We start from the raw sequence: 230,686 nt of genomic DNA, 5'->3' as shown, positions 1-230,686 counted from the left end.
CTCAAAAAACAAGAGGCACTGTTTAAAGAGTTCACCAAAAGCGGCCAGGTTCTTATGCAAAGCAACAAAGATGTGAGCAAACCGCAAAGCACTGTTGCCAAAATCATCAACCAATCACTCGACAACTTCGATCTCTTTTCCAGCAAACTCAAGGAACAAAACAAAGAGCTGACAAAAATGCAGTCGACCTACTTTAAGTGGTGCAAAAAAACACTCTCGTCACTCTCCCAACCGCAAAGCTAACCGTTAAGGTTAGCCCCGCGCTACAACAAGGCGCGGGCAACCAAAACGGTTGTCCACGCCATTACCATCCAGGCCAGCAAAGGGTTCAATGCCCACTGCCAAAATTGCGCAACTGGCACATAACCCACTCCGTGCACAAAGCCAACACTAATCCCCCAAAACACCATGGCCAGCAAGCCATGGTTAATAGCGCCAGCTTCCGCTGACAACAGCCAGGGTGCCACCAAAACAACCAGGGATAACCCTGCAGCCAAAAACAGCGACACCAATCGGCAGGTACCATAATTAAGTTGCGCTATTTTATACCAGGGCACAGGTTCACTCTTCAGCATCTCGGTCGAAGTTTTCATTCACTTCCAACCAGAGTGCATTAATAATTCCGAATGAACACGCCAGTAACACGCCAAGTATCCAGGCGAAATACCACATAGCTACACCTCCTCAGATTAGTAAGTCGAGTAAGGATTCTCTTCAATATGTTGCTGAGTTACCCGGCCGCGCATCTTCCAATAACCCCAGGCGGTATAACTCAATACGATGGGTACAAAAATCACAGCCACCCCAAACATGATGGTTAAGGTCTTTTCACTGGAGGTTACATCCCAGAGCGTTAAGCTGTGATTGATATTGCTACTGGACGGCAGTACAAATGGAAACAGGCTACCCGCCGCGGTGAAAATAACCGCCGCGATGGCCAGCGAGCTGGTAACAAAACCAACACCAGGCCGGTTAACTCTGGCCAGCAGCCAAGTCGCCAGCAACATAACGACAGCCACCACCGGCACCGCTTGCAACAGGGGGAAAAGCCGGTAATTGGCAAGCCAACCGCCATTGCCAATCGCCACGGTTTTATCCAATGGCGTGGAAGCTAAATGATGAGGCGGGATTGCGGTAATCGACAACCCCGGCAGAAAAGCAACCCAAATACCCGCCAGAACAAAGAGCACTGCACACAACAGTGACAACCACATAACCGCCGTACGCGCGCGCGCCTGCATCGCGCCCTCGGTGCGCAGTTGAAGATAGATACCGCCATGGGACATCAGCAGGGTTACGCTTACCAAGCCACACAGTAGCGCAAAGGGTGTTAGCAGTTGCCAGAATGTGCCCTCGTAAAAAGGGAGCAATTGCTCGTCAAAATGGAAGGGTACACCTAATAAGAGATTGCCAAATGCCACGCCAAACACCAGCGACGGCACCAGACTGGCAGTGGTTAATACCCAGTCCCAGTTGTTGCGCCAACGGGCACTCTCTATTTTGGAGCGATACTCAAAGCCAACCGGCCGAAAAAAGAGCGCAAACAGTACCAACAACAGCGCCCAATAGAGGCCACTAAACGCCACCGCATAAACCACCGGCCAGGCGGCGAATATCGCCCCACCTGCGGTGATAAACCAGACCTGGTTGCCATCCCAATGGGGCCCGACAGTGTTTAACACCACCCGCCGTTCGTTGTCGGTGCGGCCCACCCAGCGCAGCAGAGATAAGACGCCAAAATCGAAGCCATCGGCAATGGCAAAGCCGATTAGCAACACGCCAATGAGCAACCACCAGATCAACTTTAAAAGTTCATAATCCATAACAGCTCCTCCCCTCCTCTAACCGGCAACCAACGGGTTGGCTTCAGGTTGTTCGTGGCAGTATCGACCGGTACCCAAACTGCTGGGGCCTTTGCGGGCGAAACGAAACATCAGGTACAGCTCGACGACTAACAGTACCGAGTAGAAGCCGATAAAGGCGCCCAGACTCAACCAAAGATCACCCACCGAGCGGGTAGAGACAGAGAGATAGGTCGGCAGAATTTCACCAATCGACCAGGGTTGCCGACCAAACTCGGCCACAAACCAACCCATCTCACAGGCTATCCACGGTGCCGGCAGGCAGATAATCAACGCTTTCAATAACCAGGTCTTCTTTTCCACCACATGCAAAGTGGCATAAATAAAAGAGAGGCCAATCAATACCAGCATCAGCACACCCAAACCAACCATTATCCGGAAGGTGAGGAACATAGGCGCAACCCTGGGAATGGTGTCTGCCACCGCCATAGCCACCTGCTCATCCGTGGCATCGACAATATTCTCTGTGTAGCGTTTTAACAGTAGGCCATAACCCAGGTCGGCCTTAACGGCTGCAAACGCCTGCTTGGTCGCCTCACTGTCATCACCACTACGCAGCGCTTGCAGCTGCCCATAGGCAACCATGCCGTTGCGAATACGCTCTTCATGCAGTGTTTTAAGATCTTTGATGCCCACCACCGCTTCATCGATGGAGCGGGTGGCAATCAGACCCAATGCGAAAGGCACTTTAATGGCGTAGTCGGTGGTCATTGTCTCTTCATTGGGCCAACCGATAACCGTAAACGGGGCCGGCGGTGGCTGAGTCTCCCACTCGGCTTCAATGACCGCCAGTTTGGTTTTTTGCACATCGCCCAGCTCGTAGCCAGACTCATCACCCAATACAATCACCGACAAAATTGAGGCCATGCCAAAACTGGCGGCGATGGCAAACGAACGACGGGCAAAGGGAAGATCGCGTTTTTTCAGCAGGTAGTAACCGGAAATGGCCAGCACAAACATGGCACCGGTGACATAGCCGGCAGAGACGGTGTGGACAAATTTAACCTGGGCCACCGGGTTAAAGATCAGATCACTAAAACTGGTCATCTCCATGCGCAGTGTTTGATAGTTAAATTCGGCCCCCACCGGGTTCTGCATCCAACCGTTGGCAATGAGAATCCAAAGTGCCGATAAATTCGAGCCAATGGCCACCAGCCAAGTGACCATTAAGTGCTGCACCTTGGTAAGCCGATCCCAGCCAAAAAAGAAGAGGCCAATAAAGGTCGACTCCAGGAAGAAGGCCATCAACCCTTCAATGGCCAGCGGCGCACCAAAAACGTCGCCAACATAGTGTGAGTAGTAGGCCCAGTTTGTGCCGAACTGAAACTCCATGGTTAAACCCGTGGTAACCCCCAGCGCGAAATTAATACCAAACAACTTGCCCCAGAACTTAACCATATCCTTGTAGATGACATTACCGGTCATCACATAGACGGACTCCATAATGGCCAGAATAAAGGCCAAGCCGAGCGTCAACGGCACAAACAGAAAATGGTAAAAGGCGGTGATGGCAAATTGCAGCCGCGATAAATTCACCAGCGTGTCATCAAACATCAAACACTCCTAATTGCAGAAGCAGGAACAACTAATAACACCCAATCCATCCAGCCATTGCTCACAAGCCCAATTGCTCACTCACACGGCTGCCGGGTTGGCTAACATCGACAGGGTCGGAAAAGTAGAGCTTACCAATCAGCACAATAGCCACGGTTTTAATCACCAGGATAAGAGCGACTTCTTTAACCAATGGGTGGTGATACCAGAGCTGACGCGACACGCTATTCTCCTCATCCAATACACAAGCGCCAAAATCTGGCAGACAATTGCCTGAGCCCGCATGATGGTGTCTCATCGGTTGCCTCAAGCGGGCTGGCAGCCAGTGCCAAATTTGGGCTTTTACTAAATTAGCAATTTTCGAAATGCAATAAACCGACCACGCCGCGGGCGTTGACCTGTGACCAGCAAATAGCGCTACCAAGCCGCCAATACCGCACTCTTTGCGGCATCGCTTATGGACGTGCTAACCGTTCATCAGGCGCAGCCAATTGCTTTGCCTATGACAAATATGACACCCTATGCCACTGATGACATAGGTACCGCCAACCATGGCAGCCACCTTGCTTACCCAGAGCGGCATATTATCGGTCGCACAAAGGCCATCCAGGAGAGCCAACCAGGCGACGCAATGCTCACTCTAAGCCAAACAGAATTGCAGAACCGCCTCAACACCAGCGAAGAGGCGGCCCTGGTAATCAATAACAACTACCAGATTATTGCCACCAACAGTGTTTTTCAGGCTCGATTTCCCAGCGCTGACCCAAACCGACTCTGCCACCAGGCCTCCCACGGCTACGCCGAGCCCTGCCACCTCTCTGGCGAGAGCTGCCCGCTGAAGATGGCCCAAGAGCGGCAGAGCCCACAACGGGTGCTCCATGTTCACCATAGCGTCGAGGGTGCCGAACATGTCGACATCCGTCTGGAGCCTTTGTGGGTGGAGGGGTTGGGCGCCGTCTACCTGGAGACGCAGCAGGTCGTGAATCAATCGGGCAACAGCCGTTATCGCCTGCTCGGTTACAGCCAGATATTCACCCAAACACTGGAACTGCTACAGCGGGCAGCCCCCAACGACATCAGCGTGTTGATCACCGGGGAGTCAGGCACAGGTAAGGAGTTGGCGGCACGCTATCTGCACTTCAACAGTTTGCGCAAGCGGCAGCAATTTGTGGTGGTTGAGTGTTCCGGCCTAACCGAATCGCTGTTTGAGAGCGAACTCTTTGGCCATGAGAAGGGGGCTTTTACCGGCGCCAATCAAGCCAAACCAGGCCTGGTGGAGGCGGCCGATGGCGGCACACTTTTCCTCGATGAGATTGGCGATGTACCGCTGCCGCTACAGGTAAAGTTGCTGCGCTTGATTGAGACCGGCAGTTACCGTCGGGTGGGTTCAGTCACAGAACGGGCTGCAAACTTCCGCCTGATCAGCGCCACCCATCAGAACCTGGAAGCGTTAGTCGCTCAAGGATTGTTTCGCCAGGACCTCTACTACCGGATCAACAGCTTTCCGGTGCAACTACCGCCACTGCGCGAGCGCGTCGAGGATATCCCGCTCATCGCCGAATCCTACCTCAGCCAGTGGCAGCACGGCGCTAAAACGCTGTCGGCGGCGGCACTGCGCTATCTGAAGTCGCTCGACTACCCGGGCAATATTCGCGAATTGAAAAACCGCCTGGCGCGAGCCGCCATTTTGTGTGATGGCGAAGTGGTAACCCCCGAACAGCTGCAACCGCCCGCCGGTATCGATGGCAAAGGCCGCGAACTGCCCGAACTGGAGCGTACCAACGGAGAACAAACCAGTCGTACCGAGCCCGGCTGGCCAGAGACTCTACTGACTCTGGCCGAAGCAGAAAAACTCTATCTACGGTATGCGGTGGCTCACCATCGCGGCGACAACCGCTCCCTGGCCAAACTACTGGGTGTCAGCGAGCGGACCCTCTATCGCAAACTCAATGATTTATAAGTGGCCGGAAGGTAACTAACGGGGCGTTAACTGCCAAACCGCCTCTTCAGCGGGGCAAAGGCCTTTTAAGCCGCCCTCAACAGCCACCCGCTCCACCAGTTCGATGGCGTAATGCGACTCATAGAGGCCGCGCACCATCGCTTCCGATACTGCAAAGGGCGGCCCGGGTTGCAGGGACTGATCATACTCCATGGTGACAATCAGCTGTGGCGCCGACTGGCTTAACGCCAAGAGCTGTTGGGCGTAATCGCCGCGCATGCTCTGGGGCAGAGCCACCAGCGCGGCCCGATCGTAGATGGCATCAACCGCCGCCAGCTGTTCAGCCTTAAGCGCAAACAGGTCACCGACAAACACCGTGAGTGCACCAGCCTGATACCGGCGCAGAGCCCCCTCCGCGCTGACGACTGGCGAAAGCTTCAGCTCGGCGAACAACTCCTTCACCGCCGCTTCCGACAACTCCACACCGGTGACCCGGCAACCTTGGGCCAGCAACCAGTGCAGATCCAAACTTTTGCCACACAGAGGCGTCAAAACGTGGCTATTGGCGGCTAATGCGAGCCGACTAAAATGTTTAATCAACAAGGGGTGTGGCGCTGCCATATGAAAACCGATTTCACGTTTCGCCCATCGATCAAACCAAAATTGCTGTTCCACCCTTCACCTCATCGATCACAATCTGCTAAAAAGAGTCTCGGTATGTAACACAAACCGTGCACGAGCCACAAATGTCTTTCACACCTGATACGCCCACCGACGAAGCAGCCAGTTGTGCCACATCAGCACAGGACGCCTGGCTCGATCAATGGCAGGCAATTACACAAACCCACTTCGCTGAGGCCAGGTCACGTACCGACCAGGTCTATAAAACCCACTTTGCTTCGGCTAAAGCCGTGGCACTACGCCATTGGCAAAACCGTGCCGACATTCCCAAAGATCTGCTCAATCTGCCGCGCAGCGTGTGGCGCCTGGCACAACGGGCCTTGTGGCGGGGCCACCGGCAAGCGAACCCCAAAGTGCCCACCGGTAAAGAGCTGGCACTACTGGCAATAATTGCCGAAGAGCTGTTAGCGCTCTCCCAATTACAGACGAAGTATCAACACCATTTAAGTTTACACCCGGACTTGAGCAGCGCCTTATTTGAAGAGTTGGAAGGCGAGTTGGGCCAGCTGTCAGCGGAACAGGCCCAGCACAACCTGCAGTTGGCCGTGGAGCGTCTACGCCTCAGCCAGGAGGGGAGCCGCGATCTGTTGATGTTTGTCTCTATTGGTTTGCTTGGCCGTGGTCTGGCCGACAAGATTACCTTTGGCAGTGCCGCCGCTACCGGCTCGGCACTGGCCAGTTCGGTTTACATCAGCCAGCAATCGCTGTTGGGTGGCTTGTGGGCCGGTTGGTTTGGCGCCCCCGCCTGGGTGGGTATGACCGGTGCCGTAGGTGGTTTTGGCCTGGTGTTGTTAGCCACCCCACTCATCTCCCCGCTGACGGAGCTTGGTGTAAACCGCCTGCGTGCCAAGCGGCTGCTGGCGCGCATAGTCGAGCGTACCGAAGCCGAGTTAAACCAACCGCGGCTCGACCTGGCCAGCACTGCCGGCCAACTGGCCACCTACCTGCAGCTGCTGCCGGACCTGCTCCAGGTGTTAAAACAGCTACGCTAACAGCTACATTAACCCGCCCACTCTTGCAATTCCCCCACTAACTTTGCAGCTCACGCAATACCAACGCCGGCGGTACCACCACCACTCGGCGGCAGGCCAATGCCCCCAGCAAACCGATAAAGAGCGTGGCCAACAGTGGCCCAGCAATCCACATTTGCCAATGGAAGGAGCCTTGCAATTCAAATACAAAAACGCGCAGCGACCAGAGAATCGACTCAGTGCCAATCACTGCCATTAACCCGGCCAGGAAGCCCAGCAGGGAGAACTCCAACCAAAGGCTGCCAACAAGCTTGCGACGGGAGCTGCCCAGAGCGCGGATAATACTGGTCTCGTGCAGGCGCGCCTGCATACTGGCGTTAACCGCAGCCACCAGTACCAGCACCCCGCCCATCAATACCACCCACAATACCAGCCCTACCCCCTGGCTAACCTGATCCACAATCGACTTGATGCGCTCGATAATACGGTCCACCTCGATCACCACAATGGTGGGGTAATCGCGAATCAACTCAGTGATAAACTGCTTATCACTGGTGGGGATGGTGGCGCTGGTCATATAGGTGGGCGAGTAGTTTTCCAGCGCCCCGGGCGAAAAGAGAAAATAGAAGTTGGGGGTCATGGCGTTCCAGTCGACACTGCGAATACTCGCCACCGTGGCGCTAAGCTCCAACCCGCCCAGACTGAACTGCAGCTTATCGCCGACCGACAAGCCCAGCTCACCGGCGGTAAACTCCTCCACCGAAACACCATAGCCCTCACCCTGCCATTCGGGCCACCACTGACCCGCTTCTATGCGATTGTCAGCCGGCAACTCGGCCGTCCAGCTGAGGTTGAGCTCACGCCGTAGGGTATTGGACTTGCCGCGATCCTCCTCCTGATAGTGGTGGTCGTTGTGCGCCACTAACCGGCCCAGCACCATCGGGTAGAGTGGCGAGATAAAATAGTGATCGGCCTCAAAGCGTGACTTGATGGCACTACTCTCATTGGCCGACATATTCAAAATAAAGTGGTTGGGGGCATCGTCCGGCAGTTGCAGCCGCCACTCATCAATCAGGCTGGTGCGCACCAGGTAGAGCACTTGCAGCAGCATAATGGCGGTGGCGAACACCACCAGCTGCGTTAAACTGTGCTGACCGTTGCGCAACAGGTTAGCAATGGCCAGGCGCCAGATACTTCCGGCCCGAGACCCCAGCTGGCGTGAGCTTTTTAACAGCACAAAGCCCAGCAGCGCCGCCAACAGAGTGACGGCAAAGAGGCCCGCCATCACCGTCAGGGTCAGCTTCAGATCCAAACTGTAGACGCCAATCAACACCATAATCGCCAGCACACCCAGGCCGCCTCGCAACCAGGGGTTGGCTGCAGCCAGCTCGACATCGCTGCGCAGAATACGAATGGGCGGCAGGTTTGGCAGTGGCCATATGGGTGGCAACGCAAAACAGAGCAGGCAGACAAGACCGGCAAAAAAGCCAATCACATAGGGTTGCAGCGAGGCACCCACCAAGGTGACGTTAAACAGCGCGCCAATACTCTGGGCAATAAAGCGATGCAATACCTCCCCTGCCGCCAAGCCCAGCAACGTGGCCAATACACCCAGACACAACAGCTGGCCAAAGTAGAGAAAGCGCACCTGGCCGCTCGGCGAGCCGAGGCTCTTGAACAGTGCCACCGCATCCTGGTTCACCCGGGCAAACTGTTGGGAGGCCATGGCGATGGCGACTCCGGCCAGTAGCACGCCAATCATGGCGGCCAGCATCAGGAAACTTTTGCCACGGTTAAGAGCTCCACCCAGGCGCCGCTCAGACTCCTCCACAGTGCGCCACCGGTAGTGCTCGCCAAGTTCTGGCTCCAGCCACTCCTTAAAGCGTTCGAGGTTATCCTCCTCACCGGCCAGCAACCAGAGATAGGAGATACGACTACCGGGCTGGATAACCCCGGTGGCGGGTACGTCGGCGATATTCATCAGCACCCGCGGCCCAGTCATGGAGATACCCCGGTTGCCATCGGGCTCGTACATCAACACCTGCTTAATGGTAAAACTCTGCTCACCGATCCAGAGGCTATCGCCCAAGGCTAACCCCATCATCGGCAGCAAGCTCGACTCCACCCACACCTCGCCGGGTGCAGGAATTGCCGTAGTAACCTGCATCTGTGCCGCTGTGGCAAAGGGAATTTGACTGACTTCCAGCTGTCCGCGCAGTGGATAGCCCTCGGCCACTGCTTTTACCGAGGCCAGAGTCATCTCCTCCCCGGCAAAAACCATAGAGCCAAACTCGATGATCCGGCTCTGCTGCAGGTCGAATTGATTGGCCTGAGTGAACCAGTGGTCTGGCATAGGGAAACGGCTGCTTACCTGGCGGTCTGCGGCCAGATAGGCGTGACTCTGCTGCTTTAGCGAGTGGTCCATGCGATCGGCGAAAACCGCAATGGCCGTTACCACCGCTACCGCCAACACCACACTCACCGCCAGAATGGTTAACTCGCCACCGCGCAGGTTGCGCCACAGCAGGCGAACCGACAACAACCAGGGTTGCCTCATTGCGTACCCTCAGCCACTACCGCCACCGGGCTCAGCTGTACGTCAGCAATAATTCGACCGGCCTCCAGGGTAATTTGTCGATCACAGCGGTCGGCCAGGCGCTGCTCGTGGGTAACCAATACCAGAGTGGTCCCCTGCTGTTGGTTGAGCTCAAACAGCAGTTCAATGATATTGGCGCCGGTTTTACTGTCGAGATTGCCGGTAGGCTCGTCGGCAAAGAGGATCTGCGGCTCACTGGCGAAGGCTCGGGCAATAGCCACCCGCTGCTGTTCGCCACCGGAGAGTTGTTTCGGATAGTGCTCGAGCCGATGCTCGAGCCCGACCCGTTGCAGGTAGTCCCAGGCGCGCGCTTCGGGGTCGGCCCGGCCGTGCAGTTCCAACGGCAGCATTACGTTCTCTAAACTGGTAAGGCTTGGCAAAAGCTGAAACGACTGAAAGACAAAGCCAATGCGCTCGGCCCGCACCGCCGCCCGGCCATCTTCATCCAGAGCGGTGATATCTTGGCCGGCCAGATAAACTTGGCCGGTAGTGGGCACATCCAAGCCAGCCAGTAAGGCCAACAGGGTTGATTTCCCGGAGCCGGAAGCGCCAATAATGGCGACACTGGTTCCCTGAGTGATGGTGAAGACGATATCAGAGAGAATGGTGAGTTCATTGCCCGCCAGCGCCACCCGCTTGGCCAAATTGCTAACCTCAATAATGTGCAAACGACGCTCCTTCTAAAATCGAACAATATTGCCCTGGAATCGGATCATTATTCCGAGCTTCCTTAGGGGACGCAAACAGCAATACGTTCCTTACCCTCCCTGGTATGCCCTGGGAACTTTGCCCCTGGTTATGGGCTCAATGAGCAGTCGCACAGAGCTAACAATGAAACCCAATTGTCCAACAGACGTTATGAAATCAGCTTGCCACCAGCAGACCCGCCAACACCCCTTGCTCTGCCTATTAATAGTCATAGCGTTGTTTGCCAGCGGTGTCGCCCAGGCCAACGACGAAACCTGGCTGGTATTGGGTGACAGCCTTAGTGCTGGCTATGGGATTAACGTGAATAAGGGCTGGGTAGCGCTGCTGTCGTCACGCCTCCAGAAACAGGGCAAGGCCATTCGCGTCATCAACGGCAGTGTTAGCGGCAATACCACTGGCGATGGTTTGGCCCGCCTGCCACAACTACTGGCAACCTATACACCTACGCTGGTGATTATCGAGTTGGGGGGTAACGATGGCTTACGCGGACACCCACTGAAAATCATGCGCAACAATTTGCAGCAGATTATCGACCTGTCCCGCCAGCACGGAGCAGAAGTGTTTCTGGTCGGCATTGAAATACCGCCCAACTACGGCGAGCGCTATACACAGATGTTCCGGCAAACGTTTCAACAAGTAGCCGCCAGCCGCGAAGTCAGCTATTTGCCGTTTCTGTTGGACGGTATCGCCATCACTCCGGAGATGATGCAGGACGATGGCATTCACCCCACCACTGAAGCTCAGCCGATGATTCTGGATAACCTCTGGCCCCATTTAAACCCGTGGCTGCAGTAATGCGAACGGCTATAAAGTTTGGTGACACCCTAAGAGAGCAATGTGAAATTTTGATAAAACCAACAACGGCCGCCGTTCCAGCAAGCAGGCTCCTTTAGAAAAAAAGATGGAAAATTAAAGCGGGTAAAAAAACGGCGTTAGAAAAACAGACTGACGGGGCCCGCTAGTGATTTATAGATAATGAACTGAAAGATAGGCGCGCTAACAGAATACTCAACAGCGAATGACAGCGGCTGATAATTAGGTAAAAGCGCAGAAGAAAAACAACAAAAAAGAGGCTGCCCTACACGGCGTTGGCCACACTGTACATCTCTTTGGCACTGATACAGGAGACTTCAGAGTAACAACGGTGTTCCAGCGCCCAAGCCAAAGTCGCTTTCCAGCGTTCGGCTTTTTCGTGATCGCTGCTGAAAGCCCACAGGTCAATAACCAGGGGTTTCGGCGGTTGATTACCTGAACAACCCGTTTCAATCCACTTCCGTTTTAACGCCAGATAAACCTTGTTCCACACCAGCGGATTAGGACAAATCTCTTGCATTTTCTCCCCCGATAAACCAACAGCAAAGCACCGTTGAAATTTAATTGGCGGAGATATTAGCCCCGAAGCAGGCTCTTGTGAACTAAAAATATTACGAAAATATGTCGAAATAATGACCAAAATCAAACAGCATATTGCAGTTAGATTTCAATTAATCCAATAAACTCAAAGCACTAGAGGATTATTAACTAAAGCACTTTAAATAGTCGTTCGTTGAAGAGTTTTAATGAATTTTTTAAGTCGAAAATATTAACTATCTCGCTTGTATATACTACTGAATACCAATAAATAGACAGCGTATAACGAATGCCTAGCCGCCACTTTTAAGCAACAGATTACGCACTGTTTTTGCGTAGCGTTGCAGTTGGCTGGTGTTCTCCGGGCCCATTCGAATCAACTGTTTTTCCAAGGCTGTAAGCTCCTCTAACTCTGGCTCCGCGAAGGTGTAGAGCACGGACGTTGAATTCAGCTCAATGGGGCCGACAAAGATCGGCGCGTTGATTACCTCATCAAGCAAGGTAATTAAACATTTATCAAAATCCTTGGCGGGATAACCCAAAAAGCCAAATGACTCTTCCAGCAGTGGGCGGAAACGGTGGAACCCTGCCACCAATGCTTCTGGTTTCAAATTTATTAGTGTCGCGACTATCGGTTGAAAGCGCTGGTAGCCCTTTTCATCCAGGTAGATATGACCATTGCGCGTGGTAACCGGAAAGGCACCGGCGGGTTGTTGGAAGGAGAGAATGCCGCCGATCAAACTGCCGCGGGAGGCGCCACTGATCACCGTTACCCAGCGCTCTATTAAGTTATCGGCCTGCCACAACAGGCGATAATTAACGTTCTCCGACAGCGGTACAAAATAATCTCTGACCACGGCGTCGCTTTCAGCCAGTGCCGGTAACGGCTCTGGCTTGGTCACCGGTGGTGACGATTGCGCAGTGGTCTCGGGAGTGGATTCAGGTTCGGCGGCGGGCTCTGGAATGGAGGGCACCCGGCTAAAATCGATTGCCGGGTTTGGCGCCGGTGCCGACTCCAGTGCACTGGCGGGAACAGGCGTAACCGAAGCCAGAGGTTCTTCTTTGGGCTGGAGATACCACCAACCGGCAACGATCACAATACCGATAACGATACCTACCCCTGCCCAGATCAGCGTCGCGTTACCACTCTTTTCATAAACGTCGCCAATGCGTTCGGACATAATCTCTTCCCTTAAAAATGCAATTTTTACGCTACGTTTGCCGGCCACAGATGGCGTACCAATAGTTGCACTGACTGCTGACCACGGTATTCGTTCACTTCCAGTTGATAAACCATGTGTACCCGCTCCACCCCGGCATTGGGCCACTGATCGGTATCGACATTAAAGGCGATGGCATCGATCAAGGGTTGCCCTCCGGTTACCGGCGCAACCACCATTTTCAGATGCTTGCCGCTCACCAGGCGCGACTGCACCAGTTGAAACTCACCATCAAACAGGGGCTCGGGAAAGGCCTGCCCCCAGGGACCCGCATTGCGAATGGCCTCCGCCAGGGGCAGGTTAAACTCCTCCCCCAGCAACTCACCATCCGACCAGATCGCCTCGCTTAAATCGTCCGCGGATAACAGCTCCCGTACCGTCTGATCAAACGCCTTGGCAAATTGTGGAAACTTGGCCTTACTGATACTCAAGCCGGCAGCCATGGCGTGGCCACCAAATTTGCTGATCAGGCCGGGGTGACTTGAGGCCACCCTGTCCAGGGCATCGCGAATGTGTAAACCGGGAATGGAACGGGCAGAACCTTTTATCTCATTGCCGGCATCGCTATCGGCAAAGGCGATTACCGGCCGGTGAAAGCGCTCTTTAATACGCGAGGCAAGAATACCCACCACGCCCTGGTGCCATTGAGGCTGATAGAGGCACAAGCCCCAGGGCGTCGATTCCACCTCACCCAAATTGATATCCGCCAGGCTCGCCAGCGCCTCCTTCTGCATGCTCGCCTCGATGGCGCGCCGATCCTGATTGAGGTCGTTGAGCTCCCCGGCAAGCTCGCGCGCCTGAAATGGGTCGTCACTTAACAGACAGCGAATCCCCAGACTCATATCATCGAGCCTCCCGGCAGCGTTGAGGCGAGGACCGACAATAAAACCCAGGTCTGCGGCCACCAGTCGCTTGGCGTCGCGGCCGGCGATTTCGATCATGGCGGCAATGCCGGGCCGCGCTTTACCAGCCCGGATGCGCGCCAGCCCCTGGTGAATCAACAAGCGGTTATTGGCATCCAGGGGTACCACATCCGCCACGGTGCCCAGTGCCACCAAATCGAGATAGTCCGCCAGGTTGGGCTCCGCAATCCCCTGCTTGGCAAACCAGCCATCCGCCCGTAACTGTGCACGCAAAGCCACCAACACATTGAAGATTACCCCTACCCCGGCCAGATTCTTACTGGCAAAGGTGCAACCGGGCTGATTGGGATTGACGATGGCGGCGGCTTTGGGCAGCTCGGCGCCGGGTAAGTGGTGATCGGTGACTAACACGGCTATGCCGAGTTCGTTGGCACGCACCACCCCATCCAGGCTGGAGATGCCGTTGTCCACCGTGACAATTAATTGAGGTGACCGTTGTGCCGCCACCTCAACGATTTCCGGTGTCAGGCCGTAGCCAAACTGGAAGCGGTTGGGCACCAGAAAGTCGACCGAAGCGGCCCCCATAGCCTTTAGCGCACTCACCGCCAGGGCGGAGCTGGTTGCTCCATCGGCATCGAAATCGCCGACTACCAAAATAGACCACTGCTCTTTTAGCGCCTGGTTCAACAGCGAGCAGGCGGCCTGGATACCTTTCAGTTGCTGAGGATCGAGTAGGTTGGCAAAGCGGTAGTCGAGCTCCGCCTCGGAGGTTACCTGGCGGTTGGCAAAGACCCGTTTCAGCAGTGGCGGGTAGTGAATGAGCTCGGGTAGCGATTGCAGGTCGGGCTGCCGGCGTTTTATGGTTTTTTGCATGTGCGCTCTAGGGTACTGACCAACAGTACCTGGATATCGGTGCTGGGGATTTGACGCGCAGTGTGCAAGCAAACGCCGGTCGATGGCAAGAGCGGCCGACTTCACAGCCAGTCAGTTGTGCAGCAGCTCCCGAATCTCCTGCTCCAGGCTCTGGTACTCATTACTGCCAGCCCGGCTGTAGTTGAGGTTTTTCAAAAGCCCGGTAAGCCTGGTATAGAAGTCGCGAATGGCGCTCTTGTCCTCGGCCGCCAGTCGATAAGCGAGTATCTCCTCAAGCAGTGCCAGTAGAGCCTGCTGGCGGCTCATGGGCGCCGAGACATCCACCGGGTCGAAGGCATCCTGTTGCAGATAGACCCGGTCCAGCATCTGTGCCTGCTGGTAAGTAATGAAATCCTCTGCGGTAACCCCCTCTTCACCGGTCACCTGCATCATGCGCTCTACCTCATCACCCTGGCTGAGTAACGACTTTAAACGCTCAATGCGCTCGCTCCAACCGATACCCATATTTTGCTCGAACCAAGGTTGCAGCTGCTGCAGATAACGGGACCAAGAGAGTAGCGGGTCCACCGCCGGATAGAAGCGGCGGTAGGCGCGATCGGATGAGAGTCCCAAAAACGCCTTCACTGTACCCAGGGTCGACTGGGTCACCGGCTCCTCAAAATTGCCGCCCGCCGGCGAGACGGTACCAATCATGGTTAAGGTGCCACTGCTCTCCTCCTCTAGCGATTGGCCGCCTCGACGCACAATGGAACCGGCCCGTTCGTAAACCCCTTTAATGGCGGAATCGAGGTAGGCGGGAAAGGCCTCTTCGCCGGGGATTTCCTCCAGCCGGCCAGAGGTTTCACGCATGGCCTGAGCCCAACGGGAGGTGGAGTCGGCGATGAGCAGTACATCGTAGCCCATTGCCTGATAGTACTCGCCCAGGGTGATACCGGTGTAGATTGAGGCCTCCCGGGCCGCCACCGGCATAGAGGAGGTGTTGCAGATGATGATGGTGCGGTCCATCAAGGTGCCGCCGGATTTGGGATCGGGCAGGCTCGGAAACTCCTTGATGGTCTCGACCACTTCCCCAGCCCGTTCACCACAAGCGACCACAATCACAATGTCGACATCGGAGTAGCGGGAGATCAGCCCCTGCAGCACGGTCTTACCGGCGCCAAACGGGCCGGGAATACAGCCGGTGCCGCCCTTGGCGATTGGAAAAAAAGTATCGATCAGGCGAATGGTGGTGGTCAGCGGGGTATTGGGGTAGCGCCTTTCCGCCTTGCCCAGGTGGGTTAGTTGCCGGGTGAGTGAACGGCGGATTGGCCAGCGACTACGCAGTGTAATCAGCTGTCGCTTGCCGCCGCTTTCGAGCTCCAACACGGGGGCGGTGACGGTAAAACTGCCCTCCTGCACCCACACCACTTTCCAGCTGCCGGGCAGATCAAACGGTGCCATGATCTTGTGCTGAAAACGACCTTCGGTGACGCTACCCAAGGTATCCCCAGCTTCGACCCGTTCGCCCGATTTGACGCACGGTTTAAACAGCCACTTGCGACTCTCGTCCAGGGCACTGATATCCACCCCACGAGGCAGAAAGGTGCCCATCGCCACCGCCAGCTCTTCCAGCGGGTTTTGCAGGCCATCGTACACCATACCCAGCAAGCCCGGGCCCAGTTCGGCCGAGAGCATACCCTGGGTCTGCACTACGCTATCGCCCACGCCCACACCGGTGGTGCTCTCGTACACTTGGGCGTCGGCCCGGCGCCCTTCAATACGCAATATTTCGGCTTTCAGATACTCCTGGCGGCCACCACTGGCCATGCGCGACGGCAGAATAAAAATAACCTCGTTCTTGGTGAGCGGTAAAAAGCCGGCGTCTGGTATCTCAATACTCTCGATTGAAACCAGATCATCCTGTACGGCAATTACCCGCGCGCTAATTTGAGTATCGGCCTGCATGATTAACTCTCTTACCTAATTCGATGGACGGATGCTGGCAGCTTAGGGCTCGCGGCCGACGGCCTGCCAGCTCGACCAGTGGCCGAGCATGTCATCCACCACAGCCCCCCCCACCAAAACAATGTTTTGTAATGTCTCGTCGAAACCACCCGCGGTCTGCCCCGGAGCTGGATCGAGGTGAGCCAGTGTGGTCTCGTTGGGGTTGCCCTGGTCAAAATTTACGGCGCCGCGCAAACTCAGTAGGCGTGAGACACCCACCGTGCGCGCCAACACCTGAGCGATCGCCGCCGCTTCCATCTCGGTGATGACGTAGGGCGCGGCACCGTACAACTCGGTCAGGTACTGGGCCTCGGCCGACAAACCAGGCCCATGGAAAAAGGTATCGCCGGTCATATGGGTACCAGTAATAACCGCAGGAGCACGCCGCGCACTGGCTTGTGGGTAACGTTGCCGATAGCGCTCGGCGGCCTCTGAATTCTGTAGTGGCAGCTTTGCCGTGAGCGCTGTCGCCCGCTCCAGCAACTGGCGATTCAAGGTGTAGTGGCGAATTTTCTCGTAGCCTTTACGCGGCATAAAGGCGGGCTTATCCCGCGGCCCCTCTGCCGGCGACCAGCGATGGCCCAAATCGTAATCCACCAGGTCGGTAGCCCAACTGACATCACCAATGGTGCCCCGGCTGGGTGGAATGCCGGCCACGCCACTGACGATAAAAAAGCTTTCGGAAAAATCAAACCGCGGGTCAAGCAAAATCGCCAGCATGGAGGCCGATGAGGCCACCTTACCCATCCCCAACACTGAACCGCAGACACCACGGCTATTACAGAACAGAGGGCCGGCGGCCCCCTTAACAGAATAGCTTTCGGCCTGGCTAAAATAGCGCTGGTACCAATACTGAAATTCACCGGCCCGATCACCGCTGTTGTCACCTATCTCAAACATTGCGGCAATCAACACCTTAACCTTGATCGGCGCCACCGCTTCGGCAACTGCCCCATCGGCCCAACCACAGCCAATCACTATCCAAACCATTAGCAAACGACGGGCTGCTATAACTGCACTATTCAACGCTACCACCTTAAATATTGATCTGTTGGGTTATGGGATTGAGCGCCAGGCATTGGGCCAGCAACTCATCGAAACGCTGGCGGGCGGACGGTTGATCGTAACTGACCCAACGCGAGACCAGATCCCACTGCAAGACATAAAGCACCACGCTGCAAAAGCCGTAGTGCCAGCGCGCCGGATGCCGACGCAGGGTTTGCCAGGCCTGCTCAAACAGCAGGGCCTCCAGGCGAAAGTAATCCTTCGCCCGAACGGAGCTTTGAGCACTGGTCAACCAGGGAAAACGGTGTTCGAGATGAAAGGTCGGCTCAAGCCAGTGGCGTTCAATCGTGCTTTTTAACCGACTGGCGGTCCAATTCCCGGAGAGCAACTGATCGTTGGCCCTTTGCACCAGAGCCGCCACCAGCGTGCGTATATCGAGCCGGCTGGTGACTATATCAATAACCTGGGGATCAGCTTCACTGCTTAAAAAATCGTGAAAATTCCGGCTCACTGTTTCGTTATCGACACTCAGTGATAACTCATCCCACTCTAACAACCGCTCAATTTTTTGCAGGCGCTGCTGGTCCTCAGCGGTTAACATTTTCAGCCGGCGATCCAGCTTCAGGCGGGATAATGGCGTCTGTTTAGCAGAGAAGAGCGGTGCGAACTGCGGCAAGCTTGCCAATAACTGAATATATTGATCACGGGCAAACATGGCTAATGAATGATACCGTCCAATACCGCGCGAAACCTGGGGTTGAGGTATTTCAACAACAGGTCGGCAATGGCTTTATCGGTAACATCCACCTCTATGCCGTCATTTTTTAATCGCAGGGTAATACCCGCCTGGGACTCATCACCCGCCTTAAAACTGACCCCTTCCCGTAAAATTTTGCCCTGCACCGCGAACACAAAATCGGCCAACAGGCCACGGCTGGCGCTGTCTGGATCGTGGGTGATGTCATCAATGTCCAACACCTCGGGCGGTAGCGCCAGCTCCACTTCGGACTCAGTGCCAAGATTGGCATCGTCGACAATTCGCCCGACCGTCGCCAATACCAGTTGCCGCAACAGGTCGGGTTGCTCGACTGTAGTTCTAACCAGGCGTTCGACATCCTCAGAAAAGCGACTCAGCAGATGGCTTTTGAGCTCCAAAATCAGATCGCGATAGGCAATTTGCAGGGCATCGGTTGCCGCTCGTTTTTCCAGTGCAATTTGCTCCTGGGCTTGCTTCAGCTCCTGCTCCGCACGAGCCTTGGCCTCGGCAACAATAGCCACCGCCTGCTGCTTGGCCTGTTCAACAATTTTTGCAGACTCGGTTTGTGCCGCCTCTACCCCTTCCCGGCGCAAACGTTCAACCAGGGCATCTATGCCAGAGGCAACTCTATCGGGATGATCTTTCATGGTTAGCCTCCTACCGACAGCGAACTCGACAATACCAGGGCAAAGATAAACACAAACACCCCAAAGCCCTCGACGATAGCCAGGGGGGTAATCGACAAACCGAACAGTTCCGGTTTCTCTTTAATGGCATTAATGGCTGAGACGCATAAACGCCCCTGCCAATAGGCGGTATAAAGCAAAGTAAGCCCCGATAAAAAACCAATCGCCAACAGGCCGCTGCTGGTTGCCGGTGTCACCTGCCCTTGAAAAGCAAACATCAGCACAATACCGTAAATGACAAAGGTCGAGGGCAGCACCGATAAGCCAATAAATCGGCCGTAGCCGCTGTCGGTTTCCATCATTGCCCCGAGTGCCGCCTGGCCGGCGACACTACAACCCAGCACACTGCCTATAGCACCCAGTGCCACGGGAGCGAAAACCCCAAACCAGCCCAAGCCCAAAATCAACTCATTCATAACCCACTTCCTTAATCTCAAATGGCGTAAACACATAGCCCTCGCCTGGCTCACCCCAGTTGTAGAATTCAATGAAATTTAAACGCAAGCCGTGCACCACACCGCCCATAATGCCCAACGCCAGATTCACGATGTGGCCCAGCAGAAAAATAATACCGCCAGTGATAAAGCCAAACCCACCGGCACTAAATTCGGGTGCGGCCAGCTGATTAAAGGTGATCGCCAACGATGCGCTCGCCAAGCCAAGAGCAAATAGACGCATATAGCTGAGGGCATCGCCAAAGAGTTTGGTCAGGTTGGTCAACGCCATCAGCCCAGAGGCCAGATTTAACAACGTTGCTTTAACGCTACTGTAGGCCCGTGCTCCGCTGCCCAACAGCACAATTGCGGCACCGGTTGCCAAGCCTGCGACAGTGGCTTGCTGCAACAACGCTGAGACAAATTGCGTATCGCTCATCAACCACCAGCCGTAGCCGGAGACTGCCAACAGCAACCAGCCCAGTTTTGCAACTCCACCCTGCAGGCGCCGACGATGCACCCAAACATAGGTGATATTGGCAATGATGATGTGCAAAATGCCCACCCCGATCGAGAGGCGCATCATCAAATTGTGGTCCGTCAAGTTTACCCAGTTAAGACTCGCCAGAATGGTGTTTGCCGGCGGCCCATAGCCAAAATAGCTACCGACAATTACTCCCCAGGCAACGGCAGCCCCAACCATAAAACGGAACAGAGTTCGCAGCCGGGTACCCAAAGGGCTAGCCCCCAAACGCTGCCAGAATATCAGCAGCGCCAAGGCCAGTAACAAACCGTAACCCGCATCCGATAGGATCATGGCAAAAAAGAGCGAGAAGCTGAAATAGAGGTGCGCCGAGGGATCCCAGCCATGATAGCCGGGTGTTTGGTAGATAGCCGCCAGAGAGGCACCGGAGGCAAATCCGCGCTGGGGCTGCAGCAGGGTTGGCGGGTTATCCTGATGTGTGGGGCGTTCAGCGATGAAAGCGAACCGATGCTCTTCAGAACACCGCCGTAGTTCATCCAGTTGCGCTTCTGGCAGCCACGCCTGCAGAGTAAAAAAGCCGGAGTGTTGCTGAGTTTGCTGGAGCACGTAGTGGTAATGTGCCCGGTTATTGGCCTTGACCATATGAACCCGCATCAGGTAGAGGTAACGAGTTAACGCCTCTCGCTCCGCCAATAGCTCATCACGGCGGCTCTCAAACTGCTCATGCTCCTGCTGCAATTGCTGAAGCGGTTTCGAGCCCAGATGTTCGCGGGCCACTGGCAACAGATCGGCCACGGGTTCATTCTGGCAGATCACCACTACGTAAAGACGTGTGCTGGAACGCCCAACTATCTGCCAGGGCAGGTCAATTTTATCCAATGCATTACGCTTGGCCACCGGCAGCAGATAAAACCAGAAACGGAAATGTTCGACGTACTGATCAGGCGGAAATGAGAAATCCCCCCATGGGGTTACCCGAACAATCCGCTCCAGCACTTCGCCCAGGCGATCCTCAACCGAACGTAATTCCTGCTTTATCGCCAAAGCTTCGGCAACCACTGCCTGAAAATCGAAATTTTTAGGCGATGTTAAAGGCCGACGTTTGTATTTGCTGCCTTGTAGAAACAACATGGCAGACTCGGCCTGTTTATCCCGCGTGACTATCTCCTCCTGGCCGGGAGGAGGTTCACGCTGGGCATCAATAATATGCAGTTGCCCAAAACTTTGCAGCGCCGACACCACCTGCCCACAACAGTCGCTGGTTCCGGCAATGGTAATCTTGTTAAGGCGTGCAATGGTCATTGGGAAATTCGATATTAGTCCAGCTGCCCGGCGGCATGCCTTTTTTTGGCAATCTTCGAGGTGACTACCGCCTCCCGTTCACGATCACCAAGATAGATCTGAATACGCTTGATATTGGCCTCTGTTTTGGGAATAAGCACCTTATCAAACAAATTGACCCGCTGAGTGATCTTTACTAAAGCAGCGCTTAACCGCTCGATCTGTTGATCGGCCGCAGAGAGCGCTATTTCCAAGCGCAGTGCCTGCTCCACCAGCAACTGCAAGGGTAAAAACCAATGGGGTTTGGCCAAGGCCGCTGGCTGTGCTCGAACCATTTCAATTTGCGCCACCTCTGGCACACGACAACCAGCAATGTTTTTCACCTGCCAATTTACCTGCTTGACGGTAACCAATTGGGAGAGCTCAACCCGGCGATTGGACAACATGGGAATATGGTCGGCGACACTGCGTTTTAGCGACTCCAGCTCTATTGTCAGCTCTCGTTTACTGCGTTCGGCACTCTTAACCGCGATCCGCAGCTGCTGCCGTTTCATATCCAGCGCCGGCAGAAACCGTTGGTAGGAAGAGAGGCTGCTCTTCTCCTTGGCGAGAGTTGCTTTGGACAGCAGCAAGCGGGCCATAGTAGCTAGTCGCCCTGTTGCGCTATGTCTGCCTTGGACTTTTCTGGAAAGTATTTATTGACCAACTCTTGCTTCATCAGTAATTGCTCCTCATTAAAGCAGTCGGCCAACGTCTGCCAACATAGGTCTAAAGCCCGCTCCAGTGGCAGGGCGACTTCCAGATTCATAAAGCGCGTGCGGAACAGCTCGCCAAACTGCAACAGCTGTCGGTCATAGTCACTTAAATCAAACGCCATCGACCGCTTCTGTTCAGCTTCCACCGCGCCCGAATAGAAGCGAATCATGGTATTCATTAACTGGCTGTGGTCTTCCCGAGTCTGCTTGCCGATAACCAGTTGCTTCAAGCGGGAGAGGGAGCCGAACGGATCCAGTACACCACCATGCAGGTAGAATTGCCCTTCGGTGATGTAGCCGGTGTTATCGGGCACTGGGTGGGTGACGTCATTGCCCGGCATGGTGGTCACCGACAAGATCGTGACCGAGCCGCCCTTGGCATAGTCACAGGCCTTTTCGTAGCGCCGGGCCAATTGCGAATAGAGATCCCCCATATAACCCCGGTTTGAGGGTACCCGTTCATTGGCAACCCCCACCTCCTTTAAAGCATCGGCAAAGGCGGTCATATCGGTTAACAGCACCAAAACGCGTTTGCCCTCTTCCACAGCAAAATGCTCGGCAACAGAGAGCGCCAAGTCAGGCACCAGCAGCCGCTCGACAATGGAGTCGGATGCCTGATTGACGAACATCACCGTGCGAGCACTCAAACCGGCATTTTCGAAAGCCGTACGGAAGAAATGGAAGTCATCAAAGACCAACCCCATACCACCGAACACCACCAAATCGGCATCTGCCTGAATGCCAATTCTGGCCAAAAAAGCGTTGTAGGGTTCACCAGAGACCGAAAAAATCGGTATCTTTTGGCTCTCGACTAAACAGTTGAAGACATCAATCATCGGCACATCGGTGCGAATCATTTTGGAGGCGAGCACGCGCCGCATTGGGTTTACACTCGGCCCAGCGATATCGATCTTGTTGTCAAACTCCAATGCCGGCCCCTGGTCAATCGCCTCGCCCTTGCCATTAAAAATGCGCCCGAGGATATTATTGCTGGCGGTAACTTGCATTGGTCGGTCCAGGAAGGTGACCTTGGCATTGGTGGCCAGCCCCTTGGTTGAGTCGAACACCTGTAGCCCAACTGCGGAACCGCGGATATCAATCACTTGTGCCAAGCGGGATTCCATATTTTCGCCAGACAAAATCGCCAGGTCATTGAGCCTTACTACTGGTTTCTGCCCGGCGCCGGGGATGGGAACTGTCAAGCGCACCAGGTCGCCCACAATTTCGGTTATCGAGTGATAGGAAGTTTGGAGAGAAGCCATCTCACAGCCAACAATGCAGATTAACGATCAACAACCCGGTTGGAATATGCCCTACGGTGAGCATCCCCAAGCCAATTGTGGATTTATAACATGAAGATAGGGTGAACTCTACGACCGAACATTTCGGCATTGCAGAGGTGAGATCAGTAAACAGCGGGAAGATTCCCAAATTGGAGGTAGTGACGACGCGAAGAACGTCCAGGTTCCACGCCGGAAGAGATAACCAACGACGTGGTTTAAGATTGGTAACTCCGCCAAACGCTCGCCTAACGGCCACCCGGCCCACCCATAATCACGCCTGGGCGGGTGCGGCAGTCTAAAGCGCTATTAGAGGCAGAGAAAGGCTGCGGCTAAACCGCTTGTTTGCAGCCCATTTCCTCAGCAACCTGAGAGTGAAGAAGGTAATCCGCATCCGGTTTGCCAACCAGGTCGGATAACTCTACCAACAATTGGATCTCCAGCGGCACCGCCTGATCCTCGTTGGCGGCATTTTCTGAAAATATTTCGCTAACTCTGCATATGTTCATAAACTGTTCGCTCCAGTTTGACCAGCTAGATGATGCCCCCTAACAGGCATTTTGAAATCACTTGCTGTCGGTTAACACTGTTGGTTTTTTTCATACAGTTCTGAATGTGGAAGTTCACGGTCCGCTCACTCACACCCAATATTTTGCTCACTTCCCAGGAGGTTTTACCCTTCGAGACCCAGCGAATACACTCCACTTCCCGCTTGGTAAAGGGAACCGACTGTTCTTCACACACCCGGTCGTAAGCCTTAAAGGCATAGTGCCCTAAAATGAGCCAAAACCAGGAAACCTTCTCCAGTACGATTGCCGGGACTCCAACAGGTAACTCTACCAGTAGAATACTTCTGATCAGCGTGTTGGAGCCCAACGGCAACGCAAAGGCATTGGGTACAGGCTGCTCCTCCGAAGGGAGACGGGCTGTGTAGTAAGGTGAAGGATTACTTTTCAGCGCATCCAGTAAGGGATCAATCATGGTAATCAGCCAATTCTTCATAAATGGCGACACTACGCCCACCGGCTGCTCCAACATAGGCTGATCGCCGGTGTCGTCAATAGTGACTATGTAGCAACTCGTATAGTGCAGGAGTGAGCTCATGTCTTCTAAAGTTTTTTGTAAGCTGGCGGTATCCACGATCGCCTCGAATTGCCTGATAAAACGCTCTAAAGCCTCCATCAGTGACTCCTCCTTGCTGGAAGTACTAAACAACAATCAGTAAAAATCGGGCCCGCACACAGGCCCCCAACCGGTTTGCCTAGATTCGGCCTCCACAAACACGAGAGGTGCACGGCAGCGTCGACAAGGTGGTACCACTCACACCTGAGGTGCTGGCGGTCTTACTGGTGGAATCCGCCTGTTCATCGCCAGCGGAAGAGAGTGCAGTCAGGCCAATAGACAAAACTAATGCAGACAAGACTGCGGTGGTTTTGGCATTACAAATCAGGCGGCTCAGGTTCCAAATGATATTCTTCATAGTTAACACTCCAGAATAAGTATTAGTTGATAGGGATAACGTGCTTACCCAACAGACCTCTTAGGTCGTGAGCCTCATGTATTCAGGTAATAACCAGAAAAAGCACATGGGGCCCGACAAATCTGCAGGTGTGAAAACTGTGCAAAAATCAAGCAGAGTAGCTAATGACTTTTGGCCGTACCGATAACCTGCCAGTATTAACACTGTCGCCGAATCGGCTTCACAACTAGACTATTGAGCAAGCAGCCTGTTACACCATAACCAAACTGTGACCATGTTGTTAGGTTATGATAATCAACCAGTAACCGACTGTTTTTTAAGTACATTTTTATTTTCTGCGCGTATCCATCACAGCACGCAACCCTCGTTTCTAACTCCCATCGGTCAAAATTCCCCCCCCCTTTGCATAGCCCTTCTAACCTGCCAGCAGTACTGTGAATGCTTTGGGCTGCTTAAAAAGGCACAGCCAAGGCCAGCATTAAAAAAAGAGTGGCGTCGGAATTAGGAAAGCCAGCAATAGCTACTGATGAATTTGGCGCCATCTTAGTGAGCAAGCTGTCCCTTAAGCAGTTTGAAAAGTGTGATTACAGGCGCCAAGAGAAGAGGCAAGCGGAATTAGCAACCGTGGTAGAAGCGTTCTGGTAAAGGGAGTTTGAGACCAATTAGAGCAGCCCGATAACCGGTCATGCTCAAGCGTATATGGGAGGGAGGGGCTAACCTATTAGCGCGAGCCAGTTAGGTAAGCGAGGGTTAAGGTTGCTGTGGACGCAAGGTCACCTTCAGCACATCGGTATAGTTAAGCCGCTTTGAGCGGTATGAAAATGTCTTCGCATGTAGATCGAAGAAGAGTGTTGGGTTCATGAGAGAGACAATATCGCTAAGTTGGGTGGTATTGCCGGTATTCAAATCACGCACAGTGATAACCGTGTCCTCCCCCTTTATCTGGCTCCAGATGAGGTAGTCATCGATCAAATTCCAAGACATGACAAACTCGAAACTGATCCGGATACCCAGATCTTCAACATTGAGCAGGTCGCCACTGATCAAATAGAGCTCACCGTCATCCTTGGCGGCGATAAAAGCGTCGTTATAGGCCCGGATTGATCGAAATCCGTCCAGAAAAAGAGTGGATTTATTGGCTAACAGGTCAAAAAAGCGAATTCGCCAACCAGATACCTGCTTCTCCCCGTAAAGAATCCCCTCTCCCTCTTTATAAAAGCGGGCATCCTCGACAAATTGCGATTGATTGGTGATGTACTTGATCTCTTGAGTGGGACGGTAGAAGACACCCAAACGTCCGTTCAGCGAGAGTAACAGCGCCTGGCGCTGCGGATCCAGATCGAAGATGTGTATATTTTGATCGCTGTTAAGTAACAGCGTCGAGCTGGCGGTTTCAATATCGTATTCATACAACGAATAGCCCATCGCCTCTTGTTGAACCCAAAACCGCTTGTTGGGGCTAAAGTGGAAACTGGAACTCAATACCAGCTCACCCAGGGGCAGCTCTGTACGATCGTTGAAATCATCCAGGTTTACCTGCACCTCAAACTTTTCCGCCGGCTTATCTCTCAATATCAAAAACTGGTCAGGAGAGAGCACCTTAATATGGGTGTAGAGCTCAAAGCTATTCTCTAGTAGAACCGTCTGATCCAAAGTATTGACATCGAGTATCGATAACTTGTCTTTATCCAGAATCAGGCATCGGTTCTCGTCCAGCCACTGAAAATCAAGTATCAACGGTTGCCAATTGATCTTTTTCAAAAGGGCGTCGGTATGCTTGTCAAATACGTATATGGATAGGTTATTTTCCAGTAGGGTGCCGCGCACAAAGGAGTATTTGGTCCCCAGTGGCGTGGTGGCTATGAATATATCGATTGTGTCAGCCCTATCGCTGAAACTGGCTTCCTGAGTTTCACCGGTGTTCAGATTGAGCTTATAAATAGTGGAGGTATTGGAATCTTTAAAAATAGCGGCGTACAGATAGCCCGGATTATCGTCCTCTTCCAAATTGGTGATGGTGAAGAAATTCTTACCAACCACATGGGATTCATCTTGAGTATCACGATCAAGCCTGGCTATACGCAGTTCGGTGGAACTTTTGTTGATCGCAGTATAAGCAATGGCCTTGTTACCCAAAATAAACTCAATGGCACCGATATAATCTTCGCCGTGAGTAATCTGCTTGGTTTCGGATGAGTGTAAATTCTGAATAAATAGCTGGTGCGACTGATGGACATCGGTTCGGGCACTGTAGGCCAGATATTTTCCATCATCCGATATCGCCAGAGATAATTTTTCGGAGGGCAAACTATCGATCACTTCAACCGACTGCACCAAATCAGCCTGTGTATCCTTGGGATGCGATTTAAAAATTATTATCCGGTAGATAAATACCGCACCCAGTGCGAGTAAAAAAAGAACAGCGACCGCATTACTTTTACGTAACAGCGGCATTATAGCCGAATTAACCGGTTTTGGTGCGCTTCTAGCCGAATGAGAAGAGGGAGTGTTCGACTCGGCCGGAGCTATTTGTTCAACATTGTCCAAAAAATTGACGGTCGACGAAGCCTCATCTGTACTCGCCGAAGTGGAACTGTCCGAAGTGGAATTGGCCGAATATTCTTGCTCGACAAGTTCAGCAATTAGGCGATAACCACGTTTGGGTAGGGACTTAATGTAAACCGGTTCATTGACATCGTCTTCCAGCGCAGTGCGTAATTTACTGATCGTTCTGCGTACAGCGGTATCCGTGACAATTCGGCCGACCCAAACCGCGTTATGCAACTCGGTTAACGAGACATAGCGGTCCCTGTGGTCCAACAAATATTGCAATACCTCTATCAGCTTGGGCTCCAATGGGAGCTCTTCACCATCCTTGTATAGCAACTGTGACCGACTATCGAGCTGGAAACGCCCAAACTGAACAATCATACCTGACGTGGTCATATCCTAATCTTTCTGAGAGACCCTTTCCTATCAGCGCGCGGAAAATCGTTATAGTAATGCAAATTGTAATTAGAACACAGTTAAGAACGAACCGTCCGTCATCAATAAAGATCCGTTATAAATAAAAAAGCCTCGACGTGATAATTCTGTGAAGAGTTTCAACATCCCGATTGGCAGCTAAAACCAAAAAACCCAGTTAAAACACAACAGGAAAGACAAAGCTCGCTATTACGAAGTGTACCGGCAACACCATATCGCGATCCTAATTACAACACACTATTCGATTACTCCTTTTTATTAGACAGTAACGCCACAACGGTAGGCATACACCAATACCAGAGTTTGAATAGCCTAATTAGACCCTACCGATAAATCCCTACTGACGATAACGAATTAAAATTTGCAGAGCCACTTATAAATCCCCGCCAAGTTGAAAGGCTATTCACCAATTATCACGTGGAAACCAACGGCATAAATAAGAGGGTTAACGGCAATTCGTCGTTAGACGCATATAAAGGAAGAAGCGTTGCTCCAACCCAGCACAAAAAGATAAAAATTGAGTGTATGTATAATTGAGGGTCGCCAGGTAGAGCAAGCAAAGCCATATCCCCCCTAACCGTCTCGGCCTCTGGCAGTGAAGCTGGCGCGTAAATCTACACGGGACAGGTTAGAAAGAACCAACCTGCCAGGCCTATTTTCATTCAAGCCATACTGATACTGTAGCCCTGGCTGTATAGGTATTGGGGCCGAAATAGAAATCCCCGATGTGTTCAACGAATGCGCGCACAATTTGTAGTGCCGTTAACGAGCCCCCAGATTTTCTAGCTCCCATCAACCACCAGGCCACAGGCCAAAAACCAGTTTTCATCATGCGCCTGATATTAAACCAACGGTACACAAACACATCACTGACCGCGCTCTCTGCCCCAGGCACCAGCCAATGCCTTGTAGACGTATAGAAATTCATGCAAGGAGAGTTACAGCAAGAATAAATAAGCTAAATCCCCCCCTGATTATCATGATATACGAAACCCCTTCGACCCGAGCCCTACTCTTGCCATTCAAACGACTACTGGATGCAATCAACGTATTGACCAATACCAGTTAAAACTTAAGTAGCAAAAACAATAGCAAAGCCGTCGTCAAAGATATTAATAACCCCCATAGAGGCTTGCCGTACATTAGCCGAGGGAAAGAAGCTCACAACCTGGGGGTCGTTATCTTACCTCCAATGTATATCGACCAGATCTATTTAACCGTAGCTCAGTACACCCGGATTGAAGCCGACTTGGCGAGGATTCCTGCCACAGTTCCTAAAGGCCGCAGTACTGAATGCATACCTACAGGATAGGCTCTCTAAAGGAGGCACAGAGGGATGTTGAGGGGCCCTCCCCTTTGCCTAATGCTGCATCCGCAATCGTAGGGATTTGCCGGCATCCAGGGCTGGATACCTCATGGCGATCTGGTTATAAACTATCGCGAATGTGTGGGGCCCGGCACCCTGCAGGCTACCCCCAACCAATGGTCCTGCCATTGGCTTAACCGCTCACAGCGGTTGGCTCACTCTGTTCGCCCAAACAAAAAACCCCCGCACAGTGTGCGAGGGTTTTGTGTTTGGTGGAGCCTAGCGGGATTATTCGCGCCATCCATGGCGCTCTCCCCTTCGGGTCCGCCCTTACGGGCGTTCTGAAACGCTCCCAGCGTTTCTTAGTGAACCGTGAGCCTAAACTCGCTCCCACTTAAGCAACTAGTTAAATAAAAAGGCCGTACCTTTCGGCACGGCCTTTTTATTTAAATTGGTGGAGCCTAGCGGGATCGAACCGCTGACCTCAACACTGCCAGTGTTGCGCTCTCCCAGCTGAGCTAAGGCCCCTTAAACTGTTTTGCTCTATTCACCTTCTGTTAACAAGGCTTTGAGCACGACTCTTTTCTGGGCGAAATCCAGTCGCTTGGCTTTGGATTCCATTACCGTGTCGTCCAAAGCGGGGCGCATTGTATCATGGGTTGGAGCAGTGTCAACACTTATTGAGAATCTTTAAGCCTTTGTTTTCTTTAATGAATTCCTGGTTATAGATTGCTCAACCGGCGACCGGCGGCCATCGCTGCCGAATTTGCCCGGCCAATGATTAATGCGTGGGCTCACCGGCCAGTAACACATACTGACGAACCACACTACCGCCATCCCAGTAGATCTCCAGTAGCAGCTCGACATAGGGCTCTTTTAACGACTGCTTGGAGTTGAGCACTACGAAAGCCCGGCCGTTCTCCTCTTGCAACTCTACAGTAAGCGGAAAGTGGTTGGTGAGTAGCTTATAACCTAGCTTCTTGGCGTCATCACCATAGAGCCGGCGGACTCGAAGGCTCTCCAACGACCCTTCGTAACCAACAACCTCTACCCGTCCACTAAATTGCTTCCCCAACTGAGGCTCTGATTGTAGGTCTCCCAGCCCTAACGCATGGACAGAACCACAGGTTAAGGCGGCAACAATCACGGCACCGGTGCGTAGGAATACCAATAATTTAGCCAATGACTTAAATAACGATTGTGCAGACAAGATGACCTCCCAGTAACTAACCCCAACCCAAGCTAAGTCGCGGGCTGGTTAATGAAAGATAGCAAATGCGAAGGTAGTTGCTGGGAAATCATGGCGGGAGATGCAAGAAAGAGAGTTGCCTCACGTTTTTGAGGCAACCCCTCCCCTTGCTGTTAAGCTTGGTTGCTGGCGGCAGGCGCGGTTAAGGCCGCATACTCCTTTTCCAGCTTTTTGAGTTGTTTCTTGCCCAATTCGCCGGCCACCAGGTGCAGGCCGTTACGCAGCCTGGCTCTGGACATATCCGGCCCCAGTAAAACCATGGAATCAAACACCGAAAAAGAGGCCGTTGTGCCGGCAATGGCGATAAACAGCGGCGCCAGGAAATCCTTCAGCTTTAACCCCATCTCTTCAGACAGCGTTTTCAACGTGGCGAACAGATTATCCCGCGTCCAGGGGTGCAAGGTCTCCACCCGCCACAGGGCAAACTGCAGCACCCGCTTAAGCTCCTCGGCCTCCAGTTTGGCCTCGGCAAAGCTGGTTTCGGTCAAGGGCAGGTTGCCCGCCGCAAGAAACCCGGTCAACGGGATAAAATCGCTGAGGGTGTTCATACGGGTTTGGGCATGCGGCAACACCGCCAGTAGGTTGTCGCGGTTGAGCGCCCAGGCCTGCAGACGATCGGCCAGGGCATCGAGGCTCAACTCCTCGCGAATCCAGAGGCCGTTCAGCCAATTGAGCTTATCGATATCAAAGATCGGCCCACCCAGAGAGACCCGGTTGATGTCGAAGGCGGCCATCATCTCGGCCAGGCTGAACTTCTCACGCTCGTCCGGCATAGACCAACCCATACGCCCAAGATAGTTGAGCATCGCCTCTGGCAGGAAGCCCATGCGCTGGTAGTACCAGATGCTGGTGGGGTTTTTGCGTTTACTGAGTTTGGATTTATCCGGGTTGCGCAGCAGCGGCAGATGGCAGAGTGTGGGCATCTCCCAACCAAAGTATTCATAGAGCAATTTGTGCTTGGGCGCCGAGTTGAGCCACTCTTCCCCGCGCAGCACGTGGGTGATCTGCATCAGATGATCATCCACCACATTGGCCAGATGGTAGGTGGGCAAGCCGTCGGATTTCAACAGTACCTGAGCATCCACCTGCCCCCAATCCAACTCTACCGTGCCGCGTAGCATGTCTTCGATGGGACATGGGCCGGTACCCTCAGGCACCACCATGCGCACCACATAGGGCATACCGGCCGCCTTGCGGCGCTCCACCTCGTCTTCGGGCAGGCGCAACTCGCTAGGTTTTAAGGCACTGAAGCCGCCCGCTGCACGGCGCGCCTCGCGCAGTTCGTCCAGCTCCTCGGGGGTGCGGTAGCAGTAGAAAGCGTGACCGGAGTCGAGCAGCTGCTGGGCGTATTGCTGATAAATCTCTTTGCGCTCACTCTGCCGGTATGGGCCGTGTGGGCCACCAACATCCGGGCCCTCGTCCCACTCCAGCCCCAGCCAGCGTAGACTGTCGAAGATGGCCTGTTCGGACTCCTTGTTGGAGCGCACCTGGTCGGTATCCTCGATACGCAGCAGGAATTGCCCACCATGTTGTCGGGCAAAACAGAGATTAAATAACGCTATATAAGCAGTACCAACGTGGGGATCGCCGGTCGGAGAAGGGGCGATTCGGGTGCGAACAGTCATTGATGCAATAAATCCTTAACTCAGGCTAAATCGAAGCAAGCTATTACAGGCCGATGCCTGCAGGCAGAGGCAGCCTTTCAGCTTTAGGGCAGCGATTATACGCACTCACCATCGTTGCGGATAGAAAGCCAGCACAATAGTGCTAAGAAGCTGGCTTTTTCCCTTCAAAGCGCCAAGGTTTTTGCTATCATTCGCCCCAATTTTTGCCACCCCCGATCAGACACGAAGATATCCCTCGACATGCTCAATTCCGATGCCCTAAATCAACTCTCCCAATTAAAACAGACCATCCGCGCCAGTAAGGATTATGCCGAGGGTACGGTTCGAGGTAGCAAAGGCCGCTTTGGCTTCGTCATCTTGGATGATGGCCGAGAAGCATTTCTCGACCCGGAGCAGATGCAACGCGTCTTTCCTGGCGATCGTGTTGAGGTCAGCGTCAGCCAGAACGCCAAGGAGCAGTGGGAGGCAACCCTGGAAAAACTGCTCTCCTCAGAGTTGAAAGAGTTTGTTGGTTACTATCTCGAGCGTGGCAAAGGTCACTTTGCGGTACCCGATGTGCCCATGCTCAGCCGCTGGATTTTTCTGCCACCCAAGCAGCGCGGCCAAGCCAAAGATACCGATTTCATCCGCTGCAAAATTACCCGTCACCCATTTGGCGACGGCAAAGGCCAGGCCAAGGTACTGGAGACCATCGGTGCCCGCAGCGACAAACAAATTGAGCGCCGCTACACCATCAGTAAGTTTCAACTGCGTGACGGCTGGAGCGACGAACAACTGAAAGAGGCGGAATCTGTCGCCAGCAATCCACAGGCTTTGGATAGCGATCAGCTACCGCGAGTGGATCTCACCGCTCTGCCCCTGGTTACCATTGATGCCGCCACCACTCTCGATATGGACGACGCCGTCTTTGGCCAGGCGACCGAAAACGGTTGGCAACTGACAGTGGCCATCGCCGACCCAAGCGCCGGTATTGCCTTACAGAGCAGCCTGGGTAAAGAGGCGATGCTACGTGGGCAAACGGTCTACCTACCGGGCAACAGCGCCACCATGATCCCCGATCAACTCTCCCATCACAGCTATTCGTTAATTATGGGAGAGGCCCGGCCAACCATTGTTGCCACCCTCGACATTCAGCCCGATGGTGCAATCAATAACTGCCAATTTCAGCTGGCCACTATTAGCTCAAAAGCCAAACTTACCTATGAAGCCGTGAGTGAGTTTCTCGACAAGGGCACTGTCGAACCAGCAATGGATGAGACCATTACTGCCTCACTGACGGCACTCAACGCCATCGCCGTGGCCCGCTTCAACTACCGCGAACAAAACGCGCTGGTTATGGAGGAGCGCCCCGATTACGACTTCCGGGTAAACGAGCAGGGTAAAATCGAGACAATCGTCAAATACGAGCGCAACAGTGCACAGCGCCTGGTGGAAGAGGCGATGTTGGCGGCCAATTTAAGTGCCGGCCACTACTTTGCCGAGCATAAATTACCGGCGCTCTTCTCCAGCCATTTGGGTTTTAAAAGCGACCGTCTTGCGCAGGTACAAAAGTTACTGGGCGAAGATTTGGGTGAGTTCAGCGGGGATGTCAGCGAGCTAGACTGTTATCAGCAACTGATCCAACAACTGCAGGGTGACCCGGCCAAAGCCAGCTTGCTGGCTGTACTGAAACGGCAGCTGCGCCCCAGTGAACTCAGCACCGAGCCGAAGCCCCATCTCGGCCTTGGCTTCCCCGTCTATGCCAATATCACCTCTCCGATTCGCCGCTTTAACGATCTCTACAACCACCTGCTGTTAAAGCAGTCATTGGGTGGCGAGCCGGTAGCGGCTATTGACGAGGCCAGCCTGCAGGCACTACGCGAGCAAAACAGCACCAGCCGCAGCGCCTGTCGCCAGTTGGAGCTGTGGTTACTCAGCCAATATATGCAGGCTTTTATTGGTCAAACCTTCACTGGCCGGGTGGCCATGGTTAACAGCCAGGGCATAGGCGTGCGCTTGGATGACAACGGCGTAGATACCTATGTGCAACTGCGCGACCGTAAAAACAAAGCGCAAGCCATCGACTTTAATCCAGATCGCCTGACACTCACCTTGGATGGCAAAACCTTCCTGCTCGATGAGAGTGTCACCGTCGCCATTACCGGCATCGACGAAGATAGACGCCAGGTACTTGCCGAACTCGTAGCCGGCGAATAGCCGGCTTTCACTCAGGCGCTGGTATCGAACAGGTATTCGTCCAGTTTGGCCAGCAGCGCCTGGTAGTCGACGGGTTTGCTCAGGTAATCCGACATACCTGCAGCCAGGCACTTCTCTCTATCGCCTTTCATAGCATTGGCCGTTAACGCCACAATCGGAATTTCCCGATAACCGTCTCCGACGATGCCGTCACGGATGTTGCGGCTGGCATCGTAGCCATCCATCACCGGCATTTGGCAATCCATCAATATCAGTTGGTAGCGTTCAGCATTGGCCTGCAACTGCACAAGTGCCATCTGCCCGTTATCCACCACATCCAGGGTTAATGGCAAATTAAACTCCTCAACCAACATTGAAATTAAATCCTGGTTGATCGGGTTATCCTCAACCAACAGCACATGAAAATAGTCCTGCGCAGAGGCAACACTGTTTGCGTTGCTAAGATCGCTGTTTGCAGCCAGGTCGCTAACTGGAGTGGGTGCGTCTGCCGACAACGGCGGATGTTGCAATACCTGGCACAGGCTATCAAACAGCTCCAGCGGGTGAAACGGGTCCGCCAAACTAACGATGCTGTTAGCCGGCCCGTCGTCGGCGAGCGGCTCGTCCACCAAGGGTTGAATTAAATTAACCACCCCAATCGGCAACTCACGCTCTCGCAAAAACCGCAGCAGCTCAACGCGCTCGTCACGTGGAATGCTAACATCCACCACCAAACACTGTATTAAGCCCTGCTCCGCCACCTTTAATAGTTGCTGCAGATCGCTGGTTACCAAAACCTGCTGGCACCAGCGGTGGAGTTGTCTCTTTAGAAGATCGCAGGCAATCTCACCCCGGGCAAAAACCACTACTCGGCTGCTACGCAACTGATCATTCAGTAAGGGTTCACTGGCAACGGCTGCGGTGGTTGGTAATTGGATGGCAAATTCGGAGCCGGCACCCACCTGGCTGTCGATCAGTAACTCGCCCTGCATCAGTTCACACAGTTGTTGTGTTATGGCCAGTCCCAAACCTGTGCCGCCATATTTGCGAGTGGTTGAGGCATCAGCCTGGGTGAAGGGTTGCGCAATAACCGCTATTTTTTCTGCTTCTATACCAATACCGGTGTCCTTGACCCAGCCTTGCAACAGCCAGTGAGGTGTATGGCCGGCTCTATTTTCGAGGGGTATGGCAACCAGGGAAAATTTAATTAGCACATAACCGGATTCGGTAAATTTAAGCGCGTTACTTACCAGGTTATGTACGATCTGTGAAAGTCGGCCAGGGTCGCCATTAATGATGGGCGTGGCTATTTCCGTTAAATCCAGCAATAGGCGCAAATGCTTTTGCTGGCTGGTAATGGAGTGCTGCTTGGCCAAATCAACAAGCAGATCAACCACATTAAAATCGATACACTCGATATGGAGTTTACCGGCCTCTAATTTGGAGAGATCCAGTATATCGTTAATGAGTAAAAGTAGGTGGCTGGCACTGGCTTTGGCGAGTTTTACCTGCTTGTCCTGCTTGTTGTTTAACGCGGTCTGTTCCAACAACTCCAGCATGCCCATTACGCCGTTCATCGGCGTGCGAATCTCGTGGCTCATATTGGCCAGAAACTGCCCCTTGGCGTCTGCCATGCGCTCGGCTTCAGCCTTTTTCTCGCTCAATTGTGTATTAATTTCCAGCAGCGATAATTGGTAGCGTTCCTGTTCGGAAATATCCTCGATCAAAACCCAGCATTGATCCCCCATCAATTCATGCACCTGGGCAAAGCGAACCAATACCGTCAGCGCTCCGCAGTTATTGAGCCGGGTTTTAATCTGCGTTACGTAGTCAAGGCTGGCGGTAGTCCACTCAGCCGGCCACTCATCCGCTTCGAATATCTCAGAGATCGACCTACCCAACCAGTTGGCGGGTTCACCACCCAACAGGTGGGCCAGCCGGGAGTTCACCTGAAGAATTGACTGGTTTTTCTGATCGACCAACGCCACGCCAATGGGCGCGGAATTAAACAGGCTACTTAAACTGGCATCTTTGTCGATCCGTCGGGCTAACAGGTAGAGGGTGTAAATCACCAATCCCCATAAGAAGAGGCCTAAAGTTGCCGCCGTCAACCGCAATTTTGTGGCGTTGGCAGCATACTCCAGCCACCCCTTAGCCGGCGCAACGGCCATCTGCCAGCTGCCGTAAGGTAGGTTGATATCGAGCAAAATAGGCTCTTCGTCAAACAGCCTTGGTTCACCAAAGAAGAGCTCGCCCTGGCTACCCTGCGCATCCTTGCCGCGCAATGCGTACACGTACGCACTGGAGGCATCCGTGATGCCCGCGCGACGATAAAAAACATCCAGATCAATCACCACAGAGACCAACCCCCAAAACTGCTGTTGCCCCTGCTCGGTATCGATAAACACGGGAATACGACCAACCAACGCCTGCCCCCCCTGATTAAGGGTAAGCGGGCCGGCTATCACTAAGGCGCCGCTATCCCGGGCAAATTCCGCTGCCGCCCGCTGCTTATCGTTGGCCATGTAGTCCAAACCCAGGGCCGATTCGTTGCCCTCCAGAGGATAGACCAATCGAATCACCATATCCGGCGCTGCGCCCACGTTGCGTAGCGCACTATCACTGGTAAGCAAGTGGCGGGCGAAGCGTTCAAACTCAGCCTGGGTTAAATTAGGAAACTCTTTTATATAGGCCACCAGCCCCAATACCGTTTGAATATCCTGGTTAATAGCAGCCTCGATACGGGAGCGTAACAGTGTTGCCTCGGCCAGCACCTGCCGTTGCTGTTCTTCCAGAGCGGCACTGTTGTTGCGATCATCAATGGCGTAGATCAGTGCCCCAATAACCAGCAAGGCCAATAGGCCAATACCGAAAAAAGGCAGGAAGATAAGTTTGCGGCTGAGGCCGGGAAAGGAGTCAAGTGCAGGCATGATGAGCAGAGGGCAGTAACATCTGCTTAGTATAGCCAAGGTTAAAACTAAACGTTGCGCCAGTGTTACGGTAGTGGTTTGGGGTCGGAGGTTACGGTTGAGGGCAGCCGCTAGAGACACTCTGTTTTGGCAGACAAAAGAAGAGCCCGCCGTCTGAGTTTACTGTTGAAAGACGCCGGGGCGCGCTACAAATTCGCGCCCCGGCGCCTTGAAGAATGCGCCCCGCTAAAATTGGGGGCATCAATTCATAGGTAATAATCCTTTATCGAGAGCGTCGAAACCAACGGTAATGCACCATAACCAGGCTCAATAGCAATAACTCCAACCAGGAAACCGCACCACCGCCGGAATAATTGGCAGAATGCACAACCTGGTACTGCTCTGGTGACTCTTTCACCTTATCTCTGAAGTTCTGCAGCTGCGAATCCAAATTGACAATCATATCGTCGGTGGCCATTTCAAAACCGTTTTTACTGTCTACCCGCAACTCCTCACTCAGGTTAACCGGTGTAGAGCGACCTTTCACATTGCTAACCCCCGGCGCCCGGAACAGTAGTTTGCGGCTGGCGATATCGTAAACAGCGGTATCCATCAGCGTATTGGTATCGTTGCGCTCGCCGGAAACCATATAAGCCCCCACCAAAGTCCAGTAGGAGAGCGAGAGAAAACCTTCATCGGTAAACTGGATTTGGTCGTAAGAGACCAGCGCCACCACATCGACACCGAACATACTTTTAATCTGCTCAAGGTTAGCGAAGCTCCCTTCCGCGCGCAGATAGGCTGTTGGAATAATTTCGATGTGCGAGACAAATTCCAAGCTTTTGAAATGGTCGGCGACCCGGTTGAGCAGATCGGTTTTATCCTTTTCCGTTAATTCATTGCTGTTGTATTGACCAACCCAATTAATACCGCTGCGGGTGTGTGGGCCCTGCTCCGGCACAAAAGCAATACCTACCGCAACTGGCAAGGTCAGCACAGGCACACTCGGCTCGACAGCAGAGTTCAACCCCTCCGGGTAGAGATAGTCCACCACGCTGCTCTTGGCCCGGGTTTGCATTCCGGTACAGCCAGACAACAACATTGAACAGACAGCCACTGCAATTAATAATTTTTGAAAAGACATAACTCCCCCCAGGCGAATCGCTTTTAGTTGTTATTAGAGCGGTTAAAACGGTGCTGTTATAACACTCAAGTCAAACCATCGGCAATTACAAACGCAGCCAATTGGAAACAAGCACAGACGATAACTAAGAGAGTGAACACGGGTAGAGCGACTTATAGAAGCCGGCTCTCTTTTTTAGAAATTTATGCCGTGTGGGAACCGGGTAACCGACAACAGACAATAGAACCTAATAACGGTGGCAACGCCAGTAAAAGCGCTGCTTTTGCAGACATTTACGCCGACACAAGGATGTGGCGGCCGGACCCAGCCACCAGGGAGGGTTGCTTGCCTCTCTCCAATAGAATGAAATTACTTACAGACCAGTCATGAGCAGGCGAAATAAACAAGCTTGGCACTTCGTCGGAACAAGGGGGATTACGAGGCACATCCCTGTGCCTCGCCCTTCGGGCTCGCTGCGCTCGTGCAAAGTTGCTCCAGGCAACTTTGTCGAACCGGGGGGTTCTTCTGCCGCACTCAGGTGTGCCAAATAAAAAACCCCCGCCGATGGCGAGGGTTTTTTATTTGGCACACCCGGAGGGATTCGAACCCCCGACCAAGTGGTTCGAAGCCACCTACTCTATCCAGCTGAGCTACGGGTGCGTAATTCTGTGTGCTCGTTTCGAATTGTCTATTGTTCTAGTGCTACCAAGGCGGCACGACGCTTTTGGCGCCTCATTCTCACCCTGGGTGAGCGCACTTTCAGTGCCTTCTCTGAGGGCGCAAAAGATACCAGCACTGCCAACTAAAAACAACTAAATCCAATAACTTACGACTCTTTGTCTTGGGATTGCTGCGCCAGCTGGGCTTGCAGGTCGGCCAGCTTGTTATCAGTGTGGTAGATATAGTTGTTCATGGCGGTCAACATTCCGCGCATAATGTTGAGCTCCATATCGTCCAGGCGGATGCGGCCGTAGAGTCTGCGCAGGCGAGTCATTGTTTGGCGGGGATTGCCTGGCTCAAGAAAGTCGAGCCGCTCCAGGGTACGCTGCAGGTGCTCAAAATAGGACTCCACCGACTTCTGATCCGCCGGCGGCATATCCCAATCGTCGAAGTGAACCGTCCCCCCCTGCTCTGCCGCCAGGGCGGACATACGAAATTCGTAACAGAGCACCTGTACCGCAGTGGCCAAATTGAGCGCACTGTAGGCCGGATTGGCCGGTATATGCACATGGTAGTTGCACTTGTGAAGCTCCTCGTTGGTCAAGCCACGATCTTCCCGGCCAAAGACGATAGCGACCGGGTGTTCAGCACTCTCGGCAAAAGCGCGGTCGCCGCACTCCTTAGGGGTCAACAAGGGCCAGGGAATACGTCGCTCGCGGGCACTGGTACCGACCACCAGTTTGCAGTCGGCGATGGCTTCATCAAGGGTCTCCACCACAATGGCCCCTTCCAGCACATCCTCACCGCCAGCCGCACGCCACAGGGCTTCCGGGTCGGGAAAACGCTTGGGGGCAACCAGGTACAACTGCGACAGCCCCATGTTTTTCATAGCCCGAGCGGCACCACCAATATTGCCTGGGTGGGTGGTATTGACCAGAACAATGCGTACCCGATGGAAGTTTTGCGGGTCGTTATTGGGTTTAACCGTACTCATGCTGCTATTGCCATTGCTTAGTGAATGTGGGCTGCCAACCGGCAGCCGCGCAGTTTACCAACATCCCACCGGGTGACAACCGTCGATCGTGGCAACCGCCAGCGGGAAAGCGAATTAAAGTTAACAGCAGCTTGGGCGCCTGTTAAAATTCACGCCTTTTACTCCACCCCGCTCGCACTGCCCGAGCCACCGAAGGAAAAGCCATGGAACCCATGCTGAACATCGCCTTACGCGCCGCCCGCAAGGCCGCCGAGAAGATTGAACGTGCCCTGGAGCGCGTAGATCTGATCAATATCGAGCCCAAAGGCCGCAATGACTTTGTTACCGAGGTGGATAGAGCCAGTGAAAAAGAGATCATCTACCACCTGCGCAAGGCCTATCCGGACCACAGCATCTTAGGTGAAGAGAGCGGCGAACTACCCGGCACCAACCCCGACTACCAGTGGGTGATCGACCCACTGGATGGCACCACCAACTTTATCCACGGCATTCCTCACTTCTCCATCTCCATCGCCTGCCTCTACAAGGGCCAGGTGCAGCATGGTGTGGTGCTCGATCCCGTAAAACGCGAAGAGTTCACCGCCAGCCGTGGCAAGGGCGCCATGCTCAACGAGCGTCGCATTCGCGTTAGCGATCGCAGAGGGTTGGAAGGGGCACTGATAGGCACCGGTATCCCTTTCAGCGGCTTCGCCCTGGACCATATCGACCCCTACTTAGCGGCACTGAAAGAGCTGGCCGGCCAAACCGCCGGCATTCGCCGCCAGGGTTCAGCGGCGCTGGATTTGGCCTACGTGGCCGCTGGCCGTTTTGATGCTTTTTGGGAGATGAACCTCAAGCTGTGGGATATCGCCGCCGGTGTGTTGTTAATTCAAGAGGCGGGTGGCCTGATCAGCGACTTCCGCGGTGGCCACGACTTCCTGAAAACCGGCCATATCGTTTGTGCCAGCCCCAAAGTGTTTAAGCCCGTATTGCAGGTGGTTGGCAAACACATGAACCAGATTGTCTAATCTACCCAGCCAACCACTATTACAGCCCCCTACCCGCTGGGTCTGGTTTTGGGGGCTTGCTCTACTGCTCACCCTGCTTGCCTGCCCAGGTCTTACAGAACCCACACCGCAACTGATTGCCAGCCACCTGGGCATTCCCTGGGGCATGGCCCAGTGGGACGATAACCACATTCTGGTAACCGAACGAACCGGCAAATTGTACAGGGTCAACCTAAACAGCGGTGCGATAACCGAAATCATCGGCGTGCCGGAAGTTTACGCCCGGGGCCAAGGCGGCCTGCTCGATATCGCCATTGATACCAGCAACCCAACCCACAACTGCAGCGAACGCTGGCTCTACTTCACCTACAGCAAACCGGTCGCCGGTGGTGCCGCCACCACCCTGGCGCGAGCTCAATTGCACGGGCAGCAGCTCAGCCAGTGGCAGGACCTGTTGATCACCACACCAGCCAGCCGGACGCACAAACATTTCGGCAGCCGTATAGCAATCCGGAACGATAAGCTCTTTTTCGGCGTTGGCGAACGGGGCCATCGGCCCAACGCCCAGGATTTAAGTAACCACGCCGGTAAAATTCTGCGGCTCAATCTGGACGGCACTGTACCCACTGACAACCCTTTTCGCACCACCGCCAACGCGCAACCGGAGATCTGGAGTTACGGCCATCGCAACCCCCAAGGACTCTGCTTTGATGAACAGGGCCGGCTGTGGGAGGCGGAGCATGGCCCGCGCGGTGGTGATGAGATCAACCAGATTCAACCCGGCGCCAACTACGGCTGGCCACTGGTCTCGTTTGGCAAGGAGTACTACGGCCCCTTCAGCGTGGGGAACGGCACCGAACTGCCCGGCATTAATGGCCCGGTTAAAGTCTATATTCCGTCGATAGCACCGGGCAGTCTGCTGTGTCTGCCACAGGGCCGCGCCAATACCACCCGTCTGTTATTGGGCGCGCTGGCTTTGAAGCACATTAATTGGGTTGAAATTAATGAAGCCGGCGAGGCGGTGGCTGAGATTCGCTTGCAAGAGGCACTGCAACAGCGGATTCGCTCACTGCTGCTGGCCCGCAACGGTGACCTGTTATTTGCCACCGACAGCGGCAACCTCTATCGCCTACCCGGGTTTAGCGAGCATTCGGCGTTACTGGTCCGGTAGCTGCAGCAGCGAACCGACCACCGCAGCCAACTGCTCTACGTCCACCGGCTTGGTGAGATAATCGCTAAAACCCACCTCCAACGCGCGCTTGATATCCTGATTGGTAGCATTGGCAGAAAGCGCGATCACGGGAATATTGGCTGTCTGTTCATCGCTGCGCAAAATGGCCAGTACTTCGTAACCATCCATACCCGGCATATTGATATCCAGAATAATCAGGTCGGGTTTTAAATTACGCGCCTTATAGAGGCCCAGCACACTCTCCTCGGCCACCTGGAAATTGAGATCGTTGAAGTGGTTAAAAAACTGCTCCAGCAGGCGGATATTGGCGGAGTTGTCTTCGATATAGAGCAGTTTTTTACCGGCAAAAAGGTCGGGATTAAAATCGCTCACCGCTGCCATTGGCAACAACTTGCGCGCGGCCGGGTTTTCAGCAACGATCTGCTGCTGCATGGGCAGGTGAATTTGAAAGCAGCTGCCCACCCCCTCTTCGCTATCAAATTCAATCACGCCACCCATCAACTCCACCAGCCGCTTGCAGATTGCCAAGCCGATGCCCGAGCCCTGATTTTCACCGCCCTCGGCGGATTTTCTGCCAAAGGGTTCAAACAGGGTATTGGCGTCTTTAGCGGCTACGCCACGGCCGGTGTCTCGCACAGAGATCACCAAAAAATGCTCAGCGGTATCCATCAAACTGACAATAATCCGGCCACCCGGGCGGTTGTAATGCACCGCGTTGCAGATCAGGTTGATAATCGCCTGGCGCAGGCTCGGTTTATCGGCGCGCACGGTGGCATTGGCCAGATGGTGCGGCTCATAGCTGAGGCTGATGTTCAACGCATCGGCACCCTCCCGGCAGTTATTAAACACCTCTTCTATTAATGGCCCCACCGCCACGGGCTCAAGGGAAAACTGCAGTTTGCCAGCCTCAATTTTGGAGAGCTCCAATACGTCGTTGATCAGCTCTAACAGCTGATTACCGGCCTTTTTAATTTCGTTGATATTTTCCCGCTGCTCATCGGTAATGTTACCGGCGTAGTCAAACAGCTGGGTAAAACCGAGAATGGCGTTCATCGGTGTGCGCAGTTCATGGCTCATACTGGAGAGGAATTCCGACTTGGTCTGGTTTGCCTGCTCGGCCACCTGCTTGGCGGTAATAATACGTTCGTCTGCACGTTTAATGGCCGTGATATCAATATGGGCACCGGCCAGGTATTCAACATTACCCTCTTCATCGTAGATAACATCGCCCCGGGTACGAATCCAGAGCCAATTGTCCTCAATATCTTTGATGCGGTATTCGATATCAAACTCGCCACCATTGGCGATACGGTCTTGTAATGTCTGGTCATAGGCCTGGCGATCAAGCGGATGAATACGTGCCCGCCACAACTGGTGCCGACGTTTACCCACTTCGGCGTCGTCCAGCTCAAAGCCCAGCAGCCGCCAGCAACCTTGGGAAAAGCTCAGCCGCTGTTCGCTACAACTCCACTCCCAAATGCCGTCGTTGGAGGAGTGTAAAATCCGCTCGAAGTGCGCCTGATTGTCACGCAGCTCCTGCTCGGCCAATTTTTCGTTGGTGATATCGTAATTAACACTGGCGATGAAAATAATTTTATCGTTGGCATCGCGCAACGAAGCCGCGCGCGACTGCACCCAGCTATAGTTACCGCGACTATTGCGAATACGGAAAGAGTATTCGTAGGCCGATTCGGTAGCCAGCTGCTCGGACAGAGCCGCACTGATTGCCAATCGATCTTCCGGGTGCACCAGGGCTACAGCCTGCTCCACGCTCTTAATGGCCAACACCTCTTTGGGTTCATAACCCATAGAGCGCCACAGATGGCTCGGCAGTACACGAAACTCTCCGGTTACCAGATCCCACTCCCAATAACCAAAGCCCCACACATTTTGCATGCGGGCGAATTGCAGGGAGATGTTCAACAGATCTTTGGAGTTATTGAAGCTGGCTCGGGTCGGGTCGGCAACCACATTAAATGAGACACTGCCCAGGCGCGCGGCCATTTGGGCTGAGGAGGGCCATAAATTGCGGGGGAAGGAGCCTGACGCCGCTGGCGATTTCTTATCTTTGGAGGTGTCGCTCATAATCTAAAGGCCCACCTTAACTCAGCGAAGCCTGATTCTGGAAAACCATCTGCAACGCGTTAATCAGCTGTTCGATATTAATCGGTTTGGAGAGCAGGGTAATAATCCCGAGCTGCTCGTAGCGGCTGGTCTCCTGTGGCGAAGTACCTCCGGTAAACGCCAATTTGGGTATCTGGCCGGTGGTGGGATCGTTTTTTAATATCTCTAAAATTTCGAATCCCTCGACATTCTCCAGGGTTAGATCCAGCAGGATTAAATCTGGCTTCTGCGTGCGTGCTTTAAATACCCCCAACAGCGGCTCTTCGGCGACCTCCAGCTGCAGGTTACGTATGTGTTGGAACAGTTTGTTCATCAGCCGCACATTGGCCGAATTATCTTCAATATAGAGCACCGTTTTTGGTGTGCTGATATCCAGGGTGATTTTGCGCTTTTCGTTGATAAGCGAATCAAGCGAGAGCACCTCCTGGGAGCTCCATTCAAAACAGCGGCGCAGATGAATTTCAAAACAGCTGCCGACGTTCTCCTGGGAGTAGACACTGATATCGCCAGCCATCATCTCCACCAGGCGCTTGGTAATCACCAAACCCACACCCGTCCCCTCAATGGCGGTCTTCTCCGCGCCCAAACGGTTAAACGGCTGAAACAACTCCTGCTGTTTGGGTTCAGGTATGCCCTGGCCGTTATCCTCCACACTGATACACAACTCCTCGGCATCGTGCACAAACAGGTTGAGGTTGACCCAGCCGGATTCGCGATTGTACTTAATACCGTTACTGATCAGATTGAGCAGCACCTGCTTCAATCGCACCCGGTCGCACTCGGCGTAGAGTGGCTCGGCATCGTCTAAATCGGCCGTAATGGTTACACCATACTGGTTGGCCTGCGGGTGCGACAGAGTAATGCAATCACGTACCACGTCGGCCACCATCACCGGTTCCATATTAAGCGTGATATGGCCCGACTCAATTTTAGAGAGATCGAGCACATCGTCTATCAACTGAATTAAGTGCTCACCGGCCTTGCGAATTTCACGGATATTATCCCACTGCTCATTGCTTAGGTTGGAGTCAAATTCAAACAGCTGAGCGTAACCCAAAATGGCGTTCATGGGGGTACGCAACTCCTGGCTCATTCCCGACAAAAATTTGGACTTGGAAATATTTGCGCTCTCAGCCTCATCCCGAGCCCTCGCCAACCGCTCCTGAGCCTGCTTGATTTCGGTAATATCGATATTGGTCCCGGAAACCACCAACGGCTTGCCGTCGCTGTTGTAAATACCAAAACTTCGGGTACGTACCCAGCGGTATAGGCCGTGCCTGTCGGCAATTCGGTATGAATAATCAAACGGTAGCTGCTGTTTTAATGAGCGATTCAGCGCCTCTTTGAAGGCGGGGTAATCTTCGGCATGAATACGACGGGTCCAACCTTTGAGCGGGTGCTCCTCATCCTGAGCGAGCTCTTCAAAGGAGTGAAACCCGAGTGCGTGTAAAACCCGGTCGGAGCAGTCGAAGCTATTGGTGGAGGCGTTCCACTCCCAGATACCATCGTTGGAGGCATTCATAATGCGCTGCAAACGCAGCTCAGCGGTACGCAACGCCTCCTGGGTGATCTGCAGCTGCGATGCATCAAATGCGACGCCGACGATATCGGTGATCAACCCTTTTTTGCTGCGAATGGAGTTGGCCATGGCCGTTACCCACAGATAACCGCCACTTTTTTTAAGCAGACGAAAACTAAAATGGAAAGGGGTTTTGTGCGCGGTGTGGTGGCGGATAATTGCCACGCTGCGGTCGAGGTCGTCGGGGTGGAAGAGATTGCGAACCTGGGAGGTGGAGCTGAGACCATCGATCTCATCAACCCCGTAACCGGCATCCAGGCAGAGCTGGCCCTGCATACGAAAGCCCTGGTCGCGGTAGTTCCATCGCCAGGAGGCAAAGCCGCGAATACCCATCAGGCTGCGATAGCGTTTAACCGTGAGCAGTTGCTCGTCCGTTAATTGCAAATCCTGCAACCATTGCAGCGCCTGCGATAGACTGTGGTTGGCCAAGTTTGCTCTGCCCTTTTGTTACCTGAATGGCTGAGCTTACCCATTAAGCTCTTTTTATTGCAAGTTATAGCAAGGGCCGGGCCGACAAAAGCGCAACTACCGGTCGCCTACGGATACACAGCCATAGGCAACGCAGCCGGCGAGTTGGCGGAGAACAAGTGCCTTAAGGCAGCTCGTCCAGGTCGGCCCCCTCTTTCACCGGCTCAATCAGATCCTGCGGGCTGATCTCCAGCATCAACAGTATATTGGCAGCCACATAGATGGAGGAGTAGGTGCCAATCACAATGCCGACGATCAACGCAATGGAGAAGCCGTGAATAATCTCACCGCCAACAAAAAAGAGCGCAACCAACACCAGCAAGGTGGTTAAGGAGGTAACAATCGTCCGCCCGAGGGTCTCGGTCAGAGAGATATCGACAATCTCCAGCGCCGAGGTTTGGCGGATTTTACGGAAGTTTTCACGAATACGGTCGGCGACCACAATGGTGTCGTTCAAAGAGTAACCGATCACCGCCAGCACCGCCGCCAGTTCATTCAGATCGAAATCCAAATGGAAGATGGAGAAGACTCCCAACACAATAATCACATCGTGAATCAAGGCAGTCACCGCCCCGATGGAGAACTTGTACTGGAAGCGGAAGGCAACGTAGCCCATCACCACCAACAGCGCCACCACCATGCCCAGGCCACCCAGGTCACGCAGCTCTTCACCCACCTGCGGCCCGACAAACGCGCTCGATTTCAAGGTTACCTGGTCGCCATCGACCGACAGTGCCGACACCACGCGGTCGGTGAGAGTGGGTTCACCCGGCGCTTTGCCACGGCTATCTTCCATCTCCTGCATCACCACTTTAACTTCGGTCTCCTGGCCGAAGTAGACCACCTCGGCGCTGTCAAAACCGGCCTTGGCCAGCTGACTGCGCACCGTCTCCAGGTTGGCCGGCTTTGGGTACTGCAGCTGGATTTGAGTACCCCCGGTGAAGTCGAGGCCGAATTGCAGGCCATTCACGGCCAAAGAGACAATCGACCCCAGTACCAGCAACAGCGAAAAGGCCATGGCCAGCTTACGGAACTTCATGAAGGGGATAATTTTCAGGTGGCTGGGAGCCGCTAAATTAGTTTCTGACATAATGTTTGACTCGCCTGCCGATTAAATCCAAAGTTTTTCCACGCGTCGACCACCGTACATCAGGTTGACAATGGCGCGGGTCACCATAATGGCGCTGAACATGGAGGTGAGAATACCGATGGCCAGGGTAACGGCGAAACCTTTCACCGGCCCGGTGCCAATGCCGTACAGAATCACCGCCACAATCAAGGTGGTGAGGTTGGCATCAAGAATGGTGGTAAAAGCCCGTTCAAAACCGGCGTGAATGGCCGACTGCACCGGCGCCCCGTTTTTCAGCTCCTCACGTATACGCGAAAAGATCAGCACGTTGGCGTCCACTGCCATACCCACCGTCAACACGATACCGGCGATACCAGGTAACGTTAATGTAGCCCCCACAATCGACATAATCGCCACAATCAGCAGCATATTGACCGCCAAGGCAACGTTGGCTGCCAAACCAAAGACCCGGTAGTAAAACAGCATAAAGAGCAGCACCAACCCCAAACCCAGCTGCACGGAAACCATCCCCAAGTGAATATTCTCAGCACCGAGCGATGGCCCGATGGTGCTCTCCTGAACAAAATACATGGGTGCCGCCAGGGCGCCGGAGCGCAGCAGCAGCGCCAACTCCGTGGCCTCGGCCGGGCTATCCAGGCCGGTGATGCGGAACTGCTTGCCCAGTGCCGCCTGAATGGTGGCCAGGCTGATAATTTTACGATCCACCTTCTGGCTGTAGCTCAACTGCTCGACACCGTTCTCGTCGATGGTGCGATTGGTAACGGTGCGGTACTCAATAAACAGGACCCCCATGCGCCGGCCGATATTATAGCGGGTGGCATGGTTGATCTTCTCGCCGCCGTCGCCGTCGAGGGTGATATTGACCTGGGGCAGGCCCGACTGCGGGTCAAAACCAACTCGGGCATCGGTGACGTTGTCGCCACCCATAATAACCTTGCGCTCCAGGTAGGCCGGGCCACGGCGCTGATCAGCCTCGGAGCGGTAGTTGAACTGCTCGCGCTCGGAAGCGGTGGCATTGTTGTCGGCCTCCAGACGGAACTCCAGGTTAGCGGTTTTACCGATAATCCGTTTCGCTTCGGCGGTGTCCTGCACTCCGGGCAGCTCCACCACAATGCGGTTGCGACCCTGGCGCTGCACCAGGGGTTCACTCACACCCAGCTCATCCACCCGATTGCGCAGGGTCGCCAGGTTTTGCGCTACGGCATAATCTTCAATCTCGGCGATGGTGGCCTCGCTCATGTTGAGCTGCAGATAGTAGTAACCATCGTCCCGTTTTTCGTCTTCCCGGAGCAGCTCCGGGTAGGCTTTGCGCACCACATCGGCGGCCTTGCTCAGCTCTTCGGCGTCGGGAAACTTCGCCTCCACGACATTGGTGTCACTGATGGTGACCCGCCCTTCATAGCGGATACGATCTTCCCGCCACTGGCTTTTCAGGTCGTCGGTTATCCCCTCCAAACGCTTGGCAATGGCACTGGGAGTATCGACCTCCATCAGAAAGTGCACACCACCGCTCAGGTCCAGGCCAAGTTTCATCGGGCCCGCGCCTATATCCTCTAACCAGGCAGGAGTATTGGAAGCCTGGCTGAGCGCCACCACGTAGTTCTCACCCAAGGCCCGCTGCACCACCTTTTTGGCCTTGCTCTGGTCGGCCAGGGAGCCAAAGCGGATCAAGGCCGGGCCATTGCCCGTGGCGACATCACCAAAATGGGTGATATCGGACTCCTCCAGGGCATCGGTAGCGATCTTCAGAATACCGCCGTCGATCACCATGGCGCTGGATTGGCCGGTAATCTGAATGGCTGGGTCGGGTTCGTAGAGGTTGGGGGCGGCGTAGATGGCTGCGATACCAAGAATAAAAAGGATCAGCAGGTATTTCCAAAGCGGATAACGATTAAGCATTGAGGGTTCCATCAGGTTTTGCGCGCAAAACCGGTTATTTTTTGTAGTGGCTGCCTGTGCCAGCGGCGGCGATTATAACCATAAACGCCGCAGCTTACAGAAAGTGAGGCAAAAAACGGGAATATCAACCCCCGCTTGGGCGATTTATCCCCTGCTTCTCATAAAACTCGGCGACATAATCCGACAGGGTTCGAGCCTCAATGGCCGTGCGCAGTTCCGCCATCACCCGCTGATAAAAGCGCAGGTTATGAATGGTGTTAAGTTGCGCCGCCAGAATCTCGCCACACTTGTCCAGATGATGCAGATAGGCTCGGCTGAAGTGGCTACAGGTGTAGCAATCGCACTCGCCATCGAGGGGGTTGGTATCGTGGCGGTGCTTGGCGTTGCGAATCTTAATCACGCCGGTACTGGTAAAGAGGTGACCATTACGCGCGTTGCGGGTGGGCATGACACAGTCGAACATATCCACGCCGCGCACCACCGACTCGACAATATCCTCCGGCTTACCGACCCCCATTAGATAGCGGGGCTTATCCTGTGGCATCCGCCCGGGCAGATAATCCAATACTTTGAGCATCTCCTCCTTGGGCTCGCCCACACTCAGGCCGCCTATGGCGTAGCCGTCGAAGTCGATCTCGGTCAGACCGCGCAGGGAGAGTTCGCGCAGGGGTTCGTACATGCCCCCCTGAATAATGCCAAACAGCGCCGATGGGCTGGTGCCGTGCGCCGCCTTGCTACGCTTGGCCCAGCGCAGCGACATCTCCATGGAGTCGCGCGCCTCCTTCTCCGTGGCTGGGTATGGCGTGCATTCATCGAAGATCATAACGATATCCGAGCCCAGATCCCGCTGTACCCGCATGGATGTCTCCGGGTCGATAAACACCGGGCTGCCATCCACCGGCGAGCGGAAAGAGACCCCGGCCTCGGTGATCTTGCGCATCTTGCCCAGGCTGAACACCTGAAAACCACCGGAGTCGGTCAGAATTGGTCGTTGCCACTGCATAAAGTCGTGCAGGTCACCGTGCTCCTGAATCACCTGGGTGCCCGGACGCAGCATTAAATGGAAGGTATTACCGAGGATAATCTGGGCGCCGATGGCCTCGATATCCTTGGGCAGCATCCCCTTCACCGTGCCGTAGGTGCCCACCGGCATAAAGCACGGGGTCTCGATGGAGCCGCGCGGGAAAGTCAACCGGCCCCGGCGGGCTGCGCCGTCACTGCCCAGCAGATCAAACTGCATAAAACATTGGCGCACTTGGGAATCTGTCACTGCTCAATACCTATTAGTTAAATTGGGTCAATACCTATCGGTTAAATTCGGCCGGGCTAATACAGTGAGCCGGGGTTGCGGATCAATCTGGCCTGCCAACCGGCTGTACGGCCGCCTGCGGGTTGCGACGAATAAACATGGCATCGCCGTAACTGAAAAAGCGGTAGCGCTCGGCCACCGCCTGGGTGTAGGCGTGCATGGTAAATTGATAACCGGCAAAGGCCGAGACCAGCATAATCAGGGTCGACTCGGGCAGGTGAAAGTTGGTGATCAGCACATCCACCACCCGGAACTCAAAGCCCGGGTAAATAAAGATAGCCGTGTCGCCGCTAAAGGGCCGCAGCGCACCGCCCAAGGCGGCGCTCTCCAGACAACGCACACTGGTGGTACCCACCGCCACCACCCGGCCGCCTCGCTCCTTGGTGGCGGCCACCTTGGCGCACACCTGGGAAGAGACCTCCAGCCACTCCGAATGCATCTCGTGCTCGCGGATATCCTCCGCTTTTACCGGCTGAAAAGTACCCGCCCCCACGTGCAGAGTAACGAACGCAAGCTCCACCCCCTTGGCCTGCAGCTCAGCGAGCAGCGCCTCATCAAAATGGAGGCCGGCGGTTGGTGCCGCCACCGCACCGGCCTTGTCGCTGCGTGAATAGACGGTTTGGTAGCGCTCCTTATCCTGCTCCGCATCGGCCCGCTCTATATAAGGTGGCAAAGGCATATGGCCCAAGGCATTCAAACGCTCCAGCAGTGGCTGGTCATCGGCAAACTGCAAAACAAAGAGGCTGCCCTGGCGGCCCAGCACCTCAACCGTGGAGCCATCCCCCAACACCAGGCGGGAACCCGGCTTAGGCGAGCGGCTGGCACGCACATGGGCCAGTGCCCCGTTATCCTGCTGCAGCCGCTCGATCAAAACCTCCACCTGGCCACCGCTCTCCTTACGACCAAACAGGCGTGCGGGTATCACCCGGGTGTCATTCATCACCAGCAGGTCTCCAGGCACCAGCAGATCAAGCAGATCGGCAAACTGGCCATGGGCAATCGCCCCACTCTCGCCATCCAACTGCAACAAGCGGCTGCCACGCCGCTCACGGGCTGGCTGGTGGGCAATCAGCTCTTTCGGCAGAGAGTAGTAAAAATCCTGGCGGCGCATGGTTAAATCTTGGGCAATGAAAAAAGGGCGCCAAGGGTACCCAAAAACCGCAGCCGGGCCAATAGCGAAAGTAGGCGAGAGATTCACAGAGAACGGTTGACGGCAACGAAACCCTCGTTATAATACGCCATCCTTGCACCCGGCCACCTACTACACAGCCTAGAGCCTTGAAAAACAAGGCAAAAATTAGAGCGGTACCAAGGGGAAAGATTGAAAGCCAGCGTGGTGAAATTGGTAGCATATTGCGACTGAGCAATTTGAGGGGATTCAAAAGCATCCCTACACCGGTTAGATCATAATGAGCAAAGCAAGCTTAGTAAGCTCGCAAAGATTTAAAGCCAGAGTGGTGAAATTGGTAGCAAATTGCGACTGAGCAATTTGGGGGGATTCAAAAGCATCCCTACACCGGTTAGATCATAATGAGCAAAGCAAGCTTAGTAAGCTCGCAAAGATTTAAAGCCAGAGTGGTGAAATTGGTAGCAAATTGCGACTGAGCAATTTGGGGGATTCAAAAGCATCCCTACACCGGTTAGATCATAATGAGCAAAGCAAGCTTAGTAAGCTCGCAAAGATTTAAAGCCAGAGTGGTGAAATTGGTAGCAAATTGCGACTGAGCAATTTGGGGGATTCAAAAGCATCCCTACACCGGTTAGATCATAATGAGCAAAGCAAGCTCAGTAAGCTCGCAAAGATTTAAAGCCAGAGTGGCGAAATTGGTAGCAAATTGCGACTGAGCAATTTGAGGGGATTCAAAAGCATCCCTACACCGGTTAGATCATAATGAGCAAAACGAGCTCAGTAAGCTCGCAAAGATTTAAAGCCAGAGTGGTGAAATTGGTAGACACAGGGGATTCAAAATCCCCCGCCCTTAAAAGCGTGCCGGTTCGAGTCCGGCCTCTGGTACCAAATAAAAAGGCCCCGCATATGCGGGGCCTTTTTATTTGGTATCTTTATTTAGTATCTGCGAATCAACGACACCGGCATGCCAGTTTGACCAATTGCGCTCAAGCAGTTGGAACGAGGAGCAACAGCGACAAAGCACCGAAAGGGATCAAAACAGCCGTTAGGCTGTTTTGATTAATCCGGCCTCGGGCCCAGCGACAGCTGGGCTAGCCCTCCCGCCTCCATTATCACCCAAAAAACTATTCCTACGCTTTCCAAAAGCGTCATCAGAGAGCAGCCTAAATATTGATCGAAATAAAGCGCTTGTAAACATAGAGATACAGCAACACAAGCGCAAAGTAGGAATGCTCAGCTGTGCTACGATTTCCTGGTCCTTTACTTAGCCTGTAAAGGAAATCTTTGGCCTGGGCTCACAACGAATATATTTTCAATCACCCGCGACCCAAACAGAAAGAAATCAAACCATTAAAAAGGTCTTCTCTTAGACGCGTAAGGGTTGATGATTTTATTAACCATTGGCCATTTAACTTTTCGTAGGTTTCTGTGTAATGGCCCCGACCATGCAGATTTATAAAAAAGGAGGATCGGACCACGTCTTCCAGAGCCCATATGCCATTTGCGGTCGTTTCAGATGTTAGTTCTATTTCAGGCGAATGAACCTGATGCGCTGTCAGCCGGAAAGGTTTATCAAGCTGTCCGCGCACGAAAGCTACAAACTTATCTGCACCTTCTATGCATCTGCCACCAATCGAATCTGTTGTGTCACTTTTGAAGTCATCGCTGAATAAGCCACGCCATGCCTGCCAATCTTTGGCATCCAGTAAGCGGCAGTAACGGGCCTTAAGTTCGCAGATAGCCAGCCAGTCATTCCATTCTTCCAGCGTTTTGAATTTCATAGTTTACCTTTAGTTCTCGATAGGAAAGAGCAAACACAGCCGCACGGCCAAAAAAAGGCCGCCCGACATTACGAAAATATTATTTTCGAAAACATTGCTTTCGTTTATACTAGATTATAAACTGACAATCAATCAGTTTAAGGATTCCTGGATATACGGAACATGAGAACAAGAACAACCATAAGTGAAACAGGCAAGAAGACCGACTCAAAGGCACCCTTACGCGGCCGCAAGCGCAGTAAGCAGGTTGACGAGTCAATACTGAACGCGACCCGTGAAGTGCTGCTGGAATCCGGTTATGTCGGCTTTACTATTCAGGCCGTGGTCGAGCGTTCTGGTGTATCCACTGCAACCATCTATCGACGCTGGTCAACCGCAAATGATCTGATTCTTGCTGCAATGGAGTCGCTGGTTCCTGATATCACTCCGATTGATACAGGATCATTTGAAAACGACTTGTCGCGATTTATTGATTACCTCGCCGCGGCAATGACGAACATGGAAGAACACGCCAAAGCGGACAAGAAAGATTCGCGCCTAGATCCCTCCCTGCGCAGGGCAATCGCCGATATGTTTATCGGCCCAAGGATGCAACTGCTTGCCGACATTATCGAGCGAGCCAAGCTCCGTGGTGAGCTGAGTAAATCCGTGGAAGTGGAGCGCTGTTGGCCATATGTTGCAGGCCCTCTTCATCTCCACCTAATTATCGAAAGCAAACCATATAACAGGCGATATGCGGCAGAATTTAAAGCGGTGATAGCGGCGAGTCTAAATACGCTGGCGTCGCGTTAGAACAGACGTACTTAAACTACTTACCCGATACGAACTAACTATAAAAACCGAGGTACGACAATGACCTGGACTCCCCCAAAACGAAGTGAGTGGGTTGCCTATATCAATCAACTAGGCAGCAGCCATGTCGACAGCGGCAAAGCATTCCAGCCCCTTAATGCCGATCAAATGCTGGAAGATTCCTGTAAGGCCACCGGTTTAAATGATTATGGCGACGAGTGGTTTCTGCAACCCTACCGGGTTCTGGTCAACGCTATGAATGAAGAGGCCGAGCTCAATACGATTGGGCGTTTTGTGGCCCGCTCCGAGATTCTGCGCACGCTGCAGTATCGGTTACTGGTTGAAGAACTGTTTGCAAAGCATCCGGAAATTTCAGATCAGGAAGTTTCACCAGTGCACGTTGTCACCGGACTGGGCCGTACCGGTACCAGCATCCTGCATGAGCTGCTGACCGTCGACACCAACAACCGCGTCCCGATCCAATGGGAGATGATGTATCCCGTTCCCGCGCCTGAAGCGGCGACCTTTGCAACGGATGAACGCATTAACAAAGCAGATCTCGAAATCCGCTATATGGAACAGGTTATTCCGGCAATTCGTACCATGCACGAAAACGGCGGTAATCTACCCAATGAATGCATATTTCTGTTTGCGCTTACCTTCGCGTCAGAACTGTTCTCCGGACGTTTTAATCTGCCCAGCTACGATATGTGGATGGCGATGAACGACCTGACACCCGCCTATGCCTATCACAAACGGATGCTGCAACTGCTTCAGTGGAAGCACCCTAAAAAGCGCTGGATTCTTAAGGCTCCAACCCATCTGAACCGATTACCCTATCTGTTTGCTGCTTACCCGAATGCGAAAGTAGCTATCACTCACCGTGACCCACTGAAGGTCATGGCGTCTGTCACCAATCTCTTGTCCAGCCTCAAATACATGCACAGCGATGTTATTAACTATGAAGATGATCTGGCACGCATTGCTTTCGGCAACGCTTATCTGTGCCAGCACATGATCGACGAGCGCAAAGCTGGCAATCTTCCCGCTGATCAGATTGTCGACGTTCGCTACTCAGATCTGATGTCAGACCCCGTAGACGCCGTCAAAAATCTCTATCGGCAGTGGGATATTCCCTTCTCCGATGAACTGGGACACCGAATCACAGCGTATCTGGAGGCCAAACCCAGGGAGAAGCATGGTGCTCACAATTATTCCTTTGCCGATACAGGGCTGAACCTGGAAGAAGAGCGAGCCAAGTATGCGGAGTATCAGGCTCACTTCGGGGTGCCTTCAGAGGTCTGACCTCGAACACTGCAACTCCGAACATACTCGCCACTGATTATTATTTTTGAAGGAGCCATTTGAATGGCTGAAACGAATACTCTATCTCCGACCCAGGTCGCTTGGGATGCATACGCGGAAGTGCTCAGGAATCAACGCGAGGCACTGATCTCCCACAACATTTCATCGGATCCGATGATCCGTGAGCAAGGTCTGTACGCGCTACATAGTCAGGAGGCAACGGCCTTTAACATGTATATGTACCCAAGGCAGCAATACCCGCTGTTTTTCCAACAGGCTATGCCCTTCCCTGTTGGCCTGTCATGGGGTATGCCCTGCCCGGATTTTTTAAGCCACCAAACGTTTATTAATGGCGCAAACACCTACCGTGTATACGGCAATATGACAGCGAACTTTTGGTCGACACTGCAATTGTTCAAAAGCTTCTGGGGTGAGGGCCAGGTGGAGATGCTGGCCAATGTCGACTTCGATAAAATTCCAGTCAAGGACAACGGTGATTTTGAAATCTATCTCGGGCCAAACCCTCCCCCCGATGCCAAAGACCAGTACTGGGTGAAGCTGGATCCGGATGCCAATAATATCATGCTGGCGCTACGTGAGACTTTTTACGACTGGGAAAACGACCAGCAGATGGATTTGCATATCGAAAACCTCGACAGATCTTCAGATGCACCGTTGTATTTCAGTGAAACTGAATTAGCTGAGCGCATCGGCAAAGCCCGGAAATTTGTTGAGTACAATTTCCAGTTCATGATGGCCAGTGTCAACAAACTGATAGGTCAAGCCGAATCCATTCACGGCCTGCCCTATCTCAATATGTTTTTTCATAATGACCAAGCTGCCAGGGATGGCGGGAACCCACTGGCAACTTTCGTGGGTATGACTTACGACCTAGCTCCAGACGAAGCGATTATCATCGATATGGCACCTGCCGAGGCTCGTTACTGGTCTATCCAGCTGGGCTCGGTCTGGGCACAAACCAGCGATTTCAGTTATCACCAGAGTTCGATCAATGGCGCTCAGGCACACATGGACGAAGACGGACATTTCCGAGCCGTGCTCTCTCTGACCGACCCGGAAGTACCCAACTGGCTTGACCCTGCCAGCATTCCGACCGGTGTCGCAATGTTACGTTTTTATAAATACAAAGAAGTGGTCATTCCTGCCACTAAAAAAGTTCCGCTGGCAGAAGTAAGGCAACATCTGCCTGAAAGCACCCCTACAGTAACACCCGGGCAAAGAGCCACCCAGTTACGCCGACGACGAGACGCCTCGTTAAAACGCTATGGCTTGTAAAAGTACGGGCTTGTAAAAATTAATAGATTTACACGATGAGGCTCAGGATATGTCTGAATCAATAACCATTTTAATTTCTGGTGCATTGGGCCAGGTAGGAAAGCGCTGTACAGACTACCTGCTCGAGTCGGGGCATTCAGTCATTGCCGTAGATATCGAATCCGAAAAATCGCTGCCGACCAAACAGGAACTCGAAGACAAATGGCGTAAAAGCAATCGGCTGACCATTTCATTCAGCAACCTGCTTGATCGTGACGTGATCGCGGCGCTATTTTCTCAATATCAGCCAGATACCGTTATTCATCTTGCGGCGATCGTCTCCCCTCCCTGCTACCGAAATCCTGACATGGCACGTCGCGTTAACGTTGAGGGGACAGAAATACTTCTTCAGGCAGCAAGGCAGCTTTCTAAAGCACCGCTCTTTGTGATGGCTTCGAGTGCTGCGGTCTACGGCTCAATTAATCCTTTTAAGTACAAAGCCCTCATCACGCCTGAGACTCCGATTAATCCCATTGACTGCTATGGAATTGATAAGGCAGACGCTGAACAGCTAGTGATGGCATCGGGCCTGAGCTATGCGATTCTGCGATTAGGTGGCGTGATGTCGCCCGACACACTGACCAATAAGAATGCTGACTATGAAGTTCTGATGCGTGCCACCCCCTCTGACAACCGACTCCATGGTATCGATGCCCGCGACGCGGCCCTGGCTTTTGCCCATGCGGCGACACTGCCGGAAGAAGAAACCAACAAAATTTACCTTATCGCTGGTAATGAAAGTTATGCACTTCTCTCCCGCGATCTTGAAGATGACCTGATGGCGACGATGGGAATCGGTCGTCTCGGACATGAGCACGGTCTCAAAGGGGATCCGGATGATGACGACGGCTGGGCTTTTACCGGTTGGTTCGACACATCTGATGCCGAGCGGGTTTTAAAATTCCAGAAACACAACTGGAGCGATACATGCCAATGGCTTGCCTCTACACAGCCGGGCATTATAAGACTTCTATTGAAACTGGCCGGACCTCTTATCAGACACTCGATGAAAAAAGCATCCATAAAAAAACAACAGGAAGAACAACGAGGCCCGTTTGCAGACCCCTGGGGTTTAATTGGAAAAACCTATGGCGATCATGTCCTGGTAGCGCGCAAACGAGCTTAGGCCGGTTGCCGGTATCTCCTAACAGCTTCCTAAAAAATAGATGCTTTGATAACGAGGAACTCGATATGTACTCAACTCAAGTGACGCGCGACTTTGATTTCAGTGCCGATACCGTGTGGAATTTGCTGATCGACTGGGGAAATACTGCCTGGCTACCCGGCCCTGAAAAGACGGAAGTCATTACCAATGACGGTCAAATTACCCGCAAGCTTTTTATTGCCGCTGCGGAGCCTATTGAAGAGACGATGACGAGTAACGATCCCACATCGAAGACGCTGCACTACACAATTGCTGTCGGACAGCTGTTTACGCTGGAGAATTACCAAGGGCAGGTTCGGATTATTGCCGATGGAGGCAAGAGTAAGGTCGAGTGGAGTTGTTCTTTTGACCAGGGTGGCATGAGTGTAGACGAAGCTGAAACCCGGGCTGTCGGTAATATGAATTTCCTGATGGACAATATGATCAAATATCTCGCCGGCTAATACTACCGCCGGCTTTCGGACCAACGCAATGAGTAACACAGAATCAAATCGCCCTGTTCTTGTCACCGGGGCCAGTGGCTTTGTCGGCAGTCATATAACCCGACAGTTATGTCGTGAAAGGCGGCAGGTGCGCGTTCTGCTGCGCAAGAGCAGCAGTCAGGAAGCCCTAAAGACCCTGCCTGTAGAAATACACTATGGTGACGTTCTGGACCCCGCATCCTTGAAGGCCGCGATGCAAGGCTGTGAAACAGTTTTCCACAGCGTGGTCGACCCACGCTTCTGGCTGACAGACCCAACCCATATCTATCGCAATAACGTCGAGGGTCTCGTGAACAGCATGGAGGTCGCACTGGAATGCGGTGTCGAACACTTTATTTTTACCAGCTCAATGGGAACGCTCGGTTTCAATCCCGATGGCAAAGTCACCGAGGACATTGAGTTCAATTGGTACGATAAAGCCAACCCCTACATTCTGGCCCGACTGGAAGCGGAAAATACGTTCATGAGCTACTGCCGTGATAAAGGTTTGCCGGGCGTTGCACTATGTATAGCGAATACCTATGGCCCTGAAGATTACGGCCCTACGCCACATGGAAAAATGCTGTGCGATGTCGCGCAGGGCAAGATCACCAGTATTCTTGATGCGGCTGCCACAACCGTCGATATTCGTGATACTGCTCAAGCAGCCCTGCTGGCCGAAAAATATGGCCGCAACGGTGAGCGCTATATTATCGCCAACGAATTCATCAGCAATCGTGATTTCTATACACTGGTTGCTGCCGAATGCCGCCTGCCTCCCCCGAAAGTCATACCTTACTGGATAGCGTGGTCGGTCGCTTTCATCGGCGAAAGTATCTGCAAGCTCCTGCGCAAAAAAGATTATCTCCTAAGCACCGACGCTGTATTTCTTTCCAATGCTTTCAAGGCCATGGATAACAACAAGGCGCGCAACGAGCTGGGATGGACCCCTCGCCCCATAGCCGAAACGATAAAAGATACCGTCACATGGCATCTACAAAGACAACATAATTCTGCCGAATAGAGAGAATAATATGCTAAGCAAATACGACGAATTTCTGTGCCATCAAACGACAAACTATCTCAACGAGGTAAACACCAGCGAACGCAACTGGACGGAAAAAGTCTGGGGCGCAGCATCGAATCATGACGGCTCTATCATGCTTGACTGGGGTTTCGGCAAGTATATAAACCGCAACGTTATGGATGCGTTTGGCATCGTCGTTATCAACGGGAAACAATACAACGTCCGGGCATCACGGGAACTGCAACCCGATGTCGATGAAATTACCGTAGGACCGCTTAGTTACGAAATACTTGAACCACTTTACAAAATCAGGGTAGTGCTTGACGAAAATGATCAAGGTATCAGCTTTGATATTGTCTTCGATGGTACCTTCCCTATCTCGGAAGAACCGCACTCATTCCAAAAGAAAAAGGGTGTCGTAGTCAGTGATGCGAGGCGCTTTTATCAATACGGTACCGTTAGTGGCACCGTTACCGTGGAAGGAAAAACCTATGTTGTGAAGTCCGAAGAATGGTCAGCCGCCAGAGATCGTTCCTGGGGTATACGCCCGATTGTCGGCTTGCCGCCCAAAGGTAGCGGATGGTGTATGGCCGAGGGGTTGGATGATCAGGGCATGGAGCCGCCCCCCAGTAACTTGCTGTCAGTGGTAATTGAATTTGCCGGTGCACAGTTCAAGGACTATGCGCTGCATTACTGGCAAGTTAAAACTGAAGACGGTCATGTGCTTCAAACCATGGGCTCACACATTTCCTATCGCTATGGCCACCCGAACTGCGGAGATCCACGTAAGGAAGTCTCAATATCAAGCGTGGACCATTCGACTGAATTCGATCCGGACACAGGCAGGCCAACCTCAGCCCGTGCCACTATTGAAGCCAGCGACGGTCGCAAAATGACCATGGATTTCAAGCTCCAGTCTTTCTGCTTCGCCGGAGCGGGTGGCTATTTTGGTTACAAAAACTGGAACCACGGCAAGTGGATGGGCGCCAATGTTGTCGAGGGAGAAGTTCTGGACCTCACCGATGCGGACGATATGGCCGGTCTGCTGAACCGATACGATGATTATGCCTGCGAAGTTACCTGTGACGGCGAGATCGGGCATGGCCTTTATAACATCACAACGGCGGCAAAGATCGAGATACCCCAATAGGCATCTACAAGTAGCCAGATATAAATAGCAAAATGGGCTAACAGGTAACAGCCATCCCGGACTTCTCTGAGAAATTATTAGTAAAAGAGATTGCAAAAATGACATTCGCAAACGATGTACTACAGGGCCATCTGAAAAGCTGGCTCGAGAACAAAATGCCAGAAGCCGTGGGCCTTGAAATCACCGGTTTTGAGAAGACCTCTTCGGGCACATCAAACGAAACGTGGTTTCTGACCATCAATTATGCAGAGCAGGGCAAAAAAAACACAGAGAAAATGGTTGTGCGGTGGGCTCCGGAAACCTCCGCACTCCTGCATACCTACAACCTGCGGGAACAATTTGACTTAATGTCACATCTTCGCGCGTCACCTGTTCCGGTGCCCGGCGTTTATTGGTTCGAAGACGATACAACGATTATCGGAACCTCATTTTTCGTCATGGAGCGCATCGACGGTGAAGTGATTGACCTCGACCCTAGCTCGGCAGGATTTCAGAAGTTGTGTGACGCAACCCCGGCAGAGCGGCAACGTCTATGGGAGCAACTCATCAAGACTATCGCGCAGATCCATAGTCTTGATTGGCAAGCGTTGGGCCTCGGGTTTCTGCGTGGTTCAGACGGTCCGGAAGCAGCTCTCGATTCGGAAATAGGTTGGTGGGAAGATTTCCTCCACTATTCAAAAGTTGAAATGCCGGTTTTCCACAAAGCCTTTGAATGGCTCAGAATACACAAACCCGTCAATTCCGGAATCGGACTTTGCTGGGGCGATGCAAGGCTGGGTAATCTGCTATTCAGGGATGGTGATGTTCAGGGCGTATTGGATTGGGAAATGGCCTATATCGGCCCACCTGAATGCGACGTAATGTATATGTGCGTTATGACGGAAACCATGAACACTCTGCTGGGACTACCTCCGATGGAGGGTGCCATGACCACGAGGGAAGTTTGTGATTATTACGAAAGCGTATCTGACCGCAAGCTAGCCAATATTGAGTACCATGAATTTTTCGCGACCCTGAAAACCGCAATCGGGCTTTGCCGTGCTGGAAAAATTCTGGAAGATGCGGGTATTGGTGGCTTTCCGGAGGGCTTTTTCACCAATAACCCGGCCACTCGCAAACTTGAGCAGCTACTAGTTTCCTAGGTATGAGCTTTCACACCTTTTTAAGGTCTTATTGGGCCCACCAATTTTTTAGTAATCCGTTGTTATTAATTTTTACTCAATTTGTGCGCCCAGTTTCAGTCTATTTCCAGCCCACCTGGTTAGACCATTTGCTATTGAACATTTAGCTTGGGGAGCGAAAGCGATGAAACCTAACGAAATCGCTTGGAGCTCTTGAGTACAGTGAATGCAGCCTTTACTCGCGCATAGACCTGTATGATGGTCCAGACTAAAGCAAGTCAAGCAAACCCAAGCCTATCTTTTAGATTACGATGACTCCACAAACAGGAACAAAAGACAGCCCATGACAGCAACTTGCCATCAAAGTACGTCATAGTCTGTTATGGTTGTTCCGGCGCTGCCCACACACAATCGCTAACACTGCCTATACGGTCACAGACATCATTCTTAACCACATTGCGAGAGTTAAATCAGAATTAGTTAGCAGGAAGAATGCTTGGTGTTTCAACCAAACGAACACGCATTTTTAGAAGTATAGCAACAAGCGCAACTAGCGAGCCTAACGCCATAAAAAAAGCGACAAATGCCAATGAATAACCACCGGCAAAAAGGAAGCCGGCCACCACAGGGCCTAAAGCAGCACCGCCGCGCCCCATTCCAATCACAAAGCCAGTACCCCCGGCGCGCACGCTGGTTGGGAATGATTGAGCAAAGAGTGCATAGAGGCCAACCACAGCCGAGTTGGTAAAAAAACCCGCCATCGCAGCGAACAGGGAGAGCTGCTGCAAATTAGCTGATGCATGACCAAATACCACCACCATCACAAACGCCATCAATAGTGCGCCAACCACCAATTTGTACACATCGTATTTCTGGGTTAGCAGACTAAACAATAACGAGCCCAGTATGCCACCAACATTAGCCCACACCAAAACAGTACCGGCCGACGAGGCGACAAAGCCCATATCAACCACAATTTTGGGAATCCATTTAAGGATAAAATAAAAAGTCATAATATGAGTGAAATACGCAACGGTTAAAAGTAACGTGGTGCGTCTTAACGCTGGCGAGAGTAATTCGCCAATACCGGCACGAGCTTGATGAGAAACTAATTCAGGTAACTGATGCACCGTGTCGTATCCCATACGGGTTAAGACATTATTAATTTTCCGTAACGCATCGGGTGGGCGTTTTTGCACAAGAAAAGCGATTGACTCAGGCAAAAAGAGCCAAACCAAAGGTATTAGTATTCCGGTGACTAAGCCACCCAATACAAAAACTGCACGCCAATCAAAATGAACCAGCAAGACTGAAACGACTGAACCCCCAATAATTGCTCCCAAGGGATAACCCGCTGCCATCAATACCACACACATATGTCGCCGCTTGGCATTGGCAAACTCTGCTACCATGGCATTGGTGGTTGCCATCAACCCGCCGATACCGAGCCCGGTAATAAAACGGACGACCGACAGGCTCAACACATCCTTCGCTGTAGCAGCAACAAACATCGCCACAGTCATCAACATTAAGCAGCCCAGCAACACAGGATATCGGCCCAAACGATCGGCAACGTTACCCAGGATAACCGAACCGAAAGCCATGCCGATAAGCTCCATTGACAACACAAGGCCCAACGCAGCCCGATCAACGCCCCAATCAGCGGCGATACCCGGAGAAGCGAAACTGATTGCCAACACATCGAAACCATCTAATGCATTGAGTAAAACACACATGAAGACAGCCACAACCTGCAGACGTGTCATTGGTAAGTGGTCAAGAAGATTTTGTGGGTCAGCGAAGTGAGACATAACTATTCCCCGTCGTTATTATGCGATTGGTTACTATATTCCCGAAAAGTAAAACAGGAGATTAACAATACCCAATCAATCTCAACCGCTTTGTCTATCGCGATACATAAAATTTATAAGGCTACGACTATATAATATACCCAATATCGCTGTTGCCAGACTTGAGCATACCCGCTACAGCCAATGCTGAGGCCTATTTCAACCCCCTAACACTCCCGTCGAATGGCAACGCCTCGCAGTAGTTCGACCACCTCTCCTATGGCGAATGATAGAAAGTCCTCGAGAGGCAGAATCGAATTCATGGCCAAGAGACTCTATAGCTCGACCATATCGATTCCCTTGCCGGCACAGCTTCATGTAGTAAACTTGCTACTGAACGCTGTCGCGACCATCACAGCCAGGCCAATCATTTGGTTAAAGCCTGCATCAGCGATCAGAGATCAAAATTCAATCCAAGGCTGACAACAGTTCCAGCACCACGATCAATATTCACCATCAACTAGGTCACGCTAAAAATGCGCATCTACATCTTTTGCTAAGAACAGTGATATCTTGAGACCTGCTCTGAGTTCATCGTATCCACCTCTTCAGCGCTTACTCGCTTGTGCTATTTAGTTACCGTCACCAAGAAGGTTGCACGCAGCTTGTCTTTCTGTAATTTGCCCGTCGTTGAATAAGGCAGCGACGCGGCTAAAACAAAGTGTTTCGGCACTTTATAAGGGGCAAGTTTTTCTCGACAGCCGTGTTCGATCTCTTCCAGGTTAAGTGTCTTACCCGTGGCCGGAACCACAAATGCAACACCCTTCTCTCCCCATTGGGCATCGGCGACTCCAACCACGGCCACACTGGCTACCGACGGCATAGACGCAATGACGCGCTCAACCTCAGCTGGATAAACGTTCTCGCCACCAGAGATAAACATGTCTTTTTTACGATCAACAATAAACAAGAAACCATCGCCATCAAGACGAGCCATATCTCCGGTCATTAACCAGCCATCGCGAAATGCCTCTTCTGTTTTCTCCGGTTGCCGCCAGTAACCCGCCGTTACCCCAGGCCCGCGTACCCACAACTCACCCGACTCACCCGACACAACCGTCTCGCCCTGCTCATCCACAATTTTGGTTTCTACCGTCAAAAAGATTGCACCACAGGAACCCGCTTTGCGAACGGCCAGCTCAGGATTGCCGACCGGAATTCCGGCAATAGAGCCAGCTTCCGTCATGCCATAACCGTCTGACATTGGAATGCCCGCATCGACAAAACGTTGAATCTGCTCTTTGGAATTGGGTGCACCACCGGTGGCATAGACTTGCAGATGTTGCAGCTTTGCGGCATCAAAGTCTGGATGATCCCATAACATGCTGGCCATTTGCGGTACCGAAAAGTAGTGGCTAATAGCGAGCTTGGAATCTGATAAGCGTTGTAAAGTAACGCCCGGATTAAAGCCCTGCGATACCAACACAGCGCCACCAGCCAGCAGCGGAGCGCGCGCATTGACAAATAGACCGGCAGTATGAAACATCGGCATATCACACAGAAACACACTGCTGGCACTGACGTTGTTACCGGAATTAAAAGCAAATTGGCTCGCCAATGCATTCAGCTCACTGAGCATTACACCCTTAGGTGAACCACTCGTGCCTGAGGTGTACAACAGTGTCGACACTTCAGTCAGCTCACGCCGCGCCTGCAGTGGCGGCACCGTTGGCTGGCAAGCAGTCAGATTTAATAACTCAGAGAGTGTTAAGCTCGTAGCTGCGGCGGTACGAAATTCGTCGTCACAGAAAGTAATCTGCGGTTGTGAGTCGGCCACAATAAGTGCAACCTCCTCTGTCGCCAAGCGCCAGTTACAAGGAACATAGATCGCACCGGCACGCACACAGGCAAGCGAGAGGATCAAACCATTAGCGGAGTTACGTGCGACTGTGGCAACGCGCTCTCCACTGGCAGGGCCCAATCGCTCCACCAGCCAGTTGGCAACGCGATTAATCGCCCGGTCAAATTCGCGATAGTCCCAGCGCTGACCACTGGTCAGATCAACGCAGGCCAATGCGGATGGTGTCCTTATGGCAAAGGTGGCGACAGGATCGATCAACATGACTTAACGGCCACCTTTAGATTTGTTGTAACTGCCTAGACCCGGCTTATAGGTTTTGTCATCCAGAAACTGTTTGATCCCCTCCTTACGACCATCATTATCAAAACTGTTAGCGGCCTCCTGTGCACGCACCAGATAATCTTCAGCGTTATCGAAGGTCATCTCACCGACACGGCGAATTGCATCTTTGGTCGCTTTTAAAGCAACCGGATTTTTCTGCAGTAAAACCTTGGCCACCTCACTAACACGCTCTTTAAGCTGCACCAGCGGCACCGCCTCATTAACCAGGCCCCATTCGGCTGCCTTTTTACCGTCAACATTTTCTCCCATCATGGCGTGGTACATGGCATTACGGAAATTGAGTAGTTCCACTGCAATTTTAGTAGCACCACCGCCCGGTAAAATACCCCAGTTGATTTCACTCAGTCCAAACTGCGCCTCTTCTGCGGCAAAGGCCAGGTCACAACCGAACAATGGTCCGTAAGCACCACCAAAACACCAGCCGTGCACCATGGCGATAGTCGGCTTTTGATACCATCGCAGACGACGCCACCAACCATAGGATTCACGCTGAGCCTGACGAATAGCACCTAAGCCTTTGGCTTCGTTCTCACGGAAGTATTCGTGCAGATCCATTCCGGCAGACCAGGCTGATCCTTCGCCAGCCAGGACCAGCACACCAACATCTTCGCGAAATTCCAACTCGTCTAATACACGCATCATCTGACGATTGAGTTTGGGGCTCATACAATTTCTTTTTTCCGGGCGATTGAAACTTACCCAGGCAATACCGTCTTCAATTGTAAAGACAACAGTTTCCAGCTCATCTTGGGTCGGAATAGTCATATTTCATTCTCCTAAATTTCTCTCAGTGAATTGGATTTTTCGACTCACTCACGTCGTGATTAAATCGGATAATGGCCAGGCTCGGTCTCGACAGTGATCCAGCGCAATTCAGTAAATTGGTCAATACCGGCTTTGCCACCAAAGCGGCCATAACCTGAAGCCCCCAAGCCACCAAAGGGCATTTGCGCTTCGTCATGAACAGTTGGACCGTTGATATGGCACATACCCGATTGAATCTGCCGCGCCACTCGCAAACCACGAGCGGTATCACGGGTGAAAACCGAAGCAGATAGACCAAATTCACTGTCGTTAGCGATACGTATCGCATCGGCTTCATCCTTGGCGCGAATAATCGCAACAATAGGGCCAAAGCTTTCGTCGTGATAAATCGACATTGCTTCAGTCACTTGATCGAGCACTGAAGCCGGCATAATGACACTGTCAGCCTTACCGCCGGCAACCAATTTGGCGCCCTTACTGAGGCCGTCGTCGATTAGGCTATTCACATGGTTAACGGTCTTTTGATCAACCACAGCCCCCAGTGGGGTATTACCCGCCGCTGGATCACCGGCGGCCATGGAGTTGGCCTTAGCAGAAAATTTAGTAACAAACTCACCGGCAATGGCATCAACAACAATCAGGCGTTCGGTGGACATACAGATCTGCCCCTGATTCATAAAGGCGCCAAAGGCTGCTGCCGCTACCGCCTCATCTAGATCGGCATCGTCCAACACCAACAGTGGCGCTTTTCCTCCCAACTCCAGCAAACAGGGCTTTAAATAATCGGCAGCTTTACGAGCGATAATGCGCCCCACAGCTGTGGAGCCGGTGAAGTTAATTCGCTTGACCGCCGGGTGCGCTATTAGAGCACCCACCACCTCGCCGGCATCGACTGGGGCATTGGTGGCCACATTGACAACACCTTCTGGGAAACCCGCCGCGGCAAACGCCTCGGCAATCAGGGAGTGAGTACGCGGGCATATTTCAGAAGCCTTCAGAATGACACTGTTACCACAAGCCAACGGTACAGCTATCGCCCTCACAGCGAGAATAATCGGCGCATTCCAAGGCGCAATACCGAGAACCACTCCTACCGGCTCGCGCAATGTCATTGCTAGGCAACCCGGCTTGTCGGAGGGAATGATTTCACCGGTAATCTGCGTCGTCATCGCTGCAGCTTCCCGAACCATACTTACGGCCAACTGAATATTGAACATGGCCCAACCGGTCGTGGCTCCAATCTCTTGCGTCATGGCATCGACTAAGCCTTGCGTGCGCTCGGACAACGCTTCGGCAGCTTTCATCATAACCTCGCGACGCGCGTTGGGCCCCATGGTTGACCAGTTGGCAAACCCAAGTTGAGCCTGTTCAGCAATGGCAACTACATCAGTCACCGTCATCGCTTCGGCACAACTCGCCACGGCTCCAGTCAATGGATTCAGTCGTTCAAAATTCATTACGCCACCTAACCTCGCACTGTTTGATTTATTGCTTTTATACATAAGAGACAGCTTACAGCCTATATACGCACATATACATATTGTATGTTATACATACTATTTAAATAAAACAGATACCGTCAACTGAATTTTTAATATTAAGGACGGGTTATTTTAACTAGTTAAAAAACCACCGATCCATATTATTTGAAATATCGGTAGGTTACTTCTCAGTTGAAGCAGAGCCGTACTCCGCAATTAATTGTTTTGAACAAAATACGCTTAACCAATCATCGATTCACCAACAATTGCAATCCGGCGGCTGTATTGGAAATAGGAGCCACTAAACTTCTAAACTGCTCGCATACCTCACCCAACAAACACCCACGCATGGCCAACCACATATTGAGCTCCACACCTTGCGCACCGGCAATTTCCACGAGATCTTCATTGCTGTAGCGGGTCAATGCCTCCGGATCAGTCACTATTTTATCCAGGCATTCGTAATCAAACTCGGTATTTAGGAATCCGGCACGCTCACCATCCAACTGATGAGACAAGCCGCCCGTACCCAGCACCACCACTTTTTGGTCACCACCAAAGGATGCCACTGCCCTGCCTATGGCCTGACCCAAGGCATAACAACGGGACGGTTTCGGCATAGGATGACGCTCACAATTGATACAGACGGGTATTACTTTTATCTGTTGGTAATTATGCCCCGGATACATCAGTGATAACGGCACCGTTAAACCGTGGTCGACATTCATCTCCTGACACACGAGCGGATCGAAATCATGCTCAACCAGTTCGTTAATAATATGCCAGGAGAGTTCAGTCTCGCCGGTAACAGGTGGAATTGGTTTTATACCCCAACCTTCGTCGGCATTGTGATATTGCGGTGCAGCGCCAATGGCAAAGGTAGGCTTTTTATCGAGAAACATCTCCAGACCATGGTCATTGTAAAAGACAATAGCTATCTCTGGATTTTCACTGTGTAACCATTTGCGAACCGGGACATAACCGGAAAAAAAATCTTTCCAGTAGGGAGTCCCTTCCAACCCTTTATCCATGGCAATACCAATTGCCGGTATGTGTGAAGTGCCGATACCACCGATAATCTTGGCCATAATTGTTACCTATTTTTATATTTCAGTACCATCGTGTAATAAAGCTAAAACCATAGCCTTACTTACGACTTACCAACACCTTGGCTATCCAAATAGGCCTGGAACTCTTCTGTAGTACGACCAGTCTGTAGACCACCAAAGTCCTGCACATTCAAACCCCATATGACTCCAAACTTGGCCAGATAATAAATACTGCCACCCTCTTTGATCATAGCCAGAACATCGCGCTTTCTGACCGCTTCACGTTGTGCTTCAGAGAGATGGTATTTTTCAAAACAAGCTTCCTGATCAGCAATAAAAGCCTGCCGACCCGCTTCAGAATTAAATGAGTGGCACATTTTGTTAAGCGGATAGCCCTTAGTTGACATTGGGCCATCGAAAAATGTGGTGCCCGCAATTGCACGCATTTTTTTGACTGGCATAATTTCACCTCAGTGAAAACGTTCTATTTGGCATTTACTCATTGACATAAATGCCCCCATCGATAATTGAGCTGCAACCACAACACTCACCATCACAGTAATCTCCAACATAGCGATATCCATCACTGCAACAACTATCACAACAGCTGTTGGGGCAGCTACTGGTCTGATAAGGCTGTGTATATATCTCGATCAGATTCGAGCAACAAGCTGGATAAATATCGTCCACATCGAGATCCTGTATCAATCAATATCAACCGCGAGCAACACTGTAACGCCGACAGACGTCCTGCGCAGCATTAAGTATCTCCAGATTCGCTGAACAGTAGCGTCCTGCACTATAGATTCAGACAAACTCCTCGGTATCAATTTCCAGCTGCGTCGCGACTGGGTAACGCGCCCCCTTAATCATGGGCGGCTTTATCAGTGCGTCAAGCTCCAGCAAGGTATCCTCCGTTAACTCTCGGTCGAGAACCTGCATATTAACTTCCAGATGCGCCACTGATGTTGTTCCCGGGATCGCCAGCACATGATCGCCACGGGTCAACAACCAAGCCAGCGCCAACTGGGCCATGCTGCAGCGCTCTTCTTGGGCCAATGCCGCAAACTGCTCCAACCAGACACAGTTCTCGTAAAAGTTCGGATCTTGAAAACGTGGCATATTGCGGCGAATATCTCCCGCCAACAGCTCATCCGATTTACAACTAGCACCGGCCAGAAAACCGCGCCCTAACGGTGAAAATGCGATAAAGGCTGCTCCCAGTTCTCGGCAGGTATCGAGCACGGCGATCTCGGCATTGCGAGTCCACAGCGAGTATTCCGTCTGTACAGCGGCTATGGGGTGAACCGCGTGGGCTCTACGCAAGGTAGAAGCGGAAACTTCAGAGAGACCGATAGCACCGATTTTGCCCGCTTCACACATACGTGATAGCGCACCAACACTCTCCTCTATCGGAACCGATTTATCCCAACGATGCAGGTAGTAGAGGTCGATATGGTCGGTTTGCAGGCGCTCAAGCGCTTCATCAATAGTGCGCATCAACGTTTCCGGCCGCCCATCAATCACCCGCTTGCCACCGACCCCGGTCATACCACATTTACTGGCCAGATGAATCTGTTGGCGGTAAGGTTTCAGCGCTTTACCCACCAGCGTTTCATTGGCACCAAAGCCATAAAGAGCGGCAGTATCGAAATGCCGTACGCCCAAATCGAAAGCATGCTGCAATAGTGCTGTGGCCGCTTCAGGATCGGGCGGTGTGCCATAGGCATGACTGAGGTTCATGCAACCCAATCCCAACGCTGGAACTTCGACATTACCAATAAATCGTCTGTACATTAGGGAACTCCTCGGCTGAACTTCACAAAAGTGCGACTGAACTACCCTCTATTCAGTGGCTCGTTGCGTTCAATTGCTGTACTAGGGCCTGTTAACACTAATTTATGCAGCACTTTGTAGCTAGTAGAACCTTGGCCACATAAGAGGCCACACAGTTAACAGCGTTATTTCTTAAGGCTTAGCGACATTTGAAAGAACTGGCAGACTGAGGGTTGCCACTACCGGAGTAGTAGGCAAACTGAGGATACGCACACAACGGGCGGGTGCGGCCCGGAAATGATTCGCCAGAAGCCTCAACCGACGCCGGTACTCTTCCCTCTTCCACCCACTGCACCAATGCACTCAACATATCAAACTTATCTAGGGTTTGCTCACCACCACCACAGTGCCCCATGCCTGGAACCAAATACAGACGCGACCAATCGCGTAGACCATCAAGATCATCGCCCTGCACTAAACTTTGGTAATAGCTCAGAGTATCCTTGGCTGAAAACCACGGATCGCTGAGGCCATGGAAAAACATCAACTTACTGCCCCGAGCAGCAAAGCTGCTTAACTGGGTTAAGTTCGCATTGCCCGGTGCCAAAGGAAAGTTTTCCGCTAACTCAATCTCGCGCACCAAATCAAACGGCTGACTCATTCGCGCACGACCCAATGGCCCCGCAACGCCCTGCAGTAAACCCGGAATACCCTTATTAGCGGAAATACCCGTGTCGAAGAAAAAGCCCGGATAAACGTTATCGCCATTGGCCAAGCGAGGGCCGTTAAAGGCCTCAGTTAATGCCGACACCTGCTCTGCCGACAGGCAGCTATCGCCCGTCTCTGAATCCATGCACTGTAAAATCGATGGGTTAAATCCACAGCCTTCGGGAGCAAATATCATATCGTCCCGCAAGCCATCATTGGCATCACATTGCTGCAACAGTGTATCGACTATCAGTTGTTGTTGGGCCTGGCTGAATGGCGCTGACTGCCCCTCGCTCATAATGGCGCGCAATCGCTTAGCTGCCCAAAGATCAGCAACTTCAGAATAGTTGGTGCGCCGGGCTGGAGCTCCCGCGATAATGCCGTCAAACAACTGAGGGTAACGCTGTGACATGGTCATGGCTTCACGACCACCCGTTGAACAACCCACAAAGTAGGAGTGGCCCGGTTGTTGGCCATAAAACTGGGCGACCACCTTGCGAGTTAACTGTGTGACTTTGGCTACCGCCTGGGAATAAAAATTTAACAATGCCTGCTGATCAGAAAAAAAATCTGTATTAAAAACAGAATCACTCTGATGACCGCTGTCGGTGCTAACCACGGCGAAGCCTCGGAATAGTGCAGGCTGATCACCGGCCGCTAGTGCGCCAAGAGGCTCTCGGATGAGACCGTTTAAAGCACCACCCCCTTGAAACAAAAAGCGTCCATTCCAGTTATCTGGCAAAGCCAAGCCAAAACCAATGGCGTAAGGCTTTTTATCCGCACCGACACGCTTTTCAAAGTATCCTCTGACGCTGCAATATGGTGTAAAGCTATCTGTTGCAGACGACCCAAGGGGTCGATCATCTGCACCAATCGGTAGTTCTTTAACAGCCTCAACATACATTGCTGAAGTAATATCGACATCATCAGGCATTAGTGTGGCTATTGATTGACAACGTTCTGCCATGCTCTCAATCGAGGATTTAAACAGTACGCCAGAAGTTGCCTGACCAGAAAAATTCAATGTGACGAGTAACACTAGGGTCACCAAGGTCCCAGCAGCCACCCCCTTCTTCAGAAATGTTAATAGCACCAGCATAACGTTTTTATTTTCCTAGTTTATCTACGCCTACCACAAACCAAAAAATGCTGGCCCACCGCCTTGACAATGGTGCCAGCAAAACAACATTGGAGACTACCGAGTATTAAAAACTGTAACTTACATTCATACCAACAACTCTTGGAGCACCAAAATATTCTGCATTGAGCGAGTTGTATTGACCGGAGACATACTCTTTGTTCGTGAGGTTACGACCATAAGCTTGAATTATCCAGTTGTTCGTTTCGAATGTAACTAATGCCGACAACAAACCACGTGATTCCAACAGGTCTGTCTCTTTGTCGTATAACAGATTTACCCACTGTTCATCCACCCAGCCGTAATTCAAACGTGGTATCAAGGTAGCGCCATTAAATAACGTAAATTCATACTCAACACCCAGCGTATAACTCAAACCAGGAGAGTATAGGTTGTCGCCACCAGAAGTACTGACCAAGTACGGAGTGTAATCAAAACAGGCCGGCGGTGTTGCCCCACCCACACACTGAGGTAAATTACTGGCGCCACCGGGTAAACTGCGTTCATCAACAATGCTGCTGACCGGATTCAGCTCAGAATCGATATACGAGAAGCCGGCATCCATACGCAAGCCACCAAATTGACCATCAATAGAAAACTCAACACCCTGAATAGTGGCTTTACCCACATTTAAAACACCTGAACTACCAGAAGTAATATCGATGCTATCAAACTGAAAATCTTCATAGTCATTGTAGAACAGGGCTACCGCTGTACGCACCGCACCATCAAGCATCGTAGACTTCCAACCCAGTTCATAAGCCCAGACACTTTCTTTATTGAAATTATCTTCAGCATGGGTGTTGTTATAACCACCCGGCTTGTAACCTTTGGCGAGCGATGCATAAATGAGATTGTCGTTGTCGTAAGCCCAGTTAACCGACAACTTCCCTAGCAGATCATCGTCGTCGTAGTCACCGCTGATGGGAAATGCCGGCCCGGCCGATACAGGGCCGAAGTAACCGCCACTCCCCTCGAGACCGGCAGCGTCATACCAGGCCTGACGCACACCGAACTCCACCTGTAGATCTTTGGTCAGGTCATAACCGACCTGTCCAAATAGGCCTTTGGTCTCCTTTTCAATCCCCAGCAATATACGTGGACCCGGAGTTTGAATATCGACAGAGACATCGTTTTTCTGGAAGTAATAACCTAACACCCACTGCAGCCTCGCATCATCTGGTGAGATGATATTTAGCTCATAGCTGTCTTGGTCTTCTTCAATAAATTGTGTCTCTTCCAGAGAAAGGATGCTGGTAGCATCATAGTCCCATACCACATCGATCTCTTTCTCTTGATGCCCCGCTAACAATTTGATGCCGACACCATTATCAAACGTATACTGAGTATCGATCAGATAAGTATCGTCACTCTCTTTATGTTTGGTATCAGTGTTGTAGCTAATGTCCCAAATATCATCTGTGCGGCCAAAAGCAAAATCCGACCCTTCAATAGGACGATTAGGGTAGCCACCGGTATCCTTGTCAGACGTTTCATACTTAACATAGAGATCAATGTTATCCGTTGGCTGCCAAGCCACGCCTAAACGAAATCGTGTCTCATCCAGACTACCCGCATCGGTATTGGCCGGCCCGATATCATCGTAATAGCTATCGCGCTCGCTGGTTTTAAAGGCGGCTCGAACCGCCACGGTTTCGGTTACTGGAATACCAATTGCACCTTCGGTATTGATTGCCGAATAGCTGCCAGCACCCACCCGCAGATAGCCATTAAATTCTCCACCGACCTCCGGGAGCTTGGAGTTAATCATAATGGCTCCGCCGGTAGAATTAGCGCCAGAGAAAGTTCCTTGCGGCCCCCTTAGCACCTGCACATCATTGAGATCGTAGAAGCTCATCGTGCCGACAATCGGCGGCTGAAAAAGGCCATCAATGTAAGTACCAACACCATTACTGGCATTCGGATCACCACTGGCCAAACCGATTCCCCGAATATTTACCGACTGTGTAATCGCCGCATCGGTAACCGACAGGCTGGGCGCGGCATACTGGAGATCGTCCAGCCGAGTAACTGCTTTTTTCTCCAGCTGATCAGAGGTCATAGCCGTCATGGCGATAGGAATATCCTGCACATTGGCTGATCGTCGTTCGGCGGTTACAACTATCTCCTCCAACTGAAGGACATGCCCTTCTTGTGCCACAGAAACTTGAGCCGCTGAAGCTGCCAAGCCAACAGCTACGGACAAAGACAGTTTCTGAAAACCATTGGGACTACATCTATTAGCTCTGGTAATCATGGTGAACCTTCTCTTAGTACATTATATTTATAGTTTCATGTAGTCTCATTGAATCACTGTCAATCATTAACCACACGCGTAATTTCAGGCAGTATCACCACCTACCTAAAAATCTTTACCCGGTTACTCCGCCATGGATTTAGCTCGTAATCTGGCCTGTGCCGCCATACGAACCTGAGCATTCATCTCGCCATAGTTAGCGTAGCTGTTACGCTGTACGACTTCGAAGAAAAATCCATTAATGGACTTCGTATAAAAGTGCACAAAGTCACCGGTATCACTTTTATCAAACAGTAGGTTGTATTTTCTCAAGCGCTCAACAAAAGCCCCATCCAAGTCAAACTTACTGCTAATATCGACGTAGTAATTATCGGGAATGGAGACAATTGCCGACTGGTCGACATGCTTTACATACTCAAAGATATCAGCACAACTGATAGCGATATGCTGCACGCCCGAACCTTTCTGAATCTCTCTAAATACCTCGCTGGAAGCTCGCCCGCTATTTGAGGTATTAAAGGGAAGACGGATATTTTTATTGCTGCTGACGGCAGATCGACTAACTACAATGCCATACGGATCGATTAGATCGAGTGGTTTATCGATAGCTAAATCAAACACCGCCCTAAGTAGCAAGGAGGTTGACAAAAACTCTGAGTCAGACAAGCTACTGGCCACGTGATCAATTGTCATAGTCCCGCAGGCGTCATTAACCTCGGCATCGGTGCCCGTGAAAGCGACAAAATCAACATCATAAAATCTGGCACCACTGGCAGCCTTTTGTACAAAATAGAGGACATCGCCCCCTATGCCCTGAACCGCCGAAAGCTCCATTTCGCCACTATCCGCATTACTCTCAAAGCGTTTATAACCGTAATATTCACAACGCTCCAGCATGCCTTCAGCATCATCGGCCAGAAATGCCAACGCGCAGACCGATGCACCGTGCACAAAGAAATAGTTTTGCGCAAAGCTATCTGGCTCTTCATTAACCACAACACAGACATCATCAAGCTTATAAAGATTGACATCTTTGCTCTTGTGCTTGTGGGTATTGGCAAAGCCGAGACTTTTTAGCAAGGAGACCAGAGAATCTTTTGCTTCCCCTTCTGCGGCAAATTCAATAAATTCGACCTTTTGAACGCTGGATTTGGGTGGTAGTGGCTTTTCCAAAACACGCCCGGAAGATATTTCAGGTGCTCTGATGGCAACCTGCTCCTCCAACCACAACATGGAACGCATGCCATCAACCGCTGCAGGACGACTATATGCCGAGCGGAAGTGATCATTGAATATTTCGTGCGAAAAGTAGCCGGCATAGCCAGACTTGATAATCTTTTCGCAAAAATCCACCACAGGGAAATTGCCCTGCCCCGGAAAACAGCGAAAGTGTCGACTCCAGTTTAAAGGGTCCATATCCAAATAAGGCGCATCAGCCAACTGCACCAGAGCGATACGGTTTGCAGGAATATCAGCCAACACCTGTAGATCGCACCCCAGCGCAAATATATGAAAACTATCGAGCACAATACCGAAATTTTCACGATCCACCTGGCGCACCAACTCCCAGGCATCACGATAATCTCTAATATAGCGTCCCCAGGACAAAGCCTCATAACCCAGTTTGAAACCGCGGCATTTCGCCCGCTCGGAGAGCTCCGAATATTCATCAACCGCACGATTTAAATTATTCACCGATGCCGGAGAGACGTTACTGCAAAACAGTAACGACCGGGTTCCCAGCTCTTCCATAACATCAAATTTCTGCTCAACACGATCAAAATTTCGCTGCACTTTTTCTACCGGCATACACTCGAAATCGCGAAATGGCTGCAAGGCGACCACCTCCATCCCGGCATCTTCAACAATGCGCCTTACCACGGCCGGAGACTCATCGAACATCATGAGATCATTTTCAAGAATTTCTATTCCGGTAAATCCAGCATAGGCCGCCGCATCAATCTTTTGACGCAGATCGCCGGAAATACAGACCGAAGCAATAGACCGTTTCATTACTGTATACCCTCGTCAATCCAACCAGGTTAAGGTGGTAGATACCATCTCTGGCACCACTTCCAAACCCACTTCAGAGAAATGATTGAAAGCATCTATCCCTTGAAATAGCCACAGATCAAAACCGGTCAGACAATGCAAGCCAGACGCTTTACAAGCCTGTAAGAATTGTGTTTCCAATGGGGTGTAGACAGCATCAAATGCCCACGACTGCCGAGCGATACCCTCCACGGGGAAAGCACTGCCAGTATGACCATGCATGCCGAGCGCTGTGCAATTAACCAGCCCATCAACCGATGCCATAACATCAGTCAGATCTTCCTGCCTGACTACGGCAACCGAGGTACCTGTCTCAGCAATGGCAGCCGCCAAAGATTCCGCCTGGGCCGGAACAACGTCTAAAATAAGTAACTTACGAACACCCAGCTTAACCAGCGCGAAGGCGATGGCCCGCCCTACGCCACCGGCACCACAGAGCAATACAACACCCGGCTCACGCAGCCCAAATCGGTAGCTATAGCCTTGGATAAAACCGGAGTAATCTGTGTTGGCACCGAGGATTTCGTTATCAGCAAAGATCAGCGTGTTATAAGATCCAATTCGTTCGTGGCCGGCCACCAATGGCCGCGCCACCTCGCTGTAGATCTGCTGTTTATAGGGATGTGTTACATTAAGGCCGTGATAGCCTTGTTCTATGGCTTGATATAACTGCCGACGGGGATCAAAGTCGTGGATTAACTCTCCATCGAGCAAATCGTAGGCCAAAGATACATTACTTCGCGCACCGAGATAGGATTGGAGTCGAGGCATACGGGAACGCTGAATACCGGCTCCCATTAATCCGAGTTTCAAGGACATATAGATAACTGATGCAAATATTATAATTATCGGTACACGTATCTAAGAAAGTGGACACCGCTACCGGTCTATGCATCCATTAAAATGATTGTCCTCTGGCTTGTACAATATCTAGTTTGCTATATCATATAACACGATGTTATGGCTCAGCCAAACATACCTATCTTAGGCACTAGGTAGAGCACACCCACCAGCCGATAAACTCGCTCTCAAACCATAACAATAATTGAAGATTTGGCTATGTTACTGAATTTCCGACAGCTCGAAGTCTTTCGAGCCATCATGATCTCCAAAACCATTAGCGGCGCTGCGGAATTGCTGCATGTATCCCAACCCGGCATCAGCCGGCTGTTGAAATACATGGAATATAAACTGGGGATTGATCTTTTTGAACGCAATAAGGGTCGACTGATTCCAACCCCGGAAGGTGAGGAACTCTTCAAGGAGTTGGAACCTATTTATGCTCGCATCGAAGACCTTGACATCACCATAAATCGCATTACCCAACTCAACGACCTGCAATTTAGAATTGCCTGTACGCCCAGCCTCGTCAGCTATGTTTTGCCGCGATTACTGGCCAAGGTAAGGGACAAAATGCCGGGGATCAAAGTCGAGGTTGAAGCGCTTCCCAATGAGGAGATCGCCAACTATATCACGCAGCGCCGCTGTGATTTTGCATTGGGCATCTATGACCCCAACCATCCGCTGATTCTGTCAGAGACCTCTATTAGTATCGGCTTACATTGTGTTGTGCCACATGATCATCCCTTGAGCAATCGAAAATCGGTCACCTTTAAAGATATGGTCAAGTACGACATGGTGATGTTTTATCCAGACACTCTGCTTGGTAAAAAACTGCAGAGAGCCTTTGATGAACTCGAAGCAATACCCAATATTTCTGTGGTAATTCGCTATGCTGATGACGCCTGCGCCATGGTGGAACAGGGCCTGGGCATCACTATTGCCTTTGAACATACCGCCAGGCAGGATCGGTTCCCAAATTTGCGGACGATACCCATCAAATCCCACAATCAGCGCTTGCGCTTTTTGCGCCATAACGGCGTTCCCATGTCCAACAATACGAAAAAGTTTTACGAACTAGCTAAGGAAGAGATTCGAGGGCTTGATTAAACACCCCAAAGGCACATAACTTGATGTTATAGGAGGCCAACAAGAGAGTAATTGAAGTCCGGCGATAGACCTCTTTACTATTGCTGAGCTACAAATCTCAACTTGCTTAATCACTATTATAATAAACCGGGATTATCATGACCTCCGATACGCTGTCTCCAGACATCAACCTAGACGCTACGACTCACCTCCAATTCGGCAGTTACAATGACTGTATCAATCAACTGCGGGCGCTGATTAACGAAAACAGCATGTCATTGCTTCAGATCTTGGTCGTCCTGCTCTGCTTTGCACTTAATATGCTCGACGGTATGGATGTAGTACTGATGTCTTACGCCGCCCCCGCGCTGGCAGAAGATTGGAATATCCCAGCGGCGGCGTTGGGCGCTGTTTTTAGCGCAGCCCTGATTGGCATGACCTTCGGTTGTTTAGCGATTGCCCCCTACGCCGACATTATCGGCCGCCGCAAAATGATTTTAATTGCCGTCTTTATTATTGCATCAGGCATGCTGCTGTCGGGAATCAGTCAATCTATTGCCCAGTTAGCAGCAGCCCGTGTTTATACTGGCCTGGGAGTCGGCGCTATTCTAGCCAGTATGGCCGCTATGGTTGCAGAATATTCATCAGACAAACACCGCAACCTGTGTGTCGCTTTCCTACAGGCCGGTTACCCTATCGGCGCGGTCTTTACCGGGTTTGTTTCAGCCGAAATCATACCGCTGCATGGTTGGCGTCCGATGTTTTTCTGGGCATCCACCATAACCGTTAGCATGCTGCCGATCATGTTCTGGTTGATGCCTGAATCGTTGGAGTTCCTGGCCAAGAAACAGCCGAAAAATGCACTTCGGGATATTAATAAAACCTTGTCAAAAATTGGGGCTCCCAAACTGGCACAACTGCCCGAACAACCCCACGACGCCCACCATAAAACCAGCGTTAAGGCGCTGTTTGAAGGTTCGCGCAAGCACTCTACCATTATGTTATGGACAGGGGTCATGCTTGGCTTTTTCACCCTCTATTTTGTGATCAGCTGGATCCCCAAAATTGCCGTGGACGCGGGCCTGCCATTAGACAAAGGCATTTATGCCGGAACAGCCTATAACCTGGGCTCTTGCATTGGCAGTATTTTTCTGGGCTGGATTTCCACCCGATTTGGGCTGCAGCGTATGATCTTTATCTTTTTTAGTATCGCGGCGGTGATGCTGATGATATTTGGCTCGGTGAGCATGAACGTCTTTTTCATTCTGCTCTGCGCGTTTGTGATAGGGATTACCCTCAATGGCGGCTTCAACGGATTTTGGCCAACGGCGGCCCGACTCTACCCCACCGAGATCCGCGCTACTGGTGTGGGCTGGGCTGTTGGTGCAGGCCGTGCTGGCGCCGTGCTCGGCCCCCTGGTCGGCGGTTATTTATTGCAATCTGGTGCAGGGCTTGCCATCACATTTACCGTGTTCTCTATTCCATTATTCCTGGCTGGTTTGGCAACACTCTGTATACGCTCCAGTGACTTTGCCTAAATTGGAATAACATTCCACTTAGATTGAAAGCGCGCTACTGCATTAACTTGGAGAGCAACCCTGGTTGAGAGAATAGGTTAGTTGCGATCACCCGATCCGATTGCGACTAACATCGACGGGTTATCAACTATGCAAACCAGTTCAACCTCGGCTTTCCGCCGTTGTTAAATTTCTCTCTGGGTCACCAATCAAGTCATTTACAAAGAGCGCTGATTAACCCGTTCACTCACCTGCTCGGCCGATTCCACCCGCTCCGAATAGCGATCAACAAAATAGTCTTTATTGCCACGCAGCAGCAGGGTAAATTTCATCAACTCCTCCATAACATCAACAATACGATTGTAGTAAGGAGAGGGCTTCATGCGGTTGTCATCATCAAATTCAAGAAAGGCCTTGGGCACTGAGGATTGATTGGGGATAGTCACCATGCGCATCCAGCGCCCGAGAATACGCAGTTGATTGACGGCATTAAAGGATTGCGAGCCACCACACACCTGCATTACCGCCAGGGTTTTACCCTGGGTTGGCCGCACGCCACCCAGATTAAGCGGCACCCAATCAATCTGGCTTTTAAAGATACTGGTCACCGCACCATGGCGCTCCGGCGAGCACCATACCTGCCCTTCTGACCAAAGCATCAACTCACGTAGCTCCTTTACCTTAGGATGGCTTTCATCTTCGGTATCGGTTTGTGGCAGGCCATGCGGATCAAATATTTTTACCTCCGCGCCAAAATGGCTAAGCAGGCGGGCGCACTCTTCTATGACCAGCCGGCTAAACGAGCGAGCACGTAATGAACCGTATAACAATAAAAATCTGGGCGGGTGGCTGGGCGCTGAACTGACCGTCTTGTCAAAGGTGGGAATATCGAGATAGCGTTGATCAACATTCGGTAGAGTGCTTTCATCTGTCATGGTTACGGTGGCCTCAATTGCCGGTAAAGCTTGAGTAAGTCGTGTCGCCGATAATGACTCTGCGGCCAATGGTTGAGCCTGTTCAGCCTTTGCCGGGTCTCATCCGCCCGCGTAATTACTCTGCGAAATATTGCGGAAGGTTACCTTTTCCAGCAGCCACATACCATTCATTCCCCCCCTCGCAACACCAACTCCGCCGCGCGGGTACCAGCCATGCGCCCCAGTACCACCGCTGTCGCCAGTCCCATCGCCGGGATATAACCCCAATGAGCCGGACCGGAAACAGAACGGGCGGCGCCACCACCGGCAAACAGATTGGGCAGCGGGCTACCGTTCCCACGCACCACCTGGGCAGCGCTATTGATCTGCAGGCCACCCTGGGTGTGGTAGATGGCCCCCACCACCTTCAGTGCGCAGTAACGCCCGCTGGGGGGCTGCACGCCGCGCCAATCCCGGCCCAGTTGGTCTTCGGCCTGGGCGCTACTTGCGGCCTGCACCGCATCGAAAGTGGCCTGTAAATTTTCCACCGGAACGCCCATCAGTGCGGCCAGTTCAGCCAGCGTATCGGCCTTTTTGGCGGCGTTGAGCTCCATCAACTGTTGGCTCTCCGGGTAGCTGGCGACCTGGGCCTCGATCTTCTCATCGAACACCACCCAGACATGGTCGCCGGGTTGCTGTAACACCGGCAACACCACACCGGCGATATCGGCCAGCTCATCGACAAAACGGTTGCCCTCGCTATTAACCAGCAGACCACCGCCGACGATGGTACCCGGTGAGACGGTAATCCCCTGGGGCTCGGTCAGCATGCCGTAACCCTGGTAGGCCCCCATATCGCCCAGCGCCGCTCCCAACTGCAGGCCGACCTTGACCGCCATGCCCTGGCTGCCCTCGTGACCGTGATTCTTGGCGGAGATAACCGCCGGGATGTAACGTTGCACCAGTTCGTGATTAGCGGCAAAGCCACCACAGGCGAGGATTAATGCTTCACAGCCGACCTGCTCCTCTGCACCATCGGGGCGGCGCAGGGTCACACCCAACACCCGGCCCGAGTCATCGGCATGCACTTCGGTTAATTGGGCTCCGAGCAAAAGATTCACCTCCGCCTCGAGCAAGCGGCTCTGCAGCAGGTCGACCATCGCCTGGCCACTGTGGCCTGGCCAGCCATGCACCCGATAGGTACTGTTGCCAAAGCCGGGGCGGAAGGCCTTGTCCAGCTGCCAGGGCATGTGCAGTTTATTCACCATCCAATCGAGGGTGGGGCCTGACTGCGCAGCAATCAGCTCGGCAATCACCGGGTCGGCCTGGCCGTCGGTTTTGGCCATAATATCCCGATAAAAAAGATCGGCACTGTCGACAATACCTGCGGCCAACTGGGCCTGGGTGCCCGCCGCACTGATCAACCCCTGCGACATTCCGGTGGACCCCATGGGCCGACGGTCCTGCTCGACCAACAGCACCTCCACCCCCGCTTCCCGGGCAGCCAGGGCGGCAATCGAGCCACAGGCGCCAGCGCCAATCACAATAATGGGAAAGGTAATTTCAAACTCGGGGATATTGTTCACTTAGGGGTACTCTGGTCAGAATCGAATCGTAACGGCTGTGAATGCCAAGCGCGGTAGCCGTGCTGGGGAGAGGGGCCGGCGGCATTCGCCGCGGCCGAGCTATCGGGTTTATCTTTTGGAATTAGCGCCGAGGTAACAATGATAATTATCAAACAACTTGCCTAGGGTCAGGTCAATTGGCACGGGGAAAGAGGATAGATGAGGTGGCTGGGGTTAGCATTAGGAGAGTGGCATGCTGTAGGGCCACCAGCCGGGCAGGCGCACGGCTGGAATAACGATATTGGTGACTGGAGTGAGATTGAGAAGCAGAACTAGGCGACTACAACGCCAGGCGAATACGGTCACTGGCGTGGTAGGCCAAAGCCAGCTGCTGAATCTCCATTGCGGCCTCACGCTGGTCGATGGCTACCAATACCTCCAGCAGACGGGCGACGCTTTCATCAAAGCGCTCATCGGTGTATTCGAGGAAGTCGGCATTATTGAATTTAGGATCGGTTTTGGCGAGGCTTAGTTGCAGCTCACGCAGCTGGCGAACGCTCTCATATTTGTAGAGCGGGTCGCCCATATATTTGGCGCACAGCTGATAATATTTTGCGGCGAACAACAGCTCTTCGGCGACGATATAGTAATGGTTGGATTGCTCGGGAAAGGCGCTGTCGAGTGCGACAAAGAGTGCGACGGTTTTATCGTCTTCGTGTAGGGTACGGTTGATGGCGGCGAGATCCTGAAAATCGTTAAAGTGACCTGCGCCTTCGAGTAATCGCGCCTGGTCCGCATCGCGTAGAGCCACCAGGGCGGTGAGTGCCGGAGGATAGCGCTCTGCCAACGCCAGCCAGTCGACCAGAGCGTAGGAGAGTCGCACACCGCCCATACCCGGCGAGGTTTTAGAGGCCTCGTGAAACCAGAGGTGCTGCTCCAGTGCCTGTTGATAGTGGCCATTGGCCACCAGTGCGCGGATCTGCTTCAGATCCTCCCGAGCTACCTGCGCCGTGGCGGCGCCACTCAGCAGCAGTAAACCTGCCAGCGTGATTAAAATCCGTTTCATACCTGCTCCCATAGTCTGTATATGTGAGTCTGTATACGTAAGTCAGTATACCTGCCCATGCTTATCAGCGAGTACAGCGTAGCGGCCAATGTACACATCAGCGGTAACTAATAAACCTGTTAGAAGCAGCAGCCCACGTAGAAAGCAGCAATAAGGCCAAGCTCCTAAACGGGTTTAATTATGCACCTTCCTCCCCGCCTGCCTAGCGGCCAGGGCATAAGCGGTAGCTGTGGGTGAATAAACCGTTAACCGAACGCCAGAACCACGACTACGCAAAGCTGTAAACAACCGGACGTTGCCACATAACAGCGCTATCGCCAATTATCCCCAGGCCAATAAATTAGTGAACAGTAATACTTTGCTTCACTCAAAAGAAATCGCCAACGCTATTGGTTTGAGTAATTTTTTTGCGCTTTTAAAATCGATCCAGGTCTTTAGCCAGCACCACCTCGCCGCTGTAATATTTACGCACGCCATCGATATAAGCGGCATCCGGGTCCGATGCTCTACCCGGCATAACATGGGTCAAAACCACTTTACCCACATCTGCCTTGGCCGCCAATTTACCGACCTCTTCCGGTGTCGTGTGGTAGCGTTCAGACTTGCTGAGCATCACTTTTAGTAGCGCTTCCGGCACGGCCGACATAGCGCCATGGTCACGAATATTGGTCACCATCAGTTCGGTATTGAAGACTTCGTGCACTAATAGATCCGCACCTTGGTAAAAGTCGACCAAGCCATCGCACGGACCGGTATCACCACTAAAGACAATCACCTTATCCTTCATTTCAAAGCGAAACGCGTAGCTCTTCTCCTCGCCACTTTTAAATCTGACCGGGTCATCGTGATGGTAGTGACAATTTTCAATGGCATAAGCCGTTAAATTGTCATCTTTATAGATCTGCTTGCCGGCTTTGGCATCGCCGATCGTGTGCACCGCCACCGGCCCATTAAATTTACCCCAACGCGGTAGCGGAGAATCTTCATCACGGATGGCTGAGTTAACCGAGTAGGCACTCATAAAGCCATCAACCACCTCCTGAGTGCCGGCCGGGCCAAACACCGTGTACTCGTCCCGGTTGTGCATCGACCAACTCAACCCCATCAGCGTACCCAAATCGGCATTGTGGTCGTCGTGGTTATGGCTGATAAAAATGGTCTTTACCGCTTCCACCGGGATGTTCGCCAGGGTCAGCTGGTGGGCAACGCCATTACCGGCATCGATCAGATAATTACTGCCATTAACCTGCAGTAAATTGGCCGGTTGGGCGCGAACTGGGTTGGGTTGCGGGCCACCTTGCGTACCCAAGGTGATAAACACCAGCGCAGGAGAAGCCTCCTCAGCCTTAAGCGGTAGCGGCGCCAGCCCACAACAGAGCCATAACAAAGCGGCCAATAACGGGGGTAATTTCTTTTGCATAACAGACTTCTTGCGAGATTTTTAATTATTAACAAAGCCACCCTGGCGCACCCGCAACCGGACGTTAGCGTGTGACAACACCAGCTCAGTGGCACTATACTGCGCAGCATAGCACAATTAAGTACATGTACTTAATTTTATCTTGGTACTAGAGCGGTCGCTGCTCGAAGCCGCCTTCACCCTGTTCACTCTTATGAAATACGACTCCACGACCCTCAAACAGCCTGCACTGGCGCTCATCAATGCCGCCGAACGGTTAATAGCCCAACAGGGTGTCGAGAATGTGAGCTTGCTCGATATTGCCAAGGCGGCGGGTCAAGCCAACAAGTCGGCGGTGCAATATCACTTCGGCTCTAAAGAGAATCTGCTGAAAGCAATCTTTGAGGTGCGGCTGGAGTACATCAATGACCGGCGTACTGAGATGCTTAACAGCCTGGAAGAGAGCAACAGCGTCACTATTGTTAATCTGTTAAAAGTGATTATCTGCCCACCGCTGGAGATGGTCGGTGACGATGGTATTCACTACTATGCCCAATTCGCCATGCAGCTGGTGGACTCGCAATACGCGCAGGCGGTTTGGTTCGGCCAGGCGAATTTCCAGGGCACGATTAAGATCCGAGCAATGCTTAGCGAGTTAACTCCACACCTGAGCAGAGAAGAGTTTGAGCTGCGCATGCTCTTTATTCGCGAACTGACCTTCGGTGCTATTCGCATAATCGATAACAATGCCATTGCGCTCTTGGCCAAAAAGCGGGCTAAAAGCGTGCCCGCCAACCTCATCGACCAGACCATTCACCCTACCCTAGAACAAGCCTTTGGCATTGCGCAGATGATCCTCGCAGCAAAAGAGGATTTCTCGCAAAACAGCTAGCGTACGCGGATAACAGCAGGCGAACGCCGACCTGGGCCGCGCTACAAACGGCCTATCGCTCACACGCTAAGCCAGCAATACCAACCAATGCCCTAATGCGCTAACTGTCGCCACAGGTATACCCGGCTCTCTACCTTTTCCAGCGCTGCCTTTTCCATCGCTACCGCGCTGCAACCCGCGGGTTATGCAGAGCGCGTTTAGCTCAGCCCTTGGTGTGGATGCTCGACGACTAGCGAGAACAAGAGTCCCCCACCATCTGCCCGCCTAGCCAAGCTCGGATGGTCTAGCCACCTATTTTTAAGTCACTTGACTTATTTAAAACCACTACCTACTATTTTCGACCAATCACCGAACACCGGAACCGCCCCATGACGGCCAGCAAAGCCCCCGCTAAACGCAGACGCAACGACCCGCGCACCGAGTCAACCCGCCTGGCGATTATCGAGTGCGCCGAGCGCCTGTTTGCGGAAAAGGGGGTGGTGGGTGTGTCACTCAGGCAGATTGGCAGCGAGATAGGTTCCAGCAACAACAGCGTGGTGGCCTACCACTTTGGCACCAAAGAGGGGTTGCTGGCGGCGATCTTCCACCACCGGTTACCGGCCATTGAGGCCCGCCGCGCTGAGTTGTTGGCAGCCATGGTCGACGACCAGAATCTCCGCGAACTGCTGGCCGTGCTCTGGCAACCGCTCTATGAGCAACGAGATGCCGATGGCCGCCACAGCTACGCCAGCTTTCTGGCCGCCATCACTCGCTCGCCACTCGGCATAGAACGTTTGGCTCTGAACAGCGATTACCCGGTCACCACTCAGTTAGGTGAGCGGATTAGGGCACTGCTGCCCGACCAACTGAAACCCCGCTTTCCGGAGCGCTTGCAGCTGATCGCCATTTTGATCACCGGCACGCTGCAATCCATCGACCAGATAACCACCACCACCGACGCCCAACAGTTGTTCGACGATGCTCTATCCATGGCAGCTGTGGCGTTGATTGCACCAACGAGATAATAATTATGGCGATAACCCCTGCTTCACAAAGACCCGGCCTCCGGGCTACCTCCACCCTTATCCGGCTACTGGCGGGTCTCTGCCTCAGCTCACTGGCCGGCAGCACACTGGCGTTGAACCTGGAGGCTTCCAGCAGCGATCAGGCGATATCCAACCCAGGTACACCGCCCAAACGCACAATGGCCGCGCCCGGTTCACCCAATGTGCTGGTGTGGCTGATGGATGACGTCGGCTATGGCCAGGTCTCCGCCTTCGGTGGTTTGGTGGATACCCCCAATATCGATCGGGTCGCCGCCATGGGTTTGAAGTACGCCAACTTCCGTGCCACGCCGGTCTGCTCACCCAGCCGCGCCGCCCTGCTCACCGGCCGCAACCCGCACACCGTGCATGTCGGTGGCCACGCCATGGGGCCGCGCGGACTGCCCGGCTACGACACCCTGGTGCCGCCCGAGGCTGGCACCGTGGCAGAGAACTTCCGCCAGGCCGGTTACCGCACCTTTGCCCTGGGCAAATGGGACCACGCCCCCATAACCGATCTCACCCTGGCCGGCCCCTTCGACTACTGGCCGGAGCAACAGGGTTTTAATCGTTTCTACGGCTTTTTAACCGCCGATACCGACAACTGGTTCCCCCTGCTCTGGGATGGCAACACCCCGGTGCCAACGCCGCGCTCGGCTGGCTATCACCTCAACCGCGATCTGGCCGACAAGGCGATTCAATTTATTGAGGACCGCAGCGGCGTGCAGCCGCCACCGCCCTTCTTTATGTACTGGGCCACCGGTACCGCCCACGCCCCCCACCACGCCCCCGCCGAATGGATCGCCAAGTACAAAGGCCGCTTTGACGAGGGCTGGGATGTGGCCCGGGAGAAGATTCTGGCCCACCAGATAGAACTCGGCATTCTGCCGGCCGGCACCCAGCTGCCACCACGTCCGGCGCAGATGCCCGCCTGGAATGAGCTAACGCCCGACGCGCAAAAGCTCTACGCCCGGCAGATGGAGGTGTTCGCCGCTGCGCTGGCCTACGCCGACCACGAATTTGGCCGCCTGCTGGATGCCCTGGCCGCCCGCGGTGAGCTGGACAACACCTTGGTGGTGGTCACCTCCGACAACGGCGCCAGCGCCGAGGGTGGCCCCAACGGCCTCGCCAACGAGATCAGCTTCCCCAACTCACACACCCCAGCTGTGGCCGATAACCTCACCCACTATAGCCAGTGGGGCGGCCCCCAAACCTACCCCCACTACGCCTTTGGCTGGGCGGTGGCGGGCAACACCCCGTTTAACTACTACAAACAGACCGCCTACGAGGGCGGCATTCATGTGCCCATGGTTATGGCCTGGCCCAAGGGCATCAGCGCCCGCGGCGAGTGGCGCAATCAGTTCGCCTACATCGCCGATATCGCCCCCACTGCGCTGGCCGCCGCCGGTGTGCCGCTAGCGGCCACGGTTAACGATGTGCCGCAAAGCCCGATGGATGGCAAAAGCCTGGTGGCCAGTTTCGACCAGCCAGAGCAGGATGAGAGCCGGGCGCAATATTTTGAGATGTATGGCAACCGTTCGCTGGTGGCGGATAACTGGAAAATTGTCGCCTCCGATCGCACGGCAACCTGGGATCTCACCACCTCCGCCTCTATCGACAACCCCTGGGCCCTCTACGATCTGAGCAATGACCCCGGCGAGACCACCGACCTGGCCGCCAGCCGCCCGGATAAAGTCGCCGAGCTCGACAAGCTGTTCCGCGCCCAGGCGGCACAATTCAATGTCGATCCGATAGACGGCGGCGGTGGCACCCGCGTTTATATGGGTATGTTGGTCAAGGCCGACTTTATGAACCGCCGCGGTCAGTGGCGCTACCCGGAACCCTCGGCCCGTATTCTGGAATTTAACGCCCCGCCCATTAAATTTATGAGTCACACACTCACCGCCGATGTGACCTTGGCCAGCGGCAAAGAGAGTGGCGTCATCTATGTGATGGGCAGCTCCTTGGGCGGCATGGGCCTCTACCTGAAACAGGGCAAGCCGGTGTTCCTGCTGCGTGGCATTTCAGGGGAAGAGGTACGAGTGGCCAGCAAGCGGCGGTTAAAGGCAGGTAACAACGCCCTGAAGCTGCGCTTTGAATACCTCAATAGGCAGCCCGGGCAGATGATGCCGCCACTGGCGCCGAGCGATATTCGCCTGACCCTCACCAACAATGACGAAGCGCTGTTTAGCGAGACGGTGAACTTCCCCATGCCAGGCACCTTTTCCTCCACCGAATCGTTTGATATCGGCCGCGACGATGGCAAGCCGCTCTCGGACGACTACCCGAGTGAAGCCGATTTCCCCGGCGAGATTCGCAATATCGTGTTTGATTTTCGGCCACCGCAGATGATGCAAAACGCCGCGCAATAAGTTGCGGCCAGGGCGGGTAATCGGCTCGGCAAATATTCAAGCCGCCGGCCGCTTACCCACCCGTTCAATGCTTTACCAGCTTTCACGCCACACTGATACCGGTCTCCCCCTTAGTGGCCCACTTATACCTGCCACACTCCTAGCAACCACAATCAGGCGCAAAGTAGCCACCCATGTCTATAATAAACCCCAGGTAACCATCCCGCGCGGCAGCCGCTAGGCAGCCGACTTATTGGGGTGGTTTGTTGTATGCAGCCCAGTTGTAGCGTGGTAATGATTTAATGCGTTTGCTCCCCCTGGCCGTTCTGGCCACCAGTTTTACTCTCTCCAGTTTCACCCTCTCCACGTCGGCCAACGGCTGCGCGGAAAATCTGCCCAAATCCTATGGCCATGTCACCGTTGACCAGGTTGTGGGTGTTTACGATGGCGACACCATCACTGTCACTGTAGAGAACTGGCCAAGCGTTATTGGCGATGCCATCGGCGTGCGTGTGGCCGGCGTCGACACACCGGAGATTCGCGGCAAGTGTGCCAGTGAAAAAGCCCTGGCCCGCAGCGCCCGGGAGTTGACCCGCACGGCCGTCACCAGTGCCAGCAAAGTGGAGCTCTACAACCTGCGGCGCGACAAATATTTTCGCCTGCTGGCGGATGTCTGTGTGGACGGTAAAAACCTCTCCAAGCTGCTATTGGAGGCGGGCCTCGCCTACGCCTATGACGGCGGCACCAAGCAGAGTTGGTGCGGCGAGGGTTGAGTGAACAAGCTACGACAGAGGCGGATAGCCTCTGCCTCCACGCTCAAGTTCAGCCGCAATGCTTTGGGCCTTTAAATATCCATTAAAGTGGCTATCAATATAACCCTACAAGTGGCCAAAAAAAGTGGCCATTAAAATGAAATTCAACGGTTAACCAGTACGGTCACAGCTCAATAGCGCATTACACAACTCGTAACTGTTCAACGCTCCATTCCAGCCGATATCGGCTGTTTGCTCCAGTTTCAACCCGGGAATGGAAAACAATTGCTGCAGTAGATGTTTACCCCGGGGTAAAGAGGGGGATGGCCGGCGGTTGGTTGATGCGGTACTGGATACCAAAACGGCCATCACCATTCCGGCCATGATCGCGCTCGCTATCGGCGATGACACCGCCGCCGAATTGGCTCGCGATTTTGCCAAAAGAAGTTTGATAGAACCGGTCGCCAAGTGGTTGGGCAACCCACACGGCCGGGCCAGAGCCCATGCCATGCTGATTGTCAGCACCGGCTTTGTGATCTACAACCGGCATATCATTATCGATGAAAACCACCCCTCCCGAGCGAAGGTAGGCAACTGGTTGGCCAATACCATTCAAGAGATCGTTGATGGTTCTGACCATAATTTGAAGCTCTTTCTGCGCACCAGACCAATACAGCGCTGACAACCAAACGATCAATAACGCTCCGCTATCAGTTGCGGCAGCCGGTATAGTTAATGCGGCGCGAGGGAAAGTTTTAGCTTCGACAGGCGAGCTAAAAGCCTCGGCACTGAATGGTTGAGGTAGGGGGAGGGTACCTCAATAGCTACCCCCTACCTACCTAAGCAGGTAGCCTCCCCCTACCTCGTTAGCTATCCCCACCTACCTAAGCAGGTACCCTCCCCCTACCTCGTTAGCTATCCCCCACCGACCTAAGCAGGTACCCTCCCCCACCTCGATAGCTATCCCCTAGCTACCTCAGCAGGTACCCCTTAGCCACTCTTCAGCCATGCCAACTCCGGCTTATTGTTAACGACACACAGCTAAATCAGTGTCACCCATTAAGTCTCTGCGACGTGCGGCACACCATTTTAGTTGAACCCAGTTAACAAACCGACAGAAGTGCGGATTCGTGAAAGCGAGATGCAATGGCGACCGCTATAGTCCCACCCGCTGGACATTGGCACTGAAAGAGACCACGCAGCCAAATAAAAAGATGTGCGTTAAAAATATACTGAAAATGAAAATAGAGCAGCAAATGAAAAAAATGCAGTAAATAAATTACGCGGCAAATAAAAACGCAGAAAAAACGTTTAATCAAAAGCCGCCGTCAACCAGCAGCAAACAGAAAGCAATAACAATTAAATAAACAATAAAAATCAGGTGACCCATGCCACCAACATTTTGGCAGGCCGGGGTTTATTAACGCAGCATTCGTAAAACCCTTCGGCTTGATTGCCACACCACTGTTTTACGGTTGCACCGATTCAGCAAAACGCAACAGCCGGAACTTTCTTCGCGCTGTTCATAGCCATTCACTCAGCTGTAACCCTGTAAAAAATAGAGAGGAACTTACCATGCAAGATCAACCCCTGTTGAAAAAATCAGCCCTTACAAAAAAATGGTCACTACTGAAAAAAGTGGCTTTTGGTGTGACCGCCACCATGGCCTTCACCAGCAGTGTGGCCTTTGCCCAATCCTGCCCAAGCAGTGCCATCTGCCGCTATGAGACCACGCCCGGCAACTACTCCACCTCGGGCCCCTACGACGTCGACAGCTACTCCATGCCGCTGTTCAGCACCCCTGCTGGCGCCACCGTCTACTACCCAACCGATGCCCAGCCCCCCTACTCGCTGGTGGTATTTACCCCGCCCTACCTAACCACTCAATCGGGCTTCCGCGACTGGGGTCCTTTTTTCGCCTCCTACGGTATCGTTACCGTACTGATGGATACCGTTACCATCTACGACTACCCCGATGCCCGTGCCGACCAACAAAAGCAGGTGCTGGACGCTATGAAATCGGAAAACAGCCGCACCGGCAGCCCACTGCGGGGCGACCTGGACCTGAGCCGCTTTGGCGCCATGGGCTGGTCCATGGGTGGCGGCGCCACCTGGATCAACTCGGCGGAATACGCCGGCTTGCGCTCAGCCATGACTCTGGCCGGCCACAACCTGACGGCCACCAATAGTAATTCCCAGGGCAACAACACCTATATCCCCACCATGCTCTTTAACGGCGCCACCGATACCACCTACCTGGGAGGTTTGGGCCAATCCGATGGCGTGTACAACAGCATTCCCAACGGCGTTCCCAAGGCGTTTTACGTGGTCTCGAACGTGGGCCACTTTGCCTGGGGTTCACCCACCTCAGCCAACCGCTACGTAGGTGAACTGGCGCTGGCCTTCCAGAAGACCTACCTCGATGGCGACACCCGCTGGCAGAGCTTTATTGATCGCCCACCCTTTTATGTCTCTACCTGGGAAGAGGCCAATATCAACAATTGATTATTGGGCAATGGCTTAAGCCATAGCGATGGGTCACCACCACCATCAGTAGTAGCTGGTGGCGACCCAAGCATAGAAGTCGGTAGCCAATAAAATTGGTGATCGGCCGTTAGCAACCGTCATCAGTTTTTTGGCTTTTATTAAACAGCAGCTTTATTAAAAATAGGTAAGCAGACTATGGCCACTCACCAACGTCGAAAAAACCACTATCTGTTGTTGAGCGTGTGTCTACTGCTAGGCTTGAGTCTGCTGTGGCATTTCCAGTTTGCCAATGACGAGATTGAGCCTGCGCCTGCAACCTGGATGAGTGGCGAGGTCACCGATAGCAACCAGCCTCTGGCCACCGCCAGCACGCCACGGGCAATAGCTGCCAATAGCCCTGCCCTCACCAACACCGGCTCCAGGGCCGAATCAAAAAGACACGACCAATCCCGAGAAAAAGCCACCAACAATAGTAAAACCACCGCTAAACCCGCTGCCACAAATACACCTGTGCCACCACTGGAGAGCGAACTGGTTACAGAGATCGTCGATAAATTCCCATTGAACGAAGCGGGTGAAGTCACCGTCGACAATGCCACCAAAAATTATCTGAACCAGGTATACAACTCGATGAAAACCCGTTTTCGCGATGGCCAGTTTGTCGACGACAACCTAACCCTCATTACCACGGCACTGGCCAACGAGCTACCCGAAGCGGTGGCCGGTCAGGCCTCCGGCCTTGCGCAAAACTACTTTGCCTATCGTCAGGCGGAGGAGGGAATTTTGGTACCGGAGCTCAATGGCGAGGCTTTACTGGCCATGTTTGAACAGAGCGTACAGCTGCGCCGGGCCTACCTGGGCGAGGCCATGGCCAATGAGCTCTTTGCCGAAGAGGAGGCTATGGCCAGGTACTCCATTTCCGCCCGCATTTTAAGCGAAGACCCGGAGCTGACCGAGGCGGAAAAGGTGGAAAAGAGCGAAGCCCTGCAAACCGCTTTTAATGATCTCTTTGCCCGTGTCGCCAACCCGGAAACCGACGCCGCCATTGCCGAACTGCCCCGTTGATTTTTGTATAACAACGCTTTTGTGCCCAGTCACTTTTTAACCGGCCACTTTACCAGCAAACTCTATTCGCTATGGCGCTTGTTCGCCTAACATTTTTTCTGCCTGATCTCTTTTCCGCCTGATCGCTTTTCCGCCTAGCCACTTTTCCTAGTTATTTTTCCGAGTCACTGTTAATAGCCACTGTTAATAGTCACTTTGCGCCAGGCCAAGCGCGCAAGCGATAAGGCCAAATTAGGAGACAGCGATAGCCTAACCGCTAATCGCTTAGCCCCGGCCCGCTCTCCCCAAACTCTAACCAGTCAACAGACTCTTTTGCCTGGCTTTTAACCCCGCCGGTGGCTGCAGGCTGGTGCTAGTGGCTTTTACTCAGCGCCCATCGGTCACCATATTGGCAACCTGCTATAAACGAGAAGGGCCACTCGCCCTGCGAATATTGCACTTGTGGTTAGTTCATCTTTTTTCTTTCTATGTTTTCTGTTGGCTTTTGTAGGGATTGTTAATTTGCAACCGAAAGGAAGAGCGCAGCGGATTGGATTGGATTGGATTGAAATGTTAGGCGCTGTACTTTAACAGCCGGCCCAGAATCCGCTCCATATCGCGCAGGGTGTTGCAGGGTTCCAGCAGTGAACAGTAAGGGGCGTAGCTGGCCATAATGGAGTCACCACTGTTCCAGCGGCTGCGCTCTTCTGGGTTTAACCATAACACCCGTTGGGCGCGGCTGTAGATGGTTTGCCAGATCTCCGAGTGGCCATCGTCGTAGTTGTTGCGCGCATCGCCTAACATAATCACCTGGGTTTTATGGTCGATATCGGCCAGGGCAATATCACTGAACTCCACTAGCGCACGGCCATAATCGGTGGAGCCGTTGCCCCAGCGTTCGCTGATCATCGCCAAGGCGGCATCGGCACTCATATCACGAAAACAGTTGCTCACCTCGGCCAGTTGGTTGGAAAAAACAAACGAGCGCACACGCGGCAACACCTCCTGCAAACTGTATACAAACAGCAGCAGAAAGCGGGCGTAAGCCGCCACCGAGCCGCTGACATCGCATATCACCATCACCTTGGGGCGGTCGATGCGGGTCGATTTCCAGCGGGTGTGAAACAGATAACCGTCGAAGGCGGCGTTGGCGGCGATGGTTTTGCGTACATCGAGCAGGCCGCGCTGGTGTACCCGCCGGCGACGGGAGTGGAGGCTGGCGAGTTTCTTGGCAATCTTTTGCACCAACCGCTTCAGTTGCAGTTGATCCACCTGCTCGGCGTGGCTCAGCTTCGCGCTGTAGAGGGTGGCTTCAGTCAGCTGTTGGCCGCGGCCACTGCTGTAAAGAAAGTATTGCTGTTCAACGTAATCTTTAATTCTATCCAACAGCTGCTGGCGACGGGTTTGCAGCTCGACCACCAACGCCAACTGTTGACCTTCTGCCTGTAACCCCTGCAGCTCCAGTTGCAGCTCCCGGTCACCCATGGCCAACAGTATTTTGCTGCTGACGCGGCTCTTCTGCAGAAAGAGTTTCATCTCCTGGGCACCGGCCGCCTCTGCGGCGGTTACCATTAAGCGCTGCTGCTCGGCTAAGGAATTTTTCAGGAGTAACTGGCCCAGGGGGGCATTAATCCGCTCGGGGGGAATAGCACCGGTCAGATTTGGCGCAGGCGAGTTGGTGGCAGCGTTAGCGGAGGCATCGCTCGCTGTTTCCAGGCCAAAAAACTGATCAAACAGCTGCTCCAACACACCCCGATGGGCTACTGTTTTGGCCAGCGTTAAACCCAGCGCCGCCCTTAACCGTTCACGCTCCGCCACGCCCAGGAGAGCGGCGGCATTCAAGGCGTCGAGGGTCTCCGCCGGCGAAATGGGCAGGCCGTGGTGGCGCAGCGCCTGGATAAAATCAACCAGTGGTTTATCCATTGCTGCGCGGGATGGTTTGCTTGATGTCGACCAATAACTGGTTGATCTCCGGCTGGACCAGTTCGATATCGTCCTGAAATTTGAGCAGCAGATTTAAAGTATCCTCCACCCATTGCCGGTCCAGCTCGGTAACATTAAGCAGCACCAAGGCCCGCGCCCAATCGATAGTCTCGCTCACCGCCGGTACCTTTTTCAGGGCCATGGTGCGCAGCTGTTCAACAAATGCGACCACACTGTTGCGTAACACTTCACTCAACTCCGGCACCTGGCTGGCAACAATACGGCTCTCGAGTTCGGCCCCGGGAAAGGGAATATAGAGGTGCAAGCAACGGCGCTTAAGAGCGTCGCCCAGCTCGCGGGTGTTGTTACTGGTGAGCATCACTATCGGCCGCGAGCGCGCCTTGACGGTTCCTATCTCCGGAATGGAGACCTGGTAGTCGCTTAAGATCTCCAACAGAAAGGCTTCAAACTCCTGGTCGGATTTATCAATCTCGTCAATCAGCAGTACCGGCGCCTGCTCCTGCTGCATGGCCTGCAACAGCGGGCGCGCCTCCAAAAACTCCTCCGAGTAGAAGATATCGCCAAACTGATGCAGCCGCTCAACCGAGGCCTCCAGCCCTTTGGCGCCGCGCAGTACATCACCCAGCTGATCTTTCAGTAGTTGGGTGTAGAGCAGCTGCTTGCCATATTTCCACTCATAAAGCGCCTTGGCCTCATCCAGCCCCTCATAGCACTGCAGGCGAATCAATTGGGTGGCGAGATGTTGCGCAGTTTTCTTGGCCAGCTCGGTTTTACCCACACCCGGTGGACCTTCGATCAATATCGGTTTTTGCAGTTGGGTGGCCAGAAAAACCGCCGTGGCGATAGCATCACTACAGACGTAGCCCAACGCCTCGTAGTGTTTTTTAATCACCTCTGGGCTGGCCAGCAACGGATTGGGAGATTTACTCAAAGAGAGACCCTGCTTTAGCATTAGTGTTTATTATCTGGCGGCTAGTATCCTGTATCACCCTTTTCGGGGTCAACCCGCGCCAGCGCCCTGCCCGGCCAAACGAAGGAATCGATTGCGACAACAGCCCATTGATAAGAGGTCAGAGTTAATAGAGATGGATGGATTATAAATGGACGGATTAAGCGAACAGCGAATTTACTGCCCCTATTGTGGAGAAAGTATTGATGTATTCATCGATGCCGCTGAGCTGGGCGATGAATACATTGAGGATTGCCAGGTCTGTTGCCGGCCCATTATATTCTCCCCCACACAGGCGGCGGACGGCTCGGTGACCGTAACGGTGCGCGCAGAAAACGACACTTATTAAGAAAAGGCATCCATTAGAAAACGATAACCAATAGAAAATATGATCTATTAGAAAAACAGGCCATCACCTGATTAATAGGCCATCACAACAAACGACCTAAAATATTACGCTACACTTTTTCATAAGCCATTGTCACTGGCAGACAAACACCACCATTACTCAGTTTTTATCAGGGAGAGAAAATTTCGTGAGCAGTGTTAACCCCTACCAAACACCCAATAGCCAACAAGCGGATGAGCAAGAGATTATCGAGGTGGTTGCCGCATCGCGTTGGCTGCGCTTTGCCAACTATGTAATTGACTATATCGGTTTTATTGTACTCTCCTTTTTTATTGGCCTGGCCACCGCCTTCTTTGGCGACGAGGCCTTGGCCCATTTGGAACAGATACCCGATATTCTATTCGGCGTGGCGATCATGATGATCTACTACTTACCGCTGGAGGCGCTCACCGGCCGCACTCTGGGCAAATGGATTACCGGCACCAAGGTGGTCAATGCCGAGGGTGGCCAGGCCAGTTTTGGCCAGGTTATGGGCCGCACGCTCTGCCGTTTTATACCGTTTGAGGCCTTCAGCTTTTTCTCTAATTCCCGCCGGGGCTGGCACGACTCCATTCCAAAGACCTTTGTGGTGAAAGCGCGCTAATTGCGCTTAACCATTTAGTAAACGGTTAATTGGTCGGGTGAAATTCCATTGGATTCTCGCCCAGGCCAACCTGTCATATCTACCAGACGACCATAAACCCTAAAACCCCTCCTACCACTGTCATCAATCCTGGTCTGCTCCGCCTTAAACTATCCCGGCGCTATTTCGCCACCCGCCAGAGGTCTCGACCAAGCCAATAATAAACGTTAAAAATCAGTGGCCTACAGCATGTTATGGCCACCGCCAGCCACGTTGAACAACCGTGCCCTATCTCATTTTGACAGCCGTGATAAAAAATCTGAGCCACGGCGGGCAATTGCACTGGCTGGCGCAGATGGAAAAACTGGCCAGCGGTAATGAGTAAATTGTTGCCACCAGTGCACAGTAACAGCAGGCCACGGTTTTATCCCAGGCCATGAAAAGCCAGCCATAAAATAAAAATTAAGAGACAAAACAAGCGCAATTAAAGCCGAGTTAGTGTAATGACCAAGGAAAGAGTATTGAACGGAGCAAAACAGCTGGCCAGGGTGGTTCCGGCCCTGTTGCTGGTAGCCAGCCTGGCCAGCCACTGTTTTGCACAGATAACGGCAGATGAATTGCCACCGCTGCAAACTTTTGAGCGGCCGCTTCTGAACCGCCAACAACCGACTGCGCTGATGGAGTTTGATAACAGCAGCGCACTGATCACAGCAGACTCCGATGCCGCCGTGGTATGGGTGACACCATTAATCAAAATCGATAATGGCGTTGCCACCGGCGAGATTCACGATATGGTGATTCTTAACCCCAACCCGGATCAGGCAGTAGAGACCCAAATTCACTGCTACTACAACAGCCAGATGATCCCTCTCACCAGCGGCGGTGAAACAGCCGCGGAATTAACCGTAGCGTCGCTGGCCAGTGGAATTTTTGAACCTACGGCTATTCAATATCTGGCCAAGCATGGGGGTAAGCTTTCAATCTGGTGTGTGTTAAGAGCCTCGCAGCCGGTCTTTGCCTATGGCCTGAAACGAACGCCCTACCCCGCAGATACCAGCCAAAACAACCAGTTGCCCCGTTGGGGAGAACAGTATGTGCCCTACTTTAATGGTGGCCGCAACGGCCAATAGCCGGCGACCACAGCCCGGCTGAATTTGTCTGGATAGTAGAGAGGCAGCCGATGCGATAACGAGCTAGCTGATGCGATTGAGCCCGGCCAGGACCACCCGGGTTCGCTGACCACCGGTATAAACCTTAAGCCGCGCCATGCCCGCATAGGGGATCTCGATAGTGCCCATCTGCGCCAATGGCATATTGAGCAGGCTCAGCAACAGCACGCGAATGGAGACACCGTGCTGAATCAGCAGCAGATGCTGCCCCTGGTGAGCCGCCATAATTGACTGCCAAGCCGACAACATACGGGCCTGCACCGCCAACACTGGCTCGCCATTGCGCGGCGTGTGTTGGCTTGGGTCGCGGTAAAACTGCTCTACTTCGGCTTTGTGTTGCTCATGCACTTCACTCATGGGCCGCCCCTCCCAATCGCCGAAGTTCATCTCCCGGAAGTTCTCCTCCACCGCCAGAGGCAGCTGCCACTGTTGGGCCTTAGACTCCGCAAACAGGCGACAGCGTTTTAGCGGTGAGGTGATGATCTTGTCCCAGGGGCCCACGCCGCCATCGCTCAGGTTAGCGGCCAGTGCGTCGGTCATCTGCTGCCAGCCAAGCTCGGTCAGCTCGACATCGGTGGAACCGCGGTAGATCTCACCCCCCTGACACTGACCATGGCGCACCAGGTCAACGGTGGTTAGGTATTTCTCATCCAAACGCTTCATAACTTCCTTAACATCGCCAATGCCAGACAGCTTCACAACTCAAGCGGGAGGCTATTGTAGCTGGCTCGGCAGGGCGAAACCAACCAAGAACCGATCTCCGCGGAGATGACCACCGTCACAATGCCGCTTTAGCCACCCCAACAGCCGCGCCATTAATTGTAAGCTTCTGCGTGGCGACCGCTGAAAAATGGTTGGCCGTGATAACGCACACGCCCAACAAAACCTTTGGCAAATTTAATAATGGAGAAAGTCCCGGGCCGCACTCACCCAACTAAGCCAAAAAATTTGTGCGAATAAAAACGAAATTATTTTAATTCGAAAATGAATAAAAATTTATCGCTGAGACCATTCACCTGAAACCAACACTGTGTAATCTAACAGTGAGTTAGATGCCAACCGAAAAACACTAAATCCGATTAATAAGCAGACCTTACTTCATTTCATAGTAATCAATGAAAAGCTGGCGCGAAATTCTGGACAGTGGCCATACATAGTCGTAATCTCGCGCAAAACCATAATAAACCTGGAGGGTGCCGACATGACGGATGTATTCATCAGCTATTCGCGCAAAGACAGTGACATGGTTGAACGCATACGGGACTCTCTCAAGCGCCACGGCCTGGATGTCTGGATTGACCAGGAGGATATCGGCACCGGCGCCCGCTGGGATCAACAAATTGAGGCTGGCATTCAAACCGCCGATAAAATTTTGGTGATTCTCTCCTCGGCCTCGGTGGCTTCACAAAATGTGGGTGATGAGTGGAGCTACGCGCTGGAGAAACAGAAACACATTATCCCCGTGATGTTAGAGGCTTGCGACGTACCCATGCGTATCGCCAGCCTGCAGCGTATTGAATTTTTTACAGGCTTTGATGAAGCCATGCTAAGGCTGATCGACGAAATTAAAGGCCGCCCCTCAAAAAAACGAAAACTTACTCCCGCCAACCTCGCCTTCAAACTGCCCAAATTTTCCAAAGCCATGACCATTACTGCAGCGCTGCTGATAGTGGCTGTTTGCGGCGTGGTTGGCTACTACCAGATACCGGTTTCCGTGCCCAATGTTACCGGCCTGGCGCCCGATGTGGCCGAGCAGGTGTTGCGATCTCATTTCCTGAAATTGGGCAACAGCCATGAGGAGTACACCGAGGATGACCAGATAAGCGCCGGCAAAATTTTCCGCACCGGGCAAACCTCAGCCAGACTGTTCACACCAATCGATATCTATATCGCCAAGGCCAAAATTGAAGTTCCCAACCTGGTGGGCCTTAATCATCAGCAAGCTCAACAGCTGCTGGAAAGCCGTGGTTTAAAGGTGGCCAGCGTGGTCATTGAAGAGGCCGACGCACCAGAATTCACTGTATTTGAGCAGCTGCCGGCTGCCAACGCCTTGGTACGCGATGATCAAACCGTCGCACTGCATATCGTTAAAGAGAAAATTGTTGTGCCCGAACTGGCGGGAGAGAATCACGCGCAGGCGCTGGCGATACTGGATGATTTAAATCTGCACGCCGAGGTAGTCTACTCCGTGGTCAGCGATGGCGACCGCGTTGGCGAAGTGATTAAAACCGAACCCGCCGCCGGCAGTAAGGTAAATGCCAGCCAACCGATTCAACTGAATATCGCCGCCCTGGGTGGCTGGATCTATTTAGGCACTGGCAAGAGTGGTGAGGTGATGACCACCAGCCAAGGCTTCAATCTGCGCAACGACAGCGACTCCTCCACCCGCAAAACCATAATTGGCCAACTGCCCAAAGGCTCACAGATTAAAATTCTGGAGGCCAAGGCCAACGGCTGGCGGCTGGTGCGCCTTTATAAATCGGAAGATGTGGAAACCACCGTTGGTCAACTGTAGTTGCGCCAGCCGGCCGCTTAACCCATGAACACTATTCAGGAAGCAAGCCAGACAAGGAGTGGTATGGCCAACCGGATTCAATACCGCAAGCGGGCCAATTTTCACGTTACCGCCGTCCGCATCGACCTGGAGTGTGAACCCATCCATTTTCGCAAGTGGGGCGATGAGCAGCAGTGCCAACCCGGCGATTGGCTGGTGAATAACGGTGGTGATACCTACACCGTGGCCGATGATTACTTCCGCCAAAATTATCGGGAAATTGCCCCTGGGGAATACGAGAAAATTGGTGCGGTGTGGGCGGAACAGGCCAGGGAAGATGGCACCATTACTACCCTGGAGGGGAAAACCCAGTATACGGCCGGAGACTACCTGGTCACCGACCGTCCCAAGGGGGGCGACTGCTGGGCGGTGGAGAAAGAAAAATTTGAGCGCATGTATGAGCCGGTCACCCGGGAACAGGAGTTATCGGAACACCAGCTACGCTATTTGAGCGAGCGCCTACAGGGGCAAATCACCTGGTACGACCGCAACGCCACCAAAAATAAAAACTTCTACTTTTTATGGCAAACGGTGGCAATTGTCTCCGCCGCACTGGTACCCATACTGAGTTTAAACCCGGAGATTTTCCGCTACCTGATTGCCATTTGCGGCGCGCTGTCGGCGGTCTGTGTGGGCATACTGACGCTGTTTAAATACCAGGAGAACTGGGTAAAGTTTCGCTCCGCCAGCGAAGAGTTGAAGTCGCACCTGGCGCAATATTGGATAGGTACCGGCCCCTACCAGGAGCGGCGCTACGCATTTCAGCGGCTGGCGGAAAATTGTGAAAATATCGTCCGTGCCGAACGCGGTCAGTGGGCCCAGCAGTTTACCCCCGAGCCCCAAAACAACGACCAGGACCCCGATGACGACCCACTCTAAATCAACCAATCAACCAATCAACCAATCAACCAGCCATGCGTTAATGGCTTCGTCAGCCCAGTTCTATTCACTTTAACTCTCGCGAAAAAGCTCCCGGCCAATTAGCATACGGCGAATTTCCGAGGTGCCCGCACCAATTTCATAGAGCTTGGCATCGCGCAGCAGACGGCCGGTGGCAAACTCATTGATGTAGCCATTGCCACCCAATATCTGAATGGCATCCAGCGCCATTTTGGTGGCCATCTCGGCGGTGTAGAGAATCACGGCGGCGGCATCTTTGCGCGACTCCTCACCGCGATCGCAGGCCGCCGCCACCGCGTAGAGGTAGGCCCGGCTGGCATTCAAACCGGCATACATGTCGGCCAACTTTCCCTGAATCAGTTGGAATTCACCAATCGCCTGGCCAAACTGATGCCGATCGTGCACGTAGGGCAGCACCACATCCAAACAAGCCTGCATGATGCCCACCGGGCCACCCGACAGCACCGTGCGCTCGAAGTCAAGGCCAGACATTAACACCGCCACACCACCGCCCTCTCTACCCAGAACATTGGCCGCCGGCACCAGGCAATCCTGAAATACCAGCTCGCAGGTGTTGGAGCCGCGCATACCCAATTTGTCGAGTTTCTGGGCGCGCTCAAAGCCGGGTGTGTTGCGCTCGACAATAAAGGCGGTGATCCCCTTGGAGCCGGCATTCACATCGGTTTTTGCGTAAATAACGTAGGTGTCGGCATCGGGACCGTTGGTAATCCACATCTTGTTGCCATTGAGCAGATAGGCGTCGCCCTTTTTCTCGGCCCGCAACTTCATGCTAACCACATCCGAGCCGGCGTTGGGTTCCGACATCGCCAGGGCTCCCACCTGCTCGCCGGAACATAACCCCGGCAGGTACTTCTGCTTCTGCGCTTCAGTGCCGTTTTTAAAAATCTGATTAACACACAAATTGGAGTGCGCGCCGTATGATAGCCCCACAGAAGCCGAAGCCCGTGAAATCTCTTCCATCACCAAAACATGGGCCAGATAACCCAACTGGCTACCGCCATAGGCCTCTGCCACGGTAATTCCCAACAGCCCCAGCTCCCCCATTTTGCGCCACACTGGCTTTGGAAACTCATTGGTACGATCAATCTCGGCTGCGATTGGAGCTATCTCCTCCTGGGCAAAGCGATGTACCGAGGCACGGATGCTGTCGAGCTCTTCACCCAGGTTGAAATTCAGTGAGGTGTATTGCGGAATCATGATTATTATTCTCTTGGTTAGGTGAACGGTCGCTACAGTGAAGCCGGCCGCCAGCCTTTTTTAACCGAGCAGCAGCCAAAACACCACTCCCGCCTTGCTGGAATTGCTCCATCGTTATCACTGGCCCGGCATAGCAAGCCCGGTGACTCCAGGTTGACGAGCAACTGACAGAGCCGATGACACTACCGCGCACGATAGCATAGCTATCAATATTGAATGCCGGTTAATTGCATATAAATATTAAATACAAGGGTTTATATCTCGATAAACATTAAGTAGCAATCTCAACGTTTGTTGCTGATAAATGACAGTAGTTGCCAATGACTGACTCGGCTAGGCTCTCTCTTGGTCGCGCCCACGACAGTCGACTTTAGTCTTAGCTTGATGGGTTTAATCGTCGTTGATTAAAGGGATTTCCGGCGCTGAATCAGTTGTCCACAAAATAATTTTTTGATTAGTGAGTTGACAACTAACAACCGCCATGAGTAGGATTTCAACAACCGTTGAATTACCGCTTAATTGTGGAGTTCGGCAATAACAATAATAAACTTTCTTCGGGGGTTACCCATGTCTAGCGCCCAGACGCCTAATACCATAAAAAACAGCACCACTGAAAAAGACAACATTGAAATAAACACCACTCAACAACAGCATATCAATACCCACCACACCTTTACCCATAAATTTCCAGCGGCCAAACCACTGGCACTAGCCCTGGCGGTAGCCGGTGCCAGCACCCTACCCACGGCCACGGTTAATGCCGCCGAGGTAAAAATGATTGAAGAGGTGGTGGTAACCGCCCGCCGGCGCGAAGAGAGCCTGCAGGATGTGCCTATCGCTGTCACCGCCTTCTCCAGTGACGACCTGGAAATGCGCGGTGCCGCCGATATCAGCGAACTTGCCCAGGTTACCCCCAGCGTCACACTGGAACCCTCCCGGGCCACCAACTCCACCCTCACCGCGTTTATTCGCGGCGTTGGCCAACAGGACCCACTGGCCGGTTTTGAACAGGGTGTCGCCCTCTATGTTGACGATGTCTACATCGCCCGGCCCCAGGGTGCGCTGCTCGATATTTACGATGTGGAACGCATTGAGGTGCTACGCGGGCCTCAGGGCACGCTCTACGGCCGCAACGCCGTGGGCGGTGCCATAAAATACGTAACCCGTCGCCTCAGTGACGACCCAAGCCTGCGCATTAAAGCGGCATTTGGCACCTACGGCCAACAGGACCTGGTGCTCACCGGCAGCATGCCACTACCCGGTGGCTTTAAAGTGGGCGCCACCGTGGCCAACCTGCAGCGCGACGGCTACGGTGACAACCTCACCACCGGTGAAGACAACTACAACAAGGATATCGCCGCCTACCGCCTGAGTGCCGAGTGGGCACCGACTGATGATCTGCTCTTCCGTCTGGCCTACGACAACACCAACGATGAGTCCAACCCAGTGGAAGGATATCGCCCTGTAGCGGGCGCGGTCAGTGGTTATCCGGTCTTGGGCGATGTTTGGGACACGGCCGGTGGTGCCAGTAAGCTATCTTCCACAGCCGGTATTAACGGCAACAACAGCGTCGACTCCGATGGTGTCAATTTATCCATTGAGTGGGCCATCAACGACGCCTTCACACTGCGCTCCATCACCGCCCAGCGGGAGGACTACACCCAGTCGGTGATCGATTTTGACGCCCTGCCGGTTGTGGACCTGGAGGCGCCGGTGATCTACGACAACGAACAGTTCAGCCAGGAGCTGCAACTGCTCTACAGCAGTGAGCGTCTCAATGCCGTAACCGGTCTTTACTATCTCGATGCCTCCGCCGCCAACGACTTTGATGTGGTTATCGGCCAACTGGGTATTCTGGTTTACGGCGCACCGCTCACCGCTTACACCGGCGGCTCGGTGGATACCAAAGCGGTTTCCGCCTTTGCCGATGTCACCTACGATATCACTCAAAAGCTGAGCCTGTCGCTGGGCGGACGCTATACCGAGGACGAACGTACCGCTGATGTCTATCGAGCCAGTTACTTTGGCATAGGCTCACCCTTCTTCGGTAACGAGGCTGCGACGCTCGTGGCTGTGAGTAGCGACTACCACGGTAACCGTACCTATCGCGATTTCTCTCCTCGCATCAACCTCAGCTATCAGCTCAACGACGACACCAACGTCTACGCCGCCTACAGCCAGGGCTGGAAAGCCGGCAGCTTTGACCCGCGCGGTGCCAACTTCCTCTCCCCGGGAGTAGAGAAGGGTTTCGACGCCGAGACACTAAACTCCTACGAAGCCGGTATCAAAGCGACCTGGTGGGATGGCCGGGCGCGAACCAACGTCGCTCTCTTCTACAGTGATTACGAAGATATGCAGGTGCCCACCTCGGTGGCAGTGGACTCCGACGGCGACGGCATCAACGATCTGTTTGTCGGTGAAGTTACCAACGCCGGTAAAGCCGTTATCCAGGGGCTGGAATTTGAAGGTCTGTTCCTACTGACGGAGTCGCTCTCTGTGCAGGCATCAGCCAGTATTCTCGACACCGAAATTAAAGAGTGGCTGTTCAATGGCGAGGATATTTCCGACCAGCGCGAGCTACAAAACACGCCAGAGAAGATGGCTTACCTAGGCCTCACCTATCGCAAAGATCTCTCTTTTGGCGGCTTAAGCTTTAATATTAACGGCTCCTACAAGGATGATGTGGTGCAGTTTGAAACACCGGTACCGGCCATCGACCAAAAAGCGGTTACCGTCTACAACGCCAGTGCAGTTTGGATTAGCCCTGAGGATAACTGGACGGTTGGCCTGCACGTGAAAAACCTGACCGATAAAGAGGTGAAAACCGCCGGCTACTGCTTTGGTTTTGAGGGTTGTAATTCACCCTTGGGGCTGGAAGACAACAACACCGTTTTCTATGCACCACCCAGAACGGTTACTGCCGGAGTTGAATACCGCTTTTAACCGCGGGAAAAGTAGAAACAACACACTGCCGCCTTCGGGCGGCAGTGTGTTGTTGAAGCACAGCCTAAATAAGCAGACCATCGTCAAAACAATCAATGCTATCTAAATTTTGGTCGTGGTTGAACATCAACTCTTCAACGCTGCAATTATTCCCTTTTACTTCCCGCTAAGCGCTTCTGCCCCCTCCCCCGGCTTGTTTCACCATTATTAGGTTATCGCCACCGCCCATTCGCCCGTTGGCATCGACGGCGGGTTATCAGGCAGAGTGATTAGTTAACGATTGGGGAGAGCAATGAACGGCCGCACCGTTAACGGGGAGGGTTCAGCAGCTGCTGCTTTTGAGTTTCAAATTCGGCGTCGCTGATGATGCCGCGTTCACGCAGCCCGTTTAGATGTTCCAGCTCATCAGCCACACTCTTTTTAGTGGCCAATTCGCTAACCGTGACACAACTCCAAACCAACGCCACCAGCCAGCCAATACCAAAAAAGAGACCACCGAAGATATTGACCAAGGCAATAAAAAGGGTGTGCGGATGGCGCCTGGCAAGGGCGATGATGGTTGGCAGTAAAGCAATGGGCAGGAGCAGAACAACAGACACCAGCGCCATAAGTGGCATAGAGTAAAAGCTCACTACCGCCTCCTTGTTCACAAACCGGGCAACTTAGACCACCTTGTCACTCAGTCAGTGCCAAGATGAAAAAATTGCATCAACAGGCAATACCGGCAACCCAGTGAATTAAATTTATTGTTGACTGGCTTGTAGTAATTTTATGGTTGTTGGATGGCTATTTTGGCAATGGGCGAATGAAAAAGCACCATGGCAAGCCCCGATTCCGCATCGCGCAGAATTTGCGCATTAATATCGTAAACCCGGGTTAACAGCGCCTCCGTCAATACCGACTGCGGGCAACCGCTGGCCAACAACTCGCCAGCTTTAAGCACCAGCACCTTATCGCCAAAACGTAGCGCCAGGTTGAGGTCGTGCAACACCAATACCACGGCCAAACCTTGATTACAGAGTTTACGTAACGATTCCAACACCCGCACCTGGTAGGCCACATCCAGGGCTGCCACTGGTTCGTCGAGCAGCAGCACCAAGCTGCGTTGCCCCAGGCCAAAACGCAACGCCGGCATTAACTGCAACACGGTGCGGGCCAGCTGTACCCGCGCCTGTTCGCCGCCACTCAATTGGGTGTATTCACGGGCCCACAAAGGGCCGATAGCAAAGAGTTCGATCACCTCTTGCAGTAACGCCTGTTTTTGCCCGGCAGTTACCAGTGAGTTGTAGAGGCCAAGCTCAATCACCTCACTCACCAACAGCGGAAATTGCAGGTGGGTGTGCTGTGGCAGAAAGGCGAGCTGCCGGCTCAGGCTCTGTTGCTTACGCAGCTCAACCACCGAATTTTCATCCAACAAAACTTTACCGGCATCTGATTTTGCGCCCGCCAGGCAACGCAGTAGAGAGGTTTTACCCGCACCATTGGGCCCCACCACCACCGTCATTTCACCGGGCTTAAACTGGGCGGTAATCTCGCTGAGCACAATGCCCTTGCGTGGATTACCAAGGGTTAGGGAATCGACCCGTAATCCATCCGTTAAATTTGCCATCGGTAACCTCCACGAGCCGTCACCAGCAGCCACAAGAAGAGTGGTGCCCCCACCAGCGCGGTAATCACCCCCACCGGAATCACCAACGGTGGCATCAGCTGGCGCGCCAGGATATCCGCCAACAGCAACATTAGTGCCCCGGCCAGAGCGGAATTGGGCAGCAGAAAACGGTGATTGGGGCCGACCAGCAGCCGTACACAGTGGGGCGCCAGCAGGCCGATAAAGCCGATAACCCCGGTAACCGCCACGGCGGCGGCCATGGTCATGGCGACCAGGCCCACCACTAATAATTTCAAGCGCGCCACGTCCACTCCCAGTAAGGCGGCCTCCTCCTCCCCCAGCAGCACAGCATTAAATGCCCGCCACTGGCGACATAACAGCCAGACCCCCAAACCACAAATTACCAAGGCGAACAACACCGCGTCCCAGCCCCGCCCTTCCAGGCTGCCCATCTGCCAAAGGCTGATCTGGCGCAAACGGGTTTCGTCCGCCAGGTATTTCAAGAGGCTGGTAGCAGCGCCTACCAGGGCGGTAATGGCGATACCAGCCAAAAGCATGGTCACTACCGAGCGACCACCACCATCGTCGCTGTTTTTAGCGATGGCGTAGATCATCGCCACCGTGGCCAGGGCCAGTAAAAAGGCCAGGACAATTTGCAGCGCGGTGGCGAACCCTTGGGGCAGCAATAGATGGTGAGTCAGCACAATGGCAATGCCGGCCCCCAGCGAGGCGCCGGCGCTAACGCCTAGCAGTGATGGGTCGGCCAGTGGATTGCGAAACAACCCCTGCATGGCGGCGCCGGTCACTCCCAGTGCGGCGCCGATTAACAGCGCCAGACAGATTCTCGGCAGGCGCACCTGCAGTAAAATTGTGGCGACCTGGGACGCATCCCCGTCCACCGACCAGGGCAGGAGTTGCTCTAACTGCTGCCGCCAACCGATCTCAACACTGCCACTGCCAAGCCCCCATACCGCGGCTACCAGCAGAGCAACCAGCTGCAGCCAGGGCAGCAAGTGCCGTACCCGTTGCAGACGGTAAAGGTGAGTGGGTTTAACAGGTTGCACCCCCAACGCTCTATTCATGGCTAGAATCCAACCTGGTTAGCAGCGTTCAATAGTCCACCCCTTTGCGGGCCATAATGCCGGTGCGAAAAGCGTGCTTAACCTCTTTGATTTCTGAAACAGTATCAGCCACAGCCCGCAACGCCTCGCCACCGCCACGCCCGGTAACTACCACACTCTGCTCCGCCGGCCTGTTTTTCAGCGCGGCGATCACTTCAGTTTCATCCAGGTAGTGGTAGGCAAGCATGTAGGTGAGTTCATCCAACACCACCAGATCAAAACTGTTGTTATTGAGTAGCAACAGCGCCTGCTGCCACGCCTTTTCGGCAGCGGCTTTATCGGCATCACGGTTTTGCGTATCCCAGGTAAAACCGGTGGCCATCTGGTAAAAAAAGACCTGTGGGCAAAATTTTTCCAAATACAACTCTTCACCGGACTTTTGCTGGCCTTTAATAAACTGCACCACGCCCACCCGTTGGCCGTAACCGAGCGCTCGCATCACCATACCAAAGGCCGAACTGCTTTTACCCTTGCCGTTACCGGTCAGAAACACCACCACACTCTGCTGCCGATTGGCATTGGCAATAGCCGCATCGACATTGGCCTTCTGCTTTACCATCGCCAGGCGATGTTTTTCCGACTTGTTTTGATCACTCATGGCGAAACACCTATTACGCAACCGACAACACCCCGGTAGAAATCACCGGGGCGGTGGTCAGCTGTGGAGCCTCTGGATTTAAGTTTCACGGTTAGTTAAAGGACCAACGGGCGCCCAGGTAGGCCTTGCGGCCACCGGTGTTGTAGCCGGCAATCTCCTGGTAATCCTCATCCAGTGCGTTTTCAACATTGAGATAAATTTGAATTGCCTGGCTCGCGGAATAGGAGAGCGACAAGTCAACCACCTCGTAATCCGGTAAGGGCTCACCGTTAAATTCCACACTGTCGCGCACAATACGCCAATTGGCAAAGAGTCGAACGCGCTCGATGGGCGAGGCCGCCAGGCCGATATTGGCTAGCTGCTCCGGCCGACGGGCACGCTGCTCGCCAGCGCTGGTTTCGGTATCGTTGTAGGTGTAGTTGGCCTGTAGCGATAGGCTCGGCAGTAACGGGTAGCTGAGTTCCAACTCCGCGCCACGGGATTTCGCTTTTCCACTTCCTTGAATGTAACCCGAGGTTAAACCCTGGGCCGGATCACCGAGATCGGCAAAATAGACAAATTGAATCTCATCCTCAATGCTCTGCTGAAAGAGTCCGACACTCGCCTTTAAGCCATTGCTGCCATACCAGGCCAGGGCGGTATCGTAACCGCTGCTGTTCTCCTCTTGCAGAACCAATCCCAGCGCTTCGCCCTCGGCGTAGTTGCTGTTATAGAACTGCTCAGACAAGCTCGGCGCGCGGAAGCCAGTACCGTAGGAAGCACGCAACTGCAGAGTGCCGGAAGCGCTGCTCAGCAGCAGCCAACTGGCCGATAGCCGGCCGTTGGAAAACGAACCAAACTCCTCGTTATCGTCGTATCGAACACCCGCGTGATAATAAAAACGCTCTGCCAACGCGCCGGCATAGGCCAGATGGTAACCGGTTTGATCACGTTCCACGCCCGGGATCGACTCGCGCTCGAAATCGACACCGTAAATAAGGCTGTTGTTACTGGCAAGCAACCACTGTCCCAGATACTCCGCCCGCTCTATTTTGCCCTCAGTACCGAAACTGAATGAACCAGCGGTGTAATCATCCCGCGTCGACTCGGTGCGGCTGATCAATAACTGCTGCGGTAACCGTTCGCCGTTATAGGTCAGCGAGACGAGTTGCGCCGAGATATCGGCTTCGGAGCGGCAGTCGTTGCTTACCGCAAAGTTGAAATCGTAACAGCTGTCGTACTCCACCTCGCCCTGCTGCTCCCGGGCCACTAACCCCAACTGCCAGCGCTCAGCGACATTAAGCTCGCCCTTCAGGTGTAGGGTTTGATTATTGTAACCGTCGCGCTCGTCACTGTTATCGGACTCCTGGCTGTTAAAGCCATCGGTCTCTATCTGCGTGAACGCTAGGCCAATTTGCCCCAGGTTGCCGCCAGTACCCACGCCCCCCTGCCAACGCTGCAGACCATCGTCACCGGCTTTAACATCCAGCGATGCGGCTGTCCCCCGGCTATAGGAGCGGCTCTCTACACTCACCACACCACCAGCATCCGCGCCATAAACCATGCCCTGAGGGCCACGCAGAATCTCCACACCTTGGGCGTTATTGAGTAATACACCATCAAAAATGGGCATCGCCTGGGGCGCACTTGGATCAACAATTTTAAGGCCGTCAATTCGCAACTGGGTTCGATAGGCCTCTTCGCCGCGAATCCGAACGCTGGTGGCACTACCCAAACCACCACTGTGACTCACCGACAAGCCCACCTGGGTGGCGAGTTGATCGGCAACGCTGTCGAAACCCTGATCCCGCAGAGTTTGCTGGTCGATTAGTGAAACCGCCGTGCCTACAGTTTGCAGGGTTGTGGGAATACGGTTGGCAATAACCACCACCTCTTCCAGAGCGGGCTGCGGGAGAGCGGTATCGGAATTCTGCGCCCAAAGCGGCGCCGCAAACGTGGTTAAAGCAAAGCTACACACCCAAGGTGTGCGTTGGCAGAACTGGAACATTGAATATCCTCAATCTGATCAATGAATGATTGAGGGAGGGAAAGATTCGCAAAGGCTCTTAAACCGATGCGTATCGACGAAGCCCTCCGCTACATCGTGTTAATGCGCGAAAGGCCGGTATCGGGCTAAACCAGAATGCGAGTGAGCCACTCCGGTAACCGTTGCGGGGGCAGCGCTGGATTAAAAGCTATACCAGACTTCCCGTTTACCCTGCACCACTGCTGTACTCATAAAAGCTCATTATGAGACAACCGCTGCAGGCACCTTTAGCAGGGCTGCACAGTAACCATCACTCGGGTTTTGGTCAACTCTCTTCTCACTAACCCGGCATAGTAATATCAGCAATCAGTTATTGGGGTTATTGCTCGGCCACAAAAAAGCCCGCTGTGGTTAGCAGCGGGCTTTCGATTGCGTGTTGATCAACACTTAATGTGTTGCCGCAACCTTAGCTGGTGGCAGGCAGCAGAGAGATCTCAACACGGCGATTCAGCTGTTTGCCTTCTGGGGTAGCGTTAGAGGCGACAGGCGCACTCTCACCGAAACCAACCGGCTCCAGACGAACGGCAGCGATGCCACCGCGCGCCAGGTAGTTGGAAACCGCATGGGCACGCAACTCAGAGAGGTTTTGGTTGTAAGACTCGGAACCATCACTATCGGTATGGCCGGCCACTACCACCAGGGTCTTGTTGTACTCTTTCAACACCAGCACCACGGAATCAAGTACCGGCAGGAAGTTGGGATCCAGATCAGCCTTAGCGGAAGAGAAGGTGATGTTGCCTGGCATAATCAGGTTGATGTTGTCACCAGAGCGCTCAACACTCACGCCGGTACCACGCAACTGCTGACGCAGTTTGGCTTCCTGAGCATCCATATAGTAACCAATACCACCACCAATGGCGGCACCACCCGCTGCGGAAGCCAAAATGCGCTGGTTACGGGTTTTGGCATCTTCATCACGGTTATCCAGGTAGGCGACAACCGCACCCAAGCCGGCACCAACACTCGCACCTACCGCAGTTTTGGAGGTTTTCTGCTCGCCGGTGTAGGCGTCGTAAGTGGTACAGTTTGCCAACAAACCGGTTAGTACAACTGCGCCGACCAGTTTCACACCGAGGCCAATACGACGGCCCGCAGCTGATCGCTTTTGTATATCCGTTTTGGAATTCACTTTGTTCATGTTCGTTACACCTTGCGTGGAAAATGAGTGTTATTAGTGGTTAAGCTAGTTCTAATTAAGGCCAAGCGTAAATTAAGCACTCAGGTAATTGTAGTCATTGGATTTCATAAGTCATGGAAGTTCCTCGGCCAATTTATGGCTCTAGGAGACAACATTTGAGCTGAACGCCAACTTAACGAAATTTCGGAAAAGAATAACTAAAAAGTTATGTGCGGCAGATCTCACTTTTTTAATTTACATTTCACTAAAGAAAAAACTGAAGCGTTTTAAACCATACCCGCTAAATAACAAAACAGTTCAAGCAATTGGGTAGGTTAACAAACTGAAATGTAAAATATTAACGCCGAAGTGGAGCAGTATGGCGTAACCTACACGGCCGGTAAGGGTATAGATCAAACCGTAACAGAGGCCGGCCAAAAAATAGACAACCATGGCTTGCCAAGCCAACCCCGAATGAGCCAACACAAACAGCGATGTACTGCCTATCAACGGTAGCAACCAGCTCCAAAACCGGGTGAGTGATTGGCACCATACCGCCAATTGCGCCTGTACCAGTAAGCGCATAAAGGCCTCTTCCGCGACACAGGTGCTGACTAAATTAACCAATGCAAATCGCCAGATGTGATCAATACTTTTTAACTGCCAACGCAAATCGAGTAGAAAACAACCAGCGGCCAACACCAGCACAATCGCGCCGACACCAAGTGGTAAAAACAACCGCCAGTCACGCTTTTTAAGCAGTGGGCTACCTCTATCCAAAAACGTCAATAACACCAACCAGCCGGCCATTAATTTGGAAAGATTTAGCGTTAGGATGAAGGTGGCTCCGCCCTCTACCAACGGTTGCGTGGGAATAATGGCGGGGTAGCTAAAGCCCGCTGGCCGATAACTGGCCAAGGCTAAACCCGTGATCACCACCAATAGCCATAAAGCGGCGGATAGTAACCATCGCTCTTTACTTGCGCAGTAAAGAAAAGCGGCCAAAAAAGAACAAAAATTAACAATAACAGTAGGCTTGCCCGAGGCAGTAACCCGAAAAATGCGGCCAAAGCCGCAGCCACTGCCATTAAACTGTAAATAAATAACGGCTTACTCAGCACGTACAATCGCCCTCTTCCATCAGCTACACAATTTTCAATTGGCCAGCAGTTTAAAAGAGTCGACTATTAACTTGTACTGCGTTTAGCCGCAAACAAAGAAGCGGAACAACGCCACCACTAAAGCCTGATAAACACACACCATAATTCAACCAGTCGCTCCGACAGAAGCAGAGACTTCGCGAAACTGTGTGATATTGAGAAATATGAGTAAACAAAACCTGTGCCCTCGGGATGCCTGTGCCCTCGGGATGATTGATAGGCAGCTGGAGCCTGCCAGATGGAGAGTATAAACCGAGGTCGACCAGGCACACCGCCATCACCGGTCGACTGCCAATTCCCAGCTTTCAGAGCTATTGACAATCGTCTACAGCGACACTGTCGGCGGCTGCCTCGGCAACAATTCCCCTGCTCGGCAATCTATACCCTACCGGTAACGCCTTTGCGCTCTTCACCAATCGATAATCCGTGGCTCGCCACAGCAAATGGGCTGACAGAGGGGTGTACTACCCCGGCACCCATCATTGCCCCTGGCCGCCCGCCACCACCGAGGTTTTTCTTGCTATTCAACAATGGTGTTATTATGCGACCTTTACTCAATATCCACTTTATGGCCAACTCCAGCCATCCGGGTGGGCAGCCCCGGCAATGACGACCAAGGAACCGCTATGTCGAATAATGAAAACCCCGTGCTATTAACCATCGACGGCCACATCGCCAGAATTCGGTTCAACCGCCCCGAGTGCCTTAATGCCGTGGACGTGGGCACCTCACAGGGTCTGTTAAAGGCGGCTACCGAAATCAGCCAGGCTGAGGATGTACGCGTAATTATTCTGACCGGTGAGGGCCGTTCGTTTATGGCCGGCGGCGATCTCGCCTTCTTTCGCGAGGCGGGCCCCGCCGCCCCTGATGCCGCGCACGCGGTGATCAGCCCCATGCACCAGGGGCTAAAGCTGTTGGCCGCCCTGCCCCAGCCCATTATCTCCGCCGTACAAGGGCCACTGGCCGGTGCGGGTATGAGTATCGCCCTATTCGCCGACTTCGTCATTGCCGCCGACAATGCCGTGTTCAATTCCGCTTACATCAATGTGGCCAACAACCCGGACTGCTCCGGCTCCTGGGTACTGCCACGCCTGGTGGGCATGCGCAAAGCCATGGAGATTATGCTGCTGTCCGATAACATCGACGCAACTCAAGCGCTGGAACTCAGCCTGGTCAACCAGGTAGTCCCTCTCGAGCAGCTGAGCGAGGCCGCCGACAAGCTGGCCGCCAAGATCAGCAAAAAGGCACCGCTGGCGGTACAGAGCTTGAAGGCCCTGGTACGCGGAAGTTTTGAGCACACTCTGGATCAGCAGCTTGATCTGGAAGAAGAGAAGTTTGCCAAGAACGCCGGCAGTGCCGATTTCCTGGAGGCCCTGGAGGCCTTTTTCGGCAAACGTAAACCTGAATTCACCGGAAAGTAATTACCCCTATGAGTAGCCGATCACTTGTTGTCGTCAGTGGTGGAACCAAAGGTATTGGGAAAGCCGTACTGGAAGCCTTCGCCGGGCAGGGTTTCGATCTGGTCACCTGCTCGCGCAGTCAGGAAGACCTGGAAGCACTAAAGGTTGAACTGGAGAGCCGTTTCGATGTGGTCACCCACATCTTTCAGGCCGATTTGAGTAAAAAGGAGGAGGCACTGGCGTTCGCCGATTTTGCCCTGCTCCACCAACAGCCCATTGCCGTACTGGTCAACAACTCTGGGGTCTTTCTGCCGGGGGAGGTACACACCGAAACCGATGGCGCGCTGGAGCTGCAGTTGGCAACCAATGTGGAGTCGGCCTACCACATGGCCCGGGAGCTGATTCCGGAGATGAAAAAACAGGGCTACGGCCATATTTTCAATGTCTGCAGCACCGCCTCCATTACCGCCTACACCAATGGTGGCTCTTACTGCATCAGCAAGTACGCCCTGTATGGTTTCTCCAAGGTGTTAAGAGAGGAGATGAAGCCGTTTAACATCCGGGTCACTTCGGTACTGCCCGGTGCCACCCTCACCAACAGCTGGGCCGGCACAGACCTACCCGAAGAGCGCTTTATGCCACCGGAAGATGTAGCGCAAATGATGCTCTGCACCTTCAACCTGAGTGAGCGCACGGTGGTGGAAGACCTGCTGATGCGGCCCATCCTGGGCGATCTCTAAGCGCCTTTTTTAGCACAGCTCTTCTGCACGGCTTTATCAGCCACGGTCGTCCACCCGTCCAGGGGCCACCCCCTGGACGGGCTTCACTCCAGCAATCAGCCATTAACCGGTGTTACGCAGCCCTGCCGCAACACCGGCGATGGTAACCATCAACGCTTTCTCCAGCACCGTACCACCACACACCTCACCACACTCGCGGGAGCGGCGCAGCAACTCCACCTGCAGAATATTGAGCGGATCGATATAGGGGCTGCGGATTTTGATGGAGGCCTGCAGTTGCGGGTCGCTCTCCATCAGCTTGTGCGATGGCACCAGGTCGACCAGCTGCTTGATGGAGTTATCGAGCCGCTCGCGCAGATCATCGCCCCAGTGGCGCAGCTCGGCCGGTACCAGTTTTTCGTCGTAGATACTCGATAACCAAGGGTCGGTCTTGGAGAAGACCATCTCCAGCATGGAGAGGCGGGTACGGAAAAAGGGCCACTGCTCGAACATCTCGAGCAGCACCTCGTGGCTGGTGGCTCTGGCCTGGGCCAGGGCTTCTCCGGTACCCAGCCAGGCCGGCAGCATCATACGGCTTTGCGACCAGGCGAAGATCCAGGGAATGGCGCGCAGGGTCTCCACCCCTCCCCCCGGTTTGCGTTTGGTGGGCCGGGAGCCCAGGGGCAGCTTGCCCAGCTCCTGCTCCGGGGTGGCCGCCCGAAAATAGGGAACGAAGCTCGGATCTTCGCGCACGATGCCACGATAAACCGCACAGGAGCTGGTGCTGAGATCATCCATCACCTGGCGCCAGCTCTTTTTCGGCTTGGGCGGGGGCTGCAGATTGCCCTCCAATATGGCGGCGGCAAAGCGGGCAATCGACTGCACCGCCAGATCGGTTAAACCGTACTTAAAGCGGATCATCTCCCCCTGCTCGGTGACGCGCAGGCCACCAGCCAGACTGCCGGGCGGTTGCGACAGCAGCGCACTGTGCGCCGGCGCACCACCGCGACCGACGGTACCGCCGCGGCCATGGAACAGTACCAATTGCAAGCCGTGCTGCTCGGCGATCGATACCAGCGCCTCCTGTGCCCGGTATTGGGCCCAACCGGCGGCAAAGAAGCCGGCATCCTTGGCGGAGTCGGAGTAGCCGATCATGATGTACTGCCGCCCCTGCAGATAGCCGCGGTACCAGTCGTTCTTAAGCAGCTCGGTGATGACCGACTCGGCGCGATTGAGGTCGTCCAGGGTTTCAAACAGTGGTGCCACCGGCATCCGATAGTGGCAACCACACTCGCGCAACAACAGCATCACGGCCAATACATCCGAGGCGTACTGGGCCATGGAGATAATGTAGATACCAAGCGCTTCCGGGTCGGTGGCGGCGATCAAGCGGCAGGTGGCCAACACCTCAGCCACCGGTTCCGACGGTTGCCAATCGGTGGGGATCAGGGGCCTGCGGGAGTTGAGTTCGGTGAGCAGAAAACTCTGTTTGTCACTCTCCGACCACTGGCCGTAGTCGCCAATACCCAGGTAGCGGGTCAGTTCGGAGAGTGCCTCTTTGTGGCGTTCGCTATCCTGGCGGATATCGAGTTTCACCAGCGGTGCACCAAAGGCGTAGACCCGCCAGAGAGTATCGCGCAACAGGCCATTGGCGATGTTGGCCAGGCCGGTCTCGCTAAGTGAACGGTAGCAGAGTTCAAGCGGCTCCAGCAGCTGCTGGGTGTGGGTAATCCGATCCCGCGCCTTCGCCGGTGTCTCCCCGGTGAGCACGTCGCTCAGATAGTCCCGGGTCTCGTGAATATCATCGCGCAACTGGCGTAGCAGCACCCGGTAGGGCTCAGCACAGGGGCCAACCCGTTCGCGCAGCTCCTCACTGCAGTGGGCCAGTGAGAGCTCGGCACAGAGGCGCTCGACATCAACCAGGTAGAGGTCCATCGCCATCCAACGGCTGGAGTGCAGCACCTCTTGGGAGACCTGTGAGGTGACAAACGGGTTGCCATCGCGATCACCGCCCATCCAGGAGACAAACGACAGCGGCATCCAGTCGAGCGGCATAGTCAGTTTGGTTTCTGTGGTAATCGTCGAGTGCAGGCGCCGCATAAACTTGGGCACGGCGTACCAGAGCGACTGCTCAAACACAGCGAAACCCCACTTGGCCTCGTCCACCGGCGTCGGCCGCCGTTCACGAATCTCATCGGTGTGCCAGGCCTGGGTGATCAGTTCATCGATGCGGCTGACAATATCGTCGCGGGCTTCGCTCTCGTGGGTTTTATCCAGCTCACTCAAGCAGTCATTCAGCAGCTGATGTTTTTGAATGAGGGTGCGGCGGGAGACTTCTGTCGGGTGGGCGGTAAAGACCAGTTCGATGGAGAGATTGCGCAGGGCATTTTGCAGATCGGCGGGGCTGACGGACACCTGGCTTTTGGCCAGAAAGGTGCTGAGCGCCTGCTCGCCACTGTGCGCCGACTGCTCGCCCGGGGCGATGCTCTGATACTGCTCGGCAATGTTGGCCAGGTTCAAAAACTGGTTAAACGCCCGGGCGACGATCAACATCTGCTCATCGGAGAGCTCGGTGAGCAGGTTGGTGAGCTCCGTGCGTGACGCGGAAGGATCTTTACGGGAAGCAAGGGCGATTTTGCGAATCGACTCCACCTGCTCGAGAACTTCATTGCCATGAGCGCTGTTGATCGTTTGCCCCAATACGCGGCCGAGCAGGCGAATATTCTCGCGCAGTGGATCTTCATTGGCGGCGCCGGCGTTCGGCACAGTTAACTCACCATCCATTTTTGAGTGCTGCTTGGCAGTCATATTCCCCCCAACGCTCAATGTCAGTATCTAGCTCAGAAAGACCGCAATAACTGTGCCGATGTTCAGGTCAGCTACGACTCAACTCATAAGAAGGATTTGATCACCGAATAAATTTCCGGCCGGTTTTCGGCGATCTCCTGCTCCTTGAGCCCCTCCAGTGAGTAGGGGAATTTCAACCACTGTTCGGTGGTATGAATGTAGTAGTCCGGCTCGCGATGCGTCAGATTGGATTTTGGCTTGTAGTAGGGAACTGCCACTCGGATATCTTCCGGGCAGTTTTTGCGCGCTTTGGTTTTTAATTCCCGAATTAGGGCATCGATGGTTCGGCCGGTGTCGAAGACATCGTCGACGATCAGTAGCGGGTCATCGTAATTAATATTTTTTAACAGATAGGTAAGGTCGTGAATACGGATATGGTCACTGCGTTGACCGATACCCGAATAAGAAGAGGTGCGAATGGCAATGTGGTCCGACTGGCAACCCCCGTAGTAATCAATAAACTCCTGCACGGCCACACCAATGGGCGCGCCACCCCGCCAGAGCGCAATCACCACTTTTGGCCGGAAACCACTGGCCAGCACCTTAGCCCCCAATTCGAAGGAGTCCTGCAGCAATTGCTGGGCGGAGATGTAGAGTTTTTCGGAAGAGGTTGGAACGCTCATTGAATCCCCAATCGATAATCGTGCGTAGAAATTGCCAAAGATTGGCGCATTGGTCAAATATTGTATACTGCCCCATCGCAGGATATCGAATGGATTTGCTGAGATCATGATAAAACGCTTCATTACCGCCGAAGAGGTAACCCTCGACTCCTATCGCCTGGCGGCACAAATCTACCAGAGCGGTTTTCGCCCCGATTTTATCGTCGGCCTCTGGCGCGGTGGCAGCCCGGTGGGTATAGCCGTGCAGGATTGCCTGGAGTATTTGGGCGTGGCCACCGACCACATCTCCATTCGCACCTCCTACCGAGGTCTGAGCAGCTATCAGTCGATGGTCGACCAACACGAAAATATCCGCGTGCATGGCACCCAATACCTGTTAGACCGGTTAGAGTCCTTCCACAAACTGTTAATCGTCGATGACGTCTACAGTACCGGCCTCAACCTCGATGCGGTTATCCGCCGCCTGCAAAACAAAACCCGGCGCAACATGCCGGAGGACGTGCGTATTGCCAGCCTCTGGTTTAAGCCCAATCGCCTGCGGGTAGAGCGCCAGCCCGACTACTACCTGCACACCACCGACGACTGGTTGGTACTGCCCTACGAACTCGATGGCCTCACCGACGAGGAGATCAAACAGCACAAACCGTTTGTGAGCGAGTTAGTCGCCCGCTACGGCATCAGCAAAGCCACGCCTTAATTCGCTCAACCGCTAAACCGTTAGCCGGCGTCCCGTCGGCTGCCACTTAAGCAGGCAACGGAGCAGTCATAAGAAGTAGTAACTATGTCCAACAGCCAAGCCGAAATTGCATTTATTGAGCACTACCCGTTTACGGTCGAACACGCTACGCTTTGGGGCGACATGGATGCCCTCAACCACGTTAACAACGTGCAGTACTACCGCTATTTCGAACATCTGCGTACCGTCTTTTTTTACCAATTGATTGGCGCTATTCAGACACCCGATTTCAGCCCGGTGGTGGCGGAGTCCAGTTGCCGGTTTTTATCGTCAATTACCTACCCGGACAACCTGATTCTAGGCTTGGGCATTGAACATATTGGTAGCAGCCAGGTGATTCACCAGTACGCTATTTTCAGCAAAGCCCAGCAGCGGATTGCCGCCACCGGAGTGGCCAGAATGGTCAATACCGATAGCGCCCAAGGAGGTAAAAAGCCATTGCTGGAAGAGTACAAAACCCTGTTTGAAACCTTCCGCTTAAGCTCGGAGTGAATGCGTTATGCCAGAGCCGTTAAGAGTCAGTTTGGTGCAAACCGATTTGGTCTGGCACCAACCGGAACAAAACAGAGCAGCGTTGGCGGCTAAAATGGCGGAGCTCGCCGGCACCACGGACCTGGTCGTGCTGCCCGAAATGTTCACCTCGGGCTTTACCACCGAACCCGATGCCACCATCGAAGAGGGAGCTCTTTCGTCGGCAGGGACCCCCACCCTCAATTGGATGCAGCAACAGGCCGAGCAGCTCGGCGCCGCCGTCACCGGCAGTACAGTCTTTAAAACCCCGGCCGGCAATACCAACCGCCTCTGGTTTGTTACCCCCGACGGCCAGGTAGCCTATTACGACAAGGTGCACCTGTTTCGAATGGCCGGCGAGCATGAGCGTTACCGCCCTGGTCAGCACCGGGTGTGTGTTGAATACCAAGGTTGGAAACTGCTGCTCACCGTCTGCTACGACCTCAGGTTCCCAGTCTTCTGCCGCAGCCGCAACGACTACGACCTGCTGCTGTGCGTCGCCAGTTGGCCCAGCTCCCGCCGCCACCCCTGGCGCTCACTGCTGGTAGCCAGAGCCATTGAAAACCTGAGCTACGTGGTTGGAGTCAACCGGGTTGGTACCGACGGCAAGGGCTGGCACTACAGCGGCGACTCCCTGTTGGTCGACTACCAGGGCCAGATTCTGGTGGATGAGCCAGAGGAGCAGGAGTTTATCCAAACCTACACCCTCGACTACCAGTCGTTAGCGGCGTTCAGAGAATCCTTCCCCGCCTGGATGGATGCCGATGAGTTCGACATCCGCCTCAAGCAGTAACGCCGTAGCATTTTGCTACAACACATGTTAAGCTGGCCACTTCACTGTTTTCCTGTGGGAGATCAACCATGGCCAAAGCGTCATCCCCGGTTCGCTTACAAGCCGAATTAATGGAAGCTGCCAGTCGCAGTGGCAAACTGGCACACCGCAGCGCCGCCGAGCAGGTGGAGTATTGGGCCAGTATTGGTCGCACCGTCGGCAACCTGCTTACCCCCCAAGCCCTGCTCGCCCTGCGCTCCGGGCTCGCCCAGGTAAAGGTTGAACCCATTGTTGGCCAGCCGGTGGATAGCGAGGCACTGTTTGCCAGCCTCGACCAGCAACGGGCCAGTGGTGAGTTGAGCCAGGCTATCAGTAGCAACCAGTTTCGTTACCAGGCCAGCCATCAACACCCTGGTCTGTTGGAGCGGGTGGCTCCCGATGGGCAGATCACCATTGGCCAGTTCCACAATGGCGAATTTCAACCAGTGAATGCGGCATAACCTTTAACTTAAATAGAGAAAGCCCCCGTAGAGAGTGCCACACCATTCGCTTGCTTATCCGCTGCGGGTCGACAGCACTATACCTGGGCAGCGACCGCAATCAGTCACAAGCCGGTAAATATCCAACGACTGGTCGGCCCCGCTAAATTTCTTAATCAATAATAAGCCTGCACTAAACAGGTAAGGCCTCAACTGGCATGAAACAACTGTGGTTACTGGCTGGCGGCAACGGCGCCGGCAAAAGCACCTTCTACCGCACGCAACTCCAACCCCGTGGGCTGCCATTTGTTAATGCCGATCTAATCGCCCGCGAGTTCTTTCCGGAGGCGCCCGAGGCGCACAGTTACCAGGCGGCACAAATGGCCGAGGAGATTCGCCACCAGCTGCTTTTGGATGGCCGCAGTTTCTGCTACGAAACCGTCTTCTCCCACCCCTCCAAAATAGATTTCGTCGCCCGAGCCAAAGCGATGGGTTTTGAAACTATCCTGGTATTTGTGCATCTAGGTCAGGCAATGCTCAATAGGGCCAGGGTTGCCCAGCGGGTATTGGAAGGCGGCCACTTTGTGCCCGACGATAAAGTCGAGAACCGTCTACCGCGCACTCTGGCCAATATCAAACAGGCACTGCCGCTGTTTGATCAGGTATGGGTATTGGATAACGCCTCGGCGCTCGAGCCATTTAAGCTAACGGCAAAAATAATCAACGGGGCGGTTACTCACCGGCAACACCCGGCGCCTGCTTGGCTGGAAAATTTATTGGCAGAGCCCGCCAAGGTGATTTTACGCGGGCATATTGTCGTCCCCGAAGAAGATCTGGCGAAGGTTTTGGCCGAACTACCAAACCACATCCACCTTACCCGCCAGGAGCCCGGCTGCCTGCAATTTAATGTTGAGCAAAACGCTAGCCGCGCAACCGTGTTTCAAGTTTATGAGGAATTTATCGACCGGGCCGCCTTTGATGCACACCAGTCTCGGAGTCAACAGTCAAACTGGGGAGCGGCAAGCAAAAATGTGGAGCGCCACTACCAAATTACCGCAGAGGAATAACCGGAAAAGTGCGCTGCCGCGTAAGAAATTGATTACAAGCTAACCAAAAAACAGCCAGCACCCAAAGCGACAACACCATAGTGATTATCTGAATATTGATCGGCCACGCATTTTGACCGGATTTTTTACCCGGAAAAGATTTCCTCCTATATACTGCCAGCGAAAAAATGGCACCAACCAACGATCGAGGTAGATTTCATGGAATTTAGCTACATCACCAAAACAGTTGCGAAAGTCATGGTTCCCGTCATCCTGCTGTCAACCTTTCTCAGCTCCGCTGCCTCTGCCGGCATGATAGAGACCGAAACCGTTATCGCTCAAAGCCAAATGAACATGGACAAGCAACAACTGTTGTCTCTGGTTCAAAGTGACGATGTTAAACAGCAGTTACAAAGCATGGGCATTAGCTCCGAAGATGCAGAGCAACGTATCAACGCTTTGACTGCCGAAGAGCTTAGCGCACTGAATCAACAACTGGCCGACGCCCCTGCTGGCGGTAATGCCGTTATCGGCGCCCTGTTGGTAATTTTTGTACTGTTTGTCATCACCGATATGGCCTGTGCTACTGATATTTTCAGCTTTGTAAAATGTGTTAACAAATAGCAGGCCTAGGCCGTTTAATGCCTAAGCCGCTGAATGCAGCCAGCATAAGCTCCCGCTTCTGCTGGCTGTTTGCTTTTCTGGCTCTGCTGCTTGCTGGCTGTTCCAGCTTGCCGCCCGCCGAGCAGAGCCAACTGAATTCGCTTACTACCCTCCCCCAGGCTCACCAGATAACCAATCTCCCCTTTTTCGCCCAGGAGCTCTACCAATGCGGCCCGGCCAGCCTCGCCGGTGTATTAAATTATCGCGGTAGCCAGGTAACACCCGAGCAGTTAAAAAGCGCGATTTACATTCCTGAACGCGAGGGCAGCCTGCAACTGGAGATGGTGGCCCGTGCCCGCCGGGAGGGTTATATCGTCTACCCGCTCGCTCCGGCGCTTGATCAACTGTTAATGGAAGTTGCCAATAATAACCCGGTGCTCGTACTGCAGAACCTCCGTTTTGGCTGGTGGCCGCAGTGGCACTATGCCGTGGTTACCGGCTACGACCTGGCCGCCAATACCATCACCCTCAACTCTGGCACCATTGAGAGCTACACCATCAATTTGCCTTTGTTCGCCAGAACCTGGCGGCGCTCGAAGCAGTGGGCCATTGTCATTACCCAGGCCACGCAACTGCCCGCAACGGCAGAACCGCTCGCTTTTATTAAAGCGGTGAATAATCTGGAACAGGTGGGATTGGTGAGCGAAGCAAGAGTGGGTTATCAAACCGCTATTGGCCAGTGGCCAACGGAGCCGTTGGCGCTGTTTGGTTTGGCCAACCTGTTGCAGCAGCAAAAAGCGTTTACGCAGAGCCAGGCAATCTATCAGCAGCTGTTAACAGGCAACCCTGGCTTTGCCGCCGGCTGGAATAACTATGCCTATCTGCTGCAAACCATGGGCTGTAACGCGGCGGCACGGCAGGCAGCACAGTGCGCCCATCAACTGGTACCAGAGGATAGTAATTTTGCCGATACACTAGCGGAGCTTTCGGCCGGTGCGGAGCGCAATTCAGCGGCACCGGCCCAGTGCCCTAAAGTAGTCTGTGCCGCAGGCGAATAATTCAAAGAGTGGTTATCACAACGGGCGGCAAGGCTATACCGTGGTCACCAGCAGATGGTTGTCCCACTGAATACCCTCAGTCATCACCCTCCGCTCCTTCTCCTCCTTTAGCGTGTGCGCGTTCAACAACCGCAGTTGGCCAATAGAGCTGGAGAGGATGAAATGTTGTTGATCGGCAGTCACCGCCAAGCCGCAAACATCCAGCAATTTATGGTGGCCGACGTACTCGCCGCTATCCAAATTCCAAAATACTGCCAGATTGCCCTTGGGGCTGGTAAAGCCGACGGTGCGACTGGCATTGCTGATGGCGACACTGCCCATGTAGTCCTGTAGGCGGCCGATAACCGCCTCGGGGTGGGCAAGCAGGCGCACCGCCTGCCCCGGGCTGTGCACCGCGCCCAAGGGCACAATCTCCGCGTGGCTGGCAGCGAAGCGCTGCATCTGCATGGCCATGGCCACCTCCCCGTTTGCGGAGAGATCCAGATGGCGAATGCTGGCTTTAGGCTCGGGAACACGAACCTGCTCCAGTAGCTCACCATTGGTGCTGGCGAGATAAACCAGGCTCGAATCCATATCACCGGGGTTGAGCACCTGATTTCCGCTCTGGGGCCGAGTGAGCAGCCCGCCATTGGCCACCACCAGAGATTTGCCATCCGGCATTAAGCGCAATTCGTGCGGGCCTATGCCGTGGCTGGAAAATTGGCCAAGAATCTGAAAGGTGTTCGCATCCCTGGCCACCACCAGCCCCTCGCCGGTGGCGATATTACCCTCGGTGGTATACAGAGTTTTGCCATCGGCGCTGAAACAGGCGTGCCCAAAAAACTGGTGACCTTCCTGGCAGTCGAACTGGTGGGTGATCCGCGCCTGCTGCAGATCCACTGCAATACCTTTAAACCCGGGTTGTCGGCCGATCATAATCGCCCGCTCCGGGTGAATTGGATTAACCGCACTGCCGTGGCCACGGAAATGGCTTAAGGTTAAGTGGATATCGGCATCGGCAGCTCGATACCAACTCATACCATAATGGTCGCCATCAGCCCCCTGTGCAGACAACCAGATCTCACTGCCAGCCGAGCTGCCGGTGTGACTCCGGGCTGCAGCGACGGGGGCCAGCCCCAAGGCGACCAGCCCAGCTATAAATTGGCGACGATTAATATTCAATAGCCCCTCGCTACTGCTAGACATACCCTCTCCTACTACCCTTTCAAGCTACTCTTTCCAACTGACCGAATGAATCCAACCGGCGCAAACAATAAGTGAGACGCGTTCGCAATAGAAAGATTCCCGACACTTTACCCAATCCAACCGGAATTGGGCAGCGCCAATGTCAAACCAACGTTAGTAAGATCAAACTTTCGGCATATTAAGGGTGTGCGGCCCTCCCTGTAGCCAGGGATTAAGAGTTACCAAACCAGAAGCGGACAACAGGCTACACCAGCCATGGCAAATCTGGAGTAACCGCCTCTGCCGATGGCCGAATAGGCATTGGCAAGCGGTTCGAGTGTGTTATTGCCTACGGGCCGGTGGCACTATTGAGGGTGATGGTGAGAGCGCCAGACTAACGGCGCACCGGGTAATTAGCAGAACAGGAGAGGACTATGTGCGGTCGATACAATCTGGAGCCCGACGCCAAAGCCTGGCTCGACTCACTGGCCATTGCCCGCGACCTGCTCGACGCCGCCGACTGGCAGGGCCGCTACAACATTGCTCCGGGCACCTGGGTAGCGATTATTCGCGCGGCCGCCGGTGGTGATGCTCTGGTGGTGGATAAAACCCTGTGGGGCTTTGTGCCCAAATGGATGAAGGAGGAAAAACCCAAAAGCCGGCCAATCAACGCCCGCGCCGAAACCATTGCCAGCAAACCCTTTTTCCGCGACGCCTTCAAACACCGCCGCTGCCTGTTTATCGCCAGTGGCTACTATGAGTGGCAGGCCACCCCGGCCGGCAAGCAGCCGTTTAATATCGTACAACGCTCGGGTGAGCCCTTTCTGATGGCGGGGATTTGGGATAACTGGCGGGGGGACGATACCGCAGCGATCATCACCATCGCGGCCAACGATGAGCTGGTCGCCATCCATGATCGCATGCCGGTCATGATTACTCCGGAAGATGCCAGAAGCTGGCTATTAGACGAGAACCCCAGCCAGTGGTTGCGCCCGGCCCCTGCCGGCCAATTTTGGGGTTACCCCGTCTCCAACCGTGTTAACAATCCGGCCAACGACTCGCCAGCCAATATCGAGGCCGTGGCCATAGGCTGATCAACGGTACCTGATAAACCAGTCGCTAGAAAACCACTAACAGTATCCCCGGCCAGCCGGTACACTGCACGGCAACACTGTCCCCAGCCCAAATCACTTAACTGTCATACAGACCGGGCACAGTTCCAAGCAATCACCACCCTCTTTTAATTTCGGATAGTCTCATGTCAACAAGCAGTGAATACATTGAGTACGTTATTGTCATCTACGCCAAGGGGACAGTGACCACGGTGATCGGTTTTGCCGACGAAGCCACCGCCCGCCAGGCGCTGCTGGATAACTGCACTACGCAACATGCCCAGTGGGGCCACCTGTTTCGCGGCGACGGCAGCCTGATCTGCAGCTACCCATAAAACAACCCCACTAATTAGGCGGTGCGACCGCTACTCCACCACCACACGAACCCGCGCCAGATTCTGTACCCGCGCGAAGGGTGTTTCACTATCGCCATCGCGCTCGCTGGCAACGCGCAATACCGGAAAGTAGGTCCCTGGGGTTGGGTAGTGGGTGGTAAGTGTCACCCGTGTTGTGCCCGAGTCCGTTGGCATTTCCTCCAGATCAACCGCAGTGGCAAATTCACCGCTGCCATCCAGATCCCACTCGGCCGTCACCAGTGAACCGGCATTGGGCGGCAGTTCGACGTCCGCCACCAAGCTAATCGCTGCACCCGGTGCCACTTCCGCTCTCTGGCCACCATTGGCTGTCAGAGTAATCACCGGTTGTATACCAAGCCGCTCTTGGGCACTGCCCGGCACCACAATTTGCCCATCATCTACCTGGTACTGACTGCTCGCCGGTGGTACCTCACCGGCCTCTACCCAGTGGCTCAAGTCACGCAGCGCCTGCTGCAGAACCCCCAGGTAACTGACCGTTTGCGTCGGCTCTTTCTGTTCGGTGAAGTCGCCGTGGTTGGCGTGGTCGGTCATCCAGATGCGAAAGTGGTTATCGTTTTCTGACCCCAGGTTTTTCTGCACCTGCTGGCGATACCAATCCCCCTGCCAGGGAAAGGCTTCGGTGTCGTGCAGGTTTTCCAGCAAAATCATTTTGCCTTTGAAAACTCCAGTTTGTGCCGTACCGGTAGCACCGCGAGCCAGCATAGGGCCTAAAATCGGCCGCTGCGGGTAGAGCGGCTGGCCGTCGGCAGAGCGAAACTGATCCCACACCGCAAAATCGTTCTCCGGCACCTGATGACGATGATAGGTCTGTACCGCCAGAAACCGGTGATTATCAATCATTAATTTGTCACCCACGGCGATATCCGCCAGCGCCTGGGCCTGTTGGCTATCGAGCAGAATCAGTGCCTGCTGCGGTCGGGTGATAATTAATTGTTGATCCTTGGCCGCGCCACTGGTCACGATCAAATCCGCCCCTAACACACTCTGTGCAGGCTCCTGATCCAGGCGTATCGCAACCGGCAGCTGAGCATTCTTCTGCGCCTGCAAAGCTTGCCAGGCGTCATCTGCGCGCCCTTTCGGCTGGCCCGCTAATGCTCCCACCTCCAGGCCCATGGCTTTGGCGTCTTCCGGCAGGATCACCTGCGCCACGCTAAATTCCGCCTGCAGTATCGACCGACTCAGGGAGTCAGAACCATCAAAGCCCTCGTAGCCGGGTTTGCTCCAGAAATCGGTGAAGTAGCCGGGGTCGATCATCGCCACTATGGGGTAGATAACCGCAAAGGCGTGCAGACCAAGATGCTCATGCAGCTGCCAACCGGCCGGCGGAAAGCCGAGACGGGTCGCCTCGTTGAAAGCGGCCAGCTCCTCGGCATTCAGAATGCTCGACAGTTCCACATTGGAACCCACATCCAGGGCATCGGCCACGGCGGGCAACTTATCGCCCAATACGCGCATAACGTAGGTACGTACAGTAAACACATTGGGCAGCGACATAGGCGAACCGACTACAAACGGTACCGCGCCATCCCACACACCTTCAGCATTTTCAAAGCCCGCTATGGTGCGAAATGCCCCGCCACTGCCGCCGAAAATATAGCCGTAGGGGCGTGTGCTGCTATAAATTTGCTTGGCCAGGTGACGGGAGTACTCGGCAGCCGCGGCATTAGCCCGAAAGGCGCCGATTGTTGGGTCGACTCTCTGGCCAGCGGTTACATCAACCGCGCCACCACTGTTGGTCTCCACAAAATAGGCGCCACTGGCAAAGGCAAAGCCGATTTTATCGCTCTCGCCGCTCTGCCCTTGGGACAGATTTTCGCTGTCCGGCACCGGCGTAACATATTGGTAGAAGCGCCCTTGGTACTGCTCGGCAGGCGGAAAGTAGAAACTGAAGCGGGCGTCACTGTTTTTAAACCCGCCGTGAATGTAACGATGGCGCGAAGGCTGCAATCGCAGCTCATCAATATCGATATAGGCCTCTTGAAAAAGCGGGTCACTCATCGCCACACCTCCAGCCTGCAGTTGGCCACCAATCACTTCACTTTTTTCCTGGCTACTATCGCCAGTACCGGCGTTTTTATCGCGGCTATTGTCGGGCGTACCCGGGTTGCAGGCGAGCAAACCAAGGGTGCTGAACAGCAGCGCCAGCCGTTTTACCCAAGCCAGCGAAAAACCCTGGTTTGATCCAGCAGCTGAAACTCTGCTGACACAGGGGCTGGCTGACCTTTTTTTTGTTAACAGCCAACGGGGATTGAATAAGCTCGTTGTGAATAGTAGTTGCTCTATTTTTCTATTTTTTTGCACTTGTCTCACCAAAGTTGCTTCTAATGTTTATCGTTTTTGTAATAGCGGGAAAGTATCTGCCCCAGCTACGGCGGGGTTGGCGAGATCACCCGCGAGCCCGCTAGGCCGTAATAGATGATATAGAGATAACAGCAAGCCGGAAGCAGAAATGAGAGCTGCAATCCCAGAGTATCGGCCAACGTTCCCTGCAGCAGTGGAATCAAGGCGCCGCCGACAATAGCCGCACAGACGAGGCCGGCTCCTTTACTGGTTTGTGGCCCCAGATCTTTAATCGCCAGGCTGAAAATTGTGGGAAACATAATCGAATTACACAAGCCTACACTCAGCAGCGCAATCATCGCCAATTTGCCTCCCGACACCACCGCCAGCAGAACCAGAAGCGAGGCCAGGCTGCTGTTAAAAGCCAATAATTTACCCGGCGCTATGCGGGTCATCAGCCAGGCGCCGATAAATCGCCCGACCAGCGCTCCACCCCAATAGTAGGCCACATAGTGCGCCGCCTGTTGTTCGTTAATACCGACAACGCCGTGCTCGACAATAAAACTGACTAACAGACTGCCAATCGCCACCTCTGCGCCAACGTAGATAAATATGGCCAAGGCTCCCAGCAACAGGTGCCGGTAACCTAAAATCGAACCTGCTGAAGGGGCGTTTTGCTGCCCTGCTTGGAGCTTTTGAGCAATGACGGGTAAACGCAGTAGCGCCATGGTTACCGCCATGACCAGCAGCGTGGAACCCAACAACAGGTAAGGTAGTTTCACCGTGTCCGCCTCGGAGCGAGCAGCAACCACTGCGTCACTGGCTGCCACAGCGCTGCTATCGATCAGATCCGGGGTGACCGCCAGAATCAGAAACGCACCAAAGAAGGGGGCGAGCGTGGTGCCCAATGAGTTGAACGCCTGCGTCATATTCAGGCGGCTGGAGGCCGTGGCGGCCGGGCCCAAAATAGTGACGTAAGGGTTGGCGGAAACCTGCAGTAAGGTGATGCCAGTGGCCAAAATAAACAACGCCCCCAGAAACAGACTGTACATGCGCAGGCTGGCCGCCGGATAAAACAGGAAACAGCCAACACCCGCCACCAGCAGCCCCAGCACCAACCCCCGCTGGTAGCCAAGTTTCGCCACCAGCCCTCCGGCGGGTATGGATACCGCGAAATAGGCCCCAAAAAAGCAGAACTGGATGAGCATGGCCTGGGTGTAACTCAGCTCAAACACATTCTTCAGGTGGGGAATGAGAATGTCGTTCAGGGCGGTGAGAAAACCCCACATAAAAAACAACGTGGTGAGGGCGGCCAGGGGGAAGCGAAAACTGGTCGAAGCCTCGGCTGCTACCAGCCCGGCCGAGGAATCAGAACTACCGATCATGAAGCGAACCTGCATTAGCTTTTATGATTATTTGGCAGTGTGGCGATGGCAGACAGAGGCCACACTACAACAGCGATTGGCCATCTTAGCCCAATTGACAGCGCTGTCAACATTCGCTCTAATCCCCACTTTACGAGGAGTTATCGGTTAAAGGCCAAGGAAAAATGCCCCCGCCATGAGCAATCCGCCAAGCCAAAGGGCTAGCGCCACCATTGAAGATGTTGCCAAACTGGCCGGCGTCTCGATTAAAACCGTCTCCAGAGTGGTCAACAGCGAACCCAATGTACGCGTCTCCACCAAGGCGGCTGTGCAAGCGGCAATTGCCGAGTTAAATTATCAGCCCAACCGCTCAGCGCGTAGCCTGGCAGGTAGGCGCTCTTACCTCATTTCGCTGCTCTACGACACCTTTCTGGCGCAATCGGCCTACATAATGCGCGTGCAACTGGGCTTACTGGAGGAGTGCAGAAAGGCAGGCTATGAGCTGTTGATTCACCCCGTTAACTACGAAAGCGAAAACCTGAAAGAGACCATTACCCGCCACATCAGCCAATCCCATATCGATGGTGCCATCATGACACCGCCCATTGCCGATCTATTAACTGTCACCAACTGTTTTCAGCAGCACAACAAACCCTATGTCTGTCTCACTCCAGGGCGCGAGTTGCGCAGCGGGTTAAGCGTAGAGACCGATAACCGCTTTGCCGCACAAAAGGTTACGCAACATCTATTGGCACTCGGCCATACTCGGTTTGGTTTTGTTCGCGGCCACCCGGATCACCTGGCCATGGTGCAACGGGAGCAGGGCTTCGAAGACGCTTTACGTGAGGCAGCACCGGCCTTGGCACAGAGCGCCATGCGCGTCCAGGGCTACAACACCTTTCAATCGGGGATGGAGGCCGCGGCCACACTGCTGGCGCTGCCAGAGCCTCCGACCGCGATTATTGCCAGCAATGACGAGATGGCTGCCGGCGTGATCCGTTATGCCAATGAACGAGGACTGCGTATTCCAGAGCAGCTCTCCGTTACCGGCTTTGACGACTCCCCCATCGCTGAACAGATTTGGCCGCCGTTAACCACGGTACGGCAACCGGTACAGAGCATGTCGGTTCTGGCGGCGAAGCTGTTAATTGCCGAGTTGTCGGGCAAGCGCGAAGGGAAGGGAACGACTGTTGAAGCGAGTGAGTTGGTTATTCGGGGCTCGACCACCAAAGCCCCGCAGCAGGTATCCCAAAAATGAACACCCGAAGAGAGTGATTTGAATTAACGTTAACCAATAGCGCCACTGCCACACATATAAGGGTTTAATTTGTGCGGCAGATTAGCACTAATCACTATTGACAGCTGTTGGCACAGCGACCTGCAAAGTTGTCTTTCAAGCCCATTAAAAACTCTTTCGCCACCTTCGCCGTCGCTTCCGGACGCTCGACATTAATATAGTGGCCGCCTTTATCGAAGGTAACCAGCTTTTTAGTGCAGGCGTTGGTTAGCGCATCCATAAACTTCTGTGCGGTTTCTGTATCCAGTGCTTTATTGGCAGTGCCCCACATAATCAAGCTGGGAGCGCGCACGTGCGCCAGTGTGGCGATCGGGTCGCCCTTTTCATAAAAGCGCAAAGTCGTTTTGGCCAGCTCATCACGGCCCTGAATATTCAGAAAATCGAGTTTACGTTGAATAAACTCTGGCGTTCGTTTGGACTCATCGTTGATGTAATTCTTATAAAAGAAGGCAACATCATCGAAGGTAACGACCGGGTCGACAAACATATTCTTAACCGGCTTAGTCGCTTCACCTGGGCTCTTTTTCTCCGGCCGCGGGCCTTTGCCGGTTTGAATACCGGCGGAGTTAATTAACACCATGGCCGTTATCCGCTCGACACGGGTGGCCGCGTAGCGGAACATCACCATGCCGCCATAAGAGATACCGACCACGCCAAATTTTTCTATGCCCAGGTGATCCATGAAGGCATCAATCATGGTGTGGCTGCGCTCTACCGAAAAGTTTCCGTTGGGAACCTCACTGGTGAGGCCGAAACCAGGCAGATCCAAACGGATTACCCGGAAATCGGATTTAAGCATCTCGGCCCAGGTATCCCAATCATGCAAATCACCCAAGGTGCCATGTACCAACAGTAATACGGGCCCCTGCCCTTCGTCCAGGTAGTGAACATTGATACCACCAATATCCGCAAAGTGAGATGGATCAGCGTCGTATTTCTCGCGAACTTCAGCCAGTGTTGCGGTACGCGTGGTGGTTGAGGCATCGGCCTTCTCTTCGCCAGCCATCGCAGAGATAGGGCCCACCAGTCCGATCAGACAACCCAAGAAGAGCGACAACAAAGGCTTTGTTTGTAGCATGAATCAGATCCTTATGACCGAATATCGTGGTCTACCATTTAATAGAAAATTTGTGGAGAGACAAACTATAAATTGCTGCCCCCCCGGCTACTTCTGCTACAGCAGTCATAGCGGTCAAAATTTAGCAATCGCCAAGAACCAAAGAAGCAGCACTAGGGCTGCCTCTTCTGGTTTGGTTTACTCGAGCAGTCGAATTACTTCTTCACAGGAGCAGGCTTCTGCTCACGCGCGTAGAGTTCCAGGCTCGACAAACTTGGCTCTGTCCACTCTTTCGGCGCTTCGAAGTACTTGGGATAGTGCTTCTCGGCGTAAGCGCGAACCTTCGGCGAAAGTACGTCCATATTATGGTAGCCGCCCATCATACAATCGTAGTAGCAGTGACCTTCAGCCTGGCCCATTAACATCCAGGGCAACCAGGGTGTAATTCGCCCCCAGGCTCCGGAGTACTGCAGGTTGGTCTCTTCTGGGTTAGCAAGCCGATCTTTGTCGATAACGTAAGAGAACATCTCCGACACCCGGTTCATTTTACCGGCAGACTCACGTGGCCATTTTTCAGGCTGTAGTGCAGATGGGTAGAACAGGTGAATGTAGCTGCGCATCAATACTTTACCGTCACCGGTTTCACGCCAAGGCAAAATGAACGGAATCTCTTTTTTCTCTACCTTGTTCAGGCCGCCGTACTCAGGGCCAGCAGGAAGAGTAGCACTGATTTTATAGTTGAACGGGTCGTTGGCGATGGGCACTACACGAACCTTTTCGTTGGTATAGGGGTTTTCCCACTCTTCCAGGACTTCACCGGTTTTCAGGTCGGTGTAGAAACCAATTTCACGCAGGACTTTCTTGTAGGTGCCGTCGCCACCGTCAATCAGACGAGCGAAGGAGAAACCTTCAAAACCAACCAATGGTTTTACCTTCTCGTTGGCACGCACACCGTTAACAACCCCGCTAAACCAACCAAATTTTTGTTTCCCGAAATCCAAATCGGCCTGTAGTCGGGCCATGGCATCACGGTTCCAGTAGGGATCACTGTATTTTAAGTTACCGTTATCAACGGCACCGGCAGGGCCCTCTTTGCCGGCATCTGCCATGGCGTAAGTTTGGGTTACGGCGGCGGCCGCAATACCAGTACCCAGAATAATCTTACCGGAATTCGTTAAGAAATCCCGACGGTTTAAACTTTTGTTGTCCGTTTTATCTGAACTCATTTCAACCTCTGTCTCTTTATTAATACAAGTTAGCAATAAACGTTACACATCTTGAAATTGCGAAATTTTCTCTGCATTCAAACTCACTTTTTTGAATGCTGCTCAAAAACCAAATTTTGAGCCCATAAATATTTATTGCCGCTTGGCAAGCTCAAAACTGCCATCCGGATTGGCCAACACCTGCGCTTTGATCTGGTGCAGTTGTCGAAGTTTATTCACGTGGTCGGTTAAAGATTCTTGGGTAATTTTTTGGCCGTTAAAAAACGATAGACCGCGTAAAGCGCCGATTGATCCATCTTTTGAACCATCATCAATGCCCATGTTGACAACATAGCGATAATTCGGCGAAGGCAGGGAGATCATCATGCGGTAGCTGTCCCTCTTGGTGGTACGATTGGTAACCGCTAGAACAGCAGTATCGCCCGTATAAGGGGTGATGCTAAATTGATAGGGGCCCGGAACATCACCCTCTGCCACCACACGGCCATCATCCCCTTCTGCCAACCAACGCGTGGTTTGCAACAGCTCAACACCAACGTCGTCGGCAATATCCAAGCCCAATGCTTTACCGTGAAAGGCGCCGGGCGGGTAAAATTTACGCTCAACAATAACCACACCGTTGGCACTAACAGCGATATCCACAATGCTGCTGTAGGATTTAATCTTGTATTCGAGATCACTGCCCAGATAGGTATTTTGACTCAACCACAAGCCGCTGTTTAATGTCCAGAATGGAGTTTCAGAGAGTTTGTCGGCGTGAGCCACAGACAACGGCAACAGCACCATCATCGACCAGAGAATCGCCGACCAGTTAATTAGCCGAGTTTTAATCTTGGTTTGCATCAGCCACAAACTCCCATCTAGCGTTCGTTTAGCGTTACTTAGAATGGTTTGGTGGAGCCGAGGAAAGCGACCGTGGCAATCCCCACCCAGTAGAGGTAAGCCAACTTGCGCGAGAAGCGAATAGACTTCAGCAACTTCTCTTCCAATTCGGCATCTTCTTTGACGGCAAGCTGTCTGAAAATGGTGGTCCACTCACGCATAACAAAGCGCAATTTCAGACCAATGATCAACAGCAGAGAGAAGATAAGGGCCTTGGCAGAGAACCATTTCTGCCCCACTTCCGCATTAAAGGGCCCATAGCCCAGCAACGAAGCGACGGCGGCAATAAACAGAGCAGGAATAACAAAAAATCGAATCGCCTCATCGATTTTGGTGAGCATAATGCCGCGATCGGTCTCACGGAAGAAGAAGGCAGACCAGCACAGTAGCAACCAGGCACCAAAGAACAACCAGACCGCTACCAATGCCCAGCCACCGTAGGGCTGAACCCCCCAAAAAGTGCCCATGTGCAGGCCCAGAGGAAGCAGAAGCAGAATACCAGTGCGGGCAAGAATATCGATTCGATAAGCGGTTTCCATATGGCGACGACGCTCTTCCATCGGCAATTTTCTGTTGACGATATTGAAAGAGGTTTGAAAAACACCCCACTCACCGCCCAGCCAATAGACTACGGCGATAATATGTATCCAACGCAGCACTGCTAGCTCTGTAATAAACATCTTTCATCCTCTATAAGAGTTGTTGTGCAGTTTCAGAGACCAACAATAGCGGCTGGAAAATTGCCGGGCATTAACAATAATCAAAACCATCAAGCAACTTAGACAAGAACCAAACGCTGTGACCGGAGCCAAGATTGCAGTAGAGACGTAGGGGGCGACCCTATTTGAAGACCCAGGCGAGGAATAACCCAATTAGAACGACCAAGTGTAGCGATTAACCTGGCGGGTAAATTCAAATTAGGAATATCACCGGCAACCACCGAGGATCTGGAGGCTGCCGCGAATTTTCGAGGAGAGACTCCTGGCCTATTTCAGACTGGAGTAATAAGCGGCAAGATTTTTAATATCTTCGTCGGTTAAAGGCGCTGCCATAGCGCTCATCATCGGATCCTTACGCGTACCAGAGCGAAAATCCTTCAACTGCTTCATGAGGTAACCGGCCTTTTGACCCGCCAGGTTGGGCCACACCGGGCCATTACTAATACCCACCGCACCGTGACAGCTGGCACAGACCGCAGCCCGCTGCTTGCCCTTATCGATACTCTCATCGGCTAATGCCGCCATAGAGGCAACGGCCATGCACGCAATTACAATTTTCTTTATCATCTTCTTCACCTACCTAAACAGCCGGCTCATTTTTAAACGAACACGGCGAACTGATTTTCTGCCTGGTAACTACAGGGCGAGCGGGATTAAGCGCCCACCCGCTCCAAGATCTCCATCGCCGCCCTTTCACCAGATTCCAGGGCGCCTTCCATACCGGAGGTCCACTGCGCGGTGTGTTCACCGGCAAAGTGCAAGCGGCCCGAGGGTTGCGCGATGATCTGGCCGTAGCGGCTGATCTGTCCTGGCGTCCACACCGCAAACGAGCCCCGCACAAACTCCTGTTTCTGCCAGGAATGTAACTTGGCCAGCCGCACCGCTCCATTAGACTCTGGTAGCGCTTTGGCAAACTCTTTCTCGATAAAAAGTCGCGCCTCTTTTTCCGGCATGGCGTCGACCATCTCGGTGGCTATGCCGTTGATCCATACCGTCAAATTGGTGATGTTACCGGTGTAGCCGGGGTCGCTGGCAAAGACCCGCTCAATGGGGGAGTCCGACCAGACATTCGGCAGGAAGCCCTTGCCCTCCCAAAACGGCTGCTCAACAACAAAGTGAGCCTGATACACCTGACCGTAGGCCACCTTGGCCGCCGCCTCGCTCTGCAGTGCCGGCAACCCTGGTTCAATCGCGATATCCCGTAAGGTGGTCAATGGTATGGCCGAGACAACATAGCTAGCCGAGTAGCTGGAGCCATCAGTACACTGCACCTCTACAGTATTGCCGCGCTCGACAATTGAGCTGACCTTCTTGCCCATCTGCACATCGGTTCGCAAGGCCGCGGCCATCGCCTCGGGCGCGCGTTGATTGCCACCAATCACGGTCTTGATGCCACCCGGAGTGCCGATAGAGTCGTAAATCATCTGATTATTACGGTGCAGGAACAGCAGTGAAGACTCCTCCAATGTGCGCCCGTAATTGTTACTAATCGCCATATAGTCAATGGCTTTCTGATCCATACCCTGCTGCTTAAGGAACTCCGCAACCGGGTAATCGAGGGAAAATTTTTCCGGAGTCAGCCATTCACTAACCGAATCAAACGGTGGTTTACCCATCAATCGCATCAGCAACTGATCCGGCAGAACCGCCTTATACTGCTCCGGGAAGGGGTTATGGGGTGAGGTGGCCCACTCGCTCGGCAAGACCCGATCACCACCGGCGTAAAGTACCTGTCGGACCGGCTCACTACCCAGGCCGAAATTGACCTGCCCCAACTCCACACCCAGGCGCATGGCGGTAAAGATCATGCGACCATAGGTTGGGCCGATGGTCTGGCCACCGGCCTCGGGTTTGCCAGGCACATCGTCCATGGTGAACAAACGGCCACCAATGCGGTTATTACCCTCAAGCACAGTCACCGTAAGGCCCGCCTGCTCCAGCATAGTGGCGGCATAAAGCCCAGAAAGACCGGCACCGATAATAATCACATCGCTCTTACTACTGCCCCAAACAACTGGAGGCAGCATACTGGCCCCTGCCATAAGAGCGCCGCCTTTGATCAGCTGCCGCCGGTTAATTAGCTTCTTTTCCATAAACACATCGCCTGGGAACAGGGTTTTAATTCATCTATCGTGGTCACCATACTAGGAGTGACCCCACCCCCCAACAATGATAAATATCAAAAGCAAAAATTGGCCGTTGCGCGGGGTAGTCAGTGCAGTCTAGCGCAGGGGAGATAAACAGATCATGAATGAAACCCGCGGCGCGCTAACGCTCTACCGCGGGGTTATATGAGGGATTACTTGTATTGACCAATCAGGTATGGGCGAGCTCTTCGATGGCATCCAAGTCTAGAATTTGCACGCTGTTTAAGGTGGGTGTGGTGATTAAGCCATCGCTTTTCAGCTTGGCCAGAGAGCGGCTGACCGTCTCAATGGTGAGCCCTAAATAGTCGGCCATATCCTGCCGGGACATGCTCAAGGTGATCCGCTCGGGTGTCGCACCCGGCTGCCGCTCCAACAGCAGCATAAACAGGAAGCAGAGTCTTTCGTGGGCTTTTTTCTGGCCAAGAATATAGAGCTGATCCAATATCCGTGAGAAAACCTTAGAGCTCACCTGGTTGATGTTGGACTTTAAGTTGGGCACCTCTTCGGCCAAGGCGTACAGGCGCTTGCGGTTGAATTGGAACAGCTCGGCATCGGTTAAACACTTTACGCCGTAGTCGTAGCGGTCGGAGCTGGTCAGCCCAACAAAATCGCCCGGGAAGAGAAAGCTGAGAATTTGGCGGCGGCCATTGCAGGAGATGCGCTCCACTTCAATGGAGCCCGAAATGACGTTATAGACCTCGCCTGCCGGGGCATTCTGGAAGAAGAGAAAGTCGCCCGCTTTGAACTTTTTGATCTCAGCGAAGCTGCTGAGGCGCTCTAGTTCATCTGGCGTCATGTCGTGGAACAGAGTGCAATCGTCGAAGAGCATCGTAGCTGGTACTCGGTACGCTTTTCGTGGAATAAATTGGGTGTTCATGCAATGTAGTTCTCTGGTTCAACGAACGCAAGGCGTTCTCGCCTCGCTTACAGGTTTCACCACGTAGCAATATCCCTACCAGGGCTGAAATAGAGCGAAACTCCTCTTTTCTAACTCTCGCGGGCGAATCTTTTTGATATATTTCCATATCAATAGATCTTTTAAGGGGCGGCAGAACGAAAATTGCACCATACCGGTGCCAGCTAAGAATAGGAGTTGGGATTACTGAATAGGTAGGTACGCGATATCTATATTATTGTTCTATTCAACAGCCACACAGGGAGTCGTGGGTGGACTGGTTCTGGGAGCCCTTAGCCAATTTGCCCGGCCAGCTACTCACCCATGGGAGTCTGCGATGCCCGACTGTAACCACAGCACCGGGCACCACAACAGAGGTTGCCAGTGTTAACTGGCCTGTAAACCCTCAAGGTATTGCAATACCTCCTGCTCACTCACCACATCGGCATACTTGGCATTCATATCAAACAGGTTGGCCTTGTGCGGCGCTTCGTGGCGGTCGCCACACGCCTCTGCCACCACAATGGGGATAAAACCGTGGGAGCTGGCGTCCACACAACTGGCACGCACACAGCCACTGGTGGTTAAGCCGGTGAGAATCACGCTGTCGATACCCGCCGCCGTCAGCGTCGATGCCAGCGAGGTGCCAAAAAAGGCGCTGGGGTACTGCTTGGAAACCACCAGTTCGTTGGCGGCTGGAGCCAAACTGCCAGCCCAGGCGCCCATAGGGTGCCCTTCCACCAGGTAGCGTAACGGTTTGGCTTTTTCAAAGAAGCGGCCACCATTAATGCCACTGGGGTGGTAAACCACGTTGGTATAAACCACCAGAATACCCGCCTTGCGAGCGGCCTCTAACACCCGGGTAGCACTGGCCAGTGCATCTTCCACGTCGGCGTAGAGATCGCAGCTCTTATCGAAGTAAGCTTCTACAAAATCAATTAATAACAGGGCCGGCTTTTTGCCATAGCCGATGCGATTGCCATAGACATTCGCATAATTATCATCCAGGTTATCGGTCATAACTGTTTACTCATCTAGCGGTCACCACTGAGGGTAAGCACCACAGCCCACCACAGGCCCTTGTACAACAAGGCATGGCCGGGGTGACCGCGTTAACCATTAATGCGTTACTTCGCCCACTTTTTATCGAAAGCCCAAACCTCTTCGAAACCGATCAGCGAGCAGAACTCTTTAAAGTTATTGATCGGCACACCTTCGGGTTCGGCACTGCCTTGTGCCTTCATGGCAAGCAGTGCCTTTTCAATGGCGTGGGCAGCCGCCAGGCTGGTCAACGAGGGCGCGATGGCAACCGAGAAGCCCACCTCTTGCATCTCTGCGGCGGTCAGCATTGGCGTTAGGCCACCGTTGGCCATGTTGGCCATCATCGGCGCATCCACTTCCGCGCAGGCGGTCTTCATCTCTTCTTTGCTTTCCAGTGCCTCCACAAACAGGATGTCGGCACCGGCCTCTTTATAGGCTTGGGCCCGGGCGATAGCGGCAGACAAACCTTCAGATTGCAGTGAGTCGGTACGGGCAATAATCAGCATGTTGGGATCTCGGCGCGCCTCTACCGCAACGCGGATTTTATCAACCATCTCCTCGGCCGGAATCACAATGCGGTTAGGGGTGTGGCCACACTTTTTGGGAAACTGCTGGTCCTCAATCTGGATCGCGGAGACACCCGCCTCTTCGTAACCACGCACCGTGTGATGCACATTCAGCAGGCCACCAAAACCGGTGTCGGCATCGGCCATAACCGCGGCATTGCTGGTTTGCACCAGAGTGCGCATGCGGTCGACCATCTGGGTGTAACTGACGATACCGGCATCGGGCAGACCATAAGCGGAAGCGGTCAGCCAGTAGCCTGTGCCATAAACCACATCAAATTCGATCTTATTAGCGACTACCGCGGTAATCATGTCGTGGATACCGGGAGCAAAAATAAACTCACCATTACGAATTTTTTCGCGAAGTATCGGATTAGCCATTTTAAAATTCCATCACTTGTCTATTGATCTAACAAAACTAAACTCGCGCGCAGCACAACACCGGCAGGCCTCAATAGGCCGCTTTGTAAATTGCCAACGCATCGTCTCGAGTTACCTCTTTTGGGTTATTCACCAATAACCGCTGCTGCGCCATCGCCTCGTCGGCGAGCTTGGGCAGTTCCTGCTCGGGAATATTCATCGCACGCAGACTTTTGGGCAGTTCTACCTTGGTAATTAATTCGTCCATAACCTGAATAAACCGCGCTGCGCCCTGTTCGACACTTGTCGCCTGTTCACTATTGCCAACGCAAGGCAATAGTTCTGCGTAAAGCCCGGCTGCCGCCGGCGCATTGAAACGCAGCACATGGGGTAGAACCAAGGAGTTACTCAACCCGTGCGGGATGTGGTAATTACCACCCAGTGGGTAGGCCAGTGCATGCACCGCAGCCACCGGCGCATTGGCAAATGCCTGGCCGGCCATCATGGCCCCCAACAACATATTGGCGCGGGCTTCGAGATTGCTACCATGGTGCACGGCGGATTCAATATTTTGGCTTAATAAATTGAGCGCCTTGATCGCCAACATATCGGAGTAGATATTTTTTTTATGGCGGCTGGTGAAGGCTTCAATGGCATGCACCATGGCATCGATACCGGTAGCCGCTGTCACCGCCGCCGGCAGCCCTTGCGTCAATTCAGCATCCAGCAAGGCTAAATCTGGCAACAAGGTTGCCGAAACCACACCCGACTTGGTGGCGGCACCGGTGGTAACAATAGAGACAGTGGTCACCTCCGAGCCGGTACCGGCGGTGGTCGGAATTAACACCAGTGGCAGACGCCCACCGCGAATGTTATCTACCCCATAAATGGCCTGCAGTGGTTGTTCGGAGCCGGCCAAAACCGCAATCAACTTGGCAACATCCATACTGCTGCCGCCACCCAGGCCAATAACACCATCAATGTTATGCTCTTTGGCCAATTTTACAGCCGCCAACACCACCGCTTCTGGTGGGTCTGGTTGAATATCGCCAAACAACAGCGGCTCAATACCCGCCGCCTGCAGCGGCAACAGCACCTGATCAACAATACCAGCGGCGATAACGCCGGAGTCTGTGACCAGCATCGGCCGCTTAATAGTTAATGCCGCACAGTGTTCGGCAATATTTTTTACGGTACCGATTTCCCAGATGATTTTTTTTGCGGTAACAAATTCAAAGCTGTTCAATGAAACCACCTTTGCAGTTCATTTTTTACGGATGCGAAAGCGCCAGGCGAACCTGGCTAATGCTGATGAATAAAAGCGAGAGGCTACGCTTGGTGCATAGCTTTTTTATACTGGGTGAATACCAGCAGACTGAGCCCCAGAATCGTTGCGGGAATCAATGAATAACAGAGAATCATCCCTTTGACGGCACCAGCGTCCTGGTCAACGGCACCACCGACAGAGGATTCAAACCCGGCAATACTCAATACCAGGCCAGCGAGCATCGGTCCCAAGGCAAAACCAAGTTTTTCCACCGCCGAGAAGATACCGGAGAAGAGACCCTCATCAACGCTCTTGCCCAGCGCTTTTTGGCGACTGATGGTGTCTGTCAACAGAGAGAAACTTAAAACCGAGAAGCCGGCGTTGGTGCAACCAATAATAAACGCCCGCACCAGCACCAATAGATCCTGAGTGGAGACTTCACCCAGCACAGGCAGAGTCGCCAATTTATCGGTACCGGGCTCCAACCAGAACCAGGTAATAGTGACTAAAATCCAACCGCCACACGCCAACCAGAACGCCCCTTCCTTACCGATTTTGCGGGATATTTTCAGCCACACCGGCTGGCTGCTGATGGATCCGGAAGACATCACCAACACGAAAGGCAACAACAGATTGATATCGCCCACGGCGTAGAGAAAGATAAAACCCACCACCGCATAGCTGCTGGCCTGGCCAATAGACTGGACCAGATAGGTAAGGGTCATCACGATAAAGGGTTTGTTTTCGCGAACCACGGCAAATCGTTCACGAACACTCTTTGCCGCCGAGTGATGGGCCGCACCAAAATCTTTCGGCACGCCATAGGCGGTGGCCAACATCGCACCCAAACAGACGGTGCCAAAAATAATTGCCATGGTGCGCCAGGCGGCGGCATCTCCGCCCAGCATAAAGACCAGTGGCTGAGCCAGGCCGACGCCCATGATTACCCCGACCACAGCAAATACGATGCGTACCGATAAAATCTTCGTGCGTTCGTGCGGATCCGATGACAACTCGGAAGCCACGGCCAGGTAGGGCACAGAGAAGGCACTAAACGCAGTGCTGGCAATAAAAAAGACAATACCCACCACCAGCGCGGCTATGGTTGGCGATGGAAATCCGGAGAAGGCAAACAGGGCAATAAAGGTAAGGCTGGTCAGTATCGCGCCACCGGCCAGAAACGGGCGACGGGCGACCTTCGGTTTCAAGTGATCGGAATAGGAGCCCATAATCGGGTCGCAAAAAATTACCCACATTTTAGGGATCAAAACCACAATGCCCGCCAGCCAAGGTGAAATACCCAGCATGGTGGTCATAAACAGTGGCAATAAAACGGCCGGGGCATCACGGAACAGCTGCGCGCCGGTCTGTCCCAAACCGTAAAGAATCATCACTTTTTGGGAGACACGCGCGCTATCGGGCTCAGTCGCCAGCGGGTTACTTACTGCTGCGGTGGATTCTGTCATTGCTGTCCTCTTACGCCCGAATTGATAGCGCCATTAAATGTAAAAGGGCTCGGCCCATTTCCCGCCAAGTTAAACCGGCTCAGTCGTGCAGTCGTAGGCAAAGAGACCCAGAGTCTCCTCGTTACGTAAATTACCCAAGCCATAATTTTCCGCTTCGTCGCCCTGCAGGCGATCGGCATTGGCATTGGATTCCGCTTGAATAAAGGTGGTGCGTTCAAAACGGGCCGCCTGATAGCGCGCTAATGCCTCTTCGGTATCTTTGGCATCGGCCAGAGCCCGCGCCAGCATCACTGCGTCTTCAATACCGGTCGCTGCTCCCTGACCAAGAAAAGGTGTCATCGCGTGGGCGGCATCGCCAATCACGGTAATACGCCCGGATTTGGTCCAGCCGGGCAGAGGACTGTGAGCATTGATCGCCCACTTAAATACCGTACCGGGTTTGATAACACTCAGCAGCGTTTGCACTTCCGGGCACCAGTCGGAGTAGCGCTCCTGCAGCTCGTTAATGTCGGCGGGTATCGACCAGCCATCCTCTTCCCAACCCTCTTCGCGGGCGAAGAAAACCAGGTTCAACAAATTGCCTTTGCGCAATGGGTAGCGAACAATCATTTTGCCCGGGCCTATGTGCATGCCGGGGTTATCAATTAAGTGTTGAATTTCAGGGGTGGCGGGCGCTAATGCGCGGTAGGCAACATGGCCGGTAAAATGGGGCGGCTTGGGGTCGAACAACTGACGGATGGCCGACTTCAAACCATCGGCACCGATCACCAGGTCCACCACTGCTTCGCTGCCATCAACAAAAGCGATGGTGCAGGTATCGCCTTCAGTGGTTACTGTTTCGGCCCGCTTGCCGAGGAAAATCTTAACGCCGGCGGCTTCACAGGCAGCGACCAGAATCTGGTGCAGATCGGCCCGGTGAATATAGACATAAGCGGCATCGTACTGCTCGCGGGTTTTGGAGCGGTCGACCGCCATAATACGCTCACCGGTGCGCCAGTGGCTTACCTCCTGCGAGGTGGGTTCAATACCGGCGTCGGCAACCGCTGCGCCCACACCCACATAATCCAAACCGCGCATGGCGTTAGGGGCCAGTGTAATACCCGCGCCCACATCCGCCCAGGCGGAGGCAGACTCAAACAGACTGACGCTATGCCCTTGTTTGGCCAGTGCCAGGGCTGCAGTTAAGCCGGCGACGCCGGCACCGACGATAGCGATATTAGAAGCAACCATAATCCTGTATCCCATCTAAACCCGGGCAGCTCTCTATGATCTGCCCCACACACCGCGGGCCTCGCCGCTATTGGGAGATAACGACTTCTACCCAATCGCCAGTCAATCAGCCGAAAGCCACGGCGGCTTATCATGAGACCATAATGTCGTCTTCCCCCACCCCAGAGCCATGACAATTATCAACGACCTCTGGCCGGCCAAAATAGTAAGTTGATGCTATACGCGCTGATCGCACCGCACGCCTGCGGTGGTTAACTAAGAGCCGCCAATTGCGAGCGGCTCTACAGCGCACAAGATTAGTAACAGCTTGCGATGGAAAAATTGATGGGCAATACCACTACCGGACTGGATTGGTCAGAGCAGAATGCTCCCACCCAGGAACTACTTGTTAAGGTGACTGAAATTGTTGGCGGTGAAAACTGCCTGACTGGCAGCGACGGCGCCTACTTCTATACCGATGTCTATCGCAGCCTGGAACAACCGCTGGCCGTGGTACGCCCCACATCTGTGGAGCAGCTGCAGCAGCTGGCCAAACTCACCGCCGACGAAGGCGTTGCCTTAACGGTACGCGGCGGCGGCGCCTCATACACCGACGGCTATATTCCCAATCAGAAGGGGTTGCTGTTAATCGACCTGAGCGGCCTGGATAAAATTGTCGAGATCAATGAGCAGGATGGTTATGTCACGGTTGAAGCCGGCGTTACCTGGGCCACCCTGAAAGAGACCCTGGCCCAGCGCGGCTACCGCACACCTTTCTGGGGCCCCTTCTCCGGCCTGAAAGCGACCGTGGGTGGCTCCATGTCGCAAAACTCAATCAGCCACGGTTCTGGTGCCTACGGAATTTCCGCCCAGTCGGCGCTGGCCATGGACGTGGTTTTAGCCGATGGCTCGCTGTTACAGACCGGCTCCGCCGCAGCCGGCAGCACCCCCTTTGCCCGCCACTATGGGCCAGACCTCACCGGCCTTTTTACCGGCGACTGTGGCGCCCTGGCCATTAAGGCCAGAATAACCTTGGCACTGATCCGTATCCGGCCAAGCCACCGCACGATTTCGTTTGCCTTTCCCGATTTCACCAGCATGCATGAGTCCATGCGCCGCATTGCCCAGGAGCGTTTGGAAGATACCCACTTCGCCCTGGATGGCGCACTTTCGCAGGGCCAGATTGCACGCCAGGAGAACGCCGGCCAGATCTTTAAAATCGCCTTCTCCATTTTGGCCAACTCACCAAGCCTGTTCGATGGCTTTAAGCAGTTGATCAAATCGGCGCTCTCTGCCCGTAAGGCGCTCTCCAGTTCCGCCTACATGACGCACTACATTGTAGAGGGTGTCCACGATGCCGAGGCCAAAAGCCGCCTGCACCGCCTGCGCGAATTGAACCAGGATCTCGGCCGCGAGATACCCGCCACCGTACCGGCCACCGTTCGCGGCATGCCGTTTGCGCCCTTCTTTAACACCCTGGGGCCGGCCGGTGAGCGCTGGGTACCCCTGCACGGTATTCTGCCCCACTCCAAGGTGAACGCTTTTCACGATGCCTTAACCGAATTTTATAAAGTTCGGGCCAGCGATATGGAGCGCCTGGGTGTTTGGCAGGGCGGAATGTTTGGCGCGGTTGGATCCTCTGGCTTTTTGTATGAAATTGCTCTCTACTGGCCGGACGAGATCACCGTCTATCACCAACAGGTGATTCCCAAAGATTACCTCGACAAACTGCCTAAGTATGAAGCCAACGAAGAGGCGCGCAACTACGTCGAGCAGTTGAAAAAAGATCTGATCGCACTGTTTGTCGAGCACGGCGCAATCAATTTCCAGCTGGGCCGCGCCTACCCTTACGGCTCACGCATTTCGCCCGAGGCGTTAAAATTGATCACCAGTATCAAAAACAGTGTCGACCCGACAGGCCGCATTGCACCTGGAGCTCTGGAGCTTTAACGTCGACAGCAAGTAGGAACAAGGGGAACGCTCAACTTGATAACAGGCGATGGCAATAGCGATTTAACTGCGCAGGCAGAGGTCAGCCAGCACTACCTCAGCGTTGGTGAGCGCGTGGTGCACTACCGCCGGGCGGGCCGGGGGCCGGCGCTGATATTAATTCACCAGTCGCCCAAAGACTCCCGGGAACTGGTGCCATTAATGCAGCTGCTGGCCACCGAGTTTACCGTCTATGCCCCCGACACTCCGGGCTATGGCTTGTCCGATCCACTGTTATCTCCAGACCGCTACCCGGGCATCGATCTTTACGTCGACGCCCTGGTTCGTTTTATCGATGCGTTGCAACTGCCCAGGCCGGGCATATTCGGCACCCACTCGGGCGCCATCCTCGGTGTGCGTCTGGCAGCCCGCTACCCCGACAAAATCACCTCACTGGTGGCCAATGGGGTGCTGATTAACAGCGCCGAGGAACGTAATAGTTTTTGCGAAAACTATTTCGACCATTTCCCCGCGCAATGGGATGGCAGCCACCTGGCCAGGCTCTGGTCGCGCATTCGCGATCAACACTGCTTCTACCCCTGGTATTCGCGCAGCACGCAAACGCGCATGCACTGGCCCGCCACCGTGCTTGAGATGGACGCAAGTGTTATGGAGTTATTGCAGGCGGGTGAAGACTACCGCGGCGCTTATCGCGCAGTACTCGATTACGCCCTTGCCGATGACCTACCGCGCCTGACCGTGCCGACCCAGATAGTGGTCGCGAAGAGTGATGCTCTGAGCCGCTACCTGGAATACCTGCCACCACTGCCGGCCAACGTTACCACCAACCTGGTTGACGACTTCGGGGATATTCCACCTGCGGTTAGGCAATTTTTCCAAAGCCATACGCCGTTGCAATCCGCACCGGAAAAATTAATTCCGAATACAGATGGCTACGGTCTGCATAAAACATTTGTGACGGTGCCGTGGGGTCAGTTTCGGCTACAGTGGCAAGCAGCGAAGAGCACGCTTAAACCACTGTTAATTCTGCACGATGTGGGTTCCTCCAGTGATGTGCTGGCACCCATGCTGGCCACACTGGCCAATAAGCGCCGGGCAATACTGCCGGATCTACCCGGCCACGGCGGCACCACCATTTGCTATGAGAGCAGCCAACAAACCGCAACCGCACTGCTGCAACTGCTGGATGCCTTAAGCTGTGAGCAGGTGGATATTATCGCTGTCGGATTGTCGGCCAGTTATCTGCTGGCGCTAAGGCAAAAGAACCCCGAGCGTCTGGGAAAAATCATCGTCGTCAACCCCGAGCCCAGTAACCCAGGTAGCACCTGTCCAGCAGCCGAATCTGCACCACCCGATCTCACGCCGGATATTGCCGGCTCCCATCTACAGCGTGCCTGGTTTTATCTGCGCGACCGCGCCCTCTTCTACCCCTGGCATTTACACGAGCCATCGAGTTTAAAAATAGCGGCACAGCCTCCGTCCGCCGATACCCTGCAGGTGGAATTGATCGCCCTGCTGCAGGCGCGCCAAGGTTTGGCAGCCAGTGTGGCCAGCGCTCAACGTGAGTGGCAGAACCACTTTGCCCAGCTGCACGACACTGACCAAGAGTCCTATTTTGCGGCGACAGTCTGCAACCCGGCGCACGCTCAACTGCCGGGTGTGATTACACTGCCCGAGGAGCGCTATCGTTGGGGTATGGCCCTGCTCGACCTACTCGATTAACCACCGCCACTGCGGTGGCTAACCCCGCTCCACCAGGCTGACCAGTTCGTACCAGTAGTCGACCTGACTCCAGGTCATTTTCAGAAACAGGGCATCGCCCTCTCTCACCCACAAGGTGGCCGGTGGCCAGTCACGATGCCAGCGCAGGGCCAGCTTGCGGGCGTTAAAGCTGCCCGCCGTCACCGTGACAGTCTCCATGCCTAAAAAGGCGACCTCTATCACCAAACCGGTCGCCATCAAACCACCATCGCCATTTTCAGAGATGGAGTTGGTCAGGCTGTTGACCGGCACAAACTCGCCCGGCCGACTGTTATCCACCTGCTGGGCAATCAGGGCATCACCTTGCAGCGGGTGCAAGCCCAGGTAGTGATAGCCCGGCTGATTGCTCAATTGTTGGGAAAAACGAACACCGCCGTTCTCCCCTTCCACCAGCACGGACGTTTCATTAAAAAAATACCAGCAGCTGCCGGAAACCCCATCGCGATTGATCAATCGGCAGAAGGCATCTTTCGGCAACCACTCGTGATCCAGTGCCAGCGAAACATCGCGCAGCAGGCCAATATTGTTCATCTCACACTGGGCGCGCAGCGTGCAACCCTGCTCATAAAAGAGCAGATCAAATACCTCTCTACCGGCCAGTTCGTTATCCAGGGTGCGGTAGGCGATCTCACCGGAGATCATTTTATTGAGTGCGCTTTGGGTGTTAGCCATAACGGTATATCAGCTCTTAAAATTCCAGTTCCGGGCCGGAAATATTCTGCAGGGCAGGATCCCGTTCCACCAAATTTATCAAGGTGCCGTCACAATCGCGCAGGCACACCTCCCGCTGCCGAATCGGCCCCAGTTCAAACAGCTGCGGCTCTGGCAACCAAAGCGCACCGGCCGCTTTTAGTTTTGGTAACACCTCATCCAAAGCGGCCACATAAAAAATCAGCGCCACCTCACCGGTGCGCGCCGGGCCGTTGTAGAGTGGAAGTGAATGCGCCTGCTGCTCGGCAGCCAATTGAAACAGGCCCAACATGCCGAAGTTGGGGCCGGCCACTTTGACAATGGCAATCTCATAGGGGTGATGGTGCTGCAAACCCAAAACGGCGGTGGCCGAGGGGTGTTCCAATTCACCGCGAAAATAGGTTTGATTGAAACCGAGCTCACGATAAAAATTGATCGACCGCGCCAGGTCACGCACAAAAATTGTTGCCCGGATTAACGCGGAAACGGGTTGATTCACTAATTAACTCCCCCCGACATTAGTCGAATAAAAATATTTTTTAACGGCTGAATCGCCGCCCCAATTTGGCTAGGCACCGGGCATATTGCCGCCATCCACCGGCAGGTAGATACCAGTAATGGCACTATTGCGTGGGTCGGCCAAAAACAGCACTGCCCGGGCAATATCATCCGGTTGTGCCAAACGGCCCAACGCACTGTAACCCCGCAAATTATCGAGCAGCGCCTCCTCTTCCTGGCCGGCCACCAGATTGCCCATCAGCATGTTGGTGGGCACGGCACCGGGCAGAACCGCGTTGACGCGGATGCCATAGGGGCCGGCACTGGCTGCAGCCGTGCGGGTGGTCATTAATACCGCCGCCTTGGAGGCGCAGTAGGCACTGGCAGTGGCGACCGCTTTAATCGACATGCCCGAGCCGATATTGACAACAGCTCCCTGCACGCGCCCTTTCATGTGGTTAATTGCGTGCTTACAGCCGAGAAAAACACCATCGGCATTTACCGAGAAATGCCTGCGCCACAACGCCAACGGCATGGCTTCAAAAGCGATATTGGGTTGAAAAAAGCCGGCGTTATTGACCACCACGGAGACCAAACCAAAAGCTTGTTCCGCCTGCTCCAGAGCGCGCTGCCAGTCGTTTTCCGAACTTACATCCAGGGCAACCGCCAGCGCCCGGCCGGTCAACTCTTCGGCCAGTGCCTGAGCGGAATCGAGGGCAATATCGGCGATCACCACGTTGGCGCCAGCCTCATGAAAAGCGCGCACAATGGCCTGCCCCAAGCCGCCACCGGCGCCGGTAACCAATACGGTTTTATCTGTGAACACCAAATTCACCTCCTCCAATAATGCTGATCCATCGTCCGCAAGACGGCTATTCAGTGGCGCTATTCTGGCTTGGCCGGGCAGGCAAAACCATTGACATTTGTCATAGAGAGAGAAACTTGAGCGAGCTAGTCTCAGTTCCCGGTTGCGATCCAAACCGGTGGCACAACCCCAACTTAGCAGCTAGTTGACTCTTAGTATGAGTGCTACTGATCGAGTGAAATCTGCAACGAATTTCCACCCAATCGACGGGGTTAGGCCCAAGTGGCAGGGCTCTGGTGGTGGGTGACTAATTTTTTAAATACAAATGCGACGGTGTACAGCATATGAAACGATCGAGATCTGCCCTGTTTGTAAACTCCACTCTGCTTTCGGTACTCCCCTTGGCTAACGCCATTGCCGAGCAATCGTCTGCTCCGGCGCTGGAAAACATTGTGGTTACCGCACAGCGGACAGAAGAGAATATTCAAAGTACACCCGTTTCAATTACCGCCTTCAGTGCTGACGATGTCGAGAAATTTCAGATCGACAACGCCAAAGATCTGAGCCAGGTTGCCCCTAACGTACTGATTAAACCGGTCTCCGGTGGCAGCGGCGGTATCACGCCGTTTATTCGTGGTGGTGGTGTTTCCGATGGCGCCAACATCACCTCCGAAGCCGAAGTGGGTATCTACATCGATGGCGTCTACCAGCCCCGCTCGGCCGCTTCGTTTATCGAGTCTTTGGATATCGAACGCATTGAAGTGTTGCGTGGTCCACAGGGCACACTCTACGGCCGTAACAGCTCTGCGGGGGCATTGAAGTTTATCTCACGTCTGCCCGGCGAAGAGCTGCGCGTTAAAAATGAATTTGGCGTGGGTATCTGGAACGAAGTCTACGACAAGTTCACCGTCAGCGGCCCACTGAGCGAAGATGGTAGCCTGCGCGGTGGACTTTCCGGCATGTATCGCGATCGTGATGGCGGCCGACAAGATAACGTTACCCGCAATCAGAAGGTAGGTGCCGAGGAGTTTCAAGGCCTGCAGGGCGACCTCTACTATGACGGCGGCAACCACACCGCACGTTTAAAACTGTTCTACACCGATTACGACAGCGATGGTCTGTACGCCTCGGCGCTGGACCCATTCGCCATGACCGGCAGCTACGAAGATTTCCCCTATGCCTCTGGCGACATCGACAAGCTGCTCTCGCCCTACGCCTCTTACACCACCGATACCCAATACGGCGGCAGCTTGGAAATCTCCACCGACATTTCCGACACCCTGACACTCACCTCCATCACCTCCTTTACCACCTTGCAGGATGATTGGGCGGTTGGTTTCTCCGGTGGCGTTGCCTCTTCCGCCCTCGGCATTCCCAGCAGTGATTACCTTGAACTGTTTGAACGTGAGTCGGTGAGTGACCAGGACAGCTTCACCCAAGAGTTCCAATTCCAGGGCAGTGCCTTTGATGAGTTCATGAGCTATGTGGCCGGCCTCTACTTCTTCCGCGAGAGCGGCACGCAGAATGTCGATAGCGTTATTTTCTTCGGCCCGTCCTATACCGACTTCGATATCACCACGAAGAGCTACGCCGCCTTTGGTCAAATGAATTTTTACCTGACCAACGAGCTGAGTTTGATCGTTGGTGGCCGTTACACCGAAGACAAAAAAGAGATGGACGCGAATGTCAGCGGCACGACGGTTAGTGCCGACGATAGCTTCAATAAATTTACCCCGAAAGTTGCCCTGGAGTATCAACCCAACGACACCACGCTGCTGTTTGCCAGCTATACCGAAGGCTTTAAAGCCGGCGGTTACAACAGCCTGGCAAGCTCGGCCGAGGCACTCGGCACCGCCTTTGATATGCAGGAGTTAAGCGCCTATGAAGTCGGCTACAAATCCGACTGGATGGCCAGCCGCCTGCGCTTCAACCTGGCCGCTTTCTTTAATGAATACACCAACCTGCAGCAGCAATCGGTAACCAACGAAGGGGTGTTCATCACCGAAAACTACGACGCCGAGCACAAGGGTGTGGAAGTGGAGCTCTCCTTCCAGGCTACCGAAGGCCTCTACCTTTGGGCCAACGGTGTCTACCAGGATAGCGAATATACCGACACCAGTGCCTCCGGCGGGCAATCTTCCGGCTCTTTGTTGGGTAACCAATTGACAAATGTCTTTGATTACCAGTTCGCGTTAGGTTTTGATTACAGCTATGACATTGGCCCGGGCACCTTGGGCTTGGGTGCCAACGTCAATAAACGTGATGATCTCTATTCCACCGCCGACAACGTCGAAATTGGTCATCTCAAACCTGTGACTTTGGTAGACGCTTACCTCTCCTACAAGGTGGGTAACTGGAAAGTAAATCTTGCCGGCAAAAACTTAACCGACGAGAAATACTGGTTCACCGGTTTTGGCTTCAGCGTGGTACAACCCCGCTTTATGGCCGACCCGATGACCTGGAAACTGGGCGTCTCCTACGAGTACTAACAGACCAAAAACCCACCACACCCGGTGTGGTGGGTAATACGCTCGATGGAGTAGACAGATGCAAGCCCGCACGGATTTCAAAACCGTCACGGTATCCCCGGCCACCCGCGACTTTTTAAGTGAGCCACACCAGTTGCTGATTAACGGCCGCTGGCAGGATGGTGCAGAAGGGAAACAACTGACCACCTATGATCCCGCCACGGAAGAACCATTGACCCAGGTGGCCATAGGCGGCGCGGAGGATATCGACGCCGCTGTTAAGGCCGCCCGGCAGGCACTGCAAGGGCCGTGGTCGCGGCTGACCCATTTCGAACGGGCCAAATTACTGTCGCGCCTGGCCCGCCTGATTGAAGACAACACCGACCTGCTCACCGAAATCGAAGTGCTCGATAACGGTATGCCGTCGTTCATTGCCCGTCTCACCATTCAGAACATCGCCGAGATGTTCGACTACTATGCCGGTGCCGCCCAACGTATTGAGGGGCGCACCACCAGCCCGCCGCGCCATATTACCGAACACAGCGAAGCCCTCACCTACACCCTGCGTGAGCCAGTGGGTGTGGCGGGTTTGATTGTGCCCTGGAATGTACCCGCCTCCACCGCCGTGCTGAAACTGGCACCGGCACTTGCGGCTGGCTGCACCGTGGTAATGAAACCCTCGGAAGAGACGCCGCTGTCGGCGCTGGTACTTGGCCAGCTGGCCATGGACGCCGGTTTTCCACCCGGGGTAGTCAATATTGTTAACGGCCTGGGGGCCGATGCCGGCGCCCGCCTGGCGGAGCATCCCGAGGTCGACAAAATCTCCTTTACCGGCTCCACCGCCACCGGTCGGCGCATTATTCAGGCCGCTATTGGCAACCTGAAAAAGGTCTCCCTGGAGCTGGGTGGTAAATCACCGGTGGTGGTTATGCCCGATGCCGACCTCGCCGCCGCTATACCCGGCGTGGCCATGGCCACCTTCTTTTTGCAGGGCCAAAACTGTATGGCCGGCACCCGCATTTTTATCCACGAGAGCATCCACGACCAGATGGTGGAAGGCATGGCGGCCTTTGCCCAAAGCTTGGTACTGGGCCACGGTATCAATCCCACCACACAACTGGGACCACTTATCTCTTTGGCGCAGTGCAACAAGGTCTTGGCCTATATCGAGAGTGGCTTGAGCGATGGTGCCCAACTGGTAACCGGCGGCAAGCGACTTGAGCGCCCGGGCTATTTTGTGGAGCCAACCATCTTTGCCAACTGCACGCCGGATATGGCAATTGTTCGCGAAGAGATTTTCGGCCCGGTAATGACGGTGCAGAAGTTCAGTACCACCAACCTGGAAGAGATTGCCGCTCTGGCAAACAACACGGTGTACGGTCTGTCTGGCAGTGTCTGGACGCAAAACCTGTCCACCGCCCATGCATTGGTCAGCCGTATTCGTGCCGGCCATGTTTCGATCAACTGCCATGGTGCCGTGGGCACCAATATTCCCTTCGGCGGCTATGGCCAGTCTGGCTGGGGTCGGGAATTTGGCGAGGAGGGTTTGAATGCCTACCTGGAAACCAAAGCGGTCACCGCCCAGTTATAGATTTGAATAGACCAGTCGCCAACTGAGCCCGGCGGACGCACCGCCACCCTTAGCATTTTTTAGTTTGAGCGCGGCTTGAAAAAGCCCGCGTCGGGACTTTTTTGGCCAAAGAAATTCGCAAGACCTTCGCCTAGAGACGCAAGTCCGTAATTTTAACGAGAGAACTGTTTTTAACGAGAGTAAGCACTATGGAAACTACACAAGTGATTGTCGCAGGTGCCGGCCCGGTCGGTACGGTTGCCGCCTATCGGTTAGCATGCATGGGCTTTGATGTGGTGCTGTGTGAAGCAGGACCTAACTGCGCTATCGACATGCGCGCCTCTACCATTCACTCGCCCACGCTGGAGATGCTGGATGAGCTGGGCATTGCCGAAGAGCTGATCGCCCAGGGCTTGAAAGCTCCTGAGTACCACTTCCGTGAACGCGACACCGGTGAAGTGGTCTCCTTCGATCTGTCTGAACTCGAAGGTGAAGTTAAATACCCATTCCGCCTCCAGTGCGAACAGTACAAGCTGGCCAACCTGCTGGCCAAAAAACTGGAAGAGCACCCGCGCGCCCAGGTGAAATTTAACCACCGTGTTGTGGCCTTCAACCAAACGGAAGATGGCGTTGAAGTGGCACTGGAAGGCCCCTTCGCCATTGAAAAGATCCAAGCCAAATACCTGGTCGCCGCCGACGGCGGTAACTCCATTATTCGCAAATGGCTGGGCGTTGAGTTCGATGGTTTCACCTACCCTGAACGTTTCCTCACCCTCTCCACTGAAGTAGACCTGGCCGATTACATCCCCAACCTCTGCTACGTCAACTACATCTCCGATCCCAAAGAGTGGATGGTACTGCTACGGGTACCCAGCGCCTGGCGCATTCTGGTGCCCGCGAAAGAAGATCAACCCGACGACTGGCTGAAATCGGAAGAGAAAAAGAATCAGGTATTTGAGCACCTGATTGGCCGCAGCGACGTTGCAACCAGCCACCGCACCATCTACCGCGTGCATCAGCGGGTCGCCAAGCAATTCAACCACGGCCGCGTCTGCCTGGTCGGCGATGCCGCTCACCTCAACAACCCGCTGGGCGGCTTCGGCATGAACAGTGGTATCCACGACGCCTGGGAGCTGTGCAGCCAGATCGAGCAGAACCTCAAACAGGGCCACGATGACGCCCGCTTCGATCTCTACGACCGTCGCCGTCGCCCGGTCACCCACAGCTTTATTCAAGCGCAAACCATGCAGAACAAAAAAATGCTGGAGCACAGCCCGGAAGAGAACCACGCCCAGCGCCTGCAGGAGATGAAAGACATTCACGCCGACCGCGAAACCCGTCTCGCCTATCTGCGTAAACAAGCGATGTTCACCTGCCTGGCCGAAGCCAACGCAGTTAACTAGGAGAATTAAAAATGTCTAACGATGTATTAGGTTACCGAGCCAAATTTGGCGTACTGGGTCCGTCCACTAACACCATTGTTGAGCCGGAGATGAACGCCATGCGTCCGGCCGGCGTTACCAACCACTACAGCCGCATTATTGTCGACAACCCCAGTGCTATCTCCGACGAGACCTTTATGGCCGGCACCCTGGAAATTGACCGCTGCACCCGCGACGCCGTGCGCGGTGTTATGACCTGTGCCCCCGACTACCTGGTTATGGGTATGTCCGCCGTTACTTTTTACGGTGGTGCTGAGGGTTCGGCCAAGTGGAAGCGCGACATCGAAGAGTTTGCCGGTGTGAAATCGTCTATCGGAGCTGAGTCTGTGGTTGAGGCCTTTAAAGCCATCGGTGGTATTCGCAAGGTGGCCTTCCTGTCGCCCTACTACCCCGTCGCCAACCAAGAGGTCTCCAACTTCCTGAGCGACCACGGTTACGAAACCGTGCGCGACAAACCCCTGCGCTGTGCCACCTGGCTGCACATTGCCCAGGTGACGCCAAAAACCATTCGCGAAGTGGTTGCCGAGCTCGATGGCGATGATGTCGACGCTATTTTGCAGGTGGGCACCAACCTCTCCATGGCGCGCCTGGCAGCAGACCTGGAGAAGACCCTGGCCAAGCCAGTGGTGGCCATCAACACCGCCACCTACTGGCACGCCCTGCGTACCAATGGCATTAAAGATCAGGTCAGCGGCTTTGGCCGACTGTTAGAGGAGCTTTGATATGCAGTATGACTACGTTCCTCTGCCCGAACGCGGCCAGCTGAAATGGCCGGACGGTAAGCGCGTTGCGTTGATTCTGACCTTCAACCTGGAGACCTGGGATCTGGTTAAGGACACCGACGCCCCCTACTACGCCGGTGGTCCCGCCATTCTGCCCGACACCCTGCCGGGCAACACCCCCGACTACCCCAACTTCAGCTGGCGTGAGTATGGCCAGCGGGTGGGTATCTGGCGTTTGTACGAGCTGTTTGATCAGCTGGGTGTGAAGGCCAGCTGCACCACCAACGCGGTCACCTTCGAGCGCCGCAACGCCATGACCAAAGCCTGTTTGGATCGTGGCTGGGAGCTGTTGGCACACAACTACGAGCAGGGCGAACTGCTTACCAACTTCGCCCACGATCCCGCCGCCGAGACCGAGGTGCTCAACCGCACCATCGCCATGTACGAGCAGCACGTTGGCCACAAACCCAAGGGCTGGCTCTCCTCCTCCCTGCGCGGCACCCTCAATACTCCAGCGATCCTGGCCAAAGAGGGCTTCAAGTTCTACTGCGACATCATGAACGACGACCAGCCCTACATGATTCGCACCGACAACGGCCCGATCGTCTCTGTGCCCTACTCCAATGAACTGAACGACTTCACCATCATCACCCGTCGCGGTCATACCACCGACGAGTTCCGGGATATTTTGATCGAAGAGCTGAATGTTCTGCACGAAGAGGGAGCCACTCAGGCGCGCATCATGAACGTTGGCCTGCACCCGCACGTCTCCGGCCGCGCCTATCGCATCCGCGCGCTGCGTGAGTTTATCGAGTACGCCAAGTCACTGCCCGGCGTCTGGTGGACCACCCGCGAAGAGATCGCCGATTGGTACCTGGAGAATCACGAAGGCCATATCCCAAACCAGGTTTGAGCTGACACCGGTGGCGCGGCGCCTGGTATTCCCCAGAGCAGCGCCACCATGACAGAGAACCATTTAACCCGCTCGCGCCCAGCGCTCGAGATGAGCCAGATTTAGGAGCACCGCATGACCGATTCCATTCAACTTGACGATACCTGCCCACAACCGCAAAGCGCCGCTGTGCGCGAGCTGCTGGCCAGCACACCCACCAAAGAGTTGTTCATTAATGGTGGTTACCAAGCCGCAGCCAGCGGTGCAGTGCTCGAGACTCTCGACCCCGCCACCGGCAAGACCATCGCCCATATCGCCAACGCCGGCCAGGCGGATATCGATGCCGCCGTGTTGGCCGCCAGAACGGCACTGACAGGCCCCTGGGCACAGATGACGCCGCTGGAGCGCAGCATGATTTTGCTGAAAGTGGCGGATCTGATTGACCAGAACATGGATGAGCTGTGCGAGCTCGAGATCCTCGACCAGGGCAAACCCTGGTTTGTCGCCCGCTGGGCCGAGATTCCCGCCGCCGCCAACCAGTTCCGCTTCTTCGCCGGCCAGGCGATGGCACTGGAGGGGCAGACACTGACCCCATCGGTAAACTACCAGCCGCCCGGCAAACAGGTTCAGGCCTGGACCGTCCGCGAGCCGGTGGGTGTGGTGGCGGCCATCACCCCCTGGAATTCACCGTTGATTCTGACCGCCATGAAGCTGGCTCCGGCCCTGGCTGCCGGCTGTACCGTGGTGCACAAGCCGGCTGAGTTGACCTCGCTGACTGCCCTGCGTCTGGCTGAGCTGATGACCGAAGCCGGCCTACCGGCGGGTGTATTGAACGTGGTCACCGGCGAAGGCCGCCAGACCGGCGCCATGCTCGCCGCCCACACCGGGGTCGACAAGATTGCCTTTACCGGCTCCACCGCCACTGGCCGCGCCATTGTCGATGCCAGCAAGAGCAACCTCAAGCGCGTCAGCCTGGAGCTCGGCGGCAAATCACCAGCCCTGGTGTTGGACGACGCCGAACTGGATATCACCATCCCCGGTGTTGCCAACGGCATCTTCTTCAACGGCGGCCAGGTGTGCGTGGCTAACTCCCGCGCCTATATCCACCGCTCCATTTTCGACAAGGTGATCGAAGGCATCGCCGGTTATGCCGCCGGATTGAAGCTGGGCCACGGCCTAAACCAGGAGACCCAACTGGGCCCGGTGGTATCGCAACTGCAGGCCGAGAAGATTGAAAGCTACATTCAATCGGCTAAACAGTCGGGTGCCACCATTGTTACCGGTGGTGAACGCTTGGGAAGTTTCGGAACGTTTATCCAGCCCACCATCATCACCGGCACCAACAACAAGATGCCGGTTCACTGTGAAGAGGTGTTTGGTCCAGTACTGGTGGCAGAGCCCTTTGACGACATCAACGATGCACTGAAATGGGCCAACGACAGCGATTATGGTCTAGCAGGAAGCATCTGGACGCAGAATCTCTCCAGCGCCCAACGTCTTTCCCGCCAGCTGGAAGCCGGCACCGTGTGGATCAACACCCACTCGATGTTCGACCCCTCCATGACCATTGGCGGTATGAAACAGTCGGGCTACGGCCGTGACAGCGGCAAACAGGCCCTGGATAACTACCTGGAATGGAAAACCATCTGCGCGGTAATCTAGTGCTATTCGGGGCCTTCGGGCCCCACGCCCGCCTGGCCGACGCTGGCACCGCTTTTGCCCAGATATCCGCTCAAGTCTAACGCCCCCAACCCGCCCCAATCGGTCCGCTGACCAGACCCATTTGCAGCCTCCATCACTTAGAACTAATATCATATCCTTATATCATTATAATGGCATGCGAATTGCCTGCTGTGCGCAGGGGTAACAAACTGCCATACCAATAACTATCAGTTGGTTACTTTACCGCCACTCTAAGCTGCTGGGAGATCTACTTCGCCATGATCCAATTAGCCAGAACTGCTCCGCCGAATTTTTTCCAGAACGACTACCCGCTCTTTCGGGACCTGTCCGAAGCCGAACTGCCACTGTTGGCCGACCAGGCCAAACTGAAGGTTCTCGATAAACAGCAGTACCTCTGTATGCAGCACTCCCCCTCCGACCGGGTGTTTAATATCGCCTCCGGTTCAGCAGTGGTGGAACGTATCTCCAACGATGGCCGCCGCCAGATATTGGCGTTTGTCTTCCCAGGCGATTTTGTCGGCCTCTCCAACTCCGACCGTTTCGAATACGGCATTAAGTGCCTGACCGGCACCACCGCCTACGAATTCAAACGGCAAAACCTGTTTGACCTCTCCGAAAAATTGCCAACCCTGAAAGCCAATATCAAAAACATCCGTGCCCTGGTGCTGTCGTTAACCTTTGATCAGGTCTACCTGTTGGGCCAGAAGAAAGCCCACGAGCGCGTCTGTTTTCTGCTGTTGCACCTGCTGCAGCGCCTGCCCGGCGCCACCCAAATGCATTTGGAACTGCCCATGACCCGGGCGGATATCGCCGATTACCTGGGCCTGACGGTAGAGACAGTCAGCCGCTCTATGAGCAAGCTGAAGAAAGAGGGGCTGATTACCTTACCGACACCGAATGCCGTGCGTATTGTCGACCTGGAAGCCGTGCAGGAGCTGGCTGATATCCACTAATGACTATTAACCTGGGGGCGCGATGCCCCCAGTGACCAGCCTTTGCAAACCGCGTTAAATCCCTTCTAAAACGGCCAGGACTGCGCTGCTTTTTAGCAAAGCGAATTCTAGAAAAGCCAGGGCTCCGCATCTTTCTAGAAAAGCCAGGGTTCCGCCACCTTGAGCCGCTGCTCAAACTTTTTGATCTTTTCCGCCTGCAGCAGGGTTTCAGCGATATCGTCCCGGCCCAGCAGCAGTTTCTGGCGACGCGCCTCATCCACAGTAAATGGCCATTCGAAATCGTTGTCCTGGCGCACCACACAGGCTTCCAGATCGACACACAACTGCAGTGGCGGCTCGGCCATAAAGGTGGTCAAAAACAGCTGATCCACGCTGCTCTCGGGCAGGGTGATCGGCAGGATGCCATTTTTAAAACAGTTGTTGTAGAAGATATCGGCAAAGCTCGGTGCAATCACTACGCGAATGCCGTAATCGCGCAGAGCCCACACGGCACTCTCCCGGCTGGAGCCACAGCCAAAGTTCTTGCGCCCCAGCAAAATAGTTGCCCCCTGGAGTCTTGGCTGGTTGAGCACAAAGTCGGGGTTAAGCCGGCGGGTTTTAAGATCGGTTTCGACATCGCCCGGGTCCAGGTAGCGAAGGTCGTCAAACAACCAGCCGCCAAAGCCAAACTTGCCAATAAACTTGAGATACTGCTTGGGCAGGATCGCGTCGGTATCGACATTGGTACGATCGATGGGCAGCACCTTGCCTGTATGTTGGGTAAACGGCTGCATGGTTATGCCTCCTCGCTGATATCGACAAAATGGCCGGCCAAAGCGGCGGCCGCGGCCATAGCCGGACTGACCAGGTGGGTGCGGCCACCACTGCCCTGGCGCCCCTCGAAGTTGCGGTTGGAGGTGGAGGCGCAGTGCTCACCCGGGTAGAGGCGATCTTCATTCATCGCCAGGCACATGGAGCACCCCGGCTCGCGCCACTCAAAGCCGGCCGCCAGAATAATTTTATCCAGCCCCTCCGCCTCGGCCTGACGCTTAACCAAACCGGAACCCGGCACCACCAGCGCCTGTTTTACCGTGGCAGCTACCTGCTTGCCGACGACAACCTGGGCCACCGCGCGAATATCTTCAATGCGGGAGTTGGTGCAGGAGCCGATAAAGACGCGGTCCAGTTGGATATCGGTGATTGCCTGCCCGGCACTGAGACCCATGTAGGCCAGCGCCTCCCGGTATTGCGACGCCTTGGAGGGGTCACACTGCTGCTCGGGGCTCGGCACCCGGGCGTTGACCGCCACCACCATCTCCGGCGAGGTACCCCAGGTCACCTGGGGTTTGATAGCTTCCGCATTAAAGCGATAGACCTTATCGAATTCGGCACCGGCATCGGAGTGCAGGTCGCGCCACTGGGCGACCGCCACCGGCCACTGCTCGCCACTGGGCGCCCGTGGCCGCTCTTTGACGTAGGCTTCGGTGATCTCATCGAAGGCCACCAGGCCGGCGCGGGCACCGGCCTCAATGGCCATGTTACAGAGGGTCATGCGGCCCTCCATACTGAGCCCACGGATGGCGGAGCCGGCAAATTCGATGGTGTGACCGGTACCGGCGGCGGTACCTATCTGGCCGATGATGTAGAGCACGATATCCTTGGCGGTAACGCCCGCAGGCAAGGTGCCAGTGACCTCAATCAGCATGTTCAGCGCTTTGCGCTGCAACAGGCACTGGGTGGCCAGCACATGCTCCACTTCGGTGGTACCAATCCCCACCCCTAAGGCAGCCAAGGCGCCGTGGGTGGCAGTGTGGGAGTCACCACAGACCACGGTCATACCGGGCAGGGTCAACCCCTGCTCAGGGGCGATCACGTGTACGATACCCTGGCGCTCATCGGTGAGGCCAAACTCCGGCAGGCCAAACTCGCGACAGTTTTCATCCAACGCCAACACCTGAATTTTGGAGACCGGATCGGTAATACCATCGACACCCAACTGGCGGTTGCTGGTGGGCACATTGTGGTCCGGCGTGGCGATGGCCGCGCTCGGCCGCCAGGCTTTACGGCCGCTCTCGCGCAGACCTTCAAAGGCCTGGGGCGAGGAGACCTCGTGAATAATGTGGCGGTCGATGTAGATCAGCGACATACCATCGGCGTAATCCATCACCAGGCGACGTTGCCATAATTTGTCGTACAGTGTTTGCGGTTTTTGCAGCGCACCCATAATCAGTTCCAACCTCGGGAAATAACCGGCAACACGACAAAATTGGTCGACAAACCAGGTGTGGATCGAATTGCCAGAGCGTGCCCCTGGCCGAGCGGCCAGGAGTGGAAAATGTTGTTGCGGTGAGGGTTAATCTGCCCGGCCGTTAGCGTTAGCCACCGGCCGGACTGTGTCCGACTAAGCCTTCGCTTTTTGGAATGTTGGCGTTACCGGGGGCTCCAGATGGGTCTCCTCCAGGCAACGGGCTTTGATCTCTTCGATGGTGCCACCGCGGTTAAACAGGGCAACTTCGCCACGCTCGGCCACCAGCTCGGCGCGCAGGGCTCTAGTGGCGTCAACATCGACCGCCCCCTTGGTAATCACCACGCCGTAGCGCTTGGCGCCCTCAACTGAGACCAGTCCGCGTTGAACATCGCTCAACACCAGCGCCGGCTCACGCAGGTAGGGGTCACCCCAGCCGCCGCCACCCCAGGTGTTGAAGTAGAGCAGGTCACCGGCTTTCACGGTGATGTTCTCGCGCTTGGCCGGCAGCCACTCTTCACTGCCATCGGCACGGACCAGCAGTTTGGTGGAGCGCATACCCGGCTCACCGCCGTTCACACCCCAGGGGTAGACCAACCAGCGGTCATCGTGAATACCGATCTCGCCATCGCACAGGAAGCGGTAAGCCACACTCAAGCCGTTACCACCGCGGTGCAGACCGGCACCACCGGAGTCGACGATGGTTTCGTAGGTTTCGATACGCATCGGGAAGTAGGACTCAATAAACTCGTTGGGCACGTTGGTGAAGCCCGGCCACAGGGAGTGGCCATCGGGGCCATCGCCCACTGGCCGACCGGGAATACCGCCGAAGCCGATCTGGAACAGCTGGAACCACTCGCCTTTGTCGTCGTAGCCAGAATAGAACAGGTGTGGCGAGTCACTGAAGCCAGCGGCGTTGAGCAGCTGCTCCGGTGCGCCCATGCCCAGCAGAGCACCCAAAATATCGAAGATGCGGCCCAGGGCGTGGGTACGGCCGGAGAGCGCTGCCGGGTATTTCGGCTTGAGCAGAGTGCCCTCGGGAATACGCACATCGACCAGGTCGTAGAAGCCATCGTTGAAGATGATTTGCGGGTCGACCACGTTGATGGTGAAGGAGCCGAAGAACATCTTGAACATCTCTTCGTTGAGGTAGAAGTTCACTGAGCTCTGCGCCTGCGGGTCGGTGCCGTCAAAGTCGAAAATCACCTTCTCGCCTTCACGCCACATTTTGCAGTTGATCTTGTAAGGGCCCATGCCTTTACCGTCATCACACAGGTAGTCGCAGAATTCGCGCGGCTCTTCCGGGATGAACATCTTGATGATCTGGCCCATGGCCATCTTGTTGCGCTCCAGCATGATCTCCATGGTGGAGTCGAACACGTCGTCACCAAAACGCTCGGCCAGCTCGTTACAGCGCTTAGCCGCGGTTTTACAGGCGGCGACCAGGGCGTTCAGGTCAAAGCGGTTCCACTGGGGCGTGCGCACATTGTGCAGAATCAGCTCCAGCACCTCTTCCTGCAGCTCGCCCTTTTTGTAGAGCTTCACCGGTGGAATACGCACACCTTCCTGGAAGATGGTGGTCGCTTCAATCGGCATGGAGCCAGGCACCATACCGCCGTTGTCGGACATATGGCCAAACATCGCCGCCCAGGCGATGTGGCGGCCATCTTTAAACACCGGTACCAGCACCAGCCAGTCGTTCAGGTGGGAGATGGCAGCGTTACACATGTAGGGGTCGTTGGTGAGGATGATGTCACCCTCTTCCAAGGTACCGTTGTAGGCGTCGGTGAAGCCCTTGATAAACGAACCCATCTGGCCCACCACCATCTTGCCTTCGCGGTTGGCAATCAGCGGGAAACAGTCACCCTGTTCGCGAATACCCGGCGACATGGCGGTACGAAAGAGTACGGCATCCATCTCTTCACGGGCGTTGCGCAGGGCGTTTTCAATAATATCGACGGTGACCCCATCCACGTCCACGCGTTGTAATGGGGTGTTGTTGGTTTCTAAAATCGTTGCACTCATGCTTGCATCCCCCACTTACTTCACAGGATTGATTAACAGGTTGCCAACCGCGTCGATATTGGCCTGGTAGCCCGGCAATACCACGGTGGTGGAGTCCATTTCGCTGATAATCGCCGGCCCGGCAACCACCAGTTTCTGGTGCAGTTTGGCGCGGTCGAAGAGCGCGCCTTCATGCCACTGCCCTTCGTAGAAGAAACGGGTTGGCTGAATTTTGCAGTCGTCCAGAGAGAGAATCTCTTCGCCCAGCGGACGCTCGGCAATAGAGCCGGAAACCGCTTTCACCAGGGCGCGAATCATCAGAATTTCGTGGCCATCACCCAGCTTGAAGGTGAACAGCTTTTCGTGCTCCTGATCAAAGTGATCGGTGAGCACCTTCAAGCCGCCGGTTTTCAGCTCCTGCTCAGTGAATTCAACGCTGATTTCAAAGGCCTGGCCGGCATAGCGCAGGTCAGCCTGGAAGACCACTTCCAGGTCGGCTTCGTTAATACCATCGGCAATCAGGGATTCCGCCGCGCGGGCGCGCAGCTCACCCAGGTCGGCCAGCAGTGAGTCGACGTTGGTATCTTCCGCCAGAGAGAGATAGGTACGGGTGGCTTCATCCTGCACCTGGGTGGTGGCGTCGCCGTAGGCGCACAGCACACCCGGGCCAGGCGGCACAATGACCGGCCAAGCTTCGGTCAGAATACCCAGGGCGTTGGCGTGCAGCGGGCCGGCACCACCAAAGCCGACCAGAGAGAAGTCGCGCGGGTCGTAGCCCTGCTCTACCGAGACTAAACGCAGCGCACCAAACATCGCTTCGTTAACAATTTTGATAATACCCTCGGCCGCTTCCATCAGATCGATACCCATGGCATCGGCAACTTTCTGTACCGCCGTGACGGCAGCATCGCGATCAATGGCCATGGCACCACCCAATTGGGCGTCGGAAGGCAGGTAACCCAACACCACGTTGGCATCACACACAGTGGGTTCGGTGCCGCCTTTCATGTAGGCCGCAGGGCCAGGCACCGCACCGGCAGATTCCGGGCCGACGCGCAGCGCTTTGGTCAGCTCGGGCACAAAGGCGATGGAACCGCCACCGGCACCCACGGTACGCACATCCACGGAGGGGGCGCGCACGCGCACGTCACCGACTACAGTTTCGCGGCGAACCTTGGCTTTGGAGTTTTGAATCAGCGCCACGTCGGTGGAGGTACCACCCATATCGAAGGTGAGGATATTGTCGAAACCGGCGCGGCTGCAGAAGTAGATCGCACCCGACACACCACCGGCAGGGCCGGACATCAACAGGTTAACCGGCGATTCGGCCGAGGCACGGCCGGAGGCGAGGCCGCCATCGGAACGTAAAATAGAGAGCTGAACCTCTTCGCCCATGCGCTCTTCCAGAGAGTTCTGCAGGTTTCTAACGTACTTGGCCACTTCCGGACGCACGTAGGAGTTAACCACGGTGGTTTCGGTGCGCTCGTACTCCTGCATTTCCGGTACAACTTCGCTGGAGATAGAGATCGGAATCTCGCCAAACACCTCTTCGGCGATCGCCTTGGCGCGCAGTTCGTGGCTGGCGTTGAGGTAGGAGTTGATAAAACAGATGGTCAAGGCTTCAACCTCGCCTTTGGCGGCCAGCTTATCCATGTCGGCACGCAGGGCCTCTTCATCAAGGGCGGAGACAATCTCACCCTTGGCATCGATACGCTCGGCGGCACCGATGGTCAGCTCCAGTGGCGCCAACAGCGGATTCTTAACGTAGCTGACCCAACCACCCAGGCCGCCGGGGCAGAAGGAGCGGGCCACTTGCAGAGTCTGCTCATAGCCCTTAGTGGTCACCAGGCCGACCTTGGCACCCTTGCCGGTCAACACGGCATTGGTGGCGACGGTGGTACCGTGCATAACACGGTGAATCTGTTTGGGATCGACCCCGGACTCTTCACAAATTCGGGCCACGCCATTCAGCACACCCACCGATGAGTCGTGAGGGGTTGACGGTACTTTGGCGGTAAAGGTCTTGCCTGTCTGTTCATCAATTAACAGCAGGTCGGTAAAGGTACCGCCCACGTCAACGCCTAAACGATAACTCATAGTTAACTCCCCTCAATTTAGGAATTCCAGAAATGCTTGGCAGATGCATTGCTCTGCACTGTTGCCTTAAACAACAGATTTGCGGCTAGCCTAGCCAGCCCCCCCGATTTGAGCTATGACAAAAGTCAACATGGGAAAATGGCGGCCAGCGAGAGGGATTTATTGGCGGATTTAAAAAAATAAAGCAGTGGTAGGCCGAGCGGCATCGGGTTTCGATTGATACCGATCAATTGCGCGGCAGCGATAAATTGGTCGGCGGCGGAGCGGGGAAAATGCATGACAAATATCAATGCCGCGGCCGCGATCGATCCTCTAAGGTTGCCCTCAAGAATTACTTCGCAAGATTCAACTCAACACCCTGCCCCAGCACACACAGGGTGTTACCAAAACCAACAAGAGGTGCACCATGCTTAATTGCTTTCAGCAGGCGAAGCACGCCATGCTGCCGGAAACAACACACGATGAGGCATCCCGTCAGGAGTTTGCTAAAAGCCTGAAGGGCTTTATTCAGCAGAAATTACTGCCTGGCCTGGAGCCCATCTATCAACAACGTGTCGCGCCCGCCTTTGAAAAAGCGCATGGTCGCCAGCCGGAAAATCGACAGGATATCCGCAAATGCATGGTTGAGGACGCCTACTTTCAGATGTACGCCTCCACCAACCGTATTGCTCAGGAGCTGCTGTGGGAGTCGACCAATGTTTCCGTCGACCGCCAGCTGCCGGAGCTGATCGAAAAGGCGAAACAGTTGTCGTCTGAGTCGAATGCGCAACTGGTTATCCCCGAAGGCTTTGTACCACCGCGTTACGTCAGCGCCATCGATATTCACTGTATGCCTGGCGGCTACTGTTCAGAAGTGACCGAAGATGACGTCTCTGTCGGCGTGCTCTACGACCGCGGTGTTTACCTCTACACCATGGGCTACACCGGCCCCAACAACGACGACATGGGCCGCTCGGTGTGTAACTACCTGAAGCGCAACAAACCCGATTTCAAACCGCGCCGCATTCTGGATATGGGCTGCACCGTGGGCCACTCCACCCTGCCCTATAAAGAGTATTTCCCCGACGCGGAAATCTGGGGCATTGACGTCGGTGCGCCGGTGGTACGCTACGCTCACGCCCGCGCTCAGGCCATGGGCCGGGAGGTCAACTTCGCGCAGATGAACGCCGAAGAGACCACCTTTGAAGATGGCTATTTTGACCTGGTGGTCAGCCATATTCTGCTGCACGAAACCAGCGGCAAGGCGATGCCAAAAATCTTTAACGAGTGCCAACGCCTGCTGGCGCCGGGCGGCATGATGATTCACGCCGACCTGCCGCCATTCGACCTGATGGACCCGTTCACCCAGTTCATTCTCGACAACGAAACCTGGTACAACAACGAGCCCTTCTGGGGTGCCATGCGCGACATGGACCAAATCGAACTGGCCGAAAAAGCCGGTTTCCCCCGCACCCAGGTGCGCTTCGATACGGCCCCTATGGCGGTCATGGAGTTCAGCGCCCAGTCTGCCGGTTACGACGAAGCCTCCACCGGCGCCGTCGCCGAGCGTGACTTTACCGCCGGTGAATTTGCCCCCGGTGGTGGCTGGGAAGTCCTCATCGCCGAAAAACCCCTGACAGCATCCGAGGTAGCCTGATGACCAATTTCACTGAAGAGAACCGCCCACACGTTATCCGGGATGCGAAAGGAAAACGCCCGGGCTTTTACCGCACCGAGGGAGTTGATGAGCTGCTGTCGATGGTGATGGTGATGGCCGGCGAAATCAGCGTACTGCGCGACCGTCTGGATGCCCATGAGCGGGTAGCCAAGCACAATGGTTTGGACATGGCCAGTGCCATTGAGCAGCTGGAGCTGGACGAAGAGGCCCTGCAGGCACGCGAAGCGGTTCGCCAGGACTTCCTGGAGCGCCTGTTCTACCTGGCCCGCAAAGAGGCCAACGAAGCGGCAACCAACCAAACCGACAGCAGCTTTAACAAAACCATTGAAGAGATCGCGGAAAAGTAATTGGTACTCCCATGTGCAGGTTATCATCTGGTAGCCTGCATGCTTTCGCACTGATACCCCCCTGTAACTCGCCCGCACACCCACCCTAAAACCGCACCTGGCAATCCCACGTCACACCGGCAACCGCCACAGAAATTCAGCCACAACAGGTTGTGCACTTCCGCTTTAGCCTCATTTAGCCAGCCGCCCAGGCGCTTGCTGTAGACCCGCGCCATTGCTTGAGCGCCGACGTTGGCGGCATCCTTGCAATACCTTACGCCACCACCAGTATAAATTAGTTGCGCTCGGCGCTTGAAATATATGATATATTGTTATATCTTTCTAACTTAAGTAAGCAACGCTCTTCAAGCAGTGAACATAGGATTGATGTCAATGACAAACAATGGCCCAAAACCCTTACAAGATCTAAAGGTGGTCGAATTTACGCACATGGTCATGGGGCCAGCCACCGGCGTAATTCTGGGCGATATGGGTGCCGACGTTACCAAGATCGAGCCATTGACCGGAGACAACACCCGCCGCCTGAAAGGCTCTGGTGCCGGTTACTTTCCCATGTACAACCGCAATAAGAAGAGCCTCTGTGTTGACCTGAAATCCGATGAAGGCAAAGCGGTGGTTTTGAAACTGATCGCCGAGGCCGACGTTCTGATTGAGAACTTCCGTCCGGGCGCCATGGATAAACTCGGCTTTGGTTACGAGACATTAAAAGAGATCAACCCGCGTCTGATCTACTGCTCATTGAAAGGCTTTCTTTCAGGCCCCTACTCACACCGCACCGCTCTCGATGAAGTGACCCAAATGATGGGTGGTCTGGCCTACATGACCGGCCTGCCCGACCGCCCCATGCGTTCCGGCTCATCGGTAATCGATATCACCGGCGCCATGTTTGGTGTGATTGGTATTTTGACCGCCGTGCACGAACGCCACCACACCGGTGTTGGCAAGCAGGTGACCGCCTCCCTCTACGAAACCACCGCCTTTATGGTTGGCCAGCACATGGCGCAACAGGCAGTTTCCGGGGTTGAGCCACCGCCCATGTCGGTGCGCAACAGCGCCTGGTCGATCTACGATATCTTCCTCGCCAAAGGCGACGAGAAAGTCTTTGTTGGTGTGGTAAGCGATACCTTGTGGAAAAAATTCTGCGAAGAGTTTGGCCTGACCCAGTTTGCTGAAGACCGCACGCTGGATGCTAACAACGAACGGGTAAAACGGCGTGATGAAATTATCCCGGTGGTGCAGGAGCTGTTTGCCGCCATGGATAAACAGACGCTGATGGCGCGCCTGGATCGAGCCGGCGTCCCCTTCGCACCGGTGAACAAACCGGCGGATCTATTCGACGACCCACACCTGAATGAAGGCGGCTTGCTGGAAGTTACTCTGGCCAATGAAGAGAAGACCAAACTGCCAGTGTTGCCCTTGGAATTTGACGGGCAACGTACCGGTCTCTATCACGACCTGCCCAAAGAGGGTGAAGACACCAAAGCCGTATTGCAGGCAGCCGGTCTGGATGAAACGGCGATCAATCAACTGATCAACGATCGCATTGTGAAAGCGGACTAGACCAACCTTTACCTTGCCCACGGCTTGAGCCGCCGCTAGGCAAAACCCTGGGGTTATATCTGCAATCACCAGGGCAACGATTTATCTCGCTCGGCAATAAATTGGGGGGCTTATGCCCCCACTTTTTTGCTCGTTCGTTCTGCTCAATTTTCTTTAGTGGTTACCCTCTATTATTTCGTCTTTGGGCAATGGTCTGTGGCCCGGTTTTTCTATGCGAGGGTAATCTTGCTGCAGCGTGAAAATCGCCGGCCGCTACTCTTCGGCCGCCTCCGGCTTCTCTTCGTCGAGACTCATGGTCATCTGGTATTGGAAAATAGCCGGGTTGTAGCTGCCGTGCAGAATATCGATCAATTTACCCGCGGTGTCGTAAGAGCGACGCACCAGCACCAACAACGGGTCGCCTTCACGCATGTTCAACTCGCGCGCCACTTCGGCTTTGGCAGGCTCGGCGCTTAACAGCTGATCAATTTTGGAGAGGTACACACCGCTTTTACGCAATAACTCAACCCGGGTGTGCTGCTTTAATGCCGCCTCGGAGAAGAGCTTTTTCGGAGCCAGCGTCCAGCTGATGTAGTAGGCAAAGGGGACTTTTTCGTCTTCCGTTAAACGCACCCGCAACATGCGGCAGGCAGTCTCTTCATTGGCCAGGCCCAGCTCTTCGCGAATTTCCGCCGGGGGTGGCAGCTCGGCGATATCCAGAATATTGGAGACTGTATGCCGACCCATGGTCTCAATACTCTCCAACATACCCACCAGCGGCGCCTTCACGGGCTTTGGCTTGTACTTGTAGGTAACTGAAGTGCCCCGGCCGCGGCGACGCTCTACCAGCTTCTCAGAGGCCAGCTCATCCATAGCCCGTTTCACGGTAATACGGGAGAGGCCAAAGGCGTCACCCAGCTCCTGCTCGGTTGGCAATTGCGCACCGTAGCTGATGGTGCCGTCGACAATTTGCTCTTTCATTAAACTGTAGAGCTGATAGTACAGTGGCGTCGGACCTTCCGTGATCACCCCCTGCTGTTTACTGCGTTTTTTAAGTAGCGCGATTACTGATGCCCTTGCCACACTCTTTCTCCTGTTACCGTGTTCATTGTCCTACCCTACAGTGAACTGAAAGCCGGAATTTGGCCTATCATAATGTATGAATGCCAGATCATTATACTTTTTTATCTGTCGTTCAATAGCAATCACCCGTAAATGCCAATCCGGCACAAACCACTCCCAACCAGGGAATGGTGGAAAAACCGCACTGTCTTACTCCAGCACTGTAATCTTATCCAGACCTGGACGACAAACCGTCATTGATTTAATGTTACATCATTAGTACTTATGTTATAGTGGCGCGATGCAAAAATCCGCTAAAACCAGCACCAGATCAGGAGTCAGATAATGCCGGAACTGATACAGACACTTTCCTCCCTGCTCGGCAGCGAGGGCCTTCTGACCGACGCAGAAAGTTGTGTTTTATACGCCCAGGATGTACTGACCAAAGCCGAGCCGGCCCTGGCCGTGGCCCGTCCGGCCAATACCGAACAACTCGCCGCCACCGTCAAGGCGGCCGTCGCCGCCGGCGTGGATGTGGTACCCCGCGGTGGCGGCATGTCTTACACCTCTGGCTATGTACCCAAAAACAGTGGTTCCATCGTCATCGACATGGGCCGCATGACCCGCATTTTGGAGATCAACACCGAGGACATGTATGTCACCGTCGAGGCCGGCTGCACCTGGGCGGCACTCTATGAAGCGCTGAAAGAGACCGGTTGGCGCACCCCCTTCTGGGGCACGCTGTCGGGACTATACGCCACCGTTGGCGGTGGTGTATCACAAAACGCTATCTTTTGGGGAGCCGGTACCTACGGCTCGGCTGCCGACTCCGTGGTTTCGCTGTCGGTAGTGTTGGCCGATGGCAGTGTCGTTAACACGGGCAGCGCCGCGCACAGCAAAGGCGCCCCCTGGTTCCGTCACTTCGGCCCCGATCTTACCGGTATCTTCCTCTGTGACTGCGGTGCCCTCGGCTTTAAAGCCACAGTAACACTGAAGCTGGTACCCGAATATCCCGCCCGCAGCGGGCTCTCTTTTGCCTCCGACACCGGTGAAGCGATGCTCGCCTTTGCCAGCGATGTTGCCCGCCAGCAACTGGCCAGCGAGGTCTGTGGCTTTGACCCCTACCTGCAAGCCCAGCGTATGAAGCGTGAGAGCTTGGGCAAGGATGTTAAAGCCCTGGCTGGCGTCATGAAATCCGCCGGAGGAATTGGCAAGGCACTGAAAGCCGGCGCCAAGGTGGCATTGGCCGGCCGCGGCTACATGAAGGATGTGAAGTTCTCCATCCACACATTGATTGAAGAGCGCTACGACGCTGTTATTGCCATCAAAGAGAAAGAGCTGCGTCAGCTGGCCGAGAAACATGGCCTGCGTGAAATTGAAAACAGCATTCCAAAAATTCTGCGCGCCAACCCCTTTGGCCCGGTGAACAATATGATTGGCCCCGAGGGCCAGCGCTGGGCGCCGGTGCACGCCCTGGTACCCCACTCCAAAGCAGCGGAGACCTTCCAAGCCATTGAAGCTACCTTCGCCAAACACCAGGCGGCCATTGAGAAATACGATATCGGTTGCGGTTATCTCTTCTCCTCCATTGGCAACAACGCCCTGGCCATTGAGCCGGTATTTTTCTGGCCGGACGAGCTGAACGAGCTGCACCACCACGCCGTAGAAGAGGCGCATCTGAAACGGCTGAAAGGTTTTCCGGCCGACCCAGAAGCCCGTGCTGCGGTCATTACCATCCGCCGCGAACTGGTCGCTCTATTCGCCGATATGGGGCTGGCGCACCTACAAATTGGCAAGGCTTACCACTATCAGCAAAGCCTGCGTCCGGAAGCTTGGGCCTTGGTGGAAGCGCTCAAGCAACATGTCGACCCCACCGGCAAAATCAATCCCGGCTGCCTGGGTTTGGACAAAACCTCAGCCTAATACTTAAGCAGCGCCTGCCCATTGGCAGGCGCCCTGCTCTCCGCCTTTTTCTCTGCTATTTTATTTAGCCCTTCTTTCTATCCCCCCTCTTTCACACAACGCCAACTCACAAAAGTGTTTACCCGCTGCCGCAGCCCTCTATGCCATCAGCAGTAAAAAAAGATGGAAGTAGAGGCGCGACGCGACGATTGATTTTCTGAAATGAACATCAGAGAAAAGAGAAAAAATTAAAAGGAAGGCAACAGCAAAAGAGAGGGGACTAGCGGCGCCAAACCACGAGGCTCGGCACCCTGCCCGCTGGTAATCAGCGGACGAATGTCAGTAATAGCAATTTATAAATCGACAACCCGAATACCACAGGCGCTACCGGCAAACATACTTTGCAGAGCCTCAGGCGCCGATAACAAACCATTAAACACCACTTCGGTGCTCTTTAATTGGCCGGATTGATACCACTCAATCAACTCCTGCTCGGCGGCGGGAAACTCTTCGTGGTAATCCCAAACAAAGAAGCCCTCCATACGGGCACGCTTGTAGATCAGGTTGTAGTAATATCTTGGCCCCGGCAGCGGTGGCTCGTGGTACTCGGTGGAGATCATACCGCACACCACCACCCGGCCTTTAAGCGCGAGATTTTTTAAGGCGTAATCAAGTGTATCGCCACCGACGTTATCGAAATAGATATCGATACCATTGGGGCAGTACTCTTTGAATTTTTCATCCAGTGAATCGGCCTTGTAATCAATCACCGCATCGCAACCGACAAACTCTTTAAGCCACAGACACTTCTCGACACCACCAGCGATTCCCACTACCCGGCAGCCTTTGATTTTAGCGATCTGTGCCACTATGGAGCCAACGCCACCAGCAGCCGAGGAGATAACCACGGTCTCGCCTGCTTTTGGTTGGCCGATTTTCAGGAAACCAAAGTAGGCCGAAAAAGCTGAAGAGCCCAGGATACCCAGGTGCAGATGCAGCGGCTGTTGCGGGTTGTTCACCTTTTGCAGAGTTTTCACCAGCAGGCCGCTGGTATCACCGCTTTGCAAAGAGTACTCCTGCCAGCCAGTGGAACAGGCAACCACTTCACCCACCTTGAAATCCGGATGACGCGAAGCAATAACCTCACCCACACCGCGACCGCGCATCACCTCGCCAATAGCAATCGGTTCGTGGAAGCGGCTCTCCGCCCCCATCAGATAGGCTCTTTGCGCCGGCGAAAAACCCAAGGCAGCAGTTTTTACAACGAACTGGCCCTCTGCGGGTTCAGGGATTTCACTTTCGACCACATCAAATAAATCGAGACTGATCTCTTCACCCTGTTTAATATTGCGCTTTAAACGCAGCTGCCGGTTTATGCCCGCCACACAGACCTCCAATTTATCCATTAATTGAGTTAATCAAAGACGACGCCGGCGGATCTACTTCTGCGGGCGCACTTACCAGGCTTAACCGGCAAAGAATTCCTTCATAACCGCAGCGACAGCGTCAGGCTTTTCAAAGGTGCTCAGCGCGCCGCAATCTTTCATAACCACCGTCTGGCAATTACTTAGGGTTTTCTCGGCCTTTTCAATCAGCGCTTCGTTGTAAAAAAGATCGTGTTCAGCGGTAAAGACCATCAACGGGCATTTCACCTGGGTAATCCACTCAGCCTTGGCCATCCACTCCAGCACCGGCACATGGGCGTCGTAAGGACTCATGCGCGCCAACTGCCCCAGTACAAACGGACGGAAGCGCCTTTCCAGAGGTGCGGTCGGTGCCAGGGCCTCGTAGCGGTTCCAGGCATCCTTAAGAAACTCTCCCGCCTTATCCATCGGCAGGTCGCGTGACAGCGGCTTGCTCTTCAGTCCCTCCAGAAACTGATCGATCTGTTCTTTGCCGATTAACATCTCACAGGAGACCAGCAATTTTTTTACACGCTGCGGATGATTCACCGCAACAGAGGTCGCCAGCGCAGCACCCGAATGCCAACCGCCAAGCATCACGGAATCGAGTCCTAAAGCATCCATAAATTTCACAGTAATCGCCGAGTAATCCTCTAAGCTGTATTCCCTATCGAGCGCAAAGGAGTTGCCATGGCCGGCCATATCCGGGGCGATAACCCGGTACTTACCACTTAATTGCGGAATAATCTCCACCCACTCCTGGGAGCTCATGGGAGCCTGATGGAACAGCAGCAAGGGCTCACCCTCACCCTCGGTCAGATAGTGAATTTGCCCTTCGGGCAGATCGATATATGCGCCTTTCATTGATCGTATTCCTGAAATAAAAAAAGCGGGCCGCCAGGCGACTCGCTACAGTCATTAACTTAAATTTTAACGATAACCTTGCCGTTGTTTTCACCGCGCATTAAACGGCAGAAGGCATCCGGCGCGTGAGCCAAGCCATCGTACATATCCACCGATGGTTTCAACGTGCCGGCCTCAATAAAGGGCAGGCAGGCATCAATAAATTCGTTGCGGCGCGCTTCAAAGTCATAAACCACCAAGCCGTACACGGTGGCGCGGGCTTTAATCCAGAGCGCTGGGTGTGGGCCACAGGCGCGGCCACTGGCATTCAGCTCCGACATAATTCCGCACAAAATTACCCGCGCACCTACGGCTAATCTTTCGGAAACGGTGTTGAGCAGTTCGCCGCCCACCAGATCAAAGTAGATATCGATTCCGTTTGGGCAGAGCTGATCCAACTGCTCGGCCAGGTTACCCTGTTTGCGATCGATGCAGGCGTCATAACCGAGTTCAGCCACCGCCTTTTTGCACTTCTCTTCACCACCGGCAATACCAATCACCCGGCAGCCATAAATTTTTGCCAGCTGCCCGGCCACCGATCCCACACCGCCGGTAGCGGCGGGAATGACCACCACATCGCCGGCTTTGGGTTGCGCCTGCCAGATCAAACCGGCGTAGGCCGTCAGCCCTGGCATGCCCAACGTTGAGAGAAACAACGAGGGATCGTTGCTGGCCGGCAACTTGGTTAATGCAGCCGGGTCCTGCAGTGAGTGGCTCTGCCAGCCGGCAAAGCAACGCACCAGATCACCGGCTTTAAATTCCTCAACATCACTGCTCAGCACACGGCTGACGGTTTCGCCCAACATTAATTCACCGGGTTGAATTGCACCGGAGATGTGGCGACCGGCAATCTGGCTGCGCATGTAAGGGTCCAGCGAGAGATAGAGTGTTTCACACAGCACCTGCCCCGGTTGCGCCACCGGCATGGCCTGCTGGTGCAGCTTAAAGTTATCGGGGGATGGCATGCCCTCCGGCGTCGACGCCAAAAGCACTTGGGTATTATCAGTCACAGGAAGTCTCTCCCCTCAGGTTTAAGCATTGGCAAAAAGTTCGAGCGCAGCTTTCAGCGACCGGTAGGCCAACGAATCGTTACCGCCTCAAAAAGCTTTAGCGTCCACTGCCAGTTGGTTGAATGAATTGAAAGGTTAATCGAAAGGATCGATAGAACGCTTAATAGAAAAAGTGCTCCCCAATGGGAGCACTTTCATTGCATGGTATTGCTAATAATTAGGAAGAGAGTGAATCCACTACTTCATCCATGCTCGGCTGACCGGCTTGGTTTTCGGTAATCGCTTCACGCTCCTGCTGCACGATTCGCAAAATGCGGGCAATAAACTCCTGCTGCCACAGTTGGCGTTCATCTTCCGCCGCTTTCGAATCGGGTACGTAATTCTCAATACTCTCACGCGTTAAAGTACCCGATTTTTCCAGCAAGCGCTCAATGGTGTCGAGCCGTTCGCGAGTTACCGCCAGCTCACCGGCAATGGCCATGGTGATATTCAGCAGCTGCTCGGTTTGGCGGTCGTCAAAAAAGTAGGGGCGTTTGCCTTTGGCTTTACGGCCAGCTTCTGCGATGTAATCAACACTCATGCTACACACTCCTCTTTAACAGGTTTCCACGCTCCGAATACATTCCAAACCGGCGCCCGGCCGAAATCTTCTGTTTTGGATTGCGTATCCACTTTCGGGAAAATGGTTTCGTCAACACTGGCGGCAATGCCGGCCTGAAACTGTTCCGCTGCTGGCAAGCCAGTGGCATCAATCATCGCAGTGAGATCCTGGTCGTGCATGGTGCCCCAGAACGGCTCGTTGTTGTTGAAGGTATCCCAGTCGCGCATAAACTGCTCGAACACCGGGCGGCCTGTGTATTGCGGCTGCTCCAAATGCAGGGAGAGGCCACCGGGGCTCAGCAACCGGCTGATCTCGGCCAAAATACGCGGCATGGACTTAAATGATGTCTCGTGTAAAAACATGCTGGTGGTGATCAGGTCGAAAGAGCCATCTTCAAACTGGGCCAGATTTTCAGCGTTGGCCTGCATAAAGGTCACATTGTTAACGCCCAGGGATTTTGCCCGGGCATGGCCGTAACGCAGTACCGGCTCGCCGGTATCGATGGCGATAACCTCAGCATCCGGAAACGCTTGCGCAATGGGCAGAACATTGTGGCCAACGGTGCAACCGATATCGAGGATGCGACGCGGTTTAAAATTGGGCTGATCTTTCTGCAGCCATTCAGCAATGGCTTTACCGCCACCATCGGTGTAGGTGCCCAACAGGCCGGCGGTGGTAACAAACAGACCACAGTCGTAGTTGGCGCCAGCACTGACATCACCATCGCTCAACGCGGTGTGGTAACAACCCGGCATGCAATGAATATCCACCGCCGAGGCGTAGGTCGGCACCTTAACGCTGGAGTCCAGCTTCAAGGTCTCGGCGCTATCGTTCAACTTGGCGGCCTTCTCATTAATGCTATCGATCTGGCGTAATACCATGGAACGGCCCGCCTGTTGGCGCATCTCCATGGTGCTGCGGCGCAGGGCGCTCCACCACTGGTAGTAGCTGTCGCGGCTCATGAGCTCGCGGACTTCCTGGCGGCTCTCCGGGCTGCGCCCCTTCTGCTTGCGAAATTCCGGCTCTGCCCGCTGCTCATAGGCTTCCCGCACACCGGGAATAACCACACTAGAGAGGTGCATATTCATGTTGGTGAGAAAGTTGAAACGGGCGATCTCATCGTGACGGGCTTCAGGAAAGACATCGTGGCGGCCAACTTTATTCCAAACTGGCGGCAGACTCCGGTTTCCACTCATAGGTAACTCCTAGATTGATTGGTGATCGTTCGCGATCATCATACAGGCGACAACTACAATGTATTATTGATATATCTTAAATACCAGCAAGATTGAGACTAATATCCATCAAAACCACCCACTTGCGCATTGACATTATTCAATTGCGGGCAGCTACGGCTATAGATAGAGCCATTCGGCCCAAATCCGTTAGCTCAAACCCGGTTTGAGCTTGCCAATAACACCCAACGCCCCACGCCAGCCATCGCCATACAGCGGCTATCGATAACCCTGCTTTTACTCCACCTTTATAACGGCCAACCGACCATCAAAAAGGGCTGGTGCAACTGCTGACTGAGGCTGTACACACGTTGATCATTTGTACTATTGATATTACAATATATTTTTATTACCGCCAACAGCCTCGCCCGATACGGATTATTCGCAGTGACCATACTTGAACAACTCGTACCTATTTTGCGCCGGCAGCCCACTGCCGACGACCGACAGAGGGCCTCGCTGCACCTGCTTGATTGGCTGGGCAGTGCGGCACTGGGCGCGCAAACGGCCATCGGCCAGAAACTGGCCGAGCTCTGGCGCCTGGACGCCGGCCCGGGCTCGTGCAGCGCACTTGGCCAGGGCCAAGCCGACCCGCAAACAAGCCTCTTCTTCAACGCCACCCTTGGCAACATTCTGGAGATGGATGACGTCCATCGTACCTCTATTTTGCACCCGGGGCCGGTGGTGATTCCCACCGCCCTGGCCTACGCCGAGGCCAATGACCACACTGCCGAAGAGCTGTTAAACGCCATTATCTGCGGCTACGAAGCGGTGATCCGCATCGGTCGGGGACTTGGCCCGGTGCACTACCAGTACTGGCACAACACCTCCACCGCCGGTGCCTTTGGCGCGGCGGCGGCGGTCTGCTCTCTACGCCAGGCCAGCGAGCGCGAGTGGCTCGATGCCCTGGCCAATGCCGGCACCCGCACCGGCGGCCTCTGGCAGATGCGCAACGAAGAGTGCCAAAGCAAACAGCTGCACAATGGCTGGGCCGCGCTGACTGGCCGCCAGGCAGCACTGGCCGCAGCGGTTGGCTTGCAGGGCCCGGCGGCAATGTTGGAAGGGCCGCAGGGGCTACTCACCGCCACGGCGGCCGGTGGCCGGCCCGATGCGATTATTGAGCAGCCGCAGGGTGAATGGTTGCTGTGGCAGTGCAGTTTTAAACCCTGGCCCGCCTGCCGCCACACCCACCCGTCCATTGATGCGGCGCTGGCCTTCTCCGGTTCCGTCGATGCCATCAGCGAGTTGACCGTGGCCACCTACCGCGATGCCATGCTTTTTTGCGACAAACCCGCGCCCGAGAGCGAACTACAGGCCAAATTCAGCCTGCAACACTGCGTGGCAATTACCCTGCTGCGCGGCGCACCCGGCCTCACCGATTTCGATGCCGCCGCCCGTGCAGATACCACGGTTGCAGAGCTGCGCAGTCGTATAACCGTGACCGAAGATGAGTCGCTGACGGCTGCCTTCCCCAACGCCTACCGGGCGACACTGACCATTAAATTGCACGACGGCAGCCAGCAAACCATCGCCATCGACAATGTGCTGGGCGACCCCGGCAAACCCATGAGCAGCGACGCCATCATCGCCAAAGCGACCCAATTACTGCAGGCGGCCGGCTACCGCCAGGAACAGATCACCACCCTGTTGAGCGGTATCGATACCCTCGCCCAGGGAGGCGAGTGGCTGCCCTGGGCGGCCACCCTTGCCGAACCACCAACCGCCGCCGGCCCTGGAAGCCCTCTATGAGCGAACGATTCAATCTGGTTGAACTGCTGCACAACCACGTGCAACGACTACAGTTCAGCGACCTCGACCCGCACACCGTCAGCTCGCTGAAGACCTTTATTCTCGACTCCCTCGGCGTTGGCATCTGCGGCTCGCGGGTGCCCTTCAGCGCCGAGCTGATTGCCCTCAACCAGCAGTGGGGCCAGGGCGAAGAGGCCCAGGTGTTGGCCACCGGCGAGTGGCTGCCCGCCCCCGCCGCCGCCATGGTGAATGCCTGGCAGATCCACAACCAGGAGTTCGACTGCGTACACGAGCCGGCGGTGGTCCACCCCATGGCGGTGATTCTGGCGGCGTTACTCGCCTTTGCCCAACGCCAGGGCAATGTTGATGGCAAAAGTTTTATGACCGCCATCAGTGCCGCAGTTGATGTCGCCACCCTGCTCGGCGCCGCCTCACGCGCCCCCTTGCGCTTTTTCCGGCCGGCCGTCTGTGGTGCCCTGGGCGCCACTCTGGCCATGGCCAAACTGGCCGACATGAGCCCGGAGGCGACCCGCAACGCCTTTGGCATCACCTACAGCCAACTGAGCGGCACCATGCAAGCCCACGTTGAAGGCACTGCCATGCTGGCCATGCAGGTAGCGGTGAACGCCCGCAACGCTATCCAGGCCATCGACATGGCCAGAGCCGGGCTGACCGCGCCACACGATGTGCTGGAGGGTCCGTTTGGTTTCTTCAAACTGATTGAGGCCGAGGCCGACTTGGCCGCCATAGTGGCCGGGCTTAACGCCAGCCCACAGATCAACCGCGTCTCTCACAAGCCCTTCCCCACCGGCCGGGCCTGTCACAGCGGCCTGGATGCCCTGCGCACCCTGCAACAGCAGCACGGTTTCAGCGCCGACGACATCGCCAGTTGCGAGCTGCTCGCACCCCCTTTGATTCTGCGCTTGATTGGCCGCCCAGCCACCGCGGCGATGTCGACCAGCTATGCCCGGCTCTGCTTTGCCTACACCGCCGCCACCTTAATGCAGGAGGGGGATGTCAGCGTCAGCTGTTACGACCCACAGCAGTTGAACGACCCGGCCAGGCTGGCCCTGGCGCAGCGCTTTGTGGTGGTCGACGACGGCAACCCGGACCCCAACGCCATGACGCCACAGACACTGAAATTGCGACTTACCGACCAGCGTGAATTTGAACTCTTCTCGCCGGCGACCCTGGGCAGCCCCGAACGTCCGCTCAGCCGCGAGCAACACCTCAACAAATTCCGCCGCTGTTGCGCCGATGCCATTCAACCCTTGGCAAAGAGCGCCATCGAGCGGTTGATCACCACCACCGAATCGCTGGAAAACCTATCCGATATTGCCGTGCTGATTGGGTTAACAACGCCCAGCCAAATTTCCACAGGAGCTGTTTAGCATGACCTACCCCACCTATTTTGAAGCCTTCGATGCCAAACAGATGCTCGAGGACTACCCCATTGGCGACCCGCTGTGGTCACGCTTCAAGGGCATGAGCCGCGATGAGCTGCGCAGCATCCAGAACGAGCGCTTCCTGAATGTGATGGCACGCGGCTGGCAGGTGCCTTTCTACCAGCGCCACTGGGGTGCGGCCGGTGTTGAGCCGGGCGATATCCAGAGCCTGGATGACATCACCAAACTGCCCACCTACTCCAAATCCGACCTGATGAAGAGCCTGGCGGAATACCCGCCGATTGGCGATTTCAGCGGCCTGGAGAGCTACACCGCCGAAACCCGGCCACCAATTATCTTCCACACCACCTCCGGCACCACCGGCACCCCACAACCGCTGGTGTTTGGCGCCTACTCGCGCGAGGTGCAGAACCTGCTGCTCGGCCGTACCTACCGCTTCCAGGGCATGAAACCCGGCTCCACCGTGCAGTCCTGCTACGGCCACGGCATGATCAATGGCGGCCACTATGTGCGCGAATCCGTTATCCACTTCACCAACGCCATGTTCTTGTCCGCCGGTACCGGCATCGAAACCCGTTCGGCGCAGCAGGTGAGCCTGATGCGGGACTTCAAAACCAACGTGCTGGTGGGCTTTGCCGACTACATCAAGCGCCTGGCCGATGTCGCCCGCGAGAGCGGTATTATTCCCGGCGAAGATATCAAGATCGACATGATCTCCGGCCACTTCGGTATGGAGAGCCGCGAAGTGTTGGCCGACGCCTGGGGCGGCCCGGAGCTGTTTGACTGGTACGGCATCGGCGATACCGGTTGTATCTCCGCCGAAGGACCAGACCACGACGGACTCTACATTTGGGAAGATGCCCACTATGTTGAAATTCTGCATCCAGAGACCAACGAAGCACTCTATGGCGAAGGGGTATTTGGCAACCAGGTGGTAACCTGCCTGTTTAAGAATGACATCTACCCGATCATTCGCTACAACTCCAACGATGTCACCGAGATCATGCCCTTCGCCAACAGCCTCGACCTCCCCTTCCGCCGCACCCGTGGCTTTATGGGCCGTTCCGACAACATGGTGAAACTGCGCGGCATTAACATCTACCCGCAGGGTATCGGCCCCATCCTGGAAGAGAACAGCGCCTTTGCCGGCGACTACATCTGTACCGTCGAGCGCGATGCCAACGGCCGCGATGAGATGACCGTGCGCCTGGAGAGCCACAATAGCGAAGCGGCCACCGCCAAGGCCTTTGCCACCCTGCTCAAGCAGCGCCTGGGTATTGAAATGAACGTTGAACTCAACGCCCCTGGCAGCCTGGCGGCGGTTACCGGTATTGAACACCGGCAAAAACCGATTCGCCTGATCGACAACCGCTTTAAGAAGTAAGGTCGGCTTAATGAACAGTCCGTCTGCGGAGATACTGCAGCTCGATGCCGTTGCCCAAGCCGCCACGCTGGCGGCAGGCACACTCACCAGCGAGCAGCTGTTGGGGCTTACCCTGGAGACCATTGAAGCGCGCAATCCAGCGCTCAACTGCTTTCTCTACATTGACCGGGTGACCGCCATGGCGGCGGCTCGGGCCAGTGATCAGCGCCGCGCTCAGGAGCAACTGCTGAGCCCGGTCGACGGCTTGATTGTCGCGGTGAAAGACAACATCGATGTCGCCGGGCAACCGACCACCGCCGGCCTCGGCAAGGTGCTGCACCGGGCCGAACAGGACGCACCGGTAATCGCCAGCCTGCGCGCCGCCGGCGCGATTATCCTCGGCAAGCTCAACATGGATGAGGCCGCCGTCGGCACCGACACCAACAACCCTCACCACGGCCGCTGCCACAACCCGCGCTACCCGGGCCTGGTCCCCGGCGGCTCCAGCGGTGGCTCCGGTGCCGCTGTGGCCGCCGGCTTGTGCAGCATGGCGCTCGGTTCCGACACCATGGGTAGCGTACGCGTGCCGGCCGCCTGCTGCGGTGTGGTGGGCTTAAAGCCCTCGGCACAGCTGGTCTCTAACGCCGGTTCTGTGCCCTGCGCCCGGCGCATGGACAGCATTGGCCCCCTCGCCCGTTCCCTGCGCGACCTGGAGCTGTGGCTACCCATTCTAAGCCAGCGCCAGAGTGACGACTTCAGCCTAAGCTGCCCGCAGCCCACGGCAGAACCGGCCACCGTTTCGCTGCAGGCGTTGACCCTGGCCACAGTAGCGGACTTGAACGAGTCCATCGCCCTCTCTCCTGCCATCAATGCCCTTTACCAAACGGTGACAGCGCAGCTGGCAAACGCCTGTACCCGACTGCAAGCCAGCACCATCGGCCAGGTCGATTTTGGTAAAAACCGCCGGGCGGGTTTGATCGCGGTAGAAGGCGATCTCGCCGTCGAACTGCAGGCACTGCGCCAGGACGCTCCGCACGCACTCTCAGCCGGTCTCACTAAAATGCTCAACTGGTTCGATAAGCAACCCGGCACCACTCTCGCCCAGGCACACCACCAGATAGATACCACCGGCGCCTGGTTGCGCTCGCTGCTGGGTTCGGCCGATGCTCTGCTACTGCCGACTATCCCTTCGGCTATCCCCGCCTGTGACGACCCGGTACCGGCCGGCATTGCCGACCTGACCGCTCCGGCCAATATGGCAGGGCTGCCAGCGCTCAGCTTTGTGGTGGCCAGCGATGACCAGGGCTATCCCCTATCTCTGCAATTAATTGGCCCGCATGGCAGCGACGCCCGGCTGGTCGCCATTGCCAAAGCCGTAACGGAGCTGCTGGCTAAATAACCTGTCCCTCATAGCGAAAAGTCAGCCAATAAAAAACCCGCATCGGCGACAGCCCTGCGGGTTTTTTATGGTTACACATTGCTTGAGTGTGGCGGCGATCACTGCTCCGGCCAACCACTATTTGTCACTCATGGTTTTTCAACCAAGGCTCCAGCGGCAAGCATCTGTTCAATTTCAGATTCGCGGTAACCCAGCGACAACAACAAGCCGCGATTATCCTGCCCTTGCGCGGGCCGTTTAAACCGGGGTTGGCCCGGTTCGTTTTGAAATTTGATGGGCACACCCAGGTGAGTTAAACCCTCGTCATCGGTGACCACCATCTGCCGCTCGATAAGATGCTCCTCCTGCATAGCCTCGTGCAAATTGCGCACGGGTGCGTAGCAGACATCCACACTTTCAAACCACTGGTCCCACTCGGCCAAGGTGCGCGTGGCGAAGGTCTCCCGCAAAAAGGCTTTCACTGGATCCTGGCCACTGCCGGGTGGCAGTTTACACAGTTCAAAAAGATCCGGGCGGCCCAGAGCCTCCAACAGATTTTTGGCAAACTTCAACTCGCTGCCACCCAGAGAGAGGTGGCGACCGTCACGGGTGCGATAGATCTGGTACATGGCGGCACCGCCCCAGGAGCGTTCATCCTTCACCACCGGTGGGCGGTTTTCAGCAAACACCGGCCCCATCACATTGGGTGTCCAGGCGACCAAGGTATCTTGCATGGAGATATCCAGGTAATCGCCCTTACCGGTTCTATCGCGACTGACCAGCGCCATTAAAATACCCGACAGCGCCATCAGGCTGGCCGCCATGTCGGCACAGGGCACACCGGGGCTGGCCGGCTGGCCATCGGCCCCTTCGTTAACCGCCACCAGGCCGGAGTCGGCCTGAATAGAGAGATCGTGGGCCGGCTTTAACCGCTTGGGCCCGGTTTGGCCATAGGCCGAGATAGAGCAGTAGACAATACCCGGGTTGCGCGCACTGACCACCTCGTAACCGATGCCCAGCCGATCAACCACACCCGGGCGAAAGGCTTCAATCACCACGTCGGCGCTGTCGAGCAGTTTCAACAACGCCTCTTTCGCCTCGGCCTCTTTTAAATTCAGACAGAGACTTTTTTTACCGCGGGCAATATTGCGAAACCAGATCGCCTCGCCCTGCTGCTGCAAGCCGATGGCACGGGTGGGTTCACCACTGGGCGACTCCACCATAATCACTTCAGCACCGTGATCCGCCATCATCATCGACAGGTGTGGCCCAGGTAAAAATTGAGAGAGATCCACAACTTTCAAGCCGGTTAATTTCATCACACAATCCTAAATCATATTTGGTGTTGGCCGGCCAATAGCGGACACCACTATTTTTTTAACCGCGCTACCAGAATGTAATCCGCCGGGCAGCCCGGTGAATGCAGCACCGATTAACAGCAGCGGCCGTTAATCGGCTTTAATTTAGATGGCGCCGCTCTGTTTCAGATTGGCAATCGCGTCACTGCTGTAACCCAACTCCGCCAGCAGTGATTCAGAATCGGCACCCAGGGAAGAACAGCCTTTACCCGGCAGACGTTCACCACCAATTTTGATGGGGTTGGCGAGCACGCGGAAATTGGCATTTTGCGTGTGGGGCAGCGATTGCAACATACCAATCTCACCCAGGTAGGGATTTTCCAACGCCTGGTCCAGGCCGTACACCGGCGCAATGGGAATCTTGCCGGCGAAATGGTTTACCCAGTCGTCGGTGGAGCGCTCGGCAAAGGCGGCATCGAGAATGGTCTGCAGCGCCTGCCGGTTTTCGCGTCTACAAGCGACGCTGTTAAAGCGCGGGTCGTCTGCCAGCTCTGGTCGGTTGATACCTTCCACAATCAGCTGCCAGAACTTCTCAGTCATACCCATCACAAACACCCAGCCATCGGCGCTGGTGTAGGTTTGACAGGGAACCGTCGATGGATGCGCGGAGCGTTCAATACGCTCGGTTACATGGCCACCATTCAGGTACCAGGTGGCAGGGTAAGTCAGTTGGTGCAGCGCCACATCAAACAGGCTGACATCAACATCAGTACCTTTACCGGAACGCAGTGCACCAATCAGCGCCGCCATCAAACCTGCGGCGGTGGTGACACCGGTCATAAAGTCGACCATGGAGAGGCCAAAGCGTGCCGGCGGTTCTTCGGGGGCACCGGTCAGCGCCATAAAGCCCGCTTCCGCCTGCATTAAATAGTCGTAGCCTGGCCAGTTGGCGCGGTCATTATCGCGGCCATAGGCAGAGAGGTGTGCACAGACAATTTTCGGGTTTACCGCCTGCAACGACACGTAATCCAAACCCAATTTGGCCGGTTGATCGCCGCGCAGGTTATTCATCACGGCATCGGCGGTGGCGACCAGCTTGTGGAAAACTTCGCGCCCGGCCTGCTCTTTTAAATTGAGCGTCAGACTCTTTTTGTTGCGGTTAAACGTCTGGAAAAACTGACTGTCGCCTTCACCCAAAAAGAACGGGCCGGTTTGGCGGGAGATGTCCCCGCCAATAGCGGGGTTCTCAATTTTAATCACTTCCGCCCCGAGATCCGCCAGGTACATGGAGCCAAACGGGCCGGCTCCGTACTGCTCTACGGCAATAATGCGAATGCCGGCCAGCGGCTGTGCGGTGCTCATATCGGGTTACGCTCTATCAGTTGCTTGGCGATAATAATGCGCTGCATCTCGTTGGTGCCTTCACCAATACACATCAGCATGGCGTCGCGGTAGTAGCGCTGAATGGGGTACTCCATGGAGTAGGAGTAGCCACCGAAAATACGCATCGCTTCATTGGCACAAAAGACACCGGTTTCCGTGGCGAAATACTTCGCCATACCGGCTTCCATATCGCAGCGCTCCTCGGCATCGTATTTACGCGCCGCCTGCTCAATCAGCAGTTTGGAGGCTTCAAGACGGGCGGCCATTTCACCCAGCTTCAGCTGAATGGCCTGATGCTTACAGATCTGCTGGCCCATACTCTCGCGCTCTTGCGAGTAACGTACGGCCAACTCCAGCGAACCTTGAGCAATACCGGCACCACGGGCGGCGACGTTAATGCGACCCAGCTCCAAGCCACCAACGGTGATAAAGAAGCCTTCACCTTCGCCTTTAATCAGGCAGGACGCCGGAATGCGGAAATCTTCAAAATTGAGTTCGCAGGTGTCGATCGACTTGTAGCCCAGCTTTTTCATCTTATTGACGGTCAGACCGGGCAGCGGGTTGCCGTTGTCATCCTTGGTGCGGATGGCGAACATGCTCATGCCCTTGTAACGGGGCTTGGCATCGGGATCGGTCTTGGCCAGCAGCAACAGGCAGTTACCGTTCAGGGAGTTGGTGATCCAGGTTTTGGCACCGTTGATGACGTACTCGTCACCATCGCGTACCGCGCGGGTGCGAATCGCCTGCAGGTCGGTACCGGCGTTAGGTTCCGTCAGCGCAATACCACCGCGCAACTCACCGCTAGCCAACTTGGGCAGCCACTCCTGTTTCATCTCTTCGCTGGCGGCACGCTCAATCGCGGAAGCCAGAATCAGGTGAGAGTTGAATATGCCAGAGGGCGCCATCCAGGCAGAGGCCACCTTGACCACAATCTTGGCATAGAGCGAGGCAGACAACCCCAAACCGCCGTAGGCTTCACCAATGGTGGCACCAAACAGGCCCAGCTCTTTCATCTGCTCGACCAATGCGTGAGGATACTCGTCCGCCTGATCAAATTGATCGGCGACCGGGCGCACATCGTTGTCAACCCACTTATCGATAGTGTCGAGGATTGCGGCTTCGTCTTCAGGACTCCAAACCATCACTTTCTCCAAAAATTCTCTCGTAAAGTCTGCTTAATAGCGGTGAACCAACAAACCTATGAATAACGCCTGCAGCGCCTATTCCCAGTCCCGTTAAATTAGTAATTCACCAGATCTTCAGCGTCGTTGCCTTTACGCATAACCAATACTTTGCGGATGAACGAACTTACCTGCACACCATCCTGGTTGAAACCCGTGGTACGCACAGTGACGATACCCTGGGTTGGACGGGATTTTGATTCACGTTTTTCCAGTACTTCCGATTCACAGTAGAGGGTGTCACCAACAAACAGCGGGTGGGTCATTTTGATATCGTCCCAGCCCAGATTGGCAATCGCCTTTTGGGAAACATCGGTCACGCTCATACCAACCATCAAAGCCACCGTAAATGGGCTGGCTACAATCACTTTGCCGAACTCAGAGCCCTTGGCGTACTCTTTGTCAAAGTGCATTGGGTGCGTGTTCATGGTCAACAGGGTGAACCAGGTGTTGTCGGTTTCGGTGATAGTGCGGCCGGGGCGGTGTTCGTAAATATCACCCACATGAAAATCTTCCAGAAAACGACCAAAGGTTTCGCGGTAACGGTTTTCACCTACTTTTTTTACGCCTTGAGACATTTTAATTCCTCCACCAAATTCATTTTCACTGTTGAACGGCCAGAGCCTTCAACCTTACGTTTGTTTTTAATCCAGCTATTCAATAAGTTCATCCTGAATACTCTATTTGGCGCCCGGAAAAATTGGCGAGTTGAGCACAACGCCTTATTTTTCCGGCCACGTTTTGGCTGACAGCCAAAGGTGATGCCTCCTTGCATCACTTTAATAATCCTTAAATACCGAGTTGATCCGCTACCGCAACTATGCGGGTGGCGGCCAATAACACCGGTCGATCAACCAGCTTGCCATCCACCAAGAGTGCACCCCCAGCAAACTCCGCCGAGGCGGCCAGTACTTTTCTGGCCCAGCTCACCTCATTGGCCGAAGGGGTAAACGCGCTGCTGATCGGCTCCACCTGGGCCGGATGAATGGCCGCCTTGCAGGTAAAACCCAAATTGCGCACGCGCGTGCTCTCGGCCGTGAGCCCCTCTGGATTTTTTACATCCAGGTAGGGCACATCAATCAGGTCCAACTGGCGGCTGGCCGCCGCCATGGCCAATTTACTGCGCGCCATCAACATGGCATCCCAGCCCATGTCGGAACGTAACTCAGCCGAAAGATCGGCACCGCCGAGCATTAAGCCACTGACGCGCGGGCTGGCGGCAGCGATAGCACTTGCCGCCTCAATTCCCTGGGCCGTCTCCATTAACGCGATTAAATTCATATCGACATTGGCCAGCAGGCCATCGACGATCTCCACATCCGCAGCGGCGCCCACTTTGGGCAGCATTAAGGTCAGCGGTGGCAGGTCGTCACACTCAATCAGTGCCGCCAGGTCTTTTAAGCCAAACAGCGTGCGTGGTGAATTAATTCGAATCACCAACTCCGGCGCAGCTTGATAGGCGCTTGCGTAGTCGAGTGCGGCAATGCGGGCCTGCTCTTTTTCAGCCGGCAGGCAGGCATCTTCCAAATCGATACAGACCATATCCACGCCGGTGGCTACGGCTTTATCAAACCGCTCTGGTCGTGCCCCTGGCACAAACAGCAGTGAGCGTCGTAACTTCATTGAGTAATCCTGTTGTCGCTTGCTAGCGTGTTGCTTTTTTAATATTCGCTATCGCCGATAAGTCTGCTTAACAGCGAGTTTTTTTGCGCTCTAGTCGCGAATGGATTTGTGCACCGGGCGATCACCATTGTGCGCGGCAAACAGCTCGGCAATTTGCAGGCGGGTGGCCACCCAGACATCCGATTTTTCGCGCACATAACGCAGGAACTCTTCCAGCGCCCAGATACGACCGGGGCGGCCGATAATGCGCAGATGCAAACCCAGGCTCATCATGCGCGTCTGTTCTGCGCCCTCTTCGTACAGCACATCAAAGGTGTCTTTGGCGTACTTGAGCCACTGCTCCGGAGTAAAGGCCGGGTCGGTCCAGAATTTCATGTCGTTGCTATCGATGGCGTAGGGGACGATCACCATCGGCTCTTCACTGCCATCAACCCGGCCCCAGAAGGGCTCGTCGGTGGAGAGGTCATCCATGTGGTAATAGAAACCCTCTTCCTGCAACAGGCGACGGGTATGCTCGGTGTGCAGGTAGCGCGACAACCAACCCTTTGGCCGCTGGCCGGTGGTTTTTTCCATGCTGTCTGCCGCTTTGCGAATAAACTCGCGCTCCTGCTCCTCGTTGAGCATAAATTGATGCATCCAACGATGGCCGTGTGAACAGACCTCGTGCCCCTCATGGCGAATTACATCGGCAATTTGTGGCGCGCGCTCCAGGGAGACAGCCGCCGCGGTAAAGGTGGCAGTAATGTCGTATTTCTTTAGCAGGCGGTGAATGCGTGGCCAACCTTCATTGATGCCGTACTCGTAGTTGGATTCGTTCATATGTACGCGCATCGGCTTTTTAATGGCCAGGCCGAGTTCATCAACCTGTTCCGGGCCACGGTCACCATCAAGGATGTTGCTCTCGGAACCCTCCTCAACATTGACCACAATGGATAGCGCCAAACGCGCCTGATTTGGCCACTCGGTTGTGCGTGCCATAAGGTTTCTCCTACCAGTCGCCGCACCGTTATAGCGGCGATTTTTCTATCAACTATTGTTTGGCGTCCGCGCCAGGTTTCGCGCTAACGGCCAGCAAACTCAGTGGTACTCTTCACCACCGGAGACATTCATCGATTCGCCGGTGATGTAAACCGACTGATCGGAACAGAGGAAAGCACAGGCATTGGCGGTGTCGCTCTGCAGGCCGGGCCGGCCCAGCGGAATACGCGCGCGCATCTCGCTCATGTAGCTGTCGAGGTCGCCATTGGCAAAACGGTTGTTCTGCCAGGCACCGAGGCCGGTGGTCACGTGGTTGGGGCAGATGGCATTCACGTTGATGCCGTGAGTGCCCAGCTCTTTGGCGGCAACGCGGGTCAGCCCCACCACACCGTGTTTGGAGGTGGTGTAGGCACCGGCTTCCGCAAAGGCGCTCTTCGAAGCCTGTGAGCCGATATTGATAATACGGCCACCGCCCTGCTTGATCATGTTGCGCCCGGCGTGTTTGATGCCCAGGAACACCCCGCGCAGATTAACGCCCAACACCGTATCCCACTCGGCGGCATCGGTGTCGACCAGCGCTTTCATCAAATAGCCAACGCCGGCGTTGTTCACCCAAATATCGAGGCTGCCAAAGGTGTCGACGGCAAAGGCGGCCAATGCTTCCACCTGCTCTTCGTGCAGCATGTTGCAAACGCAGGTAGCCACGTCGATACCGTCCGCGCGCAACTCGGCGGCGATGGCTTCCATCTCGTCACTGGTGCCAATGGCACCTTCGGGCAGGTATTCACCGGCGGGCTTGCCGATATCCGACAACACCACCTTACAACCTTCGCTACCCAGGCGGCGGGCAATGGCCTCACCCAGCCCCTGGCGGCGGCCGGCACCGGTGATAACCACCACGCGGCCTTTCAATTCGGGATAATTCGCCATAACAACCTCTTGGGGGGTAATGATTTAAGGGGTAACGCTTTAGGGGGTAGCGATGGAGTGGCTGATCATAAACAGCGGGTTGTCGGCAAACTGTTGAAACTCCGCGGCCACTTTCTGCATGGTTTCACTGGAGATATCCGGCCCCAGCGCGTCCATATCCGGCACATCGATGGTCTCTACATATTGGTAGGGAGCGTCACCACCACCCAGCAGACCGTTGGTGCGGAACACCTCGAACTTGTCAACGGAGGCCAGGGCGTTCACTGTGGGCAGGTCGGTCGTCTGCGCCCAAAGCTCGTAGTCTTCGGCTTTAACACCGTCTTTCAAATTGAACAAAACGATGATTTTGGTCATAGATCCTCCTAGCAAGGTTGAGCGCGCACTTTTAGTTAGTTGTGATCCAGCTTTGGCCGGCTTGAAACTCAATCCAGCAAGCTTATATCTTGACTAAATGTTATGTCAATATATCAATTGCCAAGCGGCCAGTTATTGTCATATAGTTATGGCATTAGTGTATAAATCGCAGCCGTCCCCAGAACCGGCCAGCCATGCAATATGGGCCTTATTACCGAACCTGCCACAGGAGGAGTTATGGAGTTATCCGATAAAACAGCACGTCAGATTTATGAAGAAGTGCGCGCCAACCCGGCTCGTAAGCGCTTCGGATTCGGGAAAAAAGCCATTCTCGTCAATATCGACCTGCAAAAGGCCTATACCCGTACCGACCTCTTTAAAACCGCCTACGAGACCGACCCCAAACAGCTGAAGTACGTCAATCAGCTGGCGACTCAGTTCCGCCAGCTCAACTGGCCGGTAGTGTGGACCTACGTCGCCTATATGAACTCTGGCGAGGATGCCGGCGTCTGGGGCACCCGCACCGACACCCCCGACAGCCTGCAGAACATCAAATTTGGCAGCGAGCGCTCGGAATTTGACGAGCGTCTGGAGATCGATCACGAACGCGATGTGATCTACTGCAAAAAGATGCCATCACCCTTCTTTGAGACCCAACTGCAGAGCCTGTGCGTATGGCACCAGGCTGACACAGTGATTCTGACCGGTGGCTCCACCTCGGGCTGTATTCGCGCCGCAGCGGTCGACAGCCTGTCGCGTGGCTACCGCACCATCGTGCCGGAGGAGTGTGTCGCCGATAAACACGAGAGCTACCACTTCGCCAACCTCACCGATCTGTCACTGAAGTACGCCGACGTTCTGCCGGTAGCCGAAGTACTCAGCTGGCTGGCCGCACAACACGCTTGAGGTAACGACCATGCGCACTGATCCCGGCCTGTATGACTACTGGCCCTACCACAACCGCCCTAAGATCGAGTGGCCCAACGGTGCCCGCATCGCCTTTTGGGTGGCCCCCAATATCGAGTTCTACGAGCTGGACCCACCCGCCAACCCTTTCCGTAAGGCCTGGCCGCAGCCCTACCCGGCCATTGCCGGCTACGGCATTCGCGACTACGGCAACCGCGTGGGCCATATCCGCCAAATGAAACTGCTGGATAAATACGGTATTCGCGGCTCAATTTCGCTCTCCACCGCGCTGTGTGAACACCACCCGGAGATTATCGAGCTGTGTAAAGAGCGTGACTGGGAGTTTTTCAGCCACGGCATCTACAACACCCGCTACACCTACGGTATGAGCAGCGAGCAAGAGAAGGCGATGATCAGGGACTCCATGGAGACCATCCATCGCCACACCGGCCAGAAGTGTGCCGGCTACCTGGCGCCGGCCCTATCACACAGCGACGAGACCGTCGACCTGTTTGCCGAGGTAGGCACCGAGCTGTTTGGTGATGAAGGTGGTTTCTACACCTGCGATCTGTTCCACGATGATCAACCGACGCCGATCCACACCCGCTCCGGTAAGCGCTTTGTCTCCATCCCCTACTCCCTGGAGATGAACGACACCATCGCCTACGTCACCAACAAGGTGGAACCGCGCCAGTACGGCAAGATGATCAAAGCCAACTTTGATCGTCTCTACGCTGAAGGCGCCGACAACGGCACCATCATGTGCATTCCCACCCACAACTATCAGGTCAGCTGCCCGCACCGGGCCAAGGCCTTTGAAGAGGCGCTGGAGTACATCACCGGCCACCCGGATGTCTGGGTCACCACCGGCCGCGAGATAGCCAGCTACTTCCTCAACAACTACTACGACCAGGCAACGGCAGACATCGCCGCGAAATCGGGAGGGGCACGCTAATGGCTCTTGATGACAGCTACCTGCAATACCCCAAACGCCACTACGGCATGGATCACGACCGCTATGAGTGGTCGCTGCTGGCCGAGCGCCCCCCCGTGCAGTGGCCACAAGGGGCGAAGCTTGCGGTTTGGGTGAATGTAAACCTGCAGTTTTTCCCGCTGAACCAGCGTAAAAACCCGGTTGCGGTACCCGGCGGCATGGTGATGCCCTACCCGGATCTGCGTCACTTCACGCTGCGCGACTACGGCAACCGGGTCGGTATCTATCGCCTGTTCAAAGCCCTCGACCGCTTTAACATCGAGCCCACCATCGCCATCAATGGCGTCCTGGTGGAGCGCGCCCCCTACCTGATGGATATGGTGCGTGAGCGCGGTAACGAGGTGATCGGCCACGGCTGGCAGATGGATATGCTACACCACGGTGAAGTTGACCAGGCCGAAGAAGCCGAGTGGGTAAGCCGCACCCTCGATAGCTTGCGCCAGCGTTTCGACCAGCCTGTGCGCGGCTGGCTGAGCCCCGGCCGACTCGAAAGCCCCAACACCCCGGAGCTTTTAGCCGCCAACGGCATCGACTACCTGTGTGACTGGGTCAACGATGAGCTGCCCTACCGTTTCAACACCCAGGCAAAGGTGATCACCGCCCTGCCTCTCTCTAATGAGTTGGATGACTTTTTTATCCTCGGCAACAACCTGCACAGCGAAGAGAGCTACGCCGACCAGATTGAAGACGCCTGTGATCTGCTGCTGGCCGAAGCCGAAAACGAGGGTGGCCGCCTGCTGGCACTGAACATTCACCCCTGGCTCCTGGGCCAGCCACACCGCATTGCCTCTCTGGAACGGATTCTCGACTACATCAGCAATAAGAGTGGTGTGTGGAGTGCCTCAGCCAGCGCCATCTGTGACAGCTGGCTGGCGCAGCAACCGCATTAACGACTACTCCCGGCAGGCCTGGCCTGCCGGGCTCTGACTGCTTACGAGTTCACAATGTCTAAAACCGTATTTGAGAAGATTTGGGACGCCCACCGCGTCTCAGACCTGGATGATGGTGTCTCACTGATCTACATCGACCGGGTTTTTCTACACGAACGCACCGGCTCCATTGCCCTGCAAAGCCTGGCCGAGGCCCAGCGCACACTGCGCCACCCAGAGCAGGTCTACTGCACTATGGACCACATCGTCGACACTTTTCCGGGGCGCGGCGACACTACCGTCATGCCCTCCGGCACCGCGTTTATTCAGTCCACCCGCCGGGAGGCCAACGCCGCCGGCATCACCCTGTTTGATATCGGCGACCCACGCCAGGGTATTGCCCATGTGATCAGCCCCGAGCAGGGCATTGTGCTGCCCGGCCTGACCCTGGTCTGCCCCGACAGCCACACCTGCACCCAGGGCGCCATGGGCGCGCTCGCCTGGGGCATTGGCTCCTCAGAGGCGGAACACGCCATGGCCACGCAGACCCTGCGCGTCAACCGGCCGGCCACCATGCGCGTGCGCTATGAGGGTGAACTCGGCTTTGGCGTCACCGCCAAGGATATGATTCTGTACCTGATTGGCCGCTACGGCGCCAAGGGCGGCGCTGGCTACATTATCGAATTCGCCGGCAGCGCGGTTGCGGCACTGTCGATGGAGGCGCGCATGACGCTCTGTAACATGGCCGTCGAGTTCGCTGCCTTCACCGGGTTGGTGGCGCCGGACGAAACCACCTTCGCCTACCTGCAAGGCCGCCCCCACGCCCCGCAGGGCGACGCCTGGCGCCAAGCCGTAGCCTATTGGCAGACGCTGTGCAGTGACGACGATGCGGTTTTCGACCAGGAGATTGTCATCAACGCCGCTGAGATCGCCCCCTCGGTTACCTGGGGTACCAGCCCGCAACACGCCTGTGCCATCACCGACAGCGTGCCGGCGCCGGCCGCCATGGCCGATGCCGACAGCCAGACCGCCGCCGAGCGCGCCCTCCACTACCAGGGGCTGGAACCCGGCACCCCCATGGCGGGCTTAAAGATTGATAACGCCTTTATCGGCTCCTGTACCAACTCCCGTATTGAGGATCTGCGCATAGCTGCCTCGATTCTGAAGGGGCGCAAGGTGGCGACAGGCATTAAGGCGATCTGTGTGCCCGGTTCACAACAGGTGAAGGCCCAGGCCGAGGCTGAAGGACTGCACGAGATATTTCTGAATGCCGGTTTTGAGTGGCGCGAGAGCGGCTGCTCCATGTGCTTTTTTGCCGGCGGCGAACACTTTGGTGCCGGCGAGCGGGTGATCTCCACCAGCAACCGCAACTTTGAATCGCGCCAGGGGCCGGGTACCCGCACCCATCTGGCCAGCCCCGCCACCGTGGCTGCCAGCGCCATCGCCGGCTGTATCAGCGACCCTCGACCACTGATGGAGAAGCACTGATGGAACCCTTTACTGTTCATACCGGTGTCGCAGCACCCATGCTGCGCATTAACATCGATACCGATGCCATCATTCCCAGCCGGGAGATGAAAGGGGTCTCCAAAAAAGGGTTGGGTGACGGCCTGTTCGCCGTGTGGCGCTATACCAATCCGGACGAGCGCACCATCAACCCGGACTTCGTGCTCAACCGCCCCGCCTACCGCAACACCACCATTCTGCTGGGTGGCGACAACTTTGGTTGTGGCTCCTCCCGGGAACACGCGGTGTGGGCCCTGGCCGAGTACGGCATTCGTGCGGTAATTGCGCCCGGCTTCGGCTCCATCTTCTACCAGAACTGTATCCGCAACGGCATTCTGCCCGTGGTGTTGAGTGATGCCGCGATTGCCGTATTGGCCAACAGCCTGGAGCAGGATCCCCAGGGCACGCCATTAACCATCGACCTCAACCAGCAGTTGGTGATTGATGGCGGCGGCCAGCGCTACCCGTTTGAGATAGCCCCCGGACACCGGGAGATGCTGCTCAAGGGGCTGGATGCCATTGGCCTGACCCTGCAATTGGATGAGCAGATCGGCGCCTTCGAGAACCGCTACCGGCAACAGTTTCCCTGGCTCTACGAGTCGGCCTAAACAAGCGTCACCCAGGCGAGCCCCGCCTGGGTAGCCTTCGCCAAGTAACTCTTCGCCAAACAACACTTGGCAAAGCAACTTGCGCCAGCGTCGCCACAAGCTAAACAGAGAGGTATCGCCATGGCCCCCCACAGAGAGATCTCCACTCACCGCGCCTACGCCCTGGTCAACGGCCGCCGCGTGCACTACCGTCGCTGGGGTAGCGGCCCAGCAATTCTGGCGCTGCACGGCTCGCCCCAGTCATCGCGCTGTATGGAGGCCATCGGCCGCCGCTTGGCCACCGCCGGCTTCTGCGTGATCGCCCCGGATACCCCAGGTAACGGCCTCTCGTCACCGCTGACGGTAACTGACGCCACCACCGCTGACTTTGCCGAAGCCCTGCTTGAGCTTGCCGATGAGCTGCAGCTAGGGCGCTTTGGTGTCTACGGCTTCCACACCGGCGCCACCATTGCCTGTGCCCTCGCCGCGCGCCATCCGGAGCGGGTGAGCGCCCTGGCCTGTGATGGTCTGCCCGATTGGAGTGACGCCGAACGCCAGCTGCTGCTGGAAGGCTACCTGCCCCGCTTTGAGCCCAACTGGGATGGCTCTCATCTCTGTTGGTTGTGGGCGCGGGTGGAAGAGCAGACGGTCTTCTTCCCCTGGCATATGGCCAAGCCGGAATACCGTATGCATTACGATGTCAGCCCCATGCCACACCTGCACGGCAATGCCCTGGACTTTCTTGAATCCGGCGATAACTACCGCATGCCCTATCACGCCGCCTTTACCTTTAAAGCCGGCGATTGGCTGTCGGCGCTGACCACCCCCCACCTGTTTGCCGCCATGGAGCTCGACCCGCTGGCCGCCCACCTGCAGCGACCCGGTTTTAATGGCGTAGCCACCCGCGCCTTCAGCACGCCGGAGGCGATGCATCTTGCCTTTATCAGCCTGTTCAACGAACAGCCAGGTGACCCGGCTCCCGCCCCCATATATCCCCGGGCCGATGCGTTCGGCCTGAGCCGCGGCTGGGTGGGCGAAGACCGCCGGGCACTGGCCTGGGTGGGCAACCTCACCACCGCCAGCGTTCAGCGGCCTCTGGTGCTGCTGCACGGCGCCGGCGGCTCCCAACGCAGCTTTAGCGACTGCCTGGCAGAACTCACCAAGCAGCGACCGGCAATCGCCGTGGAGCTACCCGGCCACGGCGACTCCGACCGGCGCCAGGATGATGCCCCCAGCTCGGTGGCCGCCATTGGCCGGGAGATAGCCCTGGCCTGTCAACGCCTGGGTTTAACCGAGTACGATGTGGCCGGCCTGCATCTGGGTGGCCAGGTGGCGGCTTGGCTGGTGAATGAGGGCCATGCGGTGACCGGAGCCAGCCTCGGCCTCAGTGCCGTGGACGCCGCTGAACGGGACGACTGGGCCAGCAACTACGCCCCCAGCCTGGAGCCCGAATTCGATGGTGCGCAGTTGGTGCGAGCCTTCCGCATTGCCCGCTGGGAGCGGCTCTTCTACCCCTGGTTTAAGCGCAATCGCAGCTATCTGGTGGAGCTCTCCAGCGACCTGCAACCGGCCGATGTCCATCGCCGGGCGGTGGAGCTGCTGCGCGCCGGCCCCTGCTGGCAGGGTGCGGTCACGGCCGAAGCCGAATTTGATCTGATCAGCCAATCACCACCGCCGGCAAAGTTCAAACTGTTCGCAGTCGATGGCGACCCCCGCTCCACCGCTGCACAGATGGGCCGCCTGCAATACCCGGTAGCGCGACTCAGCGAACAAAGCAGCCACTGGGCCAAGCCGCTGGCGGCGCTGGGTTACCCGCTGAAATAGTGACCGGTAGAGACGAACAACCAGATACCCGCCCAGATACACAGCCCGACAAACCACCGGCACTCCCGAGAGAGCACTCCTCTCCCGGAAATACCCCGGTGCAGGCCAGAGCGCTGCCCCCAGGCAACAGCTTGTTGCTACTGAAAATCCCCTAACAACCGATTCACCCTCTCCAGGCGATCCCGCCATGGATCTATAACGGTTTGTGAGCCATCCAGAGTGAAGTCCATCAGGCTCTGCCCCTCGAAAAGGGACCATGCCGGTAGATCGGCACCATTGGGGTTACCCGCTTTGGCGAAATTAGCCCAGTAACGGATCATCTGCCTCGAGACCCAACGCTGTTCATTGTCAGGCGCCAACGGCTCGCCATGATCACCGGTAAAGTTGCCAAACATATAGGGAAGATCGCTTGCATGGCCGGCACCTTTAACACCTGCCGCCCCCACCAGAGGCAGTTGCATACCGGCCGAGGGCACAGCAAAGCGATAAAGGTAGACGGGCTGCCCCAGCCTCGCCTGTGACAGTGCCAGCGCTCTGGCTTGGGCTGTAAACACATAATCGTTATAGAGCAGATGGTCGCGCAGCTCGGCGCCGCCGTAATCTTGAGCCAGGCCGATGTGTTCGGCCTCCGGCAGAATTCCCAACATAATTTGGCGCTGCATGGCGGGTGGCACCATGCCGAACTCAAAGTCGGTAGAGCCAATTAAGAGCGGCACCGGCGCCTGCCGACCTTCGGCAAACTCATTGCTCAAATCGTCCGTCAAGTTGACGCCGTCGATTGCGAAAGAAATAAAGCCGCTGAAATCGGTGGCTTCGACAATCTTCTCTGCGGAAACGGCGCGAAGCTCTGCCAAGCTCGCTTCGGGAGTACCCAATCGTTTGGCGATATCCAAACCAATCTGTTCAACCGGCACATCGTCGGCATGCGCCAGTGCCGCAACACGCGGCTGCGGTCCCCGGCCGTATCCAGATTGTGCTATGGCCGCCGAAAAGAGGCCGCGTGCCGGGGGGGAGGTTAGCAACGCATCCACCGATGCAGCGCCGGCCGACTCGCCCATAATGGTGACTCTAGCCGGGTCACCACCAAAACCTGAGATATTGGCCTGTACCCATTGCAAAGCAGCAATCTGGTCCATAAGCCCGAAATTGTAGAGAGCACCATTATCGGGATTCAGGTCCGACAGTTCCGGGTGTGCAAAAAAGCCAAAGCGACCTAAGCGATAGTTGATACTGACAACAACCACACCTTCACGGGCCAAATTACCGCCATGATTTACCGGCCGCGATCCCGACCCGGTCACTAGCCCGCCACCCGGAATCCAGACCATAACCGGCAAGTTCCCTTCGCTGCTGTCAGGTCGATAGATATTCAGATAGAGGCAGTCTTCACTTTCGGGCTGTGTGTAAGCTTCTGGTCTCTTTTTCAACTGGGGGTTCGGAGGGCGCTGCATACAGCGCTTGCCGAAAGAGTCAGCTAACAAAAGCTGCTCGCGTTTAAGCGCAGCCTGCGGTGCCCGCCAGCGTAGCTCACCCACAGGCGGCGCCGCGTAGGGAATGCCTTTGTAGATCAGCAGCCCATCAGCGGGCACCGCTTGCACCGGCCCTTCCTGTGTATCAGCGATAGCAAAGGATTGCGCATGCACCTGTGCCGCTGCAGACGACTGCTGCTGCGTACAACCAACCAGGCTGACCCAGCCAACCAACAACAAACTCAAACTACGGCATAACATTTTAAATAAAGCACCATCAGATTTTGGATAGTAAGCGAGTGGTTCAAATCTCAAATAATGAGCCAAGACCAGCTCGCGTTTTTTTCCTTTGATCAGCAGAGAAGACTGGAAATGGCTATTTAATGCACGGCTAGCGGGCGAAATAGATCCAGCTGGGCAAGCAGCAAACCACAACAGAGTTGCTCTATTTGCATGGATATCGAGTGACCAGCGCTCTACGCGTAATGCATTGTTTCGCCGAGGGAAGTTTTGGTAGGACGTAGGGGAATGGGTTAATTGCTTTGGGCGAGCCGCGCCAAATTCACACCACTGCCACTGGCCGAGGCTGCCGGCTCTCCCTTTGTTTCGGCGGCTTCCACCCGGCGGTTTAATTCGTTCACCTCAAGCAGGCCATCGACGGCCCCTAATAGGTAGGTGTTGAGTTCCGACGCCTGCTCTTCTCTGGCTGCACGCAGAGCAAGCAGATCAACCAGTTGCAACGCATGTGTCTGTAGCCAAGCACCAGCCATTGGCGCGACCTTAACAGCATCTGCGCTCGGCGCTTGGGCAGCCCGCTGTACGGTTTTGTCACGCGCGTGCGCAAGAAATGTTAATTGGCGATCAGGGTCGGCTTCGTCGTCACCGTTTCCGTGGGTGAGCGAGAAGGTCGCCAGTAACAGACAGATAATTATGGGAATGCCTGCAGTCGACAACCAAAGTTCCTTTTCATTAACCCCAGTGATTAATTCCGGTTTGGCGATGTTGGTTAAATTCTGCATAGCTGGCAATCCATCGAGTAGGTGATCAGAGACGATAAAGCCAAATGGTGTTAGCGGCCTGTGCCTATGCGGTAACCTCGTGCGCACAGACGGCGAAAATAAAAAAGAGTGGTGCCCTAGGCAGATACCACTCGTACCAGAAGTAGCGGACAAACTCACTGGAATAAATTAGCTTCTTTAGGCGCTGTCATCAGTCTGTAAGAGCAGCCCTGTATGGCGATAAATTATCGCCCGTTTGTTAGCCGCGCATTAACATTAATCAAAAATGAAAAATAGTTGGCACGCTCTGCCACAGGCAGAAAAACCTTTATAAAAACAGGGAGAACCGCAATAAGGCTATCGCCCATCGCCAAAAAAGTTTGCACAAAATCAACCAGAAAAGGGTAGATAGAGAGCATCGTTCAGCAACTGGGCATTAAATAATCATGGGCACCATTGGCCATTAAAGGAGCTGGGGTTTAAGGGCAGCGCTTTAAAGGCTGAGCTCTAAAAACTAGAGCCTAACGGCCAGAGAATGGTGAGAGATAAAAGAGAGTGTGAAGGATAAAAGCGAGTGGAGGAGAATAAACAGTGCGCTCAACAAAGCAGACGCAGGCCGCAATCGGCCTGCACCATTAATAGCGGTTAGCCCATTAGGGTTCGACCACCACCCTCTCCATCGCCTCTTCCGTGGCCGCCACCATCTCCTCTTCCGACTCAATAAAACGGTAACGCCCCATGGCCAATAACATTACTGCACCAATCAGTAGAATCACCATCGACACCACCAGAATCGATGTGTAGCTTTGCGTCTGATCGTAAATTTTGCCAAACACGGTAGGAGCTGAACCGGCACCCAAGGCAAAAGAGCCATAGAGAAATCCGTAAATGGTGGAGTAACTTTTCATACCAAAGTAGCGGGCCACCAGATAAGCGAGCAGGTCGTACTCAACACCGGATGCGAAGCCAATCAGGAAAACGGAGAAGATCGCCACCCCCATGGTGACGTCGTAGTGTGCCAGAATCCAGCAGGCCAGAGCCGGCAACGACAGCAATACAAAGGCCACGCCCGGCGCCCAGAGGTGATCGATCAAAAAGCCACCCACGGTCCGACCAACCAACACCGAAATACCGATTACCGGCACGATGGAGGCCACCTCCAACGCATTGAAGCCCTTGGTCGCCAACAGATTTTCCATATTGGGGATGGGGCCACCCAGGGCGAACGAGATGGGGACAACGGCAACCATTAAAATCCAGAAGCGGTAGTCTTTCAGCACTTCACCTACACTCATGCCAGTCTTTACCGTTCTGGCTTTGGCCGCACCAGTGGTGCTGCCCTCGCTCGGTGGCACGTCACGAAACAGTAACCAGGCCACCGGGAAAGCGATCAGCAATGGCATTGCCGCTATCGCCACATAGGCGCCGCGCCAACCCAGCTCGGCAATCAACCAGACCGTAAGCGGCTTTATCAGAGCGCCGAACAGGCCGGTACCAATCAGGGAAAAGCCCAACGCCAACCCTTTTTTCTTCTCAAACCAGGTGTTTACCGCCCGAGTCCAGGTAATTGGCAGCGTGCCCGCCCCCAGTAAAGCCATCAGTCCCCAGTTGATGTAAAACAACACCAAAGAACCAGTGCTCAAAGCAAAACCGGCAAAGGATAACGAAAAGAGAACAACGGAGGTCAGTGCGATTTTACGCACCCCGTATCGGTCGGCCAGATGGCCAACGATAGGGCTCGCAATTAACGACATGATGGTCATCACCATAATGCCAACCATAATATCGCCGAAGCCCCACTGGAACTCGCGCGCTAACTGCGGCGCGAACATACCGATGGTATAGAACGGCATAGGCGACAATCCCAAACCGATTCCGAGCCCAGCAGCCAGGATAATTGGCCACCCCCTGGCGAATTCGCTGTAGCCTGTAGCAGCCTTACTCATCGTTCAAAACCTCTTTCATTACTTTCGACCTGCCGACACCAACAGCGGTGCAGGCAAGGCAGGTTAGTTTGCGTGCCGATTGGCAACAACACCAGACATCCCAGCCAAAACCAGTGTTAACACCACAGTGCCACTAGCAATAGCCGGTAACCAATAGTCTGGCTAATCTCAATACTCCATAGAGCAGCACAGCTTTAAGCGCCGACATCCCGGCCACCGCAGGCAATTTTTCGGCCACCCGCTTTGGCCAGCGGTGACTGACACCCCACCTGCGTTGCGCTGGCTATTCTCCATCTCACACCACTAATCAGCTCACGGCAATGACAATTATCACGCCGCCAAACTTTTTATAGATATTGGGCCGCAAGCGTCCATCGGCGCTTGCCAACCCAAAACATATGTTATATTGTTATTACATTAGTATTTATATCGCAACCAGCAAGTCCGCTGGCAGTTTATTGGTTAATCGATTTTCAGTGTAAGCAAAAAGGAGTGCCATGAAGTTCTATTCCCGGCGGTTCGTTAAACCCACCGATTTAAACGCAACCAATGTGCTGTTCGGGGGCCGCCTATTGAGCTGGATCGATGAAGAGGCCGCTATTTTCGCCGCCTGCCAGATGAAAACCAAATACCTGGTGACCAAGCTAATTTCCGAAATCAACTTTACCAGCCCAGCCAGAACCGGCGATGTGCTGGAGTTTGGCCTGGCGGTGGTGAGCGTGGGCACCACCTCGCTGACCGTCAAGTGTGTGGTGCGCAACAAGGTCACCCTGGAATCGATTATTGAAATAGACCGCATGGTGTTTGTCGCCATGAGTGAAGAGGGAGTGCCCATTCCCCACGGCCTGGAGCCAACCACCGCAGTCGCGGCCTAGCCAGTCAGATTTTTTACGTGTTCGACGACTCTCTGTCGGAGACGAAACCAGTTTGTCTCCAATGTTTAGCCCTGTTTACAGGGCTTTTTTTTACCTGCTAGACAGCTACGGCAGAGAGGGGAAAGCAACCTATCGGCGGTACCGCGCGCTACACTGTACCCGGCTTAAGCCAGTTGGGCCTGTGTCAGCAACGTGCAATTAAAACACCATCAACATATCATTATGTCTTATAAAGTTTAGTATTGAGGAGCGCAACAAGTGGCAACCAGGCAGGATATCGATATTGAGATCAGCGAAGTTGGGCCCCGTGACGGCTTACAAAGCATCAGCCCCATCATGAGCACCGAGGACAAAAAACGCTGGATCAGCGCACTGGCCGCCGCTGGCCTGCCAGAGATTGAGGTGGGCTCCTTCGTGCCCGCCAAGGTGCTGCCGCAGCTGGCCGATACCGCAGAGATTGTCGCCCACGCGCGCACCATTCCCGGCCTGCAGGTGGCGGTACTGGTCCCCAACTTGCGCGGTGCCCAGGCGGCCGTGGCCGCTGGCGCCCACAAAATTACTATCCCCCTTTCCGTTTCAGAGACCCACAGCCTGAAGAATGTGCGTCGCACCCACGCGCAGATGCTGGATGAGGTGCGCGCTATTGCCGAATTGATCGCCGATCAGCCCGCCGACCAGCGGCCCGTGTTTGAAGGTGGTCTCTCCACCGCCTTTGGTTGCACCCTGGAGGGCAAGGTGCCGGCCAGCAAAGTGATTGAGATGGCCGAGGCTTTGATCAAAGCCGGCTGCAGCGAAGTTGGCCTTTCCGATACCACCGGTTTTGGTACCCCCACCCAGGTTAAACAGCTCACCCAGGGTATTTGGGATGCGGTAGGCCGCGAGGCACTGAATGGCGTGCACCTGCACAATACCCGCGGCCAGGGTTTGGCCAATGTGATGGCGGCGCTGGAGATGGGGCTGACCACCATCGATGCCTCCATGGCCGGTATTGGCGGCTGCCCGTTTGCACCGGGTGCCTCCGGCAATATCATCACCGAGGATCTGGTCTTTTTGCTGGAGGGGATGGGGTTGAAAACCGGCGTCAACTTCGAGAGCCTGCTGGCCGCTCGCCAAATCCTGCGTGAGAGCCTGCCGGAAAGCGTGGAGCTCTATGGCTTCACGCCGGATGCCGGCCTACCCAAAGGCTTTGAGATGGCAACGTCGCAGAGCTAAGCGGAGTCTTTACTGCTGCCGTGGCATACCGCCCAACCTGGCCAGTATGCCACGGCCCTTACTTCTAACGTTCAATAAACTCCACCAACTCTCCCGCCGGCCCGCGATAGAGAGCGGCTCTACGCCCCTGATAGAAGCCATCATCGAGGGTAAACACCGGCGCCAACGGCTGCCCGGGAATCTGCTCGAAGCTATCCACCAGAAAACTTACCACGGCAATACCTGCCACCAGACCAGAAGGCAACACGGCCCGCGCTGGAAACTCGCTCACCTCATCAATTTCAATCAGGCTTTCGTGGTCGAGCTGCAGCGTACAGACCGGTATGCGGCGCTCTATGGGCTTGCCCAGTGAGCGGTTGATCACGGTGACCTTGGTATCAAACGCCAGCGCTTTAAAGTTATCAGCGGTTTCATAGTAGTGCATGGCGCTAGCGCGCTCCGGAACAGCCATAACCGGAATAAACAAACGGTCGACAAAGGCCGTGGCCACCGGCAGTTCAAAGGGCGGTACCGGGCTGGCTACGGCGGTTAGGTAGAGCACCTCTCCGGCTGGGCCCACCACCTGACAGGCGGTAATACTGTCACTCACATCCAACTTGGCGGGCTCACCAATAAAACGGAAGGGGCTCTCGCGCAACCGTTCAGCGAGCTTGAACACATCCTCCACCAGCACCTCCAGCGACAGCCAACCCAGGCTCGCCACCGGCTCGGCCGGGGCACAGCCAGGCTGTTCAATCACCCGCAGCCAACTGGCGCCGGAACGACTGGTCAGCAGCGCATAGCGCTGGCCCGCGAGACTCGGCATCGCCCAGCCTGAAGCCAGAGCTTCTGGCAGCACCCCCTGCTCGCTTACCGCCATATCTAGCCAGCCCTGGTAGGCGTTAATAATCAGCTCCAGATCACCAGTAACCAAAGTGCCGCACAATACCGGCCCTATATTTCGCTTAGTGGGGGGCTGTTGCTGGTTGCTATCGTGGCCAGACTCACTCATTGCTACACTCTCCGCAGGCAAATACACTCAATTGAATTAATGTTATATAATTATTACTTAATTGAGAAGCGGCCGGTCGGCCACCAAACCAATCCAACTCTGGAAAGACTATGACCGATAGCCATATCGAACTGCAACGCGATGGTGCCCTGGCAACCCTGGTGATCAACCGGCCAGAGAAGCGCAATGCCTTAAGCCAAGCCATGTGGACAGCCATCATCCACCTACTCGATACCGTTGCCGCCGACGCCACTATTCGCGTACTGATGGTTAAGGGTGAAGGTGGCTGCTTCAGCGCCGGCGCCGATATCAGTGAATTCCAGGCCATTGCTAGCGACCCGGAGCAGCTACGCCACAGCAACCATCTGATTCAACAGGCACAGCAGAAACTGGAAGAGCTGCCCCGCCCTACCCTGGCGGTGATTGACGGCCCCTGTGTCGGCGGTGGCTGCGGCCTGGCCCTGGCCTGTGACCTGCGCATTGCCAGTGAACGGGCGCAGTTTGCCATCACCCCGGCCAAATTAGGGCTCATCTACAGTTGGCGGGATACCCGGCGCCTGTTAGCCCTGGTGGGGCCGGCCTTCGCCAAAGAGATGCTCTACACCGGCGCCAAAGTCACTAGCCACCTGGCTCTGGCTAAAGGGTTGATAAACCAGCAGGCGAGGGTTGAGGAGCTGGAGAGCAGTGCCAAGCAACTGGCCGAGCAGTTGGCCAGTAGTTCGCAGTACTCCTTACGCACCATGAAACAGGTGATCGCCGGACTGGAAGGGGTTGGCGCACTGGAAGAATCTGGTGCCCAAATACTGTTTGATGAGGCCTTTGGCGGCGAGGATTGCCAGGAGGGAGTGGCTGCATTTATGGCCAAACGCCCACCCAGCTTCACCTGGGGATAGCCGGCGCCATTCGGTTAATCTAGGGCGATTAAGGAAGGGCGATAGCGGCTAGGCGCCAGCGCCAACCTTCACCTTTTTGTAAACGCCACTGCCGGCCAGCACCGTTTCACCGGCTACGCTCAACTCACCGTGTACAAACACCAGGCTGCGGGTCTCCCGCAGCACCCTGCCCCGGCCACAGACCAGATCCCCCGTCCGCACCGCGCCCAGGTATTGCAGCTGCATATCGACGGTCGGTACCGCCAGGCCCGGGGCCAGCTCGCGTCCAACAACCCGGTAGAGCACATAGTCGAGCATCGACGCCAACACACCGCCATGGACAAAGCCCTCGGGGTTTAGATGGCGCTCATCAATGTAGAGCCCATACTCGTTGCCACGCTCCAGGAATGGGCCTATCAGGCTGCCAAAACCCTCCTGCCGGGCACCGATGGTAAAGCCCTCCTGGCCGGCCCTGACGGTGGCAGCCTGTTGTAAACGGTTGATATCCACTTACTGTTCCTGCGTTGTTGGGTTGCCAGCGCCGCTCAGGTCGCCAGATAGGTTTGAAAACCGCGCTGCAGTTCGTAGGTTACCCGCTCAATGGCCGGGTGGCTTTGCAACGCCGCCCACCAGGCTGCCACTGTGGGAAATTCGCCCAGTGAGTCTGGCTGGCCATAGAGGCGCGGTAGCGACTGGGCGAAGAAGATCATCGGCGCCAAAACGCAGTCGGCCAGATCGAGGCCAGACTCGCTTGCGAAGCTTTCGCCCTCGGCTACAGGCAACAGCGTCTCAAAATGGCGATAGATCGCCCGCAGCCGCTTACAGCTCTGCACAATATCCACATCCGCGTATTGCGAATACTTTATCTTCAGAAACATCGGCAACAACAGCGGCAACAGGTAACGGTTGGCGATACTCGCCTTCACCCGTACCCGCGCCTGAGCCAGGACGGTTTCGGGCATCAGCCTTGGCAGCGGGTAGAGCGCTTCCAGATACTCCATAATGGCCCAGGCTTCGGTCAGCTGGCCGCCATCGTCCAATACCAGCCGGGGCACACTGTTTTCCCCCAGGCCATCGAGGCTTTCGGCTTGGGCAATGGCTTCCAGTGGCAGTGGCAACTGCTTGGCATAGATTTGCGCCCGCACCTGGGCAGAGAGTGGCGACAGATCGCGGTGTAAGAGCTTCATGGGGTCTCCCCGCTAATAGTTTTCGCCCGGGGTCGATTGGCTGGTCACTGGCATCCACTCGGGCAATACCGGCTGATAGGGCTGCTGGTAGCTGAAGGCGTGAGCCTCTTTACTCCAGATATTGACATGCGCCCCATCCACAAAGCGGATCAGCGACAGGCTACCGCCCCGGGTGCCAAAAGGACCATGCGGAATATGGGGTGGCCGCCAGAAGTAGGCTCCGGCGTACATGGTACCCACATGGCCGGTCAGATCACCGTGCAGTTGGTAGGCCTCTTCCGGTGTTGGGTGCGACTCCTGCGGCCCTTGGTAATTGGTGGGGTGCGCCTGTGGTGAGGTCATAAACAGGAAGGTGCGCTGGCCGGTGACCGGGTCAATACGCAGGTTTTTACGGGCAAAGCCCAGGTGCGCCAGCTTGATGTCGTGCACACTGTAGTCCCACGACATGCGGTAGCTATCCAGACAGGCGATCGCCTCCCGTCCTTCGGCCCGCGCCGTAGCGCCGTCGGGATCGGTAGACAAGGGCGCCGGCAGATGATCAAAAAAGCGCAGCAACACCGCACCATCCGGCACAAACAGGCGCTGGCGCGCGTGCCCCGCCGGCAGATAGCCGTAGCAGCCGGCGGAGTACTCAAAATTATTGAGGTAGAAGCTCCCGGCCAACAGATAAAACTCCTCACCACAGCAGAGGGGGTTATCGCCCTCCGCTGTATGGCCGGGGCGATAACGCTGCAACTGGGTGCGCGCACCGGTGTCAGTATCCAGGCTCAGCAACTTGCATTCGGCCCCCTCAAACTGGGGGTCTGGCTGCCATTCAAGGTCTTGCGCCTGAACAAACTCGACCTGCTCTCTGGCCATGGTGCTGCCCTTCTCCTATCCGACTAAACCTATTTGCTACTCGATGGACAATTCAACCAATTCGTAATGGGTTTGCATATAACCCTCCACCCCGGCACGCAACAGAATGTAGTCGTCATCGGCGGTAACCCAAACATTGTAGGGTGGGTGCTCTTCCGGCAGCCCCTCGGCGGTATCGGTCACCTGGAACTGGCGTGCCTTGAAGGTGCCCGCCTCGACGGTAATCTCCTCCTCACCCACAAAGACCAGAGAAAACGCCATGGGGAACAGCATCGGGCCGGTGGCACCGCGGTGGTCGGGCGAGGACAGCATGATATTGTTGAAATACTGTTTGCCCGGGCCCTGGCTCAGATCAAAGAGTTTCATCAACAGGCCGTCGCCAATAATGGGGTGGCACTGCATCCAACGAATCGGCTCTTCAATCTCGATCTTCTGGCTGATGCGGCCGTCGCGATGGTTGAAGGTCTCACACTCCACCACTTTTTTACCGAAACGGAACCAGCCGGTGCCTTCAAAACGGTCGCCGACCGAGAGGCGCACCGAGCAATCGAGCGGCGCCGAGGTTTTGTGATCCAGCGCCTGACTGACATCGCGAATAACCGCCGGGGCGTCGTCGATCTCACAGTGGGCCAGCAGCACATCAACACCGTCCGGTTGCTGGGTGAGGGTGAAATACTCACGCCCGCGCTCCTCACCCATCCGTTCTGGTTTCTTGCTGGTGTAACGCAGTTTGCCGCGGATGGTGCGATAACCGTTTCTAGCCATAGTACTGGTCCTGAATCTGTCTGATATTGGCGTCATCCCGTATACATTGGCGCATGACAATTTTGATATATTATTATATCTTTAACACTAAATACCACCCCCTCGTGCGACCCAACCCAACTCAGGAAAACCTATGCGTACAAAACGTCTGTTTGTAGATGGCGAATACGGGCAGATTCACCTGCGCCTGGCCACCCCCGAAAGCGGCACCTTCAAAAGTCACAATCGGCCCCTCTTCTGCCTGCATATGAGCCCCAAGTCTGGGCGTATTTTTGCACGATTTATGGAGGCCTTCGCCACAGACCGCCAGGTGGTGGCCCCCGACTACCCAGGCTATGGAGAATCGGACTCGCCACCAGCCACCCCCGCCGTCACCATCGCCGACTACGCCCGCAGCGTTTGGCAAGTGGCGGATGCGTTGAGCTGCAGCGCCATCGACCTGCTTGGTTACCACACGGGTTCACTGGTCGCCGCAGAGATGGCCCGGCAACGGCCCGACCAGATTGGCCGGATAGTGATGATCGGTGCTCCTGTTTTTCTGCCAGCTGAATTAGAAGCCGTTAAGACACACTTTGAACCGGTGCCACTGGACGAGGCTGGAACCCGCTTTATCAACATGTGGCAGAGTGTGCTGAAGCACGCCAGCAAGGGCGGCACCCTGGAGCAGAAAGCGGAATCCTTCGCGGAAAACCTGCGCGGTGGCGAAAACTACGAGTGGGGCCACCGCGCGGCGTTTGCCTATGCCCCGCAATTTCCGGCGATGGTGAAATCACTGCCGCAGCGCATTGATGTTATTAATCCCGACGATGATCTATACCAGGCAACCCTACGGATTACCGATGTTCTGCAACGGGGCGAAGTCCACGCCCGCCCCCAGTGGGGACACGGGTTTCTCGATTTCGATACCGAAGCGGCTGTCAGCGATATCCGGCAGCTGCTGGAGATCACACCGCCACCCACAGTGGGCATGTGCCCATCCGGGTTTTAATCACCAGGTTCTAACACCCCACTCGTGAAGCCCAAACATCAGGCCGCAAACGATTAACCCGGCCTAGCCCCGGTGACCGATAGCGCGGGCAGCCCAGATACCCAGCGCTGCCCTCGGGTAGCGCCTGCCAAGGTCACACACTATCCCCCAGATTGCATTCGCCAAAAAGCATACGGACAATGCCGATAGGTAAACAGGCCAAAACAGCACTATGCCGCTTACCAATCAGTAAGAACCAGCCAAAAACTGATTCAACCAAAGCCCAATCAGCTGGGGCAACAGGCCTCATCAACAATGCAGCTGAGTATCAGCAACTTAACCAACAATTGCTGGTATCGCCACCAAATTGGCTCACACTCTGACAGCAATTATTTTTTCCCGGCGAGCAAAATAATTTACGATCAACAGTAACTGTCAACCATAGCCAACAATAATAACAAGCTACAGCCGCACCCAAAGAACACCCTACTTTTCATAGCCAACGGTTACCGCCACAAGCGACCTCACGGTAATAATTATTTAAGCGTAAACAACAACTTATTTTTAAATAGCCCGCCCACGTTTAATAAACCGATCACCGACTAAAGCCGCCAGAGGGAAAATTGGAAACAATCGCAATTCAACAAAAGTTGAATTATCGCCCTTGCTTATCAAGCATGCTTGTATCATGATGACAAACGCTCTCTATTAACCAACACTTTTATTAGCTTTACTTCTTACGGCTCCTTTTATTTACCTTTGTGTTTGTCCTGGTTTTATAAACGCAATAGAGTTGACATTATTGCAAGCCTCGGCAAGTGGAAAATCCGGCACACTAAAAATCCAGAGCACCCCTAAAAGTCAAGCTGATCAGTTCAACGCTAATCGACGGCCAGTGATTATGAGCACAAAAAACCCAGAGATATTTCATGGTTTAAATTACCCGTGGGGTCGAACGCCCGCCGTCAAAGGGGGCCTAATCGAAAAGGTAGCGGAAGGCGTCTATTGGGCCCGGCTACCTCTGCCTATGGATCTAAACCATATCAACGTTTGGCTGCTGGAGGATCACGACGGCTGGACCATTGTCGATACCGGTTTGGATGTGCCCGAAAGCCGTGCAGTGTGGCAGCAACTTTTTCAGAAGCCCATGGCCAGCAAGCCGATTAAACGTGTGATATGTACGCACATGCACCCAGACCACATAGGCCTGGCCGGCTGGCTTAGTGAACAATTCAACGCCGAGCTATGGATGACCCGCTCTGAATTTTTAATGTGCAAAGTGATGGTGATGGATACCGGTCGGCCAGCGCCCGAGTTGGCACTCAAGTTTTACCGTACCGCCGGTTACACCGAAGAGCAGATTGCCGACTACAAAGATAAATTTGGCAATTTTGGCAAACTGGTCTTTCCAATGCCCGATAGTTATCGCCGACTGGTCGACCAGGAGACTTTTCAAATTGGCGGCAACTACTGGCAGGTCATTGTGGGAACAGGTCACTCACCGGAACACGCCTGCCTCTATTGTCCAGCCCTTAAGTTATTAATCTCCGGCGACCAGGTGCTGCCCAAAATCACCTCCAATGTGAGCGTGTTTCCAACCGAGCCACACGGCAACCCACTCAACGAATGGTTAACCTCCTGCAACCGTTTACAGTCGAAACTACCCGACGACCTGCTGGTTCTGCCGGCCCACGAAACACCTTTTTACGGCCTGCACATTCGTCTTACCCAACTGATTGAATCCCACCGCCGCGACCTATTGGCCCTCTACCAACACCTCGACCAGCCACGCCGTGCCGTCGACTGTTTTCCGCCACTGTTTAAAAAACCGATAGGCCCGGAAACCATTGGCTTTGCCACTGGCGAAGCCTTGGCTCATCTGAACTACCTGGTCGCCGCCCGTTTAGCTCAGTGCGAAACGGACAGCCAGGGTGTGAATTGGTACCGGCAACGGCCGGAGAGTATTGCTTTCGATCGTTTTTAAATGCGATTGAGACTAGCTGCTGATTTCAGGCTGCTGTCAGAGAAAGGCTTGGGGCTTTGGACGGACCTCTAGTTATGCAAAAGAGGCAAGTCTTCAGTGGTCTAGACAGTGCAAATAATTTATCTAGCGTTCTTTGTTAGAGAACCAACTGCAGTGCTCCGCTAGAAAATTTTCGGAAGAGAGAATTTTTAAAGTGAATGTTTCTCCTGTAGGTTGCTAAGTGGGGCCAAAAACTCCACTTAGCAACGCCCAAGAGAAAAAGGTAGAGCCTTACATCAGGGAATCGTAAGGCAGGCCGACGTAATTTTCCGCTATGGTTTGCCGGCCGGCGTGGCTGCCCAGGGTGTAATCCAGCTCGGCCTCAATCAGTTTGGTCTCAATGGCATCCTTGTCCAGCTTGTGCAACATGGTGGTCATCCACCAGGAGAAACGCTCGGCCTTCCAGATTCTTTTCAGACAGGTCTCTGAGTATTTCTCGATAAGATCGGTACGCCCTTCTTTGTAGACTTTGGTTAACAGCGAATAGAGGGTGTGGATATCGCTGGCCGCCAAATTCAAGCCTTTAGCGCCTGTGGGCGGTACGATATGGGCCGCATCCCCCGCTAAAAACATTCGGCCATATTGCATGGGTTCTGCCACAAAGCTGCGCAGCGGTGCGATGCTTTTTTCAATGGAGGGGCCAGTCACCAGCTTCTCGGCAACATCACTGGGTAACCGTGCCTTCAGCTCGCTCCAGAAGCGCTCATCCGACCACTCCTCAACTTTATCGGTAAGTGGTACCTGTACGTAGTAGCGGCTGCGCGAGGATGAACGCAAACTGCACAGGGCGAAGCCACGTTCATGTTTCGCGTAGATCAGTTCTTCAGAGACCGGTGGCGTGTCGGCCAATACCCCCAACCAGCCAAATGGGTAGATGCGCTCGTACTCTTTTAGAATATCGGCTGGGATACTTTTGCGCGAGACGCCGTGGAAACCGTCACAGCCGGCAATATAGTCACACGCAAGCTTGCACAGTTCGCCATTTTTTTCAAATGTGACAAAGGGACTTTCACTTTTTAAATTGTGTAAAACGACATCGCTCGCTTCATAGATGGTGGTGCCACCACCTTTTTCTCGCGCCTGCATCAGGTCGCGGGTGACTTCTGTTTGGCCATACACCACCACGGCATCACCGCCGGTCAGCTCCTTGAGGTCGATCCGCTCCCGACGGCCGTCCACCACGATCTCAAAGCCGTCATGCACCTGCCCTTCTGCATCCATACGCTCAGCCACACCGGCCTCATGCATCAGATCAACAAAGCCCTGTTCCAAGACACCGGCACGGATGCGGCTCAGCACATAATCACCGGATTGACGCTCGAGAATAACGTTATCAATACCTTGGTTGGTCAGCAGCTGTCCCAATAACAGGCCCGATGGCCCTGCGCCGATAATGGCTACCTGTGTCTTCATGGCAATAGCACCTTTGTGTCTTTATTATTAAAAGAGTGTATTTTCAGAAGTAAATGGTGCTATTAGAAGGCACTATCAGGTGCTAAAGTTGGACTTTTACAAGATTATCCCCAGGTAAATTCCGGTTACTTATATGTCCCGCCCGCAAACCGCCATTCCGCTCTTTAAACTCTACGGCGAAGACGGCAGCCAGAACGACGGCTGGCACACACCCGACCCAATTCACAGTGAAACCATCGCCGACCGCAGCAGGCTGCATAACTGGGTGATTAAGCCACATCGCCATTCCGACCTTGTGCACCTGCTCTATTGCCAATCGGGCCAAGCCACTGCGGTTCTCGATGGCGAGCCCACCAACCTGCCCTTGCCCTGCGTTCTGCTGGTGGCTCCCATGTGTGTGCATGGCTTTGAATTCAGCCAGGATATACAAGGCTTTATCCTCACCCTGGCACCACCACTCGTGAGCCAGGTACGGTCGAGCCTACCCGAACAGCAAACGCTGTTAAACAGCAGCGCCTGCTTCGATTGCAAAGCGGAAAAAACACTCTTCGATTCACTCTTTTCAACCCTGGATAGGGAGTATCGAGGCAATGCTCCTGGGCGGGAAAATCTTATAGAGGCGATGATTAATGGTGTGATGGTTTTATTGAGTCGACAGTCAATCGCCAGGGGAGAAAAGGCAACCATAACACCCGATAAGGGCAGTCAACACTACGCAAGATTTACTGAACTGGTGGAGCTCCATTACCGCAGCCATGCCTCAATCGAAGTTTACGCGGCGGAACTGGGTATTACTTCGGCGCACCTGAATACCCTATGCCGAAAATTTAGCAAACACTCTGCGCAACAGATGATTCACGATCGCCTGATTCTGGAGGCAAAGCGTAATTTGATTTACACCTCAATGAATATCAGCCAAATCTCCGACAGCTTAGGCTTTAGTGAGCCTGCCTATTTCACCCGCTTTTTTAAACGGGTTACCGGCCTCTCGCCCAAACTTTTCCGCCAACAGAGTAGCTCGGCAACGGCAATCTAGTTCAGTGCCACCAACACTGGTTGCTCTCCCCTACTGCAGCAATGGTAGTGTCTAAAGCAAAGAGAGACGGGTCTATTGACCCATGGGCCATATAGGAGAAGTTATAAAGGGAAATGACATTAGACCTGACGCGCCCCCACTGCAATCAGAGGCCGTCAGGTCATGCGCGAGAGAGTAGATCGATGTAACGACACCACCTTCAGGTTAAAGGCTGTCTGAGTCCTTTAAAAATCAGCTCGCTTTAACCATTTTATGATCGATGGCTCCAAAAACGGACTGGCCATCCTTGCCAAACACCTCGAAGCTTAAGCGCTCGCCGAAGTGTAAAAAGTCAGTGCGAAATTCACCAAATTCAATTTTGTCCAGAGCTCGACGCTCAGCCAGACAGGCAGAACCAACGGTCTTCCACTCTTTACTGGATACTGTTCCCGACCCAATAATAGCACCGGCCTTGAGGTTACGATTGTAGGTCAAATGGCTAAGCACTTGACCAAAACTGAAGTCCATACCGCCGCCATTGGGGTTACCAAACCACTCACCGTTACGCTTCACCTGCATGTCCAGATGAACACGCCCATCCCGCCAGGCATCACCCAACTCGTCGGGAGTCACCGCAACCGGGCCAAACACAGTGGCGGGTTTAGCGTTAATAAAACCAAAACCCATACCCAGCTCACGGAACAGATGGGTGCGCATGCTCATATCGTTTAAAATCATCACCAATTTGATGTGCTTTTCCGCCTGCTTGGCAGAAAGCCCCATCGGCATATCATCCACCACCACGGCAAATTCACCCTCAAAATCTCCATTGTCCTCTTCAGTGATAAATGGATAATCTTCGCAAGGGCCGAGAAAGTCGTCGCTCTGACGCTGAACAAGAATCGGAATCCCTTTGTCTTTTTTCACATCCAGATCATATGCCTCTTCCATGATATTGCCGTGATTAAGAAAAGCAGAGGCGTCAACAAATTGGTAGCAGCGCGGTAAAGGAGCCATTACTTTGCTCGGATCAAAGGCAAAAGCTTCCTTCAGCATACCTTCGTTTAGGTGTTCGTAGCGACGCTGCAGAGGCTCCTCAACTGTCGCCCAATTTTCAAGCGCTTCGATCATCGTATCGACAATGGTACTGGCATAGACTGCCTTGCTCAGATCCCTGGAAACCACCAACAGGCGACCATCGCGAGTACCGTTTTTTAAAGTTGCCAACTTCATATGCTTTACTCCTAAAATTGCACGCCGCCGTCGCAGTTGATGGTCTGTCCCGAAACAAAGCCACAACCTTCAGAGGTTAAAAAGAGAAGAGCTCCCACCAGATCTGAAGGGAGTTCATTACGTTTGATCAACTGACGCTCGCAGACTGACTCGAACAATTCCGGCGGAAGATTTTTTTTGGATTCAGGTGTCAGCGTCAACCCGGGTGAGAGCGCATTACAGAGAATTCCGCGGTCACCAAATTCAGCCGCTAGGGACCGGGTTAGACCGATACCGGCCATTTTCGTGGTGATGTAGGCCAGGAAACCCGGCATAGGTGTGCCTGTGGTACTCGAAGCAATCTGCACGATACGGCCATAGCCTCTATCAACCATACCCGGGGTCAACAACTTAGCAAGCAGGAAGGCGGCGTCGACATTGATCGCCTGAAAACGGCGCAATTGATTGAGGTCCAGCTCGGCAAAAGGAATCACCGGCATATAAGCGGCATTGTTTACCAGAATATCGCAGCGACCAAATTTCTGCAGGGTAGCGGTGACAAAACTTTCGATCTGTATAGGATCAGACAAGTCACACACTTCGCTGTAACCCCGCTGCCCCAGTGCTTCAATTTCTGCAACAACGTGATGGGCTTCAGCGATATCCGCAATGGCAACATCACACCCGTGGGCGGCAAGCGCCAAGGCAAACTCTCGTCCCAAAGCCCCAGCAGCTCCGGTGACTACCGCTACTCGTCCGGCATGGCTTTTTAACATTTTTATTCCCCGCCTATTGATGAATTATAGTGCTGATAGCAGTCTATCCAGTCACCTAAACCGGCTGAACTTGTTTTCATGGATTGCGTTTATTGATCCTACGAATAGTGTCCAACTCCTTAACCGGTCGGTTAAGAAGTGCTGACGATAGTGGGTCGTTTTATTGCGAAAATAGGCAGGGCGGCTGCAGAAAGGCGCAAAAAATGGAGCAGAAATATAGCTGACTGTTTTTGAGTAAGGGAATAGGTGTGACTTTGATTTGGTTGTAACTTTGATTAGTTTGTGAATTTAACAAGGATGCCCAAAGCAAAGCTGCTCTGGGTGAGAATTTAGTCCTGCCAACAGACCAACCCACCCAAGAGGGTGGAATCCCGATTCCATACCTGTTGATAAGCCTGCGGCAGCTGCTGCCAGTGAAAACGGTGGGAGATCAACGGCCGTAAATCGAGGCCACCGCTTTTTACCAGCCTCAGAAATACACGAATATCTTCATCGCTGGTCCAGCAATCGCTATTGCCGTAACGCTGCAACCCAGCCCGCAACGTTGGCGGCCAATGCCGGGTAATTTCGAGGTCGGAGCGGTATAGGGCGAAGGGCTTTGAATTGATGTAGCCACCAATCAAAGAGACCCCTTTAAACATCAATTTATCGGCAAAATTGGGCAACTGACCATCCGCACTCTGCGACATAATTACCACACGCCCACGCTCGGCGACCAAATCCAGCGCCTGCTCCAACGGCTCCCGCGCGCCCGTTGCCTCGAACACAACCGAAACGCCAGCCAGCCCCTCATCATCCAGAACCGCTTTAATACTCTGAGAATTAGTCTGCGGGTTGATAGCGTGGTGTACCCCCATCGCCCGGCTTGCCTGCAGCCGGGTGTCATCGATATCGGTCACAATCACCGGCACAGCACCCGCCACACGTGCCAGCTGTGCGGTAATGGCACCCACCAGCCCCTGCCCTAATACCACACAGCTTTCACCCAGTTGCAGCCCACTGCGCCTGATAGCGTACATGGCCGTGTGCGCCAAATTAAAAAAGGCAGCCTGTTCGAGGTCTGTCCCCATTGGTACTGGAGTGACTGCGTTGGCATCAATGATTTGGTAGTTGGCATGAGCTGCCGTGGCGACCACCGAGTCGCCGACCTGAATCTGCTCGACACCCTCGCCAATTTCGACAACCTTGGCCACCAGGCTGTAACCCAGGTTTTGTGGTAATGGCAATATATGGCCAGCCATCAGCGAATGTTCGGTACCGGGGCTCAAGCTACTGAATTGCGCCTGCACCAATAACTGACCAGGCCCAGGTTTCGCCACGGAATCCGGCTTCAGCACAACCACACCCTGTTCCGGTATATGGGCGATATAACTGTTAGTCACAGGCGGACTCAACCGTGTTAATGGGGTATTTGCCGTCCATCTATTTGCCGCACATATGCTCTTGGGCAACGGCGATAATCTGTTCCCGCAGCCAAAGCACACCTGGGTCCAGATCCCGGTATTTGTGCCACTGCAGCCCCCAGGGAATGGTCGGCAGTTCTACTGGCACGGGCACAATTTTAAGTGGCAGATAATTGACCCAATCTTCAGCCAGGTGGCGGTAAACAGTGGCAATTCGCCGGGTGCCGGCAATGTACTGTGGAATTGCACTGAAGGTCGAGGCAATTATCTCCACCCGTGGCTCAATGCCTTGTTTATCCTGCAACAGGATTTGATCCTGGCCGCGGGTACGATTCGAGCCAAAACGGACAGAGACATGCCCCAATTCGAGAAAGGTTTTAAGCGTAAGAGGCTTATCCAAAACTGGGTTATCGCGACAGCCAATGCAGACAAAATAGTCATCAAAGAGTTTTCGATAGGGGTTATCTTTCGATAACACATGCTCGGGCATGATGAGAAAATCCACATCGCCCTGTTCCAGTTGTTCCCATGGGTTATTGGTGGGTGCAAAGAACTCCAATTGCATGTTTGGCGCCAGAACATCCAACCGATGAACCACTTTTGACATAAACGTCGTGGCGGTATAGTCACTCAGTAAAAATCGAAAACGGCGATCCGACTCCTCTGCGTTAAACTCCAGTCGACGCTCTACGGTGGTTTGAATCTGGAGAAGAATATTGTGCACCGGTGCCGCCAGGCTCTCACCTAACGGAGTTGGCATCATCTGCGTACCCACCCGCACCAGCAAATCATCCTCAAAAAACTCCCGTAAGCGAGCCAAGGCACCACTGGTTGCTGGCTGGCTGAGATGGATACGCTCTGCGGCACGGGTAATACTGCGTTCGGTTAATAACGCGTCCAAGGTCACTAATAAATTTAAATCAAGTCGATTAAGACGCATGGCACTAGTTCCTGAATGAGCCTGCTCACAACGAGGTGTGGCATTTTTATTGTTTGAATAATTATTTTTATTAACGCACTAATATATTCAAAGATTGGCTCTTTGTCGCGCCCAAGGTTAGGATTCAAGACCCGTCTGTTATCAAAGTGCCGCCATCCACAACCAAAGTTTGTCCGGTCATAAAGCCGCCAGCCCGCCCCGCCAGCATGGTCACCACACCGGCCACCTCCGAGGGCTTACCCACTCGTCGCAGTGGCGTCATCGCCATTCGCCGCTGCATAAAAGCTTCGTCTCGCTGCAGGTGCTGGGACAAGGGTGTATCAATCAAGCCCGGAGCCACCGCATTAACACGAATGCCGTCTGGCCCCAATTCCACCGCCAGGTTCCTGGCCAATTGCGCCAAGCCGGCCTTGGCGATGCCGTAAAGGCCTATTGCCCGGTTACCCCGCAACCCGGCAATACTGGCCACATAAACAATACTACCGCCACCCTGCTGACGCATACTTGGCACCAGCGCTGCGCTTAACCGCTGCGCCGAGTGCAGGTTAACCGCCATCAGCGTCTGCCAGGCATCGTCTGGTGCCTCCAGCAGTGATCCGACGAACCCCTCCATTCCGCCGCAACAGATTAGGGTATCGACCCGACCTCGCCAGTTAAGGGCCTGCTGGGCCAGAGACTCTATCGAACTGGCATCCGCGAGGTCCGCTATCACCGGCAACACGCTATAACCCGCTGTGCGCAGACTTTCGGCCGTTTGTTGCAGCTCTGCGGTGCTGATATCAGAAAGCACCAGCTCGGCACCGAATTGTGCCAGGGTTTGAGCAATCTCCCGGCCAAGCCCGCCAGCAGCGCCCGTCACCACCGCCACCTGTCCAGATAGATCGAACAAATCGCTTACCGACGGTTGCCCAGGCTGTTCCATAACCCTCTCCAAATTAATCTCAAATAGGCGCTAACAGTGCCGCCAGTGACAGCGCCATAATCTGTGAGTGCTCCTCTTTCGAGCCGCCGGTCATCTCAATTTCGCCCAACCGGCTGGAATTGGCCACAATCATCCGGCAGCGCTCCCATCGACGATTTTGGTAGCGCTCCAACATAGCGTGCAAATCGCCGCCTTTGGCAAACTCCTCGGCGAGAACCACCGCGTCCTCGTGCCCCATACCCGCGCCCGAGGCGAGGTGTGGCGTAGTCGCATGGACACAATCACCAATCAGTAAAATGCGGCCTTTATACCAGGGCCTGGGCATCATCATGCCTTCCAGCGGCCGATATAAGATCGCGCTGTTTTCGTTCAGATGCTCTCTAATTCTTACCAGAATTGGAGCGGTGTACTCCTCGAGCAGACCCTTCAGATGGGGTAGTAATTGATCGTCTGGAATTCGTTTTTTGTCCGGACGTTTTTCGGTGTAGTAGAGATACATCTCATCGGCAGAAACTGGGGTGAAGCCCACCTTGCCCTGCTTGCCAAAATACATCATTGATCGCTCGGCACCGAAACGGGGTATCACGGCCCGCCAAACCCCCTGACCGGAGTATTGCGGAGTTGGCGCATCGGGAAAAACTGCCTTGCGCACCGAAGAGAACACGCCATCGGCGCCCACGACCAAGTCATACGCTTGGCTGCTCCCGTCGGTAAATTCGACCTGCACTTCGTTACCGCGTTCTTCGATCGATTTAAAGGTAACGCCGAGTCTTACATTAGCGCCGGACTCGCGCGTGGCCTTCGCCAGAATTTTTGCCAAAACCGGGCGCATGATGCCGCCACCACCGGTAATCTCCGTGCCGGGGACTTTTGGTGTTTTGATTTGGGCAAGCAGTGTACCGTCAGAGGCATACTGCTCGATGCCATCCATCATGGCGCCCTGCTCTATAAACTCGGGCAGAAGTCCAATCGCCTCAATAGCACGTAACGAAGGGCCACTGACCGTGATACCCGCACCATCGGTACGCCAGTTTTCGTCGATTTCCACCACATCCACATCGGCACCCAGCTTGCGCAATAGGATAGCCGCAGACATTCCTGAGAAGCCGCCGCCGATGATTAATATTTTTTGTGCCGGCAAGGACATATTAGTTCTCCTGCATATTATTGATTAACCAGTAGATCTGGTTGGATTTATCTATTTGCACTGAGACAGGCTCCAGCCTCTGCCCGAGACAGGGGCCGGCAAGGCACTCGCCAGTTTCAATATGAAACTGCGCTCCGTGCGAAGAGCAGATAATTCGGTTACGGTGGCTATTGAGATAAGCGTTCTTTCGCCAGGCCATGGTCGAGCCTTCGTAGCCGCGGTGAGGGCAAGCGTTACGCCAGGCAAAAATCTGCAAGCCCTTACGCACCAGAAACAGGCTATCCCGCCCCCGGTCAAAAGGATCAAAGCCGCGGGAATTACCGTCTTCTATATCTGCCAGCGCACACAACCAGATCTTTTCCATTACGGTTCCGACCAGCAGCTATTTTGACTCAATGATCTGCTGGCAGCGCCGCTGGGCACAGATTTAATGGGGGTCACCACCGGGCATCCATTTTTTCGCCAGGGTAAAATTAAATATTTGCGAAGCGTCTGCTGACGACTCAACCGCCCTGGGCTGCCAACTATCATCGTGCAGATCCATATCCGCATCGTATTCGACGTGCACACCCATAGGGCTGTTGAAATACCAGAACCAATTTGAACCGTAAATATGACGACCTGGCCCCCAAAAGCTCTCGTAGCCCTTGTCGGCAAAGCGCTTGCCCGCCTGCATAAGCTCACTGGGGTTGCCAAGATGGAAAGTGAAATGCTCCACACCCTGCATTTCGGGCGGCGTGTGCACTAAAAATAAGGTGTGGTGATCGAGTGTGCCTTGAGGCCGAAGAAAAGGTCCGAGATTGGTAAAGCGGTCAGCAACACGGAAACCCAGGCGCTCTACATAAAAAGCTTCTGCCTTTTTCTGGTCTGGAACAAAATAGACCACGTGGGACAGGGTTCTTGGGATGATCTCAGCATTCTCATCAGCACCAATAACATTAATACCACGATTCGCCTTTGCCCCTGGTGAATTGACAACTTCATCCGGCAGACTCAGGGAGCGGCGAATGGTCACCTGAAAACCCAGTGCGAAACCCATATCATCCAACGCTTCAATAGAGCCATCGGCGTGCCGGATCACCTCTCGATCCTTCTCCAGCTCGGCAGCGATCTGTGCCAGCACATCGCTGTTTGCCACCCCGTACACGGTTTTACGCAGTGTCGAACCGCTTGCCAGTGGCGCGGGCAGGGAGGAATCATCCTTATGCCGAATCTCAATATGAGTGCCGTCAAGCGCCTCAAAACGCCCCCCAGTCGTGGAGACACCCTTCGGGATCAAGCCGTAATCGATAAGATATTGGCAACAGTTCGCCACATCATCCACACCGAAGATTAAAGAGTCCGGACCGATAATATTCATGGTTAATTACCACCTTATTTTTATGTAAATCTGAGATAAGGCCTGTTTATGGTTTACACCGGCCTTTTCGCAATAGGATTATCCTAGGAGGGAGCATCTGGCCAAACAAATTGGTTGTATCGATAGGCGCTATCAGCGCTGGCGATAGACTTTCGATGAGCCGCGAATCTACCGTGCTCAAATAGCACAAACAGATAACGGGCCAACCCCATGCGAGCCAAAAACCACTGGCTATTCAGCGCAGTACAAATAACTATCGGTCAATCAAATTCACGATATTTGCACTAACGATTATCGGCTTCGCTAAGCTCTTGGTAGTCTCTTTAAACAGCCAAATCCTCGACGGCTTTACATAATAAAATTAATTGAAGAGGTTCACCGATGAACAAAAAGGCCCTTGCAGCAGCTATTGCCGCCCTCATTACCACTCAAGTTTCAGTTGATCTGCACGCTGTCGAACTTGAAGAGATAGTCGTAACCGCACAAAGACGCGCTGAATCCCTCCAAGACGCCGCAATTGCCATTGAGGCCGTTACCGGTAAAGGTTTGATCGAAAGTGGCATTACCGATGCGTACGACCTAAGCAAGGCTGTTCCAGCACTACAAATTACCAATGGCGGCGGCGGAGCCTCAGCGCTCTATATGCGAGGCGTTGGCAACCGCACCAGCAGTGCCTACATTGATCCGGCGATTGCCATGAGTTACGACGGTGTCTTTCTGGGCCGTGCCTCTGGCGCTTCAGGCTCTGCGTTTTATGACCTGGAACGGGTTGAGGTTCTTAAAGGCCCTCAGGGAACATTGTACGGCCGCAATGCCACGGGTGGTGCCGTTAACATCATTCCGGCAAAACCTGTGCTGGGTGAAACCAGTGGCTATGTGGACGGATCAACCGGTAACTTCGACAGCATTCAGCTGCAGGGAGCCGTTAATATTCCTATAGGCGACAACAACGCTATTCGTCTCTCAGCCAACAGGAAAAAGAGAGACGGCTATAACGACGATGGCACCTCAGATGCAGACGTTTACGGCTTAAGAGCGCAGTGGCTCTCCGAAATTAATGACAACTGGCAAATCCGTGTCGGTGCAGATTACACCGATGTTAGTGGTGTAGGTAATGGCGCTACATATACCGGCGTATATCGACAAAATAGCCTTGGTAATTATTCCTTGGCCCCCTCTGGTCTCGACATTAATGAAGGTTTAAATACCGACAATAGCAACGCCTATCGAAATACCATTCTCGGAGCACCAGGGTTTGGATTTCTGACTGATCTGCAGGACAAATTGTACGTTGACAATCAATACCAGGGCATTAATGCGGAAATCACCTACTCCACAGAAGCAGGTGATCTAACCATACTTCCAGCCTGGCGCAAGGTGGACCAAGACTCAAAATTTAATGTGGCCGGCTTCAACAGTGGCTGGTTCCAGGAAAAGGATGAACAGAAATCACTGGAAGTTCGCTTTGCCAGTAATTCCACAGGCTTTATGGATTACATTGTCGGCGCCTACTATATTGAAGAAACCATCGAAGGCAATAATACCTTTAATCAGGAATTTGTATTGCCTATGCAGGAGTTCAAGCAGGATGCAGAATCCTGGGCTACCTTTGGTCAGGTCACGTTCAACCTAACAGATCACGCTCGGCTGGTCACTGGTGTACGTTACACCGACGACCAAAAAACCATGAACGGTCGTATCGACAACTACATCACCTTCTGCGGCGGCCCTGGTGCTGACTTGATCACACCGCCGGACTCATTTGCCGCCGGCTGCGCAACCCCAGGCAACCTGCCAACCTACCCAACACTGGACACCGTTGCCCAAGCGGATGCGTTTCTTACAGACAACGGCTGGGCTGCAGCCTTTATTGATGTCGGTGGTGGCGCCACGGTCATCCCGCTAACGACCGGTGTCGGCACTATTCTACACCTGAACAATATTACCGATGACGACTACCAACAGAGCAAAAGCACCTATCGAGTTGCTCTGGAATGGGATCTACTTGAGGACTCAATGGTCTACTTGAGCTATGAGACTGGCTATCGTAGTGGAGGCTTCCAGTTAGCGGCGGCACCAACCTATAAACCAGAGTACCTCAATGCCACAACCTTGGGAGCAAAAAACCGTTTTCTTAATGGGGCACTGCAACTCAACATAGAGGCGTTCTACTGGGATTATCAAGATCAGCAGATCAGCTACTTTACGGTTTCCGATGGCGCCCTGGAAAACTTAACGGACAACGTCGGTGCGGCAACCAGTAAAGGGGTCGATATCGATCTTAAATGGGCTGCCACCGATAACACAGTGATTACTGCCAAAACCCAATATCTGAAAGCCAGCTACGACGACTTGCACTTCCAGTCAGCGCCACCCCGGGACAATATTAATTGCCCCAGCACCATCATCGGCACCACCGCAGCCAACGCACCGTTATTGGATTTTGACTGCTCCGGCAATGAGTCGGTCTTCTCTCCAAAGTGGAGCGTAATGTTGGGCATCAACCAAACCATACCTGTGAGCGACTATAATTTTATCGTCTCTCTTAACTCCCGCTGGGTTGATGATCAGGTGAGCGGTTTCTGGAATCTCGAACATGAAAAAATTGACTCCTACACCACCACCGATCTGGATCTGACCTTTGAACCCCAAAGTGGTGACTGGTATGTGAGTGCCTACGCGCGCAACCTGGAAGATGAACGTCGCATTCAATCGACCCAGGCTTCGCCTATTGGCCTAGCGATGACCATCTATGGCGCACCACTGACCTACGGCCTACGGTTCGGCTACAACTTCTAACGGAATACACCCCAGGCTTCACAACTTTTTGTGAAACCGACTTTAGCCCCGTCAGTGATGTCGGGGCATTTTTTTATCAGCAACAACCAGAACGATAACCACTCTTTCTATCGCCCCATCCCAGTCGTCCCATCCCAGTCGCCCCATCCCAGTCACACCATCCCAGTCACACCACTCTTACCATTAGCTGCAATCATCCTCTGGCCAACGAGGCGCCTTGCCCGGTCAGCTATTCACTGGGAGTACGCTAATCACTTGTAGTTACTATCAAGTGATGACCTATACCCATCAACACCTCACTCTACCCCCACGCTAAATTGATAACAGAAGCGTAAAGCCATAATTGGCCGGCGCGCTCTAGCGTCCACAGCCACTGGGGCCTGTTCACACCAGTTTAGCTCCGTTGCAGAGCGTATGAATTGTTCACCTGATTTTGCGGTATCCAGTGCAAGCAACGTAATTTATTCGATAACAGCCAATGCCTTACTCAGGCGGCCAAATGAAAAAAACTGCCAGTGGATTTATGACGAGACTAAATAATACGCGAGTAGATACTACACCGCTGGTCGCGCTTCTTGCCCACGCAAATGCCGGCATCCTGGATGGCTTGATCGATAAATGGCTTAGTGCCAAGTTATAAAATCCAAGCCTCGACGGTAATATTAATTGAGTTCTATGGTCGTTGCTGATAAAGCTGAAAAACCGGGAGAACCATAAATAAAGATGGGTGTAATACAGAAGAGTTGAGAGAGGAGATTAAAAGCTCAAAGGCACTGCGTAGATCGCTATCAAGTAACGCTTGGATCACGCTGTGCCTAGAGCCTGAGCCGGAAGGCTCAATTAAGAGTTTTTGCCGTTCTAATGTTATCGGTTACGGCAAGGTATCTTTTAATCGATCGGAGTAGCCATTTTCTGGGTAGGCTAACATCTCGCTATTCCACGCTTCCCAAGCATCTTTCAGCTGCTGGAATTTGTCGGGATATTTATCTTTTAACTGTGCCCGCTCGCGGGGATTCTCGCGGAGGTTAAATAGCCACTCTTTGCCGTCTGCCCGAAAGAATTTCCAATCCCCCTGACGCAGTGCCGCCTGGTCACCCGCGTTAAAACGCCAAAAGAGCGTTCTCTCCAGATTGTGCGCCTGCCCGGTCAGCACGCCAAGCAGATTGACACCATCGTACTCCTTCTCATCCACAGGTGTGCCCGTAGCCGCAACCAGTGTCGGCAGAAAGTCCATGGAGATCATCACCTGTGTCGATACGGTGTTGGCTTCAATATGCCCAGGCCAACGGATAATAATCGGCGTGCGAATCCCGCCCTCCAGCAACTCACCCTTGTTGCCTGTATACGGCCAGGTATCCGAGTAACGCTCGGCACCATTGTCACTGGTGAAAACAACAATAGTGTTATCTTCCAGACCTTTCTCCTTCAGTGCTGCCAAAATCCTGCCCACACCACTGTCCATGCGTGCCATCATCTCCTGATAGGTTGCAATAGAGCCGCCATCGCGATGAAAAATGTCTGTTAATGATTTCGACACGGCCTCATCGAAAGGGCCCTCCCAGGGCCAGTGCGGCGCATTAAAGTGGAGGCTCATCATAAATGGCTTTTTGCTCGAGGTGTTCTCAATAAATTCAACAGCTTCGTCCGCAAAAATATCCGTGAGATAACCTTTTTTCTGTACCGATTTGTTGTCTTTATAGAGACCATCGATAGGCGCCCTGCCCGACAGATCAACGCGGTGGCGGAAATAATCCGATGCGCCTTTGGGAATCCCCAGAAAGTGATCATAACCGTGCTGCAGCGGCCCATGTATGGGTGGGTCACCCAGGTGCCATTTACCGATCAAAATGGTCTCGTAACCGCGCTTTTTAAACTCGGACGCCAAGGTCGGCGTCTCGTACGGCAAACCAATGTCCGCCGGGGCTCCTGGTCCAAGGGGCTCTTCCAATCCTACCGGAAATCGATATTGATATTTGCCAGACAAGAGTGCCGTACGCGAAGGGGAGCAGATAGCCGAATTGGCATAGCCGTTGGTTAGCAATACACCGTCATTGGCTAACTGGTCCAGATAGACCGTATTTTTGCTTCTGGAACCGGTTACACCGAGGTCGGCATAGCCCATATCGTCAACCATAATAAACAGGATATTGGGTTTGCTCGCGGGCTGCTCTGAACCCGCCATAGACAGTACCGAGGCCATTAGGGTTGGCACCGCCAGAATAGCTAAAGCCAGCCGTTTAAAGTTTATTATTCTCATTATAAAACTCCGTAATTCACGCTCAGATCGGACGTCGCTCAGTGAAATGTAATACTCCCACTGTGACCAACTATGCTATGACCCGAATCGCACAGAGACAAATCGTAACGACCGATAGCCCCTATAGCCACAATGGATAGATAGTCAGATTTGGCATCGCTAAAACAGTGTTAAGGCAAAAATGTGCGCAACGGCCCGGCGTAACGCGCCGGACCCTAGCTTGGTGACGGGGAGAAACTCAGTTGTCGGGCAACTCTTTCAGCAGATTGGCGTAAAAGCCCTGCAGTTGTACCAGTTCAGCGTGTGAACCGCGTTCAATAATTCGCCCCCGGTCCAATACCAAAATCTGGTCCGAATGCTCAATGGTGCTGAGTCGGTGGGCAATGGCGATTACGGTTTTATCCATAAACACGTGATCAATCGCCTTCTGGATTAACTGCTCAGTGACTGAGTCCACCGAAGCCGTTGCCTCATCGAGTAACACCAACTCACTGCCAGAGGCAATAGCGCGAGCGAAGGCCACCAATTGACACTGGCCGGCAGAGAGGTTGCTGCCATTGCCCTGCAGTTGGAAATCGTATTGTTCCGGCAGACGCTCAATAAAGCCATCGGCATAAACATAGCGGGCCGCAGCGACGATATCCGCATAGCTGATACCCTCTCGCTCCAGGCCAATGTTGAAAGCAATAGACTGGTTAAACAGGAATACCTCCTGCTGCATCATGGAACAGAGCTGGCTCACCTCTGCCAGGGGAATATCTTTTAACTCCTGGCCATTGAGCAGAATGGAACCTTGGTAATTGTCATAGGTTTTGGTCAACAGGCGCAGAATGGTGGATTTACCAGAGCCGGTGCTGCCAACCAGGGCTATCTTCTCCCCTTTGTGCAGCTGAAAAGAGACACCATCCAGAACCCACGGGCCATCGTCACCGTAGCGGAAGCTAACGTCGTCAAAGACCAGCGACTGAAAACTGTGCGCGCGCCCCCCGATAGCCGACGCTATGGCCGAATCAGCCCGCGCGTTATCGGAGCGATTACTGGCCAGAGGCGTTTTAGCCAGCGGACTCTTAAGCATCTGTTCTTGCACCTGCTCTTGCACCTGCTCTTGCAACGGCTGTTCAAATATCTCTTCAATATGGCCAAAAGCCGCCAATGCCCGTTGAATGGCAGCCACTTGCGAGGTGAAATCCCGAATGGGCACAAAGATCCGATCCAGCGTTTGGGTAAAGCCGATCAACACGCCATAGGTAATGGTGGCGGCCAACAACTCCCGGGCACCGAACCAGATGATCAACGCCATGGCAATCGTGGTAATACCTTCGATGATCGCAAACAAGGCCGCATCGTAAAAATTGGAACGCGACTGGGCACGGAAAAAGCCCTGGGTATAACTACCATATCGGCCCTGCACCTCCTCTTCTGCCGAGTAGAGTTGTACTGTTTTGATACCGTTCAAACACTCCTGTAAGTAGCCGGTACCCTGTGAGAGAACCACTCGTCCGGAAGAGTAAGAGTCACGCAGCCGTCGGCGCAGATGTTCGGTTAGCAGATAAGTGGGTGGGCCGACTAACAGCACCATCAACGCCAACTTCCAATTAATCACAAATAGGAAAATCAACAGCGCCAATGTGGTCAACACATCCCGCACCATGCTCAACAGCCCCTGAGCAAAGGACTCATTGACCGCTTCCAGGTCACTGGTTAAGCGGGTCAGGGTGACGCCAATCGGGGTTTTATCAAAATAGCGCCGGGGAAAAGCCAATACCCTGGCGAACATATCGGCACGCATATCCCTTAGCGCATGCAACGCCGTTTTTTGCAGAAAATAGTTAAACAGCGCATCGGCGAGGTAGTTGCCAATCAGCACCAGCACCAGTAGCCCAGACCACCAGTAGAGACCGGCGATATCGCCGGTCACCACCTGGCTATCGATGATATGCATAATCAGCCACGGAAAGGCCACACTCAGCAATATAGTCAATGGCACTGCTGCCGTGCCCAGTATCACCTGGCTGCGATAGGGTTTCAGGTAGTTGAGAAAACGGCGAATCAGCAGCCAGTCTATGGCAAGACCGTTTGCCTCCCTTGAGGGGCCCGGTTGGCCAGAGTGTTTTGGCTGAGCGCCAACCGCGCGGGAGTCTGCTTGGGTCGAATTTGGAGACACGGTATCGCT

Annotated in this window: 191 protein-coding genes, 3 tRNA genes and 1 riboswitch (3 of these 195 cut by a window edge); of the genes, 73 read left to right on the top strand and 121 right to left on the bottom strand. The window is 54.4% G+C overall.

What is annotated here, in order from left to right:
* Positions 1-243, top strand: partial view of a hypothetical protein gene (locus SBL51_RS01420; protein ID WP_317928682.1) — the end only. The gene continues 255 nt to the left of window position 1, outside the view; only the last 243 of its 498 coding nucleotides appear in the window; its start codon lies beyond the left edge, outside the window; its stop codon occupies positions 241-243.
* Between the two features lie 20 nt (positions 244-263).
* Here SBL51_RS01420 and SBL51_RS01415 read toward each other — a convergent pair whose 3' ends face one another.
* The 5 genes from SBL51_RS01415 to SBL51_RS01395 form a co-directional block, all read right to left on the bottom strand.
* Positions 264-593 (bottom strand): cyd operon YbgE family protein, encoded by a 330-nt coding sequence (locus SBL51_RS01415; protein ID WP_317928681.1) that lies wholly within the window; start codon positions 591-593, stop codon positions 264-266.
* Entirely contained in the window at positions 562-672 is a 111-nt protein-coding gene (gene cydX, locus SBL51_RS01410; protein WP_317928680.1) for a cytochrome bd-I oxidase subunit CydX, read from the bottom strand. Before cydX ends, SBL51_RS01415 begins: the two co-directional genes overlap by 32 nt.
* A 17-nt stretch (positions 673-689) precedes the next feature.
* Positions 690-1,823, bottom strand: a complete 1,134-nt coding sequence (gene cydB, locus SBL51_RS01405) for a cytochrome d ubiquinol oxidase subunit II (RefSeq protein WP_317928679.1) — start codon at positions 1,821-1,823, stop codon at positions 690-692.
* A gap of 18 nt (positions 1,824-1,841) precedes the next feature.
* Complete coding sequence (locus SBL51_RS01400; protein WP_317928678.1) at positions 1,842-3,416, bottom strand: cytochrome ubiquinol oxidase subunit I; 1,575 nt, start codon at positions 3,414-3,416, stop codon at positions 1,842-1,844.
* A gap of 61 nt (positions 3,417-3,477) precedes the next feature.
* Complete coding sequence (locus SBL51_RS01395; protein ID WP_317928677.1) at positions 3,478-3,639, bottom strand: hypothetical protein; 162 nt, start codon at positions 3,637-3,639, stop codon at positions 3,478-3,480.
* A 279-nt stretch (positions 3,640-3,918) separates the two neighbouring features.
* Between SBL51_RS01395 and SBL51_RS01390 the strand changes: the two genes are divergently transcribed.
* Positions 3,919-5,376, top strand: coding sequence for a sigma-54 dependent transcriptional regulator (locus tag SBL51_RS01390; protein WP_317928676.1), 1,458 nt, complete (start codon positions 3,919-3,921; stop codon positions 5,374-5,376).
* 15 nt (positions 5,377-5,391) lie between these two features.
* Here SBL51_RS01390 and tmpT read toward each other — a convergent pair whose 3' ends face one another.
* Complete coding sequence (gene tmpT / locus SBL51_RS01385; RefSeq protein WP_317928675.1) at positions 5,392-6,030, bottom strand: thiopurine S-methyltransferase; 639 nt, start codon at positions 6,028-6,030, stop codon at positions 5,392-5,394.
* A gap of 71 nt (positions 6,031-6,101) precedes the next feature.
* Here tmpT and SBL51_RS01380 point away from each other — a divergent pair, with 71 nt between their 5' ends.
* Positions 6,102-7,028 carry a hypothetical protein gene (locus SBL51_RS01380; RefSeq protein ID WP_317928674.1) on the top strand — a complete coding sequence of 309 codons (927 nt, stop codon included), beginning with the start codon at positions 6,102-6,104 and terminating at the stop codon, positions 7,026-7,028.
* A gap of 37 nt (positions 7,029-7,065) precedes the next feature.
* Here SBL51_RS01380 and SBL51_RS01375 read toward each other — a convergent pair whose 3' ends face one another.
* Both SBL51_RS01375 and SBL51_RS01370 read right to left on the bottom strand, forming a co-directional pair.
* Positions 7,066-9,564, bottom strand: coding sequence for an ABC transporter permease (locus SBL51_RS01375; protein WP_317928673.1), 2,499 nt, complete (start codon positions 9,562-9,564; stop codon positions 7,066-7,068).
* Positions 9,561-10,271 carry an ABC transporter ATP-binding protein gene (locus tag SBL51_RS01370; RefSeq protein WP_317928672.1) on the bottom strand — a complete coding sequence of 237 codons (711 nt, stop codon included), beginning with the start codon at positions 10,269-10,271 and terminating at the stop codon, positions 9,561-9,563. Before SBL51_RS01370 ends, SBL51_RS01375 begins: the two co-directional genes overlap by 4 nt.
* 190 nt (positions 10,272-10,461) lie before the next feature.
* On the opposite strand from SBL51_RS01370, the gene SBL51_RS01365 reads away from it, so the two are divergent.
* Positions 10,462-11,106 carry an arylesterase gene (locus SBL51_RS01365; RefSeq protein WP_317928671.1) on the top strand — a complete coding sequence of 215 codons (645 nt, stop codon included), beginning with the start codon at positions 10,462-10,464 and terminating at the stop codon, positions 11,104-11,106.
* A gap of 283 nt (positions 11,107-11,389) precedes the next feature.
* On the opposite strand, the gene SBL51_RS01360 is transcribed toward SBL51_RS01365, so the two are convergent.
* The 18 genes from SBL51_RS01360 to gltX all read right to left on the bottom strand — a co-directional run bounded on the left by SBL51_RS01360 (position 11,390) and on the right by gltX (position 31,927).
* The gene (locus SBL51_RS01360; RefSeq protein ID WP_317928670.1) at positions 11,390-11,644 is read right to left on the bottom strand and encodes a hypothetical protein; all 255 of its coding nucleotides are present in this window, start codon (positions 11,642-11,644) and stop codon (positions 11,390-11,392) included.
* 310 nt (positions 11,645-11,954) lie between these two features.
* On the bottom strand, positions 11,955-12,842 hold the full coding sequence (locus tag SBL51_RS01355) for a DUF3014 domain-containing protein (RefSeq protein WP_317928669.1): 888 nt from the start codon (positions 12,840-12,842) through the stop codon (positions 11,955-11,957).
* Between the two features lie 26 nt (positions 12,843-12,868).
* Complete coding sequence (gene recJ, locus SBL51_RS01350) at positions 12,869-14,617, bottom strand: single-stranded-DNA-specific exonuclease RecJ (RefSeq protein ID WP_317928668.1); 1,749 nt, start codon at positions 14,615-14,617, stop codon at positions 12,869-12,871.
* A gap of 111 nt (positions 14,618-14,728) precedes the next feature.
* Complete coding sequence (locus SBL51_RS01345; protein WP_317928667.1) at positions 14,729-16,561, bottom strand: V-type ATP synthase subunit A; 1,833 nt, start codon at positions 16,559-16,561, stop codon at positions 14,729-14,731.
* Positions 16,562-16,603: 42 nt separating this feature from the next.
* Positions 16,604-17,590: a purine nucleoside permease gene (locus SBL51_RS01340; RefSeq protein WP_317929930.1), complete on the bottom strand. Its 987-nt coding sequence runs from the start codon at positions 17,588-17,590 to the stop codon at positions 16,604-16,606.
* A gap of 46 nt (positions 17,591-17,636) precedes the next feature.
* Entirely contained in the window at positions 17,637-18,320 is a 684-nt protein-coding gene (locus tag SBL51_RS01335; protein ID WP_317928666.1) for a hypothetical protein, read from the bottom strand.
* A gap of 2 nt (positions 18,321-18,322) precedes the next feature.
* Entirely contained in the window at positions 18,323-19,009 is a 687-nt protein-coding gene (locus SBL51_RS01330) for a hypothetical protein (protein ID WP_317928665.1), read from the bottom strand.
* A gap of 2 nt (positions 19,010-19,011) precedes the next feature.
* Positions 19,012-19,464 (bottom strand): ATP synthase subunit C, encoded by a 453-nt coding sequence (locus SBL51_RS01325; RefSeq protein ID WP_317928664.1) that lies wholly within the window; start codon positions 19,462-19,464, stop codon positions 19,012-19,014.
* Positions 19,457-21,268: a hypothetical protein gene (locus SBL51_RS01320; RefSeq protein WP_317928663.1), complete on the bottom strand. Its 1,812-nt coding sequence runs from the start codon at positions 21,266-21,268 to the stop codon at positions 19,457-19,459. The genes SBL51_RS01325 and SBL51_RS01320 overlap by 8 nt, the downstream gene beginning before the upstream one ends.
* Before the next feature lie 14 nt (positions 21,269-21,282).
* Complete coding sequence (locus SBL51_RS01315; protein WP_317928662.1) at positions 21,283-21,888, bottom strand: V-type ATP synthase subunit D; 606 nt, start codon at positions 21,886-21,888, stop codon at positions 21,283-21,285.
* 5 nt (positions 21,889-21,893) lie between these two features.
* Positions 21,894-23,264 carry a V-type ATP synthase subunit B gene (locus tag SBL51_RS01310; RefSeq protein WP_317928661.1) on the bottom strand — a complete coding sequence of 457 codons (1,371 nt, stop codon included), beginning with the start codon at positions 23,262-23,264 and terminating at the stop codon, positions 21,894-21,896.
* 350 nt (positions 23,265-23,614) lie between these two features.
* Entirely contained in the window at positions 23,615-23,791 is a 177-nt protein-coding gene (locus SBL51_RS01305) for a hypothetical protein (RefSeq protein WP_317928660.1), read from the bottom strand.
* A gap of 25 nt (positions 23,792-23,816) precedes the next feature.
* Positions 23,817-24,464, bottom strand: coding sequence for a helix-turn-helix domain-containing protein (locus tag SBL51_RS01300; RefSeq protein WP_317928659.1), 648 nt, complete (start codon positions 24,462-24,464; stop codon positions 23,817-23,819).
* A 79-nt stretch (positions 24,465-24,543) separates the two neighbouring features.
* Positions 24,544-24,762 carry a hypothetical protein gene (locus tag SBL51_RS01295; RefSeq protein ID WP_317928658.1) on the bottom strand — a complete coding sequence of 73 codons (219 nt, stop codon included), beginning with the start codon at positions 24,760-24,762 and terminating at the stop codon, positions 24,544-24,546.
* 750 nt (positions 24,763-25,512) lie between these two features.
* Positions 25,513-27,708 (bottom strand): winged helix-turn-helix domain-containing protein, encoded by a 2,196-nt coding sequence (locus tag SBL51_RS01290; RefSeq protein WP_317928657.1) that lies wholly within the window; start codon positions 27,706-27,708, stop codon positions 25,513-25,515.
* Between the two features lie 1,797 nt (positions 27,709-29,505).
* Positions 29,506-29,581, bottom strand: a tRNA-Ala gene (locus tag SBL51_RS01285).
* 253 nt (positions 29,582-29,834) lie between these two features.
* Positions 29,835-30,263 (bottom strand): hypothetical protein, encoded by a 429-nt coding sequence (locus SBL51_RS01280; RefSeq protein WP_317928656.1) that lies wholly within the window; start codon positions 30,261-30,263, stop codon positions 29,835-29,837.
* Positions 30,264-30,415: 152 nt separating this feature from the next.
* The gene (gltX, locus tag SBL51_RS01275; protein ID WP_317928655.1) at positions 30,416-31,927 is read right to left on the bottom strand and encodes a glutamate--tRNA ligase; all 1,512 of its coding nucleotides are present in this window, start codon (positions 31,925-31,927) and stop codon (positions 30,416-30,418) included.
* A gap of 240 nt (positions 31,928-32,167) precedes the next feature.
* Between gltX and SBL51_RS01270 the strand changes: the two genes are divergently transcribed.
* Positions 32,168-34,123 carry a VacB/RNase II family 3'-5' exoribonuclease gene (locus SBL51_RS01270; RefSeq protein WP_317928654.1) on the top strand — a complete coding sequence of 652 codons (1,956 nt, stop codon included), beginning with the start codon at positions 32,168-32,170 and terminating at the stop codon, positions 34,121-34,123.
* An 11-nt stretch (positions 34,124-34,134) separates the two neighbouring features.
* On the opposite strand, the gene SBL51_RS01265 is transcribed toward SBL51_RS01270, so the two are convergent.
* The 4 genes from SBL51_RS01265 to trmJ all read right to left on the bottom strand — a co-directional run bounded on the left by SBL51_RS01265 (position 34,135) and on the right by trmJ (position 39,788).
* Positions 34,135-37,032, bottom strand: coding sequence for a response regulator (locus tag SBL51_RS01265; protein ID WP_317928653.1), 2,898 nt, complete (start codon positions 37,030-37,032; stop codon positions 34,135-34,137).
* A gap of 262 nt (positions 37,033-37,294) precedes the next feature.
* The gene (rhlP, locus tag SBL51_RS01260; RefSeq protein ID WP_317928652.1) at positions 37,295-38,155 is read right to left on the bottom strand and encodes a rhombotarget lipoprotein; all 861 of its coding nucleotides are present in this window, start codon (positions 38,153-38,155) and stop codon (positions 37,295-37,297) included.
* Between the two features lie 562 nt (positions 38,156-38,717).
* Positions 38,718-38,794: transfer RNA gene (locus SBL51_RS01255), tRNA-Arg, on the bottom strand.
* A gap of 166 nt (positions 38,795-38,960) precedes the next feature.
* Positions 38,961-39,788, bottom strand: coding sequence for a tRNA (cytosine(32)/uridine(32)-2'-O)-methyltransferase TrmJ (trmJ, locus tag SBL51_RS01250; protein ID WP_317928651.1), 828 nt, complete (start codon positions 39,786-39,788; stop codon positions 38,961-38,963).
* Between the two features lie 203 nt (positions 39,789-39,991).
* Between trmJ and SBL51_RS01245 the strand changes: the two genes are divergently transcribed.
* Together SBL51_RS01245 and SBL51_RS01240 are read left to right on the top strand one after the other, a co-directional pair.
* Entirely contained in the window at positions 39,992-40,795 is an 804-nt protein-coding gene (locus tag SBL51_RS01245) for an inositol monophosphatase family protein (RefSeq protein ID WP_317928650.1), read from the top strand.
* The gene (locus tag SBL51_RS01240; RefSeq protein WP_317928649.1) at positions 40,788-41,945 is read left to right on the top strand and encodes a PQQ-dependent sugar dehydrogenase; all 1,158 of its coding nucleotides are present in this window, start codon (positions 40,788-40,790) and stop codon (positions 41,943-41,945) included. Before SBL51_RS01245 ends, SBL51_RS01240 begins: the two co-directional genes overlap by 8 nt.
* Here SBL51_RS01240 and SBL51_RS01235 read toward each other — a convergent pair.
* The 6 genes from SBL51_RS01235 to queA all read right to left on the bottom strand — a co-directional run bounded on the left by SBL51_RS01235 (position 41,931) and on the right by queA (position 51,546).
* Positions 41,931-44,051: a PAS domain-containing protein gene (locus SBL51_RS01235; protein ID WP_317928648.1), complete on the bottom strand. Its 2,121-nt coding sequence runs from the start codon at positions 44,049-44,051 to the stop codon at positions 41,931-41,933. The genes SBL51_RS01240 and SBL51_RS01235 overlap by 15 nt on opposite strands.
* Before the next feature lie 16 nt (positions 44,052-44,067).
* On the bottom strand, positions 44,068-46,098 hold the full coding sequence (locus SBL51_RS01230) for a PAS domain-containing protein (RefSeq protein WP_317928647.1): 2,031 nt from the start codon (positions 46,096-46,098) through the stop codon (positions 44,068-44,070).
* A 163-nt stretch (positions 46,099-46,261) separates the two neighbouring features.
* On the bottom strand, positions 46,262-47,227 hold the full coding sequence (secF, locus tag SBL51_RS01225) for a protein translocase subunit SecF (protein ID WP_317928646.1): 966 nt from the start codon (positions 47,225-47,227) through the stop codon (positions 46,262-46,264).
* Between the two features lie 21 nt (positions 47,228-47,248).
* Positions 47,249-49,126 carry a protein translocase subunit SecD gene (gene secD / locus SBL51_RS01220; RefSeq protein WP_317928645.1) on the bottom strand — a complete coding sequence of 626 codons (1,878 nt, stop codon included), beginning with the start codon at positions 49,124-49,126 and terminating at the stop codon, positions 47,249-47,251.
* A gap of 124 nt (positions 49,127-49,250) precedes the next feature.
* Entirely contained in the window at positions 49,251-50,366 is a 1,116-nt protein-coding gene (tgt, locus tag SBL51_RS01215) for a tRNA guanosine(34) transglycosylase Tgt (protein ID WP_317929929.1), read from the bottom strand.
* A 112-nt stretch (positions 50,367-50,478) separates the two neighbouring features.
* Positions 50,479-51,546: a tRNA preQ1(34) S-adenosylmethionine ribosyltransferase-isomerase QueA gene (gene queA / locus SBL51_RS01210; protein WP_317928644.1), complete on the bottom strand. Its 1,068-nt coding sequence runs from the start codon at positions 51,544-51,546 to the stop codon at positions 50,479-50,481.
* 819 nt (positions 51,547-52,365) lie between these two features.
* Between queA and SBL51_RS01205 the strand changes: the two genes are divergently transcribed.
* Positions 52,366-52,452 (top strand) — tRNA-Leu (locus SBL51_RS01205).
* Between the two features lie 428 nt (positions 52,453-52,880).
* Here the strand turns inward: SBL51_RS01205 and SBL51_RS01200 are convergent.
* On the bottom strand, positions 52,881-53,345 hold the full coding sequence (locus tag SBL51_RS01200; RefSeq protein ID WP_317928643.1) for a nuclear transport factor 2 family protein: 465 nt from the start codon (positions 53,343-53,345) through the stop codon (positions 52,881-52,883).
* Between the two features lie 162 nt (positions 53,346-53,507).
* Here SBL51_RS01200 and SBL51_RS01195 point away from each other — a divergent pair, with 162 nt between their 5' ends.
* The 8 genes from SBL51_RS01195 to SBL51_RS01160 all read left to right on the top strand — a co-directional run bounded on the left by SBL51_RS01195 (position 53,508) and on the right by SBL51_RS01160 (position 61,722).
* Complete coding sequence (locus tag SBL51_RS01195; protein ID WP_317928642.1) at positions 53,508-54,137, top strand: TetR/AcrR family transcriptional regulator; 630 nt, start codon at positions 53,508-53,510, stop codon at positions 54,135-54,137.
* Positions 54,138-54,197: 60 nt separating this feature from the next.
* Positions 54,198-55,442, top strand: a complete 1,245-nt coding sequence (locus SBL51_RS01190) for a sulfotransferase (protein WP_317928641.1) — start codon at positions 54,198-54,200, stop codon at positions 55,440-55,442.
* Between the two features lie 63 nt (positions 55,443-55,505).
* The gene (locus SBL51_RS01185; RefSeq protein WP_317928640.1) at positions 55,506-56,738 is read left to right on the top strand and encodes a DUF1214 domain-containing protein; all 1,233 of its coding nucleotides are present in this window, start codon (positions 55,506-55,508) and stop codon (positions 56,736-56,738) included.
* A gap of 49 nt (positions 56,739-56,787) precedes the next feature.
* Complete coding sequence (locus SBL51_RS01180) at positions 56,788-57,903, top strand: NAD(P)-dependent oxidoreductase (protein ID WP_317928639.1); 1,116 nt, start codon at positions 56,788-56,790, stop codon at positions 57,901-57,903.
* A 65-nt stretch (positions 57,904-57,968) separates the two neighbouring features.
* Complete coding sequence (locus SBL51_RS01175) at positions 57,969-58,385, top strand: SRPBCC family protein (protein ID WP_317928638.1); 417 nt, start codon at positions 57,969-57,971, stop codon at positions 58,383-58,385.
* A gap of 28 nt (positions 58,386-58,413) precedes the next feature.
* A complete protein-coding gene (locus SBL51_RS01170) occupies positions 58,414-59,427 on the top strand; it encodes an NAD-dependent epimerase/dehydratase family protein (RefSeq protein WP_317928637.1) in 1,014 nt (337 codons plus the stop codon).
* Positions 59,428-59,437: 10 nt separating this feature from the next.
* Positions 59,438-60,580, top strand: coding sequence for a hypothetical protein (locus SBL51_RS01165; protein ID WP_317928636.1), 1,143 nt, complete (start codon positions 59,438-59,440; stop codon positions 60,578-60,580).
* A 98-nt stretch (positions 60,581-60,678) separates the two neighbouring features.
* The gene (locus SBL51_RS01160) at positions 60,679-61,722 is read left to right on the top strand and encodes a phosphotransferase family protein (protein ID WP_317928635.1); all 1,044 of its coding nucleotides are present in this window, start codon (positions 60,679-60,681) and stop codon (positions 61,720-61,722) included.
* 455 nt (positions 61,723-62,177) lie between these two features.
* On the opposite strand, the gene SBL51_RS01155 is transcribed toward SBL51_RS01160, so the two are convergent.
* From SBL51_RS01155 to SBL51_RS01105, 11 genes are all read right to left on the bottom strand, one after another.
* Complete coding sequence (locus tag SBL51_RS01155) at positions 62,178-63,512, bottom strand: MFS transporter (protein ID WP_317928634.1); 1,335 nt, start codon at positions 63,510-63,512, stop codon at positions 62,178-62,180.
* 607 nt (positions 63,513-64,119) lie between these two features.
* Complete coding sequence (locus SBL51_RS01150; protein WP_317928633.1) at positions 64,120-65,613, bottom strand: AMP-binding protein; 1,494 nt, start codon at positions 65,611-65,613, stop codon at positions 64,120-64,122.
* A gap of 3 nt (positions 65,614-65,616) precedes the next feature.
* Positions 65,617-66,459 (bottom strand): p-hydroxycinnamoyl CoA hydratase/lyase, encoded by an 843-nt coding sequence (locus SBL51_RS01145; protein ID WP_317928632.1) that lies wholly within the window; start codon positions 66,457-66,459, stop codon positions 65,617-65,619.
* Positions 66,460-66,518: 59 nt separating this feature from the next.
* Positions 66,519-67,916, bottom strand: a complete 1,398-nt coding sequence (locus SBL51_RS01140; RefSeq protein ID WP_317928631.1) for an aldehyde dehydrogenase — start codon at positions 67,914-67,916, stop codon at positions 66,519-66,521.
* Between the two features lie 272 nt (positions 67,917-68,188).
* Complete coding sequence (locus SBL51_RS01135; RefSeq protein WP_317928630.1) at positions 68,189-69,028, bottom strand: class III extradiol dioxygenase family protein; 840 nt, start codon at positions 69,026-69,028, stop codon at positions 68,189-68,191.
* A gap of 62 nt (positions 69,029-69,090) precedes the next feature.
* Positions 69,091-69,450 (bottom strand): hypothetical protein, encoded by a 360-nt coding sequence (locus SBL51_RS01130; RefSeq protein WP_317928629.1) that lies wholly within the window; start codon positions 69,448-69,450, stop codon positions 69,091-69,093.
* Positions 69,451-69,796: 346 nt separating this feature from the next.
* Entirely contained in the window at positions 69,797-70,786 is a 990-nt protein-coding gene (locus SBL51_RS01125; RefSeq protein ID WP_317928628.1) for an aldo/keto reductase, read from the bottom strand.
* A 178-nt stretch (positions 70,787-70,964) separates the two neighbouring features.
* Entirely contained in the window at positions 70,965-72,572 is a 1,608-nt protein-coding gene (locus SBL51_RS01120) for a DUF6351 family protein (RefSeq protein ID WP_317928627.1), read from the bottom strand.
* Positions 72,573-72,678: 106 nt separating this feature from the next.
* A complete protein-coding gene (locus SBL51_RS01115; RefSeq protein ID WP_317928626.1) occupies positions 72,679-74,817 on the bottom strand; it encodes a TonB-dependent receptor in 2,139 nt (712 codons plus the stop codon).
* Positions 74,818-74,991: 174 nt separating this feature from the next.
* Positions 74,992-76,881 (bottom strand): bifunctional sugar phosphate isomerase/epimerase/4-hydroxyphenylpyruvate dioxygenase family protein, encoded by a 1,890-nt coding sequence (locus tag SBL51_RS01110; protein WP_317928625.1) that lies wholly within the window; start codon positions 76,879-76,881, stop codon positions 74,992-74,994.
* 15 nt (positions 76,882-76,896) lie between these two features.
* A complete protein-coding gene (locus SBL51_RS01105; RefSeq protein WP_317929928.1) occupies positions 76,897-77,718 on the bottom strand; it encodes a hypothetical protein in 822 nt (273 codons plus the stop codon).
* 261 nt (positions 77,719-77,979) lie between these two features.
* Here SBL51_RS01105 and SBL51_RS01100 point away from each other — a divergent pair, with 261 nt between their 5' ends.
* Positions 77,980-78,870 (top strand): LysR family transcriptional regulator, encoded by an 891-nt coding sequence (locus tag SBL51_RS01100; protein WP_317928624.1) that lies wholly within the window; start codon positions 77,980-77,982, stop codon positions 78,868-78,870.
* Between the two features lie 137 nt (positions 78,871-79,007).
* Entirely contained in the window at positions 79,008-80,387 is a 1,380-nt protein-coding gene (locus SBL51_RS01095; protein ID WP_317928623.1) for an MFS transporter, read from the top strand.
* A 197-nt stretch (positions 80,388-80,584) separates the two neighbouring features.
* On the opposite strand, the gene arsH is transcribed toward SBL51_RS01095, so the two are convergent.
* From arsH to SBL51_RS01075, 4 genes are all read right to left on the bottom strand, one after another.
* Complete coding sequence (gene arsH, locus SBL51_RS01090) at positions 80,585-81,301, bottom strand: arsenical resistance protein ArsH (RefSeq protein ID WP_317928622.1); 717 nt, start codon at positions 81,299-81,301, stop codon at positions 80,585-80,587.
* 167 nt (positions 81,302-81,468) lie between these two features.
* Positions 81,469-82,866, bottom strand: a complete 1,398-nt coding sequence (locus tag SBL51_RS01085) for an FAD-dependent oxidoreductase (RefSeq protein WP_317928621.1) — start codon at positions 82,864-82,866, stop codon at positions 81,469-81,471.
* Positions 82,867-83,185: 319 nt separating this feature from the next.
* Positions 83,186-83,911, bottom strand: a complete 726-nt coding sequence (locus tag SBL51_RS01080) for a hypothetical protein (protein ID WP_317928620.1) — start codon at positions 83,909-83,911, stop codon at positions 83,186-83,188.
* A 415-nt stretch (positions 83,912-84,326) separates the two neighbouring features.
* The gene (locus tag SBL51_RS01075; RefSeq protein ID WP_317928619.1) at positions 84,327-85,331 is read right to left on the bottom strand and encodes an MBL fold metallo-hydrolase; all 1,005 of its coding nucleotides are present in this window, start codon (positions 85,329-85,331) and stop codon (positions 84,327-84,329) included.
* Positions 85,332-85,473: 142 nt separating this feature from the next.
* On the opposite strand from SBL51_RS01075, the gene SBL51_RS01070 reads away from it, so the two are divergent.
* The 7 genes from SBL51_RS01070 (at position 85,474) to SBL51_RS01040 (ending at position 93,879) form a co-directional block, all read left to right on the top strand.
* On the top strand, positions 85,474-86,202 hold the full coding sequence (locus tag SBL51_RS01070; RefSeq protein WP_317928618.1) for a helix-turn-helix domain-containing protein: 729 nt from the start codon (positions 85,474-85,476) through the stop codon (positions 86,200-86,202).
* Positions 86,203-86,570: 368 nt separating this feature from the next.
* Positions 86,571-87,206: a TetR/AcrR family transcriptional regulator gene (locus SBL51_RS01065; protein WP_317928617.1), complete on the top strand. Its 636-nt coding sequence runs from the start codon at positions 86,571-86,573 to the stop codon at positions 87,204-87,206.
* 5 nt (positions 87,207-87,211) lie between these two features.
* Positions 87,212-89,596 (top strand): arylsulfatase, encoded by a 2,385-nt coding sequence (locus SBL51_RS01060; RefSeq protein ID WP_317928616.1) that lies wholly within the window; start codon positions 87,212-87,214, stop codon positions 89,594-89,596.
* A gap of 281 nt (positions 89,597-89,877) precedes the next feature.
* On the top strand, positions 89,878-90,348 hold the full coding sequence (locus SBL51_RS01055) for a thermonuclease family protein (RefSeq protein WP_317928615.1): 471 nt from the start codon (positions 89,878-89,880) through the stop codon (positions 90,346-90,348).
* A 253-nt stretch (positions 90,349-90,601) separates the two neighbouring features.
* On the top strand, positions 90,602-91,009 hold the full coding sequence (locus SBL51_RS01050) for a hypothetical protein (protein WP_317928614.1): 408 nt from the start codon (positions 90,602-90,604) through the stop codon (positions 91,007-91,009).
* A gap of 893 nt (positions 91,010-91,902) precedes the next feature.
* A complete protein-coding gene (locus SBL51_RS01045; protein ID WP_317928613.1) occupies positions 91,903-92,832 on the top strand; it encodes a hypothetical protein in 930 nt (309 codons plus the stop codon).
* 177 nt (positions 92,833-93,009) lie between these two features.
* Positions 93,010-93,879: a lipase secretion chaperone gene (locus SBL51_RS01040; RefSeq protein WP_317928612.1), complete on the top strand. Its 870-nt coding sequence runs from the start codon at positions 93,010-93,012 to the stop codon at positions 93,877-93,879.
* Positions 93,880-94,431: 552 nt separating this feature from the next.
* Here the strand turns inward: SBL51_RS01040 and SBL51_RS01035 are convergent.
* Both SBL51_RS01035 and SBL51_RS01030 read right to left on the bottom strand, forming a co-directional pair.
* On the bottom strand, positions 94,432-95,781 hold the full coding sequence (locus SBL51_RS01035) for a vWA domain-containing protein (RefSeq protein ID WP_317928611.1): 1,350 nt from the start codon (positions 95,779-95,781) through the stop codon (positions 94,432-94,434).
* Complete coding sequence (locus SBL51_RS01030; RefSeq protein WP_317928610.1) at positions 95,774-96,733, bottom strand: MoxR family ATPase; 960 nt, start codon at positions 96,731-96,733, stop codon at positions 95,774-95,776. Before SBL51_RS01030 ends, SBL51_RS01035 begins: the two co-directional genes overlap by 8 nt.
* A 169-nt stretch (positions 96,734-96,902) precedes the next feature.
* On the opposite strand from SBL51_RS01030, the gene SBL51_RS01025 reads away from it, so the two are divergent.
* From SBL51_RS01025 to SBL51_RS01015, 3 genes are all read left to right on the top strand, one after another.
* Positions 96,903-97,100 (top strand): CPXCG motif-containing cysteine-rich protein, encoded by a 198-nt coding sequence (locus SBL51_RS01025; protein ID WP_317928609.1) that lies wholly within the window; start codon positions 96,903-96,905, stop codon positions 97,098-97,100.
* Between the two features lie 187 nt (positions 97,101-97,287).
* Positions 97,288-97,743, top strand: coding sequence for an RDD family protein (locus tag SBL51_RS01020; protein WP_317928608.1), 456 nt, complete (start codon positions 97,288-97,290; stop codon positions 97,741-97,743).
* Positions 97,744-98,243: 500 nt separating this feature from the next.
* Complete coding sequence (locus tag SBL51_RS01015) at positions 98,244-98,852, top strand: hypothetical protein (RefSeq protein ID WP_317928607.1); 609 nt, start codon at positions 98,244-98,246, stop codon at positions 98,850-98,852.
* A 63-nt stretch (positions 98,853-98,915) separates the two neighbouring features.
* Here SBL51_RS01015 and SBL51_RS01010 read toward each other — a convergent pair whose 3' ends face one another.
* Positions 98,916-99,554: a histidine phosphatase family protein gene (locus tag SBL51_RS01010; protein WP_317928606.1), complete on the bottom strand. Its 639-nt coding sequence runs from the start codon at positions 99,552-99,554 to the stop codon at positions 98,916-98,918.
* A 538-nt stretch (positions 99,555-100,092) separates the two neighbouring features.
* Between SBL51_RS01010 and SBL51_RS01005 the strand changes: the two genes are divergently transcribed.
* Together SBL51_RS01005 and SBL51_RS01000 are read left to right on the top strand one after the other, a co-directional pair.
* Positions 100,093-101,406, top strand: a complete 1,314-nt coding sequence (locus SBL51_RS01005; protein WP_317928605.1) for a TIR domain-containing protein — start codon at positions 100,093-100,095, stop codon at positions 101,404-101,406.
* Between the two features lie 63 nt (positions 101,407-101,469).
* Positions 101,470-102,324 carry a DUF4231 domain-containing protein gene (locus SBL51_RS01000; protein ID WP_317928604.1) on the top strand — a complete coding sequence of 285 codons (855 nt, stop codon included), beginning with the start codon at positions 101,470-101,472 and terminating at the stop codon, positions 102,322-102,324.
* Between the two features lie 72 nt (positions 102,325-102,396).
* Here SBL51_RS01000 and SBL51_RS00995 read toward each other — a convergent pair whose 3' ends face one another.
* Positions 102,397-103,563 carry an isovaleryl-CoA dehydrogenase gene (locus SBL51_RS00995; RefSeq protein WP_317928603.1) on the bottom strand — a complete coding sequence of 389 codons (1,167 nt, stop codon included), beginning with the start codon at positions 103,561-103,563 and terminating at the stop codon, positions 102,397-102,399.
* Between the two features lie 567 nt (positions 103,564-104,130).
* Here SBL51_RS00995 and SBL51_RS00990 point away from each other — a divergent pair.
* The gene (locus tag SBL51_RS00990) at positions 104,131-106,506 is read left to right on the top strand and encodes a TonB-dependent receptor (RefSeq protein WP_317928602.1); all 2,376 of its coding nucleotides are present in this window, start codon (positions 104,131-104,133) and stop codon (positions 106,504-106,506) included.
* 308 nt (positions 106,507-106,814) lie between these two features.
* Here the strand turns inward: SBL51_RS00990 and SBL51_RS00985 are convergent, their stop codons facing one another.
* From SBL51_RS00985 to SBL51_RS00955, 7 genes are all read right to left on the bottom strand, one after another.
* Entirely contained in the window at positions 106,815-107,138 is a 324-nt protein-coding gene (locus SBL51_RS00985) for a superinfection immunity protein (RefSeq protein ID WP_317928601.1), read from the bottom strand.
* Positions 107,139-107,275: 137 nt separating this feature from the next.
* A complete protein-coding gene (locus SBL51_RS00980; RefSeq protein ID WP_317928600.1) occupies positions 107,276-108,115 on the bottom strand; it encodes an ATP-binding cassette domain-containing protein in 840 nt (279 codons plus the stop codon).
* Positions 108,103-109,197, bottom strand: coding sequence for an iron ABC transporter permease (locus SBL51_RS00975; RefSeq protein ID WP_317928599.1), 1,095 nt, complete (start codon positions 109,195-109,197; stop codon positions 108,103-108,105). The genes SBL51_RS00980 and SBL51_RS00975 overlap by 13 nt, the downstream gene beginning before the upstream one ends.
* 28 nt (positions 109,198-109,225) lie before the next feature.
* The gene (gene cobO / locus SBL51_RS00970) at positions 109,226-109,834 is read right to left on the bottom strand and encodes a cob(I)yrinic acid a,c-diamide adenosyltransferase (protein WP_317928598.1); all 609 of its coding nucleotides are present in this window, start codon (positions 109,832-109,834) and stop codon (positions 109,226-109,228) included.
* Between the two features lie 91 nt (positions 109,835-109,925).
* Entirely contained in the window at positions 109,926-111,821 is a 1,896-nt protein-coding gene (locus SBL51_RS00965; RefSeq protein WP_317928597.1) for a TonB-dependent receptor plug domain-containing protein, read from the bottom strand.
* Between the two features lie 94 nt (positions 111,822-111,915).
* Positions 111,916-112,067, bottom strand: a riboswitch (cobalamin riboswitch).
* A gap of 199 nt (positions 112,068-112,266) precedes the next feature.
* Complete coding sequence (locus tag SBL51_RS00960) at positions 112,267-112,998, bottom strand: OmpA family protein (RefSeq protein WP_317928596.1); 732 nt, start codon at positions 112,996-112,998, stop codon at positions 112,267-112,269.
* Between the two features lie 297 nt (positions 112,999-113,295).
* Entirely contained in the window at positions 113,296-113,913 is a 618-nt protein-coding gene (locus tag SBL51_RS00955) for a CPBP family intramembrane glutamic endopeptidase (RefSeq protein ID WP_317928595.1), read from the bottom strand.
* Positions 113,914-114,763: 850 nt separating this feature from the next.
* Here SBL51_RS00955 and SBL51_RS00950 point away from each other — a divergent pair.
* Positions 114,764-115,558, top strand: a complete 795-nt coding sequence (locus SBL51_RS00950) for an enoyl-CoA hydratase/isomerase family protein (RefSeq protein ID WP_317928594.1) — start codon at positions 114,764-114,766, stop codon at positions 115,556-115,558.
* A gap of 8 nt (positions 115,559-115,566) precedes the next feature.
* Complete coding sequence (locus tag SBL51_RS00945) at positions 115,567-116,277, top strand: SDR family oxidoreductase (RefSeq protein ID WP_317928593.1); 711 nt, start codon at positions 115,567-115,569, stop codon at positions 116,275-116,277.
* A 102-nt stretch (positions 116,278-116,379) separates the two neighbouring features.
* Here the strand turns inward: SBL51_RS00945 and ppc are convergent, their stop codons facing one another.
* Together ppc and SBL51_RS00935 are read right to left on the bottom strand one after the other, a co-directional pair.
* Positions 116,380-119,040 (bottom strand): phosphoenolpyruvate carboxylase, encoded by a 2,661-nt coding sequence (gene ppc, locus SBL51_RS00940; protein ID WP_317929927.1) that lies wholly within the window; start codon positions 119,038-119,040, stop codon positions 116,380-116,382.
* A 107-nt stretch (positions 119,041-119,147) separates the two neighbouring features.
* Positions 119,148-119,726, bottom strand: a complete 579-nt coding sequence (locus SBL51_RS00935) for a phosphoribosyltransferase (RefSeq protein ID WP_317928592.1) — start codon at positions 119,724-119,726, stop codon at positions 119,148-119,150.
* A 106-nt stretch (positions 119,727-119,832) separates the two neighbouring features.
* Here SBL51_RS00935 and SBL51_RS00930 point away from each other — a divergent pair, with 106 nt between their 5' ends.
* The 7 genes from SBL51_RS00930 to SBL51_RS00900 all read left to right on the top strand — a co-directional run bounded on the left by SBL51_RS00930 (position 119,833) and on the right by SBL51_RS00900 (position 124,930).
* The gene (locus tag SBL51_RS00930; RefSeq protein WP_317928591.1) at positions 119,833-120,423 is read left to right on the top strand and encodes a phosphoribosyltransferase; all 591 of its coding nucleotides are present in this window, start codon (positions 119,833-119,835) and stop codon (positions 120,421-120,423) included.
* An 84-nt stretch (positions 120,424-120,507) separates the two neighbouring features.
* A complete protein-coding gene (locus tag SBL51_RS00925; RefSeq protein WP_317928590.1) occupies positions 120,508-120,954 on the top strand; it encodes an acyl-CoA thioesterase in 447 nt (148 codons plus the stop codon).
* Positions 120,955-120,961: 7 nt separating this feature from the next.
* Entirely contained in the window at positions 120,962-121,765 is an 804-nt protein-coding gene (locus SBL51_RS00920; protein ID WP_317928589.1) for an amidohydrolase, read from the top strand.
* A 68-nt stretch (positions 121,766-121,833) separates the two neighbouring features.
* Positions 121,834-122,244 (top strand): TA system antitoxin ParD family protein, encoded by a 411-nt coding sequence (locus SBL51_RS00915; RefSeq protein WP_317928588.1) that lies wholly within the window; start codon positions 121,834-121,836, stop codon positions 122,242-122,244.
* 197 nt (positions 122,245-122,441) lie between these two features.
* Positions 122,442-123,290, top strand: a complete 849-nt coding sequence (locus SBL51_RS00910) for an antibiotic biosynthesis monooxygenase (protein WP_317928587.1) — start codon at positions 122,442-122,444, stop codon at positions 123,288-123,290.
* A 198-nt stretch (positions 123,291-123,488) separates the two neighbouring features.
* Positions 123,489-123,893: a PA2779 family protein gene (locus tag SBL51_RS00905; protein WP_317928586.1), complete on the top strand. Its 405-nt coding sequence runs from the start codon at positions 123,489-123,491 to the stop codon at positions 123,891-123,893.
* A 17-nt stretch (positions 123,894-123,910) separates the two neighbouring features.
* On the top strand, positions 123,911-124,930 hold the full coding sequence (locus SBL51_RS00900) for a PA2778 family cysteine peptidase (RefSeq protein ID WP_317928585.1): 1,020 nt from the start codon (positions 123,911-123,913) through the stop codon (positions 124,928-124,930).
* A gap of 33 nt (positions 124,931-124,963) precedes the next feature.
* Here the strand turns inward: SBL51_RS00900 and SBL51_RS00895 are convergent, their stop codons facing one another.
* A complete protein-coding gene (locus tag SBL51_RS00895) occupies positions 124,964-126,115 on the bottom strand; it encodes a DUF1513 domain-containing protein (protein ID WP_317928584.1) in 1,152 nt (383 codons plus the stop codon).
* A gap of 413 nt (positions 126,116-126,528) precedes the next feature.
* Between SBL51_RS00895 and SBL51_RS00890 the strand changes: the two genes are divergently transcribed.
* Positions 126,529-127,188 carry an SOS response-associated peptidase gene (locus SBL51_RS00890; protein ID WP_317928583.1) on the top strand — a complete coding sequence of 220 codons (660 nt, stop codon included), beginning with the start codon at positions 126,529-126,531 and terminating at the stop codon, positions 127,186-127,188.
* A gap of 164 nt (positions 127,189-127,352) precedes the next feature.
* Positions 127,353-127,541 carry a hypothetical protein gene (locus tag SBL51_RS00885; RefSeq protein WP_317928582.1) on the top strand — a complete coding sequence of 63 codons (189 nt, stop codon included), beginning with the start codon at positions 127,353-127,355 and terminating at the stop codon, positions 127,539-127,541.
* Positions 127,542-127,571: 30 nt separating this feature from the next.
* On the opposite strand, the gene SBL51_RS00880 is transcribed toward SBL51_RS00885, so the two are convergent.
* Both SBL51_RS00880 and SBL51_RS00875 read right to left on the bottom strand, forming a co-directional pair.
* Positions 127,572-129,701, bottom strand: a complete 2,130-nt coding sequence (locus tag SBL51_RS00880; RefSeq protein WP_317928581.1) for a hypothetical protein — start codon at positions 129,699-129,701, stop codon at positions 127,572-127,574.
* A 248-nt stretch (positions 129,702-129,949) separates the two neighbouring features.
* Entirely contained in the window at positions 129,950-131,248 is a 1,299-nt protein-coding gene (locus tag SBL51_RS00875) for a sugar MFS transporter (protein WP_317928580.1), read from the bottom strand.
* Between the two features lie 175 nt (positions 131,249-131,423).
* On the opposite strand from SBL51_RS00875, the gene SBL51_RS00870 reads away from it, so the two are divergent.
* On the top strand, positions 131,424-132,485 hold the full coding sequence (locus SBL51_RS00870; protein WP_317928579.1) for a LacI family DNA-binding transcriptional regulator: 1,062 nt from the start codon (positions 131,424-131,426) through the stop codon (positions 132,483-132,485).
* Positions 132,486-132,579: 94 nt separating this feature from the next.
* On the opposite strand, the gene SBL51_RS00865 is transcribed toward SBL51_RS00870, so the two are convergent.
* From SBL51_RS00865 to SBL51_RS00810, 12 genes are all read right to left on the bottom strand, one after another.
* Positions 132,580-133,602 carry an alpha/beta hydrolase gene (locus SBL51_RS00865; RefSeq protein ID WP_317928578.1) on the bottom strand — a complete coding sequence of 341 codons (1,023 nt, stop codon included), beginning with the start codon at positions 133,600-133,602 and terminating at the stop codon, positions 132,580-132,582.
* A 194-nt stretch (positions 133,603-133,796) separates the two neighbouring features.
* On the bottom strand, positions 133,797-134,807 hold the full coding sequence (locus SBL51_RS00860; protein WP_317928577.1) for a DUF1838 family protein: 1,011 nt from the start codon (positions 134,805-134,807) through the stop codon (positions 133,797-133,799).
* 132 nt (positions 134,808-134,939) lie between these two features.
* The gene (locus SBL51_RS00855; protein WP_317928576.1) at positions 134,940-135,650 is read right to left on the bottom strand and encodes a hypothetical protein; all 711 of its coding nucleotides are present in this window, start codon (positions 135,648-135,650) and stop codon (positions 134,940-134,942) included.
* 38 nt (positions 135,651-135,688) lie between these two features.
* Positions 135,689-136,369: a hypothetical protein gene (locus SBL51_RS00850; RefSeq protein ID WP_317928575.1), complete on the bottom strand. Its 681-nt coding sequence runs from the start codon at positions 136,367-136,369 to the stop codon at positions 135,689-135,691.
* Between the two features lie 306 nt (positions 136,370-136,675).
* The gene (locus tag SBL51_RS00845) at positions 136,676-136,975 is read right to left on the bottom strand and encodes a cytochrome c (RefSeq protein ID WP_317928574.1); all 300 of its coding nucleotides are present in this window, start codon (positions 136,973-136,975) and stop codon (positions 136,676-136,678) included.
* Positions 136,976-137,061: 86 nt separating this feature from the next.
* Positions 137,062-138,501, bottom strand: a complete 1,440-nt coding sequence (locus SBL51_RS00840; RefSeq protein ID WP_317928573.1) for an NAD(P)/FAD-dependent oxidoreductase — start codon at positions 138,499-138,501, stop codon at positions 137,062-137,064.
* 223 nt (positions 138,502-138,724) lie between these two features.
* A complete protein-coding gene (locus tag SBL51_RS00835; RefSeq protein ID WP_317928572.1) occupies positions 138,725-139,384 on the bottom strand; it encodes a Crp/Fnr family transcriptional regulator in 660 nt (219 codons plus the stop codon).
* Between the two features lie 453 nt (positions 139,385-139,837).
* On the bottom strand, positions 139,838-140,470 hold the full coding sequence (locus SBL51_RS00830) for an isochorismatase family protein (RefSeq protein WP_317928571.1): 633 nt from the start codon (positions 140,468-140,470) through the stop codon (positions 139,838-139,840).
* 107 nt (positions 140,471-140,577) lie between these two features.
* Positions 140,578-141,438 (bottom strand): isocitrate lyase/PEP mutase family protein, encoded by an 861-nt coding sequence (locus tag SBL51_RS00825; protein WP_317928570.1) that lies wholly within the window; start codon positions 141,436-141,438, stop codon positions 140,578-140,580.
* 70 nt (positions 141,439-141,508) lie between these two features.
* Positions 141,509-142,663: an iron-containing alcohol dehydrogenase gene (locus SBL51_RS00820; RefSeq protein WP_411860445.1), complete on the bottom strand. Its 1,155-nt coding sequence runs from the start codon at positions 142,661-142,663 to the stop codon at positions 141,509-141,511.
* Positions 142,664-142,746: 83 nt separating this feature from the next.
* The gene (locus SBL51_RS00815; RefSeq protein WP_317928568.1) at positions 142,747-144,150 is read right to left on the bottom strand and encodes an MFS transporter; all 1,404 of its coding nucleotides are present in this window, start codon (positions 144,148-144,150) and stop codon (positions 142,747-142,749) included.
* 69 nt (positions 144,151-144,219) lie between these two features.
* Positions 144,220-145,380 (bottom strand): FAD-dependent monooxygenase, encoded by a 1,161-nt coding sequence (locus SBL51_RS00810; RefSeq protein WP_317928567.1) that lies wholly within the window; start codon positions 145,378-145,380, stop codon positions 144,220-144,222.
* 324 nt (positions 145,381-145,704) lie between these two features.
* On the opposite strand from SBL51_RS00810, the gene SBL51_RS00805 reads away from it, so the two are divergent.
* Positions 145,705-147,309, top strand: coding sequence for an FAD-binding oxidoreductase (locus SBL51_RS00805; protein ID WP_317928566.1), 1,605 nt, complete (start codon positions 145,705-145,707; stop codon positions 147,307-147,309).
* A gap of 36 nt (positions 147,310-147,345) precedes the next feature.
* Complete coding sequence (locus SBL51_RS00800; RefSeq protein WP_317928565.1) at positions 147,346-149,031, top strand: alpha/beta hydrolase; 1,686 nt, start codon at positions 147,346-147,348, stop codon at positions 149,029-149,031.
* An 18-nt stretch (positions 149,032-149,049) separates the two neighbouring features.
* On the opposite strand, the gene SBL51_RS00795 is transcribed toward SBL51_RS00800, so the two are convergent.
* The 3 genes from SBL51_RS00795 to SBL51_RS00785 all read right to left on the bottom strand — a co-directional run bounded on the left by SBL51_RS00795 (position 149,050) and on the right by SBL51_RS00785 (position 151,084).
* Complete coding sequence (locus tag SBL51_RS00795) at positions 149,050-149,742, bottom strand: hypothetical protein (protein ID WP_317928564.1); 693 nt, start codon at positions 149,740-149,742, stop codon at positions 149,050-149,052.
* A 16-nt stretch (positions 149,743-149,758) separates the two neighbouring features.
* Positions 149,759-150,259: a VOC family protein gene (locus SBL51_RS00790; RefSeq protein ID WP_317928563.1), complete on the bottom strand. Its 501-nt coding sequence runs from the start codon at positions 150,257-150,259 to the stop codon at positions 149,759-149,761.
* Positions 150,260-150,328: 69 nt separating this feature from the next.
* Positions 150,329-151,084: a glucose 1-dehydrogenase gene (locus SBL51_RS00785; protein ID WP_317928562.1), complete on the bottom strand. Its 756-nt coding sequence runs from the start codon at positions 151,082-151,084 to the stop codon at positions 150,329-150,331.
* A 323-nt stretch (positions 151,085-151,407) separates the two neighbouring features.
* Between SBL51_RS00785 and SBL51_RS00780 the strand changes: the two genes are divergently transcribed.
* From SBL51_RS00780 to SBL51_RS00750, 7 genes are all read left to right on the top strand, one after another.
* Positions 151,408-153,552 (top strand): TonB-dependent receptor, encoded by a 2,145-nt coding sequence (locus SBL51_RS00780; protein WP_317928561.1) that lies wholly within the window; start codon positions 151,408-151,410, stop codon positions 153,550-153,552.
* A 58-nt stretch (positions 153,553-153,610) separates the two neighbouring features.
* Positions 153,611-155,122 carry an aldehyde dehydrogenase family protein gene (locus SBL51_RS00775; protein ID WP_317928560.1) on the top strand — a complete coding sequence of 504 codons (1,512 nt, stop codon included), beginning with the start codon at positions 153,611-153,613 and terminating at the stop codon, positions 155,120-155,122.
* Positions 155,123-155,310: 188 nt separating this feature from the next.
* Positions 155,311-156,504, top strand: a complete 1,194-nt coding sequence (locus tag SBL51_RS00770) for an NAD(P)/FAD-dependent oxidoreductase (protein WP_317928559.1) — start codon at positions 155,311-155,313, stop codon at positions 156,502-156,504.
* 11 nt (positions 156,505-156,515) lie between these two features.
* Entirely contained in the window at positions 156,516-157,265 is a 750-nt protein-coding gene (locus tag SBL51_RS00765; protein ID WP_317928558.1) for a hypothetical protein, read from the top strand.
* A gap of 1 nt (position 157,266) precedes the next feature.
* The gene (locus SBL51_RS00760; protein ID WP_317928557.1) at positions 157,267-158,178 is read left to right on the top strand and encodes a hypothetical protein; all 912 of its coding nucleotides are present in this window, start codon (positions 157,267-157,269) and stop codon (positions 158,176-158,178) included.
* Between the two features lie 114 nt (positions 158,179-158,292).
* Complete coding sequence (locus SBL51_RS00755) at positions 158,293-159,819, top strand: aldehyde dehydrogenase family protein (protein WP_317928556.1); 1,527 nt, start codon at positions 158,293-158,295, stop codon at positions 159,817-159,819.
* Between the two features lie 278 nt (positions 159,820-160,097).
* Positions 160,098-160,793, top strand: a complete 696-nt coding sequence (locus SBL51_RS00750) for a Crp/Fnr family transcriptional regulator (RefSeq protein WP_317928555.1) — start codon at positions 160,098-160,100, stop codon at positions 160,791-160,793.
* Between the two features lie 134 nt (positions 160,794-160,927).
* On the opposite strand, the gene leuD (SBL51_RS00745) is transcribed toward SBL51_RS00750, so the two are convergent.
* The 4 genes from leuD (SBL51_RS00745) to SBL51_RS00730 all read right to left on the bottom strand — a co-directional run bounded on the left by leuD (SBL51_RS00745) (position 160,928) and on the right by SBL51_RS00730 (position 167,118).
* A complete protein-coding gene (leuD, locus tag SBL51_RS00745) occupies positions 160,928-161,566 on the bottom strand; it encodes a 3-isopropylmalate dehydratase small subunit (RefSeq protein WP_317928554.1) in 639 nt (212 codons plus the stop codon).
* A 2-nt stretch (positions 161,567-161,568) separates the two neighbouring features.
* Positions 161,569-162,996, bottom strand: coding sequence for a 3-isopropylmalate dehydratase large subunit (leuC, locus tag SBL51_RS00740; protein ID WP_317928553.1), 1,428 nt, complete (start codon positions 162,994-162,996; stop codon positions 161,569-161,571).
* Between the two features lie 177 nt (positions 162,997-163,173).
* Positions 163,174-165,042, bottom strand: coding sequence for a hydantoinase B/oxoprolinase family protein (locus tag SBL51_RS00735; RefSeq protein ID WP_317928552.1), 1,869 nt, complete (start codon positions 165,040-165,042; stop codon positions 163,174-163,176).
* Between the two features lie 15 nt (positions 165,043-165,057).
* The gene (locus SBL51_RS00730; protein ID WP_317928551.1) at positions 165,058-167,118 is read right to left on the bottom strand and encodes a hydantoinase/oxoprolinase family protein; all 2,061 of its coding nucleotides are present in this window, start codon (positions 167,116-167,118) and stop codon (positions 165,058-165,060) included.
* A gap of 406 nt (positions 167,119-167,524) precedes the next feature.
* Between SBL51_RS00730 and SBL51_RS00725 the strand changes: the two genes are divergently transcribed.
* The 3 genes from SBL51_RS00725 (at position 167,525) to SBL51_RS00715 (ending at position 170,682) form a co-directional block, all read left to right on the top strand.
* Positions 167,525-168,754 carry a class I SAM-dependent methyltransferase gene (locus SBL51_RS00725; protein WP_317928550.1) on the top strand — a complete coding sequence of 410 codons (1,230 nt, stop codon included), beginning with the start codon at positions 167,525-167,527 and terminating at the stop codon, positions 168,752-168,754.
* Positions 168,754-169,122: a hypothetical protein gene (locus tag SBL51_RS00720; RefSeq protein WP_317928549.1), complete on the top strand. Its 369-nt coding sequence runs from the start codon at positions 168,754-168,756 to the stop codon at positions 169,120-169,122. The genes SBL51_RS00725 and SBL51_RS00720 overlap by 1 nt, the downstream gene beginning before the upstream one ends.
* A gap of 372 nt (positions 169,123-169,494) precedes the next feature.
* Positions 169,495-170,682: a CaiB/BaiF CoA-transferase family protein gene (locus SBL51_RS00715; RefSeq protein WP_317928548.1), complete on the top strand. Its 1,188-nt coding sequence runs from the start codon at positions 169,495-169,497 to the stop codon at positions 170,680-170,682.
* Positions 170,683-170,934: 252 nt separating this feature from the next.
* Here the strand turns inward: SBL51_RS00715 and SBL51_RS00710 are convergent, their stop codons facing one another.
* Positions 170,935-171,744 carry a GntR family transcriptional regulator gene (locus SBL51_RS00710; protein WP_317928547.1) on the bottom strand — a complete coding sequence of 270 codons (810 nt, stop codon included), beginning with the start codon at positions 171,742-171,744 and terminating at the stop codon, positions 170,935-170,937.
* A gap of 324 nt (positions 171,745-172,068) precedes the next feature.
* Between SBL51_RS00710 and SBL51_RS00705 the strand changes: the two genes are divergently transcribed.
* Complete coding sequence (locus tag SBL51_RS00705; protein WP_317928546.1) at positions 172,069-173,646, top strand: FAD-binding oxidoreductase; 1,578 nt, start codon at positions 172,069-172,071, stop codon at positions 173,644-173,646.
* 332 nt (positions 173,647-173,978) lie between these two features.
* Here the strand turns inward: SBL51_RS00705 and SBL51_RS00700 are convergent, their stop codons facing one another.
* The 5 genes from SBL51_RS00700 to SBL51_RS00680 form a co-directional block, all read right to left on the bottom strand.
* Entirely contained in the window at positions 173,979-175,010 is a 1,032-nt protein-coding gene (locus tag SBL51_RS00700) for an NADP-dependent oxidoreductase (RefSeq protein WP_317928545.1), read from the bottom strand.
* Positions 175,011-175,091: 81 nt separating this feature from the next.
* Positions 175,092-175,892, bottom strand: a complete 801-nt coding sequence (locus SBL51_RS00695) for an alpha/beta hydrolase (RefSeq protein WP_317928544.1) — start codon at positions 175,890-175,892, stop codon at positions 175,092-175,094.
* Positions 175,893-175,951: 59 nt separating this feature from the next.
* A complete protein-coding gene (locus SBL51_RS00690; protein WP_317928543.1) occupies positions 175,952-176,941 on the bottom strand; it encodes an NADP-dependent oxidoreductase in 990 nt (329 codons plus the stop codon).
* A 217-nt stretch (positions 176,942-177,158) separates the two neighbouring features.
* A complete protein-coding gene (locus tag SBL51_RS00685; RefSeq protein WP_317928542.1) occupies positions 177,159-177,521 on the bottom strand; it encodes a hypothetical protein in 363 nt (120 codons plus the stop codon).
* Positions 177,518-178,738 (bottom strand): class I SAM-dependent methyltransferase, encoded by a 1,221-nt coding sequence (locus tag SBL51_RS00680; RefSeq protein WP_317928541.1) that lies wholly within the window; start codon positions 178,736-178,738, stop codon positions 177,518-177,520. The genes SBL51_RS00685 and SBL51_RS00680 overlap by 4 nt, the downstream gene beginning before the upstream one ends.
* Before the next feature lie 426 nt (positions 178,739-179,164).
* On the opposite strand from SBL51_RS00680, the gene SBL51_RS00675 reads away from it, so the two are divergent.
* The 4 genes from SBL51_RS00675 to SBL51_RS00660 are packed head-to-tail and all read left to right on the top strand — an operon-like array spanning position 179,165 to position 184,694.
* A complete protein-coding gene (locus SBL51_RS00675; RefSeq protein ID WP_317928540.1) occupies positions 179,165-180,526 on the top strand; it encodes an MmgE/PrpD family protein in 1,362 nt (453 codons plus the stop codon).
* On the top strand, positions 180,523-181,917 hold the full coding sequence (locus tag SBL51_RS00670) for an MmgE/PrpD family protein (RefSeq protein WP_317928539.1): 1,395 nt from the start codon (positions 180,523-180,525) through the stop codon (positions 181,915-181,917). The genes SBL51_RS00675 and SBL51_RS00670 overlap by 4 nt, the downstream gene beginning before the upstream one ends.
* A gap of 1 nt (position 181,918) precedes the next feature.
* Positions 181,919-183,316 (top strand): phenylacetate--CoA ligase family protein, encoded by a 1,398-nt coding sequence (locus SBL51_RS00665; RefSeq protein ID WP_317928538.1) that lies wholly within the window; start codon positions 181,919-181,921, stop codon positions 183,314-183,316.
* A gap of 10 nt (positions 183,317-183,326) precedes the next feature.
* Positions 183,327-184,694, top strand: coding sequence for an amidase (locus SBL51_RS00660; protein WP_317928537.1), 1,368 nt, complete (start codon positions 183,327-183,329; stop codon positions 184,692-184,694).
* Positions 184,695-184,822: 128 nt separating this feature from the next.
* Here SBL51_RS00660 and SBL51_RS00655 read toward each other — a convergent pair whose 3' ends face one another.
* From SBL51_RS00655 to SBL51_RS00620, 8 genes are all read right to left on the bottom strand, one after another.
* Entirely contained in the window at positions 184,823-185,992 is a 1,170-nt protein-coding gene (locus tag SBL51_RS00655) for a CoA transferase (protein WP_317928536.1), read from the bottom strand.
* 144 nt (positions 185,993-186,136) lie between these two features.
* Complete coding sequence (locus tag SBL51_RS00650; RefSeq protein ID WP_317928535.1) at positions 186,137-187,333, bottom strand: CoA transferase; 1,197 nt, start codon at positions 187,331-187,333, stop codon at positions 186,137-186,139.
* Positions 187,330-188,496, bottom strand: a complete 1,167-nt coding sequence (locus SBL51_RS00645; RefSeq protein ID WP_317928534.1) for an acyl-CoA dehydrogenase family protein — start codon at positions 188,494-188,496, stop codon at positions 187,330-187,332. The genes SBL51_RS00650 and SBL51_RS00645 overlap by 4 nt, the downstream gene beginning before the upstream one ends.
* A gap of 98 nt (positions 188,497-188,594) precedes the next feature.
* Positions 188,595-189,113: a MaoC family dehydratase gene (locus SBL51_RS00640; RefSeq protein ID WP_317928533.1), complete on the bottom strand. Its 519-nt coding sequence runs from the start codon at positions 189,111-189,113 to the stop codon at positions 188,595-188,597.
* Positions 189,114-189,324: 211 nt separating this feature from the next.
* A complete protein-coding gene (locus tag SBL51_RS00635; protein ID WP_317928532.1) occupies positions 189,325-190,158 on the bottom strand; it encodes a CoA ester lyase in 834 nt (277 codons plus the stop codon).
* A gap of 90 nt (positions 190,159-190,248) precedes the next feature.
* On the bottom strand, positions 190,249-191,136 hold the full coding sequence (locus tag SBL51_RS00630; protein ID WP_317928531.1) for a polysaccharide deacetylase family protein: 888 nt from the start codon (positions 191,134-191,136) through the stop codon (positions 190,249-190,251).
* A gap of 99 nt (positions 191,137-191,235) precedes the next feature.
* The gene (locus SBL51_RS00625; protein WP_317928530.1) at positions 191,236-192,066 is read right to left on the bottom strand and encodes an SDR family NAD(P)-dependent oxidoreductase; all 831 of its coding nucleotides are present in this window, start codon (positions 192,064-192,066) and stop codon (positions 191,236-191,238) included.
* A 39-nt stretch (positions 192,067-192,105) separates the two neighbouring features.
* Positions 192,106-192,420 carry an REDY-like protein HapK gene (locus SBL51_RS00620; protein ID WP_317928529.1) on the bottom strand — a complete coding sequence of 105 codons (315 nt, stop codon included), beginning with the start codon at positions 192,418-192,420 and terminating at the stop codon, positions 192,106-192,108.
* A gap of 237 nt (positions 192,421-192,657) precedes the next feature.
* Here SBL51_RS00620 and SBL51_RS00615 point away from each other — a divergent pair, with 237 nt between their 5' ends.
* The 6 genes from SBL51_RS00615 (at position 192,658) to SBL51_RS00590 (ending at position 199,106) form a co-directional block, all read left to right on the top strand.
* Positions 192,658-193,326, top strand: a complete 669-nt coding sequence (locus tag SBL51_RS00615) for an isochorismatase family protein (RefSeq protein ID WP_317928528.1) — start codon at positions 192,658-192,660, stop codon at positions 193,324-193,326.
* Positions 193,327-193,336: 10 nt separating this feature from the next.
* Complete coding sequence (locus SBL51_RS00610) at positions 193,337-194,281, top strand: polysaccharide deacetylase family protein (RefSeq protein ID WP_317928527.1); 945 nt, start codon at positions 193,337-193,339, stop codon at positions 194,279-194,281.
* Positions 194,281-195,210 carry a polysaccharide deacetylase family protein gene (locus SBL51_RS00605; RefSeq protein ID WP_317928526.1) on the top strand — a complete coding sequence of 310 codons (930 nt, stop codon included), beginning with the start codon at positions 194,281-194,283 and terminating at the stop codon, positions 195,208-195,210. Before SBL51_RS00610 ends, SBL51_RS00605 begins: the two co-directional genes overlap by 1 nt.
* Positions 195,211-195,264: 54 nt before the next feature.
* Positions 195,265-196,677 carry a 3-isopropylmalate dehydratase large subunit gene (leuC, locus tag SBL51_RS00600; RefSeq protein ID WP_317928525.1) on the top strand — a complete coding sequence of 471 codons (1,413 nt, stop codon included), beginning with the start codon at positions 195,265-195,267 and terminating at the stop codon, positions 196,675-196,677.
* Positions 196,677-197,303 (top strand): 3-isopropylmalate dehydratase small subunit, encoded by a 627-nt coding sequence (leuD, locus tag SBL51_RS00595; protein ID WP_317928524.1) that lies wholly within the window; start codon positions 196,677-196,679, stop codon positions 197,301-197,303. The genes leuC (SBL51_RS00600) and leuD (SBL51_RS00595) overlap by 1 nt, the downstream gene beginning before the upstream one ends.
* A gap of 120 nt (positions 197,304-197,423) precedes the next feature.
* Positions 197,424-199,106, top strand: coding sequence for an alpha/beta hydrolase (locus tag SBL51_RS00590; RefSeq protein WP_317928523.1), 1,683 nt, complete (start codon positions 197,424-197,426; stop codon positions 199,104-199,106).
* A 137-nt stretch (positions 199,107-199,243) separates the two neighbouring features.
* On the opposite strand, the gene SBL51_RS00585 is transcribed toward SBL51_RS00590, so the two are convergent.
* The 3 genes from SBL51_RS00585 to SBL51_RS00575 form a co-directional block, all read right to left on the bottom strand.
* Positions 199,244-200,836, bottom strand: a complete 1,593-nt coding sequence (locus tag SBL51_RS00585) for a carboxylesterase/lipase family protein (protein WP_317928522.1) — start codon at positions 200,834-200,836, stop codon at positions 199,244-199,246.
* Between the two features lie 272 nt (positions 200,837-201,108).
* A complete protein-coding gene (locus tag SBL51_RS00580) occupies positions 201,109-201,594 on the bottom strand; it encodes a hypothetical protein (RefSeq protein ID WP_317928521.1) in 486 nt (161 codons plus the stop codon).
* Between the two features lie 632 nt (positions 201,595-202,226).
* Entirely contained in the window at positions 202,227-203,519 is a 1,293-nt protein-coding gene (locus SBL51_RS00575) for an MFS transporter (RefSeq protein WP_317928520.1), read from the bottom strand.
* A 497-nt stretch (positions 203,520-204,016) separates the two neighbouring features.
* On the opposite strand from SBL51_RS00575, the gene SBL51_RS00570 reads away from it, so the two are divergent.
* Positions 204,017-204,394, top strand: coding sequence for an acyl-CoA thioesterase (locus SBL51_RS00570; protein ID WP_317928519.1), 378 nt, complete (start codon positions 204,017-204,019; stop codon positions 204,392-204,394).
* Between the two features lie 258 nt (positions 204,395-204,652).
* Positions 204,653-205,606 (top strand): hydroxymethylglutaryl-CoA lyase, encoded by a 954-nt coding sequence (locus SBL51_RS00565; RefSeq protein WP_317928518.1) that lies wholly within the window; start codon positions 204,653-204,655, stop codon positions 205,604-205,606.
* A 64-nt stretch (positions 205,607-205,670) separates the two neighbouring features.
* Here SBL51_RS00565 and SBL51_RS00560 read toward each other — a convergent pair whose 3' ends face one another.
* On the bottom strand, positions 205,671-206,597 hold the full coding sequence (locus tag SBL51_RS00560) for a hypothetical protein (RefSeq protein WP_317928517.1): 927 nt from the start codon (positions 206,595-206,597) through the stop codon (positions 205,671-205,673).
* Between the two features lie 110 nt (positions 206,598-206,707).
* On the opposite strand from SBL51_RS00560, the gene SBL51_RS00555 reads away from it, so the two are divergent.
* On the top strand, positions 206,708-207,490 hold the full coding sequence (locus SBL51_RS00555) for an enoyl-CoA hydratase/isomerase family protein (protein WP_317928516.1): 783 nt from the start codon (positions 206,708-206,710) through the stop codon (positions 207,488-207,490).
* 48 nt (positions 207,491-207,538) lie between these two features.
* On the opposite strand, the gene SBL51_RS00550 is transcribed toward SBL51_RS00555, so the two are convergent.
* From SBL51_RS00550 to SBL51_RS00535, 4 genes are read right to left on the bottom strand one after another with little or no spacing between them, the layout of a single operon-like run.
* Positions 207,539-207,979, bottom strand: a complete 441-nt coding sequence (locus SBL51_RS00550; protein ID WP_317928515.1) for a PaaI family thioesterase — start codon at positions 207,977-207,979, stop codon at positions 207,539-207,541.
* A gap of 35 nt (positions 207,980-208,014) precedes the next feature.
* Positions 208,015-208,656: a glutathione S-transferase family protein gene (locus tag SBL51_RS00545; RefSeq protein ID WP_317928514.1), complete on the bottom strand. Its 642-nt coding sequence runs from the start codon at positions 208,654-208,656 to the stop codon at positions 208,015-208,017.
* Positions 208,657-208,668: 12 nt separating this feature from the next.
* A complete protein-coding gene (locus SBL51_RS00540) occupies positions 208,669-209,514 on the bottom strand; it encodes a cupin domain-containing protein (RefSeq protein WP_317928513.1) in 846 nt (281 codons plus the stop codon).
* 36 nt (positions 209,515-209,550) lie between these two features.
* Positions 209,551-210,279, bottom strand: a complete 729-nt coding sequence (locus SBL51_RS00535) for a hypothetical protein (RefSeq protein ID WP_317928512.1) — start codon at positions 210,277-210,279, stop codon at positions 209,551-209,553.
* A gap of 133 nt (positions 210,280-210,412) precedes the next feature.
* Here SBL51_RS00535 and SBL51_RS00530 point away from each other — a divergent pair, with 133 nt between their 5' ends.
* Together SBL51_RS00530 and SBL51_RS00525 are read left to right on the top strand one after the other, a co-directional pair.
* Positions 210,413-211,267: an alpha/beta hydrolase gene (locus tag SBL51_RS00530; RefSeq protein ID WP_317928511.1), complete on the top strand. Its 855-nt coding sequence runs from the start codon at positions 210,413-210,415 to the stop codon at positions 211,265-211,267.
* 1,006 nt (positions 211,268-212,273) lie between these two features.
* On the top strand, positions 212,274-213,230 hold the full coding sequence (locus tag SBL51_RS00525) for an MBL fold metallo-hydrolase (RefSeq protein WP_317928510.1): 957 nt from the start codon (positions 212,274-212,276) through the stop codon (positions 213,228-213,230).
* A gap of 270 nt (positions 213,231-213,500) precedes the next feature.
* Here the strand turns inward: SBL51_RS00525 and pobA are convergent, their stop codons facing one another.
* Entirely contained in the window at positions 213,501-214,682 is a 1,182-nt protein-coding gene (gene pobA, locus SBL51_RS00520) for a 4-hydroxybenzoate 3-monooxygenase (RefSeq protein WP_317928509.1), read from the bottom strand.
* A 133-nt stretch (positions 214,683-214,815) separates the two neighbouring features.
* Between pobA and SBL51_RS00515 the strand changes: the two genes are divergently transcribed.
* The gene (locus SBL51_RS00515; RefSeq protein WP_317928508.1) at positions 214,816-215,718 is read left to right on the top strand and encodes a helix-turn-helix domain-containing protein; all 903 of its coding nucleotides are present in this window, start codon (positions 214,816-214,818) and stop codon (positions 215,716-215,718) included.
* Between the two features lie 231 nt (positions 215,719-215,949).
* On the opposite strand, the gene SBL51_RS00510 is transcribed toward SBL51_RS00515, so the two are convergent.
* The 8 genes from SBL51_RS00510 to SBL51_RS00475 all read right to left on the bottom strand — a co-directional run bounded on the left by SBL51_RS00510 (position 215,950) and on the right by SBL51_RS00475 (position 223,457).
* Positions 215,950-216,930 (bottom strand): fumarylacetoacetate hydrolase family protein, encoded by a 981-nt coding sequence (locus SBL51_RS00510; protein WP_317928507.1) that lies wholly within the window; start codon positions 216,928-216,930, stop codon positions 215,950-215,952.
* Between the two features lie 11 nt (positions 216,931-216,941).
* Complete coding sequence (locus SBL51_RS00505; protein WP_317928506.1) at positions 216,942-217,685, bottom strand: SDR family oxidoreductase; 744 nt, start codon at positions 217,683-217,685, stop codon at positions 216,942-216,944.
* Between the two features lie 329 nt (positions 217,686-218,014).
* The gene (locus SBL51_RS00500) at positions 218,015-219,067 is read right to left on the bottom strand and encodes a zinc-binding alcohol dehydrogenase (protein WP_317928505.1); all 1,053 of its coding nucleotides are present in this window, start codon (positions 219,065-219,067) and stop codon (positions 218,015-218,017) included.
* Between the two features lie 40 nt (positions 219,068-219,107).
* Entirely contained in the window at positions 219,108-220,028 is a 921-nt protein-coding gene (locus tag SBL51_RS00495; RefSeq protein WP_317928504.1) for a LysR family transcriptional regulator, read from the bottom strand.
* Between the two features lie 124 nt (positions 220,029-220,152).
* Complete coding sequence (locus SBL51_RS00490; protein WP_317928503.1) at positions 220,153-220,950, bottom strand: SDR family NAD(P)-dependent oxidoreductase; 798 nt, start codon at positions 220,948-220,950, stop codon at positions 220,153-220,155.
* A 19-nt stretch (positions 220,951-220,969) separates the two neighbouring features.
* Entirely contained in the window at positions 220,970-222,097 is a 1,128-nt protein-coding gene (locus tag SBL51_RS00485; RefSeq protein ID WP_317928502.1) for an FAD-dependent oxidoreductase, read from the bottom strand.
* A gap of 1 nt (position 222,098) precedes the next feature.
* Complete coding sequence (locus SBL51_RS00480; RefSeq protein ID WP_317928501.1) at positions 222,099-222,461, bottom strand: Rieske (2Fe-2S) protein; 363 nt, start codon at positions 222,459-222,461, stop codon at positions 222,099-222,101.
* Positions 222,462-222,524: 63 nt separating this feature from the next.
* On the bottom strand, positions 222,525-223,457 hold the full coding sequence (locus tag SBL51_RS00475) for a VOC family protein (RefSeq protein WP_317928500.1): 933 nt from the start codon (positions 223,455-223,457) through the stop codon (positions 222,525-222,527).
* 381 nt (positions 223,458-223,838) lie between these two features.
* Between SBL51_RS00475 and SBL51_RS00470 the strand changes: the two genes are divergently transcribed.
* Positions 223,839-226,256 carry a TonB-dependent receptor gene (locus SBL51_RS00470; protein ID WP_317928499.1) on the top strand — a complete coding sequence of 806 codons (2,418 nt, stop codon included), beginning with the start codon at positions 223,839-223,841 and terminating at the stop codon, positions 226,254-226,256.
* Positions 226,257-227,127: 871 nt separating this feature from the next.
* Here the strand turns inward: SBL51_RS00470 and SBL51_RS00465 are convergent.
* Positions 227,128-228,513: a sulfatase gene (locus SBL51_RS00465; RefSeq protein WP_317928498.1), complete on the bottom strand. Its 1,386-nt coding sequence runs from the start codon at positions 228,511-228,513 to the stop codon at positions 227,128-227,130.
* 238 nt (positions 228,514-228,751) lie between these two features.
* Positions 228,752-230,686, bottom strand: partial view of an ABC transporter ATP-binding protein gene (locus SBL51_RS00460; protein WP_317928497.1) — the 3' portion only. 3 nt of this gene lie beyond the right edge of the window; 1,935 of the gene's 1,938 nt are visible here — the last part of the coding sequence; its start codon lies off the right edge, out of view — the gene reads right to left on this strand; the stop codon is at positions 228,752-228,754.
* Position 230,686 carries a 1-nt sliver of an ABC transporter ATP-binding protein gene (locus SBL51_RS00455; protein WP_317928496.1) on the bottom strand. 1,856 nt of this gene lie beyond the right edge of the window, so only 1 of the gene's 1,857 nt is visible here; its start codon lies beyond the right edge, outside the window; only part of the stop codon is in view: it crosses the right edge, with 1 base visible at position 230,686. Before SBL51_RS00455 ends, SBL51_RS00460 begins: the two co-directional genes overlap by 4 nt.

It is taken from the genome of Halioxenophilus sp. WMMB6, assembly GCF_033283405.1.
GTDB lineage: Bacteria > Pseudomonadota > Gammaproteobacteria > Pseudomonadales > Cellvibrionaceae > Halioxenophilus.
This window is presented reverse-complemented; position numbering and strand designations above follow the sequence as displayed.

What these genes read in the sequence shown, in the direction of transcription:
- queA (WP_317928644.1), bottom strand. Translation starts at nt 51,546, where the DNA reads ATGCGCCGCCAGGATTTTTACTACTCTCTGCCGAAAGAGCTGATTGCC.
- SBL51_RS01180 (WP_317928639.1), top strand. Translation starts at nt 56,788, where the DNA reads ATGTCTGAATCAATAACCATTTTAATTTCTGGTGCATTGGGCCAGGTA.
- SBL51_RS00715 (WP_317928548.1), top strand. Translation starts at nt 169,495, where the DNA reads ATGACAAACAATGGCCCAAAACCCTTACAAGATCTAAAGGTGGTCGAA.
- SBL51_RS00840 (WP_317928573.1), bottom strand. Translation starts at nt 138,501, where the DNA reads ATGGAAAAGAAGCTAATTAACCGGCGGCAGCTGATCAAAGGCGGCGCT.
- SBL51_RS00905 (WP_317928586.1), top strand. Translation starts at nt 123,489, where the DNA reads ATGGAATTTAGCTACATCACCAAAACAGTTGCGAAAGTCATGGTTCCC.
- SBL51_RS00465 (WP_317928498.1), bottom strand. Translation starts at nt 228,513, where the DNA reads ATGAGAATAATAAACTTTAAACGGCTGGCTTTAGCTATTCTGGCGGTG.
- SBL51_RS00555 (WP_317928516.1), top strand. Translation starts at nt 206,708, where the DNA reads ATGACCGATAGCCATATCGAACTGCAACGCGATGGTGCCCTGGCAACC.
- SBL51_RS01315 (WP_317928662.1), bottom strand. Translation starts at nt 21,888, where the DNA reads ATGGCCCGCTTGCTGCTGTCCAAAGCAACTCTCGCCAAGGAGAAGAGC.
- SBL51_RS01140 (WP_317928631.1), bottom strand. Translation starts at nt 67,916, where the DNA reads ATGAATTTTGAACGACTGAATCCATTGACTGGAGCCGTGGCGAGTTGT.
- SBL51_RS00725 (WP_317928550.1), top strand. Translation starts at nt 167,525, where the DNA reads ATGCTTAATTGCTTTCAGCAGGCGAAGCACGCCATGCTGCCGGAAACA.
- SBL51_RS01145 (WP_317928632.1), bottom strand. Translation starts at nt 66,459, where the DNA reads ATGACTATTCCGACCCAAGATGAGCTGGAAACTGTTGTCTTTACAATT.
- SBL51_RS00615 (WP_317928528.1), top strand. Translation starts at nt 192,658, where the DNA reads ATGGAGTTATCCGATAAAACAGCACGTCAGATTTATGAAGAAGTGCGC.
- SBL51_RS00910 (WP_317928587.1), top strand. Translation starts at nt 122,442, where the DNA reads ATGAAACAACTGTGGTTACTGGCTGGCGGCAACGGCGCCGGCAAAAGC.
- SBL51_RS00695 (WP_317928544.1), bottom strand. Translation starts at nt 175,892, where the DNA reads ATGAAAGGCGCATATATCGATCTGCCCGAAGGGCAAATTCACTATCTG.
- cydB (WP_317928679.1), bottom strand. Translation starts at nt 1,823, where the DNA reads ATGGATTATGAACTTTTAAAGTTGATCTGGTGGTTGCTCATTGGCGTG.
- SBL51_RS01325 (WP_317928664.1), bottom strand. Translation starts at nt 19,464, where the DNA reads ATGAATGAGTTGATTTTGGGCTTGGGCTGGTTTGGGGTTTTCGCTCCC.
- SBL51_RS01335 (WP_317928666.1), bottom strand. Translation starts at nt 18,320, where the DNA reads ATGTTTGCCCGTGATCAATATATTCAGTTATTGGCAAGCTTGCCGCAG.
- SBL51_RS00735 (WP_317928552.1), bottom strand. Translation starts at nt 165,042, where the DNA reads ATGAGTGCAACGATTTTAGAAACCAACAACACCCCATTACAACGCGTG.
- SBL51_RS01060 (WP_317928616.1), top strand. Translation starts at nt 87,212, where the DNA reads ATGGCGATAACCCCTGCTTCACAAAGACCCGGCCTCCGGGCTACCTCC.
- SBL51_RS01185 (WP_317928640.1), top strand. Translation starts at nt 55,506, where the DNA reads ATGGCTGAAACGAATACTCTATCTCCGACCCAGGTCGCTTGGGATGCA.
- SBL51_RS00580 (WP_317928521.1), bottom strand. Translation starts at nt 201,594, where the DNA reads ATGCAGAATTTAACCAACATCGCCAAACCGGAATTAATCACTGGGGTT.
- ppc (WP_317929927.1), bottom strand. Translation starts at nt 119,040, where the DNA reads ATGGATGGTGAGTTAACTGTGCCGAACGCCGGCGCCGCCAATGAAGAT.
- SBL51_RS00995 (WP_317928603.1), bottom strand. Translation starts at nt 103,563, where the DNA reads ATGATTCCGCAATACACCTCACTGAATTTCAACCTGGGTGAAGAGCTC.
- SBL51_RS00515 (WP_317928508.1), top strand. Translation starts at nt 214,816, where the DNA reads ATGTCCCGCCCGCAAACCGCCATTCCGCTCTTTAAACTCTACGGCGAA.
- SBL51_RS01375 (WP_317928673.1), bottom strand. Translation starts at nt 9,564, where the DNA reads ATGAGGCAACCCTGGTTGTTGTCGGTTCGCCTGCTGTGGCGCAACCTG.
- SBL51_RS00945 (WP_317928593.1), top strand. Translation starts at nt 115,567, where the DNA reads ATGAGTAGCCGATCACTTGTTGTCGTCAGTGGTGGAACCAAAGGTATT.
- SBL51_RS01000 (WP_317928604.1), top strand. Translation starts at nt 101,470, where the DNA reads ATGGCCAACCGGATTCAATACCGCAAGCGGGCCAATTTTCACGTTACC.
- SBL51_RS00560 (WP_317928517.1), bottom strand. Translation starts at nt 206,597, where the DNA reads ATGAGTGAGTCTGGCCACGATAGCAACCAGCAACAGCCCCCCACTAAG.
- SBL51_RS00585 (WP_317928522.1), bottom strand. Translation starts at nt 200,836, where the DNA reads ATGTTATGCCGTAGTTTGAGTTTGTTGTTGGTTGGCTGGGTCAGCCTG.
- SBL51_RS00925 (WP_317928590.1), top strand. Translation starts at nt 120,508, where the DNA reads ATGTCCAACAGCCAAGCCGAAATTGCATTTATTGAGCACTACCCGTTT.
- SBL51_RS01110 (WP_317928625.1), bottom strand. Translation starts at nt 76,881, where the DNA reads ATGAAACGGTCTATTGCTTCGGTCTGTATTTCCGGCGATCTGCGTCAA.
- SBL51_RS01340 (WP_317929930.1), bottom strand. Translation starts at nt 17,590, where the DNA reads ATGGTTTGGATAGTGATTGGCTGTGGTTGGGCCGATGGGGCAGTTGCC.
- SBL51_RS00535 (WP_317928512.1), bottom strand. Translation starts at nt 210,279, where the DNA reads ATGGCTAGAAACGGTTATCGCACCATCCGCGGCAAACTGCGTTACACC.
- SBL51_RS00975 (WP_317928599.1), bottom strand. Translation starts at nt 109,197, where the DNA reads ATGAATAGAGCGTTGGGGGTGCAACCTGTTAAACCCACTCACCTTTAC.
- SBL51_RS00850 (WP_317928575.1), bottom strand. Translation starts at nt 136,369, where the DNA reads ATGTTTATTACAGAGCTAGCAGTGCTGCGTTGGATACATATTATCGCC.
- SBL51_RS00965 (WP_317928597.1), bottom strand. Translation starts at nt 111,821, where the DNA reads ATGTTCCAGTTCTGCCAACGCACACCTTGGGTGTGTAGCTTTGCTTTA.
- SBL51_RS01025 (WP_317928609.1), top strand. Translation starts at nt 96,903, where the DNA reads ATGGACGGATTAAGCGAACAGCGAATTTACTGCCCCTATTGTGGAGAA.
- SBL51_RS00655 (WP_317928536.1), bottom strand. Translation starts at nt 185,992, where the DNA reads ATGAAATTAACCGGCTTGAAAGTTGTGGATCTCTCTCAATTTTTACCT.
- gltX (WP_317928655.1), bottom strand. Translation starts at nt 31,927, where the DNA reads ATGACTGTTCGCACCCGAATCGCCCCTTCTCCGACCGGCGATCCCCAC.
- SBL51_RS00475 (WP_317928500.1), bottom strand. Translation starts at nt 223,457, where the DNA reads ATGAATATTATCGGTCCGGACTCTTTAATCTTCGGTGTGGATGATGTG.
- SBL51_RS00750 (WP_317928555.1), top strand. Translation starts at nt 160,098, where the DNA reads ATGATCCAATTAGCCAGAACTGCTCCGCCGAATTTTTTCCAGAACGAC.
- SBL51_RS00705 (WP_317928546.1), top strand. Translation starts at nt 172,069, where the DNA reads ATGCCGGAACTGATACAGACACTTTCCTCCCTGCTCGGCAGCGAGGGC.
- SBL51_RS01190 (WP_317928641.1), top strand. Translation starts at nt 54,198, where the DNA reads ATGACCTGGACTCCCCCAAAACGAAGTGAGTGGGTTGCCTATATCAAT.
- SBL51_RS00545 (WP_317928514.1), bottom strand. Translation starts at nt 208,656, where the DNA reads ATGAAGCTCTTACACCGCGATCTGTCGCCACTCTCTGCCCAGGTGCGG.
- SBL51_RS00480 (WP_317928501.1), bottom strand. Translation starts at nt 222,461, where the DNA reads ATGGAAAAGATCTGGTTGTGTGCGCTGGCAGATATAGAAGACGGTAAT.
- SBL51_RS01105 (WP_317929928.1), bottom strand. Translation starts at nt 77,718, where the DNA reads ATGGGAGCCGGTATTCAGCGTTCCCGTATGCCTCGACTCCAATCCTAT.
- SBL51_RS00775 (WP_317928560.1), top strand. Translation starts at nt 153,611, where the DNA reads ATGCAAGCCCGCACGGATTTCAAAACCGTCACGGTATCCCCGGCCACC.
- SBL51_RS00505 (WP_317928506.1), bottom strand. Translation starts at nt 217,685, where the DNA reads ATGTTAAAAAGCCATGCCGGACGAGTAGCGGTAGTCACCGGAGCTGCT.
- SBL51_RS00680 (WP_317928541.1), bottom strand. Translation starts at nt 178,738, where the DNA reads ATGAGTGGAAACCGGAGTCTGCCGCCAGTTTGGAATAAAGTTGGCCGC.
- SBL51_RS01290 (WP_317928657.1), bottom strand. Translation starts at nt 27,708, where the DNA reads ATGACCACGTCAGGTATGATTGTTCAGTTTGGGCGTTTCCAGCTCGAT.
- SBL51_RS01200 (WP_317928643.1), bottom strand. Translation starts at nt 53,345, where the DNA reads ATGAAATTCAAAACGCTGGAAGAATGGAATGACTGGCTGGCTATCTGC.
- SBL51_RS01265 (WP_317928653.1), bottom strand. Translation starts at nt 37,032, where the DNA reads ATGCCTGCACTTGACTCCTTTCCCGGCCTCAGCCGCAAACTTATCTTC.
- leuD (WP_317928524.1), top strand. Translation starts at nt 196,677, where the DNA reads ATGGAACCCTTTACTGTTCATACCGGTGTCGCAGCACCCATGCTGCGC.
- SBL51_RS00885 (WP_317928582.1), top strand. Translation starts at nt 127,353, where the DNA reads ATGTCAACAAGCAGTGAATACATTGAGTACGTTATTGTCATCTACGCC.
- SBL51_RS01380 (WP_317928674.1), top strand. Translation starts at nt 6,102, where the DNA reads ATGTCTTTCACACCTGATACGCCCACCGACGAAGCAGCCAGTTGTGCC.
- SBL51_RS00980 (WP_317928600.1), bottom strand. Translation starts at nt 108,115, where the DNA reads ATGGCAAATTTAACGGATGGATTACGGGTCGATTCCCTAACCCTTGGT.
- SBL51_RS00870 (WP_317928579.1), top strand. Translation starts at nt 131,424, where the DNA reads ATGAGCAATCCGCCAAGCCAAAGGGCTAGCGCCACCATTGAAGATGTT.
- SBL51_RS00730 (WP_317928551.1), bottom strand. Translation starts at nt 167,118, where the DNA reads ATGAGTTATCGTTTAGGCGTTGACGTGGGCGGTACCTTTACCGACCTG.
- SBL51_RS01095 (WP_317928623.1), top strand. Translation starts at nt 79,008, where the DNA reads ATGACCTCCGATACGCTGTCTCCAGACATCAACCTAGACGCTACGACT.
- SBL51_RS01055 (WP_317928615.1), top strand. Translation starts at nt 89,878, where the DNA reads ATGCGTTTGCTCCCCCTGGCCGTTCTGGCCACCAGTTTTACTCTCTCC.
- SBL51_RS01415 (WP_317928681.1), bottom strand. Translation starts at nt 593, where the DNA reads ATGAAAACTTCGACCGAGATGCTGAAGAGTGAACCTGTGCCCTGGTAT.
- SBL51_RS00855 (WP_317928576.1), bottom strand. Translation starts at nt 135,650, where the DNA reads ATGCAAACCAAGATTAAAACTCGGCTAATTAACTGGTCGGCGATTCTC.
- cydX (WP_317928680.1), bottom strand. Translation starts at nt 672, where the DNA reads ATGTGGTATTTCGCCTGGATACTTGGCGTGTTACTGGCGTGTTCATTC.
- SBL51_RS01045 (WP_317928613.1), top strand. Translation starts at nt 91,903, where the DNA reads ATGCAAGATCAACCCCTGTTGAAAAAATCAGCCCTTACAAAAAAATGG.
- SBL51_RS00485 (WP_317928502.1), bottom strand. Translation starts at nt 222,097, where the DNA reads ATGTCCTTGCCGGCACAAAAAATATTAATCATCGGCGGCGGCTTCTCA.
- SBL51_RS00950 (WP_317928594.1), top strand. Translation starts at nt 114,764, where the DNA reads ATGTCGAATAATGAAAACCCCGTGCTATTAACCATCGACGGCCACATC.
- cobO (WP_317928598.1), bottom strand. Translation starts at nt 109,834, where the DNA reads ATGAGTGATCAAAACAAGTCGGAAAAACATCGCCTGGCGATGGTAAAG.
- SBL51_RS01320 (WP_317928663.1), bottom strand. Translation starts at nt 21,268, where the DNA reads ATGACCATTGCACGCCTTAACAAGATTACCATTGCCGGAACCAGCGAC.
- SBL51_RS00670 (WP_317928539.1), top strand. Translation starts at nt 180,523, where the DNA reads ATGAGCGAACGATTCAATCTGGTTGAACTGCTGCACAACCACGTGCAA.
- SBL51_RS00685 (WP_317928542.1), bottom strand. Translation starts at nt 177,521, where the DNA reads ATGAGTGTTGATTACATCGCAGAAGCTGGCCGTAAAGCCAAAGGCAAA.
- SBL51_RS00630 (WP_317928531.1), bottom strand. Translation starts at nt 191,136, where the DNA reads ATGGCACGCACAACCGAGTGGCCAAATCAGGCGCGTTTGGCGCTATCC.
- SBL51_RS00760 (WP_317928557.1), top strand. Translation starts at nt 157,267, where the DNA reads ATGCAGTATGACTACGTTCCTCTGCCCGAACGCGGCCAGCTGAAATGG.
- SBL51_RS01120 (WP_317928627.1), bottom strand. Translation starts at nt 72,572, where the DNA reads ATGCTGGTGCTATTAACATTTCTGAAGAAGGGGGTGGCTGCTGGGACC.
- SBL51_RS00920 (WP_317928589.1), top strand. Translation starts at nt 120,962, where the DNA reads ATGCCAGAGCCGTTAAGAGTCAGTTTGGTGCAAACCGATTTGGTCTGG.
- SBL51_RS00860 (WP_317928577.1), bottom strand. Translation starts at nt 134,807, where the DNA reads ATGAGTTCAGATAAAACGGACAACAAAAGTTTAAACCGTCGGGATTTC.
- SBL51_RS01050 (WP_317928614.1), top strand. Translation starts at nt 90,602, where the DNA reads ATGGAAAACAATTGCTGCAGTAGATGTTTACCCCGGGGTAAAGAGGGG.
- SBL51_RS00570 (WP_317928519.1), top strand. Translation starts at nt 204,017, where the DNA reads ATGAAGTTCTATTCCCGGCGGTTCGTTAAACCCACCGATTTAAACGCA.
- SBL51_RS00530 (WP_317928511.1), top strand. Translation starts at nt 210,413, where the DNA reads ATGCGTACAAAACGTCTGTTTGTAGATGGCGAATACGGGCAGATTCAC.
- SBL51_RS00665 (WP_317928538.1), top strand. Translation starts at nt 181,919, where the DNA reads ATGACCTACCCCACCTATTTTGAAGCCTTCGATGCCAAACAGATGCTC.
- secD (WP_317928645.1), bottom strand. Translation starts at nt 49,126, where the DNA reads ATGCTTAATCGTTATCCGCTTTGGAAATACCTGCTGATCCTTTTTATT.
- SBL51_RS00990 (WP_317928602.1), top strand. Translation starts at nt 104,131, where the DNA reads ATGTCTAGCGCCCAGACGCCTAATACCATAAAAAACAGCACCACTGAA.
- SBL51_RS00890 (WP_317928583.1), top strand. Translation starts at nt 126,529, where the DNA reads ATGTGCGGTCGATACAATCTGGAGCCCGACGCCAAAGCCTGGCTCGAC.
- secF (WP_317928646.1), bottom strand. Translation starts at nt 47,227, where the DNA reads ATGTCAGAAACTAATTTAGCGGCTCCCAGCCACCTGAAAATTATCCCC.
- SBL51_RS01400 (WP_317928678.1), bottom strand. Translation starts at nt 3,416, where the DNA reads ATGTTTGATGACACGCTGGTGAATTTATCGCGGCTGCAATTTGCCATC.
- SBL51_RS01135 (WP_317928630.1), bottom strand. Translation starts at nt 69,028, where the DNA reads ATGGCCAAGATTATCGGTGGTATCGGCACTTCACACATACCGGCAATT.
- SBL51_RS01365 (WP_317928671.1), top strand. Translation starts at nt 10,462, where the DNA reads ATGAAATCAGCTTGCCACCAGCAGACCCGCCAACACCCCTTGCTCTGC.
- SBL51_RS00490 (WP_317928503.1), bottom strand. Translation starts at nt 220,950, where the DNA reads ATGGAACAGCCTGGGCAACCGTCGGTAAGCGATTTGTTCGATCTATCT.
- SBL51_RS00660 (WP_317928537.1), top strand. Translation starts at nt 183,327, where the DNA reads ATGAACAGTCCGTCTGCGGAGATACTGCAGCTCGATGCCGTTGCCCAA.
- SBL51_RS00525 (WP_317928510.1), top strand. Translation starts at nt 212,274, where the DNA reads ATGGATCTAAACCATATCAACGTTTGGCTGCTGGAGGATCACGACGGC.
- SBL51_RS01165 (WP_317928636.1), top strand. Translation starts at nt 59,438, where the DNA reads ATGCTAAGCAAATACGACGAATTTCTGTGCCATCAAACGACAAACTAT.
- SBL51_RS00755 (WP_317928556.1), top strand. Translation starts at nt 158,293, where the DNA reads ATGACCGATTCCATTCAACTTGACGATACCTGCCCACAACCGCAAAGC.
- rhlP (WP_317928652.1), bottom strand. Translation starts at nt 38,155, where the DNA reads ATGTCTTTTCAAAAATTATTAATTGCAGTGGCTGTCTGTTCAATGTTG.
- SBL51_RS00590 (WP_317928523.1), top strand. Translation starts at nt 197,424, where the DNA reads ATGGCCCCCCACAGAGAGATCTCCACTCACCGCGCCTACGCCCTGGTC.
- SBL51_RS00845 (WP_317928574.1), bottom strand. Translation starts at nt 136,975, where the DNA reads ATGATAAAGAAAATTGTAATTGCGTGCATGGCCGTTGCCTCTATGGCG.
- SBL51_RS01080 (WP_317928620.1), bottom strand. Translation starts at nt 83,911, where the DNA reads ATGAAACGGATTTTAATCACGCTGGCAGGTTTACTGCTGCTGAGTGGC.
- SBL51_RS00960 (WP_317928596.1), bottom strand. Translation starts at nt 112,998, where the DNA reads ATGAACAAAGTGAATTCCAAAACGGATATACAAAAGCGATCAGCTGCG.
- SBL51_RS00495 (WP_317928504.1), bottom strand. Translation starts at nt 220,028, where the DNA reads ATGCGTCTTAATCGACTTGATTTAAATTTATTAGTGACCTTGGACGCG.
- SBL51_RS01125 (WP_317928628.1), bottom strand. Translation starts at nt 70,786, where the DNA reads ATGTACAGACGATTTATTGGTAATGTCGAAGTTCCAGCGTTGGGATTG.
- SBL51_RS01295 (WP_317928658.1), bottom strand. Translation starts at nt 24,762, where the DNA reads ATGAAGAATATCATTTGGAACCTGAGCCGCCTGATTTGTAATGCCAAA.
- SBL51_RS00830 (WP_317928571.1), bottom strand. Translation starts at nt 140,470, where the DNA reads ATGACCGATAACCTGGATGATAATTATGCGAATGTCTATGGCAATCGC.
- SBL51_RS00815 (WP_317928568.1), bottom strand. Translation starts at nt 144,150, where the DNA reads ATGACAGAATCCACCGCAGCAGTAAGTAACCCGCTGGCGACTGAGCCC.
- SBL51_RS00915 (WP_317928588.1), top strand. Translation starts at nt 121,834, where the DNA reads ATGGCCAAAGCGTCATCCCCGGTTCGCTTACAAGCCGAATTAATGGAA.
- SBL51_RS00650 (WP_317928535.1), bottom strand. Translation starts at nt 187,333, where the DNA reads ATGAGCACCGCACAGCCGCTGGCCGGCATTCGCATTATTGCCGTAGAG.
- SBL51_RS00770 (WP_317928559.1), top strand. Translation starts at nt 155,311, where the DNA reads ATGGAAACTACACAAGTGATTGTCGCAGGTGCCGGCCCGGTCGGTACG.
- SBL51_RS00645 (WP_317928534.1), bottom strand. Translation starts at nt 188,496, where the DNA reads ATGGTTTGGAGTCCTGAAGACGAAGCCGCAATCCTCGACACTATCGAT.
- SBL51_RS00795 (WP_317928564.1), bottom strand. Translation starts at nt 149,742, where the DNA reads ATGGCTAACACCCAAAGCGCACTCAATAAAATGATCTCCGGTGAGATC.
- SBL51_RS01155 (WP_317928634.1), bottom strand. Translation starts at nt 63,512, where the DNA reads ATGTCTCACTTCGCTGACCCACAAAATCTTCTTGACCACTTACCAATG.
- SBL51_RS01175 (WP_317928638.1), top strand. Translation starts at nt 57,969, where the DNA reads ATGTACTCAACTCAAGTGACGCGCGACTTTGATTTCAGTGCCGATACC.
- SBL51_RS01235 (WP_317928648.1), bottom strand. Translation starts at nt 44,051, where the DNA reads ATGAGCGACACCTCCAAAGATAAGAAATCGCCAGCGGCGTCAGGCTCC.
- SBL51_RS01130 (WP_317928629.1), bottom strand. Translation starts at nt 69,450, where the DNA reads ATGCCAGTCAAAAAAATGCGTGCAATTGCGGGCACCACATTTTTCGAT.
- SBL51_RS00640 (WP_317928533.1), bottom strand. Translation starts at nt 189,113, where the DNA reads ATGTCTCAAGGCGTAAAAAAAGTAGGTGAAAACCGTTACCGCGAAACC.
- SBL51_RS01330 (WP_317928665.1), bottom strand. Translation starts at nt 19,009, where the DNA reads ATGAAAGATCATCCCGATAGAGTTGCCTCTGGCATAGATGCCCTGGTT.
- SBL51_RS00900 (WP_317928585.1), top strand. Translation starts at nt 123,911, where the DNA reads ATGCCTAAGCCGCTGAATGCAGCCAGCATAAGCTCCCGCTTCTGCTGG.
- SBL51_RS01355 (WP_317928669.1), bottom strand. Translation starts at nt 12,842, where the DNA reads ATGTCCGAACGCATTGGCGACGTTTATGAAAAGAGTGGTAACGCGACG.
- SBL51_RS00825 (WP_317928570.1), bottom strand. Translation starts at nt 141,438, where the DNA reads ATGGCTAATCCGATACTTCGCGAAAAAATTCGTAATGGTGAGTTTATT.
- SBL51_RS00610 (WP_317928527.1), top strand. Translation starts at nt 193,337, where the DNA reads ATGCGCACTGATCCCGGCCTGTATGACTACTGGCCCTACCACAACCGC.
- SBL51_RS00625 (WP_317928530.1), bottom strand. Translation starts at nt 192,066, where the DNA reads ATGGCGAATTATCCCGAATTGAAAGGCCGCGTGGTGGTTATCACCGGT.
- SBL51_RS01005 (WP_317928605.1), top strand. Translation starts at nt 100,093, where the DNA reads ATGACGGATGTATTCATCAGCTATTCGCGCAAAGACAGTGACATGGTT.
- SBL51_RS00895 (WP_317928584.1), bottom strand. Translation starts at nt 126,115, where the DNA reads ATGTCTAGCAGTAGCGAGGGGCTATTGAATATTAATCGTCGCCAATTT.
- SBL51_RS01075 (WP_317928619.1), bottom strand. Translation starts at nt 85,331, where the DNA reads ATGCAAAAGAAATTACCCCCGTTATTGGCCGCTTTGTTATGGCTCTGT.
- SBL51_RS01100 (WP_317928624.1), top strand. Translation starts at nt 77,980, where the DNA reads ATGTTACTGAATTTCCGACAGCTCGAAGTCTTTCGAGCCATCATGATC.
- SBL51_RS01040 (WP_317928612.1), top strand. Translation starts at nt 93,010, where the DNA reads ATGGCCACTCACCAACGTCGAAAAAACCACTATCTGTTGTTGAGCGTG.
- SBL51_RS01305 (WP_317928660.1), bottom strand. Translation starts at nt 23,791, where the DNA reads ATGAACATATGCAGAGTTAGCGAAATATTTTCAGAAAATGCCGCCAAC.
- trmJ (WP_317928651.1), bottom strand. Translation starts at nt 39,788, where the DNA reads ATGAGTACGGTTAAACCCAATAACGACCCGCAAAACTTCCATCGGGTA.
- SBL51_RS01360 (WP_317928670.1), bottom strand. Translation starts at nt 11,644, where the DNA reads ATGCAAGAGATTTGTCCTAATCCGCTGGTGTGGAACAAGGTTTATCTG.
- SBL51_RS00510 (WP_317928507.1), bottom strand. Translation starts at nt 216,930, where the DNA reads ATGAAGTTGGCAACTTTAAAAAACGGTACTCGCGATGGTCGCCTGTTG.
- leuC (WP_317928553.1), bottom strand. Translation starts at nt 162,996, where the DNA reads ATGGGTGCGCTGCAAAAACCGCAAACACTGTACGACAAATTATGGCAA.
- SBL51_RS01345 (WP_317928667.1), bottom strand. Translation starts at nt 16,561, where the DNA reads ATGCAGGCCGATACTCAAATTAGCGCGCGGGTAATTGCCGTACAGGAT.
- SBL51_RS00835 (WP_317928572.1), bottom strand. Translation starts at nt 139,384, where the DNA reads ATGCTCTTCGACGATTGCACTCTGTTCCACGACATGACGCCAGATGAA.
- SBL51_RS01195 (WP_317928642.1), top strand. Translation starts at nt 53,508, where the DNA reads ATGAGAACAAGAACAACCATAAGTGAAACAGGCAAGAAGACCGACTCA.
- SBL51_RS00470 (WP_317928499.1), top strand. Translation starts at nt 223,839, where the DNA reads ATGAACAAAAAGGCCCTTGCAGCAGCTATTGCCGCCCTCATTACCACT.
- SBL51_RS00765 (WP_317928558.1), top strand. Translation starts at nt 156,516, where the DNA reads ATGTCTAACGATGTATTAGGTTACCGAGCCAAATTTGGCGTACTGGGT.
- arsH (WP_317928622.1), bottom strand. Translation starts at nt 81,301, where the DNA reads ATGACAGATGAAAGCACTCTACCGAATGTTGATCAACGCTATCTCGAT.
- SBL51_RS00620 (WP_317928529.1), bottom strand. Translation starts at nt 192,420, where the DNA reads ATGACCAAAATCATCGTTTTGTTCAATTTGAAAGACGGTGTTAAAGCC.
- SBL51_RS00810 (WP_317928567.1), bottom strand. Translation starts at nt 145,380, where the DNA reads ATGGTTGCTTCTAATATCGCTATCGTCGGTGCCGGCGTCGCCGGCTTA.
- SBL51_RS01010 (WP_317928606.1), bottom strand. Translation starts at nt 99,554, where the DNA reads ATGAAGCGTTTGGATGAGAAATACCTAACCACCGTTGACCTGGTGCGC.
- pobA (WP_317928509.1), bottom strand. Translation starts at nt 214,682, where the DNA reads ATGAAGACACAGGTAGCCATTATCGGCGCAGGGCCATCGGGCCTGTTA.
- SBL51_RS00930 (WP_317928591.1), top strand. Translation starts at nt 119,833, where the DNA reads ATGATAAAACGCTTCATTACCGCCGAAGAGGTAACCCTCGACTCCTAT.
- SBL51_RS00805 (WP_317928566.1), top strand. Translation starts at nt 145,705, where the DNA reads ATGGGCAATACCACTACCGGACTGGATTGGTCAGAGCAGAATGCTCCC.
- SBL51_RS01310 (WP_317928661.1), bottom strand. Translation starts at nt 23,264, where the DNA reads ATGGCTTCTCTCCAAACTTCCTATCACTCGATAACCGAAATTGTGGGC.
- leuC (WP_317928525.1), top strand. Translation starts at nt 195,265, where the DNA reads ATGTCTAAAACCGTATTTGAGAAGATTTGGGACGCCCACCGCGTCTCA.
- SBL51_RS01035 (WP_317928611.1), bottom strand. Translation starts at nt 95,781, where the DNA reads ATGGATAAACCACTGGTTGATTTTATCCAGGCGCTGCGCCACCACGGC.
- SBL51_RS01170 (WP_317928637.1), top strand. Translation starts at nt 58,414, where the DNA reads ATGAGTAACACAGAATCAAATCGCCCTGTTCTTGTCACCGGGGCCAGT.
- SBL51_RS01300 (WP_317928659.1), bottom strand. Translation starts at nt 24,464, where the DNA reads ATGGAGGCTTTAGAGCGTTTTATCAGGCAATTCGAGGCGATCGTGGAT.
- SBL51_RS00865 (WP_317928578.1), bottom strand. Translation starts at nt 133,602, where the DNA reads ATGCTACAAACAAAGCCTTTGTTGTCGCTCTTCTTGGGTTGTCTGATC.
- SBL51_RS01065 (WP_317928617.1), top strand. Translation starts at nt 86,571, where the DNA reads ATGACGGCCAGCAAAGCCCCCGCTAAACGCAGACGCAACGACCCGCGC.
- SBL51_RS00935 (WP_317928592.1), bottom strand. Translation starts at nt 119,726, where the DNA reads ATGAGCGTTCCAACCTCTTCCGAAAAACTCTACATCTCCGCCCAGCAA.
- SBL51_RS00875 (WP_317928580.1), bottom strand. Translation starts at nt 131,248, where the DNA reads ATGATCGGTAGTTCTGATTCCTCGGCCGGGCTGGTAGCAGCCGAGGCT.
- SBL51_RS01150 (WP_317928633.1), bottom strand. Translation starts at nt 65,613, where the DNA reads ATGTTGATCGATCCTGTCGCCACCTTTGCCATAAGGACACCATCCGCA.
- SBL51_RS00780 (WP_317928561.1), top strand. Translation starts at nt 151,408, where the DNA reads ATGAAACGATCGAGATCTGCCCTGTTTGTAAACTCCACTCTGCTTTCG.
- leuD (WP_317928554.1), bottom strand. Translation starts at nt 161,566, where the DNA reads ATGCAGCCGTTTACCCAACATACAGGCAAGGTGCTGCCCATCGATCGT.
- SBL51_RS00540 (WP_317928513.1), bottom strand. Translation starts at nt 209,514, where the DNA reads ATGGCCAGAGAGCAGGTCGAGTTTGTTCAGGCGCAAGACCTTGAATGG.
- SBL51_RS01390 (WP_317928676.1), top strand. Translation starts at nt 3,919, where the DNA reads ATGACAAATATGACACCCTATGCCACTGATGACATAGGTACCGCCAAC.
- SBL51_RS01160 (WP_317928635.1), top strand. Translation starts at nt 60,679, where the DNA reads ATGACATTCGCAAACGATGTACTACAGGGCCATCTGAAAAGCTGGCTC.
- SBL51_RS00635 (WP_317928532.1), bottom strand. Translation starts at nt 190,158, where the DNA reads ATGAAGTTACGACGCTCACTGCTGTTTGTGCCAGGGGCACGACCAGAG.
- recJ (WP_317928668.1), bottom strand. Translation starts at nt 14,617, where the DNA reads ATGCAAAAAACCATAAAACGCCGGCAGCCCGACCTGCAATCGCTACCC.
- SBL51_RS01270 (WP_317928654.1), top strand. Translation starts at nt 32,168, where the DNA reads ATGCTCAATTCCGATGCCCTAAATCAACTCTCCCAATTAAAACAGACC.
- tgt (WP_317929929.1), bottom strand. Translation starts at nt 50,366, where the DNA reads ATGCAGTTTGATCTGCTGGGCAGTGACGGCGCAGCCCGCCGGGGCCGG.
- SBL51_RS00575 (WP_317928520.1), bottom strand. Translation starts at nt 203,519, where the DNA reads ATGAGTAAGGCTGCTACAGGCTACAGCGAATTCGCCAGGGGGTGGCCA.
- SBL51_RS01245 (WP_317928650.1), top strand. Translation starts at nt 39,992, where the DNA reads ATGGAACCCATGCTGAACATCGCCTTACGCGCCGCCCGCAAGGCCGCC.
- SBL51_RS00605 (WP_317928526.1), top strand. Translation starts at nt 194,281, where the DNA reads ATGGCTCTTGATGACAGCTACCTGCAATACCCCAAACGCCACTACGGC.
- SBL51_RS00720 (WP_317928549.1), top strand. Translation starts at nt 168,754, where the DNA reads ATGACCAATTTCACTGAAGAGAACCGCCCACACGTTATCCGGGATGCG.